This window comes from Chryseobacterium flavum, from assembly GCF_003385595.1.
Classification (GTDB): Bacteria; Bacteroidota; Bacteroidia; order Flavobacteriales; family Weeksellaceae; genus Chryseobacterium; species Chryseobacterium flavum.
On sequence record NZ_QNUE01000005.1, the window covers coordinates 57,672 to 288,357 of the forward strand.

The 230,686-nt window shown below is 36.3% G+C and carries 207 protein-coding genes, 2 tRNA genes and 1 riboswitch (1 of these 210 running past the window's edge); of the genes, 135 read left to right on the forward strand and 74 right to left on the reverse strand.

Annotated features, from left to right (window positions below; genetic code table 11):
* Positions 1 to 1,383, reverse strand: the 5' portion of a protein-coding gene (gene katG, locus DRF59_RS07390; RefSeq protein WP_115958312.1) for a catalase/peroxidase HPI. It extends 897 nt beyond the left edge of the window; the window shows 1,383 of its 2,280 coding nt (coding positions 1-1,383); it begins with the start codon at positions 1,381 to 1,383; its stop codon lies off the left edge, out of view.
* A 309-nt stretch (positions 1,384 to 1,692) separates the two neighbouring features.
* On the opposite strand from katG, the gene DRF59_RS07395 reads away from it, so the two are divergent.
* Positions 1,693 to 2,160: a heme-binding domain-containing protein gene (locus DRF59_RS07395; protein WP_115958314.1), complete on the forward strand. Its 468-nt coding sequence runs from the start codon at positions 1,693 to 1,695 to the stop codon at positions 2,158 to 2,160.
* Positions 2,161 to 2,163: 3 nt separating this feature from the next.
* Positions 2,164 to 2,574 carry a thiol-disulfide oxidoreductase DCC family protein gene (locus tag DRF59_RS07400; RefSeq protein WP_115958316.1) on the forward strand — a complete coding sequence of 137 codons (411 nt, stop codon included), beginning with the start codon at positions 2,164 to 2,166 and terminating at the stop codon, positions 2,572 to 2,574.
* 108 nt (positions 2,575 to 2,682) lie between these two features.
* Here DRF59_RS07400 and DRF59_RS07405 read toward each other — a convergent pair whose 3' ends face one another.
* A complete protein-coding gene (locus DRF59_RS07405; protein ID WP_115958318.1) occupies positions 2,683 to 4,122 on the reverse strand; it encodes an alpha-amylase in 1,440 nt (479 codons plus the stop codon).
* 188 nt (positions 4,123 to 4,310) lie between these two features.
* On the opposite strand from DRF59_RS07405, the gene DRF59_RS07410 reads away from it, so the two are divergent.
* Complete coding sequence (locus tag DRF59_RS07410) at positions 4,311 to 4,952, forward strand: DUF4290 domain-containing protein (protein ID WP_115958320.1); 642 nt, start codon at positions 4,311 to 4,313, stop codon at positions 4,950 to 4,952.
* The gene (gene murA, locus DRF59_RS07415; RefSeq protein ID WP_115958322.1) at positions 4,952 to 6,259 is read left to right on the forward strand and encodes a UDP-N-acetylglucosamine 1-carboxyvinyltransferase; all 1,308 of its coding nucleotides are present in this window, start codon (positions 4,952 to 4,954) and stop codon (positions 6,257 to 6,259) included. Before DRF59_RS07410 ends, murA begins: the two co-directional genes overlap by 1 nt.
* A gap of 178 nt (positions 6,260 to 6,437) precedes the next feature.
* Here the strand turns inward: murA and DRF59_RS07420 are convergent, their stop codons facing one another.
* Positions 6,438 to 6,749 carry an NIL domain-containing protein gene (locus DRF59_RS07420; protein WP_115958324.1) on the reverse strand — a complete coding sequence of 104 codons (312 nt, stop codon included), beginning with the start codon at positions 6,747 to 6,749 and terminating at the stop codon, positions 6,438 to 6,440.
* Positions 6,750 to 6,886: 137 nt separating this feature from the next.
* Positions 6,887 to 7,444 (reverse strand): YiiX/YebB-like N1pC/P60 family cysteine hydrolase, encoded by a 558-nt coding sequence (locus tag DRF59_RS07425; protein ID WP_376779156.1) that lies wholly within the window; start codon positions 7,442 to 7,444, stop codon positions 6,887 to 6,889.
* Between the two features lie 200 nt (positions 7,445 to 7,644).
* Between DRF59_RS07425 and DRF59_RS07430 the strand changes: the two genes are divergently transcribed.
* Both DRF59_RS07430 and DRF59_RS07435 read left to right on the forward strand, forming a co-directional pair.
* Positions 7,645 to 8,337: a response regulator transcription factor gene (locus tag DRF59_RS07430; RefSeq protein WP_115958328.1), complete on the forward strand. Its 693-nt coding sequence runs from the start codon at positions 7,645 to 7,647 to the stop codon at positions 8,335 to 8,337.
* Between the two features lie 14 nt (positions 8,338 to 8,351).
* Positions 8,352 to 9,734, forward strand: a complete 1,383-nt coding sequence (locus DRF59_RS07435) for an ATP-binding protein (RefSeq protein ID WP_115958330.1) — start codon at positions 8,352 to 8,354, stop codon at positions 9,732 to 9,734.
* A 15-nt stretch (positions 9,735 to 9,749) separates the two neighbouring features.
* On the opposite strand, the gene DRF59_RS07440 is transcribed toward DRF59_RS07435, so the two are convergent.
* Positions 9,750 to 10,595, reverse strand: a complete 846-nt coding sequence (locus DRF59_RS07440; protein WP_115958332.1) for an EamA family transporter — start codon at positions 10,593 to 10,595, stop codon at positions 9,750 to 9,752.
* Positions 10,596 to 10,965: 370 nt separating this feature from the next.
* On the opposite strand from DRF59_RS07440, the gene DRF59_RS07445 reads away from it, so the two are divergent.
* From DRF59_RS07445 to DRF59_RS07465, 5 genes are read left to right on the forward strand one after another with little or no spacing between them, the layout of a single operon-like run.
* Positions 10,966 to 11,664 (forward strand): MgtC/SapB family protein, encoded by a 699-nt coding sequence (locus tag DRF59_RS07445; RefSeq protein ID WP_115958334.1) that lies wholly within the window; start codon positions 10,966 to 10,968, stop codon positions 11,662 to 11,664.
* Between the two features lie 19 nt (positions 11,665 to 11,683).
* Positions 11,684 to 14,356, forward strand: coding sequence for a magnesium-translocating P-type ATPase (gene mgtA, locus DRF59_RS07450; protein WP_115958336.1), 2,673 nt, complete (start codon positions 11,684 to 11,686; stop codon positions 14,354 to 14,356).
* Positions 14,357 to 14,399: 43 nt separating this feature from the next.
* A complete protein-coding gene (locus DRF59_RS07455) occupies positions 14,400 to 15,500 on the forward strand; it encodes an efflux RND transporter periplasmic adaptor subunit (RefSeq protein ID WP_115958338.1) in 1,101 nt (366 codons plus the stop codon).
* A gap of 39 nt (positions 15,501 to 15,539) precedes the next feature.
* The gene (locus DRF59_RS07460) at positions 15,540 to 18,614 is read left to right on the forward strand and encodes an efflux RND transporter permease subunit (RefSeq protein ID WP_115958340.1); all 3,075 of its coding nucleotides are present in this window, start codon (positions 15,540 to 15,542) and stop codon (positions 18,612 to 18,614) included.
* Positions 18,615 to 18,620: 6 nt separating this feature from the next.
* Positions 18,621 to 19,886 (forward strand): TolC family protein, encoded by a 1,266-nt coding sequence (locus tag DRF59_RS07465; RefSeq protein ID WP_115958342.1) that lies wholly within the window; start codon positions 18,621 to 18,623, stop codon positions 19,884 to 19,886.
* A 59-nt stretch (positions 19,887 to 19,945) separates the two neighbouring features.
* Here the strand turns inward: DRF59_RS07465 and DRF59_RS07470 are convergent, their stop codons facing one another.
* Both DRF59_RS07470 and DRF59_RS07475 read right to left on the reverse strand, forming a co-directional pair.
* A complete protein-coding gene (locus DRF59_RS07470) occupies positions 19,946 to 20,404 on the reverse strand; it encodes a DUF1801 domain-containing protein (RefSeq protein WP_115958344.1) in 459 nt (152 codons plus the stop codon).
* Between the two features lie 109 nt (positions 20,405 to 20,513).
* Positions 20,514 to 22,313 (reverse strand): T9SS type A sorting domain-containing protein, encoded by a 1,800-nt coding sequence (locus DRF59_RS07475; RefSeq protein ID WP_115958346.1) that lies wholly within the window; start codon positions 22,311 to 22,313, stop codon positions 20,514 to 20,516.
* Between the two features lie 224 nt (positions 22,314 to 22,537).
* Here DRF59_RS07475 and DRF59_RS07480 point away from each other — a divergent pair, with 224 nt between their 5' ends.
* From DRF59_RS07480 to proC, 4 genes are all read left to right on the forward strand, one after another.
* A complete protein-coding gene (locus DRF59_RS07480; RefSeq protein ID WP_115958348.1) occupies positions 22,538 to 23,743 on the forward strand; it encodes a pyridoxal phosphate-dependent aminotransferase in 1,206 nt (401 codons plus the stop codon).
* Positions 23,744 to 23,803: 60 nt separating this feature from the next.
* A complete protein-coding gene (locus tag DRF59_RS07485; protein ID WP_241505501.1) occupies positions 23,804 to 24,232 on the forward strand; it encodes a hypothetical protein in 429 nt (142 codons plus the stop codon).
* A 4-nt stretch (positions 24,233 to 24,236) separates the two neighbouring features.
* Positions 24,237 to 25,250 carry a UDP-N-acetylmuramate dehydrogenase gene (gene murB / locus DRF59_RS07490; RefSeq protein WP_115958352.1) on the forward strand — a complete coding sequence of 338 codons (1,014 nt, stop codon included), beginning with the start codon at positions 24,237 to 24,239 and terminating at the stop codon, positions 25,248 to 25,250.
* A gap of 158 nt (positions 25,251 to 25,408) precedes the next feature.
* Positions 25,409 to 26,212, forward strand: a complete 804-nt coding sequence (proC, locus tag DRF59_RS07495; RefSeq protein WP_115958354.1) for a pyrroline-5-carboxylate reductase — start codon at positions 25,409 to 25,411, stop codon at positions 26,210 to 26,212.
* Here the strand turns inward: proC and DRF59_RS07500 are convergent.
* Positions 26,193 to 26,615 carry a VanZ family protein gene (locus tag DRF59_RS07500; RefSeq protein WP_115958356.1) on the reverse strand — a complete coding sequence of 141 codons (423 nt, stop codon included), beginning with the start codon at positions 26,613 to 26,615 and terminating at the stop codon, positions 26,193 to 26,195. The genes proC and DRF59_RS07500 overlap by 20 nt on opposite strands.
* Positions 26,616 to 26,670: 55 nt before the next feature.
* Here DRF59_RS07500 and lnt point away from each other — a divergent pair, with 55 nt between their 5' ends.
* On the forward strand, positions 26,671 to 28,305 hold the full coding sequence (lnt, locus tag DRF59_RS07505) for an apolipoprotein N-acyltransferase (RefSeq protein ID WP_115958358.1): 1,635 nt from the start codon (positions 26,671 to 26,673) through the stop codon (positions 28,303 to 28,305).
* Positions 28,306 to 28,399: 94 nt separating this feature from the next.
* Here the strand turns inward: lnt and DRF59_RS07510 are convergent, their stop codons facing one another.
* Positions 28,400 to 30,109, reverse strand: a complete 1,710-nt coding sequence (locus DRF59_RS07510) for an FG-GAP-like repeat-containing protein (protein ID WP_241505502.1) — start codon at positions 30,107 to 30,109, stop codon at positions 28,400 to 28,402.
* A gap of 241 nt (positions 30,110 to 30,350) precedes the next feature.
* On the opposite strand from DRF59_RS07510, the gene rpmB reads away from it, so the two are divergent.
* From rpmB to DRF59_RS07540, 6 genes are all read left to right on the forward strand, one after another.
* Entirely contained in the window at positions 30,351 to 30,590 is a 240-nt protein-coding gene (gene rpmB, locus DRF59_RS07515; protein WP_007841810.1) for a 50S ribosomal protein L28, read from the forward strand.
* 7 nt (positions 30,591 to 30,597) lie between these two features.
* On the forward strand, positions 30,598 to 30,780 hold the full coding sequence (gene rpmG / locus DRF59_RS07520) for a 50S ribosomal protein L33 (protein WP_053327078.1): 183 nt from the start codon (positions 30,598 to 30,600) through the stop codon (positions 30,778 to 30,780).
* 18 nt (positions 30,781 to 30,798) lie between these two features.
* A complete protein-coding gene (locus DRF59_RS07525) occupies positions 30,799 to 30,951 on the forward strand; it encodes a DUF4295 domain-containing protein (RefSeq protein ID WP_002976755.1) in 153 nt (50 codons plus the stop codon).
* 89 nt (positions 30,952 to 31,040) lie between these two features.
* Positions 31,041 to 31,517, forward strand: coding sequence for a RidA family protein (locus DRF59_RS07530; RefSeq protein ID WP_115958362.1), 477 nt, complete (start codon positions 31,041 to 31,043; stop codon positions 31,515 to 31,517).
* Between the two features lie 9 nt (positions 31,518 to 31,526).
* A complete protein-coding gene (gene ftsY, locus DRF59_RS07535) occupies positions 31,527 to 32,480 on the forward strand; it encodes a signal recognition particle-docking protein FtsY (RefSeq protein WP_115958364.1) in 954 nt (317 codons plus the stop codon).
* A gap of 71 nt (positions 32,481 to 32,551) precedes the next feature.
* Entirely contained in the window at positions 32,552 to 32,812 is a 261-nt protein-coding gene (locus DRF59_RS07540) for a GlsB/YeaQ/YmgE family stress response membrane protein (protein ID WP_115958366.1), read from the forward strand.
* A gap of 70 nt (positions 32,813 to 32,882) precedes the next feature.
* On the opposite strand, the gene sppA is transcribed toward DRF59_RS07540, so the two are convergent.
* The gene (gene sppA / locus DRF59_RS07545) at positions 32,883 to 34,637 is read right to left on the reverse strand and encodes a signal peptide peptidase SppA (protein WP_115958368.1); all 1,755 of its coding nucleotides are present in this window, start codon (positions 34,635 to 34,637) and stop codon (positions 32,883 to 32,885) included.
* A 21-nt stretch (positions 34,638 to 34,658) separates the two neighbouring features.
* Between sppA and folK the strand changes: the two genes are divergently transcribed.
* The 6 genes from folK to fmt all read left to right on the forward strand — a co-directional run bounded on the left by folK (position 34,659) and on the right by fmt (position 42,525).
* Positions 34,659 to 35,075 (forward strand): 2-amino-4-hydroxy-6-hydroxymethyldihydropteridine diphosphokinase, encoded by a 417-nt coding sequence (gene folK, locus DRF59_RS07550; RefSeq protein ID WP_115958370.1) that lies wholly within the window; start codon positions 34,659 to 34,661, stop codon positions 35,073 to 35,075.
* Positions 35,076 to 35,092: 17 nt separating this feature from the next.
* Positions 35,093 to 36,208 (forward strand): OmpA family protein, encoded by a 1,116-nt coding sequence (locus tag DRF59_RS07555; protein WP_115958372.1) that lies wholly within the window; start codon positions 35,093 to 35,095, stop codon positions 36,206 to 36,208.
* 47 nt (positions 36,209 to 36,255) lie between these two features.
* On the forward strand, positions 36,256 to 37,779 hold the full coding sequence (locus DRF59_RS07560; protein WP_115958374.1) for an OmpA family protein: 1,524 nt from the start codon (positions 36,256 to 36,258) through the stop codon (positions 37,777 to 37,779).
* Between the two features lie 210 nt (positions 37,780 to 37,989).
* Positions 37,990 to 39,426, forward strand: a complete 1,437-nt coding sequence (locus DRF59_RS07565) for an OmpA family protein (protein ID WP_115958376.1) — start codon at positions 37,990 to 37,992, stop codon at positions 39,424 to 39,426.
* Positions 39,427 to 39,503: 77 nt separating this feature from the next.
* Positions 39,504 to 41,411: a RecQ family ATP-dependent DNA helicase gene (locus DRF59_RS07570; protein ID WP_115958378.1), complete on the forward strand. Its 1,908-nt coding sequence runs from the start codon at positions 39,504 to 39,506 to the stop codon at positions 41,409 to 41,411.
* 160 nt (positions 41,412 to 41,571) lie between these two features.
* Positions 41,572 to 42,525 carry a methionyl-tRNA formyltransferase gene (gene fmt, locus DRF59_RS07575; protein ID WP_115958380.1) on the forward strand — a complete coding sequence of 318 codons (954 nt, stop codon included), beginning with the start codon at positions 41,572 to 41,574 and terminating at the stop codon, positions 42,523 to 42,525.
* 163 nt (positions 42,526 to 42,688) lie between these two features.
* Here the strand turns inward: fmt and ribB (DRF59_RS07580) are convergent, their stop codons facing one another.
* Entirely contained in the window at positions 42,689 to 43,810 is a 1,122-nt protein-coding gene (gene ribB, locus DRF59_RS07580; RefSeq protein ID WP_115958382.1) for a 3,4-dihydroxy-2-butanone-4-phosphate synthase, read from the reverse strand.
* A 68-nt stretch (positions 43,811 to 43,878) separates the two neighbouring features.
* Positions 43,879 to 44,883, reverse strand: coding sequence for an LLM class flavin-dependent oxidoreductase (locus DRF59_RS07585; protein WP_115958384.1), 1,005 nt, complete (start codon positions 44,881 to 44,883; stop codon positions 43,879 to 43,881).
* Positions 44,884 to 45,073: 190 nt separating this feature from the next.
* On the opposite strand from DRF59_RS07585, the gene DRF59_RS07590 reads away from it, so the two are divergent.
* Positions 45,074 to 45,529 carry a hypothetical protein gene (locus DRF59_RS07590; RefSeq protein WP_185144908.1) on the forward strand — a complete coding sequence of 152 codons (456 nt, stop codon included), beginning with the start codon at positions 45,074 to 45,076 and terminating at the stop codon, positions 45,527 to 45,529.
* Between the two features lie 119 nt (positions 45,530 to 45,648).
* Positions 45,649 to 45,963 carry a hypothetical protein gene (locus DRF59_RS07595; protein WP_123873662.1) on the forward strand — a complete coding sequence of 105 codons (315 nt, stop codon included), beginning with the start codon at positions 45,649 to 45,651 and terminating at the stop codon, positions 45,961 to 45,963.
* A gap of 32 nt (positions 45,964 to 45,995) precedes the next feature.
* On the opposite strand, the gene DRF59_RS07600 is transcribed toward DRF59_RS07595, so the two are convergent.
* Positions 45,996 to 48,122, reverse strand: a complete 2,127-nt coding sequence (locus tag DRF59_RS07600; RefSeq protein WP_115958388.1) for a helix-turn-helix domain-containing protein — start codon at positions 48,120 to 48,122, stop codon at positions 45,996 to 45,998.
* 81 nt (positions 48,123 to 48,203) lie between these two features.
* Between DRF59_RS07600 and DRF59_RS07605 the strand changes: the two genes are divergently transcribed.
* Positions 48,204 to 48,662, forward strand: a complete 459-nt coding sequence (locus tag DRF59_RS07605; protein ID WP_115958390.1) for a hypothetical protein — start codon at positions 48,204 to 48,206, stop codon at positions 48,660 to 48,662.
* Between the two features lie 119 nt (positions 48,663 to 48,781).
* On the opposite strand, the gene DRF59_RS07610 is transcribed toward DRF59_RS07605, so the two are convergent.
* The gene (locus DRF59_RS07610) at positions 48,782 to 49,318 is read right to left on the reverse strand and encodes a gamma carbonic anhydrase family protein (protein WP_115958392.1); all 537 of its coding nucleotides are present in this window, start codon (positions 49,316 to 49,318) and stop codon (positions 48,782 to 48,784) included.
* A gap of 163 nt (positions 49,319 to 49,481) precedes the next feature.
* Between DRF59_RS07610 and DRF59_RS07615 the strand changes: the two genes are divergently transcribed.
* The 3 genes from DRF59_RS07615 to hemH are packed head-to-tail and all read left to right on the forward strand — an operon-like array spanning position 49,482 to position 51,943.
* Entirely contained in the window at positions 49,482 to 50,360 is an 879-nt protein-coding gene (locus DRF59_RS07615; RefSeq protein ID WP_115958394.1) for a NifU family protein, read from the forward strand.
* Between the two features lie 11 nt (positions 50,361 to 50,371).
* Positions 50,372 to 50,899: an NADPH-dependent FMN reductase gene (locus DRF59_RS07620; protein WP_115958396.1), complete on the forward strand. Its 528-nt coding sequence runs from the start codon at positions 50,372 to 50,374 to the stop codon at positions 50,897 to 50,899.
* A gap of 15 nt (positions 50,900 to 50,914) precedes the next feature.
* A complete protein-coding gene (gene hemH / locus DRF59_RS07625) occupies positions 50,915 to 51,943 on the forward strand; it encodes a ferrochelatase (protein ID WP_115958398.1) in 1,029 nt (342 codons plus the stop codon).
* A 76-nt stretch (positions 51,944 to 52,019) separates the two neighbouring features.
* Here the strand turns inward: hemH and DRF59_RS07630 are convergent, their stop codons facing one another.
* Both DRF59_RS07630 and DRF59_RS07635 read right to left on the reverse strand, forming a co-directional pair.
* Positions 52,020 to 53,972: a M4 family metallopeptidase gene (locus tag DRF59_RS07630; RefSeq protein WP_115958400.1), complete on the reverse strand. Its 1,953-nt coding sequence runs from the start codon at positions 53,970 to 53,972 to the stop codon at positions 52,020 to 52,022.
* A gap of 364 nt (positions 53,973 to 54,336) precedes the next feature.
* Complete coding sequence (locus tag DRF59_RS07635) at positions 54,337 to 55,557, reverse strand: type IX secretion system plug protein (protein WP_115958402.1); 1,221 nt, start codon at positions 55,555 to 55,557, stop codon at positions 54,337 to 54,339.
* Positions 55,558 to 55,624: 67 nt separating this feature from the next.
* Here DRF59_RS07635 and DRF59_RS07640 point away from each other — a divergent pair, with 67 nt between their 5' ends.
* The gene (locus DRF59_RS07640) at positions 55,625 to 56,263 is read left to right on the forward strand and encodes an MBL fold metallo-hydrolase (RefSeq protein ID WP_115958404.1); all 639 of its coding nucleotides are present in this window, start codon (positions 55,625 to 55,627) and stop codon (positions 56,261 to 56,263) included.
* Positions 56,264 to 56,341: 78 nt separating this feature from the next.
* On the opposite strand, the gene DRF59_RS07645 is transcribed toward DRF59_RS07640, so the two are convergent.
* The 3 genes from DRF59_RS07645 to DRF59_RS07655 are packed head-to-tail and all read right to left on the reverse strand — an operon-like array spanning position 56,342 to position 61,522.
* The gene (locus DRF59_RS07645; RefSeq protein ID WP_115958755.1) at positions 56,342 to 58,786 is read right to left on the reverse strand and encodes a TonB-dependent receptor; all 2,445 of its coding nucleotides are present in this window, start codon (positions 58,784 to 58,786) and stop codon (positions 56,342 to 56,344) included.
* A gap of 22 nt (positions 58,787 to 58,808) precedes the next feature.
* Positions 58,809 to 60,290, reverse strand: a complete 1,482-nt coding sequence (locus DRF59_RS07650) for a trehalase family glycosidase (protein WP_115958406.1) — start codon at positions 60,288 to 60,290, stop codon at positions 58,809 to 58,811.
* A 2-nt stretch (positions 60,291 to 60,292) separates the two neighbouring features.
* Positions 60,293 to 61,522: an MFS transporter gene (locus DRF59_RS07655; protein WP_115958408.1), complete on the reverse strand. Its 1,230-nt coding sequence runs from the start codon at positions 61,520 to 61,522 to the stop codon at positions 60,293 to 60,295.
* 123 nt (positions 61,523 to 61,645) lie between these two features.
* Here DRF59_RS07655 and DRF59_RS07660 point away from each other — a divergent pair, with 123 nt between their 5' ends.
* On the forward strand, positions 61,646 to 62,551 hold the full coding sequence (locus DRF59_RS07660) for an AraC family transcriptional regulator (protein WP_115958410.1): 906 nt from the start codon (positions 61,646 to 61,648) through the stop codon (positions 62,549 to 62,551).
* Between the two features lie 95 nt (positions 62,552 to 62,646).
* On the opposite strand, the gene DRF59_RS07665 is transcribed toward DRF59_RS07660, so the two are convergent.
* Positions 62,647 to 63,201 (reverse strand): thioredoxin family protein, encoded by a 555-nt coding sequence (locus tag DRF59_RS07665; RefSeq protein WP_115958757.1) that lies wholly within the window; start codon positions 63,199 to 63,201, stop codon positions 62,647 to 62,649.
* A gap of 316 nt (positions 63,202 to 63,517) precedes the next feature.
* On the opposite strand from DRF59_RS07665, the gene DRF59_RS07670 reads away from it, so the two are divergent.
* The 4 genes from DRF59_RS07670 (at position 63,518) to DRF59_RS07685 (ending at position 70,443) form a co-directional block, all read left to right on the forward strand.
* Positions 63,518 to 64,114 carry a TetR/AcrR family transcriptional regulator gene (locus DRF59_RS07670; RefSeq protein ID WP_115958412.1) on the forward strand — a complete coding sequence of 199 codons (597 nt, stop codon included), beginning with the start codon at positions 63,518 to 63,520 and terminating at the stop codon, positions 64,112 to 64,114.
* Between the two features lie 360 nt (positions 64,115 to 64,474).
* Entirely contained in the window at positions 64,475 to 65,635 is a 1,161-nt protein-coding gene (locus tag DRF59_RS07675; RefSeq protein ID WP_115958414.1) for an efflux RND transporter periplasmic adaptor subunit, read from the forward strand.
* 41 nt (positions 65,636 to 65,676) lie between these two features.
* On the forward strand, positions 65,677 to 68,859 hold the full coding sequence (locus DRF59_RS07680; RefSeq protein WP_115958415.1) for an efflux RND transporter permease subunit: 3,183 nt from the start codon (positions 65,677 to 65,679) through the stop codon (positions 68,857 to 68,859).
* Between the two features lie 171 nt (positions 68,860 to 69,030).
* Positions 69,031 to 70,443: an efflux transporter outer membrane subunit gene (locus DRF59_RS07685; protein ID WP_115958417.1), complete on the forward strand. Its 1,413-nt coding sequence runs from the start codon at positions 69,031 to 69,033 to the stop codon at positions 70,441 to 70,443.
* A 92-nt stretch (positions 70,444 to 70,535) separates the two neighbouring features.
* On the opposite strand, the gene miaA is transcribed toward DRF59_RS07685, so the two are convergent.
* Positions 70,536 to 71,450 (reverse strand): tRNA (adenosine(37)-N6)-dimethylallyltransferase MiaA, encoded by a 915-nt coding sequence (miaA, locus tag DRF59_RS07690; protein WP_115958419.1) that lies wholly within the window; start codon positions 71,448 to 71,450, stop codon positions 70,536 to 70,538.
* Positions 71,451 to 71,543: 93 nt separating this feature from the next.
* On the opposite strand from miaA, the gene DRF59_RS07695 reads away from it, so the two are divergent.
* The 3 genes from DRF59_RS07695 (at position 71,544) to nadA (ending at position 74,117) form a co-directional block, all read left to right on the forward strand.
* Complete coding sequence (locus DRF59_RS07695) at positions 71,544 to 72,401, forward strand: YicC family protein (RefSeq protein WP_115958421.1); 858 nt, start codon at positions 71,544 to 71,546, stop codon at positions 72,399 to 72,401.
* 64 nt (positions 72,402 to 72,465) lie between these two features.
* Complete coding sequence (gene gmk, locus DRF59_RS07700; protein ID WP_115958423.1) at positions 72,466 to 73,029, forward strand: guanylate kinase; 564 nt, start codon at positions 72,466 to 72,468, stop codon at positions 73,027 to 73,029.
* A gap of 68 nt (positions 73,030 to 73,097) precedes the next feature.
* Positions 73,098 to 74,117 carry a quinolinate synthase NadA gene (gene nadA, locus DRF59_RS07705; RefSeq protein ID WP_115958425.1) on the forward strand — a complete coding sequence of 340 codons (1,020 nt, stop codon included), beginning with the start codon at positions 73,098 to 73,100 and terminating at the stop codon, positions 74,115 to 74,117.
* A gap of 54 nt (positions 74,118 to 74,171) precedes the next feature.
* Here the strand turns inward: nadA and DRF59_RS07710 are convergent, their stop codons facing one another.
* Genes DRF59_RS07710 through DRF59_RS21260 form a run of 3 tightly spaced genes read right to left on the reverse strand, consistent with a single transcriptional unit; the run spans position 74,172 to position 74,875 of the window.
* On the reverse strand, positions 74,172 to 74,378 hold the full coding sequence (locus DRF59_RS07710) for a bacteriocin-like protein (RefSeq protein ID WP_115958427.1): 207 nt from the start codon (positions 74,376 to 74,378) through the stop codon (positions 74,172 to 74,174).
* Between the two features lie 51 nt (positions 74,379 to 74,429).
* Positions 74,430 to 74,600, reverse strand: coding sequence for a bacteriocin-like protein (locus DRF59_RS20730; RefSeq protein WP_157967441.1), 171 nt, complete (start codon positions 74,598 to 74,600; stop codon positions 74,430 to 74,432).
* A 53-nt stretch (positions 74,601 to 74,653) separates the two neighbouring features.
* Positions 74,654 to 74,875 (reverse strand): bacteriocin-like protein, encoded by a 222-nt coding sequence (locus DRF59_RS21260; RefSeq protein WP_115958429.1) that lies wholly within the window; start codon positions 74,873 to 74,875, stop codon positions 74,654 to 74,656.
* Between the two features lie 305 nt (positions 74,876 to 75,180).
* Between DRF59_RS21260 and thrA the strand changes: the two genes are divergently transcribed.
* From thrA to DRF59_RS07765, 10 genes are all read left to right on the forward strand, one after another.
* Positions 75,181 to 77,628 carry a bifunctional aspartate kinase/homoserine dehydrogenase I gene (gene thrA, locus DRF59_RS07720; RefSeq protein WP_115958431.1) on the forward strand — a complete coding sequence of 816 codons (2,448 nt, stop codon included), beginning with the start codon at positions 75,181 to 75,183 and terminating at the stop codon, positions 77,626 to 77,628.
* A 9-nt stretch (positions 77,629 to 77,637) separates the two neighbouring features.
* Positions 77,638 to 78,564 carry a homoserine kinase gene (locus DRF59_RS07725; protein WP_115958433.1) on the forward strand — a complete coding sequence of 309 codons (927 nt, stop codon included), beginning with the start codon at positions 77,638 to 77,640 and terminating at the stop codon, positions 78,562 to 78,564.
* A gap of 7 nt (positions 78,565 to 78,571) precedes the next feature.
* Positions 78,572 to 79,900: a threonine synthase gene (thrC, locus tag DRF59_RS07730; RefSeq protein ID WP_115958759.1), complete on the forward strand. Its 1,329-nt coding sequence runs from the start codon at positions 78,572 to 78,574 to the stop codon at positions 79,898 to 79,900.
* A complete protein-coding gene (gene folB / locus DRF59_RS07735) occupies positions 79,881 to 80,249 on the forward strand; it encodes a dihydroneopterin aldolase (protein ID WP_115958435.1) in 369 nt (122 codons plus the stop codon). Before thrC ends, folB begins: the two co-directional genes overlap by 20 nt.
* Before the next feature lie 34 nt (positions 80,250 to 80,283).
* Positions 80,284 to 81,648: a DUF4403 family protein gene (locus DRF59_RS07740; RefSeq protein ID WP_115958437.1), complete on the forward strand. Its 1,365-nt coding sequence runs from the start codon at positions 80,284 to 80,286 to the stop codon at positions 81,646 to 81,648.
* A gap of 35 nt (positions 81,649 to 81,683) precedes the next feature.
* Positions 81,684 to 82,193 (forward strand): RDD family protein, encoded by a 510-nt coding sequence (locus DRF59_RS07745; RefSeq protein ID WP_115958439.1) that lies wholly within the window; start codon positions 81,684 to 81,686, stop codon positions 82,191 to 82,193.
* 59 nt (positions 82,194 to 82,252) lie between these two features.
* Positions 82,253 to 82,323 (forward strand) — tRNA-Cys (locus tag DRF59_RS07750).
* Positions 82,324 to 82,401: 78 nt separating this feature from the next.
* Positions 82,402 to 82,845: a CPBP family glutamic-type intramembrane protease gene (locus DRF59_RS21265; protein WP_115958441.1), complete on the forward strand. Its 444-nt coding sequence runs from the start codon at positions 82,402 to 82,404 to the stop codon at positions 82,843 to 82,845.
* A 540-nt stretch (positions 82,846 to 83,385) separates the two neighbouring features.
* Entirely contained in the window at positions 83,386 to 83,613 is a 228-nt protein-coding gene (locus DRF59_RS07760) for a glutathione synthase (protein ID WP_115958443.1), read from the forward strand.
* A gap of 401 nt (positions 83,614 to 84,014) precedes the next feature.
* Positions 84,015 to 84,845, forward strand: a complete 831-nt coding sequence (locus tag DRF59_RS07765; protein WP_241505503.1) for a glycosyltransferase family 2 protein — start codon at positions 84,015 to 84,017, stop codon at positions 84,843 to 84,845.
* Between the two features lie 401 nt (positions 84,846 to 85,246).
* On the opposite strand, the gene DRF59_RS07770 is transcribed toward DRF59_RS07765, so the two are convergent.
* Positions 85,247 to 85,693 (reverse strand): hypothetical protein, encoded by a 447-nt coding sequence (locus tag DRF59_RS07770; RefSeq protein ID WP_115958445.1) that lies wholly within the window; start codon positions 85,691 to 85,693, stop codon positions 85,247 to 85,249.
* A gap of 243 nt (positions 85,694 to 85,936) precedes the next feature.
* Between DRF59_RS07770 and DRF59_RS07775 the strand changes: the two genes are divergently transcribed.
* The 8 genes from DRF59_RS07775 to DRF59_RS07810 all read left to right on the forward strand — a co-directional run bounded on the left by DRF59_RS07775 (position 85,937) and on the right by DRF59_RS07810 (position 95,245).
* Complete coding sequence (locus DRF59_RS07775; protein ID WP_115958447.1) at positions 85,937 to 86,488, forward strand: YMGG-like glycine zipper-containing protein; 552 nt, start codon at positions 85,937 to 85,939, stop codon at positions 86,486 to 86,488.
* Positions 86,489 to 86,543: 55 nt separating this feature from the next.
* Positions 86,544 to 88,178 carry an LIC_10190 family membrane protein gene (locus tag DRF59_RS07780; protein WP_167456659.1) on the forward strand — a complete coding sequence of 545 codons (1,635 nt, stop codon included), beginning with the start codon at positions 86,544 to 86,546 and terminating at the stop codon, positions 88,176 to 88,178.
* Between the two features lie 50 nt (positions 88,179 to 88,228).
* Positions 88,229 to 89,299, forward strand: a complete 1,071-nt coding sequence (gene aroC / locus DRF59_RS07785) for a chorismate synthase (RefSeq protein WP_115958451.1) — start codon at positions 88,229 to 88,231, stop codon at positions 89,297 to 89,299.
* 17 nt (positions 89,300 to 89,316) lie between these two features.
* Positions 89,317 to 89,880 carry a thioredoxin family protein gene (locus DRF59_RS07790; protein WP_115958453.1) on the forward strand — a complete coding sequence of 188 codons (564 nt, stop codon included), beginning with the start codon at positions 89,317 to 89,319 and terminating at the stop codon, positions 89,878 to 89,880.
* A gap of 29 nt (positions 89,881 to 89,909) precedes the next feature.
* Entirely contained in the window at positions 89,910 to 90,449 is a 540-nt protein-coding gene (locus tag DRF59_RS07795; RefSeq protein WP_115958455.1) for a TlpA family protein disulfide reductase, read from the forward strand.
* An 83-nt stretch (positions 90,450 to 90,532) separates the two neighbouring features.
* On the forward strand, positions 90,533 to 90,874 hold the full coding sequence (locus tag DRF59_RS07800; RefSeq protein ID WP_115958457.1) for a YkvA family protein: 342 nt from the start codon (positions 90,533 to 90,535) through the stop codon (positions 90,872 to 90,874).
* Between the two features lie 114 nt (positions 90,875 to 90,988).
* On the forward strand, positions 90,989 to 92,368 hold the full coding sequence (gene pyrF, locus DRF59_RS07805; RefSeq protein WP_115958459.1) for an orotidine-5'-phosphate decarboxylase: 1,380 nt from the start codon (positions 90,989 to 90,991) through the stop codon (positions 92,366 to 92,368).
* Between the two features lie 54 nt (positions 92,369 to 92,422).
* Positions 92,423 to 95,245: a gluzincin family metallopeptidase gene (locus DRF59_RS07810; RefSeq protein WP_241505504.1), complete on the forward strand. Its 2,823-nt coding sequence runs from the start codon at positions 92,423 to 92,425 to the stop codon at positions 95,243 to 95,245.
* A gap of 57 nt (positions 95,246 to 95,302) precedes the next feature.
* Here DRF59_RS07810 and DRF59_RS07815 read toward each other — a convergent pair whose 3' ends face one another.
* Together DRF59_RS07815 and DRF59_RS07820 are read right to left on the reverse strand one after the other, a co-directional pair.
* Positions 95,303 to 96,112, reverse strand: coding sequence for a T9SS type A sorting domain-containing protein (locus tag DRF59_RS07815; protein ID WP_115958462.1), 810 nt, complete (start codon positions 96,110 to 96,112; stop codon positions 95,303 to 95,305).
* A gap of 173 nt (positions 96,113 to 96,285) precedes the next feature.
* Entirely contained in the window at positions 96,286 to 97,233 is a 948-nt protein-coding gene (locus tag DRF59_RS07820) for a T9SS type A sorting domain-containing protein (RefSeq protein WP_115958464.1), read from the reverse strand.
* 264 nt (positions 97,234 to 97,497) lie between these two features.
* On the opposite strand from DRF59_RS07820, the gene DRF59_RS07825 reads away from it, so the two are divergent.
* On the forward strand, positions 97,498 to 100,734 hold the full coding sequence (locus tag DRF59_RS07825) for a hypothetical protein (RefSeq protein WP_115958465.1): 3,237 nt from the start codon (positions 97,498 to 97,500) through the stop codon (positions 100,732 to 100,734).
* 113 nt (positions 100,735 to 100,847) lie between these two features.
* The gene (gene dusB / locus DRF59_RS07830) at positions 100,848 to 101,843 is read left to right on the forward strand and encodes a tRNA dihydrouridine synthase DusB (RefSeq protein WP_115958467.1); all 996 of its coding nucleotides are present in this window, start codon (positions 100,848 to 100,850) and stop codon (positions 101,841 to 101,843) included.
* 58 nt (positions 101,844 to 101,901) lie between these two features.
* Here dusB and deoC read toward each other — a convergent pair whose 3' ends face one another.
* From deoC to DRF59_RS07855, 5 genes are all read right to left on the reverse strand, one after another.
* The gene (gene deoC, locus DRF59_RS07835; RefSeq protein WP_115958468.1) at positions 101,902 to 102,645 is read right to left on the reverse strand and encodes a deoxyribose-phosphate aldolase; all 744 of its coding nucleotides are present in this window, start codon (positions 102,643 to 102,645) and stop codon (positions 101,902 to 101,904) included.
* A gap of 4 nt (positions 102,646 to 102,649) precedes the next feature.
* Positions 102,650 to 103,120, reverse strand: coding sequence for an Lrp/AsnC ligand binding domain-containing protein (locus tag DRF59_RS07840; RefSeq protein WP_002976659.1), 471 nt, complete (start codon positions 103,118 to 103,120; stop codon positions 102,650 to 102,652).
* A gap of 27 nt (positions 103,121 to 103,147) precedes the next feature.
* Positions 103,148 to 104,083 (reverse strand): endonuclease/exonuclease/phosphatase family protein, encoded by a 936-nt coding sequence (locus DRF59_RS07845; protein ID WP_115958470.1) that lies wholly within the window; start codon positions 104,081 to 104,083, stop codon positions 103,148 to 103,150.
* Positions 104,084 to 104,430: 347 nt separating this feature from the next.
* Positions 104,431 to 105,102 (reverse strand): tRNA (guanosine(37)-N1)-methyltransferase TrmD, encoded by a 672-nt coding sequence (gene trmD / locus DRF59_RS07850; RefSeq protein WP_115958472.1) that lies wholly within the window; start codon positions 105,100 to 105,102, stop codon positions 104,431 to 104,433.
* Positions 105,099 to 106,361 (reverse strand): NAD(P)/FAD-dependent oxidoreductase, encoded by a 1,263-nt coding sequence (locus DRF59_RS07855; protein ID WP_115958474.1) that lies wholly within the window; start codon positions 106,359 to 106,361, stop codon positions 105,099 to 105,101. The genes trmD and DRF59_RS07855 overlap by 4 nt, the downstream gene beginning before the upstream one ends.
* Before the next feature lie 65 nt (positions 106,362 to 106,426).
* On the opposite strand from DRF59_RS07855, the gene DRF59_RS07860 reads away from it, so the two are divergent.
* Entirely contained in the window at positions 106,427 to 107,290 is an 864-nt protein-coding gene (locus DRF59_RS07860; protein WP_115958476.1) for a glycoside hydrolase family 25 protein, read from the forward strand.
* Positions 107,291 to 107,343: 53 nt separating this feature from the next.
* Here the strand turns inward: DRF59_RS07860 and DRF59_RS07865 are convergent, their stop codons facing one another.
* Both DRF59_RS07865 and DRF59_RS07870 read right to left on the reverse strand, forming a co-directional pair.
* On the reverse strand, positions 107,344 to 108,993 hold the full coding sequence (locus tag DRF59_RS07865) for an alpha/beta fold hydrolase (protein WP_115958478.1): 1,650 nt from the start codon (positions 108,991 to 108,993) through the stop codon (positions 107,344 to 107,346).
* Between the two features lie 89 nt (positions 108,994 to 109,082).
* The gene (locus DRF59_RS07870; protein WP_115958480.1) at positions 109,083 to 109,595 is read right to left on the reverse strand and encodes a 5' nucleotidase, NT5C type; all 513 of its coding nucleotides are present in this window, start codon (positions 109,593 to 109,595) and stop codon (positions 109,083 to 109,085) included.
* Between the two features lie 205 nt (positions 109,596 to 109,800).
* Here DRF59_RS07870 and DRF59_RS07875 point away from each other — a divergent pair, with 205 nt between their 5' ends.
* Positions 109,801 to 111,693: an ABC-F family ATP-binding cassette domain-containing protein gene (locus DRF59_RS07875; RefSeq protein ID WP_115958482.1), complete on the forward strand. Its 1,893-nt coding sequence runs from the start codon at positions 109,801 to 109,803 to the stop codon at positions 111,691 to 111,693.
* A gap of 65 nt (positions 111,694 to 111,758) precedes the next feature.
* Here the strand turns inward: DRF59_RS07875 and DRF59_RS07880 are convergent, their stop codons facing one another.
* Complete coding sequence (locus DRF59_RS07880; RefSeq protein WP_115958484.1) at positions 111,759 to 112,814, reverse strand: Gfo/Idh/MocA family oxidoreductase; 1,056 nt, start codon at positions 112,812 to 112,814, stop codon at positions 111,759 to 111,761.
* A 179-nt stretch (positions 112,815 to 112,993) separates the two neighbouring features.
* Between DRF59_RS07880 and DRF59_RS07885 the strand changes: the two genes are divergently transcribed.
* The 3 genes from DRF59_RS07885 to DRF59_RS07895 all read left to right on the forward strand — a co-directional run bounded on the left by DRF59_RS07885 (position 112,994) and on the right by DRF59_RS07895 (position 116,710).
* A complete protein-coding gene (locus DRF59_RS07885; RefSeq protein WP_115958486.1) occupies positions 112,994 to 115,285 on the forward strand; it encodes a TonB-dependent siderophore receptor in 2,292 nt (763 codons plus the stop codon).
* 83 nt (positions 115,286 to 115,368) lie between these two features.
* Positions 115,369 to 115,884 (forward strand): hypothetical protein, encoded by a 516-nt coding sequence (locus DRF59_RS07890; protein WP_115958488.1) that lies wholly within the window; start codon positions 115,369 to 115,371, stop codon positions 115,882 to 115,884.
* A gap of 235 nt (positions 115,885 to 116,119) precedes the next feature.
* Positions 116,120 to 116,710, forward strand: a complete 591-nt coding sequence (locus DRF59_RS07895; protein WP_115958490.1) for an outer membrane beta-barrel protein — start codon at positions 116,120 to 116,122, stop codon at positions 116,708 to 116,710.
* A gap of 96 nt (positions 116,711 to 116,806) precedes the next feature.
* On the opposite strand, the gene DRF59_RS07900 is transcribed toward DRF59_RS07895, so the two are convergent.
* Positions 116,807 to 117,442, reverse strand: coding sequence for a peroxiredoxin (locus tag DRF59_RS07900; RefSeq protein WP_115958492.1), 636 nt, complete (start codon positions 117,440 to 117,442; stop codon positions 116,807 to 116,809).
* A 95-nt stretch (positions 117,443 to 117,537) separates the two neighbouring features.
* Between DRF59_RS07900 and DRF59_RS07905 the strand changes: the two genes are divergently transcribed.
* Entirely contained in the window at positions 117,538 to 118,422 is an 885-nt protein-coding gene (locus DRF59_RS07905) for a mechanosensitive ion channel family protein (protein ID WP_115958494.1), read from the forward strand.
* 101 nt (positions 118,423 to 118,523) lie between these two features.
* Here the strand turns inward: DRF59_RS07905 and sucC are convergent, their stop codons facing one another.
* The 5 genes from sucC to DRF59_RS07930 form a co-directional block, all read right to left on the reverse strand.
* Complete coding sequence (sucC, locus tag DRF59_RS07910) at positions 118,524 to 119,714, reverse strand: ADP-forming succinate--CoA ligase subunit beta (RefSeq protein ID WP_115958496.1); 1,191 nt, start codon at positions 119,712 to 119,714, stop codon at positions 118,524 to 118,526.
* Between the two features lie 130 nt (positions 119,715 to 119,844).
* Entirely contained in the window at positions 119,845 to 121,122 is a 1,278-nt protein-coding gene (locus DRF59_RS07915) for a chloride channel protein (RefSeq protein WP_115958498.1), read from the reverse strand.
* 2 nt (positions 121,123 to 121,124) lie between these two features.
* Positions 121,125 to 121,511 (reverse strand): DUF423 domain-containing protein, encoded by a 387-nt coding sequence (locus DRF59_RS07920; RefSeq protein ID WP_115958500.1) that lies wholly within the window; start codon positions 121,509 to 121,511, stop codon positions 121,125 to 121,127.
* 1 nt (position 121,512) lies between these two features.
* Positions 121,513 to 122,601, reverse strand: coding sequence for a hypothetical protein (locus DRF59_RS07925; RefSeq protein ID WP_115958502.1), 1,089 nt, complete (start codon positions 122,599 to 122,601; stop codon positions 121,513 to 121,515).
* A 166-nt stretch (positions 122,602 to 122,767) separates the two neighbouring features.
* Positions 122,768 to 124,096, reverse strand: a complete 1,329-nt coding sequence (locus DRF59_RS07930) for a hydroxymethylglutaryl-CoA reductase, degradative (protein ID WP_115958504.1) — start codon at positions 124,094 to 124,096, stop codon at positions 122,768 to 122,770.
* 155 nt (positions 124,097 to 124,251) lie between these two features.
* On the opposite strand from DRF59_RS07930, the gene DRF59_RS07935 reads away from it, so the two are divergent.
* Together DRF59_RS07935 and DRF59_RS07940 are read left to right on the forward strand one after the other, a co-directional pair.
* The gene (locus DRF59_RS07935; protein WP_115958506.1) at positions 124,252 to 125,511 is read left to right on the forward strand and encodes a putative DNA modification/repair radical SAM protein; all 1,260 of its coding nucleotides are present in this window, start codon (positions 124,252 to 124,254) and stop codon (positions 125,509 to 125,511) included.
* Positions 125,512 to 125,553: 42 nt separating this feature from the next.
* Positions 125,554 to 126,312: a TIGR03915 family putative DNA repair protein gene (locus tag DRF59_RS07940; protein ID WP_115958508.1), complete on the forward strand. Its 759-nt coding sequence runs from the start codon at positions 125,554 to 125,556 to the stop codon at positions 126,310 to 126,312.
* A gap of 378 nt (positions 126,313 to 126,690) precedes the next feature.
* Here the strand turns inward: DRF59_RS07940 and DRF59_RS07945 are convergent, their stop codons facing one another.
* Positions 126,691 to 127,488, reverse strand: a complete 798-nt coding sequence (locus tag DRF59_RS07945; RefSeq protein WP_407643387.1) for a DNA alkylation repair protein — start codon at positions 127,486 to 127,488, stop codon at positions 126,691 to 126,693.
* Positions 127,488 to 128,126: a peroxiredoxin-like family protein gene (locus tag DRF59_RS07950; protein WP_115958512.1), complete on the reverse strand. Its 639-nt coding sequence runs from the start codon at positions 128,124 to 128,126 to the stop codon at positions 127,488 to 127,490. Before DRF59_RS07950 ends, DRF59_RS07945 begins: the two co-directional genes overlap by 1 nt.
* Positions 128,127 to 128,222: 96 nt before the next feature.
* Between DRF59_RS07950 and DRF59_RS07955 the strand changes: the two genes are divergently transcribed.
* The 4 genes from DRF59_RS07955 to gap all read left to right on the forward strand — a co-directional run bounded on the left by DRF59_RS07955 (position 128,223) and on the right by gap (position 131,631).
* A complete protein-coding gene (locus tag DRF59_RS07955) occupies positions 128,223 to 128,564 on the forward strand; it encodes a winged helix-turn-helix transcriptional regulator (protein ID WP_115958513.1) in 342 nt (113 codons plus the stop codon).
* Positions 128,565 to 128,645: 81 nt separating this feature from the next.
* On the forward strand, positions 128,646 to 129,524 hold the full coding sequence (locus DRF59_RS07960) for a DUF4846 domain-containing protein (RefSeq protein ID WP_115958515.1): 879 nt from the start codon (positions 128,646 to 128,648) through the stop codon (positions 129,522 to 129,524).
* A gap of 83 nt (positions 129,525 to 129,607) precedes the next feature.
* On the forward strand, positions 129,608 to 130,594 hold the full coding sequence (pfkA, locus tag DRF59_RS07965; protein WP_115958516.1) for a 6-phosphofructokinase: 987 nt from the start codon (positions 129,608 to 129,610) through the stop codon (positions 130,592 to 130,594).
* Between the two features lie 32 nt (positions 130,595 to 130,626).
* Positions 130,627 to 131,631, forward strand: coding sequence for a type I glyceraldehyde-3-phosphate dehydrogenase (gene gap / locus DRF59_RS07970; protein ID WP_062697648.1), 1,005 nt, complete (start codon positions 130,627 to 130,629; stop codon positions 131,629 to 131,631).
* Between the two features lie 59 nt (positions 131,632 to 131,690).
* On the opposite strand, the gene DRF59_RS07975 is transcribed toward gap, so the two are convergent.
* Positions 131,691 to 132,092, reverse strand: a complete 402-nt coding sequence (locus DRF59_RS07975) for a hypothetical protein (RefSeq protein WP_115958518.1) — start codon at positions 132,090 to 132,092, stop codon at positions 131,691 to 131,693.
* Between the two features lie 168 nt (positions 132,093 to 132,260).
* Here DRF59_RS07975 and DRF59_RS07980 point away from each other — a divergent pair, with 168 nt between their 5' ends.
* On the forward strand, positions 132,261 to 133,454 hold the full coding sequence (locus DRF59_RS07980; RefSeq protein ID WP_115958520.1) for an oxygenase MpaB family protein: 1,194 nt from the start codon (positions 132,261 to 132,263) through the stop codon (positions 133,452 to 133,454).
* A gap of 225 nt (positions 133,455 to 133,679) precedes the next feature.
* The gene (recA, locus tag DRF59_RS07985; RefSeq protein WP_115958522.1) at positions 133,680 to 134,684 is read left to right on the forward strand and encodes a recombinase RecA; all 1,005 of its coding nucleotides are present in this window, start codon (positions 133,680 to 133,682) and stop codon (positions 134,682 to 134,684) included.
* Positions 134,685 to 134,739: 55 nt separating this feature from the next.
* On the opposite strand, the gene DRF59_RS07990 is transcribed toward recA, so the two are convergent.
* Entirely contained in the window at positions 134,740 to 137,628 is a 2,889-nt protein-coding gene (locus DRF59_RS07990) for an alpha/beta hydrolase family protein (protein ID WP_115958524.1), read from the reverse strand.
* Between the two features lie 156 nt (positions 137,629 to 137,784).
* Here DRF59_RS07990 and htpG point away from each other — a divergent pair, with 156 nt between their 5' ends.
* Both htpG and DRF59_RS08000 read left to right on the forward strand, forming a co-directional pair.
* A complete protein-coding gene (gene htpG / locus DRF59_RS07995; protein ID WP_115958526.1) occupies positions 137,785 to 139,674 on the forward strand; it encodes a molecular chaperone HtpG in 1,890 nt (629 codons plus the stop codon).
* Between the two features lie 275 nt (positions 139,675 to 139,949).
* A complete protein-coding gene (locus DRF59_RS08000; protein ID WP_115958763.1) occupies positions 139,950 to 140,339 on the forward strand; it encodes a helix-turn-helix domain-containing protein in 390 nt (129 codons plus the stop codon).
* 116 nt (positions 140,340 to 140,455) lie between these two features.
* Here the strand turns inward: DRF59_RS08000 and DRF59_RS08005 are convergent, their stop codons facing one another.
* The gene (locus DRF59_RS08005) at positions 140,456 to 140,752 is read right to left on the reverse strand and encodes an MGMT family protein (protein WP_115958528.1); all 297 of its coding nucleotides are present in this window, start codon (positions 140,750 to 140,752) and stop codon (positions 140,456 to 140,458) included.
* A gap of 107 nt (positions 140,753 to 140,859) precedes the next feature.
* Here DRF59_RS08005 and DRF59_RS20905 point away from each other — a divergent pair, with 107 nt between their 5' ends.
* Positions 140,860 to 141,006, forward strand: coding sequence for a hypothetical protein (locus tag DRF59_RS20905; RefSeq protein WP_167456660.1), 147 nt, complete (start codon positions 140,860 to 140,862; stop codon positions 141,004 to 141,006).
* A gap of 72 nt (positions 141,007 to 141,078) precedes the next feature.
* Here DRF59_RS20905 and DRF59_RS08015 read toward each other — a convergent pair whose 3' ends face one another.
* The 5 genes from DRF59_RS08015 to DRF59_RS08035 all read right to left on the reverse strand — a co-directional run bounded on the left by DRF59_RS08015 (position 141,079) and on the right by DRF59_RS08035 (position 145,089).
* Positions 141,079 to 142,053 carry a deoxyhypusine synthase family protein gene (locus DRF59_RS08015; protein WP_050022155.1) on the reverse strand — a complete coding sequence of 325 codons (975 nt, stop codon included), beginning with the start codon at positions 142,051 to 142,053 and terminating at the stop codon, positions 141,079 to 141,081.
* Between the two features lie 218 nt (positions 142,054 to 142,271).
* Positions 142,272 to 142,652, reverse strand: a complete 381-nt coding sequence (locus DRF59_RS08020) for a GreA/GreB family elongation factor (protein WP_115958532.1) — start codon at positions 142,650 to 142,652, stop codon at positions 142,272 to 142,274.
* A gap of 297 nt (positions 142,653 to 142,949) precedes the next feature.
* Positions 142,950 to 143,594 (reverse strand): porin family protein, encoded by a 645-nt coding sequence (locus tag DRF59_RS08025; protein WP_115958534.1) that lies wholly within the window; start codon positions 143,592 to 143,594, stop codon positions 142,950 to 142,952.
* A 47-nt stretch (positions 143,595 to 143,641) separates the two neighbouring features.
* Positions 143,642 to 144,046: an alternative ribosome rescue aminoacyl-tRNA hydrolase ArfB gene (gene arfB / locus DRF59_RS08030; protein WP_262510610.1), complete on the reverse strand. Its 405-nt coding sequence runs from the start codon at positions 144,044 to 144,046 to the stop codon at positions 143,642 to 143,644.
* 14 nt (positions 144,047 to 144,060) lie between these two features.
* Entirely contained in the window at positions 144,061 to 145,089 is a 1,029-nt protein-coding gene (locus DRF59_RS08035) for an AMP-binding protein (RefSeq protein ID WP_115958538.1), read from the reverse strand.
* A gap of 100 nt (positions 145,090 to 145,189) precedes the next feature.
* On the opposite strand from DRF59_RS08035, the gene DRF59_RS08040 reads away from it, so the two are divergent.
* Positions 145,190 to 145,260: transfer RNA gene (locus DRF59_RS08040), tRNA-Gln, on the forward strand.
* Positions 145,261 to 145,521: 261 nt separating this feature from the next.
* Here the strand turns inward: DRF59_RS08040 and DRF59_RS20665 are convergent.
* A complete protein-coding gene (locus DRF59_RS20665) occupies positions 145,522 to 145,869 on the reverse strand; it encodes a hypothetical protein (protein WP_123873663.1) in 348 nt (115 codons plus the stop codon).
* 40 nt (positions 145,870 to 145,909) lie between these two features.
* On the opposite strand from DRF59_RS20665, the gene DRF59_RS20670 reads away from it, so the two are divergent.
* Complete coding sequence (locus DRF59_RS20670) at positions 145,910 to 146,176, forward strand: hypothetical protein (RefSeq protein ID WP_123873664.1); 267 nt, start codon at positions 145,910 to 145,912, stop codon at positions 146,174 to 146,176.
* 106 nt (positions 146,177 to 146,282) lie between these two features.
* On the opposite strand, the gene DRF59_RS08050 is transcribed toward DRF59_RS20670, so the two are convergent.
* Entirely contained in the window at positions 146,283 to 147,584 is a 1,302-nt protein-coding gene (locus DRF59_RS08050) for a hypothetical protein (protein WP_123873665.1), read from the reverse strand.
* A gap of 585 nt (positions 147,585 to 148,169) precedes the next feature.
* On the opposite strand from DRF59_RS08050, the gene DRF59_RS08055 reads away from it, so the two are divergent.
* Positions 148,170 to 149,591 (forward strand): tetratricopeptide repeat protein, encoded by a 1,422-nt coding sequence (locus DRF59_RS08055; RefSeq protein ID WP_115958543.1) that lies wholly within the window; start codon positions 148,170 to 148,172, stop codon positions 149,589 to 149,591.
* A 68-nt stretch (positions 149,592 to 149,659) separates the two neighbouring features.
* On the opposite strand, the gene DRF59_RS08060 is transcribed toward DRF59_RS08055, so the two are convergent.
* The 6 genes from DRF59_RS08060 to DRF59_RS08085 all read right to left on the reverse strand — a co-directional run bounded on the left by DRF59_RS08060 (position 149,660) and on the right by DRF59_RS08085 (position 157,437).
* Positions 149,660 to 150,292 carry an HdeD family acid-resistance protein gene (locus DRF59_RS08060; RefSeq protein WP_115958545.1) on the reverse strand — a complete coding sequence of 211 codons (633 nt, stop codon included), beginning with the start codon at positions 150,290 to 150,292 and terminating at the stop codon, positions 149,660 to 149,662.
* A gap of 374 nt (positions 150,293 to 150,666) precedes the next feature.
* A complete protein-coding gene (locus DRF59_RS08065) occupies positions 150,667 to 152,085 on the reverse strand; it encodes an amino acid permease (RefSeq protein ID WP_115958547.1) in 1,419 nt (472 codons plus the stop codon).
* Positions 152,086 to 152,259: 174 nt separating this feature from the next.
* The gene (locus DRF59_RS08070; protein WP_123873666.1) at positions 152,260 to 153,051 is read right to left on the reverse strand and encodes a hypothetical protein; all 792 of its coding nucleotides are present in this window, start codon (positions 153,049 to 153,051) and stop codon (positions 152,260 to 152,262) included.
* 182 nt (positions 153,052 to 153,233) lie between these two features.
* The gene (locus tag DRF59_RS08075; RefSeq protein ID WP_115958551.1) at positions 153,234 to 153,848 is read right to left on the reverse strand and encodes a response regulator transcription factor; all 615 of its coding nucleotides are present in this window, start codon (positions 153,846 to 153,848) and stop codon (positions 153,234 to 153,236) included.
* Positions 153,845 to 156,739 (reverse strand): sensor histidine kinase, encoded by a 2,895-nt coding sequence (locus DRF59_RS08080; RefSeq protein ID WP_157967442.1) that lies wholly within the window; start codon positions 156,737 to 156,739, stop codon positions 153,845 to 153,847. Before DRF59_RS08080 ends, DRF59_RS08075 begins: the two co-directional genes overlap by 4 nt.
* A gap of 404 nt (positions 156,740 to 157,143) precedes the next feature.
* Positions 157,144 to 157,437, reverse strand: a complete 294-nt coding sequence (locus DRF59_RS08085) for a helix-turn-helix domain-containing protein (RefSeq protein ID WP_115958555.1) — start codon at positions 157,435 to 157,437, stop codon at positions 157,144 to 157,146.
* Between the two features lie 183 nt (positions 157,438 to 157,620).
* Here DRF59_RS08085 and ccoN point away from each other — a divergent pair, with 183 nt between their 5' ends.
* The 5 genes from ccoN (at position 157,621) to DRF59_RS08110 (ending at position 169,390) form a co-directional block, all read left to right on the forward strand.
* Entirely contained in the window at positions 157,621 to 159,900 is a 2,280-nt protein-coding gene (gene ccoN / locus DRF59_RS08090; RefSeq protein ID WP_115958765.1) for a cytochrome-c oxidase, cbb3-type subunit I, read from the forward strand.
* Positions 159,901 to 159,918: 18 nt separating this feature from the next.
* On the forward strand, positions 159,919 to 160,806 hold the full coding sequence (locus DRF59_RS08095) for a cbb3-type cytochrome c oxidase N-terminal domain-containing protein (RefSeq protein ID WP_115958557.1): 888 nt from the start codon (positions 159,919 to 159,921) through the stop codon (positions 160,804 to 160,806).
* Positions 160,807 to 161,101: 295 nt separating this feature from the next.
* Positions 161,102 to 166,120: a translocation/assembly module TamB domain-containing protein gene (locus DRF59_RS08100; RefSeq protein WP_115958767.1), complete on the forward strand. Its 5,019-nt coding sequence runs from the start codon at positions 161,102 to 161,104 to the stop codon at positions 166,118 to 166,120.
* Positions 166,120 to 168,447, forward strand: a complete 2,328-nt coding sequence (gene tamL, locus DRF59_RS08105) for a translocation and assembly module lipoprotein TamL (protein ID WP_115958559.1) — start codon at positions 166,120 to 166,122, stop codon at positions 168,445 to 168,447. The genes DRF59_RS08100 and tamL overlap by 1 nt, the downstream gene beginning before the upstream one ends.
* Position 168,448: 1 nt before the next feature.
* Positions 168,449 to 169,390, forward strand: coding sequence for a YihY/virulence factor BrkB family protein (locus DRF59_RS08110; protein ID WP_115958561.1), 942 nt, complete (start codon positions 168,449 to 168,451; stop codon positions 169,388 to 169,390).
* A gap of 108 nt (positions 169,391 to 169,498) precedes the next feature.
* Here DRF59_RS08110 and argS read toward each other — a convergent pair whose 3' ends face one another.
* From argS to DRF59_RS08130, 4 genes are all read right to left on the reverse strand, one after another.
* The gene (argS, locus tag DRF59_RS08115; RefSeq protein ID WP_115958563.1) at positions 169,499 to 171,259 is read right to left on the reverse strand and encodes an arginine--tRNA ligase; all 1,761 of its coding nucleotides are present in this window, start codon (positions 171,257 to 171,259) and stop codon (positions 169,499 to 169,501) included.
* Between the two features lie 176 nt (positions 171,260 to 171,435).
* Entirely contained in the window at positions 171,436 to 171,585 is a 150-nt protein-coding gene (locus tag DRF59_RS08120) for a bacteriocin-like protein (RefSeq protein ID WP_115958565.1), read from the reverse strand.
* Between the two features lie 159 nt (positions 171,586 to 171,744).
* Positions 171,745 to 173,337 carry a SusD/RagB family nutrient-binding outer membrane lipoprotein gene (locus DRF59_RS08125; RefSeq protein WP_115958567.1) on the reverse strand — a complete coding sequence of 531 codons (1,593 nt, stop codon included), beginning with the start codon at positions 173,335 to 173,337 and terminating at the stop codon, positions 171,745 to 171,747.
* A 6-nt stretch (positions 173,338 to 173,343) separates the two neighbouring features.
* Positions 173,344 to 176,271 (reverse strand): SusC/RagA family TonB-linked outer membrane protein, encoded by a 2,928-nt coding sequence (locus tag DRF59_RS08130; RefSeq protein ID WP_115958568.1) that lies wholly within the window; start codon positions 176,269 to 176,271, stop codon positions 173,344 to 173,346.
* A gap of 506 nt (positions 176,272 to 176,777) precedes the next feature.
* Between DRF59_RS08130 and DRF59_RS08135 the strand changes: the two genes are divergently transcribed.
* Positions 176,778 to 177,377, forward strand: coding sequence for a ribonuclease HII (locus DRF59_RS08135; RefSeq protein WP_115958569.1), 600 nt, complete (start codon positions 176,778 to 176,780; stop codon positions 177,375 to 177,377).
* An 86-nt stretch (positions 177,378 to 177,463) separates the two neighbouring features.
* On the opposite strand, the gene yidC is transcribed toward DRF59_RS08135, so the two are convergent.
* From yidC to DRF59_RS08150, 3 genes are all read right to left on the reverse strand, one after another.
* Entirely contained in the window at positions 177,464 to 179,263 is a 1,800-nt protein-coding gene (yidC, locus tag DRF59_RS08140) for a membrane protein insertase YidC (protein WP_115958570.1), read from the reverse strand.
* 179 nt (positions 179,264 to 179,442) lie between these two features.
* On the reverse strand, positions 179,443 to 181,050 hold the full coding sequence (locus DRF59_RS08145) for a CTP synthase (protein ID WP_115958571.1): 1,608 nt from the start codon (positions 181,048 to 181,050) through the stop codon (positions 179,443 to 179,445).
* Positions 181,051 to 181,231: 181 nt separating this feature from the next.
* Complete coding sequence (locus DRF59_RS08150) at positions 181,232 to 181,801, reverse strand: YceI family protein (RefSeq protein ID WP_115958573.1); 570 nt, start codon at positions 181,799 to 181,801, stop codon at positions 181,232 to 181,234.
* A 137-nt stretch (positions 181,802 to 181,938) separates the two neighbouring features.
* Between DRF59_RS08150 and radA the strand changes: the two genes are divergently transcribed.
* A complete protein-coding gene (gene radA, locus DRF59_RS08155) occupies positions 181,939 to 183,288 on the forward strand; it encodes a DNA repair protein RadA (RefSeq protein WP_115958575.1) in 1,350 nt (449 codons plus the stop codon).
* Positions 183,289 to 183,357: 69 nt separating this feature from the next.
* On the forward strand, positions 183,358 to 183,951 hold the full coding sequence (locus DRF59_RS08160) for an acyl carrier protein phosphodiesterase (RefSeq protein WP_115958577.1): 594 nt from the start codon (positions 183,358 to 183,360) through the stop codon (positions 183,949 to 183,951).
* A gap of 55 nt (positions 183,952 to 184,006) precedes the next feature.
* On the opposite strand, the gene DRF59_RS08165 is transcribed toward DRF59_RS08160, so the two are convergent.
* Both DRF59_RS08165 and DRF59_RS08170 read right to left on the reverse strand, forming a co-directional pair.
* Positions 184,007 to 184,522, reverse strand: a complete 516-nt coding sequence (locus tag DRF59_RS08165; protein ID WP_115958579.1) for a DUF6702 family protein — start codon at positions 184,520 to 184,522, stop codon at positions 184,007 to 184,009.
* A gap of 82 nt (positions 184,523 to 184,604) precedes the next feature.
* Positions 184,605 to 187,838 carry a S8/S53 family peptidase gene (locus DRF59_RS08170; RefSeq protein WP_115958581.1) on the reverse strand — a complete coding sequence of 1,078 codons (3,234 nt, stop codon included), beginning with the start codon at positions 187,836 to 187,838 and terminating at the stop codon, positions 184,605 to 184,607.
* A 146-nt stretch (positions 187,839 to 187,984) separates the two neighbouring features.
* Here DRF59_RS08170 and DRF59_RS08175 point away from each other — a divergent pair, with 146 nt between their 5' ends.
* From DRF59_RS08175 to DRF59_RS08220, 12 genes are all read left to right on the forward strand, one after another.
* Positions 187,985 to 188,563: a HupE/UreJ family protein gene (locus DRF59_RS08175; protein ID WP_115958583.1), complete on the forward strand. Its 579-nt coding sequence runs from the start codon at positions 187,985 to 187,987 to the stop codon at positions 188,561 to 188,563.
* A 67-nt stretch (positions 188,564 to 188,630) separates the two neighbouring features.
* Positions 188,631 to 191,021, forward strand: a complete 2,391-nt coding sequence (locus DRF59_RS08180; RefSeq protein ID WP_115958585.1) for a M1 family metallopeptidase — start codon at positions 188,631 to 188,633, stop codon at positions 191,019 to 191,021.
* Between the two features lie 117 nt (positions 191,022 to 191,138).
* On the forward strand, positions 191,139 to 191,285 hold the full coding sequence (locus tag DRF59_RS20735; RefSeq protein ID WP_157967443.1) for a hypothetical protein: 147 nt from the start codon (positions 191,139 to 191,141) through the stop codon (positions 191,283 to 191,285).
* 78 nt (positions 191,286 to 191,363) lie between these two features.
* On the forward strand, positions 191,364 to 192,086 hold the full coding sequence (locus tag DRF59_RS08185) for a DUF3108 domain-containing protein (protein ID WP_115958587.1): 723 nt from the start codon (positions 191,364 to 191,366) through the stop codon (positions 192,084 to 192,086).
* 183 nt (positions 192,087 to 192,269) lie between these two features.
* The gene (locus DRF59_RS20910) at positions 192,270 to 192,410 is read left to right on the forward strand and encodes a hypothetical protein (protein ID WP_167456661.1); all 141 of its coding nucleotides are present in this window, start codon (positions 192,270 to 192,272) and stop codon (positions 192,408 to 192,410) included.
* Between the two features lie 164 nt (positions 192,411 to 192,574).
* The gene (locus DRF59_RS08190) at positions 192,575 to 192,853 is read left to right on the forward strand and encodes a co-chaperone GroES (protein ID WP_115958589.1); all 279 of its coding nucleotides are present in this window, start codon (positions 192,575 to 192,577) and stop codon (positions 192,851 to 192,853) included.
* 33 nt (positions 192,854 to 192,886) lie between these two features.
* Complete coding sequence (locus DRF59_RS08195) at positions 192,887 to 193,246, forward strand: four helix bundle protein (protein WP_115958591.1); 360 nt, start codon at positions 192,887 to 192,889, stop codon at positions 193,244 to 193,246.
* Positions 193,247 to 193,301: 55 nt separating this feature from the next.
* Positions 193,302 to 194,927: a chaperonin GroEL gene (gene groL, locus DRF59_RS08200; RefSeq protein WP_115958593.1), complete on the forward strand. Its 1,626-nt coding sequence runs from the start codon at positions 193,302 to 193,304 to the stop codon at positions 194,925 to 194,927.
* A 219-nt stretch (positions 194,928 to 195,146) separates the two neighbouring features.
* Complete coding sequence (locus DRF59_RS08205) at positions 195,147 to 195,941, forward strand: hypothetical protein (RefSeq protein WP_115958595.1); 795 nt, start codon at positions 195,147 to 195,149, stop codon at positions 195,939 to 195,941.
* 325 nt (positions 195,942 to 196,266) lie between these two features.
* The gene (locus DRF59_RS08210; protein WP_123873667.1) at positions 196,267 to 196,731 is read left to right on the forward strand and encodes a hypothetical protein; all 465 of its coding nucleotides are present in this window, start codon (positions 196,267 to 196,269) and stop codon (positions 196,729 to 196,731) included.
* Positions 196,732 to 196,818: 87 nt separating this feature from the next.
* The gene (locus tag DRF59_RS08215; protein WP_115958599.1) at positions 196,819 to 197,460 is read left to right on the forward strand and encodes a hypothetical protein; all 642 of its coding nucleotides are present in this window, start codon (positions 196,819 to 196,821) and stop codon (positions 197,458 to 197,460) included.
* 58 nt (positions 197,461 to 197,518) lie between these two features.
* Positions 197,519 to 198,382 (forward strand): hypothetical protein, encoded by an 864-nt coding sequence (locus tag DRF59_RS08220; protein ID WP_115958601.1) that lies wholly within the window; start codon positions 197,519 to 197,521, stop codon positions 198,380 to 198,382.
* Between the two features lie 79 nt (positions 198,383 to 198,461).
* Here the strand turns inward: DRF59_RS08220 and DRF59_RS08225 are convergent, their stop codons facing one another.
* A complete protein-coding gene (locus DRF59_RS08225) occupies positions 198,462 to 198,686 on the reverse strand; it encodes a helix-turn-helix domain-containing protein (protein WP_115958603.1) in 225 nt (74 codons plus the stop codon).
* Between the two features lie 606 nt (positions 198,687 to 199,292).
* Between DRF59_RS08225 and DRF59_RS08230 the strand changes: the two genes are divergently transcribed.
* The 22 genes from DRF59_RS08230 to ribB (DRF59_RS08335) all read left to right on the forward strand — a co-directional run bounded on the left by DRF59_RS08230 (position 199,293) and on the right by ribB (DRF59_RS08335) (position 215,920).
* A complete protein-coding gene (locus DRF59_RS08230; RefSeq protein WP_115958605.1) occupies positions 199,293 to 199,817 on the forward strand; it encodes a hypothetical protein in 525 nt (174 codons plus the stop codon).
* Between the two features lie 144 nt (positions 199,818 to 199,961).
* A complete protein-coding gene (locus tag DRF59_RS08235; protein WP_115958607.1) occupies positions 199,962 to 200,342 on the forward strand; it encodes a hypothetical protein in 381 nt (126 codons plus the stop codon).
* Positions 200,343 to 200,644: 302 nt separating this feature from the next.
* Positions 200,645 to 201,226: a hypothetical protein gene (locus DRF59_RS08240; protein WP_123873668.1), complete on the forward strand. Its 582-nt coding sequence runs from the start codon at positions 200,645 to 200,647 to the stop codon at positions 201,224 to 201,226.
* 32 nt (positions 201,227 to 201,258) lie between these two features.
* Positions 201,259 to 201,447: a hypothetical protein gene (locus DRF59_RS08245; RefSeq protein ID WP_123873669.1), complete on the forward strand. Its 189-nt coding sequence runs from the start codon at positions 201,259 to 201,261 to the stop codon at positions 201,445 to 201,447.
* Positions 201,448 to 201,624: 177 nt separating this feature from the next.
* The gene (locus DRF59_RS08250) at positions 201,625 to 202,797 is read left to right on the forward strand and encodes a T9SS C-terminal target domain-containing protein (RefSeq protein ID WP_123873670.1); all 1,173 of its coding nucleotides are present in this window, start codon (positions 201,625 to 201,627) and stop codon (positions 202,795 to 202,797) included.
* A gap of 81 nt (positions 202,798 to 202,878) precedes the next feature.
* Positions 202,879 to 203,271 carry a DUF5071 domain-containing protein gene (locus DRF59_RS08255; protein WP_115958614.1) on the forward strand — a complete coding sequence of 131 codons (393 nt, stop codon included), beginning with the start codon at positions 202,879 to 202,881 and terminating at the stop codon, positions 203,269 to 203,271.
* A gap of 91 nt (positions 203,272 to 203,362) precedes the next feature.
* Positions 203,363 to 204,040 (forward strand): hypothetical protein, encoded by a 678-nt coding sequence (locus DRF59_RS08260; protein ID WP_123873671.1) that lies wholly within the window; start codon positions 203,363 to 203,365, stop codon positions 204,038 to 204,040.
* A gap of 87 nt (positions 204,041 to 204,127) precedes the next feature.
* Positions 204,128 to 204,673, forward strand: coding sequence for a hypothetical protein (locus DRF59_RS08265; RefSeq protein WP_115958618.1), 546 nt, complete (start codon positions 204,128 to 204,130; stop codon positions 204,671 to 204,673).
* Between the two features lie 7 nt (positions 204,674 to 204,680).
* Positions 204,681 to 205,340 (forward strand): DUF2461 domain-containing protein, encoded by a 660-nt coding sequence (locus DRF59_RS08270; protein ID WP_115958620.1) that lies wholly within the window; start codon positions 204,681 to 204,683, stop codon positions 205,338 to 205,340.
* 78 nt (positions 205,341 to 205,418) lie between these two features.
* On the forward strand, positions 205,419 to 206,000 hold the full coding sequence (locus tag DRF59_RS08275; RefSeq protein ID WP_115958622.1) for a hypothetical protein: 582 nt from the start codon (positions 205,419 to 205,421) through the stop codon (positions 205,998 to 206,000).
* A 136-nt stretch (positions 206,001 to 206,136) separates the two neighbouring features.
* Positions 206,137 to 206,697 carry a hypothetical protein gene (locus tag DRF59_RS08280; protein WP_123873672.1) on the forward strand — a complete coding sequence of 187 codons (561 nt, stop codon included), beginning with the start codon at positions 206,137 to 206,139 and terminating at the stop codon, positions 206,695 to 206,697.
* A gap of 90 nt (positions 206,698 to 206,787) precedes the next feature.
* Complete coding sequence (locus DRF59_RS08285) at positions 206,788 to 207,696, forward strand: alpha/beta fold hydrolase (protein ID WP_115958626.1); 909 nt, start codon at positions 206,788 to 206,790, stop codon at positions 207,694 to 207,696.
* A 23-nt stretch (positions 207,697 to 207,719) separates the two neighbouring features.
* The gene (locus DRF59_RS08290; protein WP_115958628.1) at positions 207,720 to 208,238 is read left to right on the forward strand and encodes a hypothetical protein; all 519 of its coding nucleotides are present in this window, start codon (positions 207,720 to 207,722) and stop codon (positions 208,236 to 208,238) included.
* 20 nt (positions 208,239 to 208,258) lie between these two features.
* Entirely contained in the window at positions 208,259 to 208,717 is a 459-nt protein-coding gene (locus DRF59_RS08295) for a hypothetical protein (protein ID WP_115958630.1), read from the forward strand.
* Between the two features lie 16 nt (positions 208,718 to 208,733).
* Positions 208,734 to 209,273, forward strand: a complete 540-nt coding sequence (locus DRF59_RS08300) for a dihydrofolate reductase family protein (RefSeq protein ID WP_115958632.1) — start codon at positions 208,734 to 208,736, stop codon at positions 209,271 to 209,273.
* 278 nt (positions 209,274 to 209,551) lie between these two features.
* The gene (locus DRF59_RS08305) at positions 209,552 to 209,935 is read left to right on the forward strand and encodes a 5-carboxymethyl-2-hydroxymuconate Delta-isomerase (RefSeq protein WP_115958634.1); all 384 of its coding nucleotides are present in this window, start codon (positions 209,552 to 209,554) and stop codon (positions 209,933 to 209,935) included.
* A gap of 33 nt (positions 209,936 to 209,968) precedes the next feature.
* Complete coding sequence (locus tag DRF59_RS08310; RefSeq protein ID WP_115958636.1) at positions 209,969 to 210,472, forward strand: DinB family protein; 504 nt, start codon at positions 209,969 to 209,971, stop codon at positions 210,470 to 210,472.
* A 45-nt stretch (positions 210,473 to 210,517) separates the two neighbouring features.
* Positions 210,518 to 211,693 (forward strand): alpha/beta hydrolase-fold protein, encoded by a 1,176-nt coding sequence (locus tag DRF59_RS08315; protein ID WP_115958638.1) that lies wholly within the window; start codon positions 210,518 to 210,520, stop codon positions 211,691 to 211,693.
* 554 nt (positions 211,694 to 212,247) lie between these two features.
* Entirely contained in the window at positions 212,248 to 213,096 is an 849-nt protein-coding gene (locus DRF59_RS08320) for a hypothetical protein (protein ID WP_115958640.1), read from the forward strand.
* Between the two features lie 110 nt (positions 213,097 to 213,206).
* The gene (locus DRF59_RS08325; protein ID WP_115958641.1) at positions 213,207 to 214,448 is read left to right on the forward strand and encodes a hypothetical protein; all 1,242 of its coding nucleotides are present in this window, start codon (positions 213,207 to 213,209) and stop codon (positions 214,446 to 214,448) included.
* Positions 214,449 to 214,546: 98 nt separating this feature from the next.
* Positions 214,547 to 214,897, forward strand: a complete 351-nt coding sequence (locus DRF59_RS08330; RefSeq protein WP_115958643.1) for a DUF2200 domain-containing protein — start codon at positions 214,547 to 214,549, stop codon at positions 214,895 to 214,897.
* A 158-nt stretch (positions 214,898 to 215,055) separates the two neighbouring features.
* Positions 215,056 to 215,181, forward strand: a riboswitch (FMN riboswitch).
* A 91-nt stretch (positions 215,182 to 215,272) separates the two neighbouring features.
* Positions 215,273 to 215,920 (forward strand): 3,4-dihydroxy-2-butanone-4-phosphate synthase, encoded by a 648-nt coding sequence (ribB, locus tag DRF59_RS08335; protein WP_115958645.1) that lies wholly within the window; start codon positions 215,273 to 215,275, stop codon positions 215,918 to 215,920.
* 66 nt (positions 215,921 to 215,986) lie between these two features.
* Here the strand turns inward: ribB (DRF59_RS08335) and DRF59_RS08340 are convergent, their stop codons facing one another.
* Entirely contained in the window at positions 215,987 to 218,071 is a 2,085-nt protein-coding gene (locus DRF59_RS08340; protein WP_115958769.1) for a TonB-dependent receptor plug domain-containing protein, read from the reverse strand.
* 150 nt (positions 218,072 to 218,221) lie between these two features.
* Here DRF59_RS08340 and DRF59_RS08345 point away from each other — a divergent pair, with 150 nt between their 5' ends.
* Positions 218,222 to 218,974: a DUF3575 domain-containing protein gene (locus DRF59_RS08345; protein ID WP_241505505.1), complete on the forward strand. Its 753-nt coding sequence runs from the start codon at positions 218,222 to 218,224 to the stop codon at positions 218,972 to 218,974.
* A 98-nt stretch (positions 218,975 to 219,072) separates the two neighbouring features.
* On the opposite strand, the gene DRF59_RS08350 is transcribed toward DRF59_RS08345, so the two are convergent.
* Positions 219,073 to 219,288: a hypothetical protein gene (locus tag DRF59_RS08350; RefSeq protein WP_115958649.1), complete on the reverse strand. Its 216-nt coding sequence runs from the start codon at positions 219,286 to 219,288 to the stop codon at positions 219,073 to 219,075.
* A gap of 558 nt (positions 219,289 to 219,846) precedes the next feature.
* On the opposite strand from DRF59_RS08350, the gene DRF59_RS08355 reads away from it, so the two are divergent.
* The 5 genes from DRF59_RS08355 to DRF59_RS08375 are packed head-to-tail and all read left to right on the forward strand — an operon-like array spanning position 219,847 to position 224,210.
* A complete protein-coding gene (locus tag DRF59_RS08355; protein ID WP_115958651.1) occupies positions 219,847 to 220,698 on the forward strand; it encodes an alpha/beta fold hydrolase in 852 nt (283 codons plus the stop codon).
* Positions 220,698 to 221,168, forward strand: coding sequence for an RNA polymerase sigma factor (locus DRF59_RS08360; RefSeq protein ID WP_115958653.1), 471 nt, complete (start codon positions 220,698 to 220,700; stop codon positions 221,166 to 221,168). Before DRF59_RS08355 ends, DRF59_RS08360 begins: the two co-directional genes overlap by 1 nt.
* Positions 221,158 to 221,748: a hypothetical protein gene (locus tag DRF59_RS08365; RefSeq protein WP_115958655.1), complete on the forward strand. Its 591-nt coding sequence runs from the start codon at positions 221,158 to 221,160 to the stop codon at positions 221,746 to 221,748. Before DRF59_RS08360 ends, DRF59_RS08365 begins: the two co-directional genes overlap by 11 nt.
* Positions 221,748 to 222,362 carry a class I SAM-dependent methyltransferase gene (locus tag DRF59_RS08370; protein WP_115958771.1) on the forward strand — a complete coding sequence of 205 codons (615 nt, stop codon included), beginning with the start codon at positions 221,748 to 221,750 and terminating at the stop codon, positions 222,360 to 222,362. Before DRF59_RS08365 ends, DRF59_RS08370 begins: the two co-directional genes overlap by 1 nt.
* 60 nt (positions 222,363 to 222,422) lie before the next feature.
* Positions 222,423 to 224,210, forward strand: a complete 1,788-nt coding sequence (locus tag DRF59_RS08375; protein WP_115958657.1) for a M43 family zinc metalloprotease — start codon at positions 222,423 to 222,425, stop codon at positions 224,208 to 224,210.
* A gap of 101 nt (positions 224,211 to 224,311) precedes the next feature.
* Here the strand turns inward: DRF59_RS08375 and DRF59_RS08380 are convergent, their stop codons facing one another.
* From DRF59_RS08380 to truA, 3 genes are all read right to left on the reverse strand, one after another.
* Complete coding sequence (locus DRF59_RS08380; protein WP_115958659.1) at positions 224,312 to 226,069, reverse strand: ABC transporter ATP-binding protein; 1,758 nt, start codon at positions 226,067 to 226,069, stop codon at positions 224,312 to 224,314.
* Between the two features lie 337 nt (positions 226,070 to 226,406).
* Complete coding sequence (locus DRF59_RS08390; RefSeq protein ID WP_115958773.1) at positions 226,407 to 226,751, reverse strand: hypothetical protein; 345 nt, start codon at positions 226,749 to 226,751, stop codon at positions 226,407 to 226,409.
* A 20-nt stretch (positions 226,752 to 226,771) separates the two neighbouring features.
* A complete protein-coding gene (gene truA / locus DRF59_RS08395; RefSeq protein WP_115958663.1) occupies positions 226,772 to 227,506 on the reverse strand; it encodes a tRNA pseudouridine(38-40) synthase TruA in 735 nt (244 codons plus the stop codon).
* Between the two features lie 108 nt (positions 227,507 to 227,614).
* Between truA and lpxK the strand changes: the two genes are divergently transcribed.
* The 4 genes from lpxK (at position 227,615) to DRF59_RS08415 (ending at position 230,637) form a co-directional block, all read left to right on the forward strand.
* Positions 227,615 to 228,640: a tetraacyldisaccharide 4'-kinase gene (gene lpxK / locus DRF59_RS08400; RefSeq protein ID WP_115958665.1), complete on the forward strand. Its 1,026-nt coding sequence runs from the start codon at positions 227,615 to 227,617 to the stop codon at positions 228,638 to 228,640.
* Complete coding sequence (locus DRF59_RS08405) at positions 228,624 to 229,439, forward strand: purine-nucleoside phosphorylase (RefSeq protein WP_115958667.1); 816 nt, start codon at positions 228,624 to 228,626, stop codon at positions 229,437 to 229,439. Before lpxK ends, DRF59_RS08405 begins: the two co-directional genes overlap by 17 nt.
* A gap of 175 nt (positions 229,440 to 229,614) precedes the next feature.
* Entirely contained in the window at positions 229,615 to 230,130 is a 516-nt protein-coding gene (locus DRF59_RS08410; RefSeq protein ID WP_115958669.1) for a TlpA family protein disulfide reductase, read from the forward strand.
* Between the two features lie 51 nt (positions 230,131 to 230,181).
* Positions 230,182 to 230,637 (forward strand): GNAT family N-acetyltransferase, encoded by a 456-nt coding sequence (locus DRF59_RS08415; protein ID WP_115958671.1) that lies wholly within the window; start codon positions 230,182 to 230,184, stop codon positions 230,635 to 230,637.
* Positions 230,638 to 230,686 lie beyond the last annotated feature (49 nt).

Genomic DNA, 230,686 nt, shown 5'->3' on the forward strand with positions numbered 1-230,686 from the left:
TATCGGATCTTGCCAGATCAGTTCTTCCTGTGGTACATCAGGCCCAAGGTAACGGGCACGAGGTCCCATATCCCTGTGTGTAAGCTTAAACCATGCTCTTGCAAAGGCATCAGCAAAGGCATCAGGGTTTTCATAGAAATGTCTTGAAATTTTTTCATAAACCGGATCCATTCTCAATGAAAGATCTGTCGTAAGCATGGTAGGTTTATGTTTTTTAGTAGAATCAAATGCATCAGGGATAATATCAGCTCCATCTTTGGCTATCCATTGATGAGCCCCCGCAGGACTTTTTGTCAGTTCCCATTCATTCTCAAACAGGTTTTTAAAGAAATAATTACTCCATTGAGTAGGAGTTTCTGTCCAGGTTACTTCCAATCCGCTGGATATAGCATCTTTACCACTTCCTGATTTATAAGTACTGGCCCATCCCAATCCCTGTAATTCAATTCCTGCTCCTTCCGGTTCTTTTCCTACATGATCTGCTGGTCCTGCACCATGTGTTTTACCGAATGTATGACCTCCAGCAATCAGCGCAACCGTTTCTTCATCATTCATTGCCATACGTCCGAAAGTGTCCCGGATATCCTTTGCCGCCGCAATTGGATCGGGGTTTCCATCCGGACCTTCAGGGTTTACATAGATCAGCCCCATCTGTACAGCTGCTAAAGGCTTTTCCAGATTCCTGGTGTGAATATCTCCGTCAGCATCATCATCTGTAGGAAGTACACCACGGTTTTCTACAGCCCCTTCAGAGCCATGTGCATAACGTATATCTCCTCCCAGCCAGGTTTTCTCTGATCCCCAATACACATCCATATCCGGCTCCCAGACATCCTCACGCCCTCCTGCAAAACCAAACGTTTTAAAGCCCATAGATTCAAGGGCTATATTCCCGGTAAGAATTAAAAGATCTGCCCAGGATATGTTTCTACCATATTTTTGCTTAATCGGCCATAATAATCTCCTTGCTTTATCAAGACTCACATTATCCGGCCAGCTGTTCAATGGTGCAAAACGTTGCTGCCCTGCTCCTGCACCGCCTCTCCCATCGCCTACACGATAGGTTCCTGCGCTATGCCAGGCCATACGGATAAAGAGAGGGCCATAGTGCCCAAAATCAGCAGGCCACCAATCCTGGGAATCCGTCATTAACGCATGAAGATCTTTTTTTACTGCCTCAAGGTCAAGGCTTTTAAAAGCTTCAGCATAATTAAAGTCTTTATCCATAGGATTGGACAGTGATGAGTGCTGACGTAACATATCCACCCTAAGCTGTTCTGGCCACCAATCCAGATTTTTAGTACCTCCGCCTGCTACATTATTTTTCTTCATTGTCCCATTATGAAAAGGACATTTACTGATGTCATTCAAATCTTTTTCCATTGTCGTTTATTTTATATTGATTAATACAGTTTCACTTTTATTACATGACAAACTTACAAAGTTTGTTTAATAAACATAATCTATTAATTATTATATCAACGATAGTCAAAAACTATAAAATATCCCAACAGGTTGATGCTTACCTGTTTGTGGTTTTAAGTTAGTAAAATTTTATATGAAAAAAACTAAAAAATAACATTCCCGGCTCTATTTAGAATAGCTCAAAGGAGCATCATTTATTCTGCATTTTTATCTTTTAATAAATAAATTAAGTATCTTTATCGTAAATAAGAAACATGAATATCTGTTATGAAAAAAGTATTGGTTATCCTTCTTGTTGCATTCATTATTATTCAATTTTTTCCCATTGATAAAACAAATCCGGCTCCTACTCCGGGCATGGATTTTTTGAAAATTAAAAAAACTCCCGATCATATTGCCAAGGTAATCCGCACCTCGTGTTATGATTGTCATTCCAACGAAACGAAATATCCCTGGTATTCAAATATCTCACCGGCTTCCTGGTTTCTGAAAAATCACATTAATGAAGGGAGAAAGCATCTTAATTTTTCTACCTTTGCAGTATACGAACCTAAAAGGCAGTTGCATAAACTGGAAGAGTGTATGGACCTGTTAGAAAAAAAGGAAATGCCCCTTGAGTCTTATTATCTCGGTCATCAGGATGCCAAACTCACTGATGATCAACGTACAGTACTTATCCAGTACTTCAGAAGGCTCAAGGAAGATACAGAAAGGGCCATCATGTTTAATAAGTAAATCATGGAAAACTGGAAGAATAAATATATTGTATTTTTTGACGGAGATTGTGGAGTCTGCAATTTCTGGGTACAATGGATTCTGGAAAGAGATAAAAAGGATAAATTTATGTTTGCCTCCCTGCAATCTGACTTCGGACAGCAGTTTTTATCAGAGAGAGGGTTGGAAACAAATATTTTCAATACTATGTACTTATGGAAACCCGGACAATATTATCTGATAAAATCAAAAGCAGTACTTAAAATAGCTAACCTGTTAGGCGGTATTTATAAGCTTTCTGTTCTTGGGAAAATAATACCCGGCTTTTTATTGGATAAAGGCTATGATTTAATTTCAAGAAACAGAATGAAACTGGCTAACCAAAAATGCTATTTACCGGATCAGCATCAGAAGAAGAAGTTTATTCAGGTATAATTTCAGTCTGTTCTATGGATAATGGATATCATCATAAATTAATTGTATAATAATAAAAACCGTCAGTCCTAACTGACGGTTCTTATTATCAGGTAGTAAATTATTCTTTTACTGGTTTAAAGACCATACAGAGTAACTGTTAGGCGGACATTGGATTTTCACCCATTTATCTCCCTGAGTCGTAGGATACCAGCCGGAATGGCCGGTAAAGTCCTTGATCTGCTGACTGCTCCAATTTGTCTCAATCCATCTCTCCTGCCAGTTTGATGAAGTGTTGATATATACAACCAGCCCAGGATTTCCATTATAGCCGTTACGTCTTGCAATATATTCATCATTGTCGGTATAGAGGATAGATGTTGTTCCTGTAGCTTTATTATTATGAATCCAAATCAGATTGTTCAGTCTCTCTTTGTTCAGCCATTCTTCATAATCTCTGTAAAAAATGGTAGGATAGCCTTCATGGGTTAAAATATAAGCATAGGCAGGCATTTTATTATAAATAATATCAGTATCATGATTTGCTACAAAGGTAACCGCCTTATATGGATTCCGCTTCCACATCATATCATCATTTAAAACATTTAAATTCCCGTTATCAAAAGCCTCATCCATTTTATAATAGGCTGCAAAATCAAATACGGAACTATTTGCATTATTGGCCCACCATTCCAAAGTATTCACATTAGAATCCCATAACTCTCCCACAGAAAATCCTCCTACTTTAGAATTCCAGGTATTAACTACCCAGGGTCCGAATCCTTTAACATAATCAAACCTCCACCCATCAAATTTCATAACGTTTTTGTAATATTTCCCAACAGAATCATCTCTCTCCCATAACCATTCCTGTACATGAGGATTAGCGTGACACAGGTCCGGAAATCCGCCGAAGGCACCTTCATCATTATTTCCATATGCATTTTTGTAAAAATCATTATAGTTTCTCTGAAATTTCCCGGAAGCAATTCCTGAAAAATCTGTCCAGGTATTTGTTCCGGTATAAGGATTGGCTTCAGATTGTCCTCCACTGTTGTGATTGATCACAATATCCGCATACACCTGCATATTTTCACTATGGGCTTTAGTAATCAGAGCTTCAAGCTCTGTTCTGGAGCCGAATCTTGTTTCTGTACTTCCATTCTGATTAAAATTTCCAAAATCATAATAATCTGTAGGGTCATATCCCATTGAAAACGCACCATTCTGGGCTTTTGATGCAGGAGGAAGCCATACCGCTCCAATTCCGGCATCTGACCAGGCTGTCAATTTATCCTTAACTGTATTCCACCAGTTGCCTCCCTCGGGAACGTCCCAGTAAAATCCCTGCATGAGAACACCTCCCCCCGGCCCGGCTATAAATTTTCCCTGAATTGATTCTGATCCTTTTCCGGTACTGAAAGGGCGACCATCATGATTGGTTACATTTACAGTTTTGTCATGCACTTCCATCTGTTGTGGAGATTTATTGACAAATTCATCATTATTCTGACAAGAGCCGGCAAGTGTTAAAGCCAATGCAGAAAAGAGAAAGAAAGTTTTTTTCATCGCAAATAATTAATTATGATTCTAATAACCAAGTTACATTTTTATTGAAAACAAAATTAAATACAAGTAATAAAAATTAATTATTAACAATAACACGATCAATATTCCAGTAAATTTTTTCATTAAAAAATCATAAATTTTTAAGTTTCTCGAAACAATTTTTCTTTTAATCCATATATTTGCATACTATGGAATACAATACCCAAAAAACTCAGCTTCATATGCCGGAATACGGCAGAATTATACAACAGTTGGTTGAGCGCTGTAAAGAACTTCCTACCAAAGAAGAAAGAAGTGAAATGGCTATGGCAATCATCGATTTTATGGGTCAGAGAAACCCACAACTTCGCGATGAAGAAAATTATAAACATAAACTTTGGGATCATCTTTTTATTCTTGCAGACTATGATCTGGATGTAGAGTCCCCTTATCCGTTTCCGACAAGGGAACAATTGGCAGAAAGACCTAAGAAGATGGAATATCCTAAACTTCAGGGTGATTTTAAGTTCTACGGAAAAAGTATTCTTCAATTGATCGAAAAAGCAATTGAACTGGAAACGGGTGATGAAAAAGAAGCCCTTATTGAAGTTATTGCAAACAATATGAAGAAGTCTTACAATGTATATAATAAAGAACATGTAACAGACGATGTTATTTTCCGTCATCTGAAGGAGCTCTCCGAAAACAGGTTAGATCTTACAGGAATTGATTCTCTTGAAAAGAGTAAGATTTATTACACCAACAACAGCAACCGTAATAATAAAAACAGCGGTGGTAACAAAAATCAGAACAATAACAAGAGAAAACATAATCATAAAAACAGAAAATAATGAGTGGAACATTTCAGATAAGAGGAGGAAAAAGACTGCAGGGGGAAATAACTCCACAGGGAGCTAAAAACGAAGCTCTACAGATCTTATGTGCAGTTTTATTAACCGATGAAGAAGTAAGAATCAAAAACATTCCTGATATTCATGATGTAAACAGACTGATTGAAATTCTGGGCGATTTTGGAGTAAAAGTAATTAAAAACGGACAGGGGGATTATACTTTCAAGGCGGACCAGGTTAACTTTGATTATATCAAATCAAGTGAATTCAAAAAAGATGGTGCAAAACTGCGTGGTTCAATTATGCTAATGGGACCAATGCTGGCACGTTATGGAGAAGCCTATATGCCTACCCCGGGAGGAGATAAAATCGGGAGAAGAAGACTGGATACTCACTTTCAGGGCCTGGTTGAGCTTGGAGCAGAATTCAATTATGATGAAGAAGAATATTTTTATTCATTAAAAGCAACAGAGCTCAGAGGTAAATTTATTTTGCTGGAAGAGGCTTCTGTAACCGGAACGGCAAATATCGTAATGGCTGCCGTACTAGCTAAAGGAAAAACCAGGATATATAATGCAGCCTGCGAGCCCTACCTACAGCAATTATGTAAAATGCTGAACAGAATGGGTGCTAATATTTCAGGAATCGGCTCAAACCTCCTTACTATTGAAGGAGTAGATTACCTGAGAGGAACCGAGCATACTATGCTTCCGGATATGGTAGAAATCGGATCATGGATTGGTCTTGCAGCGATGACCAAATCGGAAATCACCATTAAAAATGTAAACTGGAACCAGCTTGGCGTTATTCCAAATACATTCAGAAAACTGGGAATTCAACTTGAACAGAGTAACGATGATATTTATATCCCTGCTCAGGAACACTATAAAATTCAGAAATTTATTGATGGTTCCATCCTTACAATTTCAGATGCTCCATGGCCGGGATTCACTCCGGACCTTTTATCTATTATTTTGGTAGTAGCCACTCAGGCTAAAGGCAGTATTCTGGTTCACCAGAAAATGTTTGAATCCAGATTATTCTTTGTAGATAAATTAATTGACATGGGAGCTCAGATTATTTTATGTGATCCGCACAGAGCGACAGTAATCGGGTTAAACCAGGAAGCACCATTGAGAGGTACAACCATGGTTTCTCCGGATATCAGAGCCGGGAACGCACTTTTAATCGCCGCACTTTCTGCAGAAGGAAAATCCATTATCCATAATATAGAACAAATCGACAGAGGATATGAGAATATTGACGGCAGGTTACGGGCAATAGGTGCAGATATTGAAAGAATCTAATACTTATTTTATATAGAAGGCTCAGATCAATCTGAGCCTTTTCCGACAAATCATGTTATATTGCTTATCAACCAGATAATGCCGGAAATCTAAAAGAAAGGTAAATCTGTTTTTGATAGTAAAAATAAAAGTACCCGTAAAACAGGTACTTTTGTAATTAAAACTATATGAATCTCGCTTAAAAATACTTTCGGCAGATATACTCCACCGTAGTACTCAAAAGTTTATTTTTATTCAGATAGAACTCAAGTTGCTGATAATCTTCTGAATTAACATTTAGATATAATTGTACTGTCCCAAAACTATATCCGTTTACATATTCTATATTGGCAGACAACACCCTATGACAGATCCCCATCTGATTATAAATGGTATTCATTAAATGTTCAAATTTCATTTTCCCATTTAATTCTATTTCCAGGATCAGTTCTTTTTTGGGCAGGTTCAGCTTATTCTGTAAGACCTGCAGGCCGGGATTAGGTGTAATCATCACTAAAAATTTTGGGTTAAACACTTCAGATCATATTGCTCTTTGCATTAAATCTGTGACAAAAATATAAAAAAATATTAGTCCACCAAATTAGTAGACTAATATTTTTTATTTTTTTCTTGTCTCTCCTGTTTCTCTTACAGTTCTCTTATTCTTTCTAATTTATCCGAGCCTGCAAGACCATTTGGATTACAACCCGGTTCTCCTTCCGGAACTTTCAGATTCTTTTTTTTGTAAAATTCTTCCCAAAATACATTTATTTTCCCGGTTTCAGGATCAATAAAAGTCATCGGTTCCAATGTAAAAATATGGTTTTCTCTAAAAGCTCTTTCAATAAAGTCTGAACAGTAATAGGAATTTTCATTCAGGATATAGTTGAAATTATAAGGCTTACCAAGCATCTGATTGGCTTTTTTAACAGCTGGAGGAATAGCTTTCCGGTATTCAGGTTTTAGCCTGTAAACAATAACTTTCTGTCCCTCCATCTCCTGTTCTTTGACAAAAGTTCTCAATACTTGTTTTTGAGAGCCTCCTTTTGGGGCAGCATGGAGTACAAAAAATCTCCTGCCTTTTTGTTCTACTATTCCAATATGATCAAAAGAAGCTTCCTTCTGTTTTTGCGTAACATTATTAATAGCTCCGGAAAGTCCGGTTTCTTTTGCAGTAACGAAAAGCATATCGCCATTTTGAAGTATTGCATGATTACGGTAAGATGTACACTGTACAAAGGTTAATACTAAAAAGCATAAACATACAATAACAGTACTTTTTTTATTCGAATCTCTTTTAAATTCCGGCATTCAATTCTCTTTCTGCCAAAATTACAAAATAGAATTTATTACATTTGTCAGAATATTGAACCACTCTTCACCTCAGCAAAAAACACAATTTTTACATGCCTCATATATTACTTGTTGAAGACGACGACAGATTGTCAAAACTTATCGCAAAAGGACTTCAGGATTTTGAATTTGAAGTAACAACGGCCTATGATGGAATGACAGGAACAAAGCTTTCATTACAAAAAGACTTTGACCTGGTGATTACAGATATTATACTTCCTGAAAAAAACGGACTGGAATTTTGCAATGAAATAAAAGCATTAAAACCTGAACTGCCTGTTATAATGCTCACTGCACTCGGAACTACAGATGATAAACTGGAAGGATTTGATGCAGGAGCAGATGACTATCTGACCAAACCCTTCGAGATGCGTGAACTGGTTGCCAGAATCAAAGTTCTTTTAAAGCGCTTTTCCCAACAGCAGCAGAAAGTATTTATTCTTAAATACGCAGGCATCGAAATGAACCTGGAACAAAAAACTGTCACAAGGGACCATATTCCAATAAAGTTAACTCCAAAGGAATTCAATCTCCTGAAATTTATGCTGGAAAATCCTGAAAAAGTTCTTTCCCGGACTGAAATTTCAGAAAATGTATGGGACACTCACTTTGATACCGGCACTAATTTCATAGATGTTTACATCAATTATATAAGAAAGAAAATTGATAAGGATTTTGAGAAAAAACTCATCCATACCAAAACAGGCATGGGCTTTATTTTAAAAAAAGGATACGAAGAACAATAGCAAAGAATTCACGCATGAAAATCAGAACCCGCTTAACCTTATTGTTCACCTTTATCACAGCAACGTTAATGGTCTTCTATGGTATTGCTGTATATTATTCGTCCAGCAAGGCAAGAGAGGTTTCATTTTATGCACAACTCAGAACTGAAGCAATAGCAAAAGCCAATCTCTTTTTCCAAAGTACTTTAAGTGAAAAAGAAATGCATCGCCTCTATAAGAATAATACAAAAACACTGAATGAGGTTCAGGTTGCTATTTATGATTCTGAATTTAATCTTATTTATCATGATGATTCAAAAGTAGATTATATCAAGGAAAATCCTGAAATGCTTTCCAATATTTTCAGGAATAAAGACATCAGCTTTTTCATTAATGATCTTCAGGCGATCGGAACAGTCTATTCCCATAACCAAAAAGAGTATGTGGTAACAGCGGCAGGCTATGATCAGTATGGATACAGCTCAATTACCCATTTGCTGACCATCAGTATTATTGCATTCACCTGTATTCTGATCCTGATTTACCTGGCAGGAATATTTCTCTCAAAAAAAGCATTGAATCCCTTAAGCGAAATGGTAAGCCAAATCAAAAGAATAACTGCAGGAAAGCTACAGTTACGGATAAAAACTACCGGAGAGAAAGACGAACTTAATGAACTTGCACAAAATTTCAACGGGATGCTTGAACGGCTGGAAAATTCCTTTGAAGCCCAGAAGCATTTTGTATCCAATATTTCACACGAACTCCGGACTCCCTTAGCTGCAATTATTACCGAACTGGAAATTGCTTCAGAAAAGGAACAGACCAATAAGGATTACCGCCAGACCATTAAAAGTACCTTGGATGACGCCCGTAATATGGCCAGATTATCCAACAGCCTGATGGACCTTGCCAAAGCAAGTTATGATCCTAATGAAATCAGTTTTTCTGAATTACGTCTTGATGAGGTGCTGCTGGAATCTTATACCAAAACCATTAAAGAAAATACTGAATATAAAGTTTCACTGAACATAGAAACCGATGTAGAAGAACATCAACTTATTGTGCAGGGAAACCAATATCTGCTTAGGGTAGCTTTCAATAACCTTATTGACAATGCCTGTAAATATTCACCTGAACATTCCTGCTCCATTATTATAAAAAACAGTGATAAAAACCTCCATATCAGCTTTATCAATACCGGAGCTGTTATTCCACAGGAAGATTTACAACGTATTTTTGAACCTTTCTACAGAAGTGATATTTCCAGGAAAGAAAAAGGATATGGAATAGGGCTTTTTCTCACCGAAAAAATTATTCATCTGCACAATGCCACTATTGCTGTAATATCTGAAAATAATAAAACCGTTTTTACGGTACTGTTTGAATTGAATCCGGATTTCAGTCCGGACAGATAATAATATGGCTTATTATTATTGGTTTGCAGTTTTACTGAAGATTGTGGTTCCAATACTGGCTGCTATGACACATGCAACAGAAATCCATTGTAAAAAAGTTAGCTTTTCCGATAAAAAGACTAATCCGGAAAGGGCTGCAAAAGCGGGTTCCAAACTCATAAGAATACTGAAAGTTTTGGCAGGAAGCCTCTTTAGCGCCATAATTTCCAGGGAAAAAGGCAAAGCACTTGACAGAATAGCTACTCCAAGACCTTTAACAAAAATAGCCGGAGTAAGGTTAAAAACCGCACCATCCCATATTGTAAAGGGAATAATCACCAGACTGGCAAATAACATTCCGGTAGTAACAGCATCTTTTCCATCCATTATTTTAGATACCTTTCCGCCCATTACGATATACACTGCCCAAAACATTCCTGCAAGAAAGGCCAGTCCAAGCCCCAGAAGATCTACATGATCACTCTGCCAGGGAACAATAAGCAAGATTCCCACACAGGCCAGTAATGCCCAAACCACATCCAATAGTTTCCGGGATAAAGCTAACGCAAGAAATAACGGCCCCGCAAACTCTACCGTTACCGCCAGACCTAATGGAATCCGTTGGATAGCCATATAAAAAATAAGGTTCATTGCAGCCAGACCTATCCCATACATAGCACAATACTTCCATTTCTGTTTGGTAAACTGCAAAAATTTAGGGCGGTTAATCACGGTCAGTAAAACAGCAGAAAGGACAATTCTCAGAGTAACAGTTCCAATGGCTCCTATTGCAGGAAAAAGTTGCTTCGCAATAGAGGCTCCACCTTGTACACAGATTATCGCTAAAAGAGTAGCAGGAATTGCTAAATTCGATTTCTTCATTTCTAAATTAATGATTGGCAAAAACAATATTTAATACAGCAGCCGGCAATTGGAAAAAAACACTGATAACAAACTATAAATACCAAGCCTCTATTGCGCCTCATCAAATGTATAGAAATTTTATCTTCTACAAAACAGGATTTAATCTGAATACAGAATCACAGCAATAAATATTAGTTGTACTACTACCTGCTTCTAATAAGATTCTAATAAGATTCTAAAGTTTTTCTAACAGCTTCTGGCTAAAAGTAAGGATACCTTTGCAGCAAATAAAAAATCATGGATACTGACCCGTCCTATTATTACAACAAATAAATATTCAGCAATATACTTTTCTGTATACGGCTGGGTGCCATACAACAGAAAGGTTATGAACACATTAGAATTTACACTCCGTCTTTTCACAGCTTTTGCCTTAGGTGCCGGTATTGGTTTTGAAAGGCAATGGCGGCAAAAAAGTGCAGGTCTCCGTACTAATACATTAGTCTGCCTCGGTTCCGCGGCTTTCGTTCTCCTCTCTATAAAAATCGGAGGGGATGCCACAGGCAGAATCGCTTCTTATATTGTAAGCGGTATCGGCTTTTTGGGAGGAGGTGTTATTATGAAAGACGGACTTACTGTAAGAGGGCTCAACACTGCCGCTACCATCTGGTGCTCTGCTTCTGTTGGAGCCCTTTGTGCACTGGGTCTCTCCTTTGAAGCAGCTATTACAAGCGGATTTATTATCCTTACCCATGTGTTTTTGCGTCCTATAGGCATAAAACTCAGCAACAATATCAATAACAGGAATCATTATACAGAATATTTACTCAGTATTAAATGCAGGAGTGAAGTAGAAAATCATATCCGGGTACAACTGATGCAGTCCTTAAGCGGAAATGATAACGTTTTATTAAAATCCCTTACAAGTGATGATAATGGTCTTCCCGAAAACGCAATCATTACAGCAGAAGTCCATGCTTCAACTCCACAAGACAGCTTCATGGAAAAAACAGCAAGCAGACTGACTATTGAAGACAAGGTCATTAAAGTAAGCTGGGAAATAATAGGTACTGAAAACGATTTATAACATTTTAATAAACGAAGTGATGTTAAAAAGGTCCCCCAATAAAACCCTTAACTCTGCAGCGCTGGTAAAATTGAAAGAGGCTGCATCAGAGAACGAAAGAATGGTTTACGCAATGCTGGAAACTTCTGAAGACGGCCTAAGTGAGAACACTGTAAAAGATCGTCTGAAAATTTATGGTAAAAATGAAATTGCCACTCAGAAAGCTCCATCATGGCTGAAACAATTTGCTCATTCCTTTTTTAATCCTTTTAATTATATTCTGGCCTGCATTGCTGTGATTTCATTATTGATTGATGTAATTTTCGCTTCAGCAGATGAAAGGGACTTCAGTACTACCATTATTATCTCGGTAATGCTGCTGTTCAGTACTGTTTTAAGGTTTATTCAGGAGTTCAGAAGCAATAAGGCAGCTGAGGCTTTAAAGAAAATGGTAAAAACAAGCTGCCTTACCAAAAGAAAATTTACAGAAAATAAAGAAATAGAGATTACCGGAATTGTTCCCGGAGATATCATTATACTTTCGGCAGGGGATATGGTACCTGCTGACTGCAGAATACTTAAAAGTAAAGATCTGTTCATCAGTGAATCTATCCTCACGGGAGAAGCCCTGCCTGTAGAGAAAAATCCACATATTATCCGGGATGCTAAAAAACAAAATCCCCTTTCCCTCTCAAATATCTGCTTTATGGGAACAAATGTAGTAAGCGGATCCGCTACTGTTGTAGTGGTCAATACCGGTATTTTCACTTATTTCGGAAGCATCAGCAGAAATATGACCTCTAAAAGACCTGAAACAGCTTTTGATATTGGAGTAAATAAAGTAAGTTTTCTGTTGATCCGTTTCATGCTGATTATGACTCCTGTTATTTTTCTGATCAATGGATGGGTAAAAGGAGACTGGATGCAGGCTTTATTATTTGCTATTGCCGTAGCCGTGGGTCTCACTCCCGAAATGCTGCCTATGATTGTTACCGCCAACCTGGCAAAAGGTGCTGTAAATATGAGTAAGAAGAAAGTGATTGTTAAGCGTCTCAATGCCATTCAGAATATTGGTGCGATGGATATTCTCTGCACTGATAAGACCGGAACCCTTACTCTTGATAAAATTGTATTGGAAACCCATCTCAACGTTCAGGGTATTGAGGATGATGAAGTACTGAAATGGGCTTACCTCAACAGTTTCCATCAGACAGGGCTAAAAAATCTTTTAGATCAGGCTGTACTGAACCATGCAGAAGTTCATAAGCTGATGAAAGCTGATGAATTGTATCTTAAGGTGGATGAAATTCCTTTTGATTTTGAGAGGAGAAGAATGTCTGTCATTCTGAAAACTTCCAAAGGCAAGCATCTTATGATTTCTAAAGGTGCAGTAGAAGAAATGCTTTCTCTTTGTAAGTATGCTTTAGATCCTGGTGAAGACCACAGCCTCCATATTGAGAATGACAATATTGTTCCACTGGATAATCTTATGAAGCAGAAAATTATCAGAATGTCTGAAAAACTCAATTTAGAAGGACAACGTGTATTATTGATTGCCATCCGGGAATTTGATGGGAATCACCTTCTGAATTATTCAGTTTCGGATGAAAACCACCTTACTCTTGCCGGCTTTATAGGATTTCTTGACCCTGCAAAGCCATCTGCAGAACCCAGCATTAAAGCCTTACACAAACTGGGAGTTGAGGTAAAAGTAATCACCGGGGATAATGATATTGTTGCAAAAAAGATATGCCATGATGTAGGAATTCCTGTCAACACAATTATATTAGGGGATAAGCTGGACCAGGTCTCTGATGAAGAACTCAGCAAAAATATGGATCTATATTCTGTTTTTGCAAAAGTAAATCCATTACAAAAACAACGTATAATAAAAATATTAAAAGCGAAAGGACATACTGTAGGCTTCATGGGAGACGGAATCAATGATGCTGCAGCCATTAAGGAAGCTGATGTAGGAATTTCAGTAGATACTGGTGCTGATATTGCAAAAGAAAGTGCAGACATTATACTGCTTGAAAAAGATCTTATGGTTCTGCGCAGCGGTGTTATCTATGGCAGAAGAACATTTGGAAATATCATTAAGTATATAAAAATGACAGCCAGCAGCAACTTCGGGAATATGTTCAGTATGATCGGAGCCAGCGCTCTTCTTCCGTTTTTGCCAATGCTCCCATTACAGATCTTAACCCAGAATTTGCTGTATGATGTTTCGCAATCTTCTATACCCTGGGACACAATGGATAAAGATTTTCTGAAAAGCCCGAAAAAGTGGGAAGCCGGAAGCATCAAAAAATTTATGCTGTATATCGGTCCGTTAAGTTCTGTTTTTGACTATGCAACCTTTGCCATCATGTTTTTTATTTTTAAAGCCAATACCGTAGAACAACAGAGCTTGTTTCAAACAGGATGGTTTGTAGAAGGATTACTGTCACAAACATTAATAGTACATATTATCAGGACAAAAAAAATTCCATTTGTCCAAAGTTGGGCAACTGCTCCGGTAGTTGCGTTAACCAGTTTAATTATGCTTATAGGGATCATAATTCCATTTACCCCAGCCGCTGCTTATCTGAAAATGCAGCCACTGCCTTTAAGCTATTTTCCATATCTGGCAGGTATTCTTACAAGCTACTGTGTCCTTACTCAATTGGTCAAACATTGGTTTATTAAAAAATTCGGACAGTGGCTCTAATTGAAAATCATATTTAACTTAAATAAATTGAACCAGATTTTATATGAAAAATACAGTATTAACATTACTACTTCTAACATTTATTACTGCTTGTAAGGAGCCCGAAAAAGAAACCGTAAAAGAGCAGCAAATCAAAATAGAAGGAGATCACATCATTATTCCTGACGGAAGCAGTATACTAAAAAAAATCAGAACAGAAACCATTAATAAACAAGAGCATCATCACGCTATCACCTCTGTGGGAGCCGTAGAAGCAATCCCAGGCAATTATGCTGAAATAGCGAGCCCTTTTCCAGGAAGAATTATCAAAGCTTTTGCGGGTATTGGTCATAAAGTAAATGCAGGGAGTCCTGTTTTCGAAATACTCACATCCGGATATCTTGATGTACAGAAGGAGTACTCAAATGCCCTGAATGAGGCAGTGCTGGCAGAAAAAAAATACAAACGTCAGCAGGATCTGGTAAAGCATGGTGTAGGGATACAAAAGGAATTAGAAGAGTCTGAAACAGAATATAGAAATAAAAAGATCTCTTTATCCAATGCATCTTCTGCATTAAAAATCTACACTAATCAAAGTAAAGGAACCGGAGCGCTTATAATCAGATCTCCCATCAGCGGAGAAGTAATTTCCAGTAAAATTGTTACAGGACAGTATCTGAAAGAAGATGCCGAACCCGTGGTCATCATTGCTGAACTTTCCAAAGTATGGATATCAGGAGAGGTAAAGGAAAAAGATCTGAGGTTTATTAAAAAGGGAGATCAGGTTTCTGTAACAATAAACAGCTATCCGGATCACATTATCAATGGAAAAATATACCATATCAATGACTGGGTAGATGAAACGACCAGAAGCATAAAAGTTTTAATAGAATGTGATAATCCTGACAGAAAACTAAAGCCAGGCATGTTTGCCACTATATCTTATTCGACTGATTCTGAAAACACAATGATCATACCTACTGCAGCATTAATGCAAGAAAATGAGCATCAATATGTCTGGCTTAAAACAGGAAAAAACCAATTTATAAAGCGAAATGTAACAACAACTGAAGCTTCTGATAAAACAGTAAAAATTACTTCCGGACTCAATTCCGGAGATGAAATTATGACAGCAGGAGGGATATACCTTCTGGAGATAAAATAAATATAGAACGAGGAAATAAATTTCCGTTAAAGTTAACAGATGAAAAAATTATTAACATTCTCTATACAGAAAAAATGGCTTATACTGGCTCTTTTTATATTATTAGGTTTTTTTGGATACTATTCCTGGACAAAGCTTTCTATAGAAGCCTATCCTGATATTGCCGACACTACCTCACAGGTTGTTACACAGGTCCAGGGACTTGCTGCAGAAGAAGTAGAACAGCAGATCACCATTCCTCTGGAAAGAGCCCTCAATGGTATTCCGGGAATGCACATAATGAGAAGTAAAAGCACTTTTGGTCTTTCCATGATTACCATTGTCTTTGATGACGGAGTTGATGATTACTGGGCAAGACAGCGCATCCAGGAAAGACTGACAGAAGTCTCCCTACCCTATGATGCACAGCCTGGCCTTGATCCATTAACCTCTCCTGTAGGAGAAATTTACCGTTATGTCATTGAAAGTGACCATTATAGTTTAAGAGAGCTCACAGACCTTCAGAACTTTGTAATTATTCCCAGAATAAAACAGGTCCCGGGAATTGCTGATGTTACTAATTTCGGAGGGATAACAACCCAGTTTCAGATAGAGCTTGATCCTAATAAACTGGAACAATATGACCTTTCTTTAGGTGAAGTCATCGAAACCATCAGCAAAAACAATGCTAGTGCCGGTGGAAGTATGCTTCCCCGAGGGGATCTTGCTTATGTGGTTCGGGGAATCGGAATGATCAAAACCCTTGATGATTTAGGAAAAACAGTAGTCAAAACTGAAAAAGGTGTTCCTGTCTTTCTGAATGATATCGGAACATTGAAATATGGAAACCTGGAACGCAAAGGCATTTTAGGATATACAGACCGTAAAAGAAATTACACAGAAAGTGTTGGCGGAATCGTGCTTTTGCTAAAAGGCCAGAACCCTTCACAAGTATTAGCAGGAGTACATGAAGCAGTAGATGAGCTCAACAAAAATATCCTCCCGGCAGGTGTAAAAATCCACACCTACCTGGACCGTACCGATCTGGTAAAAACTACTCTGACTACAGTTTCCCATACATTAACAGAAGGAATTGTTCTTGTCATTATTATCCTGATTATTTTCCTGGGAAGCTGGAGAGGAGCCCTTCTCACTGCCATTACAATTCCTTTTTCTCTCCTCATTGCCTTTATTTTAATGTATTTTACTGATATTCCTGCAAACCTTCTGTCATTGGGAGCCATTGACTTTGGGATTATTGTGGACGGATCTATTGTAATGCTGGAAGCAATTCTGAAAAAAAGAGAAGATCATCCTGAGGAAGAACTGCAGGAAAAGACAATTATCCAAAAAGCCTCGGAAATAGCTAAACCGATTTTCTTTTCAGGCATTATTATCATTACAGCTTATCTTCCCCTGTTTGCCTTTGAAAGAGTAGAAAAAAAACTCTTTACGCCTATGGCATTTACCATTGGATATGCGTTATTCGGAGCATTGGCTGTTGCATTGTTACTGATTCCCGGCCTCGCTTATATAATTTATAAAAAACCGGGAAAAGTATATCATAACCGTTGGCTTGAAAAAATCAGCAATACTTACGGAAACAGAATAGAAAAAATTATGACTTCACCTAAAAAAATTCTTGTCACAGCCGGTTTTGTTCTGATAAGTGCCGGGGTTCTGTCTTACAGTGTCGGAAAAGATTTTCTTCCTGAGCTTGATGAAGGATCTATCTGGTTACAGGTTCAGCTTCCTCCCGGTATTTCATTAAAAAAAGCACAGGAAATGAGTGATTCTCTCCGGCTCAGGACTATGAAACATTCTGAAGTCACCTATATTATGGTACAGGCAGGGCGTAATGATGATGGTACCGATCCGTGGACTTCTTCTCATTTTGAAGTATCAATTGGAATAAAACCTTATAAAGAATGGCCGTCGGGAAAAACCAAAGCAGATCTGATCACAGAGTTGGCCGAAGACTACAAAGATATGCCGGGGTTTACAGTAGGATTTTCGCAGCCTATGATCGATGGGGTTATGGATAAGATATCTGGAGCTCATAGTGAACTGGTGGTTAAGATATATGGAGATGATTTCAATGGCACCAGAAAAATAGCAGAAAATATACTTTCACTCCTAAAGGATGTACCAGGCTCAGCCGATCTTGCCATTGACCAGGAACCTCCTCTCCCACAATTGCAGATTATTGCAGACCGGAATAAAATTGCCCAATATGGACTGAACGTTTCAGACGTTACCGATCTGATAGAAACAGCATTGGGAGGAAAAGCTGTCTCTCAGATTTTTATAGGCAATAAAGTTTATGATATTTCCTGCCGGTATATGGAAGACAGCCGTAATACTCCAGAAAAAATAGGAAATCTTATGCTTGCATCTTCTTCAGGGGCTAAAATTCCACTTTCACAAATTACCACAGTGAAACTGAGTACCGGAGAAAGTACCATCACAAGAGAAATGAATAAAAGACACCTTACCGTAAAATTAAATCTTAGAGGACGGGATCTTACATCCTTTCTGAATGATGCCCAGGCAAGCATTGAAAAAAATATAAAGTATGACCATGAGAAATACCAGATCAAATGGGGCGGCCAATTTGAAAACAAAAACAGGGCTTACTCCAGATTGGCTGTTATTGTTCCGTTGGCACTGGCAATAATGTTTCTTTTACTTTACAGTGCATTTGGAAGTTTCAGACAGGCTTTGGTATTGATGAGCATCATTCCCCTTGCTTTATTCGGAGGAATGCTTGCCCTGAACTTCAGAGGAATGTCATTGAATGTATCTTCAGCTGTAGGTTTTATTGCCTTGTTTGGAGTTGCTATTCAAAATGGAGTAATCATGGTCTCCCAGATCAATACACTCCGAAAAAAAGGAATAGATCTCCGAAGCGCAGTTATACAAGGTGCGAAAGACCGTTTCCGGCCAGTATTAATGACCGCTTCGGTAGCCATCATAGGGTTGCTTCCCGCTTCTCTGGCAACAGGAATCGGATCTGATGTACAAAGGCCTTTAGCTACGGTCATTGTATATGGATTAATGTTTTCAACATTGCTTACCCTGTTTGCTCTTCCTGCTATTTATTATTTAACTGAATACCGCTTTGAAAAAAAGTAATATCTGATGAAATCTAATATATTTTTAATTTTGTTTTTATACCTGGTTGGCCATACTTACCTTAAGGCCCAGACAGAAAGTGGGAAACTAATGTCTTTTAACGAATACCTTAATCAGGTAAAAAATAAAAATCTTGGTTTTGCTGCACAGAAATATAATGTGAGCATGGCAGAGGCCTCCGTTCTTACTGCCGGAATCTTTCCTGATCCTGAGATTGAAATTGAAACGTCTAATAATGGAGTCGGTAAAGATATGGGATACACCACCGGAGGTGTAATAAGCTGGACATTAGAAATGGGAGGTAAAAGAAAAGCCAGAATAGAAACTGCAAAAAATGAAGCCGAATATTCTAAACTACAATTGCAGGATTACCTAAGAAACCTTCTTGCTGATGCAACAATCGGATATATTGAAGCACTAAAATCAAATGTCCTTCTGGAGGTTCAGAAAGAGTCCTATCAAAGTATGCTTAGGCTGGCTAAATCGGACAGCATCAGATATAAACTTGGAGATATTTCCAGGGTAACTTCTCAGCAGAGTAAACTGGAAGCGTCGTCATTACTTAATGAAGTCTATCATATGGAAGGAATTCTACAGCAATCTGTCACTGCACTTTCCGACTTTATAGGCAGTGATGCTACCGGAAAGGAAATTATAGGAACCCTTAATGTATTCAACAGAAACTTCAGTTTAGATGACCTTATCATACATGCGGTAAACAAAAGGCCTGATCTCCTGTCTTCGAGACAAAATATAAACACCGCTTCAAGCCGTATAAGACTTGAAAAAGCCAATCGGATTACAGATCTGGGAATAAGCGCCGGTGCAGACCACAACACTGCTGCCATTAATGAAATTGCTCCTTCGCCAGCTGTTAATGCTGTAAAAGTAGGAATCAGTGTACCTTTAAAATTATCCAACCGGAGGAATGCAGATCTGAAGATAGCAGAAATGGCCTATTCTCAGGCAAAAACAGAATACAGCCAGGTTGAGAACAATATCAGAATGGAAGTCACGCAGGCTTTTCAACAATATGCTTCTGTACAAAAACAGCTGCAACAGTTTGATAATGGTATGTTAAAGGAGGCAGAAGAAATTCTGAAAGGAGTTTCCTACAGTTATCAACGCGGAGAAAGCTCTATACTTGAAGTTCTTAACGCACGGAGAACGTATAATCAGTTAAAACAAAATTATTTTGAGCTTCTGGCTGAAAATGCCAAGGCACTGATTGAACTTGAAAGAAAAGCCGGAATATGGGATATTGATTTTTAACAGTTCTTCTACTGACATACAAATCTGATAAGCTCCCTGAATTTTCAGGAAGCTTATCATTATTTCTTTTTATACTGAGATTCATAAACAGCAATCCAGTCCTCGGGTGTCATTTTTGTGCTTAGTTCAGCAATGAGTTCGAAAGGTATATCTTCCACTTTTTTAAACCGGACGCAAGATTTTCCCATATCCAGTTTTCTTTTGGAATGTTTGGGATATTCTTCCACAAACCAGTCTAAAAGTTCCGGTCTGGAATACAGTCCCATATGATATAATGCTATAAAATTTTTCTGTGAAGCGAGGTTGATAAAGGGTAAAGGAGTATTGGCAGCACAATGGTAACCTGCAGGATATGTTTTTAAAGGAACAACCCACCCAATCATCCCATAAGCAGAGGTGTCTTCAAAGCCTTCAGGCAAATTAACTTTTATAGTATCAAACAGTTTTTTAAATGCTTCCTGTCTTTCTTCGGGAATTTTTGAAATATAATCTTCTATAGTATCAGATAAAATTTGCATATTCTGTCAGTTTTATGGTGGTCAAATTAGTAAAAATATTAATCAAATAATAAAAAAAGTGGCAGTATAATATCTATACTACCACTCCACTTTATTTACATTAAAAAAATTATTTCTTAATTGTCTTTACAGTAGATTGGGAGCCATCTTTAAAATAAAGGGTCACAAAATACAATCCTGTGTTCAGCATGCTCAGGTTAAGTTCTTTTACAGGACCATCAATAGTTTTAACTATTCTTCCCGAAGTATCCGCAACAGTTACGGATTTCACCTCTCTCGTATCCGAGATATAAAGCATATCTTTAAATGGATTAGGATGTACAGCCGTTTTTTTCACTTGTCCATTTACTTCTGAAACGCCTAGCTGAGCATTCTCAACCGTAAAATCATCTACATAGAAATTATAATCATAGCTATCATTTACCGTTCCTGAAGTACCATAGAAAGCAAATACTGTGTTGGCATTGGTATAACTTGACAGGTTATAAACATATTCAGTAGACGTATTTGAAGGAGTATTATTAGCATCCCAGGTTTCCAGAATAGTCCATGTAGTTCCTCCGTCAGTGGAAACCATAAAATGAACCAGATCATCACCTCCCATCTGAGAGGTTGCAGTTCCTGAATAAGTGGTTACCCCATAATTAAATTTCACCCTGTAACCACCCGCTGAAAGATCAAATGGTACTGTTTTAAACCATCCGGTTCTATTAGCAGAATACAGATTCATATGTGCCGAAGGCCCATTGGCTGAAGAGTTTAAGAAATTACGCTGTGACCAGTAAGCAGTTGTTCCCGAAGGCCCCGTGTCCGGAGTTCCACCAGAAAGATTAGCAGTCCAGCACGTTCCCGGAAAGCTGCTGAAGTTATTGGTATAAGCAGGAACCATAGCTCCGCACAATGTTGTAAACGTTCCGGAGAATGACCATGAACTCTGACCTGTAGTAGTGCTGCAATGAGTTCTTACCCAATAATAGTAAGTTGTACTTGCAGATAGGCTGCCAAGGGTATGAGATGTTGCTGTAATTCCCGAATAATTAGGTGTAGTACTGTTATCCGGAGCTGTAGAACTCGTACTATAATAGATATCATGACTTACTGCTTGTGTCCCGGCCGGAACGGTCCATGAAATGTCAGCAGAATTTGAAGTAACTGTACCGACAGGTAAGAGAGTTGGTGCCACACAATCACTGTAAACATCTGCTGAAAAAGCAAAAACATTGGCCACTCCTGAAGTGGTGGTCTTGGTAATGGTAACACTCTGAATAGGTTTTGCCTGATTTGCAGGGTCAATAGTTAATAGAGTCTGATATAATCTGGGATTTGTTGTACTTGACTCTAATACATCAGTTGTTCGGAGAATCCTTCCAATTCCCTGTATTGCAAAATTACTTCCCCCATACCAGTCTGAAATAATTTGTCCGTTAAATACCTGCGAAGTATTGTCGGTAAAGTTTACTGTTATATTTACAGTAGAATTTCCACTCCCACTGGTAGAAAGCATATACAGCTTAAAGGCTGGTACAGGATTTGTGAAAACAATTGTTCCCGTATTACTACCTGCTGTACTACTACTAATTCTTAAAGAATTATTTCCACTCAGGTCTCCCAGCTGAAAGCGTAACCCCGGTGTAGATGCTACCACTGAATTAATAGCGCCATTTGACGGCAATCCATAAGTAAGATCGGGGCTTGCTGAAGTCAGTTTGAAATCTCTGGATACAAAATTATAGGAAACGCCATCAACATCATTGGTCGTTGAAATCATGGAGGAACCTATCCCGTTGGCAATTACATCAGCATTATATCCTGACTGCACAGGCATTGTCTGGAAATTCTGTGCCATTATTACTGATGCCGAAAACAGAGCAATAGCAGGAATTGCTCGCGAAAATAAATTTATTATCATATTACTTACATTTGATCTTAAAATTAGAAAAAATTATAATACAAAAAAGATATTTTTAAATAATATTTAATAATACATCCATTTTAAATTTAAATTCGATATTCTTAAAAAATACTTTTCAGTCCTAAAACATAAGGACAGCGCACCTGAGATGTGACTTCCTGCTCCTTATTTTTTATTATTGAGAAATTAAATCTTATTTTTGTCCTACAAATTTTTAAACAATGCCGAATATTTCAAACAGAGCTCTGCACATGCCGCCATCGCCGGTAAGAAAACTAGTTCCTTTCGCTTTACAGGCAAAGCAAAAAGGAATAAAAGTATATCACCTAAATATCGGGCAGCCTGATATTGAAACTCCGGAAACGGCTTTAAATGCTTTAAAAAATATTGATTTAAAAGTATTGGAGTATGCACTTTCTGAAGGTAATATAGAATACAGAAAAGCGCTTACCGAATATTATCATTCACTAGGCTTTTCAGATTTAACACCGGATCATTTTATTGTAACCAACGGAGGCTCTGAAGCACTTAACTTTGCCATTTCCACATTATGTGATGAGGGTGATGAAGTGATTATTCCTGAACCTTATTATGCAAACTATAATGGTTTCACCAGTACGTTTGATGTGAATGTAGTAGCAGTTCCTTCTACTATTGATACAGGTTTTGCATTACCTCCGGTAGAAGAATTTGAAAAGAAAATCACCGAAAAAACCAGAGCGATCATTATCTGCAATCCCGGTAATCCTACAGGATACCTGTATACCCGTGAAGAATTACAAAAGCTTTCAGAAATTGCTTTAAAATATGATATTGTCATCATCTCTGATGAGGTTTACAGAGAGTATGTATATGATGGGAAGCAGCAGATATCCATGCTTGATTTCCCTGAACTAAGCGAAAACTGTATTATTATAGATTCAGAATCCAAACGTTACTCTATGTGCGGCGTAAGGATCGGATGTATGGTTACACGTTCTAAAAAAATCCGTAATGCAGCAATGCTTTTTGCACAGGCAAGATTGAGCCCGGTTCTGTTAGGACAAATTGCAGCAACAGCGGCACACCAGAATGATGGAGCTTACATCAGATCTGTGAGAGAAGAATACACCCATAGAAGAAATGTATTGGTTGATCTTTTAAATGCAATTCCGGGAGTTATTTGCCCTAAACCAAAAGGAGCATTTTACTGTGTTGCCGAGCTTCCAGTAGATGATACTGAAAAATTTGCACAATGGTTATTGGAAAAATATTCCCTTAACAACGAAACGATTATGGTAGCTCCTGCAGGAGGATTCTACAGCAATCCTGAGTTAGGAAAGAAGCAGGTAAGAATTGCCTATGTTTTAAAAGAAGAAGACCTGAAAAGAAGTACGGAAATCCTAAAAGATGCCCTGAAAAAATACAGAGAGGAATTTAGTCTGTAACTATATATGATGCCGGCAACAAAAAATATATTTCTGGAATCTTTTTTTTCGATCTTTTTGTTGTCGACATTTTTTTCCTGTGTTAAAGAAAACAAGCCAACGGGTAACAAAGATCCGTACGAGATCACTTCGATCAGTTTATCAGATATTGGAGGACATTTAGGCAGTTACAGGATTATAAAGGTTACCAGAGATTCAATTACTGCTGAGAAAGGCACCACCTCTAATCAGATCCACAAAAAGTGGGCTTCAACCATCAGTCCTGATGCCTGGAGGCAGCTCGCCTCATCAATTCATATTACAGACCTTGATTATATAAAGAGCTCACCAAGCCGGCAACCTATGGATGGAATTGATGAGACTTTTCAGATCCGCACTCCGAAAAAATCACATATTTATGTAAACGCTTATGTGGATACAGTACATTATCAACAGCTCCAGCAGCTTAAAGAACAATTAAACAATATTCTTCCGGAAGAATACAAATAAACCCATGCAAGAAAATTTTTCCTTAAAACCTTATAATACATTTGGTGTTGATGTCAAAGCCAGATATTTTATTGAAGTCCATAATGTTGAAGAGCTGAAAGATGCATTGGAGTTCTCAGACTCCAATACGCTTCCGCTTCTGTTTTTAGGAGGCGGAAGTAATATTTTACTGACAAAAGATTTCAATGGACTAGCCATAAAGCTCAATTTAAAAGGAATTTCTGAAGAGAATATAAATGATAACGAAGTTCTGGTAGCAGCACAGGCTGGTGAAAACTGGCATCATTTCGTTATGTATTGTTTGCAAAAAAACTATGGTGGACTAGAAAACCTCTCCTTAATTCCGGGAAACGTAGGAACATCTCCTATGCAAAACATCGGAGCATATGGAACTGAGATCAAAGATATTTTTGTAAGCTGTAAAGTATTGGATCTGGCAGATCTTCAACCTAAAATTTTCAATCTCGAGCAATGCAGATTTGGCTATAGGGACTCCGTTTTCAAACAGGAAGGAAAAGGAAAATATGTAATTCTGGAAGTTACTTTCAGGCTTACCAGAACAAATCACCATATCAAAACAGAATATGGAGCGATCAAATCTGAACTTGAAAACCTGGGGATTACAAAACCTACGATCCAGGATGTTTCCCAGGCGGTAATTAATATAAGACAAAGTAAACTACCGGATCCTGAAGAAATTGGAAATGCAGGGAGTTTTTTTAAAAACCCGACAATTCCACTGGCTCAGTTTGAGATATTAAAACAAAAATTTGAAAATATTCAGGGTTATCCTAACGGAAGCATGGTAAAAGTTCCTGCCGGATGGCTGATCGAACAGTGTGGCTGGAAAGGAAAACAGATTGGAAATGTTGCTACACACAAACTACAATCCTTAGTAATCATTAATGCAACCGGACATGCAACCGGAAAAGAAATTTTTGATTTTTCTACTGAAATTATAAACTCTGTACAAGAAAAGTTCGGTATAGAGCTTGAGCGGGAAGTAAATATTATATAACATAAGGCTGATTCAAAGTGGATCAGCCTTTTTCTTATAACAATTAGTTTTACAAAACAGCTGTATTGACATTATAAAGTGCAAGAGAGCTTCATTATTCATCTCTCCTTCTTTCAAGTTACCTAAATTCATTATTTTAGCAAAAAAATTAACCCAATATGAAAATTGCTGTTTTGGGAGCAGGAAATATGGGACTTTCATTTTCAAAATCATTTCTGAAATACGAACTTATAAAGCCTGAACATCTCCAATTAATAGTCCGCAATCCTTCAAATATCTCTAAAATATCAGAAGACTTTCCAAAATCCCGGATATCTGTATTTGATGAGATTAAAGAGCTGGATGCTGATCTGATTATTATTGCTGTTAAACCACAGGATTTTCAGCGTATTGCCCAAAACATTCCATTCCCGCTGAAAGAAAACCAGATGATCCTATCGATCATGGCTGGGATTAACATTGAAAAAATCCAAACGTCTTTAAACCATCCGCTGGTTGTACGGGCTATGCCCAATTCTCCTACCCTTTTAGGTATGGGAATTACCGGTTATACTGCGGCAAATGGCATTTCTTTCAGCCAGCTTATCAATATTGAAAGACTTTTAAACAGTACAGGAAGATCTGTCTATCTTGAAAATGAAGCTCTTTTAGATGGGGTAACAGCACTTTCAGGAAGCGGGCCCGCCTACTTCTACTATATCATTGATGCTATGATTAAAGCAGGTATTGAAATGGGAATCGAAGAAAACCTGTCTAAACTTTTTGTACAGCAAACCATGTTGGGAGCATACCATTTGATTAATAATTCTGAAAAAAGCCTTGAAGAGCTGATCAAAGATGTAGCGTCCAAAGGTGGAACAACTGAAGCTGCATTAAAAACATTTGAAGAAAACAACTTTAAGGAAATTTTAAAACAAGGGATTCTGAATGCTGAAAAGCGTGCTAAAGAACTAAATCGCTAAACTTCTTTTCAATCCACCGGCTCAGTAACCATCCTACATACACCCCTAAAGTATTCAGGAGAATATCATCAACTTCCAATATTCCCATTCTTGTAAAATACTGGAGCGCTTCTACGGTAACAATGGAAGAGACAAAAGCGATAAGTAATGTTTTTAAATCCTTAAATCCGGGAAGAATCCATCCCAGGAAACCAAAAGGAATAAACATGATAATATTCCCAAGAATAACAAAGACAATATACTTCCAAAGGATGGTATTCCTGATGAATTCTACTGTAGATATTACCGGCTTTATTCTTATCATATGGTCTTCATACTGAGATCTGCCCATCCCCAGAAACATCAGATAAAGCAAAAACAATGTATAAGGAATAATTACAATTTTGTATACTTTCTTTAACATGATGTGCTAAGATATTCATTTCAAAAACATTAAATTTGTATATTAAAATAATTTAATGAAATACGTTCTGCTTACACTTATTTCAGCAATGCTGCTGTCGGTTTCCTGGCCTACTTATGGTGTTCCCTTCTTTATATTTTTTGCACTTGTTCCTCTTCTGATGATGGAACATGGAATTTCAAAATTTTCAAATTACAAAAGAAAAGGCTGGATAATTTTTGGTCTTTCATATCTATGCTTTGTGATCTGGAATATTGTCACAACAGGATGGTTGTACGGATCTAAAAATCCTGACGGAAGCCACTCCATGATGGCTGTCCTGTTCCCTGTTCTGGTAAATTCGCTTTTATATTCCCTGGTGTTCCAGTGTTATCATTGGTATAAAAATGCTCAGGGCACCTATTGGGGACTGGGATTCTTTATTGCAATCTGGATGAGTTTTGAAAAATTCCATCTGGGATGGGAGCTGACGTGGCCATGGCTGAATCTGGGGAATGTTTTTTCCGAATACCCGAAACTTATACAATGGTATGATACACTGGGAGCTACCGGTGGGAGCTTCTGGATCTTACTGATCAATGTTCTCTGCTTCTATACCCTCCGGATCTGGGAAGCCGGAAGAAAAAGAATGGACCTCATAAAGAATTCTTCCATTGTGATTGCTTTAATTGCCATTCCTATGGTTATCTCTGTAATCAAGTACAACAGTTTTGATGAAAAATCTTCCGGGCAGGTAAATGTTCTGATGCTGCAGCCTGATCTTGATCCTTATGCCGAAAAATACTCAAAAGATAGTCTGACTATTGAAAATGATCTGCTGGCTCTTGCTGAAAATAATTCTAAAGGTAAGATTGATTACTTTATTGCTCCTGAAACTGCAATTCCTGGCAGAGGCTCCATTTCTGAGACCGGTTTTGAGAAGAGTTTACTGTTAAATAACATCAATGCGTTTCTTATGAAGCACCCCGGAGCTGTTTTTGCAACAGGCATTTCCTCTCATCGTTTTTATTTTGACCAGACGATGATGCCAAAAGAAGCATACCAGCTGAATCCCGGAATGTGGATAACAAGTTACAATACAGCTGTTCAGCTTGCTCCGGATCAGAAAATTCAGGTTTACCATAAAGGGAAACTTGTTCCCGGTGTTGAAATATTCCCTTATATGAATGTTTTAAAACCACTATTAGGTGATGCCATGCTGAACCTGGGCGGCACTGTAGCCTCTTTGGGAACAGACAAAGAAAGAGTAGCCTTTTCAAATCCTTATAATAAAGGAAAACTCGCTCCTATTATCTGCTATGAAAGCATTTATGGGGAATTTGTAACAGATTACGTAAAAAAAGGAGCTAATTTCCTGGGTATTATGACCAATGACTCCTGGTGGGGAGTTACAGAAGGACACAAACAACTCCTATCCTACGCCAGGCTGAGGGCCATCGAAACAAGAAGAGAAATTGCGCGCGCAGCCAACAGTGGAATCTCAGCCCATATTGATGCTAAAGGAGAAGTTGTAGCTGATACTTTTTATGGTGATCAAACCACCCTGTTCGCTACAGTAAATCTGTATGATACCATGACTTTTTATTCAAGAGCAGGAGATCTTCTTTCCAGATTTTCAATATTTGCTTTAGGATTTTTATTATTTTACTTCCTTATTGAATGGTACAGAAAAAAAGCTAAAAAAGCCTGATATATACAACATTATATGCTGCGGATTGCACGTATTCAAAAAAAAGAAAAGCCAGCTGGACGTCTGGCTTTTCTCATCAATAGAATGATTCAAATTACTTAATAGTAAGTTTTTTGATGGTTACTTCGTCTTTTATTTTCAGTTTTAGTAAATACACTCCTTTGGGCAAATGTGATACATTAACGGACTGATCATCATTTAAAGTAATGTTCATTTTTTTCCATTCCATAGAATACATCTCAGCCTCTGAAACTTTTTCCCCTTTGATATAAACTTTTTCGGAAGCCGGATTAGGATATATTCCCAAGTATTGTGAGTGAGCAATATCTTTTGTCCCCAATGTATTATTTTCTGCAGACGAATCAGAATATGTCCTTGATGCGTCAATTGATCTTACACTCCAGTATATATTCTGAACTGACGGATCAAGATCCAGAAACCATGAAGGAGTTGTTACAATATATTTAGCAATATCTGATCCCCCGGATACTGATCCCACACTGATTTCGTATCGTAAAGCATTCACCGGAGTCTTATCATCTGTTGCGCCACTCCATGCAAAATTATACCTGTTCCCATTTTTTGTCAGGTTAAGACTGGTCGGAGGAGTTGGCTTTAAATTTACTCCGGTTGAAGTATTTTTAAAAATCTTTGTCAGAGAAGGCATATTTGGATCAGACCAGTCAAAACCACCCAATAAGACATCAAGCCGGTGATCATTATTAAAATCAAATAAATGAACAAAACCCGGTCCTCCCAAATGATAAAGACCTGTAAAAACACCTTCTGTAAAATCCTGGCTATCTGTATTATAAAGATATGTTTTCACAATCGCATTCCCTTCGTTTCCTGAAATAATAAAGTCATAATATCCATCATTATTTATATCGCCTACACTTATTGATGGATCTGAAATATCAGGTAAATTTAGCTGATGAACCGTGAACATACCAGTTCCGTCATTCATTAAAACAGCAAAATACCCGGTATCATTATCATCTTTTCCTACCACAAGAAGGTCCTGAAAGCCATCTGCATTAAAGTCAGCAAACTCTATCTTCCCGCTTGCAAGAGGCTCAAAATCCTGGGTATTTGTCAAAATACCGCCTTGGTTTATATAGATTTTAGAGACAGGAACACCATTAATATCAGATCCGATAACCACAAGATCTAAAAGATGGTCATTATTCAGGTCCAAAACTTTAAAACTTCCGTTCTGTGTCCCATCAACCCAGTTTTCAGTCATTTCAAAGCCTGTTCCTGTATTCTTATAATAATCCAGAGTATTCCTAAATCCTCCTCCGTGAGAATATTGTGTTCCGTTAAGCGCATAATCAGATCTGCCATCATGGTTAAAGTCAAAAACTTCAAGAGAACCATAAATCTTTCCGGGAAGGCTGCTTTCTTTTACAAAACCTGACCCCGTATTTCTGAAACGGTAATGTTTATAATTTACAACGTCAAGATAGCTGAGTCCTGCAGAAATAATATCCTGTAACCCATCATTATTATAATCAATAAATCTGATATCCCCCAAATGGGTGGATCCCGGTTCAAGACCTGCATACAAAGACATTGCAGACCCGCTATTTTTATATACCTCATTATAGGTTACATCCGCAGTTCCATCTCCGTCAGAATCTATAGCTCCATTGAATACAATATCCAAAGTCCCGTTATTATCAATATCGGCAATATCAGCTGCAGAATAATAAAAATTATTCATCCCCGTCTGAACCTCAGTAAAGTTTTGCGCCACCATACCAACAGGAATCATTGACAATAGAATATAAATTCTCTTCATATTATTTTTATTTAGATTAATTAAAAACAAATATAAAATAATAAATAATCTAAAGTAAAGAAAGACTGCATGAAATATATCAGTCCTTTTACTGTCGCCATATTCTGGCAATTCGGCTATTTTAAAATCAATATTATTAATCAGTAAGTTATTTATAAATATTTTTCAAAAGATTTGTCTATCTAAAAAATTCTTCGTTATTTTGCACTCTCAAATATTATACAAATAAGAACATCGAGATATGTCAAGAATTTGCCAAATAACAGGAAAGCGTGCAATGGTTGGTAACAACGTTTCTCACGCTAATAACAAAACGAAGCGTCGTTTTGAAATTAACTTATTGGAGAAGAAGTTTTACCTTCCGGAGCAAGATAAGCACGTAACACTGAAAGTATCAGCTCATGGATTGAGAGTGATTAACAAGATTGGAATCGAAGAAGCTCTTGAAAGAGCTGTAAGAAACGGATTGATTAAAAAGTAATTGAATCATGGCAAAAAAAGGAAACAGAGTTCAAGTAATCCTTGAATGTACAGAGCACAAAGAAAGCGGTATGCCAGGAATGTCCAGATACATTTCTACAAAAAATAAAAAGAACACTACAGAAAGATTAGAACTTAAAAAGTATAATCCAGTTCTTAAGAAATATACTGTTCACAAAGAAATCAAGTAATTTATAATATAATTTACCATGGCAAAGAAAGTAGTAGCAACCCTACAAAGCGGTCAGTCTAAAAAGATGACTAAAGTGGTGAAAATGGTTAAGTCTTCTAAATCAGGAGCTTACGTTTTCGAAGAAAAAGTAATGAATGCAGACGAAGTTGATGGTTATTTAAAAAAATAATCAATACTTTATTTACAATATAAAAAACTACTCAGATTTTGGGTAGTTTTTTTGTTATCTTTGCTCACCAGATTATTAATCAGTAAAATATGAGGAAGATTTTTGTTCTGGTTTGCACATTAACTTTTCTATTTTCATCCGGACAGAGAACAATGAACAACACGATAGAATATAAAAGTTCACCGGAAGTTTTCAGCATACAGGGACTATCACAATCTGTAAGTATTGATTGTGGAAGCTCAAAAATGATTTTACTATCCGGCCAGGTTCCCCTGGACTCAGAAGGTAACCTTGTTGGAAACAGCGTTGAAGAGCAAACCCGGCAGATCTTTAAAAATATTGATCTCGTTCTGAAGGAGTACGGAGGTTCTGCAAAAGATATTATAAAATTAGGAATCTTTATTACGGACATAGCTAAAACTCCCGGTTTCAGGAAGGTCAGGGATACCTACATTAACCTTCAGAACCCTCCTGTAAGCAGTCTTGTAGAAGTAAGTGCGCTTTTCAGAAAAGATGTACTCATCGAAGTAGAAGCCACAGCAGTTATAAAAACAAATAAAGAATAAACTAAAACTATGAGTTGGTTTAAAAATATATTTAAAAAGGAAGAAAAAGAAACTTTAGACAAAGGATTGGAAAAGTCCAGTCAGGGATTCTTTGAAAAAATGACGAAAGCCGTAGTCGGTAAAAGTAAAGTAGATGATGAGGTACTTGATGACCTTGAAGAGGTACTTATTGCGTCTGACGTTGGAGCTTCTACCACTATTAAGATCATAGAAAGAATTGAAGAACGTATTGCCAGAGACAAATATGTTGGAGTAAACGAACTGGACAAGATCCTTCGTGAAGAGATTTCAGGATTATTGCTTGAAAACCCTCATGCAGGGACAGGAAATATAGACACCTCTAAAAAACCATATGTGATTATGGTAGTAGGCGTAAACGGTGTTGGAAAAACAACAACAATCGGAAAACTGGCTCATCAGTTTAAATCGGAAGGTAAAAAAGTGGTCTTAGGAGCTGCTGATACCTTCAGAGCTGCTGCGGTAGATCAGCTTACCATATGGAGTGAAAGAGTGGATGTTCCTATTGTAAAACAGGGTATGGGCTCTGATCCGGCTTCTGTAGCATTTGATACCGTACAAAGTGCAGTTGCGCAGAATGCAGATGTAGTTATCATTGATACAGCCGGAAGGCTTCACAATAAGATCAATCTGATGAATGAGCTTTCCAAAATCAAACGCGTAATGCAGAAGGTCATCCCTGACGCTCCTCATGAAATATTATTGGTTCTTGATGGTTCCACAGGCCAAAATGCATTTGAACAGGCAAAACAATTCACAGCTGCTACAGAAGTAAATGCACTGGCTGTCACAAAACTGGATGGAACGGCTAAAGGAGGAGTCGTTATCGGCATCTCTGACCAGTTCCAGATTCCAGTCAAATATATTGGTGTAGGCGAAAAAATGCAGGACCTGCAGCTTTTTAATGGTACGGAATTTGTAGATTCATTTTTCAAGAAAAGATGATTTATATCATGTTTTTCCATATATTAGTAAACAAATCATTTTAAATATTAACAATTAAAAAATTTACAACTATGGGAATAATAACATGGATCTTATTTGGTCTTATTGCCGGTGCTATCGCTAAAATGATCATGCCTGGTTCACAAGGAGGAGGATGGCTGATTACTATCATCCTGGGAATTCTGGGAGCGTTTGTTGGAGGAGCTATAGGAGTTTACGTTCTGCATTGGGGAGATGTTACCTCATTCTGGAATCCACGAAGCTGGATTCTTTCTATTGGAGGAGCCTTAATCATCCTGTGGATTTATGGAATGGCCACAAAGAAAAGCTAATCTTCTTAATAAAAATTAAAATCCCGGATCTGAAATCAGGTCCGGGATTTTTGTTTACAATATAATTTAGTTAGTCGATTCTGATTTGATAAGGCATTGTCATCTTGATATCAGACTGAAGCTTTTTATCTGTGATCTGCTCTAGTATTTCATAGTTAGCCTTTCCTATCTTATTTTTGATGATCCTTGCAGAAACATCTTCCTCATTCAGATCATTAAATAATTGTTCAAAAGGAGACATTCGTTTAGGGTATGAATCTACATGATAAGATTTTAACCCGGCTTTCTGGGCTGCAAACTTTACAGCATCATTAATCGTTCCCAACTGATCCACAAGACCAATCTCTTTGGCACGTACCCCACTCCATACTCTTCCACCTCCAACATTATCAATCTGCTCAAAAGTCTGCTTTCTGTTTTGGGTGACAAAGTGTACAAACCTCTTATATGTACCCTCCACTCCTCTTGTCATCATATTCAGTCCATAAGGTGTCACCCCGTTTAATCCTGAATAATACATTGAATTGGCATTGGTAGCAACAATATCTGAACGGATTCCGTTTTTATTGGCTATATCTTTAAAATATGGAATTACCCCAAATACACCGATAGAACCAGTTAATGTGTTTGATTCAGAATAAATTTTATCGGCTGCCATCGCTATGTAGTATCCTCCTGATGCCGCATAATCTCCGAAAGAAACAATCAGAGGTTTTTTCTTTTTCAGTTGCTGAAGTTCAAATAAAATCTCATCAGATGCATTAGCGCTACCTCCCGGAGAATTAATCCTCAGAACAACAGCTTTTACCTTTTCATCATCCTGTAATTTCTTAATATATTTTATATATTTTTCAGAATAAATATCATTATACCCATCTCCACTGTTTATCGATCCGGATGCATATAGCACTGCTACTTTTTCCCCGGATTTATCATCATCCGCATAAGAATTGATATAGCCCGCCAGTGAAATTTTATTTAGTTTTTCTTTATCTTTTAACTGCAGTTTGGACTTAATCATATTTTCATATTCCGTTTTCTGTGCCAGCTTGTCTGCAAGTTTATATTTCAGACTCAATTCAGGAATCATTCCATATAAGCTGTCAACAACCATTCTAAACTGTGCTGTATCGATTTTTCTCGAAGAAGCCATTTTACCGGAGGTATTTTTCCAAAGATCATTCAAAAGAGTACTCAACTGCTCTTTATTTTCAGGAGAAATATCATTCCGTAAAAAAGGCTCTACCGCTGACTTGAACTTTCCGTGACGTATCACTTCTATACCGATACCATACTTATCGGCAAAATCTTTAAAGAATGTAACTTCAGTAGACAGTCCTTTTAATTCTATTCCTCCTGCAGGATTCAGGTAATACTGATCCGCTACTGATCCCAGATAATAAGAAGATTGTGAAACCCCGTTTCCGTAGGCGTACACAAATTTTCCGCTTTTTTTGAAATCATCAATTGCATTTCTTATATCATCAATCTGAGTGAGCCCTGCGTTTAAATCATCAGCCTCAATACTGATCCCTTTAATATTATCATCGGTTTTAGCTTTCTGAATAGCTTCCAGAACATCATATAGCAGAACACTTTTATTTTGTCCGCCGATACCGAACAACCCTGTTTCTTCTTCAGTAGGACTATCTATTATATGCGTTTTCAGATTAATCGTAAGAACTGTATTCTTTTTCACAGTCACAGACTTATCATTCCCCATGGAACTGAACACAAGCGTGATAATGAAAAAGACGAAAAATAGAACGCAAAGTATGATAATTGCTACTATATTTGCCAAAACATTTTTAAAGAAACTTCTCATAAATCAATCAATTTTCCGAATATGTCGCAGCAAAAGGTAGTTTTGTTACTAGGAAGTAACCTTGGAGATCAAAAAAAAAATTTAGAGCTTGCTTTACAGAAAATTACAGATGCAGGGAATAACATTTCACAAATCAGCGAATTTTTAATGTCTGATCCTGTAGAATTTGTCAGTTCCAATATTTTTTGTAATATTGCAGCAATAATATTCACGCATCTTTCGCCAATTCAGCTGCTTGATTGTATCAAAGGTATAGAAGCAGAGATGGGAAGAGTTAATGATTCAAAAGTATCAGGAGGGTATAGTGACAGGGTAATAGATATTGATATCATTAAATATAATGAAATTATTTTTTCGTCAGAAAGATTGGAAATACCTCATAAAAAGCATCTTTTTGAAAGAGAATTTTCCAGAATATTATTAAAAGATTTTATTTAAAACATAAAACATACTGTATGAAATTAGGTTTATTATTATTGGCAACAGCTTTGCCAATTGCAGCTTATGCACAAGATAGCAGCACTACAGTTAATTCTTCAACTGAGTACCCTAATACTTTTTCTTCAGGTTCAGCCAATGTACAACCATTCGACAATAAAGCCAGACGATTCAGAGACTGGTCTATTTCCGTTGGAGGTGGTGCAGCCTTTATGGTTCATTCTGATCTGACGTCTATCCATAAGGATAAGACCAATTGGGGGTATAATGCTTATGTAAGTGTAGACAAGCAGATTTCACATACTTTCGCTTTAAGCGTTATGTATATGAGAGGAGAAACAAAACAGACAGCCCAGCTTCCGGGTATGGCAGGTCAGTTAGCAGGCGTAGGTACTGCAACAACTCAATTTGACCAGATCTCTTTATTGGGAGATATCAACTTCTCTAACCTTTTAAGGAGAGTTGACAACCATTCTCCTTACAGATGGGCTCTACACGGATACTTAGGAGTGGGAGTTCAGGGTTACAGAACTTCACTGCATGACAATGATGAGTTAAGATGGAGTAATTCCCCAAAAAGAGCTCCTCTATTCATTAAGCAGGACATTGATCTGAACTCGATCTTCTATCAGGGAGGTGTAGGATTGAAATATAATGTTTCAAAACTTATTGACGTAGAAGCCAGAACCATGTATCTCATCAGTGGTGATGATGAATTCGATGGTGGTGGATGGGCTGATCCTAATGATTATGATCCGGCTACCGCAGGTTCCAAATACAACAGACTTAGCTCCGGAAGATCAGATAATGCCTGGACGGTCAGTTTAGGAGTATCTTTCAAATTAGGAAAACACTTATCACATCTGGCATGGCATGATCCGCTTCAGGAAGCATACTACAGAACCAGCGTATTAGAAAATGCAGCAACAGATCTTGTTGTATGTGAAAAAGGAGACGCAGATAATGACGGAGTATGTGATGATTGGGACAGACAGCTTGATACTCCTGCAGGAGCAAGAGTAGATGGAGCTGGTGTTGCTCTTGATATGGATCTTGATGGAGTTATAGATTTATATGACAAATGTGTAACAGTTCCGGGTCCTGTTGAAAACAACGGTTGCCCTACAAAATAAAAAAACACAGGCTAGGAAGCTTAAAAAAATATCAAATAATATACACGATGAAATTAAATTTAGCGATTGCCATGTTAGCATTGGCAATTCCTACTTCGATTTTTGCACAAGACTCAATAGCTGTATCTAATGGACAATATCCAAATACATTCTCCTCCGGATCAGCTAATGTATCTCCGTTTACTGACAAGTCAAAAAGATTTAATGACTGGTCTATTTCCGTAGGAGCCGGAGTTCCTCTTGTTCAATCAGCAGATTTGACTTCCATTAAGAATGGTAACGGTAAAAACCTTTTCGGTTACTCTGCGTATGTAAGTATCGATAAAGCAATTACTCATGCGTTCGGGATCAATTTGCAATATGACAGAGGAGAGACAAGACAAGGATGGTTCAACACCAAAGATGCTGCTCCCGATGCGAAAGCAGTAGGTGCGAGAACCCAGTATGATGCGATCTCTATTTTAGGAGATATCAACTTCTCAAACCTTTTAAGAAGAGTTGATAACCATTCTCCTTACAGATGGGCACTACACGGATATGCCGGAATTGGTACCATTGCTTACAGAGCTTATCAGAAAGATGCAAAAGGACAGAGATTAATGACTGAAATCAAGCCTTTCAAATTACATTCAATGTTTATGCAGGCAGGTGCCGGTCTGAAGTTTAAAGTAAGCAGAAGAATTGATCTTGAAGGTAGATTAATGTATGTGGTAACCGGTGATGATGAATTTGACGGAGGAGGAGACAAATACAGCGCGATTAACAAACGTGAAGAACAGGTTTCTGACAACTTCTTCAATGCTACTTTAGGTCTTTCCATAAAGTTAGGAAAACATGATTCACATTTAATGTGGCATGATCCGCTTCAGGAAATCTATTACAAACTGGATGTTCTGGCTAATAAAAACCAGGATATTGAAGTATGTAAGAAAGGAGATGCTGATAACGACGGGGTATGTGACGATTGGGACAGACAGCTTGACACTCCTGCTGGAGCGAGAGTAGATGGCGCTGGTGTTGCCCTTGACACTGACCTTGACGGAGTTATCGACCTTTACGATAAGTGTGTAACAGTACCTGGACCAGTTGAAAACAACGGTTGCCCGGTACAAAAAGACAACAATCAAACTGCTGTTGAAGTAGAAAAAACTCTTAAAGATATTTATTTCAACTTTAATAAGGCTACAATCAGACCTGAATCTAACAGTAAACTTGATCTTGCAGCTTCAATCATTAAGGAAAACGGAGGTAATTACCTTTTAACCGGTCATACAGACAGTAAAGGAAATGCTGCTTATAACCTTAAATTATCCAGAGAAAGAGCTGCTGCAGTGGTAAGTGCATTAGAAAGCAGAGGAATTAATCAGAATGTATTAAAATCCAGAGGTGTAGGTTCTGCAGAAGCTACAGTTCCTGCAACAGCATCAGATGCTGAGAGATTAGCAGATAGAAAAGTGACAGTTAAATTTATAGACAGTTCAGAGTGGGATTCTATCAAAAAGAAAGACTATGAAGATGCTCCTGTAAAAAAATCTGTGAAAAAAGTTTCTGCTAAGAAAAAGCAAAAGTAATATTATATCATTACATAAAAACCGAAAAGAATTGTTCTTTTCGGTTTAATTTTTTTCTACTACGATTTTTTTTACCTACCTTTATATCATTTTCAAGGCTATTCGTCTGACAAATAATCAGTAAGAATGGGCAATTTAAAAAAATAAACAAAAAACAGACATTTAACGAATAAAATCATTTAAAATAACTTAACTTAAAAAAATAACACTATGAAATTAAGTTTAGCAACTGTTGCTCTAGCCTTAGCAATTCCTAGCGCTAGCTTTGCACAAGACTCAACGGCAGTTTCAAGCGGAACGTATCCAAATACATTCTCTTCCGGATCTGCCAATGTTTCCCCGTTTACCAATCAGTCAAAAAGATTTAATGACTGGTCTATTTCAGTGGGAGCCGGAGTACCTCTTGTTCAGTCAGCAGATTTGACTTCCATTAAAAATGGTAACGGTAAAAACCTTTTCGGATACTCTGCTTATGTAAGTGTTGATAAAGCAATTACTCATGCTTTCGGACTAAAACTACAATATGACAGAGGAGAAACAAGACAAGGATGGTTCAACACTAAAGATGCTGCTCCCGATGCAAAAGCAGTAGGTGCGAGAACCCAGTATGATGCACTCTCCATTTTAGGAGATATCAATTTCTCAAACCTTTTAAGGAGAGTTGACAACCATTCTCCGTACAGATGGGCTCTACACGGATATGCCGGAATTGGTACCATCGCCTACAGAGCTTATCAGAAAGATGCAAAAGGACAGAGATTAATGACTGAAATCAAACCTTTCAAATTAAATTCAATGTTTATGCAGGCTGGTGCCGGTCTGAAGTATAAAGTAAGCAGAAGAATTGATCTTGAAGGTAGATTAATGTATGTGGTAACCGGTGATGATGAATTTGACGGAGGAGGAGACAAATACAGCGCAATTAACAAGCGTGAAGAACAGGTTTCTGACAACTTCTTCAATGCTACTTTAGGTCTTTCCATTAAGTTAGGAAAACACGAGTCTCATTTAATGTGGCATGATCCACTTCAGGAAATCTATTACAAACTGGATGTTCTGGCTAACAAAAATCAGGATATTGAAGTATGTAAGAAAGGAGATGCTGATAACGACGGAGTATGTGACGATTGGGACAGACAGCTTGACACTCCTGCAGGAGCAAGAGTAGATGGCGCTGGTGTTGCCCTTGACACTGACCTTGACGGAATTATCGATCTTTACGACAAGTGTGTAACGGTACCTGGACCAGTTGAAAACAATGGTTGTCCTACAACTACTACAGGTCCTGTAGTAGAAACAGAAACTAAATTGGAAGGTATCGAGTTTGACTTAAATTCTGACAGAATTTTACCATCAAACACTCCAATATTAAATAATGCTGTTAACTACATTAACTCTTCAAACGGATCTTATAATGTAATCGGAGCTACAGATACAAGAGGTACTGACGCTTACAACCAAAAACTTTCTGAAAGAAGAGCAAATAATGTTAAAAATTATTTGATTAAAAACGGAGTTCAAACTGGTAAACTTAACGCAATCGGGAAAGGTGAGAAAGACCTTAAATATCCTGAGTGTGAACCAGCTACGAAATGCCCTGAATGGAAAAACAGAGCAAACAGAAGAGTTTATTTCGAAGCTAAATAATAAACTTATTAAGTATTTATATGAAAGTCACGCAATGCGTGACTTTTTTTGTCATAATACTTTCCTTATTTTTACATATGATTTCTCCACAGGATTTTCAAAAATTAAAATATGATACTCTTAAGTATTTCTGGGGTTATACTCACTTCAGAGATTCTCAGGAAGAAGTCATCAATTCTGTTATTAATGAAAAAGATACGCTGGTCCTACTGCCAACCGGCGCAGGAAAATCGTTGTGCTATCAGCTTCCTGCATTGCTTAAGGAAGGTACCTGCTTGGTGATTTCACCTCTGCTGGCATTAATGAAAGACCAGGTAAACCAGCTTAAATTTCGTGGAATAGAAGCAGAATATTTATCCTCCGAATTGGATGAATATGATGCAGAAGCTATTTACGGAAGATGCAAAGAAGGACTTACCAAGCTGCTGTACATTTCTCCTGAACGGTTAACAAACGTACAGTTCCTGCAAAATATTCAGGATATTCAGATTTCATTTATTGCAGTTGATGAGGCCCACTGTATATCAGAATGGGGACAGGATTTCCGTCCAAGCTATCAGAACATTAAGGATTTCAGGAAAAACAACCCCGAAATTCCATGCCTTGCCCTGACAGCAACAGCAACCCCTAAAGTTCTGGATGAAATTAAAAATAAACTTGAGCTTAAGGCTCCTTCTATATTCCAGAAAAGTTTCAAAAGAGACAATATCAGAATTTTCACAGAGGAAGTTGCCGATAAGTTTCAACGGGTCTTTGATATTCTGAAATATAACAATGATTCAGGGATTATATATGTCAGAACCAGAAAAGAAGCCGAGCTTTTAGCAGAGTTCCTGAAAAAAAACAAATTACAAAACGTAGATTATTTCCATGCCGGTCTGACAGCAAAGGAAAAAAATACAAAACAAAACATCTGGAATAACAGTGACAATCATGTTTTGATTTCCACTAATGCCTTTGGAATGGGGATTGACAAAGACAATGTACGGTTTGTAATTCACTACTCTCCTGCCTCATCCGTTGAAAATTATTATCAGGAAATAGGAAGGTCGGGAAGGGACGGAAAAGATAGTTTTGCATTTATGTTATGGAATAAGCAGGAATTGTTGAACTTTGATCAGATCTTAAAAAATCAAATTCCCAATAAAGCTGAATTCTTAAAAATTATCAGTTATCTCTATTCTATTTTCCAGGTGGCTGAATTTGAGCTGCCGGAAAAAACTTTTCAACTGAATACTGCCGGGATACAGAATTTCACCAAACTTTCAAAGGCAAAAATCAATAATGTTCTGGGCTTTCTTCATAATCAGGAAATTATCTACTACAATGATAATAAAAGCCTTTCATCACTGGAGCTTTTTGTACGGGCGGATGAAATTGACCAGTTACCACAAAAAGATGCTTATTTTATAGAGCTTCTGTTCCGTACTATTTCAGGCTTAACCACCCATAAGGTCATGTTCAGCGAACAGCAGGTAAGCAGTAAAATTGAAGTAAGCATTCCTCTGATCAAGGAACGATTAAAAGAGCTGCAACAAAAAAAGTATCTGGAATATATTGATGGTGCACTTTCAAGCATTAAGTTTTTAAAACCCAGAGACGAAAGAATCATCCGTAACACATACTGGAAGCTGTTTGAGCATATTCAAAAAAATAAAATACAGAAATGGGAAGAAATGAAATTTTATGTAGAGAATAATGGCTACTGTAAAATGAAACTTATCCTCTCCTATTTTGGGGAAAAGAATTCAAAAAACTGCGGCCAGTGCTCTGTATGTGAAAAAAATAAGCAATCCATTTTTGGAAAAAACATTTCACAGCAAATACTTAATGTATTAGGGAAAAAGGCGGCAACCATTGAAGAACTTTCTGTACAGCTAAGTTATCATTCCAAGGAAAATATATTAGAAAATCTGATCTATCTTCTGGATTCCGGAAAAATAAAAATGTTGAACTTCAGAACATATGCACTGAATAATGAGTAATATATTTGTATTTATTATTGTATAATGTGTTTATCTATCAAAAATAAAGAAGAAAAGGGATAATTTCAAATTGTATTATGGAAACTAAACAACATCAGATATACTCATTCAGACTTGTACAACTGCCCACTATAAATAACTAAAAACTTATCTTTGTACCATGAAATCATTGAAAGTCGTTTTTTTAGGAACTCCGGAATTTGCAAAAACTTCCCTGGAAGCTATCCATCAGTCTCATCATCAGGTAGTAGGTGTTGTAACAGTTGCAGATAAAGCAAGCGGACGCGGACAAAAAGTTCATCAGTCGCCTGTGAAAGTATATGCTTCGGAAAATAACATTCCTGTTTTCCAACCTGAGAAATTAAGAAATACTGAATTTTTAGAGGAACTTAAGAAGCTTAAAGCTGATGTTTTTGTAGTAGTGGCATTCAGGATGATGCCTAAAGTTCTATTTGAAATCCCTGAACTGGGAACCTTTAACCTTCATGCTTCTTTATTACCTGACTATAGAGGAGCAGCCCCGATTAATTATGCAGTGATTAATGGAGAGAAAAAAACGGGTGCTACAACATTCTTTATTAATGAAAAAATTGATGAAGGAAATATACTTCTGCAGGAAGAGTTGGAAATTTTACCTGACGAAAATGCAGGAAGCCTTCATGACCGGCTCATGGTAATGGGTGCTAAACTGGTGGTAAAAACTTTAGATGGCCTTGCAGAAAATACTATTGAAGAAAAACCTCAGCCACAGGTAGAGCATCCTAAAAATGCTTATAAAATTTTCAAAGAAGATACCAAAATAAACTGGTATACTTCATCAAAAGCCATTCATCAGTTTATCCTTGGTATGTCACCGTACCCTGCTGCATTCACTACTTTAAAGATTGGAGAAGAAGAAAAAGGATTAAAAATATTCAGCGGAAAATTTGAAATTTCAAATCATGGGAAATCCGCCGGAACTTTGGAAATTTCAAAAAATGAATTCAAAGTCTATACGGAAGATGGATTCTATTTTCCGGAAGAACTTCAATTGGAAGGAAAAAAAAGAATGACTACAAAAGATTTTTTAAATGGTTTCAGAAATTTTGATGAAATAACATTGCCGGCTAATTAAAGCCAAACATAAACAACAGAACATCAATATTAAAATAAAATCTTGATCTTACTGAAATACAGGGACATTCACTTATATCCCTCATAAAAACAAAAAAGGTTTAGAAAATTCTAAACCTTTTATTATTTTATTTATTGCTGTTTAATACTTACAACAGACTGATTCATAACTGAACCATCTCAGTAACCTCTACATCATATCCTCCCACCTGTGGCTTAATATTAGGATTTTGGGTAATAACCTTAAATTTGTTGATTCCCAAATTCTTCAGGATCTGTGTTCCTATACCATAGTCTCTATAATTGTACGCTAAAGTAGGATGCTGCTCCTGCCCGTCCTGATAGTTCAGGAACTGCTGAAGCTTTCTCAATGTATTTTCAGAATTGGAAACATTATTGATGAAAATGATGGCCCCTTTTCCAGCCTCATTCACCATATTGGTCACTTTTTCCAGCAATGGCTTTTCACCGTTGTTCAATCTTGTTAATACATCAAAATAAGAATCTGAAGACTGTACTCTTACCAAAACAGGTTCATCCACAGTCCAGGCACCCTTTGTTAGAGCAAAATGAATCTGTTCATTGGAAGTTTCCCTGAAGGCATAGAAATCAAAATCTCCGTAAAATGTTTTTACTTTTCTTTCTTCAATTCTTTCCACCAGATTTCCTTTTTTAAGCTGATAATGGATCAGGTCTTCAATAGAAACGATTTTCATATCATGCTTTTGTGCAAACGCATAAAGTTCGGGCAGACGTGACATTGTTCCATCTTCGTTCATGATCTCACAGATCACCCCTCCCTCTTTTAAGCCCGCTAAACTGGTAAGATCAATAGCAGCTTCTGTATGTCCGGCTCTTTTCAGTACTCCGCCTTTTCTGGCACGAAGCGGAAAGATATGCCCGGGTCTCATAAAGTCTGTAGGTTTGGATTTTTCATCCATCAATGCTAAAATTGTTTTTGCTCTGTCTCCAGCAGAAATTCCCGTAGATGTTCCGTTTCCTAAAAGGTCAACAGATACAGTAAAAGCTGTTTCTTTAGGATCACTGCTTCTGCTTACCATAACTTCTAATCCAAGTTCATCACATCTTTTCTCAGGAAGCGGCATACAGATCAGACCTCTGCCATGAAGAGCCATAAAATTAATAATTTCCGGCGTTGTCAGTTCTGCAGCACAAAGAAAATCACCTTCATTTTCTCTGTCTTCATCATCTACTACTATGATTATTTTACCATTTCTAAGGTCTTCAATAGCCTCTGGAATAGTATTTAATTTAATATCGGACATTTTTACTTTTTATTTGTGCAAAGATACTCATAAAAATAAGCATCTGCCAATTAATTATGGATGGTTTATTACGCTTTGGACAGAGAGCCTGTTGCCTCTCTGAAAATTTCATAAGATCTTAATCTTTTCTGATGGTCATAAATATGTGAATTGATCATAAGTTCATCCACCTGAAATCTTTCCTGGAAATCTTTAAGTTTTTCCTGAATTTCAGTCTGATCTCCAATGAAAGTATACCTCAGCTTTTGTAAAACCATTGATTTTTCCATTGGTGACCAGATTTCGTCCATATCATCCACCGGCGGCGCAAAAGGTTTTCTGTCGTTTCTTACAATGTTGATGAATGCCTGGAATAAAGTAGTGGAAATTTTATGAGCTTCTTCAGAAGTATCTGCTGCAACTCCGTTTACACAGGCAATAATATAAGGTTTGTCTAAATATTTTGATGGTTCAAAATGCTCCCTGTAAATTTTAAAAGCCATTTCCATCTGCTCCGGAGCAAAATGTCCTGCAAATGCATAAGGCAGCCCAAGTTCCGCAGCCAGCCATGCACTGTCTGTACTGGACCCCAGAATATAAAGTGGGATATCCAGCCCTTCTCCTGGTATTGCACGAACCATCGCATCCGAATTATCTTTGGAGAAATATCTTTGTAGTTCAAGAATCTGCCTTGGAAACTGTTCATTGATAATTGCAGGATTTCTTCCTAAAGCCTGCGCCGTTAAACCATCTGTTCCGGGAGCTCTTCCTAATCCAAGATCAATTCTTCCGGGAAAAAGAGACTCCAGGGTACCGAATTGCTCTGCTATAATCAAAGAACTGTGGTTGGGAAGCATGATTCCCCCTGAACCCACTCTGATTTTTTTTGTTCCATTGGCAATAAAGCCTATTAAAACTGAAGTTGCTGAACTTGCAATACTTTCCATATTGTGATGCTCTGCCAGCCAGAATCTTTTGTAATTTAAATTTTCAGTATGGTTAGCTAATGATAAGCTGTCCTGAAAAGTATCGTGAATGCTTTTCCCTTGCTTTACCGGAGCAAGATCTAAAACAGAAATTTCAAAATTTTTCATATTGAGAAGTTAATTTTTTTCTTTGGTCTCAAAAAACCAAACAAATTTAAAACTTAAAAACCGCATTAGTTACTTTTTGTAATTAATAAAACCGATTGGTCAGTTCAGGGAAAAACTATTGGACTTCAATTTTATGTTATCTGATTTTATTTATAGAATTTTTGAGTAAATTGCTCCATCTATAAAAAACATGAAACCAAAAATAATGTATCTCGAAAACAAATCCTTAGGACACCACGGGCTGGCATGGATTGGCTTTGTAGAATTTTCAAAATCCGGGCAAACAGTTTATTTCAACAATAGAGCTATCAAAAAACTTAAAAATCCAGGAATCAATGCCAATCACTTTGATATAGAAACCGGAGAAGAGTATTGGGTTTCGGGTGTGAAGAAAAATGGACAAGACAGGCATCAGTTTGGCAGTGGAAAAATCATGATTGATAGAGGTTCAATTGATGAATATCTGAAACTTGTGAACTTTACAACTATTGACGAAAATCATTTTGAAATTGTTGAATTCTCTAGAACAGATAAAACCAGGTTTAGTACAATAGAAAATACAGAAACTGAATTCAGAAACGAAAGCTATCAGGCTACTTTTTACGATAATAACAGAAGAAAATTAATTTTAGATATTGAACTTTAAATAAAAAATATTTATTTACTTCTTTTCTCATTTCTTTTAATGAACTGCTCTTTTAATGAATTTTACAAAGACAGAGAATCTGACAAAATTGATGGTGAAAAAATTCCAAAAAAATTTTATTGGGAACTCGGTATGGAAACAATCAGGATGATATTTATAAATTGTTTGGTAAAAAGTTTTTTGAGGTAACTGATAAAGAAAAACTTGTAAAACTTATCAATGTAGTCAATGAAATTGGTCCTGTTGAGGAATATAATCTTGCAAAGTGGGAAACAATGGTTGTCAAAGGAAGCAATGCCCGAACCCAATACTTCTTCAAGTATAATGTAAAAAGAGGCACTAAAACAGAAGAATCTTTCACCTTAGAAAAAAACAAGGAAGGTGATATAAAAATAGTAGGCTACCATGTTAACCAGGATTTATTAAATGAATAAAAGAACAGGTTGAATATATATAAAAAGAACTCTTACGAGTTCTTTCCTTTTTTATAATTATAATGATTTAAAAGAATCCTGATCTCATTAAATTCAAAATTGTTTGGCAGTGCATTCTTCCATTCTGTAAGGGTTTCATGAGGTTTTTTATAGAACTCTTCTTCAAAAGCTTTGATTTTATCTGAAGTAATTACTCGGGAGATATCCAGCAAACCCTGTTCTGCAAACTTAGCAAGGTGACCAATTACGGTTTCTTTTACCAGCCCCCGTTCCAATGCAATCTCACCAATGGTTTTTCCCTGTTCGAATAATTGGAAGGTTAAGACCTGTGATGGAACTTTTGCAATCTTAAGGTTGATTTCCTTATCGTTTTTCTCATCAAGCAATTTTGTATCAAGAAGGTGAATTTCTTTGAGACTGTTTAAATATTCCTCGAGATCATCCAGCCAGCTCCTAAACTCTTCATTATATTGTTTCAGTCCTTTCGCTCCTTTGATTTCAGCATAAAATTCTTTTAAAGGATTGAAAATCTTATCCCTGGTTTCTAAAAAGAAAAAATTAACGGCCCCTTTCGTTTTATTCTCAATTTCAGACCATTCTTCTTTATTATCAATAAAATTATTCACCTTCTGGAAAATCACCCGTTCTAATTTCTCAAAAATCTTTCCGAGATGAGCTGCTTCATGTTTCAGCTGAAGATAAAGCTGATTGGTTTTGATATGATCAAGATTTTTGGTTACAACAGAAAGCTTATTCCACTCTTCTACTTCTTTTATAAACCACAAGCAATCTACTGTACGAAGCACTTTTCTAATACTGTAATCATACTTTTCCTGATTTAAAATAGATTCAACCTGGTCATTAGCTACTGTATCCGTGTGGAAATGTTGTATCCGGGTATCTTTAAAAATAACTTCAGGAGTGATCTTTGATTTTAAAACAATTCCTTCCAAAGTCCGGCAACGTGATAAGGCAACATATACCTGACCTGCTGTAAAACTTTTCCCCGCATCAATAATTACTTTATCAAATGTTAATCCCTGGCTTTTATGGATGGTAACGGCCCAAGCAAGCTTTATAGGAAACTGTTCAAAACTTCCCAAAACTTCTTCCTGAATCGTTTTATCTGTATCAAGAAAATATTTTTTCTGTTCCCATGTTTCCCTCTTTACCGTAATCTCCCTTTCGCTTTCGTCCAGTACAACACGAATTTCATTTTCCTCAAGACCAATAATTTCCCCGAGCTTTCCATTGAAATATTTCTTTTCACCCGACACATCATTTCTGATAAACATGATCTGTGCTCCTATTTTCAATTCTAAAAACTGATCATTAGGAAACTGATTCTCCTTAAAATCCCCGACAAGCTTGGCTTCATAGATTTGTGCATCTGATTTTATCTCCGCCAGCTTCTCCTGGTTAATCTCGTCCGCCATTTTATTATGAGAACACAGATAAACATATGATTCTTTTCCCATATCAAAATCAGGATCATATCTTTCATTCAGATGGTCAAAATCAATATGGTCCACATCCCCGTTACGTATTGCATTCAGGATCTCCAGAAATTCCTGATCCGATTGACGGTAAACCTTAGTAAGTTCAATAGTCACAATAGGAATATCTTTTATTGCATGACTATCAAAAAAGAATGGTGAATTATAATACATTTTCAGTATATGCTCATCTCTCACTACCGGCGGAAGCTGAAAAAGATCTCCGATGAACAACATCTGTACGCCTCCAAACCTTTGATTATTCCTTCTGATAAATCTCAATGAAAAATCCATCATATCCAGCACATCTGCCCTCAACATAGATACCTCATCAATAATAATAATTTCAACTTCCCTTAACAGCTTAAGTTTATCTTTTCTGTATTTAAAATGGGGCATCAGGTCAGCTATATTATTAGCCAAACTTGTATCTATTCTTTCCGTTGTAGGAAGAAAAGTTCTTAACGGCAGTCCAAACATAGAATGAATGGTAACTCCTCCCGCATTAATAGCTGCAATTCCGGTAGGTGCTACTACAATATGTTTTTTCTTTGTACGTTTTACAAAGTCATTAAGAAATGTTGTCTTTCCTGTTCCGGCTTTCCCGGTTAAGAAGACACTTCTGTTGGTATGCTCTAATAAGTCAAAAAAATGGTTGTTCATTGTTTTCAAAAATACGGAAATGATTTGATTTTCTTACCTTGGCATAAGTTTTGAAAATTATTAAAAAGAACAATGTTTATAATGAAAAAATTTTTCATACATATACCAGCGATAGCATTATGTACTACATTTACTTTGGTTTCCTGTAATTCCTCAAAAAACATCAACACTAATCTTCCAATCGATATTTCGGAAAGACCGGCAGATGAGGAAAGTCAGAAATATGACCAGGCACAGCTGGATAGAATAAAGGCGTCCATTGAATCAGAAGTTTCAGGAGAAAAATGTACAGATGCCAGTGAATGGACGTTTGCTCCTATGGGGGTAAAATCCTGTGGCGGGCCTCAGCTATACATTGCTTATCCTAAGAAAATTGAAAACTCCATTTTACCCAGAATTAATGAATATACAGATAAGGTAAGGGTTTTTAATGAGAAATATAATATTATGTCCGACTGTATGGTGATCATGCCTCCGACTTCACTTAAATGTGTGAATGGAAAAGTAAGGCTCATTACCGCAGACAATAATTCACAATAAAAAGCAAAGGTTATATATCATTCCGTCAGGAGTTTTTACACAGGGATTGATATACAAAACTCCATCATATGATGGAGTTTTGTAGTATAATATTATATTGAAACAATATCAATGGCAGACTATAATTCGTAATCTTTCACATTTTCCTTGTACCACGAAGAATATTTCACATAATTATCAGCAATCCTGTTAACTTCACCTTCCAGTAACTGAGCATTGATATCTTTTATCTTTTTAGCGGGAACACCTCCCCAGACTTCTCCGGATTTAATATGAGTTCCCTGAGTAACTACAGATCCGGCTCCTACAATAGAGTTTTCTTCCACCAAACAATCATCCATAACAATGGCTCCCATTCCTATCAATACATTGTCTTTAATCGTACATCCGTGAACAATCGCGTTATGCCCTATTGAAACATTATTTCCAATATTCAGCGGATGTTTCTGGTACGTACAGTGCAGCATTGCGTTATCCTGAACATTTACCTTATCCCCCATTTTAATATAATGTACGTCACCCCTGATCACTGCATTATACCAGACACTACAATCTCTTCCCATTGTAACGTCCCCGATAATTGTAGCTGTTTCTGCTAAAAAAGTATTTTCTCCAATCTGTGGTGTTTTTCCTAAAAGTTTTTTTATAAGTGCCATAATATTAATTTGAAATTCGAAAATGAGCCAATTTGAGAATGATATGTACTATTATAATTTCAGGTATCTAACTTCTAAATTACAGCGATAGCAAAAATCTAACTCTCTGTCTTCAGCTTCTGACTTCTAATGCGTATTTTTGTATCTCAAATTTAACGAAAAAATGCGTACCATACTTATAGAACCAACCGAAAATCCAAAAGTAATGAAGTTTGTAGCAGACTACAATCTCATTCCCGGATCTTTGGAGCTGGACAGAAACTCAGATATTTCGGAAATTCCTTTAGCACAGGAGCTTTTTAATTATCCGTTCGTAGAAAGGATTTTCATTACGGCTAATTTTGTTGCCGTAGCTAAGCAGGACACCATAGAATGGGAACATGTGGCAGAAAGTCTGAAAAATGTTATTGAGGATGAATTACTGGCAAATCCCAGAATTTACCTTCAGAAGAAAAAAGAAATGTATCAGATTTATGCAGAAATGACTCCTAATCCAAATGTAATGAAATTTGTTTCAAATAAATTACTGATGGATGGTTTTGTAGAGGTAAAATCGAGAGAAACAGCGAGAGACGTTCCTTTGGCACAAGCCATTTTTAAGGAATTTGATTTTGCAACAGAAGTTTTTATTTCAGATAATTTTGTGGCAGTTACCAGAGATAATTCTGTAGAATGGCACCAGGTAATGATGACTGTTCGGGCACTTATTGCCGATTATCTGCAAAACGGAGGTGAAATATCAAAGGTAGAGCCTCAAAAACATGAAAATCCTGTTGAAAAAATCATCAACAGGGATTATACAGAAGATGAGCAGAAAATTTCTGACATCTTAAATGAATATGTTGCTCCTGCAGTGGAAAATGATGGAGGAAAGATTTCTTTAATGGAATATGATCAGGAAAATAAAACTGCAAAAATGCTTCTGCAAGGTGCATGCTCAGGCTGCCCAAGTTCTACAGCTACTTTGAAGAACGGAATTGAAAATATTTTAAAACAATTCGTTCCGGAACTGGTAGAAAGAGTAGAAGCAGTAAACGGATAAAAACATTTGCAATGCCTTCCGGAAAGAAAATTGTCATCATTATTGGAAGTGCTTCTGAGAATTCCAGCAATCAGAACCTGATGGAGCAGATAGTGGAAAAAACAGATGAGACAAATTTCCTGATGTATGATGATCTTTCTATTCTTCCTCATTTTGATACCGGGTTAACAGATAATAACACTCCGAAAGAGGTTCTGAAAATCAGAGAGGATATTAACAGGTCAGCAGGGGTCATATTTTCCACACCGGAATATATTTTCAGTATCCCGGGAAGATTAAAAAATCTATTGGAATGGTGTGTCTCTACAACCGTTTTTTCTGAAAAACCGGTTGCTGTGATCACCGCTTCTGCAAGCGGAGAAAAAGGACATGAAGAGTTATTATTGATTTTAAAAACTCTTGGTGCTGTAGCAGATGATAAACATCAGGCATTAATAAAAGGGATAAAAGGCAAATTTGACAGCAATGGCTTACTGGAAAGTAATACCTTTGCCAAAGTATCAAAATTAGTAACAGATTTTATAACTTCTGTTTCATAATTAAAATTTAAAATATTGAATAATAAAGGAATTTTACTGGTAAACCTCGGCTCACCAAGGTCAACTTCTGTAAACGACGTAAAGGAATATCTTGATGAATTTTTGATGGATGAAAGAGTGATTGATTATCGTTGGATCTTTCGTGCTCTTCTTGTACAGGGAATTATTCTGAAAACAAGACCAGCCAAATCTGCTGAAGCGTATAAAACGGTTTGGACAGATCAGGGTTCACCACTGATTGTCATTACTGAGCAGATTCAGAAAAAACTGCAGAAAATAGTAGATGTTCCGGTGGAAATCGGGATGAGGTATGCAGAACCAAGTATTGAAACCGGTATTCAGAAACTGGTGGATCAGGGAATCACTGAAATTGTTCTTTTTCCTCTATATCCTCAATATGCGATGAGCACAACTGAGACTGTAATTGAAAAAGCTGAAGAAGTCAGAAAAAAGAAGTTCCCACAGGTGAAGATCAATTATATTCAGCCTTTCTACAACAGGGATATTTACATCAATTGTCTTGCAGAGAGTATTAAAAAGAAACTTCCAGAAAATTTTGATGCCCTTCAGTTCTCTTACCATGGTGTTCCGGAAAGGCATATTTATAAGACAGACCCTACCAGAACCTGTAACCTTAATGACTGTTGTTCCCGGGAGGATAATCCAAGTCATCAGTTCTGCTACCGCCACCAATGTTATAAAACGACACAGCTTGTCATCGATAAACTGAATTTACCTAAAGAAAAAACAATTGTTTCCTTCCAGTCAAGGTTAGGAAAAGACAAGTGGATTGAGCCTTATACAGACGAAACACTTGAGAGTCTTGGTAAAAAAGGAATAAAAAACCTGGCCATCGTATGCCCGGCTTTCGTTTCTGACTGTCTTGAAACGCTGGAAGAAATTTCTGTAGAAGGAAAAGAGCAGTTCCTGCATGGAGGCGGAGAAAATTTCCATTATATCCCATGTCTGAATGATGAAGACCGATGGATTGAAGTCATAAAAATCCTTTGTGAAGAAAAACTGAATGATTTTTATCTGGTATAATTATTTAATTTATATAACAAAGGCCACAAGAAGTTCTTGTGGCCTTTAACTGAAATATATTAAGACTTGATTTGGTTTATTTTTTAATCAGATTTCCTGCTTTCTGTCCGTTTACCATCACCACATATACTCCCGGAAGTATATTGGAAGGAAGCTGAACATCCACTTTATTGGTACCTTCTGTCAGAGTAACCTTTTCAGAAATTTCTCTCTTTCCTGTTAAACTTACCAGCTCTATGGTGCCTTTTCCGGCATGGCCTTCAAAAACCACGGTAAATCTGTCTGTTGCAGGGTTCGGACTTATTGTATAAAGCGGCGTATCTGCTGCCACAACTTTTCCTGCCGGAGAAGTTCCTCCTCCAACACCTACCGCATTCCATGCATTGGTAACCTGAATTACTTCATTACTGCCTGCGCCGTATAAATCAGCAGCAGCCTGAAGAGAATAAGTTCTGGCAGCGGCATAAGTGGATGTAGAAGTAAGATAGCTGGTTAAAGTTCTGTAAGCAATCGCTCCGGCTTTATCCAGTCCGATCCCGGAAACATTATAGGCAAATCCTTTATCATTGGTTCCTGAACCTCCCGTTACCAATAAATAATACCAGAAATTAAGAACTCCTGAATTGGTATGTACCCCACAATAGTCATTGGACTGACTAGGCGTTACGCAACCTGAAGTAGTAGTTGTTTTCCAATAGGTTCCCATATAAGTATCCGGCTGACCATAAGCATTAGGATTCGCCATATTTCTGATCACATAATTGAAATCTTCTCCTAATGTCCAGCTTGCCTGACTAGGCCTTGCCCACCTTTCTATCGTATTTCCAAAAATATCCGAGAACCCTTCATTCAATGCGCCCGGCTCTCTTTGATATACCAGGTTAGCAGTTTTGGAAGTCATCCCGTGTGTAATTTCGTGACCACAAACATCAAGAGCTGTTAATGGCTTGCCTCCGTTTGTTGTAGAGCTTCCATCACCATAAGTCATTCTAGAACCGTCCCAGAATGCATTAAAATAATTGGTTGAATAATGAACGTAGGATTTTATCGCAAAGTTATTGTTATCAATACTTTTTCTACCGAATTTTGTATAATAATAATCCAATGTCATTTCAGCTCCCCAATGAGCATCCGTAGCGTACTGATCTTTATTGGTATTAACATTATTCCATACATTATCCGCATCTGTAAAGTCTACTGCAGCCGAATAGCTGGTACCTTTTTTCAGATTATAGGTCTCCACCGATGTTCCTCCATTCCTTCCTGTTTCCCGTAAACGGTAGCTTCCGTTGTATGAATCCGCAACAATATTTCTTGTGCCGCTATAGCCAGTTGTAGCTGTACCCGGAGTATTTACCTCATGGATGATGGCATCAATTCCCAAAACTTTTCCGTTTTTGGCATCTACGAAAACATATTGTCTGCTAAGTGGCTTTTCAGCATAAATATCAAATTTATAGGCCAGTTTTAAATCGTTTAATTTATCATCCGTAGGATCTGAATAGTACACTAATTCTCCTTTTGGGGCAAAACTTGCGTTTACATTATTTACTTCTTTCTTAATAAAATCTTCTTCTTCTTTATTCTGCCATTTATAAGATTCAGCACTTACAAATGATAAAGCATTTTGTAATGCTATACTCTCGGAAATATTGGCTTTCTTTTCAATTCCTGCCGGTATTTTAAGGATCCATTTTCCTGTCTGCCCAACTATTTTACCGCTTTTAGTCTGTACAGCCATCATTCCATATTCCACAGGAATATCATTGATAATTTGCTGGAACCTATGGGTTTCAAAACCCAGCTTATCCTTTTCCACACCCAGGTTACGTCCCTGTCCTTCAGAAAGCCTCTGGGAAGATTCATCAAATAAAACAGGTCTTCCTTTAAAATCAGGACCGTTTTTATCGAATCTCATAAACTCTGTGTGCAATCCGTCTTTACCCGGAACTAATTTTGAAGGTGTATTCTGTCCAAAAACAAAAAAACTGGCAGCAATACCTGCCACTAAAATAAACTTTGCTTTCATAATAATATTTGTTAAATGTGAAGCAAATCTATAATTTTTTCACAATAATAACCTATTTTGAATGAAAAAAATTTAATTGATATTATAAATCATTAAACAAACCATAATAACGATTTTAAAGAGAATAAAATTTATCAATCATATTTTTATACGTTAAAATAAATTAGGTTTATAATTTTAATCGGAATCATTATTTTGTGAATTAAAATTTTTTATTTATGCAAAGCTTACTATTCATACCTTCATCAATTGCCAAACACAGCATTAAGAATTACAAAAAAATAAAAGGGATCATCTCTGAAGACATCCCTTTTTTAAATTAAAATCTATACGGATTATAAATTTGTGAGCATGCAGGCAAAATTTATTTTTTATTTCCTACAGGAGTCCGGAATTCACCATATCCCATCAGGCCATCATAATTTCTTCCGAAAGGAGTATAGTATAAAAAAGCCTGATACAGGTTTTCAGTCTGCCAGAAATTCCCATTTACTTCACCAAAATTTAATGATCCGTCACTCTCTTTTGTAGCCAGAACATAGTTATAAAAACCTTGCTTCAGGAATATTTTAGCAACATATTGTTTACTGGCAGCATCATATTGCATCTGATTTTCTTTACCTGGCTTAAAACCGTTAAATCCTCCCAGAATATAAATCTCTTTTTCTACAGGATCTGAATCCAGATAAAAATGTACCCATGAATAATCCGCCTCTCTTTCGGCCTCTCTCTCTCTTCCCAGGTCATTCCGTCTGTAATACCATGCTCCGTTCACGTCAGGCTGATACTGATAATTTAAAGGAAAGGCCCAGACAGGATGCAAATAAGTCTGGTTTACTCCATCCTTCACTTCCACTGCACGAACCATATCCGCAGGAGTATTCATATTCTTATTATCAAAATAATAGAATTCATTATCTCCCGGAAAGGTAAGGTTCATCTGCTGAAATAACAGCTGATTTCCCGAAACAGAGCTTGGCTTCAGATTGGAAATAACAACATTCGGATTGTTATTCTGCATTACGTTCAATGTCATGGAATTCACATTCGAGGAAAGATCCCCGCCTTTCGAAACAGCTTTTACCTCTACTCTCTGATTAACATTAGGGTTTTTCGCGTCTGCTATTCTTGATATATTCAATCCCAGAGATGCGGCATCTTCCACCAGATAAAACCTTCTCTTAAAAAGAGGTCTATCTGCAGAATCCTTATAAACGATAAGCTCAAAGTTTCCGGAGATTTTCGGCTGTATTTTATCATTTGGAAATGTCAGCTTATAATGGGTATAAGGCTGCAAAGTATTGAAAGAATACTGAAACTGATCAAGAAGTCCATTCATGCTTCCATTGGCAATCTCTGTAAAAAACAGGTTATCATCATTCCAGTTTCTGTCATAATGTTTAATCGTATACCGGTATATCTCACTGGCATTAGTAAGGTCATCGAAGCTCAAAATCAATTGTTCCCCGAACTTAATTACGGGAGTTTCGTCATTTGTCTGTGGGTTAAACAACTGTATGCTCTGGATATTTTGTCCATACACCAACCCACCCAAAGAAAGTAAAAGTATTCGCAATGTTTTCATTATGACGAAGATAACGAAAAATAGCCATTTTCTTAATAATATTGTATTTTTGAAATAAAAAATTAAAATGCTTCAGATCCAAGGTTTCGTATTCAATTTTGCAAGCGAAAACACATACATTCTCTACAATGAAAATAAAAATGCCTGGTTAATTGATCCGGGGAATATGAATGAACAGGAAACCAGAGCCATAGATCTTTTTATTACTGAAAAGGGATTACATATTCGGAACATCCTTTTAACTCATGCCCACATTGACCATGTTATGGGGTTGCAATGGGCATTTGATACGTTTAAAGTTCCGGTTAAAATGCATCAGGAAGACCAGGAAGTTTTAGATATGCTTCAGGCGAGTGGTATAAGATTCGGGATGAAAATAGATCCCGTAAAAGTGGATATAGAGTACGTAAAAGAGGGTGATGAGATGGAACTTGATGGCGAAAAATTTAAGATTTATCATGTACCGGGCCACTCTCCCGGAAGTGTGGTTTATCATAACGAAGAACAGAAATTCATGATTTCAGGCGATGTTCTTTTTGAAGGAAGCATCGGAAGAACAGATTTATATAAAGGTAATTATGATCAACTGATTAATGGTATTAAATCTAAGCTTTTTATTCTGGATGATGATACCCAGGTTTTCTCAGGGCATGGAAATCCCACTACCATAGGATTTGAGAAGCAGTATAATCCGTTTTTGAAATAGTTACTTCTGTTTGAAAATATTAAAAATAACAAAACCATCAGTATTCCTGATGGTTTTGTTGTTATAAAGAAATAGAATTTAGAAATCTAAATTAATTGAAGCCCTGGCTGCAGCTCCCATAATAGGTCTTGCCATTCTGATATTGGTTCCTGAATCCATTTGGGATCTTGGATCTCCTTCGGTAATCCCAATCGTATTAAAGATGTTGGTTCCATCCACTGCAAACCGTATTTTCCCTAACTGATATGACATTCCTGCTCCAAATTCAGTAAAAGAAGGTAAAATATTATCATCCGTATTTCCTTCATTCTGGAAACGCTTTCCATAATAATTCATACTGACATAAGCTCTCCATTCTTTAGTGATATTCACTGCCGGAGAAATGTTGAAATAAAATTTAGGCATCCTTCTTACTACATTTCCATCATAATCAAAGGCAGTTCCATCAGCATTCCTTCCCCGGAAATCTTTATACTTTGGATTCTGAATAGTACCATTAAAAGTTACTTCAAGTATATTATTAAACAGCCTTGTATATCCTTCAATCTCTACCCCGATATTAGTTGTATTGGCAAATTTATTTTCAGAAGTTCCATCCGAATACACATCTGTAAATGAAAGGTTTTTAAGGGTGGAATAAAACGGGATCACGCCGATATCAAATGTACGGGAATAGTATTTGTACCCTACTTCCAGCTGATTGGTCTGCACAGGCTTGATGTGGCTCAGGTCATCTATATTATTATAATACGCTTCTTCGTTTGGAGATCTGAAACCATGAGAAAACCGGGCATATACTGCATTTTCCCTATTAATTTTATAATTGGTTGCCAGTGTATAGGAAACCTTGTTGACATCATAATACCAATAAGTATATCTGTTACCCAGAACCGCCATATTATCATCCGCTGTAGTTGTGGCAAAACTATGGGTTCCATCTGTTGTAAGTCCTGAATTATCCAGATTTGCAGTCGTTGTACTGACCTTATATCCTTTATAGAAATCACGACTGTAACGAATTCCTCCGTTGAAGCTCAAATCATCAGTTATATTATAATCAAGATTAAAATAAAGATCATTTAAGCTTCCCTGAATTTGCGAATCTCTGATCAGGAAAGACATATCACTCACACCGTTATAAGTTTTGGAATAACCTTTATCTGTTGGCGCCAATGATGTATCCACGAGGTTCAGCAACTGGGGCCTGTCTGTTGCTGTTGTCAGGATATTACTCCAGTTCCAGTATTGATGTGACTTCCAGTTTGACTTATAAAAACCTGCAGTTACACTACCTTTATCAAACTTATAGCTGAACTGTAAATCGTTGACAAAATTACTCATCTGCTTGTCTATAGCCCAGAATCCCAATTCCTGAACATTGGCAGGATTTACCATAGCTCCGTTGCTTACCAATGAATATTGGAAAGTGTTTCCGGCAATCCCATTCTCCTGAGCAAAATTGGCTGCTGTTTTCGGACCTCCAGCCGGGAAAATTCCCGTATAGCTCATATTAATGTTTGTATATTTTGTTTTGTTAAGAACACTGAAATTATTTCCAAGATCATATTTAAATTCAGCTCCCAGTACATCAACTTTCGGGTGTATCCCATCTTCAAGGTTTCGGCTGAAAAAACCGCCACCGGCTTGTGGAATATTCAGCTGGCTGATGGCTCTGTAGCTATAAGTTCCATAATTAGGATCAAAACCGGGAAACTCTTTCAGGGTATTGCCATCCTGCACCAAAGGAATTGGCAGGAAGAATGTATTTCTGTCATCCAGCTTTTTATAATAAACCTTAGCATATCCTTTGTCAAACACATATTTCAGGTTCATTCTGATCTGTCCTCCATTGTTTGCTTTAAAGCCTGTTTTTCTGATTCCGTTATCCGTTCTGTAGAATCCACCTACATTAAAAAACAATTTATCCTGGATCAGGGCTCCTCCCAGATTGAGATCTGTACGCATTAATCCGTAGGTTCCCGTTTCCAGTTTAGCTGTTCCTTTAAAATCATTAGTTCCCTCTTTGGTAATAAAATTGATCAGACCTCCAGGCGAGTTATTGGCATAAATAGAACCGGAACCTCCCCTTAACGCTTCCAGACGGTTTACCGAATTATCTACCCTGAAGAAATTATCTGCATTGGCAAACTGAAGTGCCCCATCTTCAAAAACCGGCAACCCGTCTTCCTGCACCTGTACGAACTCATATGCACCGGCTGAAGGAATACCTCTCGCAAAAAGGTTATTTCCTACCTCCCCACCTGAAGTCTCCACAGCAAATCCCGGAACTCTTTGAAGTAAAGCCGCTGCACTGATTGGGTTTTGCTTCTGAATTTCTTTAGCATTAAATGTGGAAATCGCTGTACTTGATTCTATTTTTTTCTTGGGATTTGAATTTCCTGTAATGACAATCTGATCGATGGAGGAAACTTTTGCAGAATCCTGCGGTGTTTCCTGTGCATAAGCATTATTAAAATATAATGTAGCTGTTGCGGCGATTAAAAAGATTGATTTTTTTTTCATAGCCTTATTTTTATTGTTAGTTTCAGTTTTGCTGTAATTGTAAATACACTCCATTCGTCCAGCCGAATCCATCCTGATTAGGGTATTCCCCGCCGCCTGCTATTGTTTCTGTGTCTAATGCATTGTATTTTTCCATCAGTTTCCCGGTGTTTTTATAAACTCTTTCTACATTGGAACACCAGTTATTTTTAATTTTTTCTGCCAGTTCATCAAAGCCATAATTTTTCATTGCCCTGAAACCCAGCCATTGATAAGGAGCCCATGCATTGGGAAGATCCCATTGTTGTCCTGAATTCCTGGTGGTTGTCACCAAACCACCCTGATAAAGAAACTTTTCAGCAACAGCTTCTGCAACAGCCTCTGCCTGCTTATGGTCTGCAATACCAAGGAACAAAGGGTAAAGAGCAGCAATATGTTCAGACGGTGTTTTTGTGTTTTTTTTGGTGTGATAATCTTTGTAAATCTTAGTATTTTCATCCCAGAAGTATGTATTGATCATCTGTCTTCGGCTTGCTGCTCTTTCAGTAAAATAATTTTCTTTTTCTTTCAGATTCTGAAGGGCTGAAGATTTTGCTAAAGTCATTTCCAGATGCCACAAAAGGCAGTTCAGGTCAACCTGTGCGAGGTTCAGCGTTTCTATCGTCTGTATATTTTGTCCGTCTGCAAACCATCTGCTGGAAAAATCCCAGCCTGATTCACAGGCACTTCTTATATTTCTGTAAAACTCATCTCCAGTTGTTTTTTCATGATCTTCAATATCAATCAGGTAACTTTCAGGACGTGGTGCATTTTCTGCATCATAATACCGGTTAAGAATGTCTCCTTTTGCAGTTCTGACTACTCTTTTCACACTTGAATTGCTTTCCAGCCATTCTTCACCATTCATCCAGAAGGCATATTCCTTTTCAAGAGTTTCATAGTACTTTATATAAATTTCTTCATCCCGGATTGTTTCAAAAAGAAGGTCCAGCATTAATGAAAAATAGGGAGGCTGTGATCTGCTCAGGAAATGGGTTCTGCTTGCATTCGGCACAAATCCTACGTTCTGAATAAGAAAAGAGCAGTTCTCAACGATATTTTCCATCATTTCCACTCTCCCGGAAGCTTTTAATCCGAGCATAATAAAATAACTATCCCAATAGAAAAACTCGTTAAAACGGCCTCCCGGAACAATATAAGGTTTAGGTAATTTTAAAAGTGTACCTCTTTCTTCATACGCTGTACGGGTGAGTTCATCCCATAACTTTTCAATATGTTCCCGAATCGGAAGATGATCTTTTCTCTGAACTGAGACTCTGGCACCTAAAAAGTCAAAATGGGACATCACAAAATCTTTCAGATCAAAATCAGGACGGCCTTTTGTATTTTCATAATCATTGTTGATCTGTGCAATAGGAAACAGAGGAACTGCATCCGTCATCATTTTCTGATCTTCAAAAATTCCGGATCTCTGTACTGCATCAAAGAGATTTTGAATTTCGTTTATGTAAAGCTGATTACTCATTGTTATTTTTTAGGATTAATTTTTAATTTATTCATGAAAACTGCTGAAGTGATCAGTAATGACAATGGAATCAAAGACAGATAAAATGCCTGTTGCCCACTGAATTCCTGAAACACGAAACCGGTAATTATAGAGCCTATGGTTCCTCCGATTGCTGAGAATACAACAATTAATCCCGACATAGCGCTGTGCAGATATTTCGGAATCGATGCCAGGATCACAGAATTAATACTTGGATAAATCGGTGCAAGCAATCCTCCCATTAATGGAAATAAATACACAACCAAAGGGGCATTCAGCCAATTTGTTCGAGTATCAATATGGATATTATGAGTCAACGGTAAAACCAACAATAAGCTAACGGCAAAACCTATCACACAAAAAGAAACCACATAGATCCAGCTGAATTTTTTTGAGAAAAACCCGGACAAAAATCTCCCTAAAGCAAAAGCTCCTGCAAGAACCGCTCCCGCCTGAATACTCATGGATGTCGGCACTTTTAAGATTTCTTTATAAAAAGTGGGAGTCCAGGTCTGGAAGCTTTGCTCCACCAATACAAAAAGGAAAGCACATAATAAAAAGCACAACACCTTTTTATAACTGAAAAGACTTGCACTGTTTTTTAAATCTCCCAATAGATTTGTTTTTTCATTTCTCGCTTCTTTTTCATCCAGTTTTGAGAAGAATAAGAATAAAAAAGATACGCTTGAAAGTCCTCCCAACACCCAATACACATTCAGCCATCGTGTAGATTCAGGATTATGATCATCAATGTATAAACTGAATAAAACATTTCCAGCCAATACTCCGATCATAAAAAAACCTTCCAGGAACCCCATAAAACTGGAATGCTCCTTATCAGTTTCAGTTACCAGTCCAATAGATGTAAAAACCGATATTTTGATCAGGGCAAATGAAACACCTACGATGGCAAATAATAATTTGAAAACCCAGAAAGCATCAGTAAATGGCATTACGAAACACATACAGCTCACCAGCAGCAGAGCGGTCAGCATTGATTTTTTGATTCCTATTTTGGGAAGAAATGAGGCCAGAATGAATGAACATATGGCAATCGGAAGATCTTTGAAACCTTCCAGAACACTGGCCGAAGATTTTGAAATTCCAAAATTCTGCTGTACCTGGAGGATCACTGTTCCTACAGAATTCAGAAGAATTGCAAAAACAAAATAATTCAAAAATAAAACGGCCTTGATGTTAATATTTTTCATTCAGGTTATTTCTTGCTGGCTAAGATAGAAGCATTTGTATTAACGATAATTTAACACAGTAAATGAATATTTGAACTATATTAATATAATTAGTATTTTTAGTAATTAAATATGATTAATTAAATGAAAGTTACTTTTGAAAGAGTGATTCCTAATGAAAAGAGTTCATTCCGTACCATTCATAATAATTCTCCTATTTCAGAATTTAAATGGGAGTATCATTATCATCCCGAAATTGAGCTGGTATGTGTGATCTCCGGGAGTGGAACCCGCCATGTCGGCTACCATAAAAGTAATTACACGAATGGAGATCTGGTATTAATCGGATCCAATATTCCTCATTCCGGATTTGGGCTGAATTCCATTGATCCGCATGAAGAAATTGTTCTTCAGTTTAAAGAAGAGATCCTTCAGTTTCCCCAACAGGAAATAGAAGCCAGATCCATCAAAAATCTCCTGGAGCTTTCAAAATATGGGATTCATTTTCATCATAAAGTAAAAAAAGTAATGCTTCCAAAACTGAAGCTTATGCTGGAAGCGGAAGGCTATAAAAGATATTTATTGCTTTTGGAAATTCTTTTTGAGCTTTCCAAATGTGAAGAGTATGATCTTCTGAATAAAGAAATCATGCCCTACACCATTATTTCCAAAAATAAAGCCCGCCTTGAAAATATATTTACGTTTGTAGAGCATCATTATGATAAGGAAATTGATATTGAAGAAGTGGCCAGACTGGCTAATCTCACTCTGCCAGCTTTCTGTAATTTCTTCAAAAAAGCAACACAGATTACTTTCACAGAGTTTGTGAACAGATATAGGATCAATAAAGCCTGTTTACTGATGGCCCAGGACAAATCCATTTCAGAATGCAGCTATCAATGCGGTTTTAATAATGTAACGTATTTTAACAGGATGTTTAAAAAGTATACAGGAAAAACGCCTTCAGAGTTTATCAAAAATTTTTCTCACAATGATATTAATGTAGATCTGAGGATCGAAAAAGAGATTAAAGGTAAGGGCATTTTTTAATTAGTAAGGATAATCAAGAAAAAATAAAAAAACTGCTCAGAAAAGAACAGTTTTATGTTGTATAAGTTTAAACCAATAATCGGTTCAGCAGTTACTTATTTCCATTTAATATTACATCCCATACTGGGTCTCTGAATTTCTTCCTGAGGTTCTCCGGCCAAAAGATTTTCGAAAGCGATGATCAGATCTTCTCCGGTTACATCTTTATTATTCCCAGGTCTTGAATCATCCATCTGGCCTCTGTAAACAAGATCCAGCTTATCATCGAAGAAATAAAAATCCGGAGTACATGCAGCGTCATACGCTTTGGCAACCGCCTGACTTTCATCAAATAAATATGGAAAATCAAATCTTCTGTCGATTTGAAATTCGATCATTTTTTCCGGGGAATCTGCCGGATATTTTTCAATATCATTTGCATTGATTGCAATGAACTCAATTCCTTTATCATTATAATCTTCATATAACTCATTGAGCTTGTCAATGACATGAAGAACAAACGGACAATGGTTGCACATAAAGATAACCAATGTTCCTTTTTCCCCTTTCAGTTCTTCCAAAGACTGAAGTTCATTCGTTTTTGACGGGTTAGGAAGCTCAAAAAACGGAGCCTTTGTTCCTAGTGCCAGCATATTTGATGGAGTATTCATATCCTTATTTTCTTTACTGACAAAGATAATTATTTCTTTTAATAAGATACGTCCTGAATAACGTACTTCTATTTTTAACATTGTAAAAGAGGTTCCAAGGAAGAATACAGAGGTATTAAACTTAAAAAATAGTTATAGTCAAATTCTATTATTGCTTTCGTAGTGCTTCGGATTGGCTTCCAGCCTCCATTCTTCTGTACTTCCAGACATTCAATCAAAACCTCTGTAATCCTTTTTAAAGTTAAATATGTAATAACCTTTGGAAGTTATATTAAAAAGTTTGTAGTTTTGCTAACGCTGTTAGTAAAAAATTATCATGGGTCTACATGAACGCCGTCAACGAGAAAAAGAATCCATCCGTGCAAATATTTTGCAGGCTGCTTTTACGTTGGCCAAAACTGAAGGCTGGGGCGCACTTTCTATGCGTAAGATAGCAGATGCAATTGAATATAGTGCTCCTGTAGTATATGATTATTTTGAAAACAAAGAAGCCATTTTATTTGAAATTTCATTAGATGGCTTTCACAAGTTACACATAGAATTATTAAAAGCTCAGCAAAAACACGACACTCCGGAAGAGCAGCTTGTTGCAATTGTGGATGCGTACTGGAACTTTGCTTTTAAAAATAAGGAATATTACCAGCTGATGTTTGGTCTTGGAATGCAATGTTGTGGAAAAGGACAGATGAAAAAAGAATTCTCATCATTCCAGGAACTGATCTATGAATGTACTTATGAGATTATTAAGAAAAACGGATCTAATCCGGACAATGCCTGTCATATGTCTCATGCTCTGTTTTCTGCCGTTCACGGAATGATCTCTATTATGATGATGCGTACTGCTGATATCCCTTCAACAATGAATAAGACGACTTTGGACGAAACTGTTTCGGCTTTTATTAAGTCTTTGTAAATTTTTTTTGAATTAAAAATTAACACCGTTAGGAAACTTAACACCGGATTAATGAAAATTATTCTGTTATTCCTGATTAAAAATGAAAATATTATGAAGCAATTAATATCATTCAGCTGTTAAAAGTAATCATTTTTTGTTTACAAATTAACACTGTTAGTAAAATTAACGTAGATACACCTCATCTTATATATAAAAAGCAACATTAAAAAATTCAGCTATGGAAACTATTGACCCAATTGCACATTAAAAATTCTGTAATTTTTTTTGAACTATCCATTAACACTGTTAGGAAAAAAAACAGTATTTATTACAAGAAACATTACCTAAAATCTAACACTCATTAAAAAATTAAACCCAATGAAAATACCTGGAAAAACAAGGTTTATTGTACTTATTGCAAGTATAATTCTGTTACAGAGCTGCACCAAGGCCGCAGAAGGCTCCAATGCCGCGCCGCCAGCTCCTGAACTTCCGGTTTATACCGTTATTACATCACCCGCTACAACATATCAGGAATTCCCTACTGCTTTGGAAGGGAAAAATAATGTAGAGATCAGATCTCAGGTAGACGGATATCTTGACAGGATCTATGTAGAGGAAGGCTCATACGTAAGAGCCGGACAGCCATTATTTAAAATAGACTCCAGAAGTTATGGTGAACAAATGAATATGGCGCAGGCAAATCTGCAGGCTGCCAATGCCAATATCCAGAAAGCAAGAGTGGAAGTAGACAGACTACAGCCATTGGTTGCGGCAAAAGTTGTTTCTGATGTACAGCTTAAAACAGCAAAAGCCAATTATGAAGCTGCCGTTGCTGCTGCTGCACAAGCCAGAGCTTCTGTAGGAAGCGCCAGAATAAATGTAGGATTTACAACCATTACAGCTCCTGTAAGCGGTTATATCGGAAGAATTCCTTACAAAAAAGGAAGTCTGATCTCCAGAACCGATGTAAATCCTTTGACATTATTATCTGACATCAGTGAAATTTATGCTTATTTCTCTTTAAGTGAACTTGACTTCATTGGCTTCCAGAATAAATATCCCGGAGCTACTTTGGAAGAGAAACTGAAGAATATGCCAATGGTAGAACTGGTGATCGCTGATAACAGTACTTACCCTGAAAAAGGAAAATTGAGTATCGTAGACGGCCAGTTTGACAAAACTACAGGAGCCATCAGTGTACGTGCCGTATTTCCTAATGCCAACGGAACTTTAAGAACCGGAAATACAGGAAGAGTGCGTATGCCTCAATTGATTTCGAATGCTGTAGTAATTCCGCAGGAATCTACTTTCGAAATTCAGGATAAAACCTATGTTTATGTAATGGGTAAAGACCAGAAAGTAACCGGAAGACCGATCAAAATATCAGGAAAAACGGATAGCTATTATTTTATTTCTGAAGGGCTTGCACCCGGAGAAAAAATCGTATTCACAGGAATCGGAAACTTAAAAGACGGTGCTTCTATCAAACCGAAAAATATTTCTTCTGACAGCTTGTTAAAAGCGAAACCATTATAGTCCTTTTCCGAATACAGAAGACTTAAAAAAATAAACTTCTTATGTTAAAACAATTTATAGAAAGACCGGTCCTTTCAACGGTCATCTCCATAATACTCTTATTATTGGGAGCCTTGTCTCTCTTTAATTTACCGATTGCCCTCTTCCCGGATATCGCTCCACCGAGTGTACAGGTAACGGCATTCTATCCGGGAGCTAACGCGGAGGTTGTAGCGCGTTCGGTTGCTACCCCGATTGAGGAGGCAGTGAACGGAGTAGAGAACATGACCTATATGACCTCAAACTCCAGTAACGACGGAACCATGACCCTGAGCGTCTTCTTCAAACAGGGTGCTGATGCTGATAATGCTGCAGTAAACGTGCAGAACAGGGTATCCAAAGCGATGAGCCAGCTGCCTCAGGAAGTGGTACAAGCCGGGATTTCCACACAGAAAGTACAGAACAGTATGATCATGTTCATGGGATTGACCAGTGAAGATGCTAAACAATATGATGAATTATTCCTTCAAAACTATCTGAAGATTAATGTTATTCCACAGATACAGCGTATTCCGGGAGTAGCACAGGCTCAGGTATTTGGCACAAGGGATTATTCCATGAGAATCTGGCTGAAACCGGATAGACTGGCAGCCAACAATCTTTCGCCTCAGGAAGTTCTGGGTGCCATTAAGGATCATAACCTTGAAGCTGCTCCGGGCCGTCTTGGACAGGGAAGTAAGGAAACTTACGAATACATCCTTAAATATAAAGGAAAACTGAACAAGGATGAAGACTATGAAAACATCGCTATCAAAGCAAACAGTGATGGTTCATTCTTAAGATTAAAAGATGTGGCACGAGTAGAATTCGGTTCGTATACCTATACTGCGACAAACAGAGTAGACGGAAAACCAGTTGCCGGATTTGCCATCTTACAGACTGCAGGCTCCAACGCCAATGAAATCCTGACTGAAATTGAAGAGCAGGTGAAAGTAATGGAGACCACTCTTCCAAAAGGAGTAAAACCCATCATCATGTATAACTCCAAAGACTTTTTGGATGCCTCTATCCATCAGGTTGTGGAAACTTTAGTGATTGCTTTCATTCTGGTATTTATTGTAGTATATATCTTCCTTCAGGATTTCAGGTCTACATTAATTCCGGCTATTGCAGTGCCTGTTGCGATCATCGGGACATTCTTCTTCCTTCAGCTGTTTGGATTCAGTATCAACATGCTTACGCTGTTTGCATTGGTTCTGGCCATTGGTATTGTGGTGGATGACGCGATTGTGGTGGTGGAAGCCGTCCATTCTAAAATGGAGCAAACGGGAATGCCGGTAGAACACGCTACTATGAACTCAATGAGTGAAATCTCAGGAGCTATTATTTCCATTACATTGGTAATGTGCGCCGTGTTTATTCCGGTTGGTTTCATGCAGGGACCTGCGGGAGTTTTCTACAGACAGTTCGCCTTCACATTAGCAATTGCAATTTTAATTTCAGCAGTAAACGCATTGACATTAAGTCCGGCATTATGTGCAATGTTCTTAAATGATCCTCAGGGAGAACACGGTGAACATGGTCATAAAAAAGGGTTTGGAGCAAGATTTTTCAATGCTTTCAATGCCAGCTTCAACAGCATGACCAGAAAATATATCTACAGCCTTAAGTTTTTAATTAAAAATAAGTGGGTTGCAGTAGGCGGTCTTGTTGTTATTACCGCAGCAAGTGTCTTCCTGATCAAGAAAGCACCATCCGGATTCATCCCTACCGAAGACCAGGGGTTCGTGTTATATGCGGTAAATACTCCTCCGGGAAGTTCACTGGAAAGAACCCATAGAGCTACAGCCCAGATCGACAAGATCATCAATAGTGAAAAGGCAACCAATCACCTTTGGGTAGCCGACGGGATGAACTTCATCAGCAATGCCAACGCTTCTCCATATTCTGCAGGTTTCATTAAGCTTAAAGATTATGACAAGCGTGGTGAAATGAAAGATCCTGATCAGATTGCAGGAACTTTAACAGGAAAGGTAAGCCAGGTAAAAGATGCCAATGCATTCTTTTTCAACTTCCCTACTGTACAAGGTTTCGGTAACGTTTCCGGATTTGAATTCATGCTTCAGGATAAAACAAACAGTTCTTTTGAACAATTGGGAACAACTACTCAACAGTTCATTGGAGAGCTGATGAAAAGACCTGAAATTGCTTTTGCCTTTACTACGTATGCTGCAGGAAATCCTCAATATACCATTGATGTGGATACTGATAAAGCCAACCAGCTGGGGGTTTCGGTAACAGAACTCATGCAGACGATGCAGATTTATTTCGGTAGTAGCTTTGTATCGGATTTCAACAGATTCGGAAAATATTACCGGGTAATGGCTCAGGCAGATATTCCTTACCGTACGGATATCAACTCGCTGGAAGGAATCTACGTTAAAAATAAATCAGGAGAAATGGTTCCTGCAAAAACTTTGGTTACGTTAAAAAGATCTTTCGGTCCTGAAACGGTAACAAGAAATAACCTTTTCAATGCAGTAACGATCAACGGGACGCCAAAACCTGGCTACAGTACCGGAGATGCCATCAAAGCTGTAGAAGAAGTTGCCCAGCAATCACTGCCCAGAGGCTATGGATATGAATGGACAGGAATTACCCGTGAAGAGATCAAAACAAGCGGACAGACCGCGTTCATCTTCTTCTTAAGCATCCTGTTTGTATATTTCTTACTTGCAGCCCAGTATGAAAGTTATATTCTTCCTTTTGCCATTATTCTTACAATTCCAACAGGGATCTTCGGGGTATTTGCCTTTACAGGACTGGCAGGAATTGATAATAACATTTACGTTCAGGTAGGATTGATCATGCTTGTCGGACTGTTAGCAAAGAATGCTATTCTGATTGTAGAGTTTGCCGTACAGAGAAGAAAAGCAGGAAAAACTTTAATTGAATCTGCACTTCAGGCATCAAGATTACGTTTAAGGCCGATCTTAATGACCTCTTTTGCCTTTATCGTGGGAATGCTTCCATTGATATGGACACAGGGAGCATCTTCAAAAGGTAACCACTCCATCGGATACAGTACCGTAGGAGGAATGCTTACGGGAGTACTATTCGGAATTTTTATCATTCCGGTAATGTATGTAATATTCCAGTATCTGCATGAAAAAATGCCAAGCAGAAAAAAGAAGAGACTTCAGAAAAAACAAATGGAGGAAGAACTTTTAGCTGCCAGTCACTAATAAAAAATGAAATACAAAAACTTAGAGAAAATTTTAAGACTATAAAGGATTAACTATTCACCTGCCTGTTCTTAATGGTTTACAAAAGCTAACTATTTTCTCCTACTAAAGACAATTTTGCCTCAATAGAAACCTCTCTAAGTTTTGTATTCAATTAAAAGTTTAAAAACTATGAAACGAGTAAAAAATATTATTCTAACTTTTGCGCTGGCTATAGGCTCTGTATCGTGTGTGTCAAAACTGGCATACACGGAGCCTGAGCTGCCGCTTCCTGAAAAGTTTCAGTATACTGCAACTGCAGACACTGCCAGCATCGCCAACCTGGAGTGGAAACAGTTTTTCAGCGATCCCATTTTACAGGAACTGATTGAAAAAGGAATTAAAAATAATTATGATCTTCAGATTGCATTAAAACAGGTTGCCGCTTCACAGGAAAAACTGAAACAGGCAAAATATATGCAGTATCCCGATGTTGGTTTCGGAGTAAGCGGGCAGATCTCAAAACCTTCCAAAAACAGCATGAACGGGCAAAGCTTAAATTTATTTTTAGGCTCAAGCCATGTTGAAGACTATAATGCAGCCTTTAACCTTTCCTGGGAGGCTGACATCTGGGGAAAAATCAAAAACCAGCAGGAAGTTTCAAGAATGCAGTACCTTCAGACCTATGAAGGTTCAAAAGCAGTTCAGACCCAGGTAGTAGCTGCCATTGCACAGGGATATTATAATCTTCTGATGCTTGATAAACAACTCGCTATTGCAAAATCCAATCTGGAACTGACCAGCAATACCCTATTGATGACACAAAAAATGTGGGAAAGCGGAGACAACACTTCTCTGGGAGTACAGCAGGCAGCAGCACAGAAACAGGCAACAGAACTTCTGATTGCCCAGCTGGAACAGAATATTGCCATTCAGGAAAATGCATTGAGCATTCTGGTAGGAGAACTGCCAAATAAAGTGAACCGAACAATTGAAATGACAGATACTTCCTTACCTCAAAACATCACTGCCGGACTTCCTGCAGCAATGGTAAGCAGAAGACCGGACGTTCGTCAGCAGGAACTTGTTTTACTTGAATCCAATGCTATAGTAGGAATTGCCCAGGCGAATATGTATCCGTCATTAAAGATTACAGCCAACGGAGGTGTGAACTCTTTCAAATTTGATAACTGGTTTCAGATTCCTGCTTCGTTATTCGGATCTGTTTTGGGAGGAATTACCCAGCCTATTTTCCAGAAGAGACAATTAAAAACGGACCTGGAAGTAGCTAAAATTCAAAGGGAGAAAAATGTTCTTGCATTCCGCCAGGCTGTATTGAATGCAGTGGGTGAAGTTTCGGACGCTTTGGTTTCTAATGAGAATTTAAAAGTACAGGAACAGAAAGCCACGGAACAGGCCACTACACTAAAGGACGGAATTAAAAGTGCACAACTTCTTTATAAAGGAGGTTCAGCCAATTACCTGGAAGTGATCACCGCACAGGGAAACTCACTTCAGGCGGAACTGAATCTTGCTTCCATTAAAAGACAGAGATTAAGCAGCATTGTAGATCTATACAGAGCGCTGGGCGGCGGTTGGAAGTAGTAAATTAAATTATATTGTTAAAAGTGCGGTTCTTTTCAGGACCGCATTTTTACTATTCCCTTCAATTGTTACGTTAATTAAAAAGCAAGAGATTATTTCTGACACTGCCCACCAATCCACTGAAGCAATTCTTCAAAATCTTTCTCAGAATATCCCAATTGCAAATAATGAATATCATCTGCTTTTCTGTACCATGTAAGCTGACGTTTAGCATATCTTCGGCTGTTCTTTTTAATTTCTGAAACAGCAAATTCAAGATCCCACTCCCCATCAAGATATTTGAACAGTTCTGTATAGCCAACTGTATTCAAAGCAGTCAGTCCTTTAAAATTTTCCAAGCCTTTCACCTCATCCAACAGGCCTTTATCCATCATGACATCTACTCTTCTGTTAATCCTGTCATAAAGTTCCTCTCTCGGAGCCTCTATTCCTATCCTGATGACATTAAAATCCCTGGTATCCTGTGAAACTGCAATCAACTCAGAATATTTTCTGCCGGTTTGCCAGATAATATCAATGGCGCGCAAAAGTCTCCGGTGATTGTATATATCTACGATTCCAAAATATTCGGGGTCGAGATCTTTCAAAATTTCCTGAAGTTTTTCTATGCCTTCCTTCTCCATCATCTCATGCAGTCTTTCCTGATTTTCAGTACTTGCTTCGGGGAGATCATTCAATCCTTCTATTACTGCTTTTTCATACATCATACTTCCTCCGACCAGAATTACAGTATCATGGTTTTTGAAAAGTTCATCAAGCTTTTGTAAAGCATCTTCTTCATATTGTCCGATAGAATAGTAATCTTCTACAGAAAGATTTCCTATAAAATGATGCTGAACTGCAGCCAGTTCTTCCTCTGAAGGTGCTGCGGTACCTATTTTCATTTCTTTGAAAAACTGTCTGGAATCACAGGAAACAATCTCTGTATTGAAATGTTGCGCCAGATCAATTGCCAATTTTGTCTTACCAATTCCGGTGGGACCTACTACAGAAATCAAATTTTTCATCAGTTCACGTTCATTATTTTATCGGTCAGATGCAACCTTACAGATTTCACAGTGCTAATTTAAATGTTTATCTTTGTAGAACAATAAAAAACTATGATTTTATCAATGACCGGCTTCGGCAGAGCTGAAGATGTTTTTGAAGGAAAAAAAATAACAATAGATATTAAATCATTGAACAGCAAGAGCTTTGATTTAAATATTAAAATTCCTTTACGCTATAAAGAAAAAGAATTTGAGATCAGAAAAATTCTTAATGATAGAATTATCCGTGGAAAAGTGGACTGTTATGTCAATTTAGAGAATCTTGAAGAGTCCAACGATGTAAAAATCAATAAAAATTTAATTGACTCTTACATCAATGAGCTTAAAAACATTGCATCAGACGGACCTGATTTTGAATATCTTAAGATGGCAGTACGACTGCCGGATGCTATTACATCGAGACCTGATGAACTTACAGAAGGAGAATGGGAAGCACTTGCAAAAATTGTGAATACAGCTGTAGACCGATTTGAAGAGTTCAGAAAAACTGAAGGCGGCATTTTACATGAAGAACTTAACAGAAATATTGAGAATATTGATAAGTATCTGAGTGAGGTGATTCCGTTTGAAGAGGAAAGAATTGTGAGTGTAAAAGAACGTTATCAGAAATCACTGAAAGAATTTGAAAATGTTGATGAGACCCGCTTCTACCAGGAAATGGCTTATTTTACGGAAAAGCTTGATATCTCAGAAGAAAAGGTAAGACTGGCCCAACACCTGAAGTATTATAAAGAAGTAATGGATAATGAATCTTTCAATGGAAAAAAGCTTGGCTTTATCTCACAGGAAATCGGAAGGGAAATTAATACGTTAGGATCAAAAGCCAATCATGCAGAAATTCAGAAATTGGTGGTCATGATGAAAGACGACCTGGAAAAAATTAAAGAACAAACGCTAAACGTATTATAATAGTTGACCGTTGAGAGTTAACAGTTGTTATAAACTGTAACTTTCAGCCAGCAATTACAACTCTATGAATAAAGTAATTATATTTTCAGCACCATCAGGAAGCGGAAAAACTACATTGGTAAAACATTCCCTGGAAACATTTCCCGAATTGGAATTTTCAATCTCCTGTACAACAAGAGAACCGAGAGGTAATGAAGCTCATGCAGTAGATTATCATTTTTTAACACCGGACGAATTCAGACAAAAGATTGCTGAAGATGCTTTTGTAGAATATGAAGAAGTATATACCGATAAATATTACGGCACCTTAAAATCTGAAGTGGAAAAGATCTGGAATCAGGGAAAAGTTGTTATTTTTGATGTGGATGTAAAAGGGGGTATTTCTTTAAAAAAATATTTTGGAGATAAGGCATTATCTATTTTTATAGAACCACCTTCAATAGAAGAACTGGAACGAAGATTGATTTCAAGGAATACAGATGATGCAGAAACCATTAAAACCCGTGTAGCAAAGGCCGAAGAAGAAATGTCCTATGCAAACGAGTTTGACAGGATCGTAATCAATACCGATCTGGATGAAGCCAAAAAAGAGATAGAAAGTTTAATAAAAAGTTTTATCAGTAATTAATGGGTGGAAGAAAATACTCTCCAATCCTGCTTCTAAAATTCTGATAAATAAAAAACATTGAGGTTGATATGAGTACCGAAACATTAGAAAAAGCTAAATCTGCAATTCCCGTTAAAGGATTTCTGGATATAAAAGATATAGCAATTCCTCAAGGGGAAGAATTAGTGAAAGCTATTCTTAAACTTAAAGAAGAAAAGAATGCTGTAATCCTTGCCCATTATTACCAGCCGGGAGAAATTCAGGACATCGCAGATTTCCTTGGAGATTCCTTACAGCTGGCCAGACAGGCAAAAGAAACAAATGCTGATATGATTGTATTCTGCGGAGTACATTTTATGGCAGAAGCTGCAAAAATCCTCAATCCTACCAAAAAGGTGGTTCTTCCCGATACGATGGCCGGATGTTCTCTGGCAGATGGATGCTCCGGAGAAGGATTGAGAAAAATGAGAGAGCAGCACCCTGATGCTTTAATAGCAACCTACATTAACTGTAATGCTGAAACTAAAGCAGAAAGTGATATCATCGTTACAAGCTCCAATGCTGAAACAGTCATTGAAGCACTTCCAAAAGACAGACCTATCATCTTTGCTCCGGACAAGAACCTGGGAAGATATTTATCTAAAAAAACGGGACGTGATATGATCCTTTGGGATGGAAGCTGTATAGTGCATGAGGCTTTTTCAATGGAAAGAATTGCCAAGCAACTGGCAGACAATCCGGATGCCAAACTGATTGCACACCCTGAAAGTGAAGAAGCTGTTTTGAAACTGGCTCACTTTATCGGTTCTACTTCCGCATTGCTTAACTATGTAGAAAAAGATGACTGCCAGAAATTCATCATCGCTACAGAAGAAGGTATTCTGCACGAAATGAAAAAACGTGCTCCTCACAAGGAATTGATCCCTGCACTGGTTTTTGACGAAAGCTGTAACTGTTCAGAATGTTTCTACATGAAACGTAATACTATGGAAAAATTGTATTTGTGCATGAAGTATGAACTTCCTGAAATTCTTATTGATGAAGAGTTAAGATTAAAAGCATTGAAGCCAATTGAAGCCATGCTTGATCTCTCCAAAAGTATAAAATAAATAAGAGCACTGTTTTTCACAGTGCTTTTTATTGTTTTATTAAGAAAAATTAGTTTAGGATACTCCGCCGTCTACACATTCTATGCTTACCAGAACACACATCTTACAATAATCAGGAAGTCCCTGATAGGCAGCACAGGAATACTGATATTCCGGGCCATCTCCAAAGGTAGCATTCTGTGGACATCCTGCGCATCCAGATGGGCCGGCTCCATTTATTATTTCAAGTTCTTTTCGGTTTAATTTCTTTAAATTTTTCATAGTCGTTTTAATTTTAATTGATTTAACATTGATTTAGTATTGGGCCAATACTTACAGCATGGGTGCATAACAGGTTCCTCCCGGTTTCCGCCAGCATCCCCATTGTCCACCTCCGCGAAAACATACAAACTGTTCACCACCACAAGCTTCAATCTGGATATCAGTGAATCCTCCGGTGATGCTTTTCTTTTGTTCACGTGATAATTTTTTAATTGTTTTCATACGTTTTAATTTTAAGATTAGAAATAAGATTATTATTGTTTATTGATTAAAAATCAATACGGATCAGAACATTCAAAACTGACCAGTACTCTTCCTTTACAACATGGTGGTAAGGCGTGATAATCGGCACATGACCTGGGTTCACCTGGTCCATATGGTCCCGCTGGACAATACTCAAAACAATCATTCACATCTCCTCCACTGATAGATTTTAGATTTTTGCGATTCACTTTTTTTAAATTTTTCATGGTTACATTTATTACAGTTAGAATCATAAATATAAGATTTTTAATTAATTACAACAAATATATCTCTAAAAAAGGAAATAAATTTTATAGTATTAAAAAGTTGGCCGTTTCAAAATAATTTGTACATTTGTTCCGTTACAATGAATTTTCTAAGAAACATATCTGATATTTCTGCCCTGAAATCACTTATTTCAGGTATATCTTCTGTTTCTACATTCACAACTACAACAACTACCCCATAACGGGGTAAATTTTCACATATTATTTCCGGTACCCGTACTCTTTTTTCAAAGAGTAACCATTCTTTTTATCCAACTTCAAATAAATAATTGATGAAAGTTTTAAAATTCGGCGGAACATCAGTCGCCCATTCTCAGAATATCTTACTGGTGGAAAAAATTATAAAAAGTGAATCTGTAAAAAGCAAAGTTATTGTGATTGTATCAGCACTTCATGGTGTTACAGACCAATTGATCAAAGCTGCAGAACATGCTTCTGTACATGAGGAAAACTATATTCAGATCGTTAAGGATCTTGAAGAAAAACATATTAATTTAGTGAAGGAACTTTTCCCTATTACAGAACAAAGTTCATGGCTGAGCTTTGTAAAAAAACATTTCAATGATCTCGAAGAGCTTTGCAACGGAATCTCTGTTCTTGGCGAGCTTACAGCCAGAATCAAGGATAAAATTGCCTCTTACGGAGAATTTTTGTCTTCAAAAATTATTGCGGCAAGACTACAGCATCAGGGACTGGACTGTATGTGGATGAATTCCGCAGACCTTATCCGAACAGACAGTAATTTCACTCACGCCAAAGTAGATTTGGATTTTACTGAAGAGAATATTGTCAGTTTTCTCAGTAAAAATCAGAACCGTATCATCGTAGGCCCAGGTTTTATAGCCAGCGATGAAAAAAATAATGCAACAACACTGGGAAGAGGTGGCTCAGATTACACAGCTTCTATTATTGCAGCTTCTGTTCATGCGGAAGAGCTTCAGATATGGACTGATGTTAGCGGAATGATGACTGCAGATCCCCGTCTTGCTTCCAATGCCAAGCCTATTTCCGAAATATCTTATCATGAAGCAATGGAGCTGTCACACTTTGGGGCAAAAGTGCTTTATCCACCTTCCATTCAGCCTGTCATGGTTAAAAATATTGACCTGATCATCAAAAACACGTTTAATCCTGATGCTCAGGGGACTTTAATTTCTCATCAGCTTAAATCTTCTGAGAACGGAAGGCAGGTTGCAGTAGGAATTTCAAATATGAACCATATTGCCCTGCTTACACTGGAAGGCAGCGGAATGGTTGGAATTCCCGGTATTTCGGCAAAATTATTCCAATGCTTAAGTCAGGAAAAAATAAATATAATTCTGATTACCCAGGGATCTTCAGAACATTCCATCACTGTTGCTATTGAAGAAAAAGATGCTTTACGTGCTGAATATTCGATCAACAGTTCCTTTGCTGATGACATCAACCTGAAAAGAGTTTTTCCGGTAAAAATTGAGACCGGTCTTTCCATTGTAGCTTTAGTGGGAGAAAATATGAAAAGCAGAAGCGGCGTCAGTGCAAAGATGTTTGGATGTCTCGGAAATAACGGTATCAATATAAGGGCTATTGCACAGGGATCTTCGGAAAGAAATATCAGTATTGTCATTTCAGAAAAAGACAGCAAAAAAGCGGTGAATGTACTTCATGAAGAATTCTTCGAATCTGAAATAAAGCAGATCCATCTTTATATCTGCGGAACAGGGAATGTAGGTTCAAAACTGGTTCAGCAAATTTATAATCAGAATGATTATTTAAAGGAAAACTTTTTAATCAATCTGAGAATTGCAGGAATTTCCAACAGTCGTCATATGTCATTTGCGGATCAGGGAATATCTGAAAAAAATTACCTTACATGGAATCAGCAGGGGCAAAAAGCTTCTGCCGGAAAATTTGCTGAAGAAATCATCCACAGGAATCTGAGAAACTCTGTTTTTGTTGATGTAACGGCAAGCGCTGATGTTCCGGAAATTTATGAAAGTTTACTGAAGAGAAGTGTGAATATTGTTGCCTGCAATAAAATTGCGGCTTCTTCAGATTTTAAACAATATAAAACATTAAAAGATACCGCAAGAAATCACAACTGCAATTTTTATTTTGAAACCAATGTAGGTGCCGGGCTTCCGGTTATAGGAACTATTAACGACCTGATCAAAAGCGGAGATAAAATCCAATCTATTAAAGCTGTATTAAGTGGAACACTGAATTTTGTCTTTAATGAGTATGACGGCAGCAGAACATTCTCTGAAGTGGTAGCACAGGCACAGAAGGAAGGATATACAGAACCGGATCCGAGGCTCGATCTTTCCGGAAAGGATGTGGCAAGAAAAATTTTAATCCTGGCAAGAGAGGCCGGATACCCGCTTCAGTTTGAAGAAATTGAAAATATCAGTTTTCTGCCGGAAGAATGCATGGAGGGAAGTGTTGATAATTTTTATGAAAAGCTTACAGCATATGAAGATCATTTTAAAAACTTATTGAATAATGCCAAAAACAAAGGTAAAATACTAAAATATGTTGCAGAGTTTGAAGATGGAAAAGCTAAGGTGGGATTACAGCATATTGCCCCGGATAGTGATCTGTTTCACCTTTATGGTAAAGATAATATTGTCATTTTCAAAACCTTGAGATATTCTGAGCAACCACTGGTTGTAAAAGGAGCCGGTGCCGGAGCTGATGTAACAGCAAGCGGAGTTTTTGCAGATATAATCCGTTCTATTTAAAATAATATTATGAAAAAAATAAAATTAAAAGTGCCGGCTACTGTAGCCAATCTGGTGTGCGGATTCGATATTCTTGGAATGGCCGTACATGAACCTTATGATGAGATGGAATTCAGACTACTGGACACTCCGGACATTATCATAAAACATACTGACGCTTTCGGGCTTCCTGAAGAGCCTTCCGGAAATGTTGCGGGAATCGTTCTGTTAAAAATCCAGGAATATTTTAATCTGAAAACCGGCTTTGAAGTAATCATTCATAAACATATCAAGCCTGGAAGCGGGCTCGGCTCCAGTGCTGCAAGTGCCGCCGGAGCCGCTTTTGGAGCCAATCTGTTATTAGGAAACAAATTAACAAAGGAAGAAATGGTTCATTTTGCCATGTTTGGAGAAGAACTCGCTTCAGGTGTACGGCATGCAGATAATATTGCTCCCTGCATCTATGGAGGGATTACCCTGGTAAAATCAACAAACCCGATTGATATTATTCCGCTGAGCTGTCCTGATCTGTTTGCCACTGCTGTACATCCGCAGGTGGAAGTCAAAACTTCAGATGCCAGACAGATTTTAAAGAAAAATATCACTTTAAAAAGCGCTGTTGAGCAATGGGGAAATATAGCCGGATTGATAGCTGGAATTCAGAAAAACGATATCTCATTAATTGGAAGAAGCCTCAATGATGTCATTATAGAACCCATACGCAGTATTCTCATTCCGAAATTTGATGACATCAAAGAGATGTGTTTACAGCTGGGAGCTTTGGGAGGGGGAATTTCCGGTTCCGGGCCTTCTATTTTCATGTTGTCAGAACAAAAAGAAACTGCAGAAAAAATTGCTCAGATGATGAAATCAGTGTATGATAAAATTGAAATAGAAAGTTTTGTATATGTGTCAAAAATTAATCCGGCAGGAATTCAAATTATTGAAGAAAAATAAAACAGAAATGAAATATTATAATTTAAAAGATACTTTGGAAAAAATAAATTTCAGAGAAGCAACCATAAAAGGTCAGGGAAAAGAAAAAGGACTATTTTTCCCCGAAAACATTCCACAATTTGATGAAGAATTTATTCAAAACCTTCATCAGTATTCCAATGAAGAAATTGCATACAAATGTATGAAAGACTTTGTCGGGGATGAAATTCCTTCAGAAATACTAAAGAAAATTGTAACGGAAACTACTAGTTTTAAGATTCCATTGGTAAAGATTAATGAGAAGATATCCATATTGGAATTATTTCATGGCCCTACTCTGGCTTTTAAGGATATCGGAGCAAGATTCATGAGCCGTTGCCTGTCTTATTTTCTGAAGGATGAGCAGAAAAAAGTTACTGTTCTTGTTGCCACCTCCGGAGATACAGGCGGTGCCGTTGCTCATGGATTTTATAAAATTCCACAAATCAATGTGGTCATTCTTTATCCAAAAAACAGAGTAAGCCCCGTTCAGGAAAAACAGTTGACAGCATTAGGAGAAAATATTTCTGCACTGGAAGTAAACGGAAGCTTTGATGACTGTCAGAACCTTGTTAAACAGGCATTTTCAGACGAAGAAATCAATAATCAGTTATTTTTGACGTCTGCCAATTCTATCAATATTGCGAGATGGCTTCCTCAGCAGATTTATTATTTAATCGCCTTAAAACAATGGATACAGCAGTATAAAGAACTGCCCGTAATTTGTGTACCCAGCGGAAATTTTGGAAATATCTGCGCCGGACTGCTGGCTCACTTCAGAAGGCTTCCAGCCAGTCATTTTATTGCTGCCTGTAATGCTAATCATGTCATTCCGGATTATTTTGAAACCCAAAACTACCAGCCACAAAAAGCTGTTACTACCTTATCCAATGCTATGGATGTGGGAAATCCAAGCAATTTTGTAAGAATTTTAGAGCTTTTCGGACATAAATTTGAAGCCTTAAAAAATAAAATATCTGCGTATTCCATTAATGATAACCAAACGATGAGCACCATCACAGAAGTCTATGAAAAATACGGATATATCCTGGAACCTCACAGTGCGGTTGCCTATGCTGCTATGATACAGTATCTGCAAGAAAATCCGGAACAAAAAGGATTTATCCTCGGAACTGCCCACCCGGTAAAGTTCCCTGAGGCAGTGGAAAAAGCCATCCATTCTCAGATTGTAATTCCGGAATTGTTGAATGAACTGATGAAAAAGAAGAAAAAAACTGTAGAAATAAACCCAGACTTTGAAGAATTAAGACGATTTTTGCTTCATAAAATCTGGAACAATGAGCAAAATATATCTTGAAGATGTAAGAATATACGCCTACCATGGTGTGCTTCCTGAAGAAAATATTATCGGAACGTATTATATTCTGAACGTAGAACTTCATACTGACCTGTGGAAAGCAGCAGAATCTGATGATTTGCACGACACCATAAGCTATGCGGACATCAATGATATTCTCCACGGCGAAATGAAAATAAAATCAAAATTATTGGAACACGCAGCCGGAAGAATCATCGCAAAAATTCACAACAGCTTTCCGCAGATCGATTATATTAAATTAAAAATTACCAAAACAGCACCACCAATGCAGGGAGAAATGAAGGGTGCAAGCATTGAACTTGAAAAGAGCTTTAAGCCGGAAAATTAAAATTCATATTTTCGTTGATTAAAAAACATTCAAATTGAAATTCATTAAAATATTATTTTTAGCAGCAGGGGCCAGTATTTTTGGTCAGACCACCGTTGATAACCAGCTGGCTACTTATAACTTTCCGAAGATAAAGTCCAGCATTACAATGCCTGTGACGATTCCTCTTTCGGAGCTGAGCAATATGGTCAATGCATCTGTGAAAGATCTTGTTTATCAGGATGACTCTTATACAGATAATAACAATGACCAGTTTAAGGTAAAAGTATGGAAAACAAGACCCATTCGTCTTGTGGGAGGAACCAGCCAGAATTTACTTATTGAAGTCCCTTTAAAAATATGGGCAGAAAAAGGAATTGGTACTTTAGGAGTTTATACTTATCAGAATACTACTTTTGAAACGGTAATGTCTTTCAATACAACGGTTACTTTTAAAAATAACTGGACCATTATTACAAATACCCGCCCCAATGGTTTCAGATGGGTAACTAAACCTGTTCTTGACTATGGAAGAATACAGATTCCCATTACTTCCATCGTTGAAAAAAGCTTAAAGGAACAGCAGGAAAAATTCTGCAAAACCATAGATCAGCAGATGGCTACACAATTGAATTTCCAGCAGTACGCCTTAATGGCCTGGAATACATTTCTGCAGCCGTTCAATATTTCTGAAGAATACAATACCTGGCTGAAAGTAAGCCCGGTGGGTGTCAATATTACTCCTTTGAAATTTTATGGAAACCAGATCAACGCTACATTGGGAGTTGATATTTATTCTGAAACTTTCACAGGAAGTAAACCTGCAGCTTCTTCTCCGGTAACCAGTGTTGCCAATTTTAATACAACTCCTATCGTTGCAGATAAGTTTATTCTGCAAACTACTGCCAATATCCCTTTTACGGAGGCAAGCAATATGGCAAGAAAAACCTTTCTGAATAAAGAATTTGATGTACGTGACTCTAAAGTAAAGGTAACGGATGTCAGGGTGTATGGAGTAGACAACAGAGTAATCATCGAGGCTCAAACAGATGGATATATAAAAGGAACTTCGATTATTTCAGGAATTCCGGTGTATGATGAAATGAAAAGAAAAATCGTTTTATCAGAAACCAAATTTAAGTTGAAAACAACTAACATTCTGCAGAAAACGGCATCTCTACTGTTTCAGGGAAAAATTGTAAAAATGATTGAGGAAGAATATGGTATCCCAACCCAGGAACTGGAAGAAACTTCAAGAAAAAGTATTGAAGAAGCCTTTAACAAAGAATATTATAAAGGATTAAAAATGAACGGAAAAGTCTTTAATCTTAAACCAAGCAAAATCCTCCTCAACAATACAGGAATCACTGCCGTTATTGATACGAACGCCTCGTTAAAGCTATTCGTCAATGGATTTTAAAACTTAAAAATAAAAATAAAAACTAATAACCAACTATGAGAAAATATTTAGTAATTGTAGATAGAAACAGATCAGATAAGTGGATAAGATTTGCCAATTTTTTCATTGACAGACTCGTTATCACTGTTTTTTTCCTTGCTTTCGGGTTTATTTCTTCCTTATTATACAATCTTGCCAATATTGATTTTTTCATCAATATTGTTTATAAAATATCTGAAGTAAATAGATTTCTTGATATACTGATAACTTCTTCAATCTATTTTTTATACACATTTCTGATCGAATATTTTACTAAAGGGAGATCCATCGGCAAGTATATTACCGGAACTAAAGTCATTTGTATTGATGGTACAGAACCAACCTTCAATGATTACCTTATCCGGAATATTTCCAGAATTGTTCCTTTTGACGGGCTTTCCTTTTTAGGTGAAAACGGCTGGCATGATAAATGGAGTGAGACAAGAGTCATTAATATCAAAAATTATCAGGCTGAAATTCAAGCAAAAAGCGAAATTGAAGATCTTGGAAAGAAAGAAATTGCCTGAAAAACTTTTGTTCATTAAGAATTTTTAGTATATTTGCACACCTCAAAAATGGTAAACAGGGTACTTTGGCCGAGCGGCTAGGCAGTGGTCTGCAACACCATCTACAGCGGTTCGAATCCGCTAGGTACCTCAAAAAACCTCTAAGCTAATTAGAGGTTTTTTTTGTTTTAAACTTTTATAATATTCCATTTTTTCGCCAATATTATATATGAAAAAATTGATCATTTTCTTTTTAATTTCATTTGCCTTAGCGCTTTTAAATGGATATTTTTTCAATTATATCAATGATACTTATTTACATTTTGACGTAAATTATAATAAATATCAAAATATCTCAAAAAATGAGTTAATCTTTATTTCCGTGTTCATTGCTCCTTTTCTCGAGACTTTTATATTTCAACATCTCCCTTATTTGATTTTAACTAAATGGATAAAGGTCAGCAACACAGTATTTTGCATAATCATTATGAGTATCATTTTCTCTTCAGTGCATTATTATAATTGGTTATATATTATTATGACATTTTTTGGAGGCATTATTTTAAATAATCTGTATATCTATTATAGCAAGCACTCCTGTAAATACAGTTTTATTCTGACAGTACTCTTCCATTCATTATTCAACCTTTATGGGTTGCTATTTATAATGTAACCTTGTCATTTCAATAGTATACAAAAACAAGCTCTTCTTTAAATTGGAAGAGCTTGATAAATAATGCAAAAAGTGATGATGATAGAAAATTATTCTAATCAAAGATAACTGATTGCCATATGTATATTTTATGAGTAGCATCATAAAAAAATCCCCGGAAATTCCGAGGATAAAAACTAATAACCATGAAAACTCAAATTAAACATGAGTTGCATAGGTATATTGAAAAATCGTGCCAAAACTATTTTTTTTAATATAATATTTTCACATATACTTCCAGAACCAAAAATAACAATTTATTACTTTTTCAAGCATTTTATTTTCGTTTATAAAAAATATTTAAAATTAATTAAAATCGTTCCACATAAACTCACTCCAAAGCCAATATGAATAAAAATTAATTAATGTGATTTTTCAGAAAAAAATATCAAAAAAATTATTTAGATCGGCCAGATGTCACTCAAGACCATATAAAATCTTGCATAGGACGAATTGGCATAATTTATTCTGTTATGTAATAAACCATTAAATAATCATATCATGGCACAACGAACTTTTAAAAAAGAGGATTTCACAAAAAAGGACGATACAGAATATCAGATCATGTTCAAGGTCAGTGAAATTGGTGAAGGTAGTAATCTGATTACAGAAAAATTAAACGAGAATGGAGAATATGAAACAATACAGACACCGATCAAAAGATTCGATGACAGTATATTTATTGTTTGGGACAAGCCTTTCAATGGTAGAATTATTTTTGATAAGTAACAAAACCTTTAATATTAAAAAAGCCTCCGGATGGAGGCCTCAAAAAACACAAATGATGAAAAAAATTTTATATCAGAAATAAAAATTAATCGTTAATTCTATTTTCAAAATTATACTTTGTATTTTTTCTAATTTATGAGCGTGGTCATATTTATTTTATTTTTTTATTCTTCATGATTATTATAGATCCTGAAATTGAAAACTGAACTATTTTCGTTTGTAAAAAAAATGTTATCTTTACTAATAAAAATATTTCGTCTATATTTTTGAAAAATAGATTTTTATAAAAAAAACACAATTAACATTAATCATTATCATAGTGAGGAAAATACCAGCTATCTATAATTAAGATTATGTTTTTACTGTATATATTATAATTTACAAGACAAATTCGATAAACTGTGATAAAGTTTTCTATACTCATAGCCAACTATAATAATGGAAAATATTTTAGGGACTGCTATAATTCTTTAATCAGCCAAACTTATGAAAATTGGGAGGCTATCATTGTTGACGATGCTTCTACAGATGATTCGGTAGACAAAATAAAATCGTTGATCAAAGATGATCCAAGATTTAAATTATATCACAATACAACCAATCAGGGATGTGGTTTTACCAAGAGAGAATGCATGAAATATGCAGAAGGTGAAGTTTGTGGTTATGTGGATCCTGATGACGCACTTTATCCAGAAGCATTGGAAAAAGCAGTGAAGGAGTTTACTTTAAAAAGTAACATTGTTGCCACCTATTCGCAGATGATGCTTTGTGATGATCATCTTGTTCCTGATAAAGTATTTGCAGGCACCAAGCAGGTTTATAACAACCGTTATTTTTTCAATTGCCCCATTCAGTTTGCTCATTTTTTTACTTTTAAAAAAGAGACTTACTTAAAAGGCTCCGGTATTAATCCTGCTCTCAAAAGCGCAGTAGACCAGGATCTGTATTTAAAAATACTGGAGTATGGAGAGGTGAAATATATCAGAGAGCCTCTTTACCTGTACAGACTTCATTCCAATGGGATTTCACAACAAAGTGCAAAGCAGAATGCAAAAGAGTCTTTTGCTAAAGTAATTCATGAAACAATGCTGAGAAGAGGAATCAGAAAGATCAACAATCAGCCTGTTCCCGAGATGTATACCAATTCTAAAGATATATATAACCTTTTAAACTATCAGACCGGTAAACTACACCGTCTGATAAATAAGATAAGAATTACTTTTAATCTATAATAACAAACTCCTCAAAAGCTGAGGAGTTTTGTTTTGATCATCGGGATATATGGGATAAATGTCTTGTCATTCTTATATTCAAATATACCCAGTTTTATCCACATGGCTTTATGAGCGAAATCATAATAGTCATAGTTTAAAGAAAAGGCCTCCAAGCGGAGGCCTAAAAAACACAAATGATGAAAAAAATCTATTCAGAAAAATCCAAACAGAATATTGTAAGTAATTACTGAATCTTTGTAATTTCCATAACAAAGGGATATCAGAATTACATAGTGGTTTTAAATGTATCAGACAGCATTCTAATAGCCAACGAAAAAATAAACTGGGCTACTTAAGATAATTAAAAGCCCTCTTTTGAGGGCTCGTAAATGTACTAAATATTTTATATTATCCAATAATTATTCTTCCCAAGTTATTGGAATATATACAGTAATATACCCGTCAGCATCTACCTGAGCATCAGATACAGTTGCTACTACAGATCCGTAACCTACCCAGCCACCCTGGCCCTGCATAGCAGAAAACGTATATGTACCTTCCGGAATACCCTCATAATATTGAGGTAAGGTTTGAAAACCTCCGCCATAATAAGTATCAAACACTTCTCCTGTAGTCATATTCTCAGCAAGAAAACTTCCTACATCATAGCTTCCGGAAAGAATCTTTGTCCCGTCTTTAGCCAGCAAACCATACCTTACCTTATATGTTTTTGTTTTTGTTTCGTTTTTTGACATTCCCGAATGTTCCTGTGACGGAGATTTCGTTACATTATCAACCGAAGACCAGGAAACAGCAGTACCTAACAATACTGCAAATGCTGTTGCTGTAAAAATTGATTTTTTCATATTAAATAATTTAGATATACAAATCTAATCATCTCAGATGAATCTAATGAAAACTATTGATTAACTAAAATTTATATCTTATAATCATTTCTTAAAACAATATATGAAGTATTTTTTCAGCTTTTTAAACACTGTTTCTCATTCAACGTCTAAACTTTAACATTCTTTAACTGAATTTGGCTTCATAATTGAAAATAAAATAAATCAAAGTCTCCGGACTTTAAGTTTATTAAAATTTGAATTATGAAAAAGATAGTATTAGCAGGTTTTTTATCTGTTTTTCTGATAACAGCCTGCAAAAAAGATGACAGAACCGCTGAAAAGTCTCTGGAAGAACAAAAACTTGAATTTCAGGCTAGACAGCTCGAAATTGAAAAGCAGAAACTGGCAATTGAGAAAGAAAAACTGGTATACGAAGCTCAAAAGAAAGCAGACAGTATTTCAGAAAGCAAAAAATCAAAAGCTACAGCAAATAATAATTCAAGACCACAGGTTATAAGAGAAACCAGAACTGTATATAGAGATACAAATTCCGGATCCAATTCAGAAGGAAGTAATGGAGGTTATGCAGATAATGGAGCCGGGGCTACCCAGGGGACTACCCAGAAAAAAGGAATGAGTAAAGCTGCCAAAGGAACTATCATAGGCACAGTAGGTGGGGCAGCCGCAGGGGCTATTATCGCCAGAAAAAACAGGGGCCTCGGTGCCGTAATTGGCGGTGTGGTAGGTGGAGCTACAGGATATACAATTGGTAGATCACAAGACAGGAAAGACGGAAGAGTACAACCCCGATAAATTATATTTTTTACGATAACGTAAAAGATTGCTTATTTTTAAGCAATCTTTTTTTATGATACTAATTCTTATTTCTGCGATTTTTATTATTCCCGTCCTTATGGGGATAGGAAGAATCGTTGAGCTTGTTGCAGGGAATTTATTTCCCGGAATTGCCGGAAAAACTTTATCGGGAATTCTGGGAATCTGTATAATCTGGAACATTATTTCTTTTTTTACTCCCCTGAATATTTATATTGAAATCATTACCATCATACTGGGAGTCAGCTTCTTTGTTAAAGATAAACTATTCAGAGAATTCCGGCAGTTTTCAACAGGAGAAATTCTTTTATTAACATTCGTTTCTTTCATTATTTTATGGGCGGGTTCATATGCCCCCTATATATTGGACCACTTTGGATATTACGTCCCAACAATTAAATGGCTGACAGAGTATGGGCTGATAAAAGGAATATCCAATCTGGATCTCACTTTGGGACAAATGTCTGTATGGCATATTTTCCAGGCCGGATTTTCAAATATTTCAGATCCCTTTTTAAGGATCAATACCATCCTTCTGATTATTTATGCTCTTTATATCGTCGAGAAAAAAAATTGGATACACCTGTGCTTTATTCCTGTTATGCTATTGTATTCACAATCACCAAGTCCAGATCTTCCCGTTATCATGTTTTCTTTAATTGTTTTAAATGAAATCATCACAGGAAATAAAAACATCATTTTACTTTTTGCATTTTCAATTTTTACTTTTACCATTAAGCCTACGATGATCTGGCTTCCCATACTGGTGCTCTCCCACTCTATTTTAATTTTAAAATCAAATTTTCAAAAGCTTATTTTAGGATTTTCAATCCTCATTTTGTTTTTTATTAAAAATCTATGGGTATTTGGTTACCCCGTATTCCCGATAGCAATTGGCGATTTAGGAATCAGCTGGAAGCCGAACGAGGAAGTTTTAAAATATTCTTCACAATACGCACTTCAGAAAACGTATGATATGCAGTATTCCTATGAAGAAATCCAAAAATTTTCAACATCAGATGCTATTAAAAACTGGTTTTTTTTAAAAGGCATCAAATCAGAAATTAATATACTATTTATCATAAGCCTGTTTATTTTTTCTATATCTGCATGGCTAAAAAAGAAAAAACTCATTACCCTTATCAGTATTTCAATTTTAATTAAGAGTATACTGGTACTGATCTTTTCTGCACAGTATAGATTTTTTATTGATGTATTTTTTGTCATATTCCTTGTATTATTCTATGAATATTTTAACAAAAGAAAATCAATTGCAGTTTTTTCTGTACTCAGTTTGCTTTTTATCACTGTGTTATCTTTCCCGTCTCTCCTTCAGCAATACTTTCCCAGTTTTAAATCCGGAAATTTCATCAGCGGAGTAAAAAAAGAACAGTTCTACAGGCCATCAACTTATGAGTATTGCCAATTTAAATCTTTCAGGGTCGGGAATTTGAAATTTAATATATCAAAAAACTATCCTTTTAATTTTGACACCCCGCTTCCTTCTGTTTCCGTAGGTTATATTCTTGACGATGCCAAAACAGGTATTTTTCCACAACTTTCCGACAAAAATAATATCCGGAAAGGGTTTATCTGGAAAAAGATGGATTCACTTGAAAAAAAAGAAGCGGAAAGCATTATCAATATTATCGAAAGTACTTATAAATAGAACAAATCCCGAAACTTTATTATGTGGAGAAAAAAAGGTAATTTTGTATCATGTTCAACACATTAGGTAATCTTCTTAGTCTTACAACATTTGGAGAAAGTCACGGAGTGGCTTACGGCGGTATCATTAATAATTTTCCGGCAGGTTTAACAATAGATCTTGATAAGGTTCAGTATGAACTGAATCGTAGAAAGCCCGGGCAGTCTGCAATCGTTACACAAAGAAAAGAAAGTGATACGGTAAAATTTCTTTCCGGAATATTTGACGGAAAAACTACAGGTACACCCATAGGTTTTATTATCGAAAATGAAAATCAAAAATCAAAAGATTATGATCATATTGCAGGAGCCTATCGCCCCAGTCATGCGGATTTCACTTATGACCAGAAATTTGGTTTAAGGGATCATCGTGGCGGCGGTAAGTCATCAGCGCGAGAAACTATGAACTGGGTTGTTGCCGGTGCATTTGCAAAGCAGCTCTTACCTGAAATTGAAATCAATGCCTACGTTTCATCTGTTGGAGATATTTTCTGTGAAAAGCCTTATCAGGCTTTGGATTTTTCTAAAACAGAAAGTAATGAAGTACGCTGTCCGGATACTGAAACAGCCGAAAAAATGATTTCCAAAATCAAAGAAATTAAAAAAGAAGGAAATACTATTGGCGGAACGATTACCTGTGTGATCAAAAATGTCCCAGTGGGAATCGGAGAACCAATATTCTCAAAACTCCAGGCAGAGCTGGCAAAAGCAATGCTGAACATTAATGCCTGCAAAGGCTTTGAATATGGCAGCGGATTCTGTGGAGCTAAAATGACCGGAAAAGAGCACAATGATGCTTTTAATACGGATTTTACAACAAAAACAAATCTTTCCGGAGGGATTCAGGGAGGAATTTCAAACGGAATGGATATCTATTTCCGTGTAGCTTTCAAACCTGTAGCAACAATTTTAAGGCCTCAGGACAGTATAGATAAAGAAGGAAATCCTGTTATTGTAGAAGGGAAAGGACGTCATGATCCATGTGTTGTGCCAAGGGCTGTTCCTGTAGTGGAAGCACTTGCTGCATTCGTCCTTGCCGATTTGTTTTTAATTAACAAAACGAGAAACATCAATAATTTTTAATATAAATATTTTTGGTAATGAAAAATTACTGGGATAAAGGGATTTCTTTTGATGAATACCTTCAGATAGCTAAAAACAGATTAGAAAACCCTGCAAGCCAACAGGAAGCAGACTATAAACAATATTACGAGCTGGGACTTCAGAGAATGGACAGAACCCTGAAGAAATATATACCAGATGAAGTACAGTTAAAAGAATTAGCAGACAAAAATTTTGACGGCAAGATTCTTATTATTTCTGAAGCATGGTGTGGAGATGCCAGTGCTACAGTTCCTGCTCTGTTTAAATTTTTCGAAGGTCACAATGAAGTGAGGGTTTTTCTTAGAGACAGTGACAAAACCCTTATTAGCCAGTTTTTAACCAACGGAACAGAGTCGATTCCTAAAGTAATTATCCTGAATAAGGATTTTAATGTTAAGAATTCCTGGGGCCCTCGCCCAAAATATGGATACGAACTGCTGATGAAATACAAAGCTGATCCTGTTGCATATCCAAAAGATAGTTTTTACAATGACCTGCAGATTTATTATGCTAAAAACAGAGGTAAAGATGCCGTTCAGGAAATTTTAGATTTATTATAGGTTTCATCAAGAACAGTAATTAACAGTAAATGAAAAAGAATATTATCTATATCGTATTGATTGTCATTATTGGCCTCATTGCTTTTGTACCAGGTGTAAAAGATTATCTGAGAGATCAGTTTTTCCCGATAGCTACTATTGAGAATGCAGTGCACGTGAATGAAGAAGACTATGATGTGGATCTTAAAGGAATCAATGCACCAAGCACTAACCTTAAAAACTTTAAGAATAAAGCTGTTTTCCTGAACTTCTGGGGAACATGGTGCCCGCCATGCAGAAAAGAATGGCCAACCATTCAAAAGTTGTATGACTCCAGAAAAGGAAATGTGGATTTCGTACTCATTGCCATGAATGATAAAGAAGAAGATGTAAAAAAATTCCTTAAAGAAAATAATTATACTGTTCCTGTATATATTGCTCAAAGTCCTATTTCAGAAAAAATTCTTCCGAAAGTATTCCCCACTACTTTCCTTTTGGATAAAACAGGACGGATTATTATTAAGGAGGACGCTTACAGAGACTGGAACACAGAAACTGTGCATCAGTTCATTGACAATATTATCAAATAATTTTTTTAACGAAATTTTATAATTTGTTGGTACAGGATTTGTGAAATTTATAGCGTTGAAAAACTTATAAACTCAAACACAAAATGAAATATTCAAAGTTAAATCTTGCAAAAGAAGCTATCAGCCATAAAGGTTTTGTAAAAAAAATCCCTGACATATTCAGAATGGTGAAAATGTGGAGAAAAGGAGCCTATCCTATGAAATCCATTGATATCATTCTCCCCCTATTAGGAATTTTATATGTTATCTCCCCTATTGATATTCTTCCTGAGTTTGCTATACCAATACTTGGAGTAATGGATGATCTGGCTGTATTATCATTAACAATTCCGAAACTTATCAAAGAGGTAGATAAATTTTTACTATGGGAAGCTGAGCAGAAATATAACGGGGCTAAAGTTATTGACGCAGAAATTATAAAATAAATAGTTAATTCTATTTTTAAACCATCCTTCCGGATGGTTTTTTATTTACAAATAAGCGATAAATTTTTAAGCCTTATTTCAAATCCTTAAATTTGCAACATCTAATAAAAAATAATGGAAAGTAAAAAAGAATTCTTCTTAGAGTGCTACAAACTAGGTATCATCAAATTCGGAAGGTTTACTTTAAAAAGTGGTATAGAAAGCCCATTTTATGTAGACTTAAGACCTTTGGCTTCAGATCCTAAAATTTTAAAAAACCTTGCTAATTATTTATTGGAAATGCTTCCGTTAGATAATTTTGATCTTATCTGTGGAGTTCCTTATGCTGCACTTCCTATGGCTACAGCAATGTCACTGGAAAGCTACATTCCATTAATTATTAAAAGAAAAGAAGCAAAAAGTTATGGTACAAAGAAACTGATCGAAGGGATTTACCAGAAGGGGCAGAACTGTCTTTTGGTAGAAGATGTGATCACTTCCGGAAAATCTCTGGTAGAAACCATTGCTGAAGTTGAGCAGGAAGACCTTAAGGTTTCGGATATTGTAGTGGTACTGGACAGGGAACAAGGAGGAAAGCAGCTATTGGAAAGCAAAGGGTACAGAGTTCACACACTTTTCAATATCTCTGAAGTATGTGGAATTCTTCAGGAAACAGGAGAGCTGTCAGATGAAGAAGTAGCCAGGATCCAGGATTTTCTGTTGGGAAATCATATTCAGTTTGAAGAAGAAACCAGAGTTTCTTATGAACAAAAGCTAAACAACACCCAGCATTCCGTATCCAGAAAATTGCTGGAAACAGCTTTATCCAAAAAATCAAATCTTATCGCATCTGCAGATGTCACTACAACTCAGGAGCTTTTGGCATTGGCTGAAAAAGTAGGGCCACATATCATCGCTCTGAAAACACATATTGATATCATTTCAGATTTTGAGTACGAAAAAACAATTATTCCGCTTAAAGAAATTGCTGCCAGACATCAGTTTTTATTGATGGAAGACAGAAAATTTGCAGATATCGGAAACACTCAGGAACTTCAGTTCACCAGTGGAGTGTTTAAAATTACAGATTGGGCAGACTTTGTAACATCACAGGTAATCGGAGGCTTTGAATCTCTAGACTGTTTTAAAAATGTAGGAGTTGTAGCTATCGTGGGAATGTCCTCTAAAGGGGCTTTAACTACTGCCAGTTATCGTGAAGAAGCACTAAAAGTAGCCTTATCACATCCAAATGTAATAGGTGGAGTATCACAGAATAAAATCCCTGAAGATCTTTTGTTATTCACACCTGGAGTAAATCTGGCTGATTCAGGAGACGGAAAAGGGCAACAATACAATACTCCTGAACATGTGTTTAAAACTCTTCATACAGATTTTATTATTGTAGGAAGAGGAATTTATAAATCTGATGATCCGGAAGCTTCAGCAATCACTTATAAAACAGAAGGCTGGAATGCCTATATTAATTCTTTGATAAAAAAGACAATTCAGAGTTAAAATCCTATAAAATATTTACAAAATAAGTTATATTTGGTACTTCATCACGAATATTTGAAAAAGATTACTATTTGCCTTATTTTGTTATCAGGAGTTGCTCGGTTATCTGCGCAGAAGGATAGCATACATATTGATGCGAAGCTGTCATCAGACAGAAAGACCCTTGAAGTAAGCCAGAAAATGGTTTATTATAATCATTCTGACAAAGACCTTACTACCCTGAAACTTCTGAACTGGATTTCCGCCTACAACAGACGGGGAACTTCATTAGTCTATCGAAAACTTGAAGACCGGAACAGTGATCTGCATTTTTCAAAACCTGATCAGCAGGGAAAGCTTCTCGGATTGGATATTCAAAATAATGAAAAACAATCGGTTCCTGTAAGCTCACTTTCAGATGAGAATCTTTTTATTCCTCTGGAAAAAGCTTTAAAACCTGGTGAAACTGTCACCCTGCAGCTACAGTATCGTATGCAGCTTCCTGATAAAAAATTTACAGGATATGGAAGCACAGATCAGAATACTGCTATAAAATATTTCTTTATTGTTCCGGATCATTTTGATCCGGACAATATTTTGAAAAGAAATTACCATGACATTGAAGAATCTGTAAGCTTTAATACTTTCTGGACCGTAAATTTTGAAATTCCTGCCAATAACTTTATTGAAAGTAACCTGCCTCAATCTGAAAAAGGTTCTTTTAGCGGCCACCTTGATTCTGACCCAGAATTTTTGATTTCTGAAAATGAATATCCCTCTGTTAAAATGGATATTGATGGAAACAGTACTGAGATTACATTTGGTTATAACCTCAAACCCGAAGAGAAACAGGATCTGGAATTTTACCTTCCCCTACAGTTAAAATTCCTTAAAGAAAAAATCGGTTTTATCCCTCAGACTCTTTTTATTTCAGATAAATTCAGAGCTAAGGAAGATTTTTTCGGAAATAATGATATTGCTTTCTGGAAGTTTAGGTTTCAGCTTTTTACCAATGCTGAAAAAACGGACCTTGATTACTTTGGAATCATCACCAAAAAAATTCTTGACGAAAAGATTATTGCGGACAAAGAAAAAGATCATTGGTTTAAAAATGGATTAAAATCCTATCTGGAAATCCAGTATTTAAAAAAGTTTTACGCCAATACCAAGCTTCTGGGAAACCTTCCTGAGACCAGAATTTTTGGAATTAAACCTTTAAAGATGTTCCACGCTTCAAAAGTAAAGCTTCTTGACCGTTATGGATTGGCATATCAATACATCATGCTTCAGAATCTGGATCAAAAAATCGATGAAAATTATAGCGCACTGAGCAATTTTAATGATATGGCCATCAGTAGTTTTGAAACAGGAAGCCTATTCAGCTATTCGGCAGATAAAATGGGATATGAATCCTTTAATACTATTGTCAGGGACTATATTTCAAAAAACACAGGAAACAGGATAAACCCTGAAGAGTTTCTACAGACCCTTTCCATAAAAGACCGATCTACAGGTTATCTTTCCAGGTTCTTTAAACAGAAAAACAGGGTTAACTTCAGATTGAAACATATTGATAAAGAAAATGATTCTTTACAAATTAAAATTGCAAAAAATACAGACGCTTCTATTCCTGTACTGCTGGAGACCCAAACCAAAGAGGGAGAGAAGAAAACATACTGGGTAGAAACCGAAGAAAACCTGAATGTTAAAGAAGTATCTCTTCCTGCCTCAGATAATATTTATAAAGTAACCTTAAACAGCGGTTATATTTTTCCCGAATCAAAATACCGGGATAACTTCTTATATGCAAAAGGATTATTTTCCAATGCGAAAAAAATTAAACTTAAGCTAATAAAAGACATTCCGGATCCTGAGTACAATGAAATTTATATAAGCCCCAGAGTTCGTTTCAATAATACGTATGATAAATTCCTGTTGGGTGTAAATTTTAAAAATCAATCTTTTTTTGACCAGAAGTTTCTGTATTCATTTACTCCGATGTATAGTACAGGAACCGGGAAGCTGACAGGCTCAGGAGCAGTTTCTTATTCTTTCCTTCCTGCCGAAAGCATTATCAGAAGTCTTACATTGGGGGTTTCAGGGTCTTATTTTCATTATGATTATGACTTAGCTTACAGAAAAGTTTCTGCCATTTCATCTATCAGCTTCAGAAAAGACCCGAGAAGTACAGTAAGCAGAAGTATCGGCTTTTCATACAATTATTATGAAAGAGATCTGAGCCCTGTTATGATAGCCAACAATGATTATAGAAAATATAACCTTTGGAGCCTTGGATACGGATTCAGTGACAGCCAGATGATTCACGAGAAAAGTTTCAGCCTCAGTACACAGGGAATGGAAGATTTCAATAAAATTACTGCTGAAGGGTTTTACAGATGGGAATTTGCCCCAAGACAAAAATTAAGTCTCCGCCTTTTTGCCGGTTATTTTTTAAGAAATGATACCCGGAATAATTTATTTAATTACGGAATTTCAAGAGTCTCAAATTATGCATTTTCCTACAGTCTTTTAGGCGAAAGCGCCAATAGTGGTATTCTTTCCCAACAGTTTATTTTGGCGGACGGAGGATTTAAATCATTTATACCGGGGACAGTTAACAAATGGATTACTTCTGTAAATGTAGACTCCAGTATCTGGAAAATATTCCATGTCTATGCGGATGCCGGTATTTATAAAAATCAGGGCAATCCAGCAAAATTCATTTGGGATAGCGGAATTAAAGTAAGAATTATTCCTGATTTCCTTGAGGTATACTTCCCTATACAGTCTTCATTAGGTTTTGAGCCTTCATTCAAAGATTATGCAAAACGAATCAGGTATACGCTGGTTCTTAATCTTGGATCAATTATTAATGCCGCCAGAAGAGGCTGGTATTAGAATGATAAAGAATGAGTTTTCATATTCAGAAAAGCCTTTTCATTGCAGCACCTGAAACTAATCTCTTACTATCTTTTGAGAAATGGGCACATTATTAACTGTTCCTGTCACAATATAAGTACCTTTTGGCAGTTCAGCAATATCCAGAGCTAAAGCAGTCTTTGTGGGCGCTTTCTTTACAACCCGCCGAAAGGTATCATATACTTTGACATCTGAAATTTCAGATCCGAAGACAATCTCGTTTCCTTTAATGAAAGGATTTTGTACGAAACCGGATTTTGCAGAACCTTCAATAGAGAAGTCAGCCCTGTTATCATTGCTATTACCCAGAATTCTTTTTATCCCCATTGTTGTAGTTGGAGATGGCGCGGGACCATCACCTTTAAACTGATCCGCATTTGATCCGTATCCTACAAAGTCAAGTATATTTGATGAATCAGGACCTGAAACCTGAACTATATTAGTAGCCAGAGCAATTTTTCCGGAAACACCCGATATCTTTAGTCCGGATGATTTATTAGGAGTACCGTCAAAATTAACAACAGAAGTTGCTATAAAATCAGGTGTTGGAATATTTATGCTTCCGTCTCCGGTTGCAGCTTCCTGGATCAGGTAAGACTGGTCCGGAGCCAATGTAATGTCCGGCAACACATGATATTGTGTAAAAGCTCCCACCGCCGGGGCGTATTGAATAGCAGCTCCCGATAAAGATGCCGGCGCCTCACCTATGTTTTTTAATACGATATAATTATACTTCAATACAGCACCGGAATTTGCATTCCCTCCGTAGATTTCATTAATAACGATCTGAGCATTAGTGAATACCATAGTCCCCATTAATCCAGCAATAGTAAATATTTTTTTCATCAGAATATAATTTAATATGGAATTACAATAAAACATCAAAAAGGATACCATATCATTAAAAGCAATCTCTTTAAAAAAACACTATAAAAAGCAAATAAGTGCATGAAAATCAAATAAATAAAAAACCAACCGTTTCACAGAAACAGCTGGCTTTACAATATCTGAAGTCTATATTAGTCTTTCAGGATTTTTTGAGATACCGGCTGATTATTTACCGTACCTGTTACGATATAATTCCCTTTAGCCAACTCAGCAATATTTACGCTTCCGTTTTGTTTTACAGAAGCTGTTTTTACAACCTGTCCTAACATATTAAACACTTTTACATCCTTTGCATCCGATCCAAATGTAATTTCATCATTTTTAACAAAAGAATTCTTTACAAAATTCCCGGATTTTCCGGAGATGGCATCAGATACAGCCAGCGTTGGAGAATATACTCTGGCTATTAAGTTATCAATAGAAATATTTCCCGTTCCTGAAGTAGCATTTCCTCCCTGTCTGATTGCAACAGCGCCAATAGTAGCAGAAGCAGATCCGGTTCCAGCATTGTTGGTAAGTACCGCTTGAGAATTGATTTGCAAAGTTGCGATATTTGTAGCCGGAGTTACAGAATTATCTATTATATAAGCTACAGTTACATTGGCAGGTGTTCCGTAAGGTATTTCGGTACCATACGTCGGAGCTCCCCCTCCGGCACCATTATTCAATATACCCAAAGTGTATCCCGTTGCAGATCCTTTAACATACAGTCTTGCGTTAAAGTTTCCCGTACTAGTTCCTGATGTAACTGTAAACATTAAGAAATAGTCACCCGAAGTACTTAAGCCCGTTCCATTGGCAATATTTATTGTAGCAGAATAGTCTGCTTTACTAACTGCACCCGGGCTAACAGTATATGGAGCTGAAAATGCCTTATTTACATCTTCTGTATTTCCTGCAACCAAAGTAGCAACATTTCCGTTAGCCGTTAACTGCCCCGGTGTTGATCCGCTATGTGTAACCCAACCATTTGCATTAAGTGCTCCTGTGAAATTAAAATCTTCCGTTAACACGGTAGTTTGTGCATTCATAAAACCAATAGCAGATGCTATTCCCAAAACAGTAAAGATTTTTTTCATTGTATGATGATTTAAATTAGAAGATAAAATTAAAGAAAAACTTTCACTATACTTAAGTAACAGTTGAGATTTAACAATTAGTTAAAATCATTCCTTCTGCTACATAAAGATATTCAATATTTAAAATTAATTTCTATTGCAATTCAATAGAAATCACTGTTATTTTCCAAACATTAACAATATTTGAATTATTTTTCTGTTAATAAAGCTAAGCCTCTTAGTATTAACATTTTTTAATTACTTTTACGGATTATTTTTCAGGACTTGCGGAATTTTATTATTCTATTCGTATTATTTTTCTTAGGCATATTCTCAGGAAATGCCCAGATATTTTCATGGAAAAACCCAAATATCCCTGAAGATAGTATAAAAAAAGACAGTATTCTGGCTGCCAGGCTTGAGCAGGATATTTTTGCAAAAGATACGCTGGATTTTATCAGAACCAATAATAAAGTAATCATAGATGAAGCTGTACTTGCTAAAAACGATAAAAAAAGATTTTTGGGGGAACTAAATTCCAAAGGTTCCATTATCAGGGGAATTACTTTTGGTAATAATCAGGGACAGTCTGTACAAAGTTCCATGGATCTTCAGATATCCGGAAGACTATCTAAGGATGTTACTATTTTAGCAAGTATTTCAGATCATAATTTACCCATTCAGGCAGATGGATATACCCAGACCTTAGAAGAGTTTGATAAAATCTATATGCAGCTTAATATCAAGGAAAAGTCAATCCTCAGGGCAGGACATCTTGATCTTGTAGAAGCTAAAAATTATTTCGCAAAATACCAGAGAAGAAGTATGGGACTGCAGTTTCAGACCCAGTTCGGAAATGAAAACAAGACATTTGTAGATGTTTCTATGGGGGTTGCACGAAGTGAATTTCACAGAATACGGTTTCAGGGTATAGAAGGCAACCAGGGACCTTACCGTCTGACCGGTAAAAACGGAGAACAGTTTATTACCCTTATTTCCGGTTCTGAACAGGTTTTTATTGACGGAATATTAATGAAACGCGGCGAAAATCAGGATTATATCATTAATTATAATACCGGTGAGGTTACGTTTACCAGCTTTCGCCCTATTTTCCAACAAAACTTTATTACCATTTCCTATAATTACGCCAACAGAAATTATTCAAGATATCTTTTTACAGGAAAACTGGAACACCAGAGAGAGAAATTTAAAGTAGGTCTGAACTGGTTTATGGAGAATGATAATAAAAATGCTCCGCTTTCTCTAAACCTGTCTAAAGAAGATGAAGCTATTCTGGCAAATGCAGGAAACAATCCTGATCTGATGTATGCACCCTCAGGAGTGGTTACTGAATATGATGTGAATAAGATCCTCTATGGTCTCCGCTCAGCACCTACCGGAAATTATTATGAGTTTTCCACAGATCAGAATGAAACATTATATCAGGTATCTTTCACCTATTTCGGAGCCAATCAGGGAGATTACAAAGTTGCACAGACAACCAATAACGGAAGAGTATTTGAGTTCGTAGGTCCTAATGCAGGGGATTACAAAGCAGTAAGAAAGCTGCCTTCACCGCAAAAGTCCCAGGTTTTCTCCCTCAATTCAGAATATATACTGAATGATGGAAAAATAGGAACTGATATTTCATTGAGCAATTACGACATCAATTTATTTTCATCTAAAGATTCCGACCAGAATATCGGATATGCATGGAGAATTTTTGGAAATAAAAGCTTTACAAAAAACAACTGGAAAGGAACCCCAAGTTTTGAATATCAGTATATTGACAGACAGTTCCATATTCTGGACCGCATCAATGACGTAGAGTTCTCACGGGATTTTAACCTTGTTCAGGAATTCAATAACAGAACTCAGAACAGATTCACTTTCAGCTTCTTAAATAAATGGAATAATAAATCTACATTAAATTACAGGATCAATTATTTAAATGAACAGGACTCTTATAAAGGGATAAAAAATGATCTTGATTTCAGCTGGGTCAAAGGAAAATTCCTCACAAAAGGAAATTTATCCTTCCTAAATACAAATGCTACACTACAGGACACCAAATTTATCCGTGGAGGGGTTTCAACAGAATATACCGGAAAAAAAGGAAGCTGGGCGATCGGAGGAAGCATGGAGCATAACGAGAAAAAATATAACGATACCCAGCTTATGGATGTAACCAGCTTTAGCTGGAAAGAAATCTTTGTACAAAAGAAAATTGGTGACAGTACCCGCACCAAACTACTTGCGAAAGTATATATGAGGGATAATGATTCTGTACGGGATAACAGACTCCAGAGTATGAACAATATACTGGGTATTATGGCAGAAAGCCAGATCATTAAAAACGAAAAAACCACGTTAAATGCTTTGATCCATTACAGAAAATTCTTCTATCAGAATGAAGAAATAGGTGCCACAACCAGAAATAACGACTTTGTAGTCGGTAATATTCTTTATAATCAGCAGCTTTTCAGAAATGGAATGAGGCTACAGGCTTTTTATGAACTAGGAAACGGACAGGAAGCTCAGAGAGAGTTCCAGTATATTAAAGTAACGGATGGGCAGGGTGTTTATAAATGGACAGATTATAATGGTGACGGAATACAGCAGCTTGATGAGTTCGAGATCGCAGAATACTCCGATCTTGCTCAATATATAAGGGTCTACACCAATTCTGTAAGATATATTCCTTCCAATAAAAATAAATTACAGCTGGCTCTGTTTGTCAATCCTGCTATTGTTTTCAATTCTGAAAATGCATTTTTAAAGCGTTGGAATTTTAATATTTCATTGAATTCCCAAAATTCTTTCTATAAAAAAGATAAGGTACTGGTTCTTAATCCATTTGAAAAAAACAGTGATCAGATTCTCAAAAATCAGAATATTCTGACTTCTGTGCAATTTAATCCCACTGATCAGTCCGGATGGAACGGAAATTACCGTTTTATATCCAATGACAATCTTATCAACGCCAATTTTAGTAATGAAGAACGTGAACAGACCTCTCATTTTCTGAATATAGGATATTGGTTTAATAAAGAGTTCAGGGTTGACTGGGAAAACTCTGTACATGATATTAAAAATTCATCACAGCTGTTTGCAACCAGAGATTACCGACTGAATAATCTTGAGACCAAACCGAAAGCTACTTATAAATTCACAGATGCCATTCAGACAGAACTTTCTGCTGCTTACCGAAAGAAACAGAGAGTAGATGGAGAAGAGCTTTTGAAAGCATTCGATATTACCGGAACGATCCAATGGGAACGTAAGAAGACCTCAATCCGGGGAAATTTTTCTTTTATTAATAACTCCTTCACAGGAAATAACTACAGTATTGTCGGAAATCAGATGCTGGACGGCCTTAAGCCTGGTAAAAACCAGGTATGGAGTGTATTCATCCAACAGGCTATCAATTCTTTTATTCAGCTGAACTTAAATTATGAAGGAAGAAATTCCGGTGACAGAACCATTCATATCGGAAGTATGCAGGTAAAAGCGAGCTTCTAGTTTGAATTCAAAAACATCCCTATATCTAATACTCTGTAAATCAGGAAAATTATTCATCAGACTGATAGATAATATCATATTTTCTAATATTCAGAAATTCGTAAATTTGCACCATGATAAAAATAGGCAATATAGAACTGCCGGAATTTCCACTTTTGCTGGCTCCGATGGAAGATGTAAGTGATCCTCCGTTCCGACGCTTGTGTAAGATGCATGGTGCAGATCTGATGTATTCGGAATTTATTTCTTCCGAAGGCTTAATTCGTGATGCGATCAAAAGCCGTAAAAAGCTGGATATTTTTGACTATGAAAGACCTGTAGGAATACAAATCTTTGGTGGTGATGAAGAAGCAATGGCTATGTCTGCAAGAATTGTGGAGACGGTAAACCCTGATCTGGTAGATATCAACTTCGGATGCCCGGTTAAAAAAGTAGTTTGTAAAGGAGCTGGTGCAGGTGTCTTAAAAGATATTGACCTGATGGTACGCCTTACAAAAGCTGTGGTAAGTTCTACCCATTTACCCGTCACAGTTAAAACACGATTAGGCTGGGACAGCACCTGTATTAATATAGACGAGGTGGCTGAACGATTACAGGAAACCGGTATCAAGGCGCTTACGATACATGCCAGAACCCGTGCGCAAATGTATAAAGGTGAGGCGGACTGGGAACATATTTCAAGAATAAAACAAAATCCAAATATTGAGATTCCGATTTTTGGCAATGGAGATATAGACTCTCCTGAAAAGGCTTTGGAATATAAACAAAAGTATGCATGTGACGGAATTATGATCGGTCGTGCAGCAATTGGCTATCCATGGATATTTAATGAAATCAAGCATTTTTTTAATACGGGAGAACATTTACCAGCTCCTACTGTTGCAGACCGCTTATTAGCCGTACGCCAACATGCGGAATGGAGTGCGGAATGGAAAGGAGAACGGTTAGGTCTTATCGAAATGAGACAGCACTACAGCAATTATTTCCGTGGTGTTCCTCATTTCAAAGAATTCAGGAAAAAGTTCCTGGAAGTCTTCACTCTGGATGAAATGGACAGCCTGATTGAAGAAACCCGGCAATTCTACGAAGAATACCAGGAACAGGCATAAAATAAAACCCGGTCAAATTATAATTTGACCGGGTTTTATTTTATCTGATTATCAGATATTAATATCCTTCTGATGAGTTTTTATCCTGAATCAGAGCCAAAGCTGAAGAAGTACCTATCCTTTTGACTCCCATTTTGATCATTTTTTCAGCATCATCCGGAGTTCTTACTCCTCCTGCAGCTTTCACAGGAAGCTTCCCGGCATTATCCAACATTATCTGAATTCCTTCAAATGTAGCTCCATTAGGTCTGCCATCAGTAGTTTCATAGAAACCGGTTGAAGATTTAACAAAAATATGTGGCAGATCAGATTCTGCAAAGCTCTCCTCTGCCCAATCAGAAATAGTTCTGGTAAGGTCTGCAATTTGTGCATCTGTTAAAGCAGCGATTTCTATAATCCATTTAACAATCTTTTGATGTTGCAGTCCCAACTGAGTACCTTTTACAAATTCTTCTTTTACCAGCTCAAGATTTCCCTGAAGATATGCATTATAATTGATAACAAAATCAAGTTCATCAGCACCGTCTTCAATAGCTTTTGAAGCTTCTGCAAGCTTCTCATCAACAGAATATGTCCCTTCAGGAAACCCTATTACCGTTCCTACTGCAACATTTGAATTTTTCTCCCGGATATATTTTTTAATTTCAGCAACATAATCGGGGCGGATCATGATAGCAAATATATCATTATCAATAGCTTCCTGAGCCAGTTCTTTATCTTTCTGAAGAGTTTCTTCATTTGAAATTCCGGACTGAGCAGGTGTTTTCAAATACGTTGAATCCAAATATTGTGCAATGTTCATATCGTTATACTTTCAATTGTCTGTAAATACCTTGTTCCAAAGATATAAAAGTTTCAGTTCTTGTTACTCCTTTTAACTTCTGAAGTTTACTCAGGATCTGCATCAGATGATCATTATCCTTACAAAGAACCTTCAGAAATATAGTATAATTTCCTGTTGTGTAATGGGCTTCCACTACTTCATTAATATCATGCAAAGACTTTACTACTTCCGGATAATGGCTGGGTTGATCCAAAAACACTCCGATATATGAAATTACTTTATATCCGATTTTTTTAGGATTAAGGAATGAAATCGAGTTCTCAATAACTCCCGCATGTTCCAGTTTCTTAATTCTTTGATGTACTGCTGTTGTAGAAATCCCGACATTTTTTGAAATGTGTGCCAAGGAAGTCTTAGCATTATCCATTAACATGTAGATAATTTCTTTGTCAATAGAATCCAAATGATAGCTTGTGTTGCTCGAATTTTTCATTTTCTACTTTTTTATTATTTATGTTTTTTAAGGTAAATTTTTAAACCTGACAAAAACCGGAAAGTGATCACTATATCCTCCCAAATACCGTGTTCCGGCATAAGTTCGGAAAGGTCTGCCTTCAAATGTTCTGACCCTGCTGCTTATTTTCTCAGAATTAAACACCTGTGCCCCGTTAAAAGACAGTGTCTCGTTATCAAGAAGAGATCTTGATAATATGATCTGATCATACAGCAATCCAGATTTATAATGAAAAGTAGAATAATTTCTTAAGGAAAACAATTCCTGAAAAGGGTTTATTAAAACCTTCTCATGATTATTGTCATAGAGAATTTTTACTAAATTTTCATCATCCGGGTTTTCGTTAAAATCACCACACAATATGGCATGTTCTTTATCATCATCTACTATTTTCATGATCCGTTGCCGGATTTCATTCAATATAAAGGCCCTTTTTGGTTTATTTATATCTTTTTCGCGCTTAGAGGGAAGATGGGCGATAAAGACATTAATAATCTCTCCTTTATATCTAATTTTAGAAAAAAGCACATCCCTAGTTGTGTCGTAATTTCCAGTGTTTTTATTTGATATTTCAAAAAAGAAAGTAATGGTTTCAGAATCTATAACCTCTACTTTATTTTTATCATATAACATGGCTACATCCACTTTTCTTTCGTCCATGGAATTGTAATGAACAATCCCATATTCTGAATTAAAAGGTTCTGTTTTCACAAGATCTTCCAGAACCTTCCTTCCGGAAACTTCAGAAAGTCCTATTATAAATGGCATTACTCCATTATCCTCCTTCATCAATTGAAATACATGAGAGATTTTAAAAAGCTTGTTTTTATATCTCCGCTCATCCCAGTTCCTCAATCCCGATCTTGTAGGATCCAATTTATGGACAGGTTTAGGATCAGGTAAAAATAAATTTTCAACATTATAAAAAGAGAACAACTCCATCAACCTATATCTTAATTATTACGTTATTTAAAGCGTAAACCTATTATTCTCTTTAATACCCCCACCTACCCCCTTCAAATGAAAATCAATTTTCAATAATAAATATTTCAAATATAGTAAAAAAAAACAATAAAACAATTTATATCAAATAAATATCTCAATTATTTCATTATTTTAATGCACATATTGGAATATGAACCATATATTAAAATCCAACTGAATAAAATAAAATTTTAAATTAAATTTAAAATGAATAATATTTTTCGCTTAAAGGCTTTATTATGCAAATATCATTCCATATAAAACACTAATGATAAAAAGTAGTCGTCAAATGAATTTTATAACATTTAAAGAAGATCAGGTCGTTTTTCTCTGGTAAGTCTTACAGCCTCATCATGCCGCCATTCTTCAATTTTCCCAAAATTTCCACTCAGTAAGATTTTAGGAACATCCAATCCTTTATAACTTTCCGGTCTGGTATATATAGGTGGTGACAACAGATCATCCTGGAAACTATCTGTTAAAGCACTCTGTTCATCATTCAAAACTCCAGGCAACAGTCTTATAACAGAATCAGCAAGAACACATGCCGCCAGTTCACCTCCTGTAAGAACATAATCCCCAATAGAAATTTCCTTAGTAATATGAAGATCTCTTACTCGTTGATCTATCCCTTTATAATGCCCGCAGAGGAAGATCAGATTCTCTTTTATAGAAAGGGTATTCGCTATCTTCTGATTTAAAGTTATTCCATCCGGCGTCAGATAAATTACCTCATCATAGTTTCTCTGGGATTTAAGTTCAGAAATACATCGATCCAATGGCTCTACCATCATCACCATTCCGGCACCTCCTCCGTACGGCTCATCATCAATTTGCCTGTGTTTGTTGGTCGCCCAATCTCTAAGGTGATGAAAATGTACTTCAGCAAGCCCTTTATCCATTGCTCTCTTTAAAATAGAAGTTTTAAACGGACTCTCCATCAGTTCCGGAAGTACGCTTATTATATCAATTCTCATTGTAATGTTCCGTTTTTCTTTGTAGGTATAATAATTAATCTTAAAGATGAATCTTTATTGAAATAGCTCCACATCCAGTTAAAGAATATTGCCAGCTTATTTCGGACGCTCAAAATTAACATTAAATGGAGAAACATCCAGAAGTACCATGCTAAAAAACCCTGAAATTTTATAAACGGAAGATCTACAACAGCTCTGTGTTTACCTATTGTTGCCAATGAACCCTTATCATCATATTCATACTCCTTCCATTCATCAGTACTTCTTTTTAAAAGGTTCCGGCCTAAGTTCCTCGCCTGATTAATTGCTACATTAGCTACCTGCGGATGTCCCTGCGGATATTTTGGAGTTTCCATGTAGGCAATATCCCCGATTGCATAAATATTATCGTAACCTTTGATTTTATTATACCGGTCTACAATATATCTGTTTCTTATCAGATTATCCTCAGGAAAACCATCTATAACATTACCCGTTACTCCTGCAGCCCATATTACATTATTGGAAGGTATTTCTTTTCCGCTTCTCAGATGTACCTTATCTCCGTCGTAGTCAGTCACCACCTCTCCACTCATAAAAGTAACCCCAAGGTCCTTAAGGTATTTCTCAGATTTTTCCTGAGCTTCACTGCTCATCACAGCAAGCGGTTTTTCAGTAGAGCTTACAAGAATGATCTTCAACTGATCAAAGTTCATATAAGGATAGTCCCGCGGAAGTATTTCTTTTTTCATTTCTGCAAAAGCACCTGCCAGTTCTACCCCGGTAGGTCCGCTTCCCACAATCACAATATTCCAGTTTCCATCATCACTCCTGCTTTTCTCAAGAATCAGCTTTTCAAAAGTCATTAAAACATGGTTTCTGATCCCGATTGCTTCCTGGGTATTCTTCATTCCGAAAGCTTTGCTTTCAAGATCCTTATTCCCAAAAAAATTAGTCTTACACCCTGTTGCAATAATCAATTTATCATAAGTGAATTCTGCCTCATCCGTAATCACCTTATGATTGACAGTATCGATTTCCTTCACTTCCGTCATACGGAACTGTGTATTTCTGGACTGCTGAAAAATCTTCCTGAAAGGGAAAGAAATATTGGAAGGCTCTATCCTTCCCGAAGCTACCTGATAAAAAAGCGGCTGAAACATATGATGATTCACTCTGTCCAGTACAATAACTTTTTTATTTTTGTTATTCAATGTTTTTGCAAGCTGTAGCCCCGCAAATCCTCCTCCTATAATGATGATTTTTTCGCGTGTTTCCATAATACACAAATTTACTGATTTTATTTAGTATTTAGCAGTGAAAAAAGTTAGTTTTGCAAAACTTTATGACACCAAAAAGGTACACCAAAAAAACTGCCAAACGAGTCCACAAATCCCGACGGAAGAAGTATTTTTTCCGAAGATGGGTGATATTGGCAATATTAATTATAGCACTGATAGGAACCGGTTTTTATTTAAAACAGACCGTTACGTATTATTATGCCCTGTACTTTAATAAATTTAAGCATAAAAAACTTCATAACAGTGAAAAGGAAGCAGCAAGAATCCAGAGAATCCTGGCCAGCAACCTTGATAAAACCTATGGTTTTGACGTTTCCCACTATCAGAACAGGGAAGATATCAAATGGGACAGTCTAAGCATTGGAAATAAAACAATCCCACTGGAGTTTGTTGTGATGCGTGCAACTATGGGAAACCGAAGTGCCGACAAACATTTTGATGAGTTCTGGGAAAGTGCTAAAAAACACGATCTTATCCGTGGAGCGTATCATTTTTACAGAGCCGATGAAGACCCTGTGATTCAGGCGAATAATTTTTTGGCAAATGTAAAACTGGAAAGTGGAGATCTTCCTCCTATTCTGGATATTGAAAAGATCCCAAAACGTAAGACCAATAAAAAACTGGTGGAAGATTTAAAGGTATGGTGTAAAATTGTAGAAGAAACGTACGGAGAAAAACCCATTATCTATACCTATTATCATTATTATAAAGATTTTCTGAAAGGTGAATTTGACGGTTATCCTTTATGGCTGGCCAATTACAATGACGTACCTTCTCCTTCACCCGATGATCAGTGGGATTTCTGGCAGTTTACAGAAAACGGAATTGTGCATGGTATCAATGCAAAAGTGGATCTTGATATTTACAATGGTAATTCCTGGTCGTTAAAAAGACTGACAATCGATTAATAAGAGTAAAAGTGGAAAACATCTGATCAAAAAGTTTTTCCGCCTTAATATTTTTAATTATTTTTTCCTAAAAAATCCATAATATCTGCATTGAGCTGATCTGCCTTTTCAAAAGGAATCATATGGCTTGCATCTTTGTAAATTTTTAATTTGGCAAAAGGAAGCTGCTTTGCGATAAACTCTGTATGTTCTTTTTTGATAACATCACGGTCTCCTGCAATGACCAGAACAGTGCTTTTTATTTTATTCAGATCTTTTTGACTGATTCTAGGTTCTGTAAGCATAATTTTCAGAAGCCTGCGTTCATTAAATGATTCCGGAACATTCAGTTGTTTCAGCCGGGTCATTTGGTTGATGAACGTATTGGTAATTTTTTCTTCTACCCCTCCAGGAAAAGCATTTGCACCAATTATTATCAATTTATGGAGATTGTCCGGGTATTTTAAAGCAAATTCAAGTCCGGTATTACCTCCATCACTCCAACCGGCAATATTGATTTTATCTATTTTCAGATGATCCGCCACTGCTTTTACATCATCGGCAAATAATGTATAGGTGTAATCTTTTTTAGAACTGTCCAAACTTTTTCCCTGCCCTCTGGTATCTAAAGCAATTACTTTATATTGTTTAGAAAGAACTGGAATTTGCTGATAAAAATCTTTTATACTTCCCGAATTTCCATGGAGCAAGATCAATGGTTCTCCTTCTCCATACACTTCATAATAAAGTTCAGCATCTTTCAGTTTCAGAGTATTTCCGGTGAATATATTCCTGCCGTAGTCAGTACGCTCTGATTCTTCAGCATACTTAGATACATCCGAAATTAAAAAATCTTTATCATCCGAAAATTCATTTTCATCCTGATGATTACTTCTATTTTTATCCATTTTCACATCAATATTAATAGCTGGTGCAGCAATGGTCATTTTCTGCCAATCACCATAAAATTTTCTTATAAATCCTGTTCGGAATAAAGCTGCACTTATTTTAATCCTGCCATCAAAATCTTTTAAAAACTGTATACCGATAAAAAACTTTCCCTGCACCCAGATATTACGGTCATTGACATCCAATGTGAATGTTCCGTCTTTGATCATATCTTCGGTTAATGCCACGGTAATCTCTTCTTCCAGAATATTCTTATCCGGAAATCCGTTCTTTTCACTATAAATGCTATATCTCATTAAAACAGGCTGCGCAGAAGCATAACTGGCAACATTCAGATTGATATTTTTAATTTTTGATCTTTTTTTAGCCTTAAATTCTAAAGCAGTTTCTCCAAGAAAGTCTTTTTTATCCAATTCTGGGTTAACAAAATAAATAACACTTTTTGTTTTGGTATTTACGCCCCAGTTTTTGTCTACCAGTTTTTTCGGCTTAATAGTAACCTCTTTAATATTTCTGGTTTTTTCTGTTAAAAATATTTTTTGCTGATGATGTTGTTTAAAATTCTGAACGGTTTCCTGATAAAGATTATAGCCGGGCACTTCTATTTTTATGATCTGTTGGGAATCAACATTGGAAAGGTCTATTGAAAAGTTACCTTTCTCATCAGAGATGGTTCCTGCTGAATTCTTTTCTATTCCGACTTTCACATAAGGAATCGGCTGATTCTCATTTTTAGCAATGACCGTTCCGGAAATAACTTGAGCCTGAATAGTAATAACCAATAGAAGAAAAAATAAGGTATGAGATATTTTCATGTTAAAAGTTTGGCGCAAACTTATTTATTTTCTGCAGCCCTTTCTCCCAATACTTTATTAAATTTATTCTTCCTTTAGTTAAAATTCTTTTAAAGGATATTCATAATTTCTTCCCATGAATGAACTCTTTCGTAAGTTTCGTTTTCGATCAGCTCATTATGAGGCTGGGTGAAAATTAATCTCTGTCCGTCAAAATGATCTAAATTTTTGGGATAATCATCTATCATGACATCTCCTGAAACCACTTTTTTACTTCCGCAAAGGACAATCTGTTCCCAGGTAATAAATGGAAAATGTTCTGCCAGCCAGTCATATTTTTCCCTTAAACTGTTAGGAAATTCCATTCCTGCAGAAACAATATACAATTCATATTTTTTATTCAGATATTCCAATGCTTCACGGCTTCCTTTCATTACCGGTAATGTCCTGAAGAAGCCAACTTCATTAACATGCTTTTTCCCATTCGGAAATACATCGATCTCAGGTCTTCCGGTCAATTCGCTTAATTCAATATCTCTTCCCGTATCTCTTTTTTCAAATTTTGCCAGCTGATGATATACATCCGCCATTACCCCATCCATGTCGACAATTACTTTTTTCATTACTTCGATCAGGTTTTTGTATTATTTATTATTTTTTAAAAATTGCATCCTATCAAATGTACTGAATAGTTTTTTCAGGCTCCTCCTCTGGTCTATTAAAAAATTATAAATATTCTTCTTATGAATAAGGTTCAGGAAAATTTTAAGTTACATTTTCGTATTTTTGCCGTTCAATTCAAAATTAAAATCAAACCATTAATTTCCAATGAATTACGTTTCTGTAGAAAATCTTACCAAATCTTACGGCATCAAGGTTTTGTTTAAAAACATTTCTTTTCACATCAATGAAGGAGATAAAATAGCTATTGTTGCCAAAAACGGGAGTGGAAAATCTACCCTTCTGAAAATATTAATGGGTAAAGAAATTGCAGACAGCGGAACGGTGATCATTAACAAAGATATCCAGGTCGTATTATTTGACCAGGAAATCGACTATGATCCTAACCTCAGCATCGAGGAATTCATGATGACCCTTGATTCAGAACCTATCCTTGCGCTTAAAAATTATCATCAGTCACTCCATTCTACTGATCATGATTTTATTGAAAAAGCATTGGCTGATATGGAAGTTCATAAGGCATGGGACCTGGAGAATGAAATGAAACAGATTCTTTCCCAGCTTAAAATTACTGATCTGGATGCCAAAATGGGAACTCTTTCCGGAGGCCAGATCAAACGTGTAGCTTTGGCTAAACTTTTAACGGAAACAAGAGCTGAGCACAGACATACCCTTCTTATTATGGACGAACCTACCAATCACCTTGATGTGGATATGGTAGAATGGCTTGAAAATTATCTGAACAAAGCAAAAATCACGTTACTGCTTGTAACCCACGACCGGTATTTCCTGGACAGTGTTTGTGACATTATCTGGGAAATGGAAGATCAGAATCTGTATGTTCACAATGGTTCGTATGCTACTTATCTTGAAAACAAGATGATTCGTGAGGAGAATCTTAATGCTACGATTGATAAAGCCAATAATCTTTACAGAAAGGAGCTGGAATGGATGCGAAGACAGCCAAAAGCCAGAACTACCAAATCAAAAAGCAGGATTGATGCATTCTACGAAACCGAGAAAGTTGCCAAAACTGACACTAGAAAAGACGGGTTGGAACTGGACTTTGAAATGAAACGGTTAGGAAATAAGATTCTTGAACTCAAACATATTGATAAAAGCTTTGGTTCTAAAGTCCTTTTAAAAGACTTCAGCTACCAGTTTCAAAGAGGAGAAAAAGTTGGAATTGTTGGAAAAAACGGAGCAGGAAAATCTACCCTGCTTAATATTATTCAAGGCTATGAAAAAGCTGATAAAGGGGAAATTGAAACAGGAGAAACGATCTCTTTCGGTTATTTCTCTCAGAAAGGCCTTACCTATAAAGAGGATGAACGCGTCATTGATTTTATTAAGGAAATTGCAGAGTTCTATCCTTTAGCCAATGGAAAAAGCCTGTCTGCTTCTCAATTCTTAAGATTATTCTTATTTGATGATCAGACTCAATATTCTCCGATCTCTAAACTTTCGGGAGGTGAAAAAAGGAGACTTCACCTGATGTATATTTTGTATCAGAATCCTAACTTCCTGATTTTTGATGAGCCTACCAATGATCTTGACCTTCCGACATTAACGGTTCTTGAAAACTTCCTTCAGCAGTTTCAGGGATCTTTGATTATCGTTTCCCACGACAGATATTTCATGGACAGGATTGTAGACCATGTCCTGGCTTTTGAAGGCAACGGGAAAATCAGGGACTTTGTAGGAAACTTCTCAGAATACAGAGAAGCCAGAAGCCGCGAAGAAGCATTAGAAAAAAATACAACAGTAAAGCCTGAGCCGGTTAAAGAAACAGTTTCCACAGTGCAGAACCCAACATCTTCCAATACGAAACGAAAATTAACTTTCAAAGAGCAGAGAGAGCTGGAAACGATTGAAAAAGAAATGCCTGAACTTGAAGATCAGCGTGCCAAAATTTTGGAAAAACTTAATAACGAAGCCGATTATGAGAAAATCGCCAAACTCTCTTCAGAACTGGAAACCGTTTCAGAAAAGCTGGAAAACCATGAAATGAGATGGCTGGAACTTCAGGAAATCATGTAATATATAATAATAAATTATGAGTTGAATAAAAACATTAAATCAACTCATAATTTATAACTCATCACTTATAACTCAATTACCTTTTCTCTTTTTGCACTTTCCAGGCAGGCATCAATGATTTTCATATTCTGAATAATCTCTTTTCCCGGAGATGGTAAAGCATATCCAAATACAATGTGCTCATAAATCTGCTGATAATAATCCATGTAATTTCCTGCTTCACTGAAAGTCAGAGTTCTTTCTGTTTCGGAATGCTGATTCAAAAAGTTTAAAATGCCATCCGGCTCTTTCAAAGGTTGTGTCCATTCTTTTCCATATGTGGGAATTGCTCCGGCTACCAGTTCATTTTCCTGATTATCCGTTCTTTCCTGCAGGAAAGTTCCCCGGTCTCCATGAATGGTATAGGCATAATGTCCTTCTTTGCTGAAAACAGAAGATTTTAATCTTAACCTGAGATTATTTTTATAAAATAGTATGATCTCAAAATAATCATTGGCAAACGCTGCGCCTTTCATGGAAAATACATCTGCAAAAAGCTTTTCAGGATAACCGAAGTATTGGACTGCCTGGTCCACAAGATGGGCTCCCAGATCATGAAGCGATCCTGAACCAAGCTGATCCGGACTTTCTTTATGTTGTTTTCCGCTGGGAGTGGTACGGAATCTGTCAAAACGGATTTCAACCTCTTTAATATTTCCTAATTTTCCTTCAGCCAAAACTTTTTGAACCTGTAAAAAATCACGGTCAAATCTTCGGTTTTGATATACGCTCAGGAACAATCCTTTTTCTTCAGCCAGCTTTACCAGTTCTTCCGCCTCAGAAACATTTACTGTAAAAGGTTTTTCCACAACAATGTTTTTACCCGCTTCCAATGCTTTTTTGGCATACTCATAATGGGTCTGAACGGGAGTATTGATGATCACCAACTCTATATCTGCCTGCTGAAGCATTTCTTCCACAGAACGGTAAATAGTTGCTTCCGGATATTTCTCCTTAGATTCTTCCTTACTTCTTTCTACTACAGCAGAAATAAAAAATCCAGGATGCTCCTTTAAAAAAGGGGCATGGAATACTTTACCACTCATTCCAAAGGCACAAAGCCCTGCTTTTACCAATTGCATATTATAATTTTTAACAAATATATTCATAAAAAACCCGAGAATGCATACTTACCGCAACAATCACAACAATTCACAATACAAAGAACTATTATTATGATAAAAATCATAAAATTATTTTTATCTATTCTAAACAAATACTTACATTTGCGGCCTATTTAAAACTGTTCTACTTAAAAATAATGAAAAGACAACTACTTTCCTTAGGCCTCCTGTTGGCCGCTGTTTCAGCCAGTTCACAGATGAAAAATGCGGAAGCAGATACAATCAGAACCCAAACTATTGAGGATATTAATCTTCATAAAACAGGAAATCCCAATCAGGCAAAAGCTTTTTCAACAAAGTCAACCCTGACTGTAATGGAAAACCCACAGCCGATTGCTATTGTAACTCATGAAATTATTGAACAACAGCAGGCAAAACAACTAAGTGATGTTATACAAAATATAAATGGAATGTATATTACTTCCTCAAGAGGGAACTCACAGGATAGTTTTGGCGGACGTGGTTTCATTTTAGGAAATGATAATATTTTTAAGAATGGTTCAAGAGTAAACAGTGGAGTTTTTCCTGAAGTAAGCGGTCTTGAAAGAGTAGAAGTTTTAAAGGGAGCTAATGCCATGCTTTTTGGTAATACGGCAGCGGGTGGTGTTATCAATATGATTACAAAAAAGCCTAAATTCAATTTTGGAGGAAGCATAGGATTAAACGGCGGAAGCTGGAATTCTTATAAACCAACAGTTGATATTTATGGACCTTTATCTAAAAATATTGCTTTCAGGATAAACGGAGCCTATGAGCATGCTGAAAGTTTCAGAGATGTTGTAGAATCTGAAAAGTATTACTTCAACCCTTCGTTTTTATTTAATTTAAGTGATAAATCCCAATTAATTGTTGAGGCAGATTATCTTAAAACGGATTTTACCCCGGATTTCGGGATTGGATCTATTACAGAAAAAGACCAAAGCTACAGATTGAATGATACTGTTTCCAGAAATACCTTTTTCGGAACCAACTGGCAGTATCAAAATGTACAGCAAGCCTCTACAAATGTAACTTTTAATCACCAGTTTAACGAAAGATGGTCTTTAAATGCTAACGTTTCCTATCAAAACTATACGAAGGATTATTTCTCTTCTGAAAGAGTACAATGGATCTATGACACCAAAGATAAAACTGTAGATCCTAACAGATTATCCTGGAAAAGACCATTTGGCAGAACTTATAATGAACAAAACTATACTTCTGCACAAGTAAACATTAATGGTGAATTCAATACCGGAAAAATCAACCATAAGGTATTATTTGGTTCAGATGCAGATTATAGCCAGGCAGATGCTTATGCTTATACTGTTACAGATCCAAAAAACCTTCTTTATTTAGATGATCCTTCAACATGGGGAAATATTGATATGCCAAATTCTGTCCTTAATACAAGAAACAGAATCAATACAAGAAGAATCGGGATCTATGCACAGGATTTTATCAGTTTAACAAAACAACTAAAAGTAATTGCCGGATTAAGATGGTCTTATATAGAAAATATGCCGACATTGACTACCCGTTTTGCTGCAAATGAGAAGTTCGAAGTAGCAAATTCTTCGACTTCTGACCATGCGTTTTCTCCAAAAGTAGGGTTGGTTTACGCTCCGAACGAAAACCTTTCGGTGTTTGCAACGTATACTAATTCGTTTGTTTCAAATGCAGGATATACTTCAGATCAATTTGGAACAGTAAATACCAATCAATCTGCTACGGAAATTCAAAATCAGTTAACCAATTTATCAAAACAAAGCATAAAACCCTCAACTGTAGATCAATACGAAATTGGTATTAAAAAGAATTTCTGGAATAATGCTTTAGCAGTTAACTTAACAGCTTACCAGATCAGGTACAACAATTATTATCAGACCTATTGGTTCATTCCTGCTGCTACACCCAATGCAGCACCGGTAAATTCAACAGATACCAATCTTAAAGAATTTGCAGGAAATATGAGAAGCCGTGGAGTGGAGTTGGATATTACAGGAAATCCAACAGAAAACTTATCAATAATCGGAGGTTTTTCTTATAACAATTCTGTTTATATCGACACTCCTGAAAAGGGATATATTGAAAACCAAAGATTGGTAAGGACACCAGCTACAACAGCGAATGCTTCCGTTTTCTATAAATTTACAAACTATGTAAAAGGGTTAAAAATCGGAGCTGGAATTTATTACATTGGAGACAGAATCGCCGGGTGGAATGATACAAAATCTACAAACACAAGCAGAAACAATGTGAGCAGAATGTTTGATCTAAAAGATTATACCACTGTTTCTGTATCTGTAGGCTACGAATGGAAAAACTTCTCTATCCAGGGGAAAGTCGGAAACCTGTTTGATGTTGTGAATTATAATGTACATGAAAATTACTCAGTGAACCCGATTACCCCAAGAAACTATTATTTTACCCTGACTTATAAACTTTAGAATTAAATAATAATTTATCAATAAAAGTGGAAGTTGCATTTTTGCAGTTTCCACTTTTAAAATTTAAAAACAAACAACTAGATATGGATAAGATTAAAGACACAAGAAGTTTTATGAGAGTCACGCACCGTTATCTCGGATACTTTCTGGCAGGGATTATGACTGTGTATGCATTAAGTGGAATTCTGCTTGTATACAGGGACACTGACTTTCTGAAAAAAGAGAAAAAGTATGACAAGACAGTTGCAGCACACCTTTCAGAAAAAGAACTGGGAAAGGAATTAAAAATCAAGGGGCTTGAAATTGAGAAAACAGAAGGAAATATTCAGCATTTCAAACAGGGAACATATGATTCTGCTACCGGTAAAGCGCTATATACTAAAAAAGAGCTGCCATTTGCTTTGGATAAAATGGTGAAATTACACAAATCCCAATCCAAAGATGCCATTTCACCATTAAGCGTCTTTTTTGGTGTGTCACTTTTGTTTTTTGTTATTTCAAGTTTCTGGATGTTCAATCCAAAGACAAAAGCATTTAAACGCGGAATTAAATTTACTATTGCCGGATTAATCATTTCAGTTATTCTTTTACTTATTTAAGTAAAAAAAATTAACAACCCATTCCATAATATTAAATTATTTTGTTTTATATAATTATTTTATTGTTTTATCAAATTATAGAATTAGCATTAATTGTGTTAAAAAAATAAATTATATCTTCTTGATATTCTTAACATTATTTTTGAAAAATTATCTAAAATTAAGAGTCTGGCACATTTATTGTTTTTTCTATAATTCGTGAATAATAAACATTTAATTATTAAAATAATAAATTATGAAAAAACTTATTTTAACAGGAATATTAGCCGTAGCAGGTTTGACAGCAACTGCAAATGCTCAGATTCAGAAAGGTAATTGGATGGTAGGTGGTAACCTTGCAGGCGCTAATTTTGGCCTGAATAAAGGTGGTGGTTATGATTTTAATATCCAGCCAAAAGGAGCTTATTTTATTGAGGACAACATAGCAGTAGGAGGTTATGTAGATTTAGGCTTTAAAGGAGCTAAAGATGCGCCAACTACTTTTACATACAACGTAGGAGCATTAGGACGTTACTATCTTAATCCGGGAGAACAGGGAGTAAATAACCTGTTACACCACGGAAGATGGTTCCTTGAAGGTAACGTGGGAGTTGGAGGAACTTCAATTTCCAAAGGAGGATCTTCTTCCAACGGTCTTAACTTCGGATTTGGTCCTGGTTATTCTTACTTCATTACTCCAAACATAGGGTTAGAAGGGTTAGTGAAATATGATGCTAACGCAGGATTCGGTAGCGGAGGGTATACAAACAAAATTACTTTTGGTTTAGGTTTCCAGATTTATTTACCAACATCTAAGGCTAAACAAATCATTAACGACGTTAAGTAATCATTGAAAATACTTATAAAAAAATGAAAGCGCCCCGGATTTGATCCGGGGCGCTTTTCGTACAAATTAAAACTAAACTATAAAAAATCAAATAAATCATGTATTAGGCTGTGGGGTATATCGTAAATACGGCTTTATTTCTGTTACCCCTTTGGGAAATATTTTCTTGGCATCCTCTGTGGAGACAGCGGGAGGAACAATAACATCTTCTCCGTTTTCCCAGTTAACAGGTGTAGCAATATTATGAGAATCTACTAACTGTAAAGAATCCAGTACCCTTAAAATTTCATTAAAGTTCCTTCCGGTTGATGCCGGATACGTAATGATCAGCCGTACTTTTTTAGAGGGATCAATAATAAGCAGTGAACGCACAGTTGCCGTCGTGGAAGCATTGGGATGTATAAAATCATAGAGTTCTGAGATCTTCCTGTCTTTATCTGCAATGATCGGAAAACTGACCTCCGTATTCTGGGTCTCATTAATATCCCGGATCCATTCCTGATGATCTTCCACCTCATCTACACTCAATGCAATCACCTTGGTACTTCTTTGAGCAAACTCAGACTGTAATCTGGAGGTAAATCCCAATTCAGTAGTACAAACCGGAGTAAAGTCTGCCGGATGAGAAAATAAAATTCCCCAGGAATCTCCCAGATAATCATAAAAATTAATATTACCCAGTGAAGTGAGAGCCTGGAAGTTAGGTGCGGTATCTCCTATTTTAATTGACATAATATTCCGCTTTGTTAGTCTACAAATTTAGTAGACTTTTTGAAACCAGCAAAATTTTTCTTTAAAATTTATATCTTTATTAAAAAAATTCATTCATGCAGAAAACCGGTCTCAGCTATATAGACGTTGTTTACAAGGTATTGGAAAATTGGTACCTGACCTTTGCCGAGCTTACTCCAAAACTCATTGTCGGGATTTTAGTATTTACATTCTTTCTGATTACAAGTAAATATCTAAGCAAGATTGCTGTAAAATTATTCCATCGTTTCTTTCCGAAAAGCAAAAAAGAGAGCTCTTTAGTGACTTTAATAGGTGTATTCAGGTTCCTGATCATGCTTATGGGGACTTTCATTTCACTGGAAATTATGGGATTTAGCGGATTTCTTTGGAAATTCATCGGGAGTCTGGGGGTTGCCGGGGTTATTGCCGGAGTGGCACTAAAAGACCTGGTTTCAAGTATTTTTTCCGGAATGCTCATTGGTATTGATAAGGCTTTTAAAGTAGGTGATTATATTACGATCGGAACACATTCGGGGACCGTACAGGAAATTGGTTTTCTAACGACAAAGATTCTCACGGATGACGGGAAAAAGGCTTACATTCCCAATCAAGTAGTCTTCAATGCTCCTTTCTATAATATTACAGCCTCACCACAGCGAAGGATCATTCTAAATTTTGAGATCCCTGCTGATGAAGATGTAAGCAAGGCCCAAAAAGGGATTCTTGATGTGGTTAAAAACCTTGATAATGTGGATAAATTAGATACCATAGAAGTTATTTTCACAGATTTAAAACAAGGTATATTCAATCTTCAGGTAAAATTCTGGATAAAAATTGGTGCCAATATGCTTCAGGTGAAAAGTAAAGCTTATCTGAGTATTAAGGAACGTCTGGATACGGATAAAATCCAGCTGGTTACTCCTACAAGCATCAGTATTACCAATGGTGAAAGTAATTCCACTGACATTCAGGATAAATAAAGCTTGCAGATTTCAAAGAACATAACTGCTTTTACAGACATCTGCCAAAATAAAAACCCACTCCTATTTGAAGTGGGTTTATTTATTTGAAAAATTTCAGATTATGCTAAAACTTCTTTCACTTTGTTTGCTGCTTCTTCCAAAGTAATTGCAGAATGTACCGGAAGTCCGGACTCATCAATTAATTTTTTAGCTTCTACAGCATTAGTTCCCTGCAATCTTACGATCAATGGAACCGGAAGGCTACCCATTGCTTTATAAGCATCTACAACTCCCTGAGCAACTCTGTCACATCTTACAATACCTCCGAAAATGTTGATCAAAATAGCTTTTACATTCGGATCTCTCAAAATGATTCCGAAAGCTGTCTGTACTCTCTGAGCATCTGCAGTACCACCCACGTCAAGGAAGTTTGCCGGGTTACCACCTGATAATTTGATAATATCCATTGTTGCCATTGCAAGACCGGCTCCGTTTACCATACAAGCAACGTTACCATCCAGTTTTACGAAGTTAAGACCAGCTTCACCAGCTTCAACATCCATTGGATCTTCCTCTCTAGTATCTCTAAGCTCTGCTAAATCTTTGTGACGGAACAATGAGTTGTCATCTAAAGTTACTTTAGCATCTACAGCGATAATTTTATTATCAGAAGTTTTCAACACAGGATTGATTTCGAAAAGAGATGCATCGATACCAACATAAGCGTTGTAAAGATTTGTGATGAATTTTGTAAATTCTTTGAATGCATTCCCTTCTAGTCCAAGGTTGAAAGCAATTTTTCTAGCCTGGAAACCTTGTAATCCTAAAGCAGGATCAATTGTTTCTTTGTGGATTAAGTGAGGAGTAACTTCAGCTACATGCTCAATATCCATTCCTCCTTCTGTAGAATAAACTACTGTATTTTTACCTTGAGCTCTGTCTAAAAGAATAGATACATAAAATTCTTTTGTTTCAGACTCACCCGGATAATATACATCCTCTGCAACCAAAACAGAATTTACTTTTTTACCCTCAGCAGAAGTTTGTGGAGTTACCAGCTGCATTCCGATGATGTTCTGAGCGTTTTCTTTAAGTTTATCCATGTTTGGAGAGAACTTTACACCACCACCTTTACCACGGCCACCTGCGTGGATCTGTGCTTTTACCACCCATCCCTGAGCGCCGGTTTCAGCAGTTAGTTTTTCTGCAGCAGCTACAGCTTCATCTACGTTATTTGCTACGAAACCACGTTGGATAGCTACTCCGTACTTTGATAAAATCTCTTTTGATTGATACTCGTGAAGATTCATATTATTTTTATTATTTTATTTTAATATTTAAAGGTTGACAAATTTACTAAAAAGACACGGAAGTTCAAGATTCTTCGTTCAAAAATTAAGATGAACTGCCTTGATTTTTGACATGTCCGTATAATTCTCTTTATTCTTCCGCCAATTTTTCAGACTGTGATCCGATGAACGGAATTCTGGGAGCAAGAAAATATCCTGTAAGGCTGGCAAACAATATCGGAACAAAATAAGTAAATCCTGTTAATGTTCCCAGAATGATCGTAGTACTCATCGGCGTCCGTGTTACACATGCATTAATTGCCGCCATACAACTTACAACAGCCAATGTAGTATCCACACCTGGAAATAAATTATGGATAATTAGTCCCAATGTAGTTCCCACAAAGAAAAGAGGAATAATAAAGCCGCCTCTCCAGCCGGAAGTAACCGTAATGGCAATCGATAAAATTTTAAATACAAGGACCAGTATCAGAAAATTCAGCCCGAAATCCCCTCCTATCAGCTGGTTAATCTCGTTGTGTCCAAAATATCGTGTAATAGGAAAATAATAGGCAATAATCCCTAAAAGAATTCCTCCGGTTAAAGTTTTGATGTAAATTGGAAATTTGCGGTATTCAAAAATCTTTTTAAAAAACTTTACCACAAAGATGAAAATCCAGCCAAATAAAGTTCCTACAATTCCAAAAGCAGTTGCATAGGCAAAATCATATACCCCAGCATAATGATATGCTTTCAGGTCCCATGTAGCACCTATTCCCAGATGAATAATCAGGGCGAACATCAGATAGCTGAAGCAACTTGCCACCAATGCCGGAATAATCGCTTTGTAATATTCAACTGCATGCTTATGATGCAGGATTTCCAGTGAAAACAGACTTCCTCCGAGCGGAGCCCCGAATAAGGCAGTAAAACCGGAAGCCATTCCGGCAATACTTAGCGACCGTAATTCTTCACCTTTTAATCTGAAGATTTTGCCCAGCCAGGTTCCTGTGGATCCTGTTACCTGTACTAACGGAGCTTCAGGCCCTAAGCTTCCCCCGGATGCCACACAAAACAGAGAAGAAAGGATCATTGATGGGTTATTTTTGGGTTCCAGTTTTCCCTTATTGAACCTGATGTTATTAACAATGAGATGAATTTCGCCGGGATCACCAATAAAATGAATCACCAGACCGGCCAGCAGGCCACAGACCGCCATTGTCGGTATAACCATCCACCCCTGAAAATGAGCAAGAAATTCTGTAAAATGTTCTAATATGATCCAGTATCCCCCCGCAATAACTCCACCTATAAGTCCGGTAACAGCCCACATAAAAAAAGTCCGGCTGAATACAAATGGATTAAATCTTATAGGCTGATCCAGAAGATTAAAAGTTCTTATAATCCGTCTTCTCCTGTTAATTTTCATTCTTATATTTTATTTTTGGCAAAATAAAGAATAAGCATTCCCCAGCTTAAAATCATCATAAGACCTCCCAGCGGTGTGATAGGTCCCAAAAATTTAAGGTTTACCCCTAAGTAATCCTGCATACTCAAAAAATAGATGCTTACTGAGAACAATAACGTTCCGGTAATCATTAAAATTGAAGTCCATTTTTCAGCGGAGGTTTCAAATTTTAAAATATACCCGATGATCAGCAGAAAAAAAGCTGCATACATCTGATATCTCACACCTGTTTCAAAACTTTCCAGCCTTTCCACAGACAATATTTTCTTTAAAGCATGTGCTCCAAATGCCCCCAGGATCACTGATACCATCCCATAAACTGCACCAAAAATTAAAGTAATTGTTTTCATTTTATAACTCTTCTAATTCTAAGGTTAAATATTTCTTTGTTTTATAATCCTGCCATGTTCCGGTAATTTTATTACCATTCACTTCAGCTTCAATAAAAGCTCTCGGAATCCATTGGTTTAGCTCATCATCATAACGGTCATTCTCTGTAATGGAAATATGATTTCCTTTCAATTGCCCGTCCCATTTGATCAGCTTTTTGTTTTTATCATACCAATACACCGCATTAAAGGCACTTATACCTGAAGGATTATCGGCAGAATAGAATCTGCTTACAAGTACGGTAACCGGATATTTTCCATCAATTTTTCCTTTATACAGTTTATTTCTGAAACTTGTTTTCTCTATTTTAGCTGAACCATTCAGTAAATTCGCTGCATAGGGACTCCAATACTTTTCCAGTTCTTTATAGGTCAGTTCAACTTCATGATTTCCAAGATCATCCAGGGCCCTCATAGCATGATTGGAACATCTACCGGCGACAAAAGTCAGTTTATCTTTTCCAAAAAAATACCTGATATCATCTAAAGACTGCCCTGTAGAACAATCTTCGTACAATGCAATCTGATCTTCTGTTTCCGCTTGCGGATCTTTGGCGGATTTCAGCTCAGCCAAAAAATCATGAACTCTTTTCTCCACTTTCTGCTCAATCAGGTGCTCAACTATTTTAACAGCATCAGCCTGAAACAGATCCTGAGCATTAATATAGTTTCCGGTTCTCAGGTCAAAACTTTTCCAGTCCGAAAAAGCTTCCGGATATGCCCCCGTTGCTTCGCCATCAATTCCAATGGTTAAAATACTTTCAGGAGTTTCCAGCTTTTCCCAGCCATAAAAATAGATATAGTTAAAATAAGAGGTTGTTCCCGTAGAGACCAGTTTAAAAGGGTTGGAGCCTGAATCCGGGACATATTCCAGTTCATTAACCTGCAGGAATGTATTTATCTTATGCTCTACTACAGGGTTTTCAGTATACGAAATCACCGGAAAAGTAGAATCTTCAGTCTTTGGCTGTAGATCCGTTATTTTCAGGTTCTTCTGTTGAGAAAAACTTAACCCTGAAATAAATATGAAAAATAAGATATTCTTCTTCACTATTTTGTTTTTAGGTACATTAAAATAAACCTGGCAACCAACGTGGAAATCCCAAGGATAATAAACATATTGGCAAATTTCTTGGAACTTCTGAACCCTTCATGGTTTGTTTTCTTTAAAAAAAATCCAAACAGGAGGAATACAACAGGCAAAATGATCTGTACCATTAGTTTCCTCTCATTCTGTTAAACTCATTGATCACTTCATGATGGCTCACCGTCTTATCTTTAAAGTAAGTCACAAAATGTTGTTTTTCTTCTTCTGTAGCTCCCAACTGATTTAAAATATTCAATAAATGCATTTTCATATGCCCTTTCTGAATTCCTGTTGTCACCAGGGAGCGCAAGGCGCCAAAATTCTGAGCAAGACCTGAAACAGCAAGAATACTCATCAGTTCCTGTGCGGAAGGTTTTCCAAGAAGTGCCAAAGAGAATTTCACCAAAGGATGCAGGTTGGTAAGACCTCCTACCACTCCAACAGAAATCGGAAGATCAATCCAGAATCTGAAAATTCCGTTGTCTGTTGTGCAATGGGTCAGTGATCTGTATTGTCCATCCCTTGCTGCATAAGTATGGGCACAGGCTTCTGTTGCCCTGAAATCATTTCCGGTAGCAATCACTACTGCATCTACTCCATTCATTATTCCTTTATTATGCGTTGTTGCTCGGTAGGGTTCGATTTCAGCAATAGTAACAGCCTGTTTGAATTTAGCAGCAAACTCTTCCGGTGAAATTCCGCTGTCATCCTTTAGATCTTCTATTTTACAGGAAACCTCAGCTCTTACAATACAGTCAGGAGTAAAATTTGACAGGATATTCATTACAATCTGTAGTGAATTTTTTTCTTCCTGAGTAAAATCTTCACTGGTAGCCACTTCCTGTCTCATGGTCTTCCCAAACTGTTCAAGACATGAATTGATAAAATTAGCCCCCATAGAATCTACCGTATCAAAACTGGCCTTCAATTGATAATAATTAGGCATTTCTGCAGTTTTATCCACCAGGCTGATATTCAGTATACCGCCACCACGTTTTCTCATATTAGCTGTAATATCTTCTGTAGATTCCAGTAATTTCTTCTTTAAACTGAAATTAAAGAAATGAAGCAGTTTATGAGGTTCAACATTGAAAATAAAATGGGTATGCCCCAGTTTTTCAGTGTTGATAATTGTTGTTTTAAATCCTCCTTTATCGATCCAGAATTTTGCTGCCTTGGAAGCTGCTGCCACTACTGAGCTTTCTTCAACAGCCATTGGCAGTGCCAAAAGTTTTCCGTCAATCAAAAAGTTCGGAGCGATCCCGTAAGGCATATAAAAATTGGAAATCGTATTTTCCGAAAATTCTTCATGAAGTTTCTGAAGGTCCGCATCATCATTCCAATACTGCTTTAATATATTCTGGTATTCCTGGTTTCCTTCAAGATATTCGTTTACGAGCCAGTCGATTTTCCCCTGCTTTGGAAGCTTGGAAAAACCTTCTATCGGTTTATGATTCATACTATAACTTTAATGAGCCGTAAATATAATGATTTTGAGACTCTTTTTTGTTGATAACTTCCATGAAAAAAGATTGACATTTATCAATTTTGGAACTAAATTTGAACAATTTTTAAAACAATCCAGATACAAATTAGATCAAAATCTTTTCCAATATGAATTTTGACCGACTTAAGGAAAAGCTTGAAATCCTTGCTGATGCTGCCAAATATGATGTTTCCTGTTCTTCAAGCGGTGGGACGAGAAAAAATAAAAAAGGAGGCTTAGGAGATAGTTCCGTAAGTGGGATTTGCCATACCTATACGGAGGACGGAAGATGTGTATCCCTTCTTAAAATCTTACTTACCAATCATTGTATCTATGACTGTGCCTACTGTGTTTCAAGAAGCTCAAATGATATCAGGCGGGCAGCATTCACTGTGGAGGAAGCAGTGGATCTGACGATCAATTTTTACCGCAGAAATTATATCGAAGGATTATTTCTGAGCTCCGGAATTTTCAAAAATGCAGATACAACAATGGAGCGCCTGGTAAGGGTGGCTAAAAAGCTCCGGTTGGAAGAAAATTTCAACGGATATATTCATTTGAAATCTATTCCGGGAGCCAGCGATGAACTGATGCAGGAAGCAGCATTGTATGCAGACCGGCTATCCGTTAATATTGAGATCCCTACCGAAAGCGGACTAAAGCTGCTGGCTCCAGAGAAAAACAGACAGGACATGATCAGCCCGATGCGTTATATTCAGAAAGGAATCAGCCAATATGAAGATGAAAAAAAAATATTAAAGAGCGTTCCTAAATTTGCTCCGGCAGGCCAATCAACCCAGATGATTGTGGGAGCAACCAATGAAAATGATTTACAGATTATAAAGGTTGCCGATCATTTTTACCAAAAATTCAATCTGAAAAGGGTTTATTATTCCGGGTATGTTCCTGTTCTGGAAGATAAAAGATTGCCGTCTTTAACTACAGAAGTTCCAATGCTAAGGGAAAACAGGTTGTATCAATCTGATTGGCTGATGAGATTTTACGGTTTTAAAGCAGAGGAAATCCTCGATCCGAAAGTTCCTTTTCTCGATCTGGAAATAGATCCGAAACTGAGCTGGGCATTAAGACATCTGGACCAGTTTCCTGTCAATCTTCAGACTGCCGATTATCAGATGATCTTACGAATTCCGGGAATCGGTGTAAAATCTGCACAGAAAATTGTCAGTGCAAGACGTTTTCAGATGTTGACTATGGACCATTTAAAACAATTGGGAGTAGCAGTGAACAGAGCCAAATATTTTATTGACTTTACTGCAGGCAATACCTACCTGAAATATTTAACGGATAAAAACTTCAGAAAATTACTGGTTGGGGGAAGCTCCTCTAAATTTCACCATCAGTTTTCACAGCAGCTGACCTTATTTTAATAACAACTTCATTAATTTAACTACTATATTTTCAAATCAAATATGATATCCCTACTCTATGACGGAAGTTTTGAAGGCCTTTTTACAGCAGTATTTGAAGTTTTCGAATACCGATATAAAGATGTGGAGATTGTAAACAGAGACACGTTTCACCAGGAGAATATTTTTGCAGAAACCCATGAAGTCATTACGCAGCCGGAGAAATCTGAAAGAGTTCTTAATAAACTGGAGAAATACATTGGAAAACCTGGAATTCATCAACTCTTAAAAGTCTTTTTATCCGAAAACCCGGAAATGGAAAATTTAATTTTATCTGCTGTAAAACAATCCATCAAACACCCTGGAGAAAATATTCTTGAAAACTTTGCAGATTCTGATATTTTAAAAATTTCAAAAATCTGCAAATCGGTAGATAGGGAAAGACATAGGATGACTGCTTTTGTCCGATTTGAAAAAATGCAGGATGGTATTTTTTTTGCCAGAATAGATCCTGACTTCAATGTTCTTCCTTTGATCAGAAAACATTTTAAAGACCGATATCAGGATCAGAAATGGATGATCTATGACCTGCGCAGAAACTATGGAATCTTTTATGATCTGAAACACTGTGATTTCTTTTATCCTGACGAGAAGCTGGATTTATATCAATACCAGCAAAAATTTCATGATGAAGAAAAGAATTACCAGATACTCTGGCAACGGTATTTCACAAAAACAAATATTGCTGAACGAAAAAACATCAAACTTCACATTCAGCATGTTCCGAAAAGATACTGGAAATACCTGACGGAAAAGCGGTAAGTTTGATCTGAAATATATTACCCTCCGGATTTATGGATAATAATTATCCACAAAAACCAGATCTCAAGATTGTGGATAACTTATAATCCACCTAAAAAAATATAGTTAAACACCTGATAATAAACATAAAATAATCAAAATATTGTTTGTGGATAACTTTTATTTCTTTTATTAATTATCTACCATAAGTATAACAACAAAAAGTAAACAACTCTTATTCAGCACATTAAACAAAAGCCGATCTTAATACATTTGTGGATAACTTTTTATTATGTTTTGTTTCACAGCTACTCTCTCTTATACCTATACAATATAAATAAATAACAATCAACAACTTAAACACATGGATGAAATTAAACAAAGCCTTGTGGATAACTTTTATTTCCGGATTGTCCGCAAAGCTTTCTTAATAATATACTGTGTCTCTTTCGTCCCGCTTTCTCTAAGCCATTCATCACAAATTTCAATTACAAATTCCGGTTGTGATTTACTGGCATCATTCAGCCAGTTTCCCACACTATCCTGAACATATCTTGATTTATCTGATCGCAGAGGTTCTAAAATATTCAGTCCTAATCCCGGGTTTTGCTTTAATTCTGTAATATGTTCACACCAAACACCCCGCGGCCTTGTGGACTCGCTGGCGAAACGCCGTATATACTGATTTTCATGAATTGCCCATTCTGATAAAACAGATATGCTTTCTGAAAGATTTTTTGCAATATCAGAACGCACTGCCATCCAGCAGATTTCTCTTACTCCAAAATGCTGATCGGATGCAAAGTGTTGTATTTTCTGAAATCTTTCTTTAAGACTAAGTGTATTATTTCTTCCAATAATATAGGACGCCCAGCAACGAACCAGGTCCGACTGATGAATAGAGAGTTTCTCTATGAATTCATGATCATTATTTTTAGTAAGCTGGTCCAGAAGTCCGGTTCCTATCGCTTCATTAACAGTATTGACGGTTTGTTTTTTCAGGTCATCAATTCTTTTTAAAAGTGGTTTCAGATATTCTATCCGATTACTCTGTTGTAATAAATTTTCCAGCAAAAGTTTCTGATCAACTGCCAGCCATTCTGTAAGATTGGCTGTTTCAATTTCACCCCGGTTAAGCTGTTCTAAAATATCCGGGGGAATGTCTTTTATAGAGCGGGCCCCTTTTCGTTTTTCTATCATAATGCCTGTATTAATTCTTCTACATTTATTCTGTTCATGTAATTTACATCTAAAAATTTATATACTACTTTACCATTTTCATCCACTACAAAAACGGCAGGAACAGGTAAAGTATTTTCGTTGTTTTTGTTGAAAACCGAAAGATCAATACCCAAATTCTGGTAATAAGGTAATACAAAATCCTGCAACTGGAAGACAATACCCAGCTTCTTAGCAAAATCATTGTTATGATCAGTCAACACCTCAAATTCAAGATTGTTTTTTTCCACCATTGTCAGAGAATAATCAGGGCTCTGGGGAGAAATGGCAACTAAAACAGATTTTTTTCCTTTTATTTTGGAAATATTATCCTGCAGAAACTTCAATTCCAGATTACAGTAGGGACACCAGCTTCCTCTATAAAAAGCCAGGATTATTTTTCCTTTTTTAAGAATGTCTGTAGAACTTATTTTTTTACCATAGGCATTAATCAGAGAGAATTCAGGCATCAGCTCACCAATCTTAATACTGTTTTCTTCAATGTTTTTTGTTTTTAATTCTTCAATCGACTGTCCGAAGACTTCAAAAACCTCCTGTGAAAGCTGAGAAAGAAGTTCTTTATTTAACTGATCGATTTGCCGGGCCAATGTATTCATTACTTTTTAATTTATTATTTTTACAAAGGTCTAAAAGCCTTTAAGAATAGACAATACCGCATATTTTTCGCCCATAGGGATAAAAAAGTCAATTTTATGGAAATAAAAGGAAGAGCTGAAGAAAATAAAATCTGTCCGTTGGAAGTCGCTGTTAATACCATCAGTGGGAAATGGAAAATTCCTATCGTATGGCAGATTAATGAAGGAAAGAAACGCCCGAGTGAATTTTTACGCGGCATTGCTAAAGTAGACCGCAGAGTTCTCAATCAACAGCTGGCTGAAATGGTGGATGACGGTATCTTAACAAGACAATCTTTCAATGAACTCCCTCCACGGGTAGAATATACACTGACAGGACTGGGCGAAAAACTGGTAGAAATTCTCTGGCAGCTGAACGACTGGGGAAAACTGTTAATTCCTGAAAAAGAAAAAATGTAAAACAGCTTTAAATCTTTCAGATCTTCAGAAAACTTATTGACTGATATACCAAAAAATTGATATTTGTGTTCACTAAAACGCATGAAAAAAGTTATCACCGGAATCACAGCTCTTCTTATTCTCGCTGGCTGTACAAAAGAAAAATTATCAGACCGTTTACTGCCTGAACCTGATAAAAATGAGCACTTAATTACAGAAAATTCTTTAAAAATCAATAAGGATAAAAATACCATCCGGGAAAGATTTTCTCCTCCTGAAGGCTATAAATGGATGGATGAAAAACCCGGTTCTTTCGGAGATTTTATTGAAAATTTCAAGCTGAAACCTTATGGCAGTCAGATTTTAAAATATGATGGAACTCCAATTCCCACACAACATCTTCATGAAGCAGTCTTTGATCTCGATACCGGAAATAAAGACCTCCAGCAATGTGCTGATGCCGTGATCCGCATGAGAGCCGAATATCTTTATAAAGCAAAAAAATTTAACGAGATTCAATTCCATTTTACCAGTGGTCATCTTCTCAGCTGGAATGATTATAAAAGCGGTACGAGGGCGTTTGTCGGCGAAAGTTCGGTCAGCTTCAGAAAGACGGCAGCTTATGATGACTCTTATCAGGGTTTCAGAAATTACCTGGACCTGATTTTTAATTATGCGGGAACCATTTCATTACATAAGGAAACAAAACCTGTAACAAAAAATTCTGATCTGAAAACCGGAGATATCCTGATCACTCCCGGCAGTCCGGGACATATTGTTTTCATTTCAGGGGTCTGCCAGAATCAGAAAGGGAAAAGATTGTTCCTATTAAGCGAGGGATTCACCCCGGCACAGTCTGTACATGTGCTTTCAAATCCGTTTAATTCCTATTTTACGCCCTGGTATGATCTTGACATCCATGCTGCAGAGATCAAAACTGCCCGATATATTTTTAAACCTACAAACTTCAGAAGCTTTTAATAATTTATATTCAAAACTATTGAAAAGTTACTGTTATTATCTGAACTTGTTTTTGTAAATTTGTGTTCGAAATTTTTTACTAGATGAAAGAGAGTGCTGTAAAAAAGATTGCAGTTCTTACTTCAGGAGGAGACTCTCCGGGTATGAATGCTGCATTAAGAGCGGTAGTAAGAACCGCCAATTACTATAATATTGAATGCTACGGTGTAAGGGAAGGCTACAATGGGCTTATCAGTAATGATTTCCTGAAAATGGGACCCCGTTCCGTAAAAAATATAATCAACCAGGGCGGAACAATTCTAAAGTCTGCCAGATCTGCTGAATTCCGAACCAAGGAAGGCCGTCAAAAGGCTTACGACAACTGCGTAAAGCTTGGAATAGACGGACTGGTATGTATCGGAGGAGACGGAACGTTTACCGGTGCAAAGATTTTCAGTGAAGAGTTCGGAATCAGGGTTATTGGTATCCCCGGAACTATTGACAATGATATTTTCGGAACGGATAATACCATTGGCTATGATACTGCCTTGAATACGGCTATGGAAGCAATTGACAAAATCCGTGATACAGCCACTTCTCATAACAGGGTTTTCTTCGTAGAAGTAATGGGACGTGATGCGGGATTCATTGCACTAAACAGCGGATTGGCAACAGGAGCCTTAGACATTCTTATTCCTGAAAAGAAAGATAGTATTGATGAACTTTTTGCGAATTTCAGAAATGCTGAGAAAACAGGAAAAGCATCAAGTATTGTGGTGGTAGCCGAAGGTGAAAAACTAGCCAATGTTTATGAGCTTGCAGAAAAAACAAAGCAGACATTCCCTGATTATGATATTCGTGTAGCAATTTTGGGACATATGCAGAGAGGAGGTTCTCCAAGCTGTGCAGACAGAGTTCTGGCAAGCAGACTAGGTTTTGGTGCTGTAACCGGACTAATGGAAGGACAAACCAACGTCATGGCAGGAATGCGTTCCAATGATCTGGTATATACACCCATCGAAGAAGCCATTAAAAAACATAATGAAATCAATAAAGATCTTTTACTGATTTCGGAAATTTTAGCAATCTAAATATTTTTATAATCTAATAAAAACAAACTATTATGTCAACAATCAAAGTAGGTATCAACGGTTTTGGTAGAATTGGACGTCTTGTTTTCAGAGCAATGACTGAAAGAGACAACATTGAAGTTGTAGGAATCAATGACCTAATCAATGCAGAATACATGGCTTACATGTTAAAATATGACTCTGTACACGGTATTTTCCCAGGTGAAGTTTCTGTAGAAGGAAATGATCTTGTAGTAAACGGGAAAAAAATCAGAGTAACTGCTGAAAAAGACCCTAATAACCTGAAATGGAATGAAATCGGAGCTGACTATATCGTAGAATCTACAGGTCTTTTCTTATCTAAAGATTCTGCTCAGGCTCACATTAACGCTGGTGCAAAAAAAGTAATTCTTTCTGCCCCTTCTAAAGATGATACTCCAATGTTCGTAATGGGAGTAAACCACAAGGAACTTACGGATGATATCAAAATCTTATCAAATGCTTCTTGTACAACCAACTGTTTAGCTCCATTAGCTAAAGTAATCCACGATAAATTCGGAATCGTAGAAGGTTTAATGACCACTGTACACGCTACAACGGCTACTCAGAAAACTGTTGACGGTCCTTCAATGAAAGACTGGAGAGGAGGAAGAGCTGCACTGAACAACATTATCCCTTCTTCTACAGGTGCTGCTAAAGCGGTAGGTAAAGTAATCCCTTCATTGAACGGAAAATTAACAGGGATGTCTTTCAGAGTACCTACTGTAGATGTTTCTGTGGTTGACCTTACAGTAAGACTGGAAAAAGCTACTTCTTACGATGAGATCTGTGCTGCGATCAAAGAAGCTTCTGAAGGTGAATTGAAAGGAATCCTAGGATATACTGAAGACGCGGTAGTATCTCAGGACTTCGTAGGAGATAAGAGAACTTCTATCTTCGACAAAGATGCCGGTATTATGCTTTCTCCTAACTTTGTAAAACTTGTTTCATGGTATGATAATGAAATGGGTTACTCTAACAAGTTAGTAGATATGCTTGTACATGCTGCTTCTTTATAATAAACAATATACATTATAAGTCATAAAAACCTTCCCGGCGGGAAGGTTTTTATTTCATATTAAAATAAGCATTCACAACTTATTCCGACAGTATCACCATTTGTAGAATAGCCATTATAAGACTGTCCCGACCATGCCTGAACTGACTGCATCGAAGTCACTTTTCCATTTCTGCTAAATACCCAGGTAAAACAGCCGTTTCCTGTTGCTGTAACTGTTATATTATAAGTATTTCCATACCCTTTCAAAAAGCCACAAAATACAATTTGTTTGCTAAAGTCCGAGATCACATTTTTAATTTTGTCTACATCTTTTTTGTCAGCTGTCTTAAGCTTTGCCCCGTCAATAAAGAAATTCTGTTCATAGTTACCTTTAAGACCGGTTAGTTCATTGCTTTTTTCTTTTTGCGCCAGAGACATGGCTGATATTGTAATAAATACAATCATTGATAATTTTTTCATGATAATCGTTTTATGGGTTATACTTTGTTTAAAACAAAGATTGAGAAATAAATGATTCAAGGAAATAACCCGTTTGTAGTATTTATGATAACAACTTAAATAGCAAAGCAACTAAAGAGCTGACAAATCTCACCCCAAATTCGGTTCAAAACTTGTATTTTTATTGTAATGGAACGAATAATGATACCCCGGTTTAAAGAGGCTTCTCATTTTAAAAATTTTTGGGAAAGTGGTAACGGAAAACAGCTTATTGAATTTTCCGGAGCTGAAGTTAGCTTTAATAATTTTGAGCAGTTCTGCCCTTTCTTTTATCACATTGATGAAGCCGGTGATGAGGTGGTAAAAGAGGTTTACTTCACCAGGAAGTTCCATGAGGCCTCCAGAGAAATTGAGCATTATATCAGAAATGGTATTTCAGAAAAAGATGAAGTTCCTGAAAGTGTAAAAAAGCTTTTCTTCCAGCTCCAGAAGGTTCCTGATTGGCTTGACCACAATTTATTAAAAAGCGGTGCCGAACTGTGCATGAGAAGTAATCTGGATTCTTTAATCTCCCTTCGGGATTACTGCCTGATCGGGGGATATGATTATGCCTATCTGAACAAGCCGCTCATTGCAACGGAAGCTTTAAAGAAAGGTGCTGTAAAACGTCTTTCGGAAACATTGGATTTCTGGGTAAATGTTACCCGGTATAATGCACTGGACCGGCATGCAAAAGGATACGAATTCGCTATAAAGACCCGTCTCATTCATTCTTATGCCAGACGTTCAATCAAAAAACATTATAAAGAATGGGATACTGAAAACTGGGGAGAACCCATTAATTCCTGGGATATGATGGCCACTTATATTGGCTTCAGCCTGGTTTTCCTCCACAGCCTGAAAAAGCTGGGAAATACTTTTTCTCCTGAGGAGGAACAGGGGATTTTTCATCTTTGGAAATATGTAGGATATCTTTTAGGCATCCCGGAACAACTTCTTCCGGATAATAAAAAGCAGGCTACAGAGTATTTTTATTTATGGACCTCCATCCAGCCACCCTCTGATAAGGATTCTGTTCTTCTTGCTCATTCTTTATTAAATGAATCACTTGAAAATCCGATTTTAAAATTTGAGTTCCAGAGAAAAAATCTGAGGTATCTCCATATCTGCTGTACCTGGTTTCTGCTTGATGACGAAGTGTGTAAAAGGTTGCATATTCCGGAAGTCCCCAACAGAAAACTTTTTCCAGTATCAAAAATAATATTCAATAAAATCTATGATAAACTGGTCAGCCGGAAAACACGGATACAAAGAGGAAATAAAGATCAGATGAAGGTTCTCAGAGATTATCTGAATATCACCAAAAATTCAAATTTCCATTAATATAACAGAGCAAAAAGTGTCTCTCCTTCCCTTCGCAACTCCTTTATGGTTAATAAACCTGTTTTTTATTTTTCTTCTGATACCACATACCGCATCTGCTTCGTTATGAATGAGATCAGTAACAAAATTTTATCATTTTTTAACTCTAAAAACAGCTTTCAAGCCTAAATAATATTAGTATTTGATATTTAAATTATGTATTTTTGAGAAATTATTTTAATAGAGATGAGTAACATTGATGATAAGAAAAAAGCACTCGCACTGGTGCTTGACAAATTAGATAAAACATACGGAAAGGGAACGGTAATGACTCTGGGCGATGATGCTGTAGATAACACAATAGAAGTAATTCCTTCCGGATCTTTAGGATTGGATATTGCACTGGGTGTAGGCGGATATCCTAAAGGAAGAATCATTGAAATATATGGACCGGAATCTTCAGGTAAAACAACTTTAACCCTTCACGCTATTGCTGAAGCTCAGAAAGCAGGTGGTATTGCTGCATTCATTGATGCAGAGCACGCTTTCGACAGAACTTATGCCGCAAAATTAGGAATTGATCTTGAAAACCTGATCATTTCCCAGCCGGATAATGGTGAACAGGCTTTGGAAATTGCAGACAACCTGATCCGTTCAGGTGCTATAGATATTGTAGTGATTGACTCTGTGGCTGCTCTTACTCCAAAAGCTGAGATTGAAGGTGAAATGGGAGATTCCAAAATGGGTCTTCATGCAAGATTGATGTCTCAGGCATTAAGAAAGCTTACAGCTACAATTTCAAGAACGAAGTGTACTGTAATTTTCATCAACCAGTTAAGAGAAAAAATCGGGGTTATGTTTGGAAACCCTGAAACAACTACCGGTGGTAATGCTCTTAAATTCTACGCTTCCGTAAGAATTGATATCAGAAAGGCAAGTGCGCCGATAAAACAGGGTGACGAAGCCATCGGAAGCCGTGTGAAGGTGAAGATCGTGAAAAACAAAGTGGCACCTCCATTCAAGCAGGCTGAATTTGATATTATGTACGGAGAAGGTGTTTCTAAAGTAGGAGAAATCCTGGATACGGCTGTAGATTTAGGAATTGTGAAGAAAAGCGGTTCATGGTTCAGCTATGACGAGACTAAACTTGGCCAGGGGCGTGATGCAGTAAAAGACGTATTAAGAGACAATCCTGAACTTGCTGAGGAACTGGAAAATAAAGTTAAAGAAGAGATTGCTACTAAAAAGTAGGAATTTATAGACATAAAAAGACCGGCGTTGCCAAAGGGCAACGCCGGTCTTTTTATTATTCAGGCTTATCATCCGTTAGTTCAAATCCCCAGTCTTTTCCTTTCTGGGTTGCGGGTACTCCTCTTGTCATCCAGACCGGAGCTTTAGCACCTTTAAGATAATAATCAAAAAACTGCTGTTCACGGATTTGGATATCTTTTCTGTTCTGGCGTTTTACAAGATTGTGATCATCACCATTGTAATTCAGAAGCCATACAGGTTTACCAAGACGGCGCAATGCAGTAAACATTTCAATTCCCTGATACCATGGAACAGCGCCATCTTTATCATTACTCATAATAACTACCGGGGTTTTCACTTTATCAATGGTAAAAAGCGGTGAGTTTTTAATATAAAGCTCCGGTGCTTCCCATAGATTTTTCCCTAATCTGCTTTGTGATTTCTCATACTGAAACTGCCTGTTCATTCCTGAGGTCCACCGGATTCCCCCGTATGCGGAAGTCATGTTTATAACAGGAGCCCCACTCCAGGCAGCCGCATACATATCTGTATGGGCAATAAGATATGCTACCTGATAACCACCCCAGCTTTGCCCCTGAATTCCTATTTTACTACCATCTACCCAAGGATTTTGCTTTAATTTTTCAACCCCGGAATTAATGTATTCCATGGCAGATTCTCCCGGATAGCCGTTGGTATAAGAAATATCCGGGGTAAAAACCAGGTATCCGTTGCTCACAAAATAAGAGATATTCAATCTTGAAGGAGTCGGAGCCGGCGCTACATACCGGTTCAGGTTATCTGAAAGTTTTTCATAAAAATAAACAATCATGGGATATTTTTTATCCGGGTTGAAATCTTCCGGCTTATACAGGACTCCTGTAGAGGAATTTCCTTTTGGGGTTGTCCAGTGTACCAACTCGTCTGTTCCCCAGTTATAATGATTTTGCTGTGGATTGGTATTGCTCAGTTTATGCTGCTCAGAGAAATCCGATGTTGCAAAAATATTCGGAGAATTTGTATAGGACTCCTTTATTACAATATATTCTTCTGCATTTTTTGCTTTTTGAACACTTCGGTATCCCCAGACATTTTCCATTTGTATTTTCACGGGATCAGCATTCGAATGAATGGATGTCCGGAAAATTCCGTTTGCCTTCGAAGCATTGTCAAATGCAGATAAATAAATAGAAGATTTCCGGTTGAGACTTTTAATATCTTTATCTAAATCATAGGTATCGAACGTTATTTTATTTTTACGTCCAAATCCATTGGTAATATTTCTTGGTTTTTTTGAACCGTTAAGGAAAAACTCCCAAAGATCGTAACGGTCCCTGATAATTACAGACTCATCGTTTTCCGTCCAGGAAGCAATACCATAGGGATCCGGGAAATCCGGCATATCAAATTCCTCATCAACAAATGAAACCGCTATTCCTTTATTGAGGGGAAGACTCTGTTGCGTTTTAACATTATAGCTTAGCCATTCTCCTTTTTCCCTGTCAAAAATTACAACAAATTTACCCAGTGGAGATACTGAAACCGATCCGTTCAGATTTTTAACGATTTCTGTTTTTTTCCCTGTCTTATTATCAATAAGGAAATACGTTTTCTTTATTGCCCCTTCCCATTGTGAGGAAATCCTATTATTCAGACTTGTAATCCCCAACGCAAAGCCGGCATTTCCATCGTTTACCAATCGTAAAGTATCAAGATCTTCACCATCAATATTTATAAAGTAATCCGGTTTTTCTGTTTGCATGACTGCAGCATAAGACTTTTTCAGATCATCTTTCAGCTTCTTTAGCTGTACCGTTTGCAGATAATCATCTTTATAATTCCAGATATCCACAACGGCATGATCATTCGCAATCATTGCAGTATCTTTGGCAACAGGTTTTGGAGCAACCCCAAAATACAGCTGTTTCCCGTTTTTGCTGAACAGAGGTAAACGGTTCTCAGAAACCACCCAGTTTTTTCTCATTTGTAAATGATCATTGCTCACCTTTTCATTTTTATTAAGCTTTAGATTAAAGTAATACAACTGATACTCTTTCACTAAATCGTTTTTTGCGGAAGAAGTCCCCACAAATGCCAGCTGATCTCCTTCTTCATCAAAAGACAACTGTGAAAAATCGCCTTCCATTTCAGAAATTTTAGTTACAGATTCTTTTTGCAGATTTACTACCTGTACAGTTTGAAAGGCATATTTTTTAGGCTTCGATTTGTCATTATCTTTTTTATCATCGCCTGAACCTTTTTCCTCTTTTTTATCCTTATCAGCCTTCTCTTCAGGTTTTTGAGTTACAAAAACGAGCTGTTTTCCATTTTTACTGAATTTGTAACGGATGACGTTGTCATATGTTGTACTTTTTCCGCTCAGAAGGTTCCGTACAACCAGCTGTAAAGGTTTCAGATTTTTATCTTCCTCTTTCTTTTCATCTCCCTCTTCTTTTCCGGAAGAATCATCAGAAGACTTATCCATTATATTTTCCAGAAGATAAGCTATATAAGAACCATTTTTTTCCGGAATTTCAAAAGCTTTTACATTAGGAATCCTTTCGGTTTTACCTGTTGTAAAATCAACTATTGCAAGACTATCTTTTGTTAATTTACTTTGCTTCAGTTTTTTATCTTTTACCGCTTTTATATCTTTATAAAACGGACGGATCTGAAAAACAGCAAATCTGGAATCACCTGTAAAATCTACTTTTGTTCCCCTTGCAAACTTCTGCGAAATCTTGTTTTTTACTGAATATAAAAAAAGGCTTGAATTTCCCTCCTGAACATCTATGGAATAGGCAATCCATTTTCCGTCATTTGAGATTTTTCTCGTCCCGATATTCTGCCAGCTATCGTAGACAGAATGGTCAAGAGGCTTTTTCTGTCCATACATGCACAAGACCATGATGAGCAGAATAAAAACTGTACACTTCAACTTCATTTCTAAATAATTTTAAGGATTAAAAGTAAGGTATTTCTTTGACAAAACCATACAACACTCCTGTTTCAGAATGAGCAAAAAATGTCAATCTGTCACATTCCTGCTCATGGTATTTTTTTTGAGAAGTATGTTGAACAATTAAAAATCTAAAATATTATGACTAAAGGAAATATTAATGTATCTGTGGAAAATATTTTCCCGCTTATTAAAAAATTTCTTTACAGTGACCACGAAATATTCTTAAGAGAGCTTATCTCTAATGCAACTGATGCTACCCTGAAGCTAAAGCATTTAACCAGTATCGGAGAGGCTAAGGTTGAATACGGAAACCCGAAACTTGAAGTTAAAATTGATAAAGAACAAAAAACGTTACATATCATTGATCAGGGTATCGGTATGACTGGTGAAGAAGTTGAAAAATATATCAACCAGGTTGCTTTCTCCGGAGCTGAAGAATTTTTGGAGAAGTACAAAGATACAGCAAAAGATTCCGGAATTATTGGACATTTCGGACTTGGGTTTTATTCTGCATTCATGGTAGCTGAAAAGGTGGAAATCCTTACAAAATCCTATAAAGATGAACCTGCAGTACGATGGATATGTGACGGAAGCCCTGAATTTACTCTTGAAGAAACTGATAAAGCTGAAAGAGGTACGGAAATCATCCTTCATATTGCAGAAGACTCTGTAGAATTTTTAGAGGAAGGAAAGATCCGTGAACTGTTATTAAAGTATAATAAATTCATGCCTGTTCCCATCAAGTTCGGAACAAAAACACATACGCTGCCTTTACCGGAAGATGCTCCGGAAGATGCTGTAGCTGAGACGGAAGAAGTAGATAACATCATCAATAACCCTGCCCCGGCATGGACGATTGCTCCAAGTGATCTTACCAATGAGGACTATATGAAGTTCTACCATGAACTGTATCCAATGCAGTTTGAAGAGCCTTTGTTCCATATCCACCTGAATGTTGACTACCCTTTCAATCTTACCGGAGTTTTATTCTTTCCGAAACTAAGCAACAATCTGAATATTGACAAGGATAAAATCCAGTTGTACCAGAACCAGGTATTCGTAACAGATGAAGTAAAAGGTATTGTTCCGGATTTCTTAATGCTTCTGAGAGGAGTCATCGACTCACCGGATATTCCTCTGAACGTATCCCGCTCCTATCTTCAGGCTGATGGAGCCGTAAAGAAAATTTCTTCTTACATCACTAAAAAAGTAGCCGATAAAATGGCGTCTCTGATCAATGAAAACCGTGAAGATTATGAGAAGAAATGGAATGACATCAAAGTGGTGATAGAGTATGGTATTGTTACAGAAGAGAAGTTTGCTGAAAAAGCAGACAAATTCACACTGTATCCTACTACCGACGGAAAATACTATCTGTGGAACGAACTGGTTGAAAAAATTAAATCTGCTCAAACCGATAAAGATAATAAACTGGTTGTTCTTTATGCAACCAATGCCGATGAACAGCACAGCTACATTCAGGCCGCCAGGGATAAAGGATATGAAGTACTTTTACTGGATTCTCCTATCATCTCACATGTTATTCAGAAACTGGAGACTTCAAAAGAAAACATCTCTTTTGCAAGAGTAGATGCAGACCATATCAACAACCTGATCAAAAAAGATGAGCCTGTTTTTTCAAAATTAAACGAAACTGAAAAAGAAGCTTTGAAAAAAAATGTGGAAGAAGCTATTCAGGATACCAAATTCACTGTCCAGCTGGAAGATCTTGACAGCAATGATGCTCCTTTTACCATTACCCAGCCTGAGTTTATGAGAAGGATGAAAGAAATGCAGGCTACAGGTGGCGGCGGAATGTTCGGAATGGGAGGTTTTCCTGAAATGTATAATCTGGTGGTAAATTCCAACAGTGAACTTTCTAACCAGATTTTGAAAACTGAAAACAGTGAGGAAAAAGAAAGCCTTATCAAACACGCATTGGATCTGGCCAAACTTTCACAAAATTTACTGAAAGGAAAAGACCTGACAGATTTTATACAAAGAAGCTATAAACAACTTGAAAAATAATATACCAAAGACTGTTTCATTTTGAAGCAGTCTTTTTTTGTATTTTCTTTAAACCATAAAATTCACAAAAAGATTTTTGAAAACTTTTATGATTTTGTGGTTAAGTTTTAGATAAGGCTAAAGCCATTGAAAATATTCAATAATTTCACAAGAAGCATTAATATTATAATACTTTCCTGTTCATCTCTTTAATTACAGGGCATTATGAGCATATTTTTTCTTTTTTCTATTGTATAGATGATGCTTTTTTTTCATTTTTGTATAAAATGCCGGATATGCAAAAAGAAAAACTACGTAACACCAGAAAGCTAAAAGGATATACGCAACAACAGATCGCTGACATTATCGCAACTGATGTATCCAATTACAGCAGAAAAGAAAGCGGTGAAGTAAAGATTATAAGAGATGAGTGGGATAAAATTGCCCGGTTCTTAAAAGTACCATTGGAAGAAATTTATGAAGAGGAAGAGTCTGCTGTAGTTGTTAATTACGATCATCCTGTATTTAATGATAAATCCATATCTGCAGGAGCAATCACTAATCAGAATAATTATGACAATATTCCGGGACCAATCATTCAGAACCTTCAGGATTATATTGCTTTTTTACAGGAAGAAAACGAAAGACTGAAAACAGAATTGAATGATTCCAAAAATAAAAAATAATACAGCTTCAAAGTTGTAAATTACAAATGCTATTGATGCTTCCGTTGCACCGTAGCATTTTTTGTATAAAGATGTTTAGTTTTGTATTCTATCCAGGATTTATTACATATACTTTATTATAATTCGTCCATTGGATTCCAGAACAGCTTTTTAAAATTTTTAATCCTTAGGTTTTCCACCACAATTCCCTCTGCTTCTAATCTGGGCTGAAATTCCGGAACAGATAACACTCCCGAACTGGAAATGACACGATGGGCAGGGACATCTTCCGGACACCCTCCCATTGCCTTTCCTACATGACGGGAATGGTTGGGATACCCCACCGCCTTTGCAATCGCTCCATAGGTAGAAACCCTTCCTTTTGGAATAAGTTTTGCCACTTCGTAAACCTGTTGTTTGAAAATTTCATCCATTCTTTTATTATTGGGTTAAAAAATAAACATATCGAACTGATATTTAAAACCTTGCATTATTTTTGAATTCTATTCCGTTCCATGATGTTTCATTAAAAGATAAAGATATGAAAAAATCATTTTTCCGGCTGCTGAATGCCATCAATAAGAAAGTTCTTCCAAAGTTGAGCAATAAAGATCCGAATCGCCTGACCAGGATGGAAAAAGGAATCCTTGCGTATCGTTATTTTGTGCTGGTGAATTCATTGGATTGATTGTACATTATAACAAAAAAAGCGCTTCAAATAAATTGAAGCGCCGGTATTATCTCTGTAAGATATTTATTTTTAAGAATTCTCAAGGATATAAGAGAACATCAATGGTGCACAGATGGTAGCGTCACTTTCAACGATGAATTTCGGTGTAGTGATATCCAGTTTACCCCATGTAATTTTCTCATTCGGAACTGCTCCTGAATAAGAACCATAAGATGTAGTAGAGTCAGAAATCTGGCAGAAATAAGACCAGAACGGAATGTCATGCATTTCCATATCCTGATACAACATCGGTACCACACAAATAGGAAAATCTCCTGCAATACCTCCACCAATCTGGAAGAACCCTACACCTTTACCTCCTGAGTTCTTGGTATACCAGTCTGCAAGATAAGTCATATATTCGATCCCTGATTTCATTGTAGAAGGTTTAAGCTCTCCTTTGATACAGTAAGAAGCGAAGATATTACCCATTGTAGAATCTTCCCATCCAGGAACTACGATTGGTAAGTTTGCTTCTGCTGCTGCAATCATCCATGAGTTTTCTCTTGGAATTTCGTAATACTGCTCCAATACTCCTGAAAGAATCATTTTGTACATATATTCGTGCGGGAAGTATCTTTCTCCTTTTGCTTCTGCATCTTTCCAGATCTCTACGATATGCTTCTGTAGTCTTCTGAAAGCTTCTTCTTCAGGAATACAGGTATCAGTAACCCTGTTCAACCCTCTTTCCAAAAGATCCCATTCTTCCTGTGGAGTAAGATCTCTGTAGTGCGGAACTCTTTCATAGTGAGAGTGTGCCACAAGGTTCATCAGGTCTTCTTCAAGGTTAGCTCCCGTACAAGAGATAAAGTCTACTTTTCCCTGACGGATCATTTCTGCAAGAATTTTACCTAATTCAGCAGTAGACATTGCTCCTGCTAAAGTGATCATCATTTTTCCACCATCTTTTAGGTGTGCTACATATCCCTTTGAAGCATCTACCAACGCTGCCGCATTGAAATGCAGGTAATATTTCTCTATAAATTCAGAAATTGGTTTGTTCATTTTTTTAATTTTTGCAAAGATAAAACTTAAAAACGGAATGCAGTCAACGCACTTGAAGAAAGTACAGCAGAGGCATTCTTTTTTATCATTTGTTAAATCGGCAATATGATAATAATTTTTATGCTGTTACAGTACCTAACTGCACAAAATCAAAAGTGTGTCCCTTTCCGGGTCACACTTTTATTGTAATTTAACCTGATTCATTTATCTAAGACCTGTTATCCTTCCCAGGCTTCCACTTTCATAATCTCAATTTTCCGGTTTCCGTCCCTGAACGGCCAGTCTATAACATCTCCCACTTTATATCCCACTACAGCCAGGGCAATATCTGAAAGGATTGAATGCTTATTCTTTTTAAGTTTTGCCTTGGTAGACGGTACAAAAATATATTCATGCTCAAAATCCAGCGTATGATCTTTTAAAGTAACTTTCCTGTTTACCGTTACAATATCTTCCGGGAGGTCTCTCCTTAAAACCTGTTTGGCTTTCCTGAGCTCTTCAGCCAGCCTCTGCTCTTCCGGGATACTTACTTTTTTTCTTCTGATGGTATCTTTTATAGCATCATAAATTCCTGTGGTTACAATAATATGATCGGACATCTTTATCAAATTTAAAATTAAATACGGTCATTCCCCGATGATCCAATGTAGAAAGCAGGCATACATCCGCCTCTTCCTATAGATAGAAAACCGCAAAAAAACAATATAAAAAATCCTGAAATTCCCCTGTCTTGGACCCTGACAGGGCTTAATTGATAAAGTCCTTGGAACTTTTCAGAAAAGAATCTGTATGTAAATAAAGTAATGACAGCAACAACCCTTGTTGAAGGCGTATTGCAGGTAAAAAGATGGTTGCTGTCATGATATAAATTGTTGTTTATTCCACAAAGATACGATTTAAAAACGGAATGTAGCGGCTGCACTCAGGGAAACCCTCGTCAAACCTTCTTTCGTATCTTTTCCGAATTCAACGGTTGTACCGTTAAGCTTCATTTTATTTAATGTACCGGCAGTTACCCCAAGTTTAGGACCGATCATAAAGTTTTTAGAAAGTGCATATTGGTAACCAAATCCGGCATCCAGACCAAGGTTTGAACCTGTTCCTTTTACCGTTCCCGTTTTTGAAGTATAAGAAATGACCCCAAGTGCCACATCAAAAAATAATTTATGTTTTGTAGAATCAGCATAATTGGAGTACATAATTGCAGGGCCAAAAAAAGTGATATTATCTTTTGTAGATACGGGAACCGTAACTATATATCCGTTGGAATCATATCCGGAAATCCATCCGTTGCTTGATGCACTGTAATTGGAAAATTTTAATCCTACACTTACTGCTCTCAGGTTATAATAGGCAGAAATATCAAAATGAACACCACTTTTTAATCCTTTAATGTAATCTTTTTCTTCGCGCGAAAGTCCTGACGGCGTTTCAGCAACTCTCCAGGCATATCCTACAGAAGGTACAATTGAAATTTTTTCCTGGGCAAAAGAAATTAAAGAAACCGAAACAGCTCCCAATAGCATGAGTTTTTTTATCATTGGTTAAAAATTTCGGCAAAAATACAGCTTTCTTTCAATACCGCAATCTAAAATTTAAAACGTCGGTTCTCCTTTTTATCAGAAAGCTTCTTTTTATTATCCAGTCTTTTCTGCTTCTGGGCTTTTGACGGTTTTGTAGCGGTTCTTTTTTTGGGGATAATCAGAGCTTTATTAACCAGTTCCAGGATCTTTTCAATGGCTTTATTCTTATTCATGACCTGGGTTCTGTTTTCAGAAACGGACAGAAATAAAACTCCATCAGCATTGATTCTGTTTTGTAGCTTATGCCGGATCAGATCTTTTTGCTCTTCACTAAAAAATTCAGAGGTGCCCACTTTCCAGAGGACTGTGACTGCCGTTTCAACCTTATTCACATTTTGGCCTCCTGCCCCACTGCTGCGGGAAGTTTTAAAACTGAGTTCTTTTGAAAAGTCTTTCATAGTCTCTGATATTTGATAAAAGTCTCCTATTTTCCTGCATTTATCTTTTCATATAATCCGATCCTGTTTATTTTTCCGTTAGGAGTCCGGGGTATTTCATCCATAAACAGAATTTCTTTTGGCTTATGAAAATTTTTCTCAAACGGAAGCTGCAAAATAATTTTTCTAATTTCATCTGATTCATTTCCTTCTATAACCAGCATCAATTTTTGACCCAAACTTTCATCTTTCAGTCCTAAAAATACAGCTTCATTAGAAATTGCCTTTTTTACGAGAGCTTCAAGAGCTTCCGGAAAAATTTTTGCGCCTCCGGAATTTATCACATTATCAATCCTTCCCAGAAATTTAAACTGCTTTTTATTTTTGATATCAACTAAATCGTTAGTTTTTAACAATTCACCGTTTACAGCCGGAGCAAAGATCGTCAGGCAGCCTCTTTCATCCAAACCGATAGAAACATTTTCAAAAACTGTAAAATATTCTTCAGGTTCCGGCATAAGCTGTCTCAATGCAATATGGGAAAGGGTTTCCGACATCCCATAGGTTTCAAAAATCCGGTTTGAAGTATTGAGATTTAACTCAAAGATCTTATTTTTCAAGCTTTCTGAAACTGCAGCTCCACCAATAATCAGATTTTTAATCAGATGAAGTTTATCCAGTGAATTTTCTACCTGTAAAGGAGTCATAGCACAGAAATCTATTTTCTTTTCAAGATGTTCAACCGGTTTTAAGGATGGTTCTGCAACAATCAGTTTTAATTTTCGCTGTATGGAACGCACCACCATCATTTTCCCTGAAATATATTCTACCGGCAGGCACAGCAAAGCAGAATCACCTTTTTCCAGGCCCAGAAAGTTACAGGTCATTACTGCAGAATTGATCATTTTATTTTTTTCGATTTCAAACACTTTAGGAGTCCCGGTAGATCCCGAAGTCTGAACTTTTACCATTGTTCCAGCAGAAAACCAGTCATCCAGGAAGATTCCCACTCTTTTTTCAAATTCTGTATCAAATGATAATTGATTAATATTGAGATTATTGAAGTCTATCTGCATGTTTTCCGTAAATAAAAAGTACAGTAAATGTAAAAAAAAATTCAAAAAGTTCTTGTAAGTAAAGAAAAAAGCTGTAAATTTGCACCACTAAAACAAACAGAGACCCATGGTGTAGCGGTAACACTACTGATTTTGGTTCAGTCATCTGGGGTTCGAATCCCTGTGGGTCTACAAACCATCCTTTTTTAAGGATGGTTTTTTGTTTTTTATCAGTAAAGAAACTCATAACTTTTATGCTGGATAACTAAGCTTTATAAAATACAAAAAACACTACTTAAGCAATGATTTTTGTATTATTACCTCACAACAAAGAATTCGTGAAGTTGCAGGATATTTATCCCTACCTATTAGGAAACACAACATAGAGTAATTGAGCTTTTCATGTTTAAAAGTTAGAATTGTGTAATTTGAGTATTATATATTTTTAGTAATCTAATCATTCACGGATTTAAATTTTCGAAGAGTTGGCCTTACGAAAATAACAAATGCTGATGTTATCATCAATATTCCCAATTCTAATAAAAATCCCCATAGACCCGCAGAAAAATACCTCAAAATGATCTCAGCTGTAAATTCTGAAGAATCAGTCTCCTTATTATAGGTAATCCAACCCGGAAATTTTCCTTTATAGTAATATGTAAAGCCCCCAACCCTGTAATCTTTGAGCACTGTATCTATTTCCTGGTAAATATTTGATATAGAAAACATTGCTAAATACCCTCCTATAAGAATAAAAGCAAGAAAGACTAAAAAATAAGAGAGCTTAATCTGTTGATTCATGATACTTCTCTTTAAAAGAATCAACAGCTTCCAAATCGGAATGAAACCAAGAAAAAGAAATTCAATTTCAATAAGGATTAAAAAAAAAGAAATACAAAGCAAAGATTTACTGCCATTAAAAAATATTGCTGCCACCAGAGGAATTAAAAATACAAACATTGCAATGGTATTAACGCGAAGTATTGTATCTGATAATCCAGTATTTCTTTTCACCATAAAACTCTTATTATTAATATTTCTAATATTCTCTTCTGAACACAGGTCATGTTCATCACTGTGTATCCTGTCAGGAAAAATAGTAAGCTAAATAAAAACTGCTTTTTTTCAAGTTGTTTGAAAAAAAGCAGTTTAAGTCATTAATTTCGCTCTATACCATCTAATAAAAAATTTTGAATCTGATATACTTTTCTTTATTAATTTACTGCAACAGCATAAATCGCATTTTCAGACCATGACCCTCCGACTCCTGTTAATTTAGCACCTGTCACCGTACCGCTGGCCTGGGTATTCCCAACGATATATCTATAAGTTTTAGCGGCTCCGGATGTATTATTAATTTGTATAGTTCCAGTAGCCACATTATATTTTTGACCACCATTATATGGCCCTGCAATCTGAAAACTCATTAATGTAGGTCTTATAACGTCAGGAGACTGAACTCCTGTCTGTCCAATTGTTGTCAGATTCATTTCTGAGAAAGTACTTCTTACAAACATCCAGTCGTTTACAGTGAAATTACCGCTTGGGAAAATTAGTAATGAAATAGTAACCATCCACCTTCCCGGGGGTAAAGTAATAGAAGAGCCAGTGTATCTAAAATCAGAAAATTGAGAAAAAGGCACGTCATATCCTCCACCCAATGTCCCTACAGCAACGTTTGAAGCAGCTCTTTGCCATGTTGCCACACCATTGGCATCTGAAGTTAAAATCTTATTTGCACCCTGTGTACCATCTGCAATTCTTAATGCTCCATTAGTTGTGGAACGAATATCCAGCACATTTGTGGGAGCTGTTGTCCCAATACCCACTCTGCCATTTTTATTTAAAGTCATTAATGGATCCCCAGCAGCAGGAGCTCCTGCAAACAACTGTAATACATTGGCAGCATTTCCCAATCCATAAAAATCATCTCCTGCTGTACTGTTCCATAATGCAAGTTTTTTTCCATTACCGGTTCCTAAATCCAACATATTCCTGGGTGTTGTTGTTCCTATACCCACTCTATTGGTAACTGCATCTACCGAAAATGTACTTCCATCCACGGAAAAATGATTGGTTCCTGTGGTTGCAGTACTTGTAAAGGCTAAAGAGCTGGTTCCCTGGGATACAGTACGGGATCCTGTAAGTGTCCCGTTTGAATTATAAATATTAGTATTTGCAGATACAGGAAGGTCCTTCCATGTCGCAACACCATTGGCGTCGGATGTTAAAACTTTGGCATTTCCCTGCGTTCCATCAACAATTTTAAGTGCTCCATTGGTTGTAGAACGGATATCAAGTTTATTAGAAGGAGTTACTGTTCCTACTCCGACATTTCCGTTACTGAGCACTGTAAAATCATTAGACTGCTGAACTATAGTTGGAACTCCTGTTGAAACATTATCTTTTGCACCATCTACATGAAAAGAGCCTTGAGGATTTGGAGTATTTATCCCTACCTGAGAGAAAACCAAATTAGAGAAAAGTATTCCTGATAAAATGATTATTTTTTTCATTTGTTTATGTTTAAAAGGTTTGATGTTAAATTTTTTTCTTTGTGTGTATTTAGAATCGTACTGAAAACATGACCGGTCCGAAATTTCAGTGCTCGAATTAGATGATGCAAACTTACTGCCTGTGAACAAAAAAAATTCTACATCAAAGACACTTCAAATACAAAAACACTGAAAAACAATAAATTACAACCCACATGAAGTAGCTTTGAAGTAAGCAAAAAAAGTGAATTATTAATTTTCAGAAGCAAAATTTAAAAGGATGAATGGAATTTATAACTACCACACAATGTCACTAGCTATATTATTTAAAAAGCAGGGATCATGAATATCCCTGCTCCTAAACACAAACACTCTCAAACATGAAAGAATGAAAAATATATTTCCTGATAAATTTATCAATATTATTTACTATAAGCATTACTTCAAGTATACTTCACAATATAATGAATTAAAAGACAATATTTTATAAATTAAATGGCATACTTTTGAAGTATGCTTTCTATGGTGTAAAAGTTATCTTTAATTATTAATTTTCTAAATCATATTCATAAAAAAGTTATTTTTGTTTTAATAATTTTAAAAAATATGTTCCCTAATTTTAGAATTAAAACACTTTATCTGGTTTTCTTTTATTTTTCCGTATTTCTCAATGCTCAGGATTATTCTTTTCAGCCCGAACCTATAAAAACAACTTGGGAATATAAAAGTAAAGGTGATTTCGAAGGAGCTTTAAAATTCAATACCAAAGCCCTTTCCCACTATGAAGAAAATAGAGACACCAAGGGGATCATTATGGTATATACAAATATTGGTGGCATATTGTGCAATTTCAGCCGATATAAAGAAAGTTTAGAATATCTTGATAAAGCAAAAAAGGAGCTGAAAAATATAAGATCTCCTCTACTGACAGGAAATTTATATAATGAATATGGTAAAAACTATACCCAGCTGGGATTATTAGAACAATCCAATGCTGCATTCAACAAAGCAGAATATTATATAAAAAAGCTCACTAACGAACGTCAGAAAAAAGTTATCTTATTCTATAATTATTCATGGAAACGTGCAAATTTTGTAAGGATGAAAAATCAGGACTCTTTACAGCATATAGAAAAGAAAATGCTAGCTGTTAACCCCGGCACTCTTACTTATACAAGGATAGCTGATGGTTTTATAGCAAAAAGAAAGCACCTAGATTCAGCTGAATATTATATGAATAAAGCCATGCTTAATTTTAGCAAGGCAAGAAGAACTGAAAAGGGGATTGCATTATTTAGTTATGGTGATCTTTATAATGTAAAAGGAGACCCAAAAAAGGCATTAGAATATTATTTAAAAACGATTGGCTTTTTCCAGCAAACAAAAAATAAAACGGCATTACTTACCGTTTATGACACCCTTTCCAGCGTCTACAAATCTCTCAATGAAATTGAAAAGTCCAATGATTACTTAAAACGATATACAGCCCTTAACGACAGTCTCAACAAAAATGAAAAAGAAGCTGTAAATCTTGCTGTCAATACGTTGGTAGAATTAAACAAAGAAGAAAAAGAAAAAGAAAGAAAAACATTTTATGTTATAGCTCTGGCTATTATAGCCATATTTTCAATATTATTTTATTTTATACGAAAAATCTATATCAAAAAGGAGCTCAAAAAAGATAAAATTATTGAAAAAAAGATCCTGGAAACAGATATTCTTAAATTGAAAGTAAATGACTCTTTTGAGGAAATCATTCAATTGATGGAAAGCAGAAGCCCTTTATTTCTGATCCGTTTCAAAGAAGTATATTCTGAATTCTATGAAAAATTAATTACACATACTCCTGAGCTTACAGAACACGATATAAAATTCAGTGCTTATATCAGATTAAATCTTACCAATAAAGAAATCTGCCAGTATGAAAACATTAGTTTGCGGGGAATAGAGACAAAACGGTACAGATTAAAGAAAAAACTGAAACTTCCTCAAGATGTGGAACTTCAAAAATGGATTCTGGAGCTTTAAGATATTTTTGCTTGATTCAAAAAAAGACCTCGTAAGGAGGCCTTTTTTATTTATAATTTTAATATGTATTATTTTTTGAGCTGATCAATTTCTTCCTGTATCGCTTTGATTCTATTCTTTAATTCCTGGCTAACCTTCCCCGGAATTTTTTTGACTTTTCTTAAGTCTAAAGCCAGCATAATGGAAGCTATTCCCATGAAAATAAAAGAAACACCGGTAAGGGTAACTAAAGAAATTCCTGTAAATACTGGATTGAAAATCAACAACAGGGAAAATATAATACCTCCCACACTGGCAAGAGCAATATTTCCCCAACTCATTATCCTCATGCTTTTCATGTCAAATGCAAAGCCTAATAATTGAAATGAGCGAAACAACAAAGTAAATCCGATTACAAAAGGAAGTACCGTCATGGAAATCTGAGGATTTGCGATAAGATAAATTCCTATTGCAGTGGTTAATAATCCACTCACAAGAAACCAGCCCCAGCCCTGCAGGGATTTACTGTTTTGTAAAGAAAAAAATATTTCTGTGATGCCTGAAAACAAGAATGAAACACTGAAAAAAATTGAGAGTGTGACATACGTTGTCAGCGGCACACTGAATACATAAATACCAAAGATCAGGAAAAGAATCCCAAATAGTAAGGGGATATACCAATGCTTAACAGTATGGGTAAGGGTTTCAAATAAATTAGGCATAAGTGTGTTTTTTAATATCGCCTACTTTGTCACGCGGTGTTCGGCCTGTCCGCGGAATATAGGTCAAATAAAGTTTTATGTTTTCACTTTAATTTGAGATATCATCCGATACTAATTTAGGTAAAAAAAACAGCAAAAACAATAAAAAAGCAGTAATATGCAAATTCTCACTCAACTGTAAACCAAGTCAGAAAAACACATTTATTATTTTAATTTATATTAACGAAAAAATTAAAATTTATCAGGTTCTTCTCTGCTTCATTGCCAGTTTCCAGTCCTTTTATTTCATAATCCAGACTGTTCTTAATAAAATATGGTTTCTGTACCGCTAAAAAGTTTCCAAAAACCATATTCTTTATTGTATTTATAACCTGTTAATTCGGTTTATATAATTTATACATCACAAACAGAAAGCCAATCCATATCGGGATCAAAATTACCTGAATTTCCATTCCTGTAATGCTCATCAACCCTAAGATCAGAAGCAGAAATACAATACAGATATAATTGGAAACAGGATAAAATATAGATGGAAACCTGGATGGTGTTACGGATTTACTGATTGCTCTTTTAAACTTTAAATGGGTATAGCATATCATAAGCCAGTTGATAATCAGGGTAGACACCACCAAGGCCATCAGATATTCAAATGCTTTTTCAGGCACCAGCTTATTAATAATGATACAGATTCCGGCAAAACATGAAGAAACAATGATTGCATTAGTAGGGACTGAATTTTTATTGAGTTTTTTCAGAAATTTCGGGGCATTTCCCTGCTGAGCCAACCCGAAAAGCATTCTGCTGTTACTGTAAACACTGCTGTTATAGACTGACAAAGCAGCTGTTAAAACAATAAGGTTAAGAACATTGGCAATCAATGAATTAAACTGAATCGTTTTACCAAAAAGACTGAATTCAAGACCGTTCAGATTTTGAAATACCATTACAAACGGACTGGATCCTTCTGTAATTTCTCTCCAAGGGCTTAATGAAAACAGGATTACTAAAGCGCCTACATAGAAAATGAGAATTCTGTAAATCACCTGATTAGTTGCCTGAGGAATGGTTTTTTCCGGATTTTTTGCTTCAGCAGCTGTAATCCCGATCAGCTCCAGCCCCCCAAAGGAGAACATGATCATCGCCATTGCTGCAAACAATCCTGAATATCCAGCTTCCGTTTTATTAAACAGTCCTTTTGGGAAAAACCCGCCATCATTCCATAAATTTGAAATACTTGCTTTCTCTCCTCCGGTTCCACTGATCAGTAAATATACTCCAAAGACAATCATCGCAATAATAGCGACCACTTTTATAATAGAGAACCAGAATTCTGTTTCACCGTATACTTTTACTGAAGCCAGGTTCAGGGCATTGATTACAATAAAGAAGAATAAACTTGAAACCCAGAGTGGTATTTCCGGCCACCAGAAATGAATATAGTGACCAATAGCCGTAAGTTCTGCCATACTGACCAGGATATAGAGAATCCAGTAGTTCCATCCGGAAGCAAAACCGGGAAAATTTCCCCAATATTTATAGGCAAAATAGCTAAAGCTTCCCGATACCGGTTCCTGAACTACCATTTCACCCAGCTGACGCATGATAAAAAAAGCAATAATACCAGCTAATGCATACCCTAAAATTACTGATGGGCCCGCCAGTACGGCTGCCGGCCCGATTCCCAGAAATAATCCGGTTCCTATGGCTCCTCCAAGGGCAATTAATTGTATATGTCTGTTCGTTAATCCTCTAACTAAAGTTTCATTTTTTTCAGTTTTTTTCTCTTTGATCATAGAATGAATTATTCGGTCGCTAAATATATAAAAACTTTTCACAGAAATTCACATTCTACGGGCTAAATTGATAATCTGACAATGCGAAAAAACCTCAGCAATTTGCCAAGGCTTTATTCGGTCATAAAAATAAATTCACTTATCCTCATCCGGGAAGTTCCGGATCAGCAGTTCTTACATTTTTACAGCAAGGATAGGCCCGATATTTGAAGCTCTTCCATAAGCTGGAATATTCCAATATCTTGGACGTATTACCGTATTATCCTGATCAACCACCACGAGCTGGCTGATTTTAGCCGCAACCTGGTGGGCGCTAATCGTAGGGACAATATGAGGGCCCTCATTCCCCCCAAATGCCGGATAACTTGGAAAGCTGGCAGATCCAGAGCTGGTTATAAAGTTAAAGTAAATAAATCTTGGGAAACTGGAAGCCACAGTAGTCCCACTGGTAGGATCAATAGGTCTCGCAGTAGTGGTACCCGGAACAAAATAATCATATTGTACATAGTAGTACAGGGTATACATTCCTTTGTTCAGTGTAATAGGACAGTCGGGTATAAATTCCGATACCGGTGGAGTAATGATAGAAAAATTAGGAGACTGGTTATTATTTCCCGTTACCAAGACAGAACCCGGTGCTGGCTGCCAGCTGGCCAGTCCGTTCGCATCAGAACTTAATATTTTACCCGCACCTTCTGTACCGTCAGTAATTTTTATTTTACCAATAACATCCAGTTTTGCAGCCGGCACAGCAGTTCCAACTCCTACATTACCTTCTATAATAGCTCCGTTGGAGGGCCCTGAAATACCTGTATAGGCAGATCCTACAGATGTATTCCCGTTCACCGTAAGTGTATTTGCCGGTGTCGGCGTGTTAACCCCCACATTCCCGGTCTGGCCATACACTATATTACTTAGTGCAGATAAAGCTATAATAAAAGAGCTTCTAATGATCAGATTATTCATATTTTTCCTGGTTAAATCATTCATTAATAAAAAGTGAAAGGAGGTCAACACCTAGCTGTTTACATCCAATAAAATTTTCCACTGTGCTAACTTATTACGAAAAAAGAGAATTTAACTCAAAGATCCTGTACGCATTTTTCTACAAAGATGTACCGGTATTATGACATGACCGGATTTTAATATTAATGGATTTGCCTGTATATCTCAAGTAATTCCACGAGATTGGTGATTTTTAATTTCTGATACACTCTTCTCTTGTAAGTTCCTACCGTTGATTCCTGGATATCCAGAATATTGGCTATTTCAAGATTTCCATTCCCTCTGGCCAAAAGATTGAATACTTCTTGTTCTCTTTCGGATAAAATATCTGCCGGATTTCTTTTTTTTACTCCTCTGGCTATTTCATTTAGTACAGCAGGAGAATAATAATAACCTTCTTTAAAAACAGATTCAACAGCCTTTACAAAAGTTTCAGAATCACTCAGCTTATTTAAAAAGCCATTGGCTCCTTCCCCGATGTATTGCATAGCAATATTTTCTTTGTGAGAAGTAAAGATCAGGATCAAAATATCCTCACAGATTTCTTTAATTTCCCTGACCATAGACTTAAGAATACTTCCAGGTAACTCAATATCCAGAATAACAAGATCAAAACTTTCTTGCCTTACTTTTTCCTTTACCTGCTCATAGGTTTCCGCATGATGTATCTCCAAATGATTAAAATTTTTCTCAAGAATCATCGCTGTACCAAGCCTCACTACGTGATGATCGTCTGCAATCAGTATTTTTTTTGTCATATTTTAATAAAGAGTTTAATAATTGTTCCCTGTGGTGTATTTTTATGGAAAGTCATCCGGGATTTAATTTTCATCATCAGCTGAACGACCATATGGAGACCCAACCCATAATTTTTAAAAGTCAGATGCTCATGTTCATGCTTTTTAAAAAGTCCGGAATAATATTCCCTCTGCTCATCAGACATTCCTGAACCGGTATCAGCAATAGAAATTTCTATATGAGATTCAGTAGAAGTGGCACTTATAATAATTTCACCATCTGAAGTATTTTTAACTGCATTATCAATTATATTATGAAAAATAGCAAGAAGAATATTTTTATTGATATGGGCCTTTACATGATGATCACAGAAATTGTAGATGAATGTATTTTGACGGGCTGCAATTTCTTCAAATAGCAATCTCTTGGTTTCAATCAGATCATAGATTACATATTCCTCTTCAGCAGAGTTGTCCTGTTTGTATAGCTCTGTATATTCCTTAAGACTTAATGTAAATTTATACAGCTGCTCAGAAGTTTTATAAATGCTGTCAAAATATTTTTTCTGGGTTTTCGTATCTTCAGAATGATAAAGTTCCTGTGAGAGGAGCGCGATAAATTTAACAGGAGTAGTAATATCATGGCTTATGCTTTCAATCAGTTTTTTTTGATAGTCTGATTCATGTTTAAGCTTATTACTGGTCTCCTGCAGTTCTTTATCTTTATTAACCAGCGTATTTGTCAGTACTTTATTCTTTAACCTTAAAAAATTGGTTCTGATTTGAACCATTATTACAACCAGTAAAATAATAATCCCAACCAACAGAACTTTAAAAATGGTGGTCTGATAAAAATAGGCTGCAATTTCTACCGGTAAACTTTTATAGACAAACCTGCCGTTTTCAGAAGATAAAAACCTTATCAGTATATGATAATCTCCGGGGGCCGCATTGGTTATCCGGAATATCTTGTCACTTTTAATATCCGTCCATATACTTTCTTCATCTCCTGCAAGCCTTGCCTGCAGATAAATATTATCCAGATCAGAATAGTAAGGGATATCTATATAGACGTCAGCGCTTTTACTTCCTGCAGGCAGAAAGAGTTTATCTTTTAACCGGATCAGCTGTCCTCTGACTTTTGCTCTCTCCATATAAACATCATTGGAACCAGGGTAAAAGCACCTGGCTTTCTGAGGATCAAAAAACACAAAACCCTCCATGGACGGAAAAACAAACTGTCCGTCCTCCAAAATATGAGCACAGGGTTCTGCACTTCCATTAAACTCATTATTTAAAAAACCGCTGTCTTTTGTATAACGATAATAAGTAACTGCTCCTTTCGGAGATTTCAGGTATTGTAAAAGGGTATTTTTATTGACTCTGAACAATCCGTTGTCAGACGAGATCCATAAATTTTCTTTCTTATCTTCCAGTATATAATGGGCATTTGCCAGAAAATCGTTCTTATCGGAGGGAATCCGGATGACCTTATGGTCTTGCAACAGGTAAATTCCTCTGTTATAAGTGGTAAACCATATTTTCCCATCCTTTGTTTTTATAATTTGTTTTACAGGAAGTTTCTTTCCGATTTGCTTTATTATCTTATTCTGACCAAAAGAAAAAACATAGATCCCGTCACTCCCTCCAAGATAAAGAAGGTCACTATTGAACCTGAAAACCACATCTATATTGTCTTTACAGGGAATAATTTTTTGTACTTTCCTGAAATTATCATTATCAAATATATAAAGGTAAAACAGTTTCTTATCCAAAACAGAAGCCATATACAAGCCTCCGCTTTTGTACAAACCATCAATCTCTTTCCCTTTAAAAGAAATGGAGTCGTATTTTGTAAAATTCCTGTCTTTATAACGTCTATGAATGGAATTATTTTCCCTGTACACAAGATTTCCAGAGTTATCCTGAAAGATATACCGTTTATCATAGGACTGGGGTGCTGCATATATTCTTTCAGACCTATTATTAAAATACCTGATGCCTTCCTGTGTCAGAACAGAGCTGTTTCCAAAAGGAATGGCAGCATAGCACACCTCATCCTGATAAGGCAGATTCTTTGTGGATACAAAAAAATCAGAAAGTTTCAGAATCTTGAGGCCATTGATTGAACTACCAATATACAGTTTATTTGAAAACTCATCATAGTACATAGCCCCGGAAATCTCTTTATCAATTTCCTTATATTCCAGTAAATAAGTAGGCTTTAATTCTCCTTTCAGAAACCGGCTTTTGTATATTTTACCTTGACTGATCATAAACACCTGTCCTGTAATCTGCTGCCAGTAGACTTTAGTGTCCTGATCATTATAAATAGCCGGAGCCTTAATATAAAACAAAGATCCTTTATATAAATGAAGTATTTTGTGGTTTACCGGATCAGCGATAAACACATTCTCGCCGTGCACAAATAATCTTTTTAACCGCTCATTCGAAAAGCCGGTCATAAGGATGTTTTTTTTCTTACTTTTTTTATCAACGTAAACAATACTGTTATCTTCAAAATAATAAGATCCTGCCTGTAGTCGGATAAAATAAGAGTTTATATAGTGAGAAGTATATCTTACCGTAATATTATTTTTAACCAGCATTTTATATATTTTGCCCTTTAATGAACCTCCGGGTTCAGAAGTATTAGGAGCAGAAACAACTTCAGGCTGACGGTGAGAGATCAAAAGATTTTTTTTTTCGGAAGTATTGAAGACAACAATACTGTCGTTCTGTATATTTCCATAGAAATCCCCAAAACTCAGATTTTTCAGTTTAAAGTTTTTATACTCTGTAAAATTACTTCCGTCATAACGCATTACCCTTCCCTCCATAGAAAGCCAGATAAAGCCGTATTTATCTTTAACAATATCCTTGACACTGTTTTGCGGCAGACCGTTATCCATATTATACCATTGAGTAGTATAACTTTGGCCGTTAATATATAGAGAAATTAAAAGAAAAATAAAGGAGAGAAACTTCATTCAGTGGTACTAGCGTTGTTTTATCAACAAATATATCATAGAAAATTAAAATTAATGTAAATATTTATCCACAATAATGTGAAATTATTTTTACATAATTATTTATTAATTAATTATCTATTATTATATTTTAGCAAAACCAATACTTGTTCCCAACAATGTCATTTATAATCAGGTGTATAGCTAGAAACACAAGATTAAAACTGTATAATGATCTCCTTCAGATAATGAACCGGAGGTCATTATTTATATATAACAATTAAAAGAAAAACATCGGAAATATTAACAGAGTGTAAATAGCCACCAACAAAACCTACACCTGTTTTCTAGAGATATTCTTTGGGAACTGAGATATTGTTCTTTTTCATGTATTCCAATAATCCCTGATATTTATCTTCATATTCATCTGTCCCACACTTGTGCGAAATACTACAGATATCGGAAGGTTTGATTTCTAAAATATCTGATATCTTAGTCAGGATTTCCAGATTGATTTTCACCTTAGAATTTTCAATATCTGAATATGCTTTTTGGGAGATCCCCATTTCAAAGGCCATATATTCTTGCGTAAGATCCTTGCTCCTACGTATTTTTCTGATATTTTGTCCACATACTTTCATCGCTTTTGTTTTAGTAGTTTTTGGTATAATTTAGAAGATTAGCTATTAGACTCTAACAAAGTTAATAAATACCTTTGGCAAAACATTACACACGTTACATGATATTTATTTTCACTATAGAAAAAGGTTAAAATTAAGCTTTTTTCAGGGGAAATATCACTTCGGTAAACACTATTGGAATTTATGGAGACGCAAAAATTTAATTATGACAATAATATTGTCAGAGCATTCCTCTATGCTACTATCGTATTCGGACTCATCGGATTTCTGTTGGGGCTTACTGCCGCATTGATGCTTTTTTATCCTGAATTACCTGAATTTTTATTTGGTACGGATGACACCACTATTAAAAGCCTGGCTTCCGGAAATATTCAGGGACTGATCAACACCCAGGGAGCAATGGGCTTCGGAAGGATCAGAATGCTTCATACAAGTGCCGTGATTTTTGCTTTTGTATGTAACTCCTTTTTCTGCGGTGCCTATTACAGTATGCAGAGGCTTCTGAAAACAAGAATGTATAGTGATACATTATCCTGGCTGCATTTCTGGTCATGGCAGTTTATGATCATTACCGTAGTAATAACGTTCCTGATGGGTATCAACACTTCTAAAGAATATGCTGAACATGAGTGGCCAATTGACATTCTCATTGCATTCTCATGGATCATTTTTGGGATCAATATGTTCGGAACGATCGCCAAAAGAAGAGTAAGACATCTGTACGTAGCCATCTGGTTTTATCTGGCCACATGGATTGCCGTAGCCATGCTTCACATCTTCAACAACCTGGAAGTTCCATTATCATTTACAAGCTGGAAATCATATTCCGTATACGCAGGAGTAAAAGATGCTCTTGTACAATGGTGGTATGGGCATAATGCGGTAGCATTTGTTTTGACAACTCCGGTTTTAGGGTTAATGTATTATTTTATGCCTAAAGCAGCACAGCGGCCGGTATTCTCATATAAACTATCTATTATCCACTTCTGGTCACTGATCTTCGTATATCTGTGGGCCGGACCCCACCACCTTCAGTACACTGCATTACCCGCCTGGGCTCAGGCTGTGGGAACAGGATTCTCCATTATGCTTATTGCACCATCATGGGGTGGAATGCTAAACGGTCTCCTGACTTTAAGAGGAGCCTGGGACAAGGTAAGAGAAAATCCAATCCTTAAATTCTTCGTAGTAGCAGTTACCTGTTATGGTATGGCTACTTTTGAAGGACCTTTATTGGCAACAAAGTCCCTGAATAAAATCGGACACTATACAGACTGGGTAATCGGTCACGTACACTTGGGAGCTCTTGGCTGGAATGGCTTCATGGCATTCGGAGTGGTATATTATCTGGTACCGATTATGTGGAGAACAAAACTCTGGTCTAAAAAACTGGCTAACTGGCATTTCTGGTTAGGTACCCTGGGAATTATTTTCTATGCTGTTCCTATGTACATATCAGGATTCACACAGGGATTAATGTGGAAGCAATTCAATCCGGACGGAACATTATTATGGAAAAACTGGCTGGATACTGTAACCGCAATCATTCCCTACTTTAAAATGAGATTCCTGGGAGGTATCCTTTATCTTACCGGAGCAATTTTAATGGTGGTGAATGTAATTAAAACCATCAAAGCCGGCTCATTCCAAAAAGAGGTCCCAGCGGAAGCTCCTGCATTAGCCAACATCGGCAGTACAAGAAAAGAAGGAGAAGGAATACACCTATGGCTGGAAAGAACACCTACCCTGCTTTCTGTGCTGGCATTTATTACAGTGGCTATCGGGGGACTTGTGGAAATTATCCCTACCCTGTCTCTTAAGCAAAGTGTACCTACTATTACTGCTGTAAAGCCATATACCCCACTGGAACTGGAAGGAAGAGACTTATATATCCGTGAGGGATGTAACTCATGCCACTCCCAGATGATCAGGCCTTTCCGTGATGAAGTTGTAAGATTTGAAGGTAAAAACGGACAATATTCCAAAGCAGGAGAGTTTATTTATGACCGTCCATTCTTATGGGGATCTAAAAGAACAGGACCCGATCTTCACCGAGAGGGAGGCAGAAACCCGGATTCATGGCATTTTAAACATATGTATAACCCAAGGATTACTTCCGCAGGCTCCATTATGCCCCGTTTTCCATGGTTAATCACCAACAAACTGGATCGTTCCCAAATGGTGGATAAAATGAAACTGATGAAAAACTCTTTTGGAGTTCCTTATACAAAAGCACAGATCGATTCTGCCAATCAATGGGCAGACAACCAGTCCAAAGCAATTGTACAAAGAATCTATTCAGAAGCTACTGATGTGAGAGATCAGATGGGAAAAGAAAAAACAGCAAAAGGATCTTCTTATGTTCCTCTTGAGAAAAGAGAAATTGTAGCGATGATTGCCTATCTGCAAAGACTGGGTACAGATATCAAAACAACACAGATCCAAACAGCAAGTGCTGAGTAATCATTAAATTTTATGGCAATGAAAACGAGAACCCCAATTTCAATATATATCGCAACAACAATAGGCTTAACCATTATGGCCTTTGAAATGTTCGCCAGTGATTCAGGTTATTTTTCTTCACCTTTCTTCTGGGCATTGATATTGATTGCAATCATCCTTCTCCTGATCATGAATTCCATTGGAGACCTTATTGAAAATGAAAACTTCAACAGATTATCAGAAGAGGAGAAAAAACAATATCTTACAGAAAAAAGTGTTCCTTATTATCAGAAACTGTGGAATTCAGCCTTCAAAAAACAATCTGTATCAGAAGAGAAAGACATCCTTATTGACCACGGATTTGACGGAATTACAGAGCTTGACAACTCTCTTCCGAAATGGTGGATTGGCCTGTTTTGGTTCGGATGTATCTTCTGTGTAGTATATTTAACCGCTTTTGCTTTTACAGATTACGCCCATCCTGATGCAGAATATACCAAAGAGGCAAAAACCATGCTGGCCTCTATTGAGGAATATGAGAAAAATGCCCCTCAGATCAATCTTGAAACCGCAAAATATAGTGCAGATAACATCGCAGAAGGCCAGGAACTTTTCAAAACCAACTGTGTTACCTGCCACGGAGACGGTGGAAAAGGAGGTATTGGTCCTAACCTTACCGATACTCACTGGATTAATATCAAAGAGAAAAGTCTTTTTAAAAATGTCTTCTGGATGCTTGAAAACGGCTCCCCGAATAATCCTACCATGAGGCCTTTCATCAAAGACGGAACCATCACCGGAAGAGATGCTGAAAAAATTGCCGCGTATATTTATCATATCAACCAGGAAACTGCTCCTATCACTGTAGCTCAGGGCGGAGCTGCAGCACAGGGAGAAGAAGTGAAATGGGAAAACGGGAATGACTGAAAAAAAAATTTATTACCTTATTTTATATACCATGCCACGCCCCCTTTTACAACCATCTAACATTTGAATTTTCATTTTTGCTAACTAACCTTTTCAACACAAAAAATGATATAAGGGGGCGTTTTAAATAAAAAATCCGCACCTTGGCTCGTCTTACTCAACTATTCACTTGACAACTACAAACTAAAAATTCCATAATAAGGCAGCCAAGGCAGGATTTTTGCATTAGCAAAGGATACCACAACAAAGTTTGAATAATTTCAGGATTATTATCTTTGTTAGAAACCATATCCATTTGAAACTGAAAATCAACACCACAAAACTCTTAAGGCGTATTGCAATAACCTTTATTTCAATATTGGTTCTTCTTACCCTGTTGATCCTAAGCTTAAGGCTTCCTGCCGTTCAGAATTTCATTAAAGATAAACTCATTGTTTACCTGGAGAAAAAAATAAAAACCCCGGTAAGTCTTGAAAGGGTATATATCGGGTTTCCTAACAGTCTTGTTATGGAAAATCTATACCTGAAGGGACAGGACGTGGATACTCTGTTAGCAGTCAAAAAACTTGATGTGGGTTTACATATGCTTAAGCTTCTCAATTCAACAGCAGATATTACTTCTGTTGATATGCAGGGAGCGCGTGCCAATGTGGTACGAAAACCAGATGGCAAATTCAATTTCGATTATATTATTGACGCTTTTGCAACCAGTGATAAAGAAGAAAGTCCATCCAAACCATTTATCATTTCCCTTGATAAAATCAAGCTTAAAGATATAGGGGTTACCTTTAATGATCAGCAATCCCACAATGATATCAAACTTTACTTTAAATCTTTTGATACCAGGGTTAAAAATTTTGACCTGAATAAAAACAGCTATGCAGTCAATGATATTAATCTTGACGGATTGAAACTAAAGCTAAAACAAGGCCTGGTAGAAGAAGTTTCTGAAAAGGTAGAGAAAAAAGTAGATTCACTCAATGAAAAAAAAACAATGAATATCGGGTTGAGAGGAATCAAACTCACCAATTTCGATATTGATTATGGTGATGAGAATACAAAGACATTCGCCAAGGTTTTATTCAAAGAATTAAGTACTAAAGTCAATAAGCTTGATCTTGAAAACAATTCTTACCATATTGCCAATGTATTTCTTTCCGGGGCAGATATTGATGCCAATCTTTACCTTCCTGCAAAGAATGCCACTTCAAAAAGTTCGGGAACTGAGATTCAGAAGGGTTCCGATAAGGCAATGAGCCTGACTCTGGGGAAGCTTGTTCTTAATGATGTCAAGGCTCGCTATAACAATACTGCTATTTCACCTGTTCAACAGGGCATGGACTTTAATCACCTCAATTTTTCGAAAATGAATGTTGAGGTAAGAAGTTTCAAAATGCAGGACAATACATTTGCAGGAACAGTTAATTCCGCAGAAATTCAGGAATCAAAAGGTCTGGATATTCAAAAATTCAATACTGACTTTGTGTATGGAGAAAAAGAAGCATACCTTAAGAGTCTCTATCTTCAAACATCAAAAACATTACTTCAGGATGAGGTCATTCTAAACTATAATTCCATTAATCAGCTAACCTCAAACCCCGGAGCTGTAAGAATTTCAGCTAATATCAAAAATTCAAAAATCGGATTCTCTGATATTCTGAATCTGGTTCCTACATTAAGAAATACAGTTCCATTTAATAAATATCCGAACGCTGTTTTAAATATAAATGCCAATGTAAAAGGAAGCATCAATGATCTTTTGATTAAGGATCTCAGAGTTTCAGGACTGGATCAGCTGAGAGTGATGGCCTCTGGTAAAATTAGAAATGCAATGAATCCTGATCAGCTGTACTATGATCTGAGAATCGGGGAATTTTCTTCCGGAGCCAAAACAATATTTAATCTGGTTCCTAAAAATACAATTCCATCCAATATTTCACTTCCTTCCCATTTCAGTATCAAAGGAAACGCAAAAGGAACCACCAAAGTAGTGAATACTGATCTGAATCTCTACTCTACCCTAGGCAATGCAGCCATCATCGCACAAATAGACATGAGAAGAAAAAATCATGAGCTGTACGATGTAAAAGCCAATCTTCAGGGAATACAGGTAGGAAAAATCATTCAGAATAAAGATATTGGTCCTGTCACTGCACAAATTGTGGCAAAAGGAGAAAGCTTTGATTTTAAAAATGCCAATGCCAACTTAAAGGGGCATGTAGCTTCTGCCGTCTACAAAGGATACCGTTATCAAAACATGAGTCTTACAGGAAAAATCAACAAAGGTGCTTACCATGTAGTCTTAGATTCGAAAGACCCGAATGCCAGTTTACAGCTGACCGCTTCCGGAGTTTATGACGAAAAAAATCCTACGGTAAAAGTGAACGGAGAAGTCATCAAACTGGATGTCAATAAGCTTGGCTTCTACGAAAAACCAATGATCATTGCCGGAAAAATTGATGGTGACTTCACAAGCCTGGACCCGGATAACCTGAACGGGTATCTGAATCTTAAAGATTTTGCATTCTCAGATACCAAAGAGGTGTATCCCGTACAGGAAGTTAATCTGAAAGCGTCATCTACTCAGGATTCAACACAGATTATTTTCAATTCTCAGATTGCAGATGCAGAACTGAAAGGAAAATATAAGCTTACCCAGGTCTTTGGGGCTTTAACACAGACTGTCAATCAATATTATCAGTTCCAGAAACCCTATAAAACTCAAAAACCTGATCCGGGACAACATTTTACTTTTACAGCAAAAGTAAAAAATGATGACCTGATCAGAAAATTTGTACCGGATCTGAAAGATTTTGAAACCATAAATTTAGCAGGAAACTATGACGCCGATTCTCAGAAAATTGAAATTGACGGACAGATTCCCAGATTATTATACGGCGAAAATTCTATTGAAGAAGGAGTTTTAAGAGTCACGAATGAAAATCAGGCATTACAGTACAGTCTGAATGTTGCTGCTTTAAAAAGCTCAAGCTTTTCTTTAAACAAAATCAGTATTGACGGCGATGTTGCAAATAACACAATTCGTTACAATGTCACTACAAAAGATGAAAAAGATGCTACCCGGTTCCTGATTGCCGGAAATACCAAATCCTTAAATGACATTACCGAAATATCTCTCAATCCAAATGGTTTAAAACTGAATTACACCGACTGGAACGTTGCAGAGAATAATAGAATCCAGATCAGCAGCAAAGGGATTCTGGCAGATAACTTTATTTTATCTAATGGAAACAGTGAAATATCAGTTCAGTCTGAAAGCAGCAGCCCAGACAGTCCCTTGAACCTATCGTTGAAAGATTTTAAGATTGAGACGATCACAGAACTCATCAAAAAGGATACTGTTCTGGCAAGAGGAACCATTAACGGAACAGCACAGCTTCAGGATATTACTAAAAAAATGTCTTTCACTTCTGATCTTAACATTTCTGATTTAGTTGTTTATGGAAATCCTGTGGGAAATCTTGCAGTAAAAGTGAACAATGCTACACCGGATATTTTAAATGCTGATGTCGCTCTTTCCGGAAATAACAATGATGTAAAAATTCTGGGAGACTACAATACCTCATCCAGTACTTTCGATCTGAATATGGCAATCAACCAGCTTCAGATGAAGAGCATTCAGGGATTCTCTATGAATGCCATTACCAATACGGAAGGATATCTTTCAGGAAACTTAAAAATTACAGGAACTACTGATAAACCCAATATTTTAGGAAAAGTAAAATTCAATGATGCCGGGCTGGAAATTGCTAAAACAGGAAGTGATTTCAGGCATCTGAGCGATGAGATAGATTTTACAAGCCGTGGGATTGAGTTTGATAAATTTAAAATAAACGATAAAGATGGTAATGCACTTGTTATGGACGGACAGGTTCTTACCCAGACGTACAGAGATTTTGCCTTTAACCTGAATGTGAATGCTAAAGACTTCAAAGTGGTTAATTCGGAAAAATCCAATGATGCGATCATGTATGGTATTCTTGCCATTGATGCAGGCCTCCGGATCCGCGGGAACCTTGACCTCCCAAAAGTAGATGGCAGATTAAGCGTAGCCGACAATACAGATTTCACTTTTGTACTTCCTCAATCCACCCCATCTTTACAGGAAAGAGACGGCATAGTGGAATTCATTGATCAGGACCAGGTTGTCTTAAATAAGACAATCAAAGCAGATACCCTTACTGCACAGAGCCGCATCAAAGGCATGGATGTAAGTGTCAATATTGAAGTCAGCAAGGAAGCAAAACTTTCATTAATTATTGATAAAGCCAATGGTGATTTTGTACAGCTTCAGGGGGAAGCAGAATTAACCGGAGGAATAGATCCTTCAGGAAAAACCACACTGGTAGGAGTATATGAAGTGGACAAGGGAAGCTATGACCTCTCTGTAAGCTTCCTGAAACGTAAGTTTGATATCCAGAAAGGAAGTACTATTACCTGGACCGGTGAACCTACAATGGCTCAAATGGATATTACAGCCGTGTACAAAACAGAAGCGCCACCTATTGACCTTGTAGAACAGCAGATCAGCGGAGAAAGTGCCTCAACGATAAATCAGTTTAAGCAGAGGGTCCCTTTCAATGCACTATTGAAAATGAAAGGTGAATTGCTGAAGCCTCAGCTCTCCTTTGATATTACCACGGATGAAAAAAATAATGCTGTATCCACCAATGTAAAAGATATTATTGACCAGAAACTAACTCAGGTCAGAACTCAGGAATCAGAGCTGAATAAGCAGGTGTTTGCCCTATTGCTGCTGAACCGTTTCATCGGAGAAAATCCATTTGAAAGCGGCGCCGGAATGTCTGCAGAAACAATGGCAAGGCAAAGTGTGAGTAAGATTCTTTCCCAACAACTAAACAACCTGGCAGCAGGGCTTATCAAGGGGGTAGATCTTAATTTCGGTCTTGATTCGTCCGAGGATTATTCCAGCGGGCAAAAAAATACCAGAACTGATCTGAATGTAGATATCAGTAAAAAATTGTTGAATGACAGGTTAAAAGTGACAGTAGGAAGTAATTTCGGTATTGAAGGAGAAGCCCGCCAGAACGAAAATATGACCAATATTGCAGGGAATGTTTCAGTAGATTACAGTCTTTCCAAAGATGGAAGATATATGCTTCGTGCATACCGTAAAGACGAATATCAGGTGGCCCTTCAGGGGCAGATCATAGAAACCGGAATTGGCTTTATCATTACCTTGGATTATGATAAGTTCCGGGAGATTTTCCAAAAATCCAAAGAGAAGAAACCGAAAAAGAATCAAAATAACCAAGTGGTAGAATTTAAATAATGAGTAATATAATCCATACCTATTGTAAATATCTGCTGGCTTCCGGCCTGGTGGCTGCTGTTGTTTCCTGCAGTAACACAAGGTTTTTGAAAGAAGGCCAGATGCTGTATACAGGAGCAGAGGTTAAGATCGAAAACGATACAATTTCCAAAAAAGAAAAGAAAGACCTTCAATCTGCACTGGAAGCTAATCTTACTCCCAAACCCAACTCTACTTTTTTGGGAATGCGCCCTAAACTGTATTTTTATAATATTGCCAAAGAACCTAAGAAAGAAAAAGGATTTAACTACTGGCTTAAATATAAAGTTGGCGAAAAACCTGTATTATTGGGTGACGTTGACCGTGAATTCAATAAAGATATTATTGAAAACTATTCAGAGAATAAAGGATACTTCAATGCCAGGGCAACTTATGATACCGTTTCAAAAAATAAAAAAGCAAAAGTAATTTATACCTTAAGACCGGGAGCAAGATACTTGATTGATGGGGTAAAATTCCAGAAGGATTCAACTCTTGTTAATCAGGAAATTCAGGGCCTAACCAATAAAACGCTTCTTAAAAACGGAAAGCCATTTGACCTTGATGTGATTAAAGCCGAAAGAGACAGAATTGATAATGGTTTAAAGGAAAGAGGTTTTTATTATTTTCATCCCGACAATATCATTGTGCAGGCTGATAGTACCGTAAGCAAAAACCATAAGGTAGAACTGAATGTAAAGCTCAAAGATAATACTCCGGATCTGGCTACCCAACAGTTCAGCATTGACAATGTAGTAGTATTTCCGAATTACAATATCCAGGATGTAAAAGACGGAAAGTATAGTATCCCGATGGATAAAGATTCCCTCTCTAAATATGCATTTGATGATATTTATGTAATTGATCCGCAACACAAATTCAAACCTAAAATTTTCGACAGGGCTTTGTACTTTAAAAAAGGGGATCTTTATAACCGCTCCAACCATAATCTTACCCTGAACCGGCTAATCAGTCTGGGAGTTTTCAAATTTGTAAAGAATGAATTCATTGTGTCAGACTCAATCAATCACAAGTTCGATGCTTATTATTTACTGACTCCAAGACAGATTCAGTCACTGCGTCTGGAAGCTTTAGGAAGAACAAACTCTGCAAATTATGCAGGTAGTGAGCTTAACCTGAACTGGACCCATAGAAACTTCTTCCGTGGAGCAGAACAATTTAAAGCATCCATTTACGGAGCCTTTGATTTCCAGATGGGCGGTCCTGAAAACGCCAACAATATTTTTCGTGCAGGAACAAATGTCCAGCTTTCCATTCCTAGGATTGTGGCACCATTCCGCTTTCATTCTTCCAGTGAATTTGTTCCCAGAACAAATATCACATTGGGGTATGAATTCCAGAACAGGACAAAATATTATACCCTTAATAACTTTACGGGCTCATTCGGATATATATGGAAAGAAAATGCGAGAAAGGAACATGAACTGAAAGTAATCGATATTACTCTGGTTTCTCCGGCCAATGTTACCGATGAATATTATGAAAAATCTGAAAACAATCCTGCTATGCGACGTATTGTGGACAGACAGCTTATTTTTGGTCCTACTTATTCATATACGTATACCAATACCATGCTTCCGAAGACCAATACCATTTATTATAAAGGAAGTCTGGATCTTGCAGGAAATATTACCGGTCTGGTGACAGGTGCTAATGTCAAAAAAGACAAGCAAAAGGAAATATTCGGAATTCCTTTCAGTCAATATATTAAAATTGAAAATGATTTAAGGTTCTATCATAAATTTACAGAAAAATCATCACTGGCAACCCGATTCATTGCCGGGATGGCTTATCCATATGGAAACTCAGAATTTATTCCTTTTTCCAAACAGTTTTTCTCAGGAGGAAGCAACAGTATCAGAGCGTTCCGCGCAAGGACACTGGGACCCGGAAGTTTTGATCCGCGAACAATACCGGAAGGTACTTATTTTGACCAGTCCGGGGATATTAAACTGGAATTAAATGCAGAGTACCGAGCCAATCTTTATAAGTTTTTAAATGCCGCAGTTTTTGTAGATGCCGGAAATATCTGGTTACTTCATGATGACCCTACGAGACCTGGTGCAAAATTTTCTAAAGAATTTCTGAATGAAATTGCCGTAGGAGCCGGAGTTGGCCTGAGACTTGATTTTTCTATTCTGATTTTAAGACTGGATCTGGCCATGCCGCTTCGGGTACCATATTATGAAAAAGGCAACAGGTGGGCTTTTGATAAAATTAATTTTGGTGATCCAGGTTGGAGAAAAGATAATCTTATATTAAATATAGCGATCGGATATCCATTTTAATATGATCAATAATATAAAGTTTTTCTGGGAAGTTCTAAAAGATACATTTACAGAATGGAACAATTCTTCCGCATCGAAAGATTCGGCCAGTCTGGCTTATTACGCCATTTTTTCTATTCCCGGGTTACTGATTATTATTATCTGGGTTCTTGGAAACTTCTTTGGAGAAGAAGCTATTCGTGGACAAATCAGTACACAAATCAGTGGTATTATGGGACCTGATGTAGCTAAAAGTATTGAAGGAATGCTTGCTGGTGCCTTAATTGATAAAAAGAATATCTTTATGAAAGCTGTAGGTGTAGGCTCTTTGGTTTTCGGTTCCACTACTCTTTTCTTTCAGCTTCAGCATTCCCTAAATGCCCTCTGGGAGGTAGAAGCAGCTCCTAAAAAAGCATTGGTTAAATTTCTATTAGACAGGGCCAACTCATTGGGAATGATTTTGATATTAGGGTTTCTGCTAATGATCACCATGATTCTTTCTTCGCTTATCAGTTTATTTAATCAGATTATTACCCAATATTTTGGCTTTGAAACATACATGCTGGTAGAATTGGTTAATTTTGCCGTAGGATTCGGGCTTGTCATGCTCTTATTTGCCTTAATGTTTAAGGTTCTTCCTGATGTATTGATCAGTTGGAAGCCCGTATGGAAAGGTGCTTTTCTTACTACAGCTTTATTTACACTGGGAAAATTTTTGTTGAGCCTTTACTTCAATCAGGTGAAACCAACCTCTGCTTTCGGAGCTGCCGGCACTGTAATTCTGATTATGATGTGGATTAATTATTCCTGTATGCTGATATTTTTCGGTGCAGTGTTCACCAAGGTTTACACCTATAAAAAAGGATACAAAGTTTCTCTTTCCAAACATGCAAGGTGGACTCCTGCCAAATTGTATTCGGATAGTTTAAAACAGATGCACGGTGAAACTGATGATAAGAAATAAAAGCAAGAAATTAATAATTTCATCAGTCTGTTATTTTATAACTCAAATTATTAATATGCTGATACATTCCATAAAAAAAGCCTTCTGAACTTTCAGAAGGCTTTATTCTTACATCCTGTTTACCGTTCCTATTCCCAGAAGCTCCAAAGACTTTTTAATGGTCTTTGCCGTGAGATCTGAAACATTAAGACGGAACTGCTTTATATTTTCATCATCCTGATTCAGGATCGGATTATTCTGATAGAAAGAATTATATGCTTTCACAAGATCGTATACATAATTTGCTACCAAAGCAGGACTCAGTGTTTCTGCAGATTTAGCAACTACAGTTTTGAAGTTAGCCAGCTGCATGATCAACTCTTTCTCTGACTGGTTCAGAATGACATCAGCAGTATCTTTTTGCACATAATCTGCTTTAGATAATAAAGATTGAATACGTGCATAAGTATATTGAATAAATGGTCCTGTATTTCCATTAAAATCAATACTTTCAGCAGGATTGAAAAGCATTTTTTTCTTGGGATCAACCTTCAGCATAAAATACTTAAGAGCTCCAAGGCCTACTGTTTCATAAGAAGTTTCTTTATCTTCTTCTGAAAGGTTTTCCAGCTTGCCTAATTCCTGAGCTTTTAATTTTGCTGTTTCATACATCTCCTGCATCAGATCATCAGCATCTACAACAGTCCCTTCACGGGATTTCATTTTTCCTTCAGGAAGTTCTACCATTCCATAGGACAGGTGATACAGTTGATCAGCCCATTCATACCCTAACTTCTTAAGAATCTTAAATAAAACCTGGAAATGATAATCCTGCTCATTCCCTACCGTATAGATAAGTTTCTGAATATCGTTCTGCTTAAAGCGCTCTACAGCCGTTCCCAGATCCTGAGTCATATATACAGAAGTACCATCTGAACGTAACAATAGTTTCTGATCAAGTCCTTCATTGGTAAGGTCACACCAGACAGAACCGTCTTCTTTCTGATATAAAACGCCCTTATCCAGTCCTTCCTGAATAAGATCTTTTCCAAGCAGGTAAGTGTTACTTTCATATTGGACCTGATCAAAATCAACACCTAATCTTTTATAGGTTTCATTAAACCCTTTATATACCCAGGTGTTCATTTCAGCCCATAGATTTCTAACCGTTTCATCTCCATTTTCCCAGTCTATCAACATTTTCTGAGCCTCTTTCATCATCGGAGCTTCTTTTTTAGCCTGTTCCTCTTCTACTCCTTGCCCGACAAGATCTGCAATTTCTTTTTTGTAGTTTTTATCAAATTCTACATAATAGTTTCCTACAAACTTATCTCCTTTTGTATTGGTAGATTCCGGAGTTTCCCCTTGTCCGAATTTTTCCCAGGCCAGCATTGATTTACAGATATGGATTCCTCTGTCATTGATGATCTGTGTTTTGATCACATCATATCCTGCTTCTTTTAAAATCTGCGCTACAGAAAAGCCTAACAGATTGTTTCTGATATGCCCTAAGTGTAAAGGCTTATTTGTATTAGGTGAAGAATATTCCACCATTACCGTTGAGTTTTTCTTTTCTATGATTGAAAATTTACCGCTAACAGATCTGAAATTATCAATAAAGAACTGGTTTTTAACTTTAACATTCAGGAATCCTTTTACTACGTTGAAGCTATCCAACAATTCTGTCTGTTCTGTTAAAGCTTCCCCCAGCTCTACCCCAATACTTTCAGGATTCTTCTTTAATTGTTTTACCAACGGAAAAGTGACAATCGTAAAATCACCTTCAAACTCTGTTTTATTTTCCTGAACTTCCAGCCTGATATCTTTTAACTGATACACATTTAAAATAACCTCTGAAAGTTTCTGTTCTATAATATCTTTAATATTCATGTTCTTAAGTTTACTTCTGATAATGGAGATAACCTGTTTCTACCAAGCCGGCTTCCTCCAACATTTTGGAGTACAAATATACGGAAAGAGTTCGGTAACGGTTACCGAACTCTTTTATTAATTTATAATGTAATTCTCTTCTTAATTCTTTAACACTATGCTAAATCATAAAAATACTAATAACATTTTTCAGGGTCATAAATCCTGCAAGCACCATTTTCAGTATACTGACAATATCCTTCCGGACAATATCCTCCTGGTGGAGGAACCCAGCCTCCTGAAACCATTTTTAAATCAGATTTTGATAATTTTCTTAGATTTTTCATAATTAATATTTTTTGATTGTTCGAATTACTAAAATATTAAATAAATATGAGATAACCTTAATTCTCCTCAAATTTATTAAGAGTTTCCTCAATAATTAAAATAGCAAAACAAAAAAACCGCCCGAAGGCGGTATCATATGAATGTTATTAAAATGCGTGTTAATTTACATCCCAAATCAATTTGGTGTTCATTTTGTCTCCACCAATAGCACTAGCTGCTGCTTGATAGTTCGCTGGGTTTAGTGTTTGAACACTTGTAGGATAAAATAATCTATTAGGTAAATCTGTCAATCCTGAAATCAGTGAAGTAAAGGTATATGTTGTTTGACCTCCTGTTGTAGGAACATTCAGATTGGCGGTTTGGCCTGGTTTTAATAAAGTATTTGGGAAACCTGTTCTTCTATAATCAGCCCATGCTTCATACGGTTGCATAAATAAAGCAATGTATTTTTGTGTAAGAACATTTTCTTTAGAAGCAGCTGGTAAGGCATTAACATAAGTATTAATAGTTGATGCTGCTACTCCCCATTTCTCCATAGAAGCTTTCACTCCATTAATATAATTGGTTTGTGACCAACCATTTTTCTCACTTAACAGGAACTCTACTTCAGAATATTCCATTAATACCTCGGTATAGCCTGGTTTTAAAATATTTTTGCTAAAGAAGTTAGCTGTCGCAGTTTGGCTAGCTGTCAAAGAGCTTGGAATACCATATGGCATACCATTAAAATCATCAGGATCTGTAGACTCAACTGATGTTCCATCTAAAATCTCTCCCTGAGAGGTTCCTACCGGGCTTGCATATTTAAATAAACGTGGGTCTAATCCGAAATTTCCAGATTGTCCTTTTAATAACTGTACGAAAGTTTTAGATATAGCAAAATCTGTTCTTGTACGGAAATTATCAAATAAAGGAGAAGGATTTACTAAATTATTTTCATAAGTAAGACCTACATTATCAGCATTAGAAGTCATTAATCCAGAATTAATTGCATCTGTTATATGAGCTTCTGCTCCAGGAACAACACCTTTAACTCTTGTTGCAACTCTGAGTCTCAAAGAATTCGCAAATTTCTTAAGCTTAATTCCTTTACTTACTCTTACCCCATTTTCCATATATGAGAACAGGTTATCTCCAGAAGTAAATACTGGTGAGTTCTCATCAACCATTTCAGCAGCCTCTTTCAATTCCTTTAGAATATCTGCATATACCTTTTGTTGGCTGGCAAATTTAGGTTGCAATGTCGCATTAATATTAAGTGCCTGAAAATCTGCATCCTTATTTCCATATGAATAATATGGAATATCACCAAAAGAGTCAGCAAGGGTAAGGAATACATATGAAAGCATAACTCTTGCAGCTGCAATCTGATTTTCATTCGGACCATAAACACTCATCTGAACCTTTGTTGACGGGTCAGTGTTTAAATCAATAATTTGTTTATAATCCTGAGCAACTCTATATGAAAAGCTCCATAAGGAGACCCCTGTTGATAATCTGTATTGATATCGGTCTTCCTCGGTATATCCTGTTTGAGCAGAATATTGAACCCATGGCAATGTAATTCTTCCTGATTGCCATTCATCTCTTGTATTATCCATTAACTCTTTACTTGCACTGTTAAATATACCATATGTTAATGGCTTATCTGTAGAGTTAGGATTTATATCAATTTCATCGAATTTATCTGAACAACTATTTGACACTGCAGTTAAAGTTAAAACAGATAATATTAAAACTATTTTTTTCATTTTTGATTAAAATTTAAAGTTAACATTGACCCCGAAAGTCCTTGTTGACGGTAGTGAACCTCCTTCCATACCTTGAATATTACCTGAACCATAAGATGTGTTTTCCGGATCAATCCCTTTATTCGCAAGATTCCAAGCAAATAAATTTCTAGCAAAAGCAGAAACTCTGATTGCCTGGAAAGCATTACCTATAAATGATTTAGGTAAATCATACCCAATAGTAACATCTCTCAGTTTAATGTAACTCGCATCAAATACGTTTTGAGCATCAACTGTATTATAATAAGTACTACCCCAAGTTTGAGCATCCAAAAGGATGTCGTTAGGAGTACCATCTTCTTTCACACCAGCTAAGACAACACCTGCCTCTCTGTTTCCTCCAAGTGCAGTTTCTTCTAACATACCTGAGTACATTCCCCACATATTTGTAGTTGAGAAATATTTTCCACCTTGTTGGATATCAATTAGGAAGGATAAGCTTAGAGATTTATATTTAATTGTATTTCTAAAGCCCATATTATAATCAGGAAGGATTGATCCTAAAGATTTAATCTCAGAAGCCTTATAGAAACCATTTTCATCTACAACTCTATTTCCATTACTATCATATACATAGTCTGTTCCAAGAATTGTTCCGTAAGCCTGGCCAACCTGTGCTACAAGCTGAGCTCTAAATGGAGCATTTGTAAGTACATAATTTTGTAAATCCTGATATAAGTTTACTAACTTATTTCGGTTTCTCGCAAAGTTCCAAGTTAAATCCCATGAAAAGTTTTCATTTTTTACCGGAGTTACAGTAACCATAGCTTCAATACCTTTGTTAGTCATTTCACCGGCATTAATATTTCTAAACAAATATCCTGTTGCAGGATCAACTGGTAATGCAATAATCAGGTCTTTAGATTTGGTATCATAATATGTGAAATCCAAACTAACTCTATTCTTGAATAGACTCGCTTCAATACCAAATTCCTTCGTAATCTTTAACTCAGGGTTGATATTAGGATCATTAAACGTATTAGGATTAGAATACTGAGGAGAACCATTAAACGGTAAGCCAATAACAGTGTATGTAAGTCTGCTGTAAGGAGCAGTACCTAATGCAATACTAGACCATCCTGCTCTAATTTTACCAAATGACAACCAGTTAGCATCCAGAACTTTAGAGAACACAAAACTACCTGTTACTGATGGGTAGAACTGATCGTCATTTAACATAGAAAACCAGTCATTTCTTCCTGTTGCCTCTAAATATAGTAAATCTTTATATCCCAAAGAAACTGAAGCAAATAAACTCTTGATAGAAGAATGAGTTCGGTTGTTTGTTGCTAATGAATTTTCAACTCCGTTATTTAAGTTATATAAATTAGGAATTACTAATCCTCCTACTGTCTCACCTCTTAACCAACTTAATTTATTGTCTCTGATATTAAATCCGGCAAATGCACTTAAGCTGAAGTCTCCAAAATTATTATTATAGTGCGCTCTACCTTCATAGTTAAATTCGGAAACTGTTCTTTTTTCAAGAGTATAATTTGAAACAGCTTGTGAACCAACAGCAACTCTTGTACTCAAGTTTTGCGTATAGGTATCACCATATACTTTACCTACAATATAAAAATGTTTATCAAAATTATATGTCAAACCGGCATTACCAAAGAACCTATGTCTGCTATCATCTGAAGTATTTTCATAAATAGTCCAATATGGGTTATCTGAATATTTAGGAGTTGCATCACTCCATGATGTTCTGTTCCAAGTTCTTTGGGAACCATCTGATAACTTATAATCTTTCAGTTTAGCAAAATCAAGGTTTCTTTGACCAAATTGATAAAATTTCTGTGCAACTGAGTTATCACCGTAACCTATTTCAGGTCTGTTAAACCCTTCTGTATGTACATAGTTAATAACAGCGTCAGCTTTTAATTTTTCTGACAGCTTAGAATTTAAGTTTACACTAAAGTTATCTTTCTTAATTTTTGAAGTAGGAACAATACCACTAATGTTCGTATTTGTATATGATAATCTCACATTTGTATCTCCAAAAGATTTTGCCACCGATAGGTTATTTGTATAAGTAACCCCTGTATCAAAGAAAGAGTCTACATCTTTAGTAGGAGCAACCCATGGCACAGGTTTTAAATAATCTTTTGAAAATTCGGGATCGAAAGCATACCAAGGAAGATACATCAAATTGGGATCATATCTAGGTCCCCAAGATCCATCAGTTTGGTATTCTTGAATATTGTAAGTAACTCCGTTAATATTTTGAGTTGGAAGTGTAAATTGAGATCCTCCCCCGTATAAATTTTGTAATTTTGGTCTGATATATACACTTTCAAAAGAAACACCTGTGTTCAACTGAATATCAGTTTTCCCTTTTCTTGCTGATTTTGTAGTATACAATATCGCACCATTTCCTGCTCTAGAACCATATAGAGCGGCAGCAGGGCCTCCCTTTAATACAGTTACACTCTCGATATCATCCGGATTGATGTCAAAAGAAGCATCTCCGTAATCTCTACCTCCGGCTCCTCTTTGAGTATCAGTATCATTGACATTCGAGTTATCCAATGGTACTCCATCTACAATAATTAAAGGTCTGTTTTCACCAGTAATTGAACTGATCCCTCTCATAGTAATCCTGGTAGACCCCCCCATTGTACTTGGTGCTGTAATCTGCACCCCTGCAACATTTCCCGATAATGCACTTACCGCGTTAGTTTGCCCCGCATCAGAAAGAATTTCTCCTTTTACTTCTTGAGATGCATACCCAAGAGCTTTCTTTTCTCTCTTAATACCTAGTGCAGTTACCACTACACCTTCAATCTCCTTAGTCTGCGTAGTCGTATCGTTTTTCTTCTCCTGAGCGTTTGCTACAGCAATAGAAGAAGACAATACTACAACAAGAAGACCTGTTGTTAGTTTCTTCATATCAAATTTAATTTTGTATCCGTACAAATTTGTAAAACTTTCTTAACAACACAAAATAATTTCTTAAAAAATTATCAACACATCAATAATCGTCAAAAATTAAATCAAATATTCTATTAAAAAACGTTAAAAAAATTTTTTTTAACAAAAAATCCAAAAAAAACACGACCATTCTCTCTTAAAAATTTAACAATATTAATTATCGAAAATATCTATATGCCAAACCAAACAAAACCAGCCATAAAGGCATGATTATCAAACACATATTTGTAAATTTGAAATTCAAAAACAGGTACCACACGAATAAACAATGCTAAGCATAGTTTTTTATTTTACTTAAAATTCCTCTACAAAAAGAGAGAAACCATCTATAAGTGAGTAAGAATTCATAAAAATATTTAAAGAAATTAACGTAATAAAGTATGTGTGCATTATAATAAAAAATTTTAACTAAACTCATAAACAATATCGGTAATACATTTGTTTTTTTTTAATTTTACACCGTTATGTCAGAGATAAATGTACAATTATTACACAGGTGGTCAGATACCTATATTGAAGCAGGTTGTGATGAAGTGGGAAGAGGCTGTTTAAGCGGGCCGGTTGTCGCCGCAGCTGTTATTCTGGATGACAGTTTTGAGCAGAGCCTGGTGAATGATTCAAAAAAATTAACGTTTAAGACCAGAATGGATCTGGATAGCTATATTAAAGACAATGTAAAAAATTATGCTATTGCAGAGCTCCCTCCTTCATTTATTGATGAACATAATATTCTCAATGCCAGCATCCATGCGATGCACCGTGCATTAGATCAACTGACGATCATCCCCGAACTTATTTTGGTAGATGGGAATAAATTCCATCCTTATAATTATATACCACATCAATGCATTATTAAAGGAGATTCAAAAATGCTGTCCATTGCTGCGGCTTCTATACTTGCTAAAAACTACAGAGACCAATTAATGATTAATCTTCATGAAGAACATCCGGAATATGGCTGGGACACCAATTTCGGCTATGCAACAAAAAAACATCAGGAAGCCCTTATAAAATATGGTCCTACAAAATACCACAGACAATCTTTCAGATTAAAATACGACTAAACTGGAGCACAACACAGCTCAATAAAAAAGAGAAGCAGTTTTTCTGCTTCTCTTTTTTATTATTAGAATTGACCAGTCAAAAAATATTATTTTTTTCTGTTCCTTTGCTGCTCCTGAGCTTTTTGCTGTTCCTGAGCTTTCTCCATCATTTCTCTCATTCTCTTCTGGAATTTTCCTTCCGCTTTCGGTTTCTCCTTATTAGCCTGAATCTGTGCATGAATTTTCTTTTCATCAAGGATCAGATATTTAATAACAAGAATGATTAAGATGTTAATCGCGTTCGATACGAAATAATACCATGAAAGGCCTGATGCCGAAGTATTCAGGAAGAACAGGAATGTAATAGGGAAAATATACATTAATACTTTCATATTTGGCATTCCTTCCTGCTGAGGCTGCTGCATATTTCCTGAAGTCATCACTGTATAAATTAAGATAACAATAGTACATGCCAATGCAAAGATACTTAAATGATCTCCAAGGAACGGAACCTTAAACGGAAGCTTAATCAAATCATCATAAGCCGTAAGATCTTTTGCAAACCAGAACCCCTGACCTCTCAGATCAATAAAGTTCGGGAAGAACCGGAACAATGCATAGAAGATAGGAATCTGAACCAACGCCGGTAAACATCCTGCCATCTGGTTTACTCCTGCTTTTCTGTAAACCTCCATAGTAGCCTGTTGCTTCTTCATTGGATCAGCATCTTTCAGTTTAGCATTTACTTCATCAATTTCCGGACGGATCACTTTCATCATCGCACTCAGCTTATGCTGCTTGTACATAATTGGTGACAAGATCAGTTTTACAATGATCGTCATCAGGAAAATTACCCAGCCTGCAGTTAAACCCCAATCTGCAATGATATTATACATCGGCATGAAGAAATAACGGTTCATGCTTCCAATGAAAGACCATCCTAATGGTAAAATCTCATCAAAATTCTTATCATAAGATTTAAGCAAAGGCAGATCCAACGGCATAAAATACCATGTAAAATCCTGGTTTAGCTCACTTCCTGTCATCTGAACAAATCCTTCATAATTTAATTTTTTCAGATACTCTCCTTCTTCAACATTTTCCTGATTCCCTTTACTTTGCGTAAAACCATTTTTAGCTTCAATAACTGAAGCAAAAAACTGCTGCTTTACCCCGATCCAGTTAAGGGTTTCTTTCTCTTCTTCCATGGTTGTTCTTCCGTCATAATCATAATCTTTATAATTATTGAAAGCATAAGAGAATTCAGAGTGGGACTGTTCCTGAGCTCTACCTTTTTCTAAGTTTCTGACACTGTAATCCCAGATAAAATCTGCTTTATTATCAGAAGTAACTTTAGAAAGTCCCTGGGTTCTTACTTTAAAATCTAAAGTATATTTTGGAAGTAATGTGTAAATAAACTGAATAACAGCTCCATTATAATTAGCGGTTAAAGTCACTGCATTTCCGTTGACAGCAGGACTGAAAACCAAATCTTTAGTATTGATTACTTTTCCAGTCTTATCTTTAAACTGGAATCCGTAGTTTGAATTATTTTTATTGATCAGATAAAGCGGAAGATCAGCCTTATCGGTTTTATGATCATATGCTTTATATTCTGAAAGCTGTACTTTGGAAACCTGCCCTCCAAGGCTTGAGAATTCAACATTTAGTTCTTTGTTTGACAAGCTGGCTGTTTGAATAGCACCAGGAGTTACATTTGGATTGATATTGGTTGCCTGACTTTGTTTTATAGCATTTTTAACCTGTTCAGTTTTTTGCTGTTCGGTTTTCAACTGCTCTTCCTGAGCCTGCTTGTTCTGGAAGTAGAACATAAAACCAAAGAGAACCAGGCATAAAACCGCGAAACTAATCATTTGCTTCTTATCGATTCCGTTGTTTTGTTGCATTTTATTTATATTAAAATTTTTAAACTTAGAATGTACTTATAGATGTACACAATTTTGAGCTGACAAAAATACTGTTTTTTTATCAAAACTCTATGCTTTACCATGTTACTATATAATAAACTCAAGCTGAGAATAATCAGCCTGAGTTTAGTGTAAGACGTTTATAATATTTTTTTACCTTATTTCTTTTCACAAGCTTTGATAAAAGCTCTGAACAGAGGATGAGGAGTTGCTACCGTGCTCTTATATTCCGGATGATACTGTACTCCTACATAAAACGGATGATCAGGAAGTTCAAGGGCTTCTACCAATCCCGTTTCAGGATTCGTTCCTGTAGCGTGGAATCCGTTCTTTTCAAAATCCTGAAGATAATCACTATTGAATTCATAACGGTGACGGTGTCTTTCAGAGATATTTTTGCTTCCGTAGATATCGTATAGCTTGGAACCGTTTTTCAATGCACATTTCCATGCTCCAAGACGCATTGTTCCTCCTTTATCCACTACATTTTTCTGTTCTTCCATTAACGAAATAACAGGATCAGAGGTCGCTGTGTCAAACTCCATTGAATTCGCTTTGTTATGTCCGAGAACATTTCTTGCAAATTCAATAGTCATGATCTGCATTCCCAAACATATTCCCAGCATTGGAATTTTATTTTCTCTTGCATATTTTGCAGTAAGAACTTTCCCCTCAATACCTCTGTCACCAAAACCAGGTGCCACAAGAATTCCATTTACTCCTTTCAGGACATCCTTGATATTATCTTCAGTAATATCCCCACTGTATACCCATCTCACTTTTACTTCAGTTTCAAGGTCAGCACCAGCATGTTTGAATGCTTCAGCAATGGAAATATAGGAATCCTGAAGCGAAACATACTTTCCTACCAATGCAACTTCTACCGTTTTCTTAGGATTCTGGAATTTCTTAAGGAAACTCTTCCAGTCTTTAAGATCTGCTGTTTTATCACTTTTCAGATCCAGCTCTTTTAGCACAACATCATCGAAATTCTGCTTTTGAAGATACATCGGAACTTCATAAATCGTTTCCATATCTTTACATTCAATAACATTCTCTAAAGGAACATTACAGAATTGAGCCAGTTTTGCTCTCTGATCTTTAGGAATTTTATGCTCGGTTCTGCACACCAGCACATCAGCCATAATTCCGCTCTCCATCAATTGACGTACAGAATGCTGAGATGGCTTTGTTTTTAATTCTCCACTTGAAGCCAGATATGGTAATAAAGTTAAGTGGATTACCATAGAATTACTTTCTCCAAGTTCCCATTTCAACTGACGAACAGTTTCAATATATGGTAAAGATTCAATATCCCCTACAGTTCCTCCGATTTCAGTAATAATGATATCGTAGTCCTGTTTTGAAAGGATTTTAATTCTACGCTTGATTTCGTTAGTAATATGAGGAATTACCTGAACTGTTTTTCCAAGGAAATCTCCTTTTCTTTCTTTTTCAATTACAGTCTGATAAATTTTCCCTGTAGTAACGTTGTTGTTTTGAGATGTAGGAGCATCAAGATAACGCTCATAGTGACCTAAATCCAGATCCGTCTCCGCACCATCTTCAGTCACATAACACTCTCCGTGCTCGTAAGGATTCAATGTTCCCGGGTCGATATTGATATAAGGATCTAGTTTTTGGATCGTTACGTTAAAACCGCGTGATTTTAGCAATAGTCCCAGAGAAGCAGAAACGATTCCTTTTCCCAAAGATGAAGTTACACCTCCTGTCACAAAGATGTATTTTGTATTCTTTTTACTCATTAGATTAGGTTTGTGCAAAGTTAGGGGAAAAAGAAATACAAAGCAATCTTTTACATTTTGAAAATAGGAAAACACCCTTCAAACAACCATAAACTCAGGCTAAAAAAAATTATTTACCTTATATCATAAAACAAAAAGGTCTTCCACGCCGGAAGACCTTTAAATAATATAATATGGAGCATTATTGTTTTACCAACTCCAGGTAGACACTCACATCCACATCTTTTGCAATACCTGTTCCTGTAGGATCATATTTTATATTATAGTCCAGGCGGTTGATGGTAAACTTCGCCTGTAATCCCATCACTTCTTTACCGTCTTTATTCTTTGTTATCCCACCAAATGTTACAGGTACAAGCACTTCCTTTTGCACATCTTTAATGGTCAATTTTGCTTTAAGCATATAAAGCCCGTTTTTGTCTTTTGAAATGGTAGCTCCTCCTAATAGTATGGAAGGATATGTACCTGCTGCAAAGAAATCATCTCCCTTCAGATGCTTATCTCTCATTTCTACACCTGTATTAACGGTTTCGGACTCTACAGTTACATCAAAGGCTGCATTCTCCAGATTAGAACTTTTTGTAGTTACTGTTCCGCTGAATTTATCAAATCTTCCCTGAACGAAGCTGATTCCCATATGTTTAATATTAAAGTTCACGGAGGAATGCATCGGGTCAATAGCCCATGTTCCCTGCGCAAAACTTACCAGACTAAACAACACAAATACGAAGGATAAAAGTACTTTTTTCATTATAAATATATTTACTATTACTATTTAATTTAGTTAAGCTAATATAAAAATATATTTTTGACACTACTCTATCCGGTGTGAGTATTAAATGATTAAAAATATATCAGAAAAAAATCCATTTTTTATAACTTCGCAGTATGGCAAAACTGAAAACAGCATATTTCTGTCAAAACTGCGGTTCCCAATACGCACAGTGGATGGGACAATGCAAAAACTGCGGACAATGGAATACCTTAGTGGAAGAAATCATTGAAAAACCTTCTCATAAAACTCCACCTTTTTCAAAATCCAAGCAACATGTTATTAATATCATTGAAGTTGAAACAAGCGAAGAACCAAGAATAAAAACCCCGTCAGAAGAACTGAACCGTGTACTCGGAGGAGGTATTGTTTTAGGATCCGTGACATTAATTGGCGGAGAACCTGGTATTGGAAAATCTACACTTCTTCTCCAGCTTGCTTTAAAGATGAAGAAAAAGATCTTCTATGTTTCCGGTGAGGAAAGTGCTTCTCAGATTAAAATGAGGGCAGACAGGCTTACCGAGGTCCAAAATCCCAACTGCTTTCTATTCACTGAGACCTCTCTGGAAAAAATTCTTCATGAGGCAAAAAAACTGGAACCTGATTTTATGATCATTGATTCTATTCAGACCCTCCAGTCCCAACTGATTGAAAGCTCTCCCGGAACAGTTTCCCAGATCAGAGAATGCTCTAATGAGATCATTAAATATGCAAAAGAAAATAATACACCCGTCTTTCTGGTAGGTCACATTACCAAAGATGGCCAGATCGCCGGCCCTAAAGTACTGGAGCATATGGTAGATGTAGTATTAAACTTTGACGGAGACAGAAATCACCTTTTCAGATTACTGAGGGCAAATAAAAACCGTTTTGGTTCTACTTCCGAAATTGGAATCTATGAAATGATATCACAAGGATTAAAAGAAATTAAAAACCCTTCAGAAATCCTTATTACAAAGAAATTTGAAGAACTTTCGGGTAACTCAGTTGCTGTGACCCTGGAAGGAAACCGTCCGATGTTACTGGAAATACAGGCTTTGGTGAGCACAGCAGTGTACGGAACGCCCCAGAGGAGCTCAACCGGGTTCGATTCAAAAAGGCTGAATATGCTTCTGGCAGTTCTGGAAAAAAGAGCCGGCTTCCAGCTTGGGGCTAAAGATGTTTTCCTTAATATTACCGGAGGAATTAAAACTGATGATCCTGCTCTTGATCTTGCCGTAGTTGCGTCTATACTTTCTTCAAATGAAGACATTGCCATATCCGAACATTATTGTTTTGCCGGGGAAATTGGCTTAAGCGGAGAAATCCGTCCGGTTGCACAAATTGAACAAAGAATTTCAGAAGCTGAAAAACTAGGTTATGAAAAGATATTTGTCTCCAATCTGAATAAAATTCCCAAAAGGAAGTTCGGCATTAAAATAGAAGAAGTCAGTAAGGTTGAAGATTTCCACGAAAGACTTTTTTAAGGATGTACCTCTTATTGTAATACATATAAGTACCTTTCACTTTTAATTCATACCTTTAATATTTAATATATGAATTACCTGGCTCATTCTTTTCTGACTTTTACTGACGGGCAAATCGTTGGTCAGTTTATTGCTGATTTTATTCGTAATAAAGAACGTTTTTCATTCCCAAAAAATATCCGGGACGGAATTACTCTGCATAGAGCTGTAGATACATTTACGGACTCACATCCTGCCATTCACGAAGCCAAAAAGGTATTTGCTCCTTTAGTAAGACTCTATGCCGGTGCATTTGTAGATGTTTCTATGGATTATTTTGTCGCCAATGACCTTTCCCTTAATTCCCTTGCCGAATGGAAGGCCCATTCCTTGCGCGTATACAGGGTATTGAATGAACATCATGAATGGTTACCGGAAAATTTTATAAAAATGCTGGCCAAAATGGAGCAGGATGACTGGCTCTATAATTACCGCGAAGACTGGGGCATAAAATTCAGCATACAGAATGTTCTGAACAAAGCAAAATACCTGGATAAAGATATTCCTGTTTTTGAAGCTTTTTTACATCATAAAGACTTTCTTCAGGAATGTTATAATGATTTTTTTCCAGACCTGCTTGCCCATGCAAAAGGAGTTAATACACTGCTTCAGCTGGAAGATTAATTCATAAAACAACGGCTAAAAAACAGCTGTTTTTTATTGGTTTACAGGAATAACATTAGAATTGCTTGTATAAGTAACGGTTAGGATATGATAACTTTTCACTTTTCCTCTGTCCTTCCACGATAATATGAACAATATTAATCTGGTCATCAAACAGGTTGTACAGGAAACTTACTGCCGTTTCCACTTTTTTGGGCTTCTCTGCCGGTTCTGATTCAAGGTAGATGTTTACTGACTCATGATCTTCTTCATAACCAATATAATTGATTTTCAGAAACCTCCCATCGGTTTTTAATTTCAAATATTCCAGACAATATTTATGCAATGCCTCATTAAGTCTGGTTTTATATTTCTCATCATTAAAGTGAAAAGATCCTCCATATTTTTTACTTAAACCGTTTTCCAGATCATCCAGAAAAAACCTTCCTGCAATTTCAAAAGTCTTTGATTTTTGATTATAACTGATTTCCACAGATCCTACATGATACGGATGCACCGGTTCCGATCTTTCAAAACTCTGAAAAACAATAGCTAATAATAAAAAAAATATAAAAAAATATTTACCAGGCATTAATTTCCATTTTGAAGCAAATATAAAAAAAGCAACAGTAAATAACTGTTGCTTTCCTGATTACTATTTTTACTAGCCGTATTTATTGTTTAATTACTTTTTTAGTAACAACGGTTTTGTCATTTAGTGTGATGGTAAACATATATACGCCTTTTACAAATGCAGAAACATCAATTTTATTTGATCCTGCATCTACATGTACAGTTTTAACCAGTTTTCCTGATCCATCATGAATAACCACCATTCCTTTAGAATATGTTCCCAACATCACATTTACTATATCCTTAGCCGGATTTGGAATGACATTAACTTCAGAGTTTAACTTAACATCAGCAGTACCCAGGGCCGAATTTGTTCTCACAAAATACCCTCCGAATCCTGAAGAGTGAAAACTCACTTCCCAGTATTGATAGGTTTCATTCCATACTACATCAGCAATATTGGGAGTAATAATAGTTGCTGCACTGCCAAAAGAGTCGACTGTTCCGGTATTTCCGGCACTTGTCCCAGCATATTTTTCAATAATAATGTTTGCTTTATTTGCGTTATCTGTGGGTGAGGTTGGCAATTTTATTCCATTTGTCACATTGTACGCATCAAACTCAGCCTGTGTAAAATATAAAGTGACCTTACCGGTTGCTGTTGCAGCATTGGCAGCCGAATTTATTTCATATCTTCTTGAAACATAATTTGGCTGTACATTATCTACCCATACTTTTGAGGTTATATTTCCCGTTACCGTACTTGCTGTTTCCTTTTCCACTCTTGAAATCAGCTGGCAGGCATTGGTAAAATAATTATATCCTGACAATACAGGTCCCGTCTTAGTCTGATTAGAGACAGCAAGGTTCTTCACTTCCGCTACATTTTCATAAACAGTAGCTCTCATCTTAAGATCAAAAGTCCTTGTTGTCCAGGTGGCTCCGTCAGTTGATGTTTTACTTCTTCCGTTTACCACAACAGATTCACTTTTCATTGCAACCTTTCCACCAAGCCCATTAAGTACGATAAAAAAGTCTTTACCAGTAACCATCTGAATATTTAAATCAGAAAGATCTACATAGTTCCAGGTAAATCTCTGAATATCATTCACCCATGATGAAACTGTCTTTGCAGCTATAACATCACCAGGATCTCCGTTACCATTTACTTTTCTTATTTGAATATCTACCGCCATATCACTAGGAATTGCAGATGTCCCTGTTAAAAATGAAAACCCTCCCAGTTTCCCTGTTAACGTTGGCGTATACCTAACAGCAAAAGCTGTATTATCAAAATAATAATTATTTTCCGTATTGGCAATAACATAAGGCTCATCATAAGCTACCATCTCAAAATCAGATTCTACACAACTCAATTCGTCAGTAACCGCTTTATAAATATCCAGTTTACCATAGCCCCATCTTGTATTGGGAATAGCTCCTACAGCACTATCTCTTCTGGCGTTAGCAGTAAGACGGGATTTTACCTGTGCTGCTGTTAATGCCGGATTGGCCTGAAGTAATAACCCTACTGCTCCAGCAACTCCTGGTGAAGACATGCTTGTCCCCTGATTCTTCACATAATAATCTGTTCCCCATATGATATTTGAAGGAGCGGGAGCAGAACTAACCGATCTTGAAGAAATAACATTTTGTCCGGAAGCTGTTATATCTGGTTTTAGGAATCCGTCTGTTCTTGGTCCCTGTGCACTGAACGAAGATATTGACTCCTGAGGGGTAAGCGTATAATAGCCACCAGGCAAAGAAGTATACCAACTAGCCCTTCCCATATAAGAGGCTACTGTAATGGCATTAGATGCATTTCCCGGAGAGCCTACAATATATTCGTTATCTCCGTCTTGCAATTCTGTTGGTACACCTTTATAATACAACCAGCCATGGGTATTGATAGTCTTTGTTCCATTATTTGTGATTTCAAGAGTATAGGTCCCCTGACAATTGGCTGTGGATCCGACATTCCTGCTTATCTCCAACTTAACAAAGCGTTTATGGTTATCTGTACTCCAGTAATTATACATTGATGCTGTAAATTCTCCTCCCAATATACTATGATCTGTATTGCTACTTACATTTTGCATATATTGCTGTCCATCAGGAGTGATCAGTTTCGCAGTAACTTCGCCATCATCATCTGCAAACATTATAAATGAGAATACTGAATTAGCAGAAGTGTTACTGTCTACGGTAAAGGTATAAGATTGCGTTGCGTCTTGTGCTATGTCAACTTTTCTGTGAAGATTAGCACCATAATCATTTCCTGCAGAAATGACCACCACTCTTCCGGGAGCTGATGTTGTGAAATCATTAACCGCCACTTCGTGAGAAGAAGTTCCATCATGTGCACTTAACTGCCCTCCTATGCTCATATTAACTACAATAGGCTTATTTAATGCAGTTGCCACATTCTGGAAATAGGTTAAAGCGTTAATGGTATTAGTTGTCGGAAAGGATCCGTTCCCACCTTTTACAAAGACAATATCTGCTTCAGACGAGAAACCTTTATGTCTTTTATCTGCAAAAGCAGCTCCATTGCCGGCTACAGTACCAGCTACATGTGTACCATGTCCGTTAATATCATTTTCCCGGACAAAACCTGTCGGAGTGCCATCCAGCTCATCTTCAATATGAGCTCTTGTATACTCTACTCCTGTAGCAAACCCGGCTGGAGGAGCTTCACCTCCCTGAGCTGTTAAGGTCTGATCCCAGATAGATACTATTCTACTTTTTGTCTGGTCATCAGCTTTCCTGAAATCGGGATGCTTCCAGTCTATTCCGGTATCATAAATTCCGACCAGAATACCTGTTCCATTGTAAGCTGTATTATTAAAAATACCATCCTGCAACAAACTCGCCCCTGACTGAGCTCTGCTTACATCATTATGAAGCCCGTCAAATGTAGGTGCCATTACAGAGCTAACATAGGGAAGCTGCATAAGTCTCTCAATATCTTCAATACTTACCAGAGCTGTAGAAAATGCAGGAAGCTGGCTTTGTACTAAAAAGCCATCAGACTTCAGTTTTTCAGGTTCATTCGTATAAATAATGCATGAATACATCGTTTGTGCCCCTTTAGAAGTTACCACCAAATGCTGATCCAGCTTCATCTCAGGCCGCTCCAGCTCTTTGATTGCATTTCCTCTTAGCAGGTTCTCTTTATTTCTCAGTAAAATATCAAACCGTGAATCTAGTTTTTGTACTTGTCCATAAAAAGGACAAGAGTAAAATCCTAAAAAAGCGATTACAGCACTCCTTAGAAACTTCGCTCCTATAAGCGAAATGTTTACTTTTGTAAAAAATAATTTTTTAATTTTCATCTCGTGTTATTTTAACAGTGCAATTATACTATATTTAATTAATAATCACAAAATTTAAAAATAATTCAACACAATACCCAATTATTACAATTTTAAATACTTTATATTCATTAAAAAATAAAAATATTTTAATATAAAAAACTAATATGCAGGATTTTCTTTTTTACCTAAACCTTGGCTGGGAACATATTATTTCCCTGGATGCCTTAGACCATCAATTGTTTGTTTTGGCATTAATCGCGGTTTACTCATACAGTGACTGGAAAAAAATACTGATTCTTGTCACTGCATTTACAATCGGACATTCTATAACCTTAGCTTTAAGCATTCTGGATGTTTTCAGAGTTCCGTCTGATTGGGTTGAATTTTTAATCCCTTTAACCATTGTGCTTACTTCACTGGATAACATTCTGATGAAAAATCAAAAACAAACCTTAATGAGGGCTAATTATTATCTTGCTCTTATTTTTGGACTTGTACACGGAATGGGCTTTGCCAATACAGCAAGAGTAATGATTTCAAAAAGTCAGAGCATTGCTGTTCCGCTTTTAGGATTCAATATTGGTCTCGAACTGGGGCAGATTGTTATTGTTTTTGCTATTCTGGTCCTTCTTTTTATTTTACTTAACGTTTTTAAGGTCAATAAAAAAGACTGGATTCTTTTTGTTTCTTCCGGAGTATTTGCCTTATCCCTGAAAATGACTTTAGAAAGAATTCCTTTTTAAACCTGAAATATTTTAATTATTTCAACTGCTAATTACTATATTTGATAATTATTAAACCATTTCGGCTATGAAGCTTAAAGTTGTTACACTTTCACTTTCTGTATTGGCATATACAGGTTTCACCGCACAAAATATTCAGAATAATCCGGGCAGCAACCATGGAAATAAATTTGAGCAGCTTGGTACTATTCTTCCTACTCCCAATATCTACAGGACTGCTTCCGGAGCTCCGGGGCATGGATATTGGCAAAACAGGGCTGACTATAATATTACAGCCTACCTGGATGAAGACAAGAGAAACCTGAAAGGCTCAGAAACCATCACCTATTACAACAACTCTCCTGATGACCTGGATTACATCTGGCTTCAGCTGGATGAAAATGAGCAGTCAAATATAAAAAACGCCGGTTATGACACTTCGTCTGTACTTCATCCTTCAACCAATGATCAGGAGCTGAAAGTAACCGAGCTACCTGTAAAGGATAATGGCTATGGCGTTAATCTTGAAAAAGTAACCGATGTTTCAGGAAACCCTTTAAAATATACCGTCAATAAAACCATGATGCGTATCGATCTTCCGAAAGTATTAAAAAAGGGAGAAAAGATTATATTCAAAGTAGACTGGAACTATAATATCCCGAACAGGATCAAGATGGGCGGCCGTGGAGGCTATGAAAATTTTGCCGAAGATGGAAATGACCTTTATACCATGACCCAATGGTATCCAAGAATGTGTGTCTACAGTGACTTTCAGGGATGGCAGAATCATCAGTTTACCGGAAGAGGTGAATTTGCCCTCGTATTCGGGGATTTTAAGGTATCTGTGAATGTTCCTGCTGATCATATTGTAGGAGGAACAGGAGAATGTAAAAATTATGATCAGGTGCTGTCTTCGGATCAGCTTGCAAGATACAGAAAAGCTGAAAGCGCAACTGAGCCCATAGAAATTGTGACTTTGGACGAAGCTAAAAAAGCTGAAAAAAACCACTCTAAACAGAGAAAGACCTGGATCTTTGAAGCCAGCAATGTAAGGGATTTTGCATGGACCTCTTCCAGGAAATTTGTTTGGGACGGCATGCGGGTAACAATTCCTGAAAACAATAATAAAGTAATGGCCATGAGTTTTTATCCGAAAGAAGCATATGGACTTTACAGAAAATTTTCCACAAAAGCGGTAGCGCATACCATTAAAACCTATTCGGAATTTACCATCCCCTATCCGTACCCTGTTGCACAATCTGTAGAAGCAGCCAACGGAATGGAATATCCGATGATCTGTTTCAACTTCGGAAGAACTGAAAAAGACGGGACCTATTCTGAAGGGATCAAAAACGGGATGATTGGTGTCATCATTCATGAAGTAGGACACAACTTCTTCCCGATGATCATCAATTCAGATGAAAGGCAATGGGCATGGATGGACGAAGGTCTTAATACATTTGTTGAATATCTTACAGAGGAAAAGTGGGATAATAAGTTCCCATCTAAAAGAGGACCGGCCTGGACAATTGTGGATTATATGAAACTTCCGAAAGATCAGCTGGAACCTATTATGAGCAATTCCGAAAATATTGTTCAGTACGGGCCGAACGCTTATTCAAAACCGGCTACCGGCCTGAATATACTTCGTGAAACCATCATGGGAAGAGAGCTTTTTGATAAGGCATTCAAAACCTATTCAAAAAGATGGGCATTCAAACATCCCGAGCCCGCTGACCTTTTCCGTACCATGGAAGACGCCAGTGGTGAAGACCTTGACTGGTTCTGGAGAGGCTGGTTCTACGGAACAGATCCTGTGGATATTGCTATTGATAAAGTAACGGTATCTACCCCCGATCTGAATACTCCGCCTAAAGAAGCAAAAGAAATAAAATATCAGGTTGAAAAACCATTGGTAAACAGCTTTGAGGATATTTCGAAAATCAGAAACAGGGAAGACAAGAATATTACTTTCTATGTAGAGAAAGACAAAGATGCGCAGGATTTTTATTACCGGTACGACAGAGGACAGGAACAAGTTGACAATAATAAAGAATACAGCATCAGAACTGAGGAAGGCTCTTCACTGAGTGCAAAGGATAAAGACAAGTTTAAAAATATTACCGCTTATCAGATAGACTTTGCCAATAAAGGAGGACTGGTAATGCCAATCATCCTTGAGTTCACCTTTGAAGATGGGACAAAAGCATATGACAAATCTTCTGCTCAGATATGGAGGCTTAATGAACAGAAAGTTTCAAAAACATACTATTTCGACAAAAAATTAAAGTCAATCCAGCTCGATCCGATGAGAGAAACAGCAGACATAGATACTTCAAACAACTTCTGGAGCAGCAACGGAACAAATACTGAAGTTTCAAAATTCCAGCTCTTCAAACAAAAGCAGGAAGGAGGTCCTGTAAGAGGAGGCTCCACCGGAAAAGTAAATCCTATGCAGGCTGCCGGAAAGAAATCATAAATAAAAAAACTGCCTTAAGGCAGTTTTTTTATTGTGTATTTATTATTTATCTCTTTAGTCTCAAAACGGTCAGATCCAGACTCCTGCTTGCTTACTTTATTTTTACTTTAAACAGATTTGAAAAAATCGCTGACAGATATTGTCCTTCTTTCCAGCATTGACCGTTTTATGAATGAGACCCGTTCTGTAACCAACCTTATAGAAATTGTAGTGGCCGGAACTGTTATTTCAAAGCTCACCCGCAAAAAGGCTTTCATTATCTGATAATATCGAAAATTCTGAAAAAGCATCATACCACTGTAACATTCTGAAAATCAACACTACTTATTGTTTAAAAAGACCATGAAAATATTTCTTTTCCTTTTAGCAATGAGCAGTACTCATTTCTTTTCACAAAAGTTACTGACTCCCGGAAATACCGGGATTGATTCCCGATTGATAAAAGATGAAGTTTCCAAAGCCATCTGGTATGCTGAAAATGCGCGTCAGAAAATTGAAATTGGCAGTATTACCACCCAGCTTCAGAGATTAAATACAACGGATCTGCTGATCAGGACGATTGTAGAAATGAAACAGCTGCCCAATGCAAAATGGACAGATTCCACTATTGTTAAGTTTTCAGATTTTTCACCGGTCTACCATTCATCCTATAATGCAATGAGAGATATGGTTCTCAGATCCGGAAAGAATACAGTTACCGGATATTACCTGGATAAAAAAACAGCAAAAAAAGACCTCATTGACATTCCTGCCACAGGCTACTTTGACAGCAGCAGTTATCCGGCTCTGATACGGTTCCTGCCTTTACAGGAAAAGTATACTGCAGAGCTCTCTATTTTTGATTATAACCCGAATGCCGCTAAAAAAGGGATAATGAAGGCGTATGTGCAAAGTACAGGAAAAGGGAATTACCTGAACAAGGATGTATGGATCGTAAAGACCACCGATGATATTTCGGATAAGACAGCCACTGTCACCTATTATATTGACACCACAACACGCAGGATCCTGAAACAGGATATGGAAACAGCAGGAAGAAAAATGTCCCTGGAAACTGTTGAATAGCAGATCTTAATTCCGTTAAACACTAACAGCCAGACCAATACATATACAAATCACTACAAATCGTCTACACACAACAGTGATATATCCGTTAAAAAGATCTATCTTTGATCTGCCATCAGATACGAATTGTCAAAAACCTGATTGACATAAAATGTTCAGGAATCCAAAACTAAAATATTACTTATGAAAAATGCCAAATTACTAAGCAGAGATGCTCAGAAAACAGTTAGTGGCGGAAATGCAACCGCCAGACTTGTATGCTGCGAACGAGATGATAGCGGAAAATGTATCCTTTGGATTGGACCGGGACAACACTGCCCTTAGTCTGATCTTTTCATAACAATTCAGATCAAGCCGGGAGTTTTCCGGCTTTTTTTCTGCCAAATTTTCACACTTGAAAATAAAAAATCTGCCATTTCATCCATCACAGTCTCATGGCATACATTTAGAGAATTACAAGACAGAAATAATTAAAAAATAAATATATTATGTCAGTAAACTTTAAACCATTGGCAGACAGAGTTCTGGTAGAGCCAATCGCAGCAGAAACTAAAACAGCTTCAGGTATTATTATCCCGGATACTGCAAAGGAAAAGCCGCAAGAAGGTACTGTAGTGGCAGTAGGTCCTGGTAAAAAAGATGAACCTACAACAGTTCAGGTAGGTGACAAAGTTCTTTATGGAAAATATTCAGGTTCTGAATTAAAGTTGGATGGAAAAGATTATTTAATCGTAAGAGAGTCTGACTTATTGGGAATCATTGGGTAAAAGCAGCAGGCATTAAGCTATAAGCAGTAGGCAATGAGAGACTACAAAAAATATGATACCTGGAAAATTTCTCATGAATTGGTAAAAGAAATTTATATTATTTCTGAAAATTTTCCTAAATCTGAGCTTTTTGGTCTTACTTCTCAAATAAGAAGGGCAGCTGTTTCTATTCCTACCAATATCGCAGAAGGCTGTGGTAGATCCACAGATAAAGAATTTGCAAGATTTATAGAAATAAGTATAGGTTCTACAAACGAAACCGAATATCTTCTTTTTCTTTCTTGTGATTTAGGATTTACTTCTGAAGATAAAATAGCAGCACTTAATGCAACGCTCAATTTAACCCGACAAAAACTTATACAACTTAGAAAAAAATTATTAAATAATAATTAATTGCTAAAGGTAAAAAGCTTATCGCTTAAAGCCTATAGCCTAAAGCTTAAAAATTATGGCAAAAGAAATAAAATTCGATATTGAATCAAGAGACGCTTTAAAGAGAGGTGTAGATGCATTGGCTAATGCAGTAAAAGTAACTTTAGGTCCTAAAGGGAGAAACGTAGTAATCGAAAAATCTTTCGGTGCTCCGCATGTAACTAAGGATGGTGTTTCTGTAGCAAAAGAAATCGAACTTGAAGATAAGGTAGAAAATATGGGAGCTCAGATGGTAAAAGAAGTGGCTTCCAAAACTAACGATATTGCAGGAGATGGTACTACTACCGCTACTGTATTGGCACAGGCCATCGTAAGAGAAGGTCTTAAGAACGTAGCTGCAGGTGCTAACCCTATGGATCTTAAAAGAGGGATCGACAAAGCGGTAACTGCTGTTGTTGAAAACCTTAAATCTCAATCTCAGGAGGTTGGAGATTCTTCAGAAAAAATCAAGCAGGTTGCTTCTATCTCTGCTAACAATGACGATACGATCGGTTCTTTAATCGCTGAGGCTTTCGGAAAAGTTGGTAAAGAAGGAGTAATCACTGTAGAAGAAGCTAAAGGTACTGATACAACGGTAGATGTTGTAGAAGGTATGCAGTTCGACAGAGGATACCAGTCACCTTACTTCGTGACAAACCCTGAGAAAATGTTAGCTGAACTTGAAAACCCATATATCCTTTTAGTAGAGAAGAAAATCTCTTCAATGAAAGAATTGTTACCGGTTCTTGAGCCAATTGCACAAGGTGGTAAATCTCTATTAATTATCTCTGAAGAGGTGGAAGGTGAAGCTTTAGCTACTTTGGTGGTAAACAAATTAAGAGGGTCTCTTAAAATTGCTGCTGTAAAAGCTCCTGGATTCGGAGACAGAAGAAAAGCAATGTTAGAAGATATCGCGATCCTTACAGGTGGACAGGTGATCTCTGAAGAGCAAGGTTTCACTATGGAAAACATCTCTTTGGATATGCTTGGAACTGCTGAGAAAGTAACGATCGACAAAGACAACACAACGGTTGTAAACGGTGGTGGTGATGAAGCGAAAATCAAAGGAAGAGTAGCTCAGATCAAAGCTCAGATGGAAACTACAACTTCTGACTATGACAGAGAAAAACTTCAGGAAAGATTAGCTAAGTTAGCTGGTGGTGTTGCTGTACTTTACGTAGGTGCTGCTTCTGAAGTGGAAATGAAAGAGAAAAAAGACAGAGTAGATGATGCCCTACACGCTACAAGAGCAGCTGTAGAAGAAGGTATCGTTGCTGGTGGTGGTGTTGCTTTAGTAAGAGCAATCTCTTCACTTGACAATCTTTCAGGATCTAACGCTGACGAAACTACAGGTATCAAAATCGTGAAAAGAGCGATCGAAGAGCCATTAAGACAAATCGTTGCCAATGCAGGTGGTGAAGGTTCTGTAATCGTTGCTAAAGTAGCAGAAGGAAACGGAGACTTCGGATACAACGCGAAAACTGACGAGTACGTTCACATGCTTGAAGCAGGGATCATTGACCCAACTAAAGTAACAAGAGTTGCCCTTGAAAACGCAGCTTCTGTTTCCGGAATGCTTCTTACCACTGAATGTGTAATCACTGAAGTGAAAAAAGACGAACCAGCTATGCCAATGGGTGGTGGAATGCCAGGAATGATGTAGTAGCGTAAGCTAAGACAAATTTAATATACTAACCGTTCTGCTTTTGTAGGACGGTTTTTTGTTTGGATTACGGTTTTCCGCAATGAAATAGTATATTTATATTTTATATTTAATGATTAACAAATAGATAGGTAAAATCTAAACAACATTAGCGCAATTGTGTATGTATGATATTTGCACAATGCATAATTTTTTTGTTAGTCCTAATTTTATAACAATATGACAAAAGAAGAAATTTTAGAAGCAATTTCAAAATCAGGTTATTTATTTGAATCAGAAATCGTTAAACATTTATCAAATTCCGGATATTTTGTGGATTCAAATGTTGTATTTAAAGATCCTTTAACTTTAAAAAATAGAGAAATTGATATTGTTGCTGAAACTTATGACAATACCGAAATGGGACTTTCTACAAAAATCCGATATTTTTTTGAACTTAAAAATAATTCTTATCCCCTGGTTCTATTAACAGAATTACAATTTAATCCTAATACACCTGAAGAAATTATAAAAGAAATTATAACAGTTCCTCAGAATATTAAATATGATTTATCCGATGGATATTGGAATGATTTACAGTATAATAATTTTCCATTATTTACTCAATATTGTTCATTTATAAAAAAAGGGAACAACGAAATTATGGCAACCCATCCAGACGAATTATATACAAGTTTAAATAAACTATGTTGGTATTGCGAAGATGAATTTAGAAATCATATGGAATTATTTGATGAAATGAGCACAAAATATTTTAGACATTGGCTATATCTTCCTGTTCTGCTTATCAATGATGATTTATATGAATTAACAATTGAAGATGGAAAATCTCAATTACAAGAAGTTCCATTCTCGAAATTAATGGTAAATTTTCACTATAATGATAACCCTACTTCGACAATAATATATGTTGTAACAAAATCATATTTAAATGAATTCTTACAAGATATGAATATACTTGAACAAAAAATTTCGAATGAAATGAGAGCTGCTGTAAATGGAAACTACAGCTAACATTGTATTGGCAAATGTGAGGCTAAACCTTGAAGTAAAAAAAAGACGAACCAGCTATGCCAATGGATGGTAGAATGCCTGGAATGATGTAGTAGCAAGTCGCTAAGACAAATTTAATATATAAACCGTTATGCTTTTGTGGAGCGGTTTTTTTTTATGGTTTTCCGTAAAGAAATGTTATTAATTTATCAATATATTTAATGATATAAAATCATAGAGTAAAGGTAATTTACTCCTTTAAACTTTTAAAATAGTTACAGGAAATCTTGTGCAATGTGCAAGATATTGTCAAAACATTATTCAACAATTCAACAAACTTAAGCATATGAAATTAGCCATTGTAATTGAAGGAGCTCAAAGCTCAGGAAAAACCTCTACCATATTACATTTTATAAATCAATATCAAAATCGAAAATTAAATGTAATGCGTTCTGGTTGGCAAAATATTTTTATAAACCCACATTTTCAAAATCTAAAAATCAATCCATATGTAATTTCATCATCTCCATCTGAGTCTGACAAACAATTAATTCAAAGATTTAATAAATGGTCTATTTTGCCCGATTTGATTATTATGGCAGAGCAGAATGGAGGAAAACATTACTCAAATACAATGACTTTCCTCAATGCTAATGGTTACTCAATAAATACATTTGTAATTAATAATATAAATGGATCTTTAAATTGGGAAAGATTTGATTCCAGCAATAAAGCGGCAAAACTAACTACAAGAGCAAATGAAATTATGGATTCAATAATCTTTTTTATAAAAACAAATAATATTATATAATAACCTACTACATAAAACCCTATTCTCTTAGCAAGTGTAAGGCTAGGAAGATTAGAAAATAAAGTTTTAATCAACTATAGACCATAAATGAAAACTGAAATTAGCAAAATTATTAAAGACGAGAATCTTAAAGGTTTAGTGACTGATATTAATGAAGTTTTTCTAGACTCATTCTTAGAAAGTGGTATAATAAAAGATATCCCAATTTTAGGATTAGTATCTAAGGTAATTAATATTGGCAATACAATTCAAGAAAGGCTTTATACAAAGAAATTATTGACATTTTTAAAACAGCTTGAAGATACAAAGCCAGAAGATAGAGAAAAAGAGATTAATAAAATAGATGAAAATAAAAACTATAAAACTAAAGTAGGTGAAAAATTACTATACATTATTAACGAAGCTGATGATTGTGAAAAAGCTGAATATATTGGAGTTTTATTCAAATGGTTTTTAGAACAGGAACTTTCTTATTTAGATTTTATTAGATGTGTAAATTGTATTAATAAAACTAATATTATTGATTTAAATTTTTTTATTAAAGAAGATTTTATTGAAAGCTATATCAATTCCAACATTGAAAATTATTTAAATACTGGATTAATAAATCAGGAATATAAAAATCCGTTAAATGAAAGTAATAAAAATAGATTAATCACTTATGAAAAAGCACAAATAAAATATAATATTTCTAGAGTTGGAATCTATATTAGAAAATATTTAAAATAAATAATCCGAATTTTATGAACTTCTGAAAGCAAATTACCTATAAGTTTTAATATAATCTATGAATTTATCTGACAATATTTTAAATAATTTACAAAATCTTGAAAGCAAATGTTTTTTATGTTTTTGTACTTTAGACAAGTCCAATTCTTCAAAGGAACATGTAATACCTAAATGGTTATTTAAAAAATTTAAGCACGATGATGATGGAATGAAACTTGGAAACCATACAAATTTAAGATATAAGCAACTTACAATCCCAGCGTGTAAGAATTGTAATAATTCTATACTGAGCCAAATTGAGAAAGCTTTCATTTCAATTTTAGATAATTCTTTTAAAAATTTATCGCTAGCAGAAGAATTAATAATTGCCCAATGGACATTGAAAATAATGCTTGGTACTATTTTGAAAGAAATGTCACTTGAAAAAGACATTAAAAAAGTAGGTAAAAAAATACTTTCATTTGATCAAGTTAAGGAATTATTACCCCTATTTATTTTACTTCATTCTATTTTCTATGAAACTGAATTAAAAAATAGAAAACCTTGGTCTTTGTTTATAACAAGTTTTGAAACTGAAAATTATGATTATCACTCACATTCATTTTTTAAAACAGCGAGCTTTAAATTCGGAAAAATAGGGTTCATTATAACATTTGATGATAGTTCATTTTATCAGGTAGCAGCTCAAAATTTTGAATTTAATAAATTAAGTGATATGCGATTTATTGAATTAACATATACTTTTTTTGCTCTAAGAAATTCTGAGACTAAAATTCTAATATCGAAAAAAGAATTGATTGCTAATAAATTAATAATTTCAAGTAAAAAACACTATCACAAACCAAAAATAGCTTATAGTACAAAGTATAAAAATACACTAAACTATTTGTTAAATGTTCACAAAATGAGATTTAACAAATAAATTCTAAATCCCCCGCTGCTCAAAGTTTTCCGACTTTGATCCAATAAACCCGAAGTCTAAAGACTTCGGAGATTAGTTTTTATTCTATTTTAAAATCAAATAATTCCTGAGGATGAACTTCTAAGCCTTTGGCCAGTTCTTGTATCGTTGAAATTCTTAAGTCAACCTCTCCTTTTTCTATTTTGCTGATATTACTATGGTCTACATCACATTTTTGAGCTAACTCGCGATAACTTAATCCCAACTTCTTTCTAAATTTTTCAACTCTTTTTCCAAAAGCTATTCGAAACTCAATTCTATCCATTGCAATACCATTATCAGACTAATTTGAAAATTTTACAATAAAAAAATGTAGTTGAATTGACCTACAATTAAAAAATTATTTTATATTTGTACCATAAGCTACAATAAATGTAGCTTTGCGATACTTCAAAGAAATATAGAAGCTATTGCTTAGAATCTCGCCATTGGAAACTGGTAATTTTTAGGAACGAGACGATAAGCCAGAAGCTCACGGCCTAGGCGTGGGCTCTCTTATCTGTTCCCAGGTATACCAGTACCTCAATGGCAGATATTGTAGAGTCCCATGCCGTTTTTATTTTCATGCAGTTCTTCTCTTCTACAAATCCCTTTTTCTAAGCCTGCTTAATCACATAAAGTATCATGACATGTTACAATGGAGTGTACAATCCATTGCGGCCTTCGGGCATTCTAAAACACAAATTTTTCATAAGTTTTTTTACCTGTGCAGGCAGGAAGCAGAGAAAAGCTTCTCCTGTACAGTTTTTTAACTACAAAAGAAGAATAAAACAGCCCATAAAAGATGGATGAAGCAGTTTGCTGAGCAAAATAGTTTCATCTACACTCTTTATAGCTAAAAAACTCACCATTATATTTTAAAAATACAAACATGAAAAAGAATAGAACACAGGTTGATTTCCAGGTGTGGAAAAGTGGTAAGAAGCGCCCGGCATTACAGCTGATGGAAAACTTTTTCCGGTTTAATGATCTGGAAGCCTCTAAAGAGAAACTCAACAACATCATGCATTACGCTGTAAACAGGAAGAGCTGGATCTGTGAAGATCCGGCAATGGTCTTTCAGTTTCATCAGGCCGTACGATCTTTTGTGCGTGCAGGTTACCTTATTCATCTGAAAGGAAAGAAGCGGTACATTCATACTCAGCTGGAAAATCCTTCTCCGTGGGTTCTCGGTCTGCTTTCGGAGAATGAATACCAGAATCCCCTGCTGGTCTTTAAAAAAGCATTCAAAGAATACAGTATAAAGGAGTTTGATTACTTTATGTCCGGTATTGTTTATTTCTCTATGGGAGCATATGAAAACCTGCCGGAAAAAAACATCGTGATTCCTTACATCCACCTCATCAAAATGTTGGATGCTGCACATCTTATTCTTGAAAGGAGAAAAAAGAGGTAATATTAGCTTTATAAAAAAATAACGAAAAAGGGTAATTGACAGTACTTTATGGTTTTATCAACTTTGCTTTGTTATGTTTAAGTAAGCACAACCAGCGATGCCGAAAACTGCAATACTGAAAGAGTAGGCAAAAAAATTAATATCATGTACAAAGTTTTAAATTTTAATGGCAAAAGCGGGACTTTTGAGCATCTGTCCTCATATCCCAATCTGGATGAATGCAAATCGCATGTTAAATCAAGAGGCAGCTCCCTGGATACGATTATTATTTATGAAAGCGAAAACAATCTGAGTGGTGATGAAGAAACAAAAGTAATCATGGACACCATAAAGGCAAATAACGGAAAGATATTACGGGTATATAAAGGCGTATCCATACATAAACAAGATCTGGCAGCCTGCTGTGGAGGAACCACATCCAATTGTTACTGTATCGTAACCTCTTCGGAAAGATATTGTGAAGCCGCCTATTGTGACAATACACATTGCTGGGTGGTAAGATGCCCCATTCCTTGTGGATGCTAGGAAAAATGCATAAGGTAAACAATATGCCTTTCGGATTATTTAAATAAAAACCGTTCTGATTTTTTTAGAGCGGTTTTTACTTTATATAATATCAATATAATGAATGATACGATTGTAATGCTTAGATTTGAAGTATATATAATGCCATGAAATACTCTTGCATATACCACAAATATAAAACCTGCTTTTCATTCAACCGGGCTGGAACAGCTGATTCAAAAGTGATGAGATTATCCGCACTTCTTTTTGTCTTTGCAATAATGTTAAGTTGTAAAACAAACGACTCACTAGGCCTTAAGAAAATGAGTACAAACGAACGTAATGACTATATTGCTTCCAATATAAAGGCGCGGAATGGAACAGATCTGGGTAATTTTATCTATCACATACAGGAATCTAAAATAGATCTGAAACCTTTTCATCACCCTTTAACGGATAAGCTACTTAGCTCCAATTATCCTTACGATATTTATATACTGACAAACCTGTTAGTTAACAACAAAGAATATCAAACTGAAATAGAACAGGCACTCACCTCAAAAATTAAGATCTGGGACACCGGAAACTGGTCAGAAAAATTCTGGTCTCTAATTAAAGAGTATCATCTCAATATTGAAAGACCCGGCTTCTCTGCTATGGAGAATAATTCATTAAAAAAATATAATGTTGAAGCATTCATGAAAACAAAAATTGAAAATGATGAATTAGGAAAAGAACCATTATTAATGGTCAACTGGAGTATCATCAGCTATGAAGAAGGAACGCTTATTGAAACTTTACATAAATTAAATATTAAACACATAGATTATACCCCAAAAAGCCAATCAGTCAGCTTATATGGCAAAAGAGGCATTGACGGAGTTTTAAATATTACAACCTATTGATCCTCACTATGCAAACAACAATATATAATCTAATGAAATCAAGAATTCTCTTTCTCTTTATTACATTAATATCTTACAGTTGTTCAGTGAATAAATATAATAATGTTCCTGCCCGGAATGAAATTGATCTTTCCTTTAAAAAGTTTACTGAAATAAAAAAAGAAGAAATAGATAAAAAATCAAAAGATATTACCGTACTTGCTGACGAATATAGAATGTGAGTGAAACCGCGCTGTTTTTAAGCAGAATAATTTATGTTCATCCAACTAAAAGCAATTTTAAAAATTCTCTCCAACTTTTTCCTATCTTTAAACTACTATTATTCTATTAAGTCAGTATTAAAAGAATCCTGAACCACTGAAAAAATAAAACAAAACCAAACACGAAAAGCCATACCATTGAAAACAAAATTATTATTCCTGTCATTTTTCAGCTCACTGCTGGTTCATGCGCAAACTCTTAATTTTAAAAGTCTCGCCAATATGTCTGCGGGCAGAGGAGCTACAACCAGTGTAATCGTAGATGATAATATATATGTAATGAATGGATATCAGGAAAGCGGAGGCAATGCCAACTATATTGAAAAATATAATATTACTGATAACAAATGGAGTGTTCTCAATTCTACCCTGATTCCCAAAAAATTTGCTAATTCAGAGACTTATGATAATAAAATTTATATTTTTAACGGTTGGGGAAACAGCCATCTTGAAATTGTAGACCTTGAAACCCAGAAAGTAACGAAGGGTGCTGTTAACCGTTCCTACACAGGAAATGCAGGTTCTGCCATCCATAACGGAAAAATATATGTGTTCGGCGGCAGCGGACTCAATGGCGTTGCAACCACTGTTTTTTCTGACAGGTTCCAATATTATGATATTGCTTCCAATACATGGCATCCCTTACCGGATATGCCCACCGCCAGAGAAGCAAAAGGCAAAATTGTGAATGATAAGCTGTATGTTATTGGAGGTTTTAACGGCACCTCATCCCGCCTGATCAATGTTTACGACATCAATACCAATCGCTGGACCGATCAATTTACGATGCCAGCCGTGATATCGGGACATTCATTAGCCGTATCCGGTGATAAGATTTTTATTGCAGGAGGCTATAATAATCAGACTTTTCTGGCCTATTTTGATACAACAACCAATAAATTCCATCAGTTGTCTTCCAATATGATCCCCAGAAGACATGCTGCAGCTGAAGTCTATAACAATAAATTATACATCATAGGCGGAAGTACAACGTCTGTAACCAAATCAGCTATTAAAAGTATACAGGTGGCAGATATCAGCGATAGTACACTCGCCAATACAACCAGTGATAACCGAGCTCCGGAAACAAAAGTTTATACCAAGGCATCTAAAGACGGGTTCATTATCAGCAATAAAAATAACAGCAATCAATTTGAATTTACCGTTTACTCCTTAGATGGAGAGGTGATAAGCAAGGGCTTTGCCTATTATAACAGAAATATAGATTTATCTAAAGTACAACGCGGAACTTATATTTTTAGTTTTAAAGATGAGAAAGGAGCTTTGCAGAAGATTAAAATTGTAAGATGAATAACTATATAAATAAGCAGCTTTTCATAGCGTTGAGATCAGGAAATTTTAAAGCATTAAACTTCTGTAGAGTCCTTAAAAATGATTGAAAATATTAAAGATTTAATTCCAAAAGACAAAAGCGATTTATTTACAGCCGAAAAGCTAAAACACTATTCCTATGATGACCTCAAAGAAATCATTCCGGATTTGCTTGAATGGCTGCAAGATATGAACTGGCCGGTTGCAAAAACTGTTTCAGAATATTTATTCAGCATAAATGACAAAATTACATCGGAATTACTTCCAATTCTAAAAAGTAATAAAGATGAAGTATGGAAATATTGGATTATTACTGTTTTTGGGCCTGTTACTCAATGTCCTGTTATTAAGAATGAAATAATCAGGATTGCTGTTTCTCCAACAAAAAATGAGAAGATTGAAGAAGTTCACGAAGTTGCACAGGAAATTATGAATAGCAGAAATTGGAAATAAACCCTGTATAACAACAATGCAGAACTTATATAAAAATGAAGACTTTTATAACAGATTAGAATTATAAGATGATTTATTCTAACTTGTAGATTTGAAAACTAATAACTACACTATGACTCCTCAGGAACTTGAAATATTATTAACAGAAAGAGTCCGGATATTTGATCTCAGACAGAAAGCATTTGAATCTCTGCACAAAATACTCTCTGAAGATTCTGACGAGCTTACAGGAGGCTTCGCTCCCCATGAAATTACTTTTCTTTTTGACGGATATCAATATCTGATCAAACAGCGATACAGTGAGTCTATTATCAGAGCAAAAATAGGTCTTTATGTGGAAAACGAAATGTATCCTGACAATCTGGAACCCATTGGTTATTATGATCTCGAAATGGATCTTGATGGAGAAATAGTGGATGACTCGTTTGTAATCGAAAAGGAAAAATACCTGAAAGATATTGAAATTATATCCTGTTTTCAGGAGATGAACAAAAAGATGCCATCTGAATACTTAAAAGGAAATCACAATGAATGCGAATTTGTTTCCTACATATCCTTAATCGGAACTTTATTCATCAGCAAAGAATTTGAAGGTGCAGGAATATTTGTCGACAGAGCAAATACTTATTTAAAGGATAATCCTTTACCTGATAAAGATTACTTAAAGGAATGCAGGTATTTCCTGAAAATAATGAGCCACTACTTAACAAAAAATAATTTGTTGTCAGAAAGTTTGAAACAAAGATTAGAAGAGAAACATGAAAAATAAGTCTCCATTTTTTATCCCTCCAACTTTCCCCTATATTTGTTTCAACAACGATCCGATCAATGATGAGGACATAAACCAAAAACAAATATGACAACAAAAGAAGAATTCTGGGAAAGAAAAAGAAAATTAAATGATGATTTTTTCGTGATGGGCTCCGTCGCAAAACCGGCAACAGAGGAACAAATTACGGCGTATGAAGAAAGTACAGGTTTTACATTCAGTGAAGATATTAAGGATTTCCTGACCAATTTTGGCTCCTTAATTTTTGAAGTGAAAGAAGAAGTATGGAAACGGCCTCAGGAATTTGATGTTATTCCAGCCTGGAAATTCGGATATGGCTTTTTTGTATACGGACTTTCACAGGATGAAGAAATGCCTTCCTGGATGGGCTTTGAAGAAAAACATGCCGAAGCTCTTGAATATAAAGAGAAACCTCTGGGCCAGCTTTTTTTCAAACGCAGCGGAAACTTATACAGAGCCTATACAGATAACGGAATCATAAAAATTGAATATGACAAGTATGATGAAGATGATTATGAAATTTTTGACGGAAACATCTATGATTTTTTAATCAAAGAAATTGACAAATTAGAAGAAGATTACAAAGAATATATCAACGAAGGAAAATCCTGATCCCAATATGAAAAAAGCACTCGAATTTCTCAGACAGTTAAACGAAAACAACACCCGGGAATGGTTTGCGGCACATAAATCTGAGTATGATGCCATTGTAAAAGAAAACAAAGCTTTTTTTACTCAGATCTATCATGAACTTCAGGAGCATGATCAGCTCAAAGGAATTCATATTTTCAGGATTTACAGGGACGTCCGTTTTTCAAAGGATCAGACTCCTTATAAAACCAATTTCGGAGCAGGATATTCCCGGGCGAAACCAATGCTGAGGGGCGGATATTATATTCAGCTGGAACCGGGGAATAGCTTTGTAGGAGGAGGCTTTTGGGGACCTGATGCCAAAGATCTGCTTCGTATCCGTAAAGAATTTGAAATCAGCAGTACAGAAATTGAAAAAATCATCTCAGACAAAACTTTTATAAAATATTTTGGAGAACTTAAAGGCGATTCTGTAAAAACAGCACCGCGGGGCTTTGATAAAAATCATCCCGCCATTGACCTGATCAGGAAAAAGCAATTTCTGGTAATGCGGAAATTTACTGATAAAGAAGTTTTATCAGACAACTTTCAGAAAGAAGCTCTTCAGACCCTGCTGGCTATGCGTCCTTTTTTTGATTATATGAGTGAAGTGCTGACAACGGATATGAATGGGCAACCTTTATTCTAGACACAATTGTACTGAAAAGATTTTCCGGTTCGCATACAGAATACATAATTTTGCGAAATTCCTTTATATTTAAATACCATGAAAGATTTTATATCATTATTATGCTGCTTACTGATATTGTCCTGTACTAAGAAGAATGATGAAAACAAAATTGAGAGCTACAATCCCATTCTGTTAAAGATCGGATATTACCCAACTTTTCATCTCCCTGCTGAAACCATAGTAAACTTTAATGAAAGATATTTGATTTTTTACAGTCCGGCTTCTTATTCCCCTCCACCACCGCCGCCTCCAAAAGAAAATGGAGAAGAACGGAGCATCGAAGAAGAAAACGATTATAAAAAATATTTAAATGAAAGGCCAGAATTAAAACCCTTCAAGATAAAATTGTCCAAAAATGATATTAAACGGATTCTTCGGGTATCAGAATCTTTCAAGTCAACAGATTTCAATGATAAAGATATAAAACCAGCATTTGACGGCATGACCACTAATATCATTATCCTATATTCAGATGGAAAACTGATTCAAATTAATCCGATGAATTCTCCCAATGAGAAACAAAGAGCACTATACAGAGAAGTCTTAGCCTTACTCATTGAAAAAAATACCAATAAGAACGACTCTGTTATCTTACAGAAAATAAAAGGATATTATTAAAATACTGTAGTAAATAAAGTTAACTTAAGAAAAATTTCAACTGTTTTATCTTACATCTACCTAAAATAAAAACCTGACCCTCCTCGTTTAGTATTTTTACGGAGATTTTATAATAACCTTGAAACAAAAAATTGAAATGAGAAGACGTAAGATAATATTCTTAACACTTATTTCCTTATTGGTATTTCTGTCTGTAGTAGATTGGCTTAATGCTAAAGACTACTTTCAATCAGACTACAAAGTCCTGACAACGGAGCAGGAAGATCTATTTAAGTGGAAAGATGAAGATGATACAAATTCATTTCAGGAGAGATACAGAAAATATTTTTTTGATAAGGATTACTTTTTTCCCGGACAAAAGGTAACTAAGATTAAACTATATAAGAACATTCCATTATTAGGTCCTTGGACAGGCAAAACACTGAACTCTGCCCAAATAAAAAGTCTTATACATTTCTGCAATGATCCTACCAATTTCGATTGGGATGAAACAACCTGGCAAGCCAGTGACAGCGAATATTATTTCAAACTATTTAACAACAAAAATTTAGTAATAGGGAAAATTTATTTTTGTCTTGAAAAATGCGGTATGACCAATTCAAAGCCATTCTGTCCCGCAATGAAGACCGGCGGACTATCAGAAAAAGGGAAAAAACAAATTGAAAAATTAATACCTGATAAAACCAGCCGGAATTAACAATATGGAAGGTGACTTAATCTGATATCATTCCATTTTTACTTTTAATATCTTTGAAATATTCAATTCTCTTTTGTCAATACAAAAAATATGACCAAAATTCTAAAAATAGCACTCCTCATCCTGTTCTTTTTAAATTACATAACAAGCGCCCAGAGTAAAAAAACAGACACGCTGGTTACCAGTGATCATGTAAAGCTGTATACTAAAAAGTCCGGCAAAGGACCAATATGCATTTTTATTCATGGTGGACCAGGTGCGTGGAGTGAATCCTTTGAAAGTTTGGGAGGAAGCAGGTTAGAGTCAGATCTCACTATGATTTATTATGATCAAAGGGGAAGCGGACGTTCTGCTAATTCTCCTGAAGAAAATTATTCATTAAACAGGATGGTTGAAGATATTGAAGAACTCAGAAAGAATTCCGGAACAGAAAAAATTTATCTTTTGGCACATTCGTTTGGTGGAATACTGGCCGTTCATTACGCAAAAAAATATCCTGATCATCTAAAAGGGATAATCCTGGCCAACTGTACCCTGAACCTGAAATATTCTCTTCAGGAACAAATCAACTATATGAACCAGGTAATGAAAACCAATTATAAGAGTACAGAAGCTACACTGCTGTCTGATTTCATCAAAATAAAAGGAGACCTGTCAAAAAAAGGGCTGGATTACAAAATGCTTTCAGATGAAAAGCAAAATATAGACCTGTTAAATACGATCGACCGTAAGAATCCAAGTACCTATGCTTTTGCACAAAAAGCATTTTCCATACAAGAATACTGGGAAGACCATACTCCACTCACCCGGTCTGTAAAAATACCGACCCTTATCATTACAGGTACAAAAGACCATTCTATCGGAAAAAATCATTTTAAATCTTTTTCATTTCCTGATCAGCAGATTGCAGAAATAAATGGTGGACATTTCCTTTATTACGAGAAAAATAAAGAATTTGTGAAAGCAGTTTCTGATTTTATCCACAAAACCGAAGGTTAGCTTAAAACATTATTTCCTGTCTAATGAAACAACTGCTGATTTTTATTCTGATTATCATAATTTCTTCTTTGTCTGCAGGAATATATGGAATTATTCATGATCAGATTACCTTTACAATTTCACCGGAATATTTTACATGCCTCAAGTTTCCCCAGTTTGGAATGGAGCACCTAAAATTACCTGTAAGAATAAAAGTCGGGATTATTGGTTTTTTGGCTACCTGGTGGATGGGACTATTTTTAGGAATTGCCTATGCCCTTATTTCTTTATTTCTTAATCCTGAAACAATATTTAAGATAACTTTGAGATCAATCCTGATTAATCTCCTTATTACTGTAGTATCCGGATTTTCAGGCTATTTGTACTCCATCCTGTTTCTGTCTCCACAACATATTAACTGGTATATACCAAACAATATTAAAGATATACAACATTATATACAGGTAGGGTCAATACATAATTTTGGATATATCGGAGGAATTGCAGGACTAGTTGCAGGGATAACTTACCAGATAAGAAAAAGCAATGTACATTTTGATTGACGAACCATAAACCTTACAGTATGAAATCAACAATATTCCTCGTAATAAGCTTAATACTTCTATCATGTCATAAAAAAACAGAAAAAAAAGCATTAACTGATCATTATAAAAATTGGGAAACTCTTGAAATCAGAACAAGGTCGGAAATCCTTACCATTTCCAGGTTTTCAGATTCAGCGGGCTATTACCAAGAAACTGATAACAGAAAGCTTGAAATTCCATCAGGAGGTAAAAAAATAATTTTCACTGAAGCGGAAAAAGATAGCTTAGGTAAATACATTTATGAATCTGTTACCCAGCCAAAATTTACCGATATTCGGGCTACAGATTATGCAGGAAATGTTATCTTTAAGTTTGATAAAGGAAACATGAATTTAGTCTGCGAATACAATTCCGTAGGAGACTGGACTGAGGTTTCTGAAAACACTCAAAAGATTTATAACCTGATCAGCCGTAAAATCAAACTATCTAAAAATTAAAAACCGCTTTATCATTATGAAAAAAATAATACTGGACCTTGCTACTACTTTAGACGGATTTATTGAAGGACCCAACGGAGAAATCGATTGGTGTATCATGGATGATGACATGAATTTCGACGGGTTTCTTTCCAGCATTGACACGATTTTTTATGGCCGGGTAAGCTATGATGCATGGGGAAATTATCAGCCTGAAGAAAATGCAGCTCCTGAAGAACAAAAACTTTGGAATACTGTTCATTCCAAAAATAAATTTGTCTTTTCCAGTCAGAACAGAGAAGATGAAAATGCCGTTTTTATCAGTTCCGATATTGTTGAAAAAGTTTCAGAGATTAAAAATCAGGGAGGAAAAGACATCTGGCTCTACGGAGGAGCGGGTCTTATCAAAACTTTCATTCAGGAAAATCTTATTGATATATACAGAATATCTGTTCATCCTGTTGCTCTGGGAAAAGGGAAACCACTTTTTGAAGATATAAAGGAAAGATTAAATTTAAAACTCGTTAAAACCAATGTTTTCAGATCAGGTGTGGTACAGCTTATTTACGAAGCTTAAACTAAAATGATGGGATCGTTCAGCTTAATTCGAAGAACTACTGTTAAAGTACACATCATAATACGAAAAAGATTATTGCAGTCACATTCCTGATATTGGCACTGACTCTTTATAACTATCCTTTCAAATTAAGAAATCGAATCCATAAAACTGATATTTGTAGTAAAAAATATGAATTTTCAAACCGTTTTAGAAACAGAACGGTTTTTTATTTTGAATATCAGTTGATATTTTTATTATTTTTATCTTACACAATATCAAACCACAAAATATAATCTATGCCTCATTTCATTATAGATTGTTCACAGGATGTTCTTCTGCAGAGAACACCTGATGAATTAATGGATGCCGTTTATGAAGTGGCTGATGCAACAGGTCTGTTTGCTCCCAATGATATTAAAGTAAGACTTCAGCCCTATCAGTATTACCGGTTAGGTACCGGCAAGAAAAATTTCCTGCATATCTTCGGATATATTATGGAAGGACGGACTACAGAACAAAAGACTGACCTTTCCAGAAAGATTTGCACCCGGCTTTCTGAATTGCTGGCAGATATTTCTTTTCTCTCCGTTAACATCAGCGATTTTGAGGCTTCAACTTATAGTAACAAAGCCCTCATTAATCCTGAAAATACAGGCAAAGACCGGCATTTCGGATTATAGCTTATTCCTGAACCAACTAAATATCAATATACCATGAGTTTAAAAACATTAGTCAGCAAAAGTGCACAGTATAACAATTGGGTAGTCAACAAATACATTGACTGGCTATCCACAAAGTCTGACGAGCAGCTTAATCAGGAAACTATTTCAAGTTTTCCAACGATCTTAAAAACTTTACATCACATCTGGCAGACCCAGGAATACTGGTGGAGCCATATTTCTGAAAATAATGATTTTGATTTTACAAAAACTACAGAGACCACCAGCAAAGAAGATATTTTTAATGCCATAAAAAACAATTCACAAAAGCTGGTGGATTATGTGGAAAGCTTATCTGAAGAAGATCTTTCAAAAAATGTAAAAGTAGAATCCCCGTGGTTTCAGTGTGACTTTTCAAAATACGAATATATTCAACATGCCATTCTTCATGGAACGTATCATAGAGGACAAATTGTAACAATGGGAAGAAATATCGGAATAACAGATGCTCCTATGACTGATTTTAACTTCTGGAACATTTATAAAGATGATAAATAGAAAGATAACCTAGCAAGCACATCATAAAAAAACTATACAACCTATATGATTTCAGCGACTGATCTTCTTATTTGGAGAAAAACTTATATTTTATTTTTTTCTCTTTGCTTCCTTTCAGCTTTTTCCCAGCTTGAAAAAATTCCAGCTACTCAAGATACTGCCTTTCTGATCGAATCAACAATCCTTAATCAACCGAGAAGCATATGGGTTCATTTACCGGAGGGATACTCCTCTTCACAAACTTATCCTGTTCTATATCTGCTAGATGGTGATGCCCATTTTAAGTATGTTTCTCAAATGACTGATTACCTCTCAGATTATGACCGGAACAGAATTCCCAAAATGATCGTTGTAGCCATAGTCAATATCAACAGAGGCAAAGATTTAAATATACGTCATAATATAGCAGACGGAAAAGAAGACTCTTCCAGCATATCAGTTGTTGATGGTGCTGGAAGATTTTTGAAATTTCTTGATAAGGAAGTGATACCTGAAATAAATTCACGTTTTAAAACTCAGCCTTACAGAATTCTGATGGGGCACTCGCTGGCAGGAGAATTTGCTTTGTATGCTAAAAACACACTTCCGGATTTATTCCAGGCTACAATCCTGATAAGTCCTGCCATTCACGACGAAAATATCGTTGTAATGACTGATTTTAATAAAATGTTGCAAAAGAAAAATCTAAAAGGAAAAATGTTTGTTACGCTAGGAGATGAAGATACTCAAAAAGTCAATCTGATAACAGAGCAGCTTAAACTATTTTCTCCAGCAACTTTTGAATGGGATTTTAAATATTATAAAGAAGAAAATCATTTTTCAGTAACCTATAAAAGCATTTTTGATGGTTTAAAATTTATTTACAAGAACTGGTTTTTTGATAATTACAGTACAGTATTAATGACTCCAAAAGAAATTCAACAACGTTTTGATCGCCTTTCAAAAGAATTCGGATATACATTGCTTCCAACAGAAGACTTTGTCAATAATCGTGCATATAAGCAACTTCGCGCAGGAAACATTAATATTGCACTCGACCTATTTCAACAAAATGTAAAAAACCATCCGGATTCATGGAATGCTTATGACAGCCTTGGAGAAGCTTATATGAAAAAAGGGGATAAAAAATCAGCTATTGAAAATTATAAGAAATCACTTCAATTAAATCCTGATAATGCAGATGGAAAAATAATCCTGGAAAAGCTTTTATCAGAAAAATAAGATATTGTATTTATTATTATCATTTAAATAAATCATGTTACATTAAACAAAAAATGTGGATAACTTTTCCACATCAGCTCTACTTTTATTTTACAATTGTGGATAACTTTTCCATAGCGTATTATTCACAAATATAAATATATATAACACAATACTTTACATAAAATAAATATCCACACAAAATTTTCCACATGTAAATATAAATGTGAATAATTTTATGTGGATAACTTTTTTACAAGCTTTACCCATTCCCTCTCTGTTACAATCTACAATACTTCCTAAACAATAAAAAGATACCACAATTTATTAACCATAATCGTTTATAAATATTTTTTATGTAATTTTAAAAAACAAAACAAATCACCATGAAAAGAAATATGAAAACTATTTTATCCCCTTTAAAAACAAAGAAAATACAAACTTATAGTAACCTTTGTACTATATATTCCCTACCCTGACACCTAGAAAAACGCTCAGATTCTGTTGAAATGATTAGCCATTACAGCAGAAAGCTCCCAATAAAACAAATGAAAACAATTTAATCCCCTCATTCAATGACAACAACCGACATTCAAAAAAACATCATTCCCTATATCGGGGAAACAGATCCTTACATCAATATTCCAGAAAACAGCATTTTCAATGATCACACTATTGAAACTGAAATATACGGACATGATTTTAGCAATGAAAACTTTACTTATCTGCTAAAAACACTGGCTTCATTGGGAAGCTGCAGCTTATACAAACTGTTAAATGATTCCTCTAAAGAAAAAATCTATTTCCTTGGAGAAAAGTTAAGGATCAGAAAATTATCTTACAGACCCATTCCGGATGCCATCTCCATTACCGGCGCAAGCTATCTGGAATCTAAAAGAAAAGGGAAATCCTGCCTTAATGCAAAAGATAAACAATCGGGAGAAACCCTGTATTCTTTTGAGTTGGATTACTATATCATCAACCAAGATTCATTCAGGCTTTTTTACAAAGATTATTTCAATGACACTCCTGTAGAAAGTTATGATGAGAAACTTCCCGAAGCTAAAATAAACAAGACCGGAGACCCCCATCAGTTTACCATATCCATCATGCCTTTTAGCCTGAGCCAATGCAAAGGCCATTTTGAAAATTATCCGATTGTTCCTTTTGTTTTCGTTGCCAATTGTGTACTGAGAGAAATCTTCAATTTCTTAGGAAACCAGAACATTTATGAAATTGACAGCCTGGAAGGTTACGCTTCCAAGGCAATGCCCACCGGAACAGAATTCCTGGTTGAAGTTTTCCAACAAAAATTCCTAAAAAATCTCATCTACTTCAAATGTGAAATAAAAGACCTTTCCGGTACTCCGTATGCAATTATTATTGTGAATCTAAGGTCAAATGATAAAAAACAAACCGGATAATCCTGCTCCTATTCTAACGCAGAATTATTTCTGAAGTTCCCGGCTTAACAGATTTTTTTGTAAGTTCGTTATGAATACACTTATAAAATTACAAATAAAAACAGAGGCTAATGTATAACACTACAATACAAAAAGAATGGTTCTCAAAAGGGGAACAATATGCAAGAGAAATCAATGAAATGGTTGAATTGGGTGAAAAAAACGGATGGGAAAACTGGAAGGGTAAAGAACCTGAAGATAGCAGGGAAAACCTGGGGGAAGAAGTTTTTGAAATGCTCAAAACGGCAAACCTGAACAATGATATAAATAATTTCAGGAAACTCTTCCCCCCCGCTCACACTCCGGTTATTCCTTTACTGAAAGAAAAATCACAAAGCATCGAACACCTTCATTTTATAGAAGGTCAGAAGATCGTCTTTTTAACCGGGACTTCATATGAAAAAAGACAGGCTTATCTGCTTGATGGCGATAAAGTCAGTAAACTTGATGAAAACATTAGTGCTATAGGGAAATCCAGACAGGGAAATGTTTTTGCAATAGCTACTGATCATAAAATTTCGGTATATAAAGGCTGGGAAGGAAAACTGATCAATGAGTTTAAATTCATTAGCACTGATTTCGGACTTACAGAAATTACACCATTTAATGACGGGAGTAAAGTACTTATCATTTCATCAGGAGGTATTTTCCTGATTTCTGAAAATGAGAATAAACTAATACATCCTGTCAACGAAGATAATGATGAAGACTGGACTTCCCAGATCGATATGGAAAATGCAGCATTGTCTAACGACAACTCCTATATTGTTGTTGGGGATCAGGGATATGATCACAGAATTCTGGATCAGGAAGGAAATACTATAGGAACTATCGGACCTCAATCATCATACCCTCATTTCTGCCTGTTCTCAAAAGATGACAGCCAGCTGATTACCAATTCCTGCCATTTTTATAATGGAATTACGATCGGTATTCATTCCGGTCAATATGCAGGAGTAGATATTGAAGCTTATACAGAAAGTGATGATTTTACTTTTATTGATGAAGAAATGAGAGTATATGCAGGAGTAGCAATAAAAGATTACTATATCCTTGGTGACGCATATGGCTACATCAAGGCATTTGATAAAAAAGGAACCCGTCTCTGGAGACACTTTTTAGGATCCACAATTTCCGGAATGACTGTTTCAGATGATGAAACCATACTTTGGGTAGCTGCTCATTCAGGCATACTGCACAAATTACATCTTGAAAAAGGATTAAGAGACACCCACACCATAGGTAATGCAAAACATTATGAAGAGTTCAGGCTTCTGATCTGGAAAGATGAACCTCAGGTTTGGAAATGGTAGGATTCGCATGTTAATTACATGTGCTATTTCCCAAAAAGTATCATTTCATTACTTTTTGTAAATTAGTTTTCTATAGAAATTAATTTAATTTTACGATTATGCAGAACACACGGGTTTTTAAAATGTCCTTTGCAGGAGTTTACCCACATTATATTCAAAAGGCAGAAAAAAAGGGCCGGACTAAAGAGGAGATTGATAAAATTATATTCTGGCTGACGGGATATGACGAAAAAGACCTGCAGGAAATTTTGAATAACAAAACAGATTTCGAAACATTCTTTAAGCAGGCTCCTCAGATCAACCCTAATGCATCTATGATAAAAGGAGTTATTTGTGGCTATCGTATTGAAGAAATAGAAGATGAACTCATGAGAAATATCCGGTATCTGGATAAATTAATTGATGAACTTGCAAAAGGAAAATCAATGGAAAAGATATTAAGGAAATGACTTCTGAATATTAATCTATTACGGATACCTACGTTTAAAATATGATAATCTAAAATTTCTTTCCCAATTCAAAAAACTTCCCGAAATTAGCAGTCTGTGCGTTAAATATGATCCAATGAAATAAAAAAATTTAATTAGAACATACAAAACTTAATATAAGTTTTCTTCGGGGCAGGGTGAAATTCCCTACCGGCGGTTATAGTCCGCGACTCCTTTCTTTTGAAAGGACTGATCTGGTGAAATTCCGGAACCGACAGTTAAAGTCTGGATGGGAGAAGAAAATGAGATGATCAGTAAGATTCTTTGCGGACTCTTATTGTATCGTATTTCATTTCCATGTACCGAAGACTATTTTAACTTTAACAGTAAAATAACATGGAAAAATTACTAGAACAATTCGGAGCAACCTCCAGAGAACGTGTAGAAAAAGCACTTTCAACTTTACAACAGGGAAAAGGCATTCTTTTGGTAGATGATGAAAACCGTGAGAACGAGGGCGATATCATCTTTCCCGCCTCCACTATTACAGAACAGGATATGGCACTTCTGATCCGCGAATGCAGCGGTATCGTCTGCTTATGCATATCTGAAGAAAAAAGCCGCCAGCTTAATCTTCGTCCAATGGTGGAACACAACAATTCAAAAAATCAAACCGCATTTACCATTTCTATCGAGGCGAAAGAAGGTGTAGAATCAGGAGTTTCTGCAAAAGACCGCGTAACAACAATCAGAACGGCTGTAGCTGAGAATGCCCTGGCAGAGCATATTGCCAGCCCGGGACATGTTTTTCCTTTAATCGCGAGAAAGGGAGGTGTTTTTGAAAGACGGGGACATACAGAAGGCAGTGTAGATCTTGTAAAAATGGCTAATCTGGGTGACGATGCCGTACTTTGTGAGCTGACCAATGAAGACGGCTCCATGGCAAGACTTCCCGAAATTGTGGATTTTGCCATCAGGAAAGGGATGAGTGTCGTAACCATTGAAGATATTTATACTTACCGTAAAATGATTATCAGCAACTAAAATAAATCTGTTTAACGCACTTAGCAGCCGCCCGGTATCGGCGGCTGTTTTTTATTGACAGAAATATCAGAAAGTAGCAGCCGGAGCTGTTTCATTATTCAGTTTTCTTTGAAGCTCAGTTTTTTTACCCTTTGAGAAATCATAGCTCAACCCTAAAACAAACATTGATTTATTATTCATGATCTGTGTATGAACCCGGTAATCAACCAGACTCTCAGGAAGACTTTTCGTCTTATATTCCGAAGGCATTCCTATCCAGTACATTCCGGTAGAAAAAGTCCAGTTCCTATGCTTATAACTTATAAAAATATTATTCTGGTTTTCGTTGGTATTGAGAAAAGCACCGCTTAGACTATAAACCGGAATATTAAACTGATACTGAACAGAAAAAGATTTATATTCTGAAGACAGCACAAAATAATTTCCAAGATAATTATTTTTAATCACCATATCTCTCCCTGTCCGGATCGTTTCCGAAGTAGGGGTAATCACCGCTTTTAAAACAAGAAGATTGCTTCCAAAAGGTTTATAAGACCCTGTCAGCTGCATCCCGTATCTCTGCCCATATTTCCCGTTCTCATAAGTTAACGCATATCCTCCCGATACCTCATCCTGAACATAGTACTGATTGATAACCCTATCCGTATAGCGGTAAAATAAAGCAGCATTAAAATCAAAATATTTATTACTAAAGGAATAGGTCAGGTTATTTGAAAAAACCTGTTGTGATTTTAAAAAAGGATTTCCCCGTTGTACAATATTCGGGGCCAGCTGCACCACATTACTGCTCAGCACATTACTTGAAGGACTTACCGGACTGTAACTTCCTGTAAAACGGAAATTCTGATTATTTTTCAGCTGATACCCTAAAACAACTTTCGGAGTAAAGCTCCACTCATCAAAAGTATTTGTAGCACTCTTGTTATGAATATTCGTCAATCCTGCCCCGACGCGATAAGTGAATTTTTCAATTTTTCCGGAAAACTCAGAATAAATATACTGCTCAAGATAATTAACACTATATCGGGAATATCCGGCAAGATTATTAAGATCATTGGAAATCGAAGTTACTGAAAAGCGGTATCCCGAAGAAAGTTTACCTGCCACAAAATCGTGAGTATGCGCAAGCTCTCCTACAATACTGGTCTGTTTTGCCTTAAGAACCATATCATTATCATACACAGAAAGCCCTGAACCCATAATCCATTCCTTTGCCGTTTCAGATGTATTGGTTGTATAATGAGATCCTACCAGATTAAGACTCAGTTCATCCTTATCCCCTATTTCCTTTGAATAATACAGATCCAGCTTAGGAATTACATAATCCGAACCGTTATTTTTGAACATTGAATGCTGCTCACTGAAGCTGTCCATCGTAAAAACGCTCTGACCGGTACCTTTTGAAAATCTACTAAAAACATCCATATTCAACTTTACCTGAAAAGCATAATCCTCAGGAACCATCCTCGTATAACGCAATGCAATACTCTGGAAGGTATACCCGAAATGATCAGTTCTGTTTTCATCTGAACGGTACTGTTTCCCATTCAGCCGGTAATCATAGATACTACTCACCCTCCGGTCATCATAATCCCGTAGATTAATGGAATACTCAAATCCCAAATTATTTTTCCCTTTGGTATAATTAGCATAAGCAGATCCATTAACAAATCCCGTGTTGAAGGCTGCAGATAGGTCAGCACCGAAAACATATCCCGTTTCCGCAGACCTCGTCAGAATATTAACAACCGTATCGGCCCTTGTAGCCCATCGTGCCGGTGGAATATCGTAGTATTCTACTTTTACAACATCACCCGGCATCACACTTCGGATCTGAAGGTCTGTTGCTTCAATTCCATTAATCAGAAATAAAGTAGCCCCGCCTTTTGTACTGGTAATAGTATTAGCAACAGGATCCAGCTGTAACTCAGGAAGTGTCTGAAGCAGGTCTTTTGCATACCGTGCTTTTTCAAGCGCTTCTCTGTCAAAAGTATAGACAGCTTTATCTGCAAATTGCTTTTTACGTTGCGATTTTAAAATAACTTCCTGAATTTCTTTCGTAGCGGATCCCTCTACCGTATCAGGTGATTTTTCCTGTGAAAACATAAAAGTTCCGGAAAGAATAAACGCAGTATATATTGCTTTTTTCATGAGCGTAAAATAATACTCATAAGACAGCCCCGTGTCATGATTCATTACATAATAGATTAATCCGGCAGACATTTTTATGAAAATTGAAATATTATGTTAAATTCTGCCCGCTTTTTGCTGATATTATTTTACACCACAAAATATTTGATCATGAAAAAGTCTTTTATAATTATTTCCTGTTTATTGTGTTCAGTAACTGAGGCACAGGAAAATACGGACTCACCGCAAGAAAAGATGAATATTGTGAAAACCAATGTTACTGCATATGCCTTCAGAAATATTAATCTTTCTTATGAGAGAGTGATCAACCAATGGTTTTCAGTAAATATCGGGTTTGGAACAATGCCTGAAGGAAAAGTACCTTTCATTAATGCTTTTCTGAAAGAGGAGGATGAAAAAAGATTTCAGAATCTGAGAGTAAAAGCAACCCATTTCACCGTAGAGCCCAGGTTTTATCTTGGAAAGGGCTATGGAAAAGGATTTTATATTGCTCCCTATTACCGGTATTCCGACCTGTCTTCCAATACTTTCGACTTTTATTATGATTACAACGGACCGGATGGGAATACCTATCAGATCCCGCTTAAAGGAGGAGGTAAAGCCAAAGGAAACAGCGGCGGGCTTATGGTTGGTGTACAGTTCTTTCTGACAAGAAACCAGAACTTAATTCTTGATCTATGGATTGCAGGAGCTCATTATGGAGGAGGGAAAGGTGACTTCAGTATGACCTCAGATTTTGTTCTCACTCCTGATATGCAGGCACAGCTTAAGAAAGAAATTGAAGACCTGGACCTTCCATTTGTAAAATATACTGTAGAGACCAATGCCAGCGGAGCCAAAATAAAGGTAGACGGACCCTGGGCAGGTTTCAGAAGCGGTCTCTCCCTGGGATATAGATTTTAACACCTGTAGTTTAATCTTTTCATACATGAGGACCCAGGACGAAGACCTCAACATTCATATTTGAAGAAACCGGCGCCATATCTGGTGCCGGTTATATTTCAATGGTAAGCTTGCTTGAATTTCTCAATCATACTATCCAGATTATGCCGCTGGACATATATACTCTTCACCTCTTCATATCTGGGTGATTTGTAGAAAACTTCATGAAAATCCATACTCCCATTTCCTACCTTAACCACTTTCTGTACTTCAATATTCAACTTTTTCAATTCATCTTTAAAGACTTTAAATTCGTCCTGGATACTACTGCTCATTAATATTTTAGTTTTTTAGTTAAAAATTCTATTCACCCCCTTCAAATGGCAGGGTAATATTTCAAATTCTGAATAAAGTTAGTAAATTTATTGATACAAAGTAACAGTTTGACAATATTTTATTATTTTTTATCACAACAACCTATCGATATTATTCAATTAATACATATTTCGTATTTTTAACTCACAAAGGCAGAAAGCAGAAGTAGTAGTCAAATATATCATGGCGCCTTTTAAACAGATCAAATGGAAACAATCACAAATCTGAAAGGAGGAATTATCAGACGTTTGAAAAGTGCCAATACAAAGTTCCCGGATTTTATTTTGACATCAACAGATTCTATGGTAAAATATTAGATCAATCATTCCATGATAATTATAAATTCATTCTTGCTGTACCATTTAACAAAACTGCTAAATAAATCTCATATGATTTTGCCCTGAACCAAAGGGTTTAGAAGGAAGAGAAATATTCTTTTTCAAAAAAATTAAATCTTGTGTAACATTTTTTAAAGGTTCGTCTCTAAAAGACAAATAAACTTTAAAACTTTAGAAATCATGAAAAAAAGTACATTCCTTCTTATCATCATATTATTTTTTTTAGCAGTATGCAATATATTCGGCCAACAAACAGCTTATCCGTTTGAAGTAAAGAAAACAGGAAAAGGAAAACAGGCATTATTTTTCATTCCGGGATTTGCCTCATCGGGAGATGTTTGGAACGAAACAACTGCAAAATTTGAAAAAGACTTCGCCTGCTATACTTTAACAATGGCTGGATTTGCAGGAACAAAACCACAGGCAGATGCCAGTTTTAAAGACTGGGAAAATGGAATTGCAGCTTATATCAAAGACCATAAAATTGAAAAGCCCATCCTTATCGGACACAGTATGGGAGGTGGCCTTACCCTTGCGATAGCAGCAGATTATCCGGAACTTGCAGATAAAATTATCATTATAGATGCACTTCCCTGTCTGGCAGCAATGTCTGATCCCAGCTTTACATCGAAAGAAAATAATGACTGTTCGTCCACCATTACTCAATTGACAGCTATGAATGACGAACAGTTCCGAAAAATGCAGGCCCTGGCCATTCCACGCCTTCTTGCAGATACTTCCATGCAGGAAACTGTAGTTAACTGGAGTATGAAATCAGACCGAAAAACATTTGCCAAAATGTACTGTGATTTTTACAATACGGATCTCAGAGAGAAAATAAAAAACATACAATGTCCTTCTCTCATTCTTCTGGAATCTTTTTTTATTAACCTTAAGCCAGCGATTGAAAGCCAATACAAGAATTTAAAAAATATCAATATGCAGTACGCTTCAAAAGGATTACATTTCATCATGTACGATGATAAGGATTGGTATTTTAATCAGCTTACTCACTTTTTATCTGCGAAATAATGGTTTTTGAAGAGATATACGAACTCTACTGGCAAAGGATATTCCGTTTATGTATGGGATATGTGAATGACCCTGAACTCGCTCAGGATCTTGCTCAGGAAACATTTATCATTGTCTGGCAGCAGCTTTCGAAATTCAGGAATGAATCCAGCATAGGAACATGGATTTTCAGAATTGCTTCTAATAACTGCCTCCGACAGATTGAAAAGGAAAAGAAATTTACCAAAACAGATCTGCCCATCAATCTGGAAGAAAAAAAGCAGGAATCTATGGAACCTCAGATCCAACTGCTCTACCAGTTTATTTCGGAGCTACCTGAAACGGACAGAATTATTATTTCATTGGAACTGGAAGAGGTGAAACAGGCTGAGATAGCCCATATCGTAGGGCTTTCAGAATCCAATATACGGGTAAAGATTTACAGGATAAAAGAAAAATTAACGCAAAAGTTTAAAGAAAATGGATTCTAATATAGATTTTAAAAATATATGGAAGCAGCAGACTTCCGGCAATCCTGATCTGGAAGAGCTTCTCCGTAAGCTGAAAAAATTCAGAAATCAAAATCTGTGCAAACTGATCTTTGCTAATATTTGTTTAATTGCAACTTCCTTATTGATTTTTTTCATCTGGTACCTTTACCAACCTGAAATGATCACTACAAAAATTGGAATTGTACTCGTAGTTTTGGGAATGATTATTTTTCTGCTTGCGTATAACAAAATGTTTATGGTATTTTACAAGATTGATCAGACCCAATCAAACAGTGAATATCTGCAAAGTTTATATGTGGTAAAAAATAAGCAGAAATTGATGCAGACCACCATACTCAACTTATATTTTGTCATGCTGTTTCTTGGAATATGTTTGTATATGTACGAATATATTTTGAAAATGTCCCTTGGCTCAGGTATTATAGCCTATGCATTAACATTTGTATGGATTGCTTTCAACTGGTCTTATCTGAGACCGCGAACAATAAAGAAACAGCAAGATAAACTTGACGAATTAATTAATAAATTTGAAAAGATCAATAATCAATTAAAAAAATGATGATATCTTCTGACAACAAGGACCACTGGGAAAATGTATATGAGACAAAAAACCCGGACCAGGTAAGCTGGACACAGAAAAAGCCTCAAACATCACTTGATTTTATCAATTCCTTCGGAATGAAAAAAAATGCATCTATAATTGATGTGGGCGGAGGTGACAGTAATCTTGTAGATTACCTTCTTGAAGAGGGTTACGAAAATATCACCGTCCTTGATATTTCTGAAAGGGCATTGGAAAGAGCTAAACAAAGACTGGGAGCTAAAGCCGGTAAAGTAAAATGGATCGTTACGGATGTTACCGCATTTGAACCTCCCGAAAGCTATGATATATGGCATGACAGGGCTGCTTTTCACTTCCTTACTACTCCTGAACAGGTTTCAGACTACCTGAAGATTGCCGGAAAATATGTCAATAATTGTATAGTTCTCGGTACTTTTTCTACAAACGGACCGTTGAAATGCAGCGGGTTGGAGATTCAGCAATATGATGAAAATTCTTTAGCTGAAAAATTTAAAACAAGCTTTGAAAAAATAAAGTGTATCACTGAGGACCATATAACTCCTTTCAATACTACCCAGAACTTTATTTTTTGCAGTTTTAGAAAACTTTAATTTTTTATAGTATTTTTTTATTTATTTTTAATAAACCAAATCATTAAATATTAAAGTACTATGAAAAAACTACTATTATTACTTATCTCATCGGCTTTGTGCCCGTTTTTTTATTCACAAAAGGTAGAATTTCAGGAATGCGGAACTGATGAATTAATGAAAAAACATTATCAAAGGTTTCCGGAACAGAAAGCCCAGGATGATGCTTTTAACCTTGAATTATCCAAATTAATAAAAAGTGGTAAAATAGCTTCGGTAATCAATAAAAATCAGGTATATGAAATTCCTGTTGTCGTACATGTTGTAGGAGATGGCAGTGCAATAGGGACCGTCAACAATAAGTCTGATGCCGATATTATTGCCTGGATCAATTATACCAATGGTGTATTTGCCGGAAGCAGTTCCAGTGGAATGTCAGGGACAAGTGCCATACTGCCTGTTAAATTTGTTTTTGCCAAAAGAGATCCCGCCTGTAATCCTACGAATGGGATCAATAGGATTAATGCCTCTCATCTGCCCAAATACGTAAGTGGAGGAGTAAATAATGACAATACCACCAATGCAGTAACAGCTTCACAGATCACCGCTCTCGGAATGTGGGATACAAGTAAATATTACAATATTTATGTAGTGAAAAAACTATCTTCCAGTTCAGGCACTTTAAATGGCTTCGCCTATTATCCCGGAGGAAGTAATGATTATTCCTTTATGTCCACCAGCGCTTCGGCCGTCAATGCACAAACCTTAGCCCACGAATTCGGTCATGCACTCGGATTAAGACATACCCATGAAGGATATAATGAATCCACAGGAGCCTGCCCTGCCAATAATGATTGTACCCTGGATGGAGATCTGGTTTGTGATACCGAACCTATGAAGAGCCTTTATCATTCCTCTGTGCCTTACACCTGCCAGACCGGACAAACCAATCCTTGTACCAGTCAGATATATGCAGGCGGGGAAAGAAATGTAATGGCTTATACTTTCTGTTTCCGTGACTTATTCACACAGGGACAGGCCACCAGAGCCGTTGCACAGCTTCTTCAATACAGGCAGTCTTTAATAAACTCACCGGTGGCATCCACCACGGCATCTAATAACAGCTCAACATTAACTGCAGCCTGCACTCCTTCCAGCATTACCAATCCCGGAGGATATAATATAGGTATTACTGCCGTAAAATTCGGAAGCATCAATAATTATTCAGCCAATTACAAACAGGCAGTAAATAATTTCTATGAAAATTTTACCGGAAACTATTGTCTGGGAACTTCAAAAACAACCATTCCAAAGGCAACAGCAACCACACTGACTATTGCTCCCGGAACAAGCAATGCCCATATTATAAAAGCATATATTGATTACAATAATGACGGGCAGTTTAATGAAACTACAGAATTGGTTCTTAATCAGAGTGGAATAAATAATGGCTCCTGGGCTACAGCTTCAGTAACTCCACCATCAAACGCAGTTACAAATACTCCGCTAAGAATGAGGGTTATCGGTGATTTTAACGGCACACCGGTAACAGCCTGCTATACTCCAAAATACGGACAGGTTGAAGACTATTCTGTAATTATTGAACAGCAGAACCTTTTATCTTTAGAAAGCAATGCCAATACAAAAGATGTTACTGACATTGTTAAAGATGGCAATTCAATATATATAAAAAGTGATATAAAAATTTCTTCATTACATATTTACGATGCCTCAGGCAGATTACTGACAGACACCAAGAATATACAATCACCGGAATTCAGATTTCCGGTAGATAATAAAAATATAATTGTTACCGTTAATGTCGTTTTGGAAAATGGCAGGGTAATCGTCAGAAAATTAAAATTCTAAAAAACTATATTCACATAAATAAAAGAGAACTCAATGGGTTCTCTTTTTTAATTTCTTTATCATTATTTTCCTCTTCGCAGGCAATCAGTCTTTATTATGAATTATGACTTTTTCTCTTCCTCCATTTCTACTTCATGACGAAGCTGGGCCTTGTACAGTGTGGCATAATATCCATTTTTATCCAGAAGCTCTATATGCTTTCCTTCTTCCACTATTTTCCCATGCTCCATCACAATAATTTTATCAGCCTTTTCAATGGTTGAAAGCCGGTGTGCAATAATAATAGAGGTTCTGTTCTTCGTTATTTTTTCTGTAGCCCTCTGGATCAGCTTTTCACTTTCATGGTCAATAGAAGAAGTAGCCTCATCCAGGATCAGTATTTTCGGATCAGACAAATATGCTCTTAGGAAAGATAATAATTGTCTCTGTCCTAAAGAAATGGACGAACCTCTTTCACTGACAACATAATCATAACCACCGGGAAGCTGCTCAATAAACTGATCTACTTCTATTTCTTTAGCTCCTGCTTTTATTTTATCAAGAGTAATACTTTCATCGCCAAAAGCAAGATTTTCAAAAATACTTCCATGGAAAAGGAAAACGTCCTGTAATACAACTCCGATATGACTTCTCAGATTATACAGTTCATAATCTTTCAGATCTATATCATCAATCAGGATCTTACCCGAATTAATATCATAAAGCCTTGTGATAAGACTGATAATCGTGGATTTTCCGGCGCCTGTTGCTCCTACAATAGCGACTGTTTCCCCTGGTTTTACTTTAAAATCAATTCCCTTCAGTACTTCCTGCTTCTCATCATAAGCAAAACGGACATTCTGAAATTCAATTTTACCGGCAAAATGATCCTTTTTAACAGTCCCGGTGTTAGGCATAGAATTTTCTTCATCCATTAATCCCAACACCCTTTCGGCACCTACAATACCTCTCTGAATATTATTGAAACGGTCTGCAATTTGTCTCAAAGGACGGATCAGCATCGAAATATACTGAATAAAAGCAATAACTACTCCCGCACTAATGGTAATATATCCGCCATAAAACAGAATAAACCCGATAAACAGTGATGAAATAAGCTCTACCACCGGAAAGAATAATGAGAAAATGAAAACTGTTCTCAGCAATGCTGCTTTAAGGGTGATATTAATATCATCAAACTTTTTAAACTCAGATTCCTGTCTGTTGAACACCTGAATAATCGGCATACCCGCCAGTCTTTCCTGAACAAAAGAGTTTTGGGTTGCCGTCCAGTTTCTTTCATCTCCGAAAGCTTTTTTAAGCCTTTTCTGAAAAAATCTTGTGATAATCACCATTAAAGGTAAAATTGCCAGGGTAATATAGCTCAGATGCACGTTGGTACTGAACATCATGACCAAAACGAAAATAATTCTTAAAATATCTCCGAAGACCATCAGAAAACCATCCGTATACACCGTAGCAATGGTTTCAACATCTCCTACAGCACGAGTTACCAGCTGCCCGATCGGAGTTTTGTCAAAAAATGAGGTCCTGAAATAAATAAGCTTAGCATACAATCTCTCCCTGATATCACGAATAACATTCTGAGAAATAAAGTTGGAAAAATAAACTAAAAAAAAGTTCAGAACCGTTTCAGCAAATACCAATCCTACCAGAATGTAGATATGCTTCATCATTAAAGCTTTGTCCTGCAGCTTAGTGATATCATTATCCACCACTTCCATGGTAAGGTATGGCCTGTAAGTAGAAACAATTGAAAGTATAACAGAAATTATTAAAGTAAGAATGAACCAAGAACGAAATTTCATTCCGATAAAGAACAGTCTTTTTATAATTCCCCAGGTATCTTGTTTTTTCATTGTACGAATCGAAAGAAAGAATTAAAATAAAATTCTATGCAAAAATAAGACTTTCTGGATTGTCAGCCTGTACAACTTCTACAATTCGTTATAGAAAATTTAAGATATCTATTATTTACAATATGAATATATTAAGCATTTTTACAGCCATTCCAAAAAACGAGATTGTTATTCTTTACCATCTTCACCCGGTAAATGATTCTTTCCTAAAATCAATAAAACTTTTCCTTTCTTGAAATCTTCTGCCGGAAGTCATGCAACCGGTAAAGACAAAAGCTAACTAAATGATTTCAATTATGATAGTAGTCAAAAGTAAAAGCCCAGATAAAACCAAATTCTATTGATCTAAATTATTGCCTATTTTCTCTATTTCAAGAGAAGGTTTTTGAAGACTTTCATTCTTAAACTTTTTCTCAAGAAACTGGTACACTCCCCAGACTGCTGCAATAGATATCAGCCAGCTGATCATATTTGGCAAAGAATACCCAGTATAATTTACACCTTCAATAGATGCAGGATCCGTTAGTCCTTTATACATTCCATAGCCCATTCCTAGAAAAATTTGGGTTCCCAGATAAATTCCTACAGCTAAAAGCCCCATTTTCCATTTCGTTTTTCCAAATCTGCCGGCTAATTGTGCGTAATATCTATAGGCGCCGATAAGAATAAAAATTGATAACATCGTTATAGTTTTTTTTAGTTTCATTTAAAATCATATCCCACATCCACCAGGTATAATCCATGTCCCGGCGCTGAGGTTCCTGCAGCATTACGGTTTTTATCTTCTATCACCTTACGGAGATCTTCAGGTTTCAGTTTTCCGGTACCTATTTCTACCATGGTTCCTACGATAGCACGAACCATATTTCTGAGAAAGCGGTTCGCAGAAACAGTAAATTTCAATTCCGATCCGTTCTGTTCCCATTCTGCCTTATAAATTTTGCAGATATTGGTTTTATTGTCGGTCTTCAATTTTGCAAAACTTGTGAAATCCTCATATTCAAAAAGAATTTTACAGGCTTCATTCATCGCATTAACATCCAGAGATCTTTTCCAGTGCTGCCACGCAGATTCCTGTGTGAAAGGATTTTTTTCCAGCGAAATATAATATTCGTAGGTTCTGTACGTCGCATCAAAACGAGCATGAAAATCATCTTTCACAGGGAAAATCCTTTTAATGGAAATATCAGGTGGAAGAAAACTGTTCAACTTTCGCGGAAGCTGATCATCCAACTCCTTGTCTGTATCAAAATGCGCAAATATTTTTTTTGCGTGAACCCCTGTATCCGTTCTTCCAGCTCCCGTAGTTTTAATCTCTTCTCGCAAAATTGTAGACAGCGCTTTCTCCAGTTCTTCCTGCACAGAAACGGCATCCGGTTGTATCTGGTAGCCGAAATAATTCTTGCCGTTGTAAGAAAATTCAATAAAGTATCTCAATGTATTCTAATAACTCCACAAAAATACTTTAAATTACCGAAATATTTGTTGAAAAGTCTTTGAGAATATTACACTAAATCCTTACGAAAATCCTATTTTTGCATTCGTATGAAAAGATGGTACCTATATCCTTTTTCCCTTGCTTATCATTTGGTAACGGGTATCCGAAACACAATGTATGATTGGGGAATTTTAAAATCGACAAAATTCAAGACACCGATAATAAATGTCGGGAATCTGTCTGTGGGCGGAAGCGGAAAGTCCCCTATGGTGATGTACCTCGCTCAGTTTTTATCCAAACATTACAGGACCGGGGTACTTTCACGTGGCTACGGCAGACTTACCAAAGGGTATGAGGTAACCAATTATGACAGTAACTATAAAATGGTGGGTGACGAAGCCATGCAGCTTTTTGAACGTTTCAAGAACCGTTTTGTCATTGCTGTTTCGGAAGAGCGCGTTCCCGGTGCAAAAAAAGTAATTGAGGACATGGACCTGGATGTACTGGTACTGGATGATGCGATGCAGCATAGAGCTATTAAAGCCGGGTTCAATATTCTGATGACAGATTTCAATGACCCTTATTTTAAAGATTATCTTCTTCCCGCAGGAGATCTCCGTGAATCCAGATCGGGAGTGAGAAGAGCAGATATCATTATGGTGAGCAAATGCCCTGATGAACTGACTGAAGAGACAAAAAGATATTATATTTCAAGGATAAGACCTTCTCATCACCAAAAAGTATTCTTTTCTTCAATCGGATATGATGAAAACGTATATGGAAAAGATAAAATGCTTCCGGATAATAACCTGAATTATTATGATATCTTACTGATCACAGGAATTGCCAATCCAAAACCTTTGCTGGAACATCTTTCAAAATTTTCAAAAAGGGTTAAACATCTGAAATTCAGGGATCATCATAATTTCACTGATGAAGATATTAAAAAAATCCTTGCCGAATACAAAAAATTAGGCGAATACAAGCTGATATTAACCACAGAGAAGGATTATGTCCGTCTGAAAACTTTTGACTATCTTAGAGAAATTGTTTACTACTGGCCTATCAATGTACTTATTGATAAAAAGGAAGAATTCAATCAAATCATCTTAGATTATGTTAGAAAAAATTAAGGAGACCGCTGATTTTATCAAAAATATCATTCAGGAAACACCTGATTTTGCTGTTGTTTTAGGATCCGGACTTGGAAAACTGCAGGATGAAGTAAATCCCATCCATGTTTTAGAGTACAGGAACATCCCCAATTTTCCGCAAACTACAGTAGCCGGACATAGTGGAAAGCTTATTTACGGAACACTGGAAGGGAAAAAAATACTGATGATGAGCGGACGTTTTCATTATTATGAAGGACATTCTATGGAAACAGTAACCTTTCCAGTAAGGGTTTTTCATTTACTGGGAATAAAAAACCTTATCCTTTCCAATGCCTGCGGTGGAGTAAACCCAGCGTTCAGCGTTGCAGACATTGCTATTGTAAAGGACCATATCAACATGATGCCGGAACATCCTCTTCGTGGAAAAAATATAGATGAACTCGGACCCCGTTTTGTGGATATGAGTGAACCTTACAACAGATTGATGATCCAGATAGCTGAAAAAACCGCGTCAGAAAACAATATTAAAATCCATCAGGGAGTGTATGTAGCTCTTCAGGGCCCGACTTTTGAAACCCCGGCAGAATACGGGATGATCAAAGCAATCGGCGGAGATATGGTAGGAATGAGCACTGTTCCGGAAGTTATTGTGGCCAGACATATGGGAATGGATACATTCTGTATCTCTGTCATTACAGACCTTGGGGGACCGGATATCTCCTTTTCTGTTTCTCATGAAGAAGTTTTAAATGCAGCCAATAAGGCAATGCCTGATGTAATTACTGTAGTAAAAGGATTGATTAAAAATTATCAATAAAGAATATCCCGCTAAAGGCAATAACATCCCTCTCCCCTTCTATATTTGATCTGAAAAACACCACTCTCTATACACTATAGAATATATCAATATTATAAATTTTTCCTAATTCGAAAGAATTCAATGTCAGATTGCAATTCATTGATTAGTTTTGTATAAAATGAAATTGTACAAAATGAGAACGTGGTTATTAATTTTTATGATAGGATTTTTCGGATTAAGTTATTCCCAAAAGGCGCCTGCAGTTCTAAAAACAGGGTTTTCCAAAGAAGCGTTGAAACAAAGCCTTGAAGATGAGGAAGGGAAAAGTGTCACCATTCAGCAGATTCTTGATCAGCACAAAGGAAAGGTCTTAGTGATTGACTTTTGGGCCGGATGGTGCAGAGATTGTCTGAAAGCTCTCCCGAAAGCTGAAGAACTGGAAAGAAACAATCCTAATGTAGATTTTGTATTCTTATCGTTGGAGAGGTCAAAAGAAGGTTTTGATAAAAGTCTCGTAAGATTCAATATGAAAGATAAGGATAATTACTGGTTTTCTTCAGGCTGGAAAAACGATTTCAACAATTATATTGATCTGAACTGGATTCCGAGATATATGATTATTGATCAGAAATCATCTATTGCTAAGTATTATGCAATATCTCCGGAAGACCCTGAAATCCAACAAACCATTGACAAGCTTTTGAAATAAGGGCTTTATGTTAACTTGACATATGAGAGTAATGTATTATTAATTTAAACCATGATTATAAGAGAAGCCACAGCACAGGATTTAGAAATACTTTTAACTTTTGAACAGGGAATCGTTTCTGCCGAAAGACCTTTTAACAGTACATTAATTGATGGAGAAATTCATTACTATGACCTGAATCAGTTCATACAATCTCCTGATGCTACTTTAATTGTAGTGGAGGACAACAATGAACTTATTGCTTCAGGTTATGGGCTGATTAAAAAATCAGAAAAGGATTATTATAATTTTGAAGTCTATGCCTATCTTGGATTTATGTTTGTTAAGCCTGAATACAGAGGAAAAGGGGTCAATAAATTAATCACAGATGAGCTGATCCGCTGGGCAAAGTCAAGAGGTATTTCAGAAATAAGGCTTGATGTTTATGCCCGGAACGAAGCCGCAATAAAAGCTTATGAGAAAGCAGGTTTTGAACCTCTTCTTCTTACCATGAGATTGAAATCCTAAGAAAATCCTCTTTCTCAGCTTCAAATCTCCCTCCTATAAAAATTTACCA

What these genes read in the sequence shown, in the direction of transcription:
- DRF59_RS07395 (WP_115958314.1), top strand. Translation starts at nt 1,693, where the DNA reads ATGAAAAAAGTATTGGTTATCCTTCTTGTTGCATTCATTATTATTCAA.
- DRF59_RS07400 (WP_115958316.1), top strand. Translation starts at nt 2,164, where the DNA reads ATGGAAAACTGGAAGAATAAATATATTGTATTTTTTGACGGAGATTGT.
- DRF59_RS07405 (WP_115958318.1), bottom strand. Translation starts at nt 4,122, where the DNA reads ATGAAAAAAACTTTCTTTCTCTTTTCTGCATTGGCTTTAACACTTGCC.
- DRF59_RS07410 (WP_115958320.1), top strand. Translation starts at nt 4,311, where the DNA reads ATGGAATACAATACCCAAAAAACTCAGCTTCATATGCCGGAATACGGC.
- murA (WP_115958322.1), top strand. Translation starts at nt 4,952, where the DNA reads ATGAGTGGAACATTTCAGATAAGAGGAGGAAAAAGACTGCAGGGGGAA.
- DRF59_RS07420 (WP_115958324.1), bottom strand. Translation starts at nt 6,749, where the DNA reads ATGATTACACCTAATCCCGGCCTGCAGGTCTTACAGAATAAGCTGAAC.
- DRF59_RS07430 (WP_115958328.1), top strand. Translation starts at nt 7,645, where the DNA reads ATGCCTCATATATTACTTGTTGAAGACGACGACAGATTGTCAAAACTT.
- DRF59_RS07435 (WP_115958330.1), top strand. Translation starts at nt 8,352, where the DNA reads ATGAAAATCAGAACCCGCTTAACCTTATTGTTCACCTTTATCACAGCA.
- DRF59_RS07440 (WP_115958332.1), bottom strand. Translation starts at nt 10,595, where the DNA reads ATGAAGAAATCGAATTTAGCAATTCCTGCTACTCTTTTAGCGATAATC.
- DRF59_RS07445 (WP_115958334.1), top strand. Translation starts at nt 10,966, where the DNA reads ATGAACACATTAGAATTTACACTCCGTCTTTTCACAGCTTTTGCCTTA.
- mgtA (WP_115958336.1), top strand. Translation starts at nt 11,684, where the DNA reads ATGTTAAAAAGGTCCCCCAATAAAACCCTTAACTCTGCAGCGCTGGTA.
- DRF59_RS07455 (WP_115958338.1), top strand. Translation starts at nt 14,400, where the DNA reads ATGAAAAATACAGTATTAACATTACTACTTCTAACATTTATTACTGCT.
- DRF59_RS07460 (WP_115958340.1), top strand. Translation starts at nt 15,540, where the DNA reads ATGAAAAAATTATTAACATTCTCTATACAGAAAAAATGGCTTATACTG.
- DRF59_RS07465 (WP_115958342.1), top strand. Translation starts at nt 18,621, where the DNA reads ATGAAATCTAATATATTTTTAATTTTGTTTTTATACCTGGTTGGCCAT.
- DRF59_RS07470 (WP_115958344.1), bottom strand. Translation starts at nt 20,404, where the DNA reads ATGCAAATTTTATCTGATACTATAGAAGATTATATTTCAAAAATTCCC.
- DRF59_RS07475 (WP_115958346.1), bottom strand. Translation starts at nt 22,313, where the DNA reads ATGATAATAAATTTATTTTCGCGAGCAATTCCTGCTATTGCTCTGTTT.
- DRF59_RS07480 (WP_115958348.1), top strand. Translation starts at nt 22,538, where the DNA reads ATGCCGAATATTTCAAACAGAGCTCTGCACATGCCGCCATCGCCGGTA.
- murB (WP_115958352.1), top strand. Translation starts at nt 24,237, where the DNA reads ATGCAAGAAAATTTTTCCTTAAAACCTTATAATACATTTGGTGTTGAT.
- proC (WP_115958354.1), top strand. Translation starts at nt 25,409, where the DNA reads ATGAAAATTGCTGTTTTGGGAGCAGGAAATATGGGACTTTCATTTTCA.
- DRF59_RS07500 (WP_115958356.1), bottom strand. Translation starts at nt 26,615, where the DNA reads ATGTTAAAGAAAGTATACAAAATTGTAATTATTCCTTATACATTGTTT.
- lnt (WP_115958358.1), top strand. Translation starts at nt 26,671, where the DNA reads ATGAAATACGTTCTGCTTACACTTATTTCAGCAATGCTGCTGTCGGTT.
- DRF59_RS07510 (WP_241505502.1), bottom strand. Translation starts at nt 30,109, where the DNA reads ATGAAGAGAATTTATATTCTATTGTCAATGATTCCTGTTGGTATGGTG.
- rpmB (WP_007841810.1), top strand. Translation starts at nt 30,351, where the DNA reads ATGTCAAGAATTTGCCAAATAACAGGAAAGCGTGCAATGGTTGGTAAC.
- rpmG (WP_053327078.1), top strand. Translation starts at nt 30,598, where the DNA reads ATGGCAAAAAAAGGAAACAGAGTTCAAGTAATCCTTGAATGTACAGAG.
- DRF59_RS07525 (WP_002976755.1), top strand. Translation starts at nt 30,799, where the DNA reads ATGGCAAAGAAAGTAGTAGCAACCCTACAAAGCGGTCAGTCTAAAAAG.
- DRF59_RS07530 (WP_115958362.1), top strand. Translation starts at nt 31,041, where the DNA reads ATGAGGAAGATTTTTGTTCTGGTTTGCACATTAACTTTTCTATTTTCA.
- ftsY (WP_115958364.1), top strand. Translation starts at nt 31,527, where the DNA reads ATGAGTTGGTTTAAAAATATATTTAAAAAGGAAGAAAAAGAAACTTTA.
- DRF59_RS07540 (WP_115958366.1), top strand. Translation starts at nt 32,552, where the DNA reads ATGGGAATAATAACATGGATCTTATTTGGTCTTATTGCCGGTGCTATC.
- sppA (WP_115958368.1), bottom strand. Translation starts at nt 34,637, where the DNA reads ATGAGAAGTTTCTTTAAAAATGTTTTGGCAAATATAGTAGCAATTATC.
- folK (WP_115958370.1), top strand. Translation starts at nt 34,659, where the DNA reads ATGTCGCAGCAAAAGGTAGTTTTGTTACTAGGAAGTAACCTTGGAGAT.
- DRF59_RS07555 (WP_115958372.1), top strand. Translation starts at nt 35,093, where the DNA reads ATGAAATTAGGTTTATTATTATTGGCAACAGCTTTGCCAATTGCAGCT.
- DRF59_RS07560 (WP_115958374.1), top strand. Translation starts at nt 36,256, where the DNA reads ATGAAATTAAATTTAGCGATTGCCATGTTAGCATTGGCAATTCCTACT.
- DRF59_RS07565 (WP_115958376.1), top strand. Translation starts at nt 37,990, where the DNA reads ATGAAATTAAGTTTAGCAACTGTTGCTCTAGCCTTAGCAATTCCTAGC.
- DRF59_RS07570 (WP_115958378.1), top strand. Translation starts at nt 39,504, where the DNA reads ATGATTTCTCCACAGGATTTTCAAAAATTAAAATATGATACTCTTAAG.
- fmt (WP_115958380.1), top strand. Translation starts at nt 41,572, where the DNA reads ATGAAATCATTGAAAGTCGTTTTTTTAGGAACTCCGGAATTTGCAAAA.
- ribB (WP_115958382.1), bottom strand. Translation starts at nt 43,810, where the DNA reads ATGTCCGATATTAAATTAAATACTATTCCAGAGGCTATTGAAGACCTT.
- DRF59_RS07585 (WP_115958384.1), bottom strand. Translation starts at nt 44,883, where the DNA reads ATGAAAAATTTTGAAATTTCTGTTTTAGATCTTGCTCCGGTAAAGCAA.
- DRF59_RS07590 (WP_185144908.1), top strand. Translation starts at nt 45,074, where the DNA reads ATGAAACCAAAAATAATGTATCTCGAAAACAAATCCTTAGGACACCAC.
- DRF59_RS07600 (WP_115958388.1), bottom strand. Translation starts at nt 48,122, where the DNA reads ATGAACAACCATTTTTTTGACTTATTAGAGCATACCAACAGAAGTGTC.
- DRF59_RS07605 (WP_115958390.1), top strand. Translation starts at nt 48,204, where the DNA reads ATGAAAAAATTTTTCATACATATACCAGCGATAGCATTATGTACTACA.
- DRF59_RS07610 (WP_115958392.1), bottom strand. Translation starts at nt 49,318, where the DNA reads ATGGCACTTATAAAAAAACTTTTAGGAAAAACACCACAGATTGGAGAA.
- DRF59_RS07615 (WP_115958394.1), top strand. Translation starts at nt 49,482, where the DNA reads ATGCGTACCATACTTATAGAACCAACCGAAAATCCAAAAGTAATGAAG.
- DRF59_RS07620 (WP_115958396.1), top strand. Translation starts at nt 50,372, where the DNA reads ATGCCTTCCGGAAAGAAAATTGTCATCATTATTGGAAGTGCTTCTGAG.
- DRF59_RS07630 (WP_115958400.1), bottom strand. Translation starts at nt 53,972, where the DNA reads ATGAAAGCAAAGTTTATTTTAGTGGCAGGTATTGCTGCCAGTTTTTTT.
- DRF59_RS07635 (WP_115958402.1), bottom strand. Translation starts at nt 55,557, where the DNA reads ATGAAAACATTGCGAATACTTTTACTTTCTTTGGGTGGGTTGGTGTAT.
- DRF59_RS07640 (WP_115958404.1), top strand. Translation starts at nt 55,625, where the DNA reads ATGCTTCAGATCCAAGGTTTCGTATTCAATTTTGCAAGCGAAAACACA.
- DRF59_RS07645 (WP_115958755.1), bottom strand. Translation starts at nt 58,786, where the DNA reads ATGAAAAAAAAATCAATCTTTTTAATCGCCGCAACAGCTACATTATAT.
- DRF59_RS07650 (WP_115958406.1), bottom strand. Translation starts at nt 60,290, where the DNA reads ATGAGTAATCAGCTTTACATAAACGAAATTCAAAATCTCTTTGATGCA.
- DRF59_RS07655 (WP_115958408.1), bottom strand. Translation starts at nt 61,522, where the DNA reads ATGAAAAATATTAACATCAAGGCCGTTTTATTTTTGAATTATTTTGTT.
- DRF59_RS07660 (WP_115958410.1), top strand. Translation starts at nt 61,646, where the DNA reads ATGAAAGTTACTTTTGAAAGAGTGATTCCTAATGAAAAGAGTTCATTC.
- DRF59_RS07665 (WP_115958757.1), bottom strand. Translation starts at nt 63,201, where the DNA reads ATGAATACTCCATCAAATATGCTGGCACTAGGAACAAAGGCTCCGTTT.
- DRF59_RS07670 (WP_115958412.1), top strand. Translation starts at nt 63,518, where the DNA reads ATGGGTCTACATGAACGCCGTCAACGAGAAAAAGAATCCATCCGTGCA.
- DRF59_RS07675 (WP_115958414.1), top strand. Translation starts at nt 64,475, where the DNA reads ATGAAAATACCTGGAAAAACAAGGTTTATTGTACTTATTGCAAGTATA.
- DRF59_RS07680 (WP_115958415.1), top strand. Translation starts at nt 65,677, where the DNA reads ATGTTAAAACAATTTATAGAAAGACCGGTCCTTTCAACGGTCATCTCC.
- DRF59_RS07685 (WP_115958417.1), top strand. Translation starts at nt 69,031, where the DNA reads ATGAAACGAGTAAAAAATATTATTCTAACTTTTGCGCTGGCTATAGGC.
- miaA (WP_115958419.1), bottom strand. Translation starts at nt 71,450, where the DNA reads ATGAAAAATTTGATTTCTGTAGTAGGTCCCACCGGAATTGGTAAGACA.
- DRF59_RS07695 (WP_115958421.1), top strand. Translation starts at nt 71,544, where the DNA reads ATGATTTTATCAATGACCGGCTTCGGCAGAGCTGAAGATGTTTTTGAA.
- gmk (WP_115958423.1), top strand. Translation starts at nt 72,466, where the DNA reads ATGAATAAAGTAATTATATTTTCAGCACCATCAGGAAGCGGAAAAACT.
- nadA (WP_115958425.1), top strand. Translation starts at nt 73,098, where the DNA reads ATGAGTACCGAAACATTAGAAAAAGCTAAATCTGCAATTCCCGTTAAA.
- DRF59_RS07710 (WP_115958427.1), bottom strand. Translation starts at nt 74,378, where the DNA reads ATGAAAAATTTAAAGAAATTAAACCGAAAAGAACTTGAAATAATAAAT.
- DRF59_RS20730 (WP_157967441.1), bottom strand. Translation starts at nt 74,600, where the DNA reads ATGAAAACAATTAAAAAATTATCACGTGAACAAAAGAAAAGCATCACC.
- DRF59_RS21260 (WP_115958429.1), bottom strand. Translation starts at nt 74,875, where the DNA reads ATGATTCTAACTGTAATAAATGTAACCATGAAAAATTTAAAAAAAGTG.
- thrA (WP_115958431.1), top strand. Translation starts at nt 75,181, where the DNA reads ATGAAAGTTTTAAAATTCGGCGGAACATCAGTCGCCCATTCTCAGAAT.
- DRF59_RS07725 (WP_115958433.1), top strand. Translation starts at nt 77,638, where the DNA reads ATGAAAAAAATAAAATTAAAAGTGCCGGCTACTGTAGCCAATCTGGTG.
- thrC (WP_115958759.1), top strand. Translation starts at nt 78,572, where the DNA reads ATGAAATATTATAATTTAAAAGATACTTTGGAAAAAATAAATTTCAGA.
- folB (WP_115958435.1), top strand. Translation starts at nt 79,881, where the DNA reads ATGAGCAAAATATATCTTGAAGATGTAAGAATATACGCCTACCATGGT.
- DRF59_RS07745 (WP_115958439.1), top strand. Translation starts at nt 81,684, where the DNA reads ATGAGAAAATATTTAGTAATTGTAGATAGAAACAGATCAGATAAGTGG.
- DRF59_RS21265 (WP_115958441.1), top strand. Translation starts at nt 82,402, where the DNA reads ATGAAAAAATTGATCATTTTCTTTTTAATTTCATTTGCCTTAGCGCTT.
- DRF59_RS07760 (WP_115958443.1), top strand. Translation starts at nt 83,386, where the DNA reads ATGGCACAACGAACTTTTAAAAAAGAGGATTTCACAAAAAAGGACGAT.
- DRF59_RS07770 (WP_115958445.1), bottom strand. Translation starts at nt 85,693, where the DNA reads ATGAAAAAATCAATTTTTACAGCAACAGCATTTGCAGTATTGTTAGGT.
- DRF59_RS07775 (WP_115958447.1), top strand. Translation starts at nt 85,937, where the DNA reads ATGAAAAAGATAGTATTAGCAGGTTTTTTATCTGTTTTTCTGATAACA.
- DRF59_RS07780 (WP_167456659.1), top strand. Translation starts at nt 86,544, where the DNA reads ATGATACTAATTCTTATTTCTGCGATTTTTATTATTCCCGTCCTTATG.
- aroC (WP_115958451.1), top strand. Translation starts at nt 88,229, where the DNA reads ATGTTCAACACATTAGGTAATCTTCTTAGTCTTACAACATTTGGAGAA.
- DRF59_RS07790 (WP_115958453.1), top strand. Translation starts at nt 89,317, where the DNA reads ATGAAAAATTACTGGGATAAAGGGATTTCTTTTGATGAATACCTTCAG.
- DRF59_RS07795 (WP_115958455.1), top strand. Translation starts at nt 89,910, where the DNA reads ATGAAAAAGAATATTATCTATATCGTATTGATTGTCATTATTGGCCTC.
- DRF59_RS07800 (WP_115958457.1), top strand. Translation starts at nt 90,533, where the DNA reads ATGAAATATTCAAAGTTAAATCTTGCAAAAGAAGCTATCAGCCATAAA.
- pyrF (WP_115958459.1), top strand. Translation starts at nt 90,989, where the DNA reads ATGGAAAGTAAAAAAGAATTCTTCTTAGAGTGCTACAAACTAGGTATC.
- DRF59_RS07815 (WP_115958462.1), bottom strand. Translation starts at nt 96,112, where the DNA reads ATGAAAAAAATATTTACTATTGCTGGATTAATGGGGACTATGGTATTC.
- DRF59_RS07820 (WP_115958464.1), bottom strand. Translation starts at nt 97,233, where the DNA reads ATGAAAAAAATCTTTACTGTTTTGGGAATAGCATCTGCTATTGGTTTT.
- dusB (WP_115958467.1), top strand. Translation starts at nt 100,848, where the DNA reads ATGATAAAAATAGGCAATATAGAACTGCCGGAATTTCCACTTTTGCTG.
- deoC (WP_115958468.1), bottom strand. Translation starts at nt 102,645, where the DNA reads ATGAACATTGCACAATATTTGGATTCAACGTATTTGAAAACACCTGCT.
- DRF59_RS07840 (WP_002976659.1), bottom strand. Translation starts at nt 103,120, where the DNA reads ATGAAAAATTCGAGCAACACAAGCTATCATTTGGATTCTATTGACAAA.
- DRF59_RS07845 (WP_115958470.1), bottom strand. Translation starts at nt 104,083, where the DNA reads ATGGAGTTGTTCTCTTTTTATAATGTTGAAAATTTATTTTTACCTGAT.
- trmD (WP_115958472.1), bottom strand. Translation starts at nt 105,102, where the DNA reads ATGAGAATTGATATAATAAGCGTACTTCCGGAACTGATGGAGAGTCCG.
- DRF59_RS07855 (WP_115958474.1), bottom strand. Translation starts at nt 106,361, where the DNA reads ATGGAAACACGCGAAAAAATCATCATTATAGGAGGAGGATTTGCGGGG.
- DRF59_RS07860 (WP_115958476.1), top strand. Translation starts at nt 106,427, where the DNA reads ATGACACCAAAAAGGTACACCAAAAAAACTGCCAAACGAGTCCACAAA.
- DRF59_RS07865 (WP_115958478.1), bottom strand. Translation starts at nt 108,993, where the DNA reads ATGAAAATATCTCATACCTTATTTTTTCTTCTATTGGTTATTACTATT.
- DRF59_RS07870 (WP_115958480.1), bottom strand. Translation starts at nt 109,595, where the DNA reads ATGAAAAAAGTAATTGTCGACATGGATGGGGTAATGGCGGATGTATAT.
- DRF59_RS07875 (WP_115958482.1), top strand. Translation starts at nt 109,801, where the DNA reads ATGAATTACGTTTCTGTAGAAAATCTTACCAAATCTTACGGCATCAAG.
- DRF59_RS07880 (WP_115958484.1), bottom strand. Translation starts at nt 112,814, where the DNA reads ATGCAATTGGTAAAAGCAGGGCTTTGTGCCTTTGGAATGAGTGGTAAA.
- DRF59_RS07885 (WP_115958486.1), top strand. Translation starts at nt 112,994, where the DNA reads ATGAAAAGACAACTACTTTCCTTAGGCCTCCTGTTGGCCGCTGTTTCA.
- DRF59_RS07890 (WP_115958488.1), top strand. Translation starts at nt 115,369, where the DNA reads ATGGATAAGATTAAAGACACAAGAAGTTTTATGAGAGTCACGCACCGT.
- DRF59_RS07895 (WP_115958490.1), top strand. Translation starts at nt 116,120, where the DNA reads ATGAAAAAACTTATTTTAACAGGAATATTAGCCGTAGCAGGTTTGACA.
- DRF59_RS07900 (WP_115958492.1), bottom strand. Translation starts at nt 117,442, where the DNA reads ATGTCAATTAAAATAGGAGATACCGCACCTAACTTCCAGGCTCTCACT.
- DRF59_RS07905 (WP_115958494.1), top strand. Translation starts at nt 117,538, where the DNA reads ATGCAGAAAACCGGTCTCAGCTATATAGACGTTGTTTACAAGGTATTG.
- sucC (WP_115958496.1), bottom strand. Translation starts at nt 119,714, where the DNA reads ATGAATCTTCACGAGTATCAATCAAAAGAGATTTTATCAAAGTACGGA.
- DRF59_RS07915 (WP_115958498.1), bottom strand. Translation starts at nt 121,122, where the DNA reads ATGAAAATTAACAGGAGAAGACGGATTATAAGAACTTTTAATCTTCTG.
- DRF59_RS07920 (WP_115958500.1), bottom strand. Translation starts at nt 121,511, where the DNA reads ATGAAAACAATTACTTTAATTTTTGGTGCAGTTTATGGGATGGTATCA.
- DRF59_RS07930 (WP_115958504.1), bottom strand. Translation starts at nt 124,096, where the DNA reads ATGAATCATAAACCGATAGAAGGTTTTTCCAAGCTTCCAAAGCAGGGG.
- DRF59_RS07935 (WP_115958506.1), top strand. Translation starts at nt 124,252, where the DNA reads ATGAATTTTGACCGACTTAAGGAAAAGCTTGAAATCCTTGCTGATGCT.
- DRF59_RS07940 (WP_115958508.1), top strand. Translation starts at nt 125,554, where the DNA reads ATGATATCCCTACTCTATGACGGAAGTTTTGAAGGCCTTTTTACAGCA.
- DRF59_RS07950 (WP_115958512.1), bottom strand. Translation starts at nt 128,126, where the DNA reads ATGAATACATTGGCCCGGCAAATCGATCAGTTAAATAAAGAACTTCTT.
- DRF59_RS07955 (WP_115958513.1), top strand. Translation starts at nt 128,223, where the DNA reads ATGGAAATAAAAGGAAGAGCTGAAGAAAATAAAATCTGTCCGTTGGAA.
- DRF59_RS07960 (WP_115958515.1), top strand. Translation starts at nt 128,646, where the DNA reads ATGAAAAAAGTTATCACCGGAATCACAGCTCTTCTTATTCTCGCTGGC.
- pfkA (WP_115958516.1), top strand. Translation starts at nt 129,608, where the DNA reads ATGAAAGAGAGTGCTGTAAAAAAGATTGCAGTTCTTACTTCAGGAGGA.
- gap (WP_062697648.1), top strand. Translation starts at nt 130,627, where the DNA reads ATGTCAACAATCAAAGTAGGTATCAACGGTTTTGGTAGAATTGGACGT.
- DRF59_RS07975 (WP_115958518.1), bottom strand. Translation starts at nt 132,092, where the DNA reads ATGAAAAAATTATCAATGATTGTATTTATTACAATATCAGCCATGTCT.
- DRF59_RS07980 (WP_115958520.1), top strand. Translation starts at nt 132,261, where the DNA reads ATGGAACGAATAATGATACCCCGGTTTAAAGAGGCTTCTCATTTTAAA.
- recA (WP_115958522.1), top strand. Translation starts at nt 133,680, where the DNA reads ATGAGTAACATTGATGATAAGAAAAAAGCACTCGCACTGGTGCTTGAC.
- DRF59_RS07990 (WP_115958524.1), bottom strand. Translation starts at nt 137,628, where the DNA reads ATGAAGTTGAAGTGTACAGTTTTTATTCTGCTCATCATGGTCTTGTGC.
- htpG (WP_115958526.1), top strand. Translation starts at nt 137,785, where the DNA reads ATGACTAAAGGAAATATTAATGTATCTGTGGAAAATATTTTCCCGCTT.
- DRF59_RS08000 (WP_115958763.1), top strand. Translation starts at nt 139,950, where the DNA reads ATGCAAAAAGAAAAACTACGTAACACCAGAAAGCTAAAAGGATATACG.
- DRF59_RS08005 (WP_115958528.1), bottom strand. Translation starts at nt 140,752, where the DNA reads ATGGATGAAATTTTCAAACAACAGGTTTACGAAGTGGCAAAACTTATT.
- DRF59_RS20905 (WP_167456660.1), top strand. Translation starts at nt 140,860, where the DNA reads ATGAAAAAATCATTTTTCCGGCTGCTGAATGCCATCAATAAGAAAGTT.
- DRF59_RS08015 (WP_050022155.1), bottom strand. Translation starts at nt 142,053, where the DNA reads ATGAACAAACCAATTTCTGAATTTATAGAGAAATATTACCTGCATTTC.
- DRF59_RS08020 (WP_115958532.1), bottom strand. Translation starts at nt 142,652, where the DNA reads ATGTCCGATCATATTATTGTAACCACAGGAATTTATGATGCTATAAAA.
- DRF59_RS08025 (WP_115958534.1), bottom strand. Translation starts at nt 143,594, where the DNA reads ATGATAAAAAAACTCATGCTATTGGGAGCTGTTTCGGTTTCTTTAATT.
- DRF59_RS08035 (WP_115958538.1), bottom strand. Translation starts at nt 145,089, where the DNA reads ATGCAGATAGACTTCAATAATCTCAATATTAATCAATTATCATTTGAT.
- DRF59_RS20665 (WP_123873663.1), bottom strand. Translation starts at nt 145,869, where the DNA reads ATGAATCAACAGATTAAGCTCTCTTATTTTTTAGTCTTTCTTGCTTTT.
- DRF59_RS20670 (WP_123873664.1), top strand. Translation starts at nt 145,910, where the DNA reads ATGAAACCAAGAAAAAGAAATTCAATTTCAATAAGGATTAAAAAAAAA.
- DRF59_RS08050 (WP_123873665.1), bottom strand. Translation starts at nt 147,584, where the DNA reads ATGAAAAAAATAATCATTTTATCAGGAATACTTTTCTCTAATTTGGTT.
- DRF59_RS08055 (WP_115958543.1), top strand. Translation starts at nt 148,170, where the DNA reads ATGTTCCCTAATTTTAGAATTAAAACACTTTATCTGGTTTTCTTTTAT.
- DRF59_RS08060 (WP_115958545.1), bottom strand. Translation starts at nt 150,292, where the DNA reads ATGCCTAATTTATTTGAAACCCTTACCCATACTGTTAAGCATTGGTAT.
- DRF59_RS08065 (WP_115958547.1), bottom strand. Translation starts at nt 152,085, where the DNA reads ATGATCAAAGAGAAAAAAACTGAAAAAAATGAAACTTTAGTTAGAGGA.
- DRF59_RS08070 (WP_123873666.1), bottom strand. Translation starts at nt 153,051, where the DNA reads ATGAATAATCTGATCATTAGAAGCTCTTTTATTATAGCTTTATCTGCA.
- DRF59_RS08075 (WP_115958551.1), bottom strand. Translation starts at nt 153,848, where the DNA reads ATGACAAAAAAAATACTGATTGCAGACGATCATCACGTAGTGAGGCTT.
- DRF59_RS08080 (WP_157967442.1), bottom strand. Translation starts at nt 156,739, where the DNA reads ATGGATAACGGTCTGCCGCAAAACAGTGTCAAGGATATTGTTAAAGAT.
- DRF59_RS08085 (WP_115958555.1), bottom strand. Translation starts at nt 157,437, where the DNA reads ATGAAAGTATGTGGACAAAATATCAGAAAAATACGTAGGAGCAAGGAT.
- ccoN (WP_115958765.1), top strand. Translation starts at nt 157,621, where the DNA reads ATGGAGACGCAAAAATTTAATTATGACAATAATATTGTCAGAGCATTC.
- DRF59_RS08095 (WP_115958557.1), top strand. Translation starts at nt 159,919, where the DNA reads ATGAAAACGAGAACCCCAATTTCAATATATATCGCAACAACAATAGGC.
- tamL (WP_115958559.1), top strand. Translation starts at nt 166,120, where the DNA reads ATGAGTAATATAATCCATACCTATTGTAAATATCTGCTGGCTTCCGGC.
- DRF59_RS08110 (WP_115958561.1), top strand. Translation starts at nt 168,449, where the DNA reads ATGATCAATAATATAAAGTTTTTCTGGGAAGTTCTAAAAGATACATTT.
- argS (WP_115958563.1), bottom strand. Translation starts at nt 171,259, where the DNA reads ATGAATATTAAAGATATTATAGAACAGAAACTTTCAGAGGTTATTTTA.
- DRF59_RS08120 (WP_115958565.1), bottom strand. Translation starts at nt 171,585, where the DNA reads ATGAAAAATCTAAGAAAATTATCAAAATCTGATTTAAAAATGGTTTCA.
- DRF59_RS08125 (WP_115958567.1), bottom strand. Translation starts at nt 173,337, where the DNA reads ATGAAAAAAATAGTTTTAATATTATCTGTTTTAACTTTAACTGCAGTG.
- DRF59_RS08130 (WP_115958568.1), bottom strand. Translation starts at nt 176,271, where the DNA reads ATGAAGAAACTAACAACAGGTCTTCTTGTTGTAGTATTGTCTTCTTCT.
- DRF59_RS08135 (WP_115958569.1), top strand. Translation starts at nt 176,778, where the DNA reads ATGTCAGAGATAAATGTACAATTATTACACAGGTGGTCAGATACCTAT.
- yidC (WP_115958570.1), bottom strand. Translation starts at nt 179,263, where the DNA reads ATGCAACAAAACAACGGAATCGATAAGAAGCAAATGATTAGTTTCGCG.
- DRF59_RS08145 (WP_115958571.1), bottom strand. Translation starts at nt 181,050, where the DNA reads ATGAGTAAAAAGAATACAAAATACATCTTTGTGACAGGAGGTGTAACT.
- DRF59_RS08150 (WP_115958573.1), bottom strand. Translation starts at nt 181,801, where the DNA reads ATGAAAAAAGTACTTTTATCCTTCGTATTTGTGTTGTTTAGTCTGGTA.
- radA (WP_115958575.1), top strand. Translation starts at nt 181,939, where the DNA reads ATGGCAAAACTGAAAACAGCATATTTCTGTCAAAACTGCGGTTCCCAA.
- DRF59_RS08160 (WP_115958577.1), top strand. Translation starts at nt 183,358, where the DNA reads ATGAATTACCTGGCTCATTCTTTTCTGACTTTTACTGACGGGCAAATC.
- DRF59_RS08165 (WP_115958579.1), bottom strand. Translation starts at nt 184,522, where the DNA reads ATGCCTGGTAAATATTTTTTTATATTTTTTTTATTATTAGCTATTGTT.
- DRF59_RS08170 (WP_115958581.1), bottom strand. Translation starts at nt 187,838, where the DNA reads ATGAAAATTAAAAAATTATTTTTTACAAAAGTAAACATTTCGCTTATA.
- DRF59_RS08175 (WP_115958583.1), top strand. Translation starts at nt 187,985, where the DNA reads ATGCAGGATTTTCTTTTTTACCTAAACCTTGGCTGGGAACATATTATT.
- DRF59_RS08180 (WP_115958585.1), top strand. Translation starts at nt 188,631, where the DNA reads ATGAAGCTTAAAGTTGTTACACTTTCACTTTCTGTATTGGCATATACA.
- DRF59_RS08185 (WP_115958587.1), top strand. Translation starts at nt 191,364, where the DNA reads ATGAAAATATTTCTTTTCCTTTTAGCAATGAGCAGTACTCATTTCTTT.
- DRF59_RS20910 (WP_167456661.1), top strand. Translation starts at nt 192,270, where the DNA reads ATGAAAAATGCCAAATTACTAAGCAGAGATGCTCAGAAAACAGTTAGT.
- DRF59_RS08190 (WP_115958589.1), top strand. Translation starts at nt 192,575, where the DNA reads ATGTCAGTAAACTTTAAACCATTGGCAGACAGAGTTCTGGTAGAGCCA.
- DRF59_RS08195 (WP_115958591.1), top strand. Translation starts at nt 192,887, where the DNA reads ATGAGAGACTACAAAAAATATGATACCTGGAAAATTTCTCATGAATTG.
- groL (WP_115958593.1), top strand. Translation starts at nt 193,302, where the DNA reads ATGGCAAAAGAAATAAAATTCGATATTGAATCAAGAGACGCTTTAAAG.
- DRF59_RS08205 (WP_115958595.1), top strand. Translation starts at nt 195,147, where the DNA reads ATGACAAAAGAAGAAATTTTAGAAGCAATTTCAAAATCAGGTTATTTA.
- DRF59_RS08210 (WP_123873667.1), top strand. Translation starts at nt 196,267, where the DNA reads ATGAAATTAGCCATTGTAATTGAAGGAGCTCAAAGCTCAGGAAAAACC.
- DRF59_RS08215 (WP_115958599.1), top strand. Translation starts at nt 196,819, where the DNA reads ATGAAAACTGAAATTAGCAAAATTATTAAAGACGAGAATCTTAAAGGT.
- DRF59_RS08220 (WP_115958601.1), top strand. Translation starts at nt 197,519, where the DNA reads ATGAATTTATCTGACAATATTTTAAATAATTTACAAAATCTTGAAAGC.
- DRF59_RS08225 (WP_115958603.1), bottom strand. Translation starts at nt 198,686, where the DNA reads ATGGATAGAATTGAGTTTCGAATAGCTTTTGGAAAAAGAGTTGAAAAA.
- DRF59_RS08230 (WP_115958605.1), top strand. Translation starts at nt 199,293, where the DNA reads ATGAAAAAGAATAGAACACAGGTTGATTTCCAGGTGTGGAAAAGTGGT.
- DRF59_RS08235 (WP_115958607.1), top strand. Translation starts at nt 199,962, where the DNA reads ATGTACAAAGTTTTAAATTTTAATGGCAAAAGCGGGACTTTTGAGCAT.
- DRF59_RS08240 (WP_123873668.1), top strand. Translation starts at nt 200,645, where the DNA reads ATGAGTACAAACGAACGTAATGACTATATTGCTTCCAATATAAAGGCG.
- DRF59_RS08245 (WP_123873669.1), top strand. Translation starts at nt 201,259, where the DNA reads ATGAAATCAAGAATTCTCTTTCTCTTTATTACATTAATATCTTACAGT.
- DRF59_RS08255 (WP_115958614.1), top strand. Translation starts at nt 202,879, where the DNA reads ATGATTGAAAATATTAAAGATTTAATTCCAAAAGACAAAAGCGATTTA.
- DRF59_RS08265 (WP_115958618.1), top strand. Translation starts at nt 204,128, where the DNA reads ATGACAACAAAAGAAGAATTCTGGGAAAGAAAAAGAAAATTAAATGAT.
- DRF59_RS08270 (WP_115958620.1), top strand. Translation starts at nt 204,681, where the DNA reads ATGAAAAAAGCACTCGAATTTCTCAGACAGTTAAACGAAAACAACACC.
- DRF59_RS08275 (WP_115958622.1), top strand. Translation starts at nt 205,419, where the DNA reads ATGAAAGATTTTATATCATTATTATGCTGCTTACTGATATTGTCCTGT.
- DRF59_RS08280 (WP_123873672.1), top strand. Translation starts at nt 206,137, where the DNA reads ATGAGAAGACGTAAGATAATATTCTTAACACTTATTTCCTTATTGGTA.
- DRF59_RS08285 (WP_115958626.1), top strand. Translation starts at nt 206,788, where the DNA reads ATGACCAAAATTCTAAAAATAGCACTCCTCATCCTGTTCTTTTTAAAT.
- DRF59_RS08290 (WP_115958628.1), top strand. Translation starts at nt 207,720, where the DNA reads ATGAAACAACTGCTGATTTTTATTCTGATTATCATAATTTCTTCTTTG.
- DRF59_RS08295 (WP_115958630.1), top strand. Translation starts at nt 208,259, where the DNA reads ATGAAATCAACAATATTCCTCGTAATAAGCTTAATACTTCTATCATGT.
- DRF59_RS08300 (WP_115958632.1), top strand. Translation starts at nt 208,734, where the DNA reads ATGAAAAAAATAATACTGGACCTTGCTACTACTTTAGACGGATTTATT.
- DRF59_RS08305 (WP_115958634.1), top strand. Translation starts at nt 209,552, where the DNA reads ATGCCTCATTTCATTATAGATTGTTCACAGGATGTTCTTCTGCAGAGA.
- DRF59_RS08310 (WP_115958636.1), top strand. Translation starts at nt 209,969, where the DNA reads ATGAGTTTAAAAACATTAGTCAGCAAAAGTGCACAGTATAACAATTGG.
- DRF59_RS08315 (WP_115958638.1), top strand. Translation starts at nt 210,518, where the DNA reads ATGATTTCAGCGACTGATCTTCTTATTTGGAGAAAAACTTATATTTTA.
- DRF59_RS08320 (WP_115958640.1), top strand. Translation starts at nt 212,248, where the DNA reads ATGACAACAACCGACATTCAAAAAAACATCATTCCCTATATCGGGGAA.
- DRF59_RS08325 (WP_115958641.1), top strand. Translation starts at nt 213,207, where the DNA reads ATGTATAACACTACAATACAAAAAGAATGGTTCTCAAAAGGGGAACAA.
- DRF59_RS08330 (WP_115958643.1), top strand. Translation starts at nt 214,547, where the DNA reads ATGCAGAACACACGGGTTTTTAAAATGTCCTTTGCAGGAGTTTACCCA.
- ribB (WP_115958645.1), top strand. Translation starts at nt 215,273, where the DNA reads ATGGAAAAATTACTAGAACAATTCGGAGCAACCTCCAGAGAACGTGTA.
- DRF59_RS08340 (WP_115958769.1), bottom strand. Translation starts at nt 218,071, where the DNA reads ATGAAAAAAGCAATATATACTGCGTTTATTCTTTCCGGAACTTTTATG.
- DRF59_RS08345 (WP_241505505.1), top strand. Translation starts at nt 218,222, where the DNA reads ATGAAAAAGTCTTTTATAATTATTTCCTGTTTATTGTGTTCAGTAACT.
- DRF59_RS08350 (WP_115958649.1), bottom strand. Translation starts at nt 219,288, where the DNA reads ATGAGCAGTAGTATCCAGGACGAATTTAAAGTCTTTAAAGATGAATTG.
- DRF59_RS08355 (WP_115958651.1), top strand. Translation starts at nt 219,847, where the DNA reads ATGAAAAAAAGTACATTCCTTCTTATCATCATATTATTTTTTTTAGCA.
- DRF59_RS08360 (WP_115958653.1), top strand. Translation starts at nt 220,698, where the DNA reads ATGGTTTTTGAAGAGATATACGAACTCTACTGGCAAAGGATATTCCGT.
- DRF59_RS08365 (WP_115958655.1), top strand. Translation starts at nt 221,158, where the DNA reads ATGGATTCTAATATAGATTTTAAAAATATATGGAAGCAGCAGACTTCC.
- DRF59_RS08370 (WP_115958771.1), top strand. Translation starts at nt 221,748, where the DNA reads ATGATATCTTCTGACAACAAGGACCACTGGGAAAATGTATATGAGACA.
- DRF59_RS08375 (WP_115958657.1), top strand. Translation starts at nt 222,423, where the DNA reads ATGAAAAAACTACTATTATTACTTATCTCATCGGCTTTGTGCCCGTTT.
- DRF59_RS08380 (WP_115958659.1), bottom strand. Translation starts at nt 226,069, where the DNA reads ATGAAAAAACAAGATACCTGGGGAATTATAAAAAGACTGTTCTTTATC.
- DRF59_RS08390 (WP_115958773.1), bottom strand. Translation starts at nt 226,751, where the DNA reads ATGTTATCAATTTTTATTCTTATCGGCGCCTATAGATATTACGCACAA.
- lpxK (WP_115958665.1), top strand. Translation starts at nt 227,615, where the DNA reads ATGAAAAGATGGTACCTATATCCTTTTTCCCTTGCTTATCATTTGGTA.
- DRF59_RS08405 (WP_115958667.1), top strand. Translation starts at nt 228,624, where the DNA reads ATGTTAGAAAAAATTAAGGAGACCGCTGATTTTATCAAAAATATCATT.
- DRF59_RS08410 (WP_115958669.1), top strand. Translation starts at nt 229,615, where the DNA reads ATGAGAACGTGGTTATTAATTTTTATGATAGGATTTTTCGGATTAAGT.
- DRF59_RS08415 (WP_115958671.1), top strand. Translation starts at nt 230,182, where the DNA reads ATGATTATAAGAGAAGCCACAGCACAGGATTTAGAAATACTTTTAACT.